This window comes from Pseudoxanthomonas beigongshangi (genome assembly GCF_016820515.1).
Lineage (GTDB): Bacteria > Pseudomonadota > Gammaproteobacteria > Xanthomonadales > Xanthomonadaceae > Pseudoxanthomonas_A > Pseudoxanthomonas_A beigongshangi.
This window is the reverse complement of sequence record NZ_JADHDV010000003.1, coordinates 57,004-248,788: the sequence shown is the minus strand read 5'-3', so window position 1 is coordinate 248,788 and position 191,785 is coordinate 57,004. Positions and strand designations below refer to the sequence as shown.

General features: G+C 67.4%; 178 protein-coding genes, 1 tRNA gene and 3 pseudogenes (1 of these 182 cut by a window edge). 92 read left to right on the top strand and 90 right to left on the bottom strand.

Features of this window, described 5'->3' with window-relative positions:
- From IQ458_RS03810 to IQ458_RS03800, 3 genes and pseudogenes are all read right to left on the bottom strand, one after another.
- Positions 1-153: pseudogene (locus IQ458_RS03810) on the bottom strand (thiol:disulfide interchange protein DsbA/DsbL); the annotation flags it as partial.
- Between the two features lie 99 nt (positions 154-252).
- On the bottom strand, positions 253-906 hold the full coding sequence (locus tag IQ458_RS03805) for a thiol:disulfide interchange protein DsbA/DsbL (RefSeq protein ID WP_203321956.1): 654 nt from the start codon (positions 904-906) through the stop codon (positions 253-255).
- Positions 907-1,007: 101 nt separating this feature from the next.
- Entirely contained in the window at positions 1,008-1,799 is a 792-nt protein-coding gene (locus IQ458_RS03800; protein WP_183640501.1) for a c-type cytochrome, read from the bottom strand.
- Between the two features lie 174 nt (positions 1,800-1,973).
- On the opposite strand from IQ458_RS03800, the gene yihA reads away from it, so the two are divergent.
- Positions 1,974-2,576, top strand: coding sequence for a ribosome biogenesis GTP-binding protein YihA/YsxC (gene yihA / locus IQ458_RS03795; RefSeq protein WP_183640504.1), 603 nt, complete (start codon positions 1,974-1,976; stop codon positions 2,574-2,576).
- Between the two features lie 34 nt (positions 2,577-2,610).
- Here the strand turns inward: yihA and IQ458_RS03790 are convergent, their stop codons facing one another.
- The 3 genes from IQ458_RS03790 to IQ458_RS03780 form a co-directional block, all read right to left on the bottom strand.
- Positions 2,611-3,603 carry an MBL fold metallo-hydrolase gene (locus IQ458_RS03790; RefSeq protein WP_203321955.1) on the bottom strand — a complete coding sequence of 331 codons (993 nt, stop codon included), beginning with the start codon at positions 3,601-3,603 and terminating at the stop codon, positions 2,611-2,613.
- Between the two features lie 98 nt (positions 3,604-3,701).
- Positions 3,702-4,535, bottom strand: a complete 834-nt coding sequence (locus tag IQ458_RS03785; protein ID WP_203321954.1) for a helix-turn-helix transcriptional regulator — start codon at positions 4,533-4,535, stop codon at positions 3,702-3,704.
- A gap of 15 nt (positions 4,536-4,550) precedes the next feature.
- The gene (locus IQ458_RS03780) at positions 4,551-5,264 is read right to left on the bottom strand and encodes a VIT1/CCC1 transporter family protein (RefSeq protein ID WP_183640513.1); all 714 of its coding nucleotides are present in this window, start codon (positions 5,262-5,264) and stop codon (positions 4,551-4,553) included.
- A 79-nt stretch (positions 5,265-5,343) separates the two neighbouring features.
- Here IQ458_RS03780 and IQ458_RS03775 point away from each other — a divergent pair, with 79 nt between their 5' ends.
- Entirely contained in the window at positions 5,344-6,807 is a 1,464-nt protein-coding gene (locus IQ458_RS03775) for a glutamate--cysteine ligase (protein WP_425504627.1), read from the top strand.
- A 51-nt stretch (positions 6,808-6,858) separates the two neighbouring features.
- On the opposite strand, the gene IQ458_RS03770 is transcribed toward IQ458_RS03775, so the two are convergent.
- Both IQ458_RS03770 and IQ458_RS03765 read right to left on the bottom strand, forming a co-directional pair.
- Positions 6,859-8,547: a serine hydrolase domain-containing protein gene (locus IQ458_RS03770; RefSeq protein WP_203321952.1), complete on the bottom strand. Its 1,689-nt coding sequence runs from the start codon at positions 8,545-8,547 to the stop codon at positions 6,859-6,861.
- Between the two features lie 88 nt (positions 8,548-8,635).
- A complete protein-coding gene (locus tag IQ458_RS03765) occupies positions 8,636-9,796 on the bottom strand; it encodes a helix-turn-helix domain-containing protein (RefSeq protein ID WP_203321951.1) in 1,161 nt (386 codons plus the stop codon).
- Positions 9,797-10,058: 262 nt separating this feature from the next.
- On the opposite strand from IQ458_RS03765, the gene IQ458_RS03760 reads away from it, so the two are divergent.
- From IQ458_RS03760 to fghA, 3 genes are all read left to right on the top strand, one after another.
- Complete coding sequence (locus tag IQ458_RS03760) at positions 10,059-10,334, top strand: metal/formaldehyde-sensitive transcriptional repressor (protein WP_203321950.1); 276 nt, start codon at positions 10,059-10,061, stop codon at positions 10,332-10,334.
- Positions 10,335-10,414: 80 nt separating this feature from the next.
- A complete protein-coding gene (locus IQ458_RS03755; RefSeq protein WP_192199025.1) occupies positions 10,415-11,524 on the top strand; it encodes an S-(hydroxymethyl)glutathione dehydrogenase/class III alcohol dehydrogenase in 1,110 nt (369 codons plus the stop codon).
- Positions 11,525-11,542: 18 nt separating this feature from the next.
- Positions 11,543-12,373 carry an S-formylglutathione hydrolase gene (gene fghA, locus IQ458_RS03750; protein WP_183640529.1) on the top strand — a complete coding sequence of 277 codons (831 nt, stop codon included), beginning with the start codon at positions 11,543-11,545 and terminating at the stop codon, positions 12,371-12,373.
- Positions 12,374-12,401: 28 nt separating this feature from the next.
- Here fghA and IQ458_RS03745 read toward each other — a convergent pair whose 3' ends face one another.
- Complete coding sequence (locus tag IQ458_RS03745; protein ID WP_141454454.1) at positions 12,402-12,746, bottom strand: hypothetical protein; 345 nt, start codon at positions 12,744-12,746, stop codon at positions 12,402-12,404.
- A gap of 75 nt (positions 12,747-12,821) precedes the next feature.
- On the bottom strand, positions 12,822-13,769 hold the full coding sequence (locus tag IQ458_RS03740; protein WP_183640532.1) for a DegV family protein: 948 nt from the start codon (positions 13,767-13,769) through the stop codon (positions 12,822-12,824).
- Between the two features lie 261 nt (positions 13,770-14,030).
- Here IQ458_RS03740 and IQ458_RS03735 point away from each other — a divergent pair, with 261 nt between their 5' ends.
- Positions 14,031-15,737 carry a sensor domain-containing diguanylate cyclase gene (locus tag IQ458_RS03735; RefSeq protein ID WP_203321949.1) on the top strand — a complete coding sequence of 569 codons (1,707 nt, stop codon included), beginning with the start codon at positions 14,031-14,033 and terminating at the stop codon, positions 15,735-15,737.
- A 30-nt stretch (positions 15,738-15,767) separates the two neighbouring features.
- On the opposite strand, the gene IQ458_RS03730 is transcribed toward IQ458_RS03735, so the two are convergent.
- The 3 genes from IQ458_RS03730 to IQ458_RS03720 form a co-directional block, all read right to left on the bottom strand.
- Positions 15,768-16,160 (bottom strand): DUF1761 domain-containing protein, encoded by a 393-nt coding sequence (locus tag IQ458_RS03730; RefSeq protein WP_183640537.1) that lies wholly within the window; start codon positions 16,158-16,160, stop codon positions 15,768-15,770.
- Positions 16,161-16,290: 130 nt separating this feature from the next.
- Positions 16,291-17,559: an amidohydrolase family protein gene (locus tag IQ458_RS03725; protein WP_192199029.1), complete on the bottom strand. Its 1,269-nt coding sequence runs from the start codon at positions 17,557-17,559 to the stop codon at positions 16,291-16,293.
- Positions 17,556-18,977 carry an amidohydrolase gene (locus IQ458_RS03720; protein WP_203321948.1) on the bottom strand — a complete coding sequence of 474 codons (1,422 nt, stop codon included), beginning with the start codon at positions 18,975-18,977 and terminating at the stop codon, positions 17,556-17,558. The genes IQ458_RS03725 and IQ458_RS03720 overlap by 4 nt, the downstream gene beginning before the upstream one ends.
- Before the next feature lie 111 nt (positions 18,978-19,088).
- Between IQ458_RS03720 and IQ458_RS03715 the strand changes: the two genes are divergently transcribed.
- The 3 genes from IQ458_RS03715 to IQ458_RS03705 all read left to right on the top strand — a co-directional run bounded on the left by IQ458_RS03715 (position 19,089) and on the right by IQ458_RS03705 (position 21,051).
- A complete protein-coding gene (locus tag IQ458_RS03715) occupies positions 19,089-19,865 on the top strand; it encodes an AMP nucleosidase (protein ID WP_183640544.1) in 777 nt (258 codons plus the stop codon).
- Positions 19,862-20,410 (top strand): GNAT family N-acetyltransferase, encoded by a 549-nt coding sequence (locus IQ458_RS03710; RefSeq protein ID WP_328805070.1) that lies wholly within the window; start codon positions 19,862-19,864, stop codon positions 20,408-20,410. The genes IQ458_RS03715 and IQ458_RS03710 overlap by 4 nt, the downstream gene beginning before the upstream one ends.
- 101 nt (positions 20,411-20,511) lie before the next feature.
- A complete protein-coding gene (locus IQ458_RS03705) occupies positions 20,512-21,051 on the top strand; it encodes a DUF924 family protein (RefSeq protein WP_203321947.1) in 540 nt (179 codons plus the stop codon).
- 358 nt (positions 21,052-21,409) lie between these two features.
- On the opposite strand, the gene grxD is transcribed toward IQ458_RS03705, so the two are convergent.
- Complete coding sequence (gene grxD, locus IQ458_RS03700; RefSeq protein WP_183640549.1) at positions 21,410-22,339, bottom strand: Grx4 family monothiol glutaredoxin; 930 nt, start codon at positions 22,337-22,339, stop codon at positions 21,410-21,412.
- A gap of 54 nt (positions 22,340-22,393) precedes the next feature.
- Here grxD and IQ458_RS03695 point away from each other — a divergent pair, with 54 nt between their 5' ends.
- On the top strand, positions 22,394-23,185 hold the full coding sequence (locus IQ458_RS03695) for a polysaccharide deacetylase family protein (RefSeq protein WP_183641383.1): 792 nt from the start codon (positions 22,394-22,396) through the stop codon (positions 23,183-23,185).
- 94 nt (positions 23,186-23,279) lie between these two features.
- On the opposite strand, the gene IQ458_RS03690 is transcribed toward IQ458_RS03695, so the two are convergent.
- Entirely contained in the window at positions 23,280-23,933 is a 654-nt protein-coding gene (locus tag IQ458_RS03690) for an SGNH/GDSL hydrolase family protein (RefSeq protein ID WP_192199033.1), read from the bottom strand.
- Between the two features lie 332 nt (positions 23,934-24,265).
- Complete coding sequence (locus IQ458_RS03685; protein WP_183640554.1) at positions 24,266-25,546, bottom strand: aminotransferase class I/II-fold pyridoxal phosphate-dependent enzyme; 1,281 nt, start codon at positions 25,544-25,546, stop codon at positions 24,266-24,268.
- A 90-nt stretch (positions 25,547-25,636) separates the two neighbouring features.
- Here IQ458_RS03685 and rsgA point away from each other — a divergent pair, with 90 nt between their 5' ends.
- On the top strand, positions 25,637-26,764 hold the full coding sequence (gene rsgA, locus IQ458_RS03680; RefSeq protein ID WP_203321946.1) for a ribosome small subunit-dependent GTPase A: 1,128 nt from the start codon (positions 25,637-25,639) through the stop codon (positions 26,762-26,764).
- Positions 26,765-27,749: 985 nt separating this feature from the next.
- Positions 27,750-29,006, top strand: a complete 1,257-nt coding sequence (locus tag IQ458_RS03675) for a flavohemoglobin expression-modulating QEGLA motif protein (RefSeq protein ID WP_203321945.1) — start codon at positions 27,750-27,752, stop codon at positions 29,004-29,006.
- A 3-nt stretch (positions 29,007-29,009) separates the two neighbouring features.
- On the opposite strand, the gene IQ458_RS03670 is transcribed toward IQ458_RS03675, so the two are convergent.
- The 6 genes from IQ458_RS03670 to IQ458_RS03645 all read right to left on the bottom strand — a co-directional run bounded on the left by IQ458_RS03670 (position 29,010) and on the right by IQ458_RS03645 (position 35,636).
- Positions 29,010-29,405, bottom strand: a complete 396-nt coding sequence (locus IQ458_RS03670; RefSeq protein WP_203321944.1) for a RidA family protein — start codon at positions 29,403-29,405, stop codon at positions 29,010-29,012.
- A 31-nt stretch (positions 29,406-29,436) separates the two neighbouring features.
- Positions 29,437-30,864, bottom strand: a complete 1,428-nt coding sequence (locus IQ458_RS03665) for an N-acyl-D-amino-acid deacylase family protein (RefSeq protein WP_203321943.1) — start codon at positions 30,862-30,864, stop codon at positions 29,437-29,439.
- Entirely contained in the window at positions 30,864-31,727 is an 864-nt protein-coding gene (locus IQ458_RS03660; protein WP_183640567.1) for a MurR/RpiR family transcriptional regulator, read from the bottom strand. Before IQ458_RS03660 ends, IQ458_RS03665 begins: the two co-directional genes overlap by 1 nt.
- A 19-nt stretch (positions 31,728-31,746) precedes the next feature.
- The gene (locus IQ458_RS03655) at positions 31,747-33,102 is read right to left on the bottom strand and encodes a GntT/GntP/DsdX family permease (protein ID WP_192199038.1); all 1,356 of its coding nucleotides are present in this window, start codon (positions 33,100-33,102) and stop codon (positions 31,747-31,749) included.
- An 18-nt stretch (positions 33,103-33,120) separates the two neighbouring features.
- Positions 33,121-34,386, bottom strand: a complete 1,266-nt coding sequence (locus IQ458_RS03650; RefSeq protein ID WP_203321942.1) for an amino acid deaminase — start codon at positions 34,384-34,386, stop codon at positions 33,121-33,123.
- 128 nt (positions 34,387-34,514) lie between these two features.
- Complete coding sequence (locus IQ458_RS03645) at positions 34,515-35,636, bottom strand: OprO/OprP family phosphate-selective porin (protein WP_203321941.1); 1,122 nt, start codon at positions 35,634-35,636, stop codon at positions 34,515-34,517.
- A gap of 156 nt (positions 35,637-35,792) precedes the next feature.
- Between IQ458_RS03645 and IQ458_RS03640 the strand changes: the two genes are divergently transcribed.
- Positions 35,793-36,464 (top strand): response regulator, encoded by a 672-nt coding sequence (locus tag IQ458_RS03640; protein WP_203321940.1) that lies wholly within the window; start codon positions 35,793-35,795, stop codon positions 36,462-36,464.
- Between the two features lie 12 nt (positions 36,465-36,476).
- On the opposite strand, the gene IQ458_RS03635 is transcribed toward IQ458_RS03640, so the two are convergent.
- Positions 36,477-37,652, bottom strand: coding sequence for an OprO/OprP family phosphate-selective porin (locus IQ458_RS03635; RefSeq protein WP_203321939.1), 1,176 nt, complete (start codon positions 37,650-37,652; stop codon positions 36,477-36,479).
- Positions 37,653-37,771: 119 nt separating this feature from the next.
- The gene (locus tag IQ458_RS03630) at positions 37,772-40,444 is read right to left on the bottom strand and encodes a hybrid sensor histidine kinase/response regulator (RefSeq protein ID WP_203321938.1); all 2,673 of its coding nucleotides are present in this window, start codon (positions 40,442-40,444) and stop codon (positions 37,772-37,774) included.
- A 265-nt stretch (positions 40,445-40,709) separates the two neighbouring features.
- Here IQ458_RS03630 and IQ458_RS03625 point away from each other — a divergent pair, with 265 nt between their 5' ends.
- Both IQ458_RS03625 and IQ458_RS03620 read left to right on the top strand, forming a co-directional pair.
- Complete coding sequence (locus tag IQ458_RS03625) at positions 40,710-42,053, top strand: dicarboxylate/amino acid:cation symporter (protein WP_203321937.1); 1,344 nt, start codon at positions 40,710-40,712, stop codon at positions 42,051-42,053.
- A gap of 113 nt (positions 42,054-42,166) precedes the next feature.
- The gene (locus tag IQ458_RS03620) at positions 42,167-44,464 is read left to right on the top strand and encodes an NADP-dependent malic enzyme (RefSeq protein WP_183640587.1); all 2,298 of its coding nucleotides are present in this window, start codon (positions 42,167-42,169) and stop codon (positions 44,462-44,464) included.
- Between the two features lie 755 nt (positions 44,465-45,219).
- Here the strand turns inward: IQ458_RS03620 and IQ458_RS03615 are convergent.
- Genes IQ458_RS03615 through IQ458_RS19840 form a run of 4 tightly spaced genes read right to left on the bottom strand, consistent with a single transcriptional unit; the run spans position 45,220 to position 48,403 of the window.
- Positions 45,220-45,594, bottom strand: a complete 375-nt coding sequence (locus tag IQ458_RS03615) for an STAS domain-containing protein (RefSeq protein WP_183640589.1) — start codon at positions 45,592-45,594, stop codon at positions 45,220-45,222.
- Between the two features lie 51 nt (positions 45,595-45,645).
- Positions 45,646-46,029 (bottom strand): STAS domain-containing protein, encoded by a 384-nt coding sequence (locus tag IQ458_RS03610; protein WP_203321936.1) that lies wholly within the window; start codon positions 46,027-46,029, stop codon positions 45,646-45,648.
- Positions 46,026-46,463, bottom strand: a complete 438-nt coding sequence (locus IQ458_RS03605; protein WP_203321935.1) for an ATP-binding protein — start codon at positions 46,461-46,463, stop codon at positions 46,026-46,028. The genes IQ458_RS03610 and IQ458_RS03605 overlap by 4 nt, the downstream gene beginning before the upstream one ends.
- The gene (locus IQ458_RS19840; RefSeq protein WP_203321934.1) at positions 46,457-48,403 is read right to left on the bottom strand and encodes a SpoIIE family protein phosphatase; all 1,947 of its coding nucleotides are present in this window, start codon (positions 48,401-48,403) and stop codon (positions 46,457-46,459) included. The genes IQ458_RS03605 and IQ458_RS19840 overlap by 7 nt, the downstream gene beginning before the upstream one ends.
- A gap of 282 nt (positions 48,404-48,685) precedes the next feature.
- Here IQ458_RS19840 and aceE point away from each other — a divergent pair, with 282 nt between their 5' ends.
- Both aceE and IQ458_RS03590 read left to right on the top strand, forming a co-directional pair.
- Positions 48,686-51,379 carry a pyruvate dehydrogenase (acetyl-transferring), homodimeric type gene (gene aceE / locus IQ458_RS03595; RefSeq protein WP_203321933.1) on the top strand — a complete coding sequence of 898 codons (2,694 nt, stop codon included), beginning with the start codon at positions 48,686-48,688 and terminating at the stop codon, positions 51,377-51,379.
- A gap of 352 nt (positions 51,380-51,731) precedes the next feature.
- Positions 51,732-52,751 (top strand): hypothetical protein, encoded by a 1,020-nt coding sequence (locus IQ458_RS03590; protein WP_203321932.1) that lies wholly within the window; start codon positions 51,732-51,734, stop codon positions 52,749-52,751.
- Between the two features lie 100 nt (positions 52,752-52,851).
- On the opposite strand, the gene IQ458_RS03585 is transcribed toward IQ458_RS03590, so the two are convergent.
- Complete coding sequence (locus IQ458_RS03585) at positions 52,852-53,958, bottom strand: DNA glycosylase AlkZ-like family protein (protein WP_203321931.1); 1,107 nt, start codon at positions 53,956-53,958, stop codon at positions 52,852-52,854.
- A 232-nt stretch (positions 53,959-54,190) separates the two neighbouring features.
- Between IQ458_RS03585 and IQ458_RS03580 the strand changes: the two genes are divergently transcribed.
- Positions 54,191-55,387, top strand: a complete 1,197-nt coding sequence (locus IQ458_RS03580) for a serine hydrolase domain-containing protein (RefSeq protein ID WP_328805067.1) — start codon at positions 54,191-54,193, stop codon at positions 55,385-55,387.
- Between the two features lie 308 nt (positions 55,388-55,695).
- Here the strand turns inward: IQ458_RS03580 and IQ458_RS03575 are convergent, their stop codons facing one another.
- The gene (locus tag IQ458_RS03575; RefSeq protein WP_203321929.1) at positions 55,696-58,797 is read right to left on the bottom strand and encodes a discoidin domain-containing protein; all 3,102 of its coding nucleotides are present in this window, start codon (positions 58,795-58,797) and stop codon (positions 55,696-55,698) included.
- 226 nt (positions 58,798-59,023) lie between these two features.
- Between IQ458_RS03575 and IQ458_RS03570 the strand changes: the two genes are divergently transcribed.
- The 4 genes from IQ458_RS03570 to IQ458_RS03555 all read left to right on the top strand — a co-directional run bounded on the left by IQ458_RS03570 (position 59,024) and on the right by IQ458_RS03555 (position 63,654).
- Complete coding sequence (locus tag IQ458_RS03570; protein WP_183640605.1) at positions 59,024-59,215, top strand: hypothetical protein; 192 nt, start codon at positions 59,024-59,026, stop codon at positions 59,213-59,215.
- Positions 59,216-59,368: 153 nt separating this feature from the next.
- Positions 59,369-60,211, top strand: coding sequence for an arylamine N-acetyltransferase family protein (locus IQ458_RS03565; RefSeq protein ID WP_203321928.1), 843 nt, complete (start codon positions 59,369-59,371; stop codon positions 60,209-60,211).
- 164 nt (positions 60,212-60,375) lie between these two features.
- Positions 60,376-61,305, top strand: a complete 930-nt coding sequence (locus IQ458_RS03560; RefSeq protein WP_203321967.1) for a polysaccharide deacetylase family protein — start codon at positions 60,376-60,378, stop codon at positions 61,303-61,305.
- A gap of 387 nt (positions 61,306-61,692) precedes the next feature.
- On the top strand, positions 61,693-63,654 hold the full coding sequence (locus tag IQ458_RS03555; protein WP_425504626.1) for an alpha/beta hydrolase family protein: 1,962 nt from the start codon (positions 61,693-61,695) through the stop codon (positions 63,652-63,654).
- A 1-nt stretch (position 63,655) separates the two neighbouring features.
- Here the strand turns inward: IQ458_RS03555 and IQ458_RS03550 are convergent, their stop codons facing one another.
- Positions 63,656-64,303, bottom strand: coding sequence for a DUF998 domain-containing protein (locus IQ458_RS03550; RefSeq protein ID WP_203321927.1), 648 nt, complete (start codon positions 64,301-64,303; stop codon positions 63,656-63,658).
- A gap of 119 nt (positions 64,304-64,422) precedes the next feature.
- Here IQ458_RS03550 and IQ458_RS03545 point away from each other — a divergent pair, with 119 nt between their 5' ends.
- Positions 64,423-66,513, top strand: a complete 2,091-nt coding sequence (locus IQ458_RS03545) for a gluconolaconase (RefSeq protein ID WP_203321926.1) — start codon at positions 64,423-64,425, stop codon at positions 66,511-66,513.
- A 48-nt stretch (positions 66,514-66,561) separates the two neighbouring features.
- Entirely contained in the window at positions 66,562-67,176 is a 615-nt protein-coding gene (locus tag IQ458_RS03540; RefSeq protein ID WP_183640613.1) for a DNA N-6-adenine-methyltransferase, read from the top strand.
- A 54-nt stretch (positions 67,177-67,230) separates the two neighbouring features.
- Here the strand turns inward: IQ458_RS03540 and IQ458_RS03535 are convergent, their stop codons facing one another.
- Positions 67,231-68,019, bottom strand: coding sequence for a DUF2884 family protein (locus IQ458_RS03535; RefSeq protein ID WP_192199051.1), 789 nt, complete (start codon positions 68,017-68,019; stop codon positions 67,231-67,233).
- Positions 68,020-68,213: 194 nt separating this feature from the next.
- On the opposite strand from IQ458_RS03535, the gene IQ458_RS03530 reads away from it, so the two are divergent.
- On the top strand, positions 68,214-68,723 hold the full coding sequence (locus IQ458_RS03530; RefSeq protein WP_192199052.1) for a DUF1697 domain-containing protein: 510 nt from the start codon (positions 68,214-68,216) through the stop codon (positions 68,721-68,723).
- Between the two features lie 43 nt (positions 68,724-68,766).
- Here IQ458_RS03530 and IQ458_RS03525 read toward each other — a convergent pair whose 3' ends face one another.
- Positions 68,767-68,955, bottom strand: coding sequence for a helix-turn-helix domain-containing protein (locus tag IQ458_RS03525; protein WP_425504625.1), 189 nt, complete (start codon positions 68,953-68,955; stop codon positions 68,767-68,769).
- A gap of 288 nt (positions 68,956-69,243) precedes the next feature.
- Here IQ458_RS03525 and IQ458_RS03520 point away from each other — a divergent pair, with 288 nt between their 5' ends.
- Positions 69,244-69,567 (top strand): hypothetical protein, encoded by a 324-nt coding sequence (locus IQ458_RS03520; RefSeq protein WP_203321925.1) that lies wholly within the window; start codon positions 69,244-69,246, stop codon positions 69,565-69,567.
- Between the two features lie 18 nt (positions 69,568-69,585).
- On the opposite strand, the gene IQ458_RS03515 is transcribed toward IQ458_RS03520, so the two are convergent.
- Entirely contained in the window at positions 69,586-69,963 is a 378-nt protein-coding gene (locus tag IQ458_RS03515; protein ID WP_183640627.1) for a YciI family protein, read from the bottom strand.
- A gap of 246 nt (positions 69,964-70,209) precedes the next feature.
- Here IQ458_RS03515 and IQ458_RS03510 point away from each other — a divergent pair, with 246 nt between their 5' ends.
- The 7 genes from IQ458_RS03510 to IQ458_RS03480 all read left to right on the top strand — a co-directional run bounded on the left by IQ458_RS03510 (position 70,210) and on the right by IQ458_RS03480 (position 74,758).
- Positions 70,210-70,629, top strand: coding sequence for a YciI family protein (locus IQ458_RS03510; protein WP_183640629.1), 420 nt, complete (start codon positions 70,210-70,212; stop codon positions 70,627-70,629).
- A gap of 60 nt (positions 70,630-70,689) precedes the next feature.
- Positions 70,690-71,097, top strand: a complete 408-nt coding sequence (locus tag IQ458_RS03505) for a VOC family protein (RefSeq protein WP_203321924.1) — start codon at positions 70,690-70,692, stop codon at positions 71,095-71,097.
- A gap of 53 nt (positions 71,098-71,150) precedes the next feature.
- Positions 71,151-71,582 carry a VOC family protein gene (locus tag IQ458_RS03500; RefSeq protein WP_203321923.1) on the top strand — a complete coding sequence of 144 codons (432 nt, stop codon included), beginning with the start codon at positions 71,151-71,153 and terminating at the stop codon, positions 71,580-71,582.
- Positions 71,579-72,244, top strand: coding sequence for a dihydrofolate reductase family protein (locus IQ458_RS03495; RefSeq protein ID WP_203321922.1), 666 nt, complete (start codon positions 71,579-71,581; stop codon positions 72,242-72,244). Before IQ458_RS03500 ends, IQ458_RS03495 begins: the two co-directional genes overlap by 4 nt.
- 40 nt (positions 72,245-72,284) lie before the next feature.
- On the top strand, positions 72,285-72,968 hold the full coding sequence (locus IQ458_RS03490; RefSeq protein WP_203321921.1) for a dihydrofolate reductase family protein: 684 nt from the start codon (positions 72,285-72,287) through the stop codon (positions 72,966-72,968).
- On the top strand, positions 72,965-73,342 hold the full coding sequence (locus tag IQ458_RS03485) for a YciI family protein (protein WP_203321920.1): 378 nt from the start codon (positions 72,965-72,967) through the stop codon (positions 73,340-73,342). Before IQ458_RS03490 ends, IQ458_RS03485 begins: the two co-directional genes overlap by 4 nt.
- Before the next feature lie 153 nt (positions 73,343-73,495).
- Positions 73,496-74,758, top strand: coding sequence for an RNA polymerase sigma factor (locus IQ458_RS03480; protein ID WP_192199058.1), 1,263 nt, complete (start codon positions 73,496-73,498; stop codon positions 74,756-74,758).
- A 54-nt stretch (positions 74,759-74,812) separates the two neighbouring features.
- Here the strand turns inward: IQ458_RS03480 and IQ458_RS03475 are convergent, their stop codons facing one another.
- The 5 genes and pseudogenes from IQ458_RS03475 to IQ458_RS03460 all read right to left on the bottom strand — a co-directional run bounded on the left by IQ458_RS03475 (position 74,813) and on the right by IQ458_RS03460 (position 83,994).
- On the bottom strand, positions 74,813-77,662 hold the full coding sequence (locus IQ458_RS03475; RefSeq protein ID WP_203321919.1) for a TonB-dependent receptor plug domain-containing protein: 2,850 nt from the start codon (positions 77,660-77,662) through the stop codon (positions 74,813-74,815).
- A gap of 88 nt (positions 77,663-77,750) precedes the next feature.
- A complete protein-coding gene (locus tag IQ458_RS03470) occupies positions 77,751-78,644 on the bottom strand; it encodes a helix-turn-helix domain-containing protein (protein WP_203321918.1) in 894 nt (297 codons plus the stop codon).
- Between the two features lie 257 nt (positions 78,645-78,901).
- A pseudogene (locus IQ458_RS19955) lies at positions 78,902-79,591 on the bottom strand (response regulator); the annotation flags it as partial.
- 429 nt (positions 79,592-80,020) lie between these two features.
- Positions 80,021-83,026: pseudogene (locus tag IQ458_RS03465) on the bottom strand (ATP-binding protein); the annotation flags it as partial.
- A gap of 332 nt (positions 83,027-83,358) precedes the next feature.
- Positions 83,359-83,994 carry a response regulator gene (locus tag IQ458_RS03460; protein ID WP_183640658.1) on the bottom strand — a complete coding sequence of 212 codons (636 nt, stop codon included), beginning with the start codon at positions 83,992-83,994 and terminating at the stop codon, positions 83,359-83,361.
- 342 nt (positions 83,995-84,336) lie between these two features.
- Between IQ458_RS03460 and IQ458_RS03455 the strand changes: the two genes are divergently transcribed.
- Positions 84,337-84,774, top strand: a complete 438-nt coding sequence (locus IQ458_RS03455) for a transposase (protein WP_192199063.1) — start codon at positions 84,337-84,339, stop codon at positions 84,772-84,774.
- A 91-nt stretch (positions 84,775-84,865) separates the two neighbouring features.
- On the opposite strand, the gene IQ458_RS03450 is transcribed toward IQ458_RS03455, so the two are convergent.
- The gene (locus IQ458_RS03450) at positions 84,866-85,111 is read right to left on the bottom strand and encodes a DUF3297 family protein (protein ID WP_183640663.1); all 246 of its coding nucleotides are present in this window, start codon (positions 85,109-85,111) and stop codon (positions 84,866-84,868) included.
- A gap of 145 nt (positions 85,112-85,256) precedes the next feature.
- Here IQ458_RS03450 and IQ458_RS03445 point away from each other — a divergent pair, with 145 nt between their 5' ends.
- Positions 85,257-85,820: a DUF6630 family protein gene (locus tag IQ458_RS03445; RefSeq protein WP_203321916.1), complete on the top strand. Its 564-nt coding sequence runs from the start codon at positions 85,257-85,259 to the stop codon at positions 85,818-85,820.
- A gap of 17 nt (positions 85,821-85,837) precedes the next feature.
- Here the strand turns inward: IQ458_RS03445 and IQ458_RS03440 are convergent, their stop codons facing one another.
- Together IQ458_RS03440 and IQ458_RS03435 are read right to left on the bottom strand one after the other, a co-directional pair.
- A complete protein-coding gene (locus tag IQ458_RS03440; protein WP_203321915.1) occupies positions 85,838-86,524 on the bottom strand; it encodes a hypothetical protein in 687 nt (228 codons plus the stop codon).
- An 80-nt stretch (positions 86,525-86,604) separates the two neighbouring features.
- A complete protein-coding gene (locus tag IQ458_RS03435) occupies positions 86,605-87,216 on the bottom strand; it encodes a LysE family translocator (RefSeq protein ID WP_203321914.1) in 612 nt (203 codons plus the stop codon).
- Between the two features lie 106 nt (positions 87,217-87,322).
- On the opposite strand from IQ458_RS03435, the gene IQ458_RS03430 reads away from it, so the two are divergent.
- Complete coding sequence (locus tag IQ458_RS03430) at positions 87,323-87,787, top strand: Lrp/AsnC family transcriptional regulator (RefSeq protein ID WP_183640674.1); 465 nt, start codon at positions 87,323-87,325, stop codon at positions 87,785-87,787.
- A 25-nt stretch (positions 87,788-87,812) separates the two neighbouring features.
- Here IQ458_RS03430 and IQ458_RS03425 read toward each other — a convergent pair whose 3' ends face one another.
- Positions 87,813-89,000, bottom strand: a complete 1,188-nt coding sequence (locus tag IQ458_RS03425; protein WP_203321913.1) for an SGNH/GDSL hydrolase family protein — start codon at positions 88,998-89,000, stop codon at positions 87,813-87,815.
- Between the two features lie 232 nt (positions 89,001-89,232).
- Here IQ458_RS03425 and IQ458_RS03420 point away from each other — a divergent pair, with 232 nt between their 5' ends.
- Positions 89,233-90,219, top strand: a complete 987-nt coding sequence (locus IQ458_RS03420; RefSeq protein WP_203321912.1) for a winged helix-turn-helix domain-containing protein — start codon at positions 89,233-89,235, stop codon at positions 90,217-90,219.
- A 17-nt stretch (positions 90,220-90,236) separates the two neighbouring features.
- Here IQ458_RS03420 and IQ458_RS03415 read toward each other — a convergent pair whose 3' ends face one another.
- From IQ458_RS03415 to IQ458_RS03375, 9 genes are all read right to left on the bottom strand, one after another.
- The gene (locus IQ458_RS03415; RefSeq protein ID WP_192199067.1) at positions 90,237-90,518 is read right to left on the bottom strand and encodes a DUF4031 domain-containing protein; all 282 of its coding nucleotides are present in this window, start codon (positions 90,516-90,518) and stop codon (positions 90,237-90,239) included.
- Positions 90,519-90,560: 42 nt separating this feature from the next.
- Complete coding sequence (locus tag IQ458_RS03410) at positions 90,561-90,950, bottom strand: DUF3037 domain-containing protein (protein ID WP_183640684.1); 390 nt, start codon at positions 90,948-90,950, stop codon at positions 90,561-90,563.
- Complete coding sequence (locus IQ458_RS03405) at positions 90,937-91,704, bottom strand: HipA family kinase (protein ID WP_183641393.1); 768 nt, start codon at positions 91,702-91,704, stop codon at positions 90,937-90,939. Before IQ458_RS03405 ends, IQ458_RS03410 begins: the two co-directional genes overlap by 14 nt.
- A gap of 46 nt (positions 91,705-91,750) precedes the next feature.
- Positions 91,751-92,740: a flagellar motor protein MotB gene (motB, locus tag IQ458_RS03400; protein ID WP_203321910.1), complete on the bottom strand. Its 990-nt coding sequence runs from the start codon at positions 92,738-92,740 to the stop codon at positions 91,751-91,753.
- A 9-nt stretch (positions 92,741-92,749) separates the two neighbouring features.
- Positions 92,750-93,604: a flagellar motor stator protein MotA gene (motA, locus tag IQ458_RS03395; protein WP_183640689.1), complete on the bottom strand. Its 855-nt coding sequence runs from the start codon at positions 93,602-93,604 to the stop codon at positions 92,750-92,752.
- A 75-nt stretch (positions 93,605-93,679) separates the two neighbouring features.
- Positions 93,680-94,723, bottom strand: a complete 1,044-nt coding sequence (locus IQ458_RS03390; protein WP_183640692.1) for a CorA family divalent cation transporter — start codon at positions 94,721-94,723, stop codon at positions 93,680-93,682.
- A gap of 89 nt (positions 94,724-94,812) precedes the next feature.
- The gene (gene msrB / locus IQ458_RS03385; protein ID WP_183640694.1) at positions 94,813-95,280 is read right to left on the bottom strand and encodes a peptide-methionine (R)-S-oxide reductase MsrB; all 468 of its coding nucleotides are present in this window, start codon (positions 95,278-95,280) and stop codon (positions 94,813-94,815) included.
- Positions 95,281-95,457: 177 nt separating this feature from the next.
- Complete coding sequence (locus IQ458_RS03380) at positions 95,458-96,015, bottom strand: DUF3016 domain-containing protein (protein ID WP_183640696.1); 558 nt, start codon at positions 96,013-96,015, stop codon at positions 95,458-95,460.
- Between the two features lie 136 nt (positions 96,016-96,151).
- Positions 96,152-97,111, bottom strand: coding sequence for an AraC family transcriptional regulator (locus IQ458_RS03375; RefSeq protein ID WP_203321909.1), 960 nt, complete (start codon positions 97,109-97,111; stop codon positions 96,152-96,154).
- Between the two features lie 170 nt (positions 97,112-97,281).
- Between IQ458_RS03375 and IQ458_RS03370 the strand changes: the two genes are divergently transcribed.
- From IQ458_RS03370 to IQ458_RS03360, 3 genes are all read left to right on the top strand, one after another.
- The gene (locus IQ458_RS03370) at positions 97,282-98,016 is read left to right on the top strand and encodes an SDR family oxidoreductase (RefSeq protein WP_192199071.1); all 735 of its coding nucleotides are present in this window, start codon (positions 97,282-97,284) and stop codon (positions 98,014-98,016) included.
- A gap of 117 nt (positions 98,017-98,133) precedes the next feature.
- Entirely contained in the window at positions 98,134-99,168 is a 1,035-nt protein-coding gene (locus tag IQ458_RS03365) for an aldo/keto reductase (RefSeq protein ID WP_203321908.1), read from the top strand.
- A gap of 72 nt (positions 99,169-99,240) precedes the next feature.
- Complete coding sequence (locus tag IQ458_RS03360; RefSeq protein WP_203321907.1) at positions 99,241-99,897, top strand: DsbA family oxidoreductase; 657 nt, start codon at positions 99,241-99,243, stop codon at positions 99,895-99,897.
- A 71-nt stretch (positions 99,898-99,968) separates the two neighbouring features.
- On the opposite strand, the gene IQ458_RS03355 is transcribed toward IQ458_RS03360, so the two are convergent.
- Both IQ458_RS03355 and IQ458_RS03350 read right to left on the bottom strand, forming a co-directional pair.
- Positions 99,969-100,181 (bottom strand): hypothetical protein, encoded by a 213-nt coding sequence (locus tag IQ458_RS03355; protein WP_183640708.1) that lies wholly within the window; start codon positions 100,179-100,181, stop codon positions 99,969-99,971.
- A gap of 140 nt (positions 100,182-100,321) precedes the next feature.
- A complete protein-coding gene (locus IQ458_RS03350; RefSeq protein WP_192199074.1) occupies positions 100,322-100,945 on the bottom strand; it encodes an arylesterase in 624 nt (207 codons plus the stop codon).
- A 131-nt stretch (positions 100,946-101,076) separates the two neighbouring features.
- On the opposite strand from IQ458_RS03350, the gene IQ458_RS03345 reads away from it, so the two are divergent.
- The gene (locus IQ458_RS03345) at positions 101,077-101,757 is read left to right on the top strand and encodes an ABC transporter ATP-binding protein (protein WP_318288313.1); all 681 of its coding nucleotides are present in this window, start codon (positions 101,077-101,079) and stop codon (positions 101,755-101,757) included.
- On the top strand, positions 101,754-104,246 hold the full coding sequence (locus IQ458_RS03340; protein WP_203321905.1) for an ABC transporter permease: 2,493 nt from the start codon (positions 101,754-101,756) through the stop codon (positions 104,244-104,246). Before IQ458_RS03345 ends, IQ458_RS03340 begins: the two co-directional genes overlap by 4 nt.
- Positions 104,247-104,261: 15 nt before the next feature.
- Here IQ458_RS03340 and IQ458_RS03335 read toward each other — a convergent pair whose 3' ends face one another.
- From IQ458_RS03335 to IQ458_RS03320, 4 genes are all read right to left on the bottom strand, one after another.
- Complete coding sequence (locus tag IQ458_RS03335) at positions 104,262-104,561, bottom strand: hypothetical protein (protein ID WP_203321904.1); 300 nt, start codon at positions 104,559-104,561, stop codon at positions 104,262-104,264.
- A 137-nt stretch (positions 104,562-104,698) separates the two neighbouring features.
- Positions 104,699-105,919: an RtcB family protein gene (locus IQ458_RS03330; RefSeq protein WP_203321903.1), complete on the bottom strand. Its 1,221-nt coding sequence runs from the start codon at positions 105,917-105,919 to the stop codon at positions 104,699-104,701.
- Between the two features lie 884 nt (positions 105,920-106,803).
- Positions 106,804-107,925 carry a slipin family protein gene (locus tag IQ458_RS03325; protein ID WP_203321902.1) on the bottom strand — a complete coding sequence of 374 codons (1,122 nt, stop codon included), beginning with the start codon at positions 107,923-107,925 and terminating at the stop codon, positions 106,804-106,806.
- A gap of 376 nt (positions 107,926-108,301) precedes the next feature.
- Positions 108,302-108,366 (bottom strand) — tRNA-Ser (locus IQ458_RS03320).
- Positions 108,367-109,182: 816 nt separating this feature from the next.
- Here IQ458_RS03320 and IQ458_RS03315 point away from each other — a divergent pair.
- From IQ458_RS03315 to IQ458_RS03305, 3 genes are all read left to right on the top strand, one after another.
- Positions 109,183-110,232 (top strand): class I SAM-dependent methyltransferase, encoded by a 1,050-nt coding sequence (locus IQ458_RS03315; protein ID WP_328805063.1) that lies wholly within the window; start codon positions 109,183-109,185, stop codon positions 110,230-110,232.
- On the top strand, positions 110,229-110,936 hold the full coding sequence (locus tag IQ458_RS03310) for a pseudouridine synthase (RefSeq protein WP_203321900.1): 708 nt from the start codon (positions 110,229-110,231) through the stop codon (positions 110,934-110,936). The genes IQ458_RS03315 and IQ458_RS03310 overlap by 4 nt, the downstream gene beginning before the upstream one ends.
- A 120-nt stretch (positions 110,937-111,056) precedes the next feature.
- On the top strand, positions 111,057-111,509 hold the full coding sequence (locus tag IQ458_RS03305; protein ID WP_235996602.1) for an REP-associated tyrosine transposase: 453 nt from the start codon (positions 111,057-111,059) through the stop codon (positions 111,507-111,509).
- A gap of 106 nt (positions 111,510-111,615) precedes the next feature.
- Here the strand turns inward: IQ458_RS03305 and IQ458_RS03300 are convergent, their stop codons facing one another.
- Together IQ458_RS03300 and IQ458_RS03295 are read right to left on the bottom strand one after the other, a co-directional pair.
- Entirely contained in the window at positions 111,616-112,185 is a 570-nt protein-coding gene (locus IQ458_RS03300; protein WP_328805062.1) for a DUF1415 domain-containing protein, read from the bottom strand.
- Entirely contained in the window at positions 112,178-112,660 is a 483-nt protein-coding gene (locus tag IQ458_RS03295; protein WP_141454342.1) for a YajQ family cyclic di-GMP-binding protein, read from the bottom strand. The genes IQ458_RS03300 and IQ458_RS03295 overlap by 8 nt, the downstream gene beginning before the upstream one ends.
- Positions 112,661-112,738: 78 nt before the next feature.
- Here IQ458_RS03295 and IQ458_RS03290 point away from each other — a divergent pair, with 78 nt between their 5' ends.
- Both IQ458_RS03290 and IQ458_RS03285 read left to right on the top strand, forming a co-directional pair.
- The gene (locus tag IQ458_RS03290; protein WP_183640729.1) at positions 112,739-113,617 is read left to right on the top strand and encodes a DMT family transporter; all 879 of its coding nucleotides are present in this window, start codon (positions 112,739-112,741) and stop codon (positions 113,615-113,617) included.
- Between the two features lies 1 nt (position 113,618).
- Positions 113,619-114,155, top strand: coding sequence for a CcdC protein domain-containing protein (locus tag IQ458_RS03285; RefSeq protein ID WP_203321899.1), 537 nt, complete (start codon positions 113,619-113,621; stop codon positions 114,153-114,155).
- Positions 114,156-114,241: 86 nt separating this feature from the next.
- On the opposite strand, the gene IQ458_RS03280 is transcribed toward IQ458_RS03285, so the two are convergent.
- Positions 114,242-114,874 (bottom strand): OmpW/AlkL family protein, encoded by a 633-nt coding sequence (locus IQ458_RS03280; protein WP_203321898.1) that lies wholly within the window; start codon positions 114,872-114,874, stop codon positions 114,242-114,244.
- A gap of 263 nt (positions 114,875-115,137) precedes the next feature.
- On the opposite strand from IQ458_RS03280, the gene IQ458_RS03275 reads away from it, so the two are divergent.
- From IQ458_RS03275 to IQ458_RS03215, 13 genes are all read left to right on the top strand, one after another.
- Positions 115,138-115,587, top strand: a complete 450-nt coding sequence (locus tag IQ458_RS03275; protein WP_183640734.1) for a DUF1801 domain-containing protein — start codon at positions 115,138-115,140, stop codon at positions 115,585-115,587.
- Positions 115,588-115,685: 98 nt separating this feature from the next.
- Positions 115,686-116,645, top strand: a complete 960-nt coding sequence (locus tag IQ458_RS03270; protein ID WP_183640736.1) for a LacI family DNA-binding transcriptional regulator — start codon at positions 115,686-115,688, stop codon at positions 116,643-116,645.
- A 253-nt stretch (positions 116,646-116,898) separates the two neighbouring features.
- Positions 116,899-119,913, top strand: coding sequence for a beta-phosphoglucomutase (pgmB, locus tag IQ458_RS03265; RefSeq protein ID WP_328805061.1), 3,015 nt, complete (start codon positions 116,899-116,901; stop codon positions 119,911-119,913).
- A gap of 64 nt (positions 119,914-119,977) precedes the next feature.
- Complete coding sequence (locus IQ458_RS03260) at positions 119,978-122,527, top strand: TonB-dependent receptor (RefSeq protein WP_192199081.1); 2,550 nt, start codon at positions 119,978-119,980, stop codon at positions 122,525-122,527.
- A 161-nt stretch (positions 122,528-122,688) separates the two neighbouring features.
- On the top strand, positions 122,689-123,942 hold the full coding sequence (locus IQ458_RS03255) for an MFS transporter (RefSeq protein WP_183640743.1): 1,254 nt from the start codon (positions 122,689-122,691) through the stop codon (positions 123,940-123,942).
- Between the two features lie 34 nt (positions 123,943-123,976).
- Complete coding sequence (locus IQ458_RS03250; RefSeq protein ID WP_203321896.1) at positions 123,977-126,058, top strand: hypothetical protein; 2,082 nt, start codon at positions 123,977-123,979, stop codon at positions 126,056-126,058.
- Positions 126,058-127,155 (top strand): alpha/beta hydrolase, encoded by a 1,098-nt coding sequence (locus IQ458_RS03245; protein ID WP_225562480.1) that lies wholly within the window; start codon positions 126,058-126,060, stop codon positions 127,153-127,155. Before IQ458_RS03250 ends, IQ458_RS03245 begins: the two co-directional genes overlap by 1 nt.
- Before the next feature lie 91 nt (positions 127,156-127,246).
- Entirely contained in the window at positions 127,247-127,702 is a 456-nt protein-coding gene (locus tag IQ458_RS03240) for a DMT family transporter (RefSeq protein ID WP_183640745.1), read from the top strand.
- Entirely contained in the window at positions 127,699-128,271 is a 573-nt protein-coding gene (locus IQ458_RS03235; protein ID WP_203321895.1) for a DNA-deoxyinosine glycosylase, read from the top strand. The genes IQ458_RS03240 and IQ458_RS03235 overlap by 4 nt, the downstream gene beginning before the upstream one ends.
- Positions 128,272-128,354: 83 nt before the next feature.
- Complete coding sequence (locus IQ458_RS03230; RefSeq protein ID WP_192199085.1) at positions 128,355-129,122, top strand: DUF2884 family protein; 768 nt, start codon at positions 128,355-128,357, stop codon at positions 129,120-129,122.
- A gap of 147 nt (positions 129,123-129,269) precedes the next feature.
- Positions 129,270-130,688 (top strand): dihydrolipoyllysine-residue acetyltransferase, encoded by a 1,419-nt coding sequence (locus IQ458_RS03225; RefSeq protein ID WP_203321894.1) that lies wholly within the window; start codon positions 129,270-129,272, stop codon positions 130,686-130,688.
- A 15-nt stretch (positions 130,689-130,703) separates the two neighbouring features.
- On the top strand, positions 130,704-132,854 hold the full coding sequence (lpdA, locus tag IQ458_RS03220; RefSeq protein WP_203321893.1) for a dihydrolipoyl dehydrogenase: 2,151 nt from the start codon (positions 130,704-130,706) through the stop codon (positions 132,852-132,854).
- A 107-nt stretch (positions 132,855-132,961) separates the two neighbouring features.
- Complete coding sequence (locus tag IQ458_RS03215; RefSeq protein ID WP_203321892.1) at positions 132,962-133,642, top strand: DUF6624 domain-containing protein; 681 nt, start codon at positions 132,962-132,964, stop codon at positions 133,640-133,642.
- A 72-nt stretch (positions 133,643-133,714) separates the two neighbouring features.
- Here the strand turns inward: IQ458_RS03215 and IQ458_RS03210 are convergent, their stop codons facing one another.
- The gene (locus IQ458_RS03210; RefSeq protein ID WP_183640758.1) at positions 133,715-133,918 is read right to left on the bottom strand and encodes a DUF2061 domain-containing protein; all 204 of its coding nucleotides are present in this window, start codon (positions 133,916-133,918) and stop codon (positions 133,715-133,717) included.
- Between the two features lie 103 nt (positions 133,919-134,021).
- Entirely contained in the window at positions 134,022-134,825 is an 804-nt protein-coding gene (locus IQ458_RS03205; RefSeq protein ID WP_183640759.1) for a hypothetical protein, read from the bottom strand.
- 455 nt (positions 134,826-135,280) lie between these two features.
- Here IQ458_RS03205 and IQ458_RS03200 point away from each other — a divergent pair, with 455 nt between their 5' ends.
- From IQ458_RS03200 to IQ458_RS03160, 9 genes are all read left to right on the top strand, one after another.
- Positions 135,281-135,649 carry an ATP synthase subunit I gene (locus IQ458_RS03200; protein WP_141454328.1) on the top strand — a complete coding sequence of 123 codons (369 nt, stop codon included), beginning with the start codon at positions 135,281-135,283 and terminating at the stop codon, positions 135,647-135,649.
- Positions 135,650-135,678: 29 nt separating this feature from the next.
- The gene (gene atpB / locus IQ458_RS03195) at positions 135,679-136,476 is read left to right on the top strand and encodes a F0F1 ATP synthase subunit A (protein WP_141454327.1); all 798 of its coding nucleotides are present in this window, start codon (positions 135,679-135,681) and stop codon (positions 136,474-136,476) included.
- Positions 136,477-136,539: 63 nt separating this feature from the next.
- Positions 136,540-136,842 (top strand): F0F1 ATP synthase subunit C, encoded by a 303-nt coding sequence (gene atpE, locus IQ458_RS03190; RefSeq protein ID WP_141454326.1) that lies wholly within the window; start codon positions 136,540-136,542, stop codon positions 136,840-136,842.
- A gap of 109 nt (positions 136,843-136,951) precedes the next feature.
- The gene (locus IQ458_RS03185; RefSeq protein ID WP_141454325.1) at positions 136,952-137,422 is read left to right on the top strand and encodes a F0F1 ATP synthase subunit B; all 471 of its coding nucleotides are present in this window, start codon (positions 136,952-136,954) and stop codon (positions 137,420-137,422) included.
- Between the two features lie 15 nt (positions 137,423-137,437).
- Positions 137,438-137,965 (top strand): F0F1 ATP synthase subunit delta, encoded by a 528-nt coding sequence (locus IQ458_RS03180; RefSeq protein ID WP_183640760.1) that lies wholly within the window; start codon positions 137,438-137,440, stop codon positions 137,963-137,965.
- Positions 137,966-138,037: 72 nt separating this feature from the next.
- Positions 138,038-139,585, top strand: coding sequence for a F0F1 ATP synthase subunit alpha (gene atpA / locus IQ458_RS03175; RefSeq protein WP_141454323.1), 1,548 nt, complete (start codon positions 138,038-138,040; stop codon positions 139,583-139,585).
- A gap of 109 nt (positions 139,586-139,694) precedes the next feature.
- A complete protein-coding gene (gene atpG, locus IQ458_RS03170) occupies positions 139,695-140,558 on the top strand; it encodes a F0F1 ATP synthase subunit gamma (RefSeq protein ID WP_141454322.1) in 864 nt (287 codons plus the stop codon).
- A gap of 151 nt (positions 140,559-140,709) precedes the next feature.
- Positions 140,710-142,110: a F0F1 ATP synthase subunit beta gene (atpD, locus tag IQ458_RS03165; RefSeq protein ID WP_141454321.1), complete on the top strand. Its 1,401-nt coding sequence runs from the start codon at positions 140,710-140,712 to the stop codon at positions 142,108-142,110.
- A gap of 153 nt (positions 142,111-142,263) precedes the next feature.
- The gene (locus IQ458_RS03160; RefSeq protein WP_183640762.1) at positions 142,264-142,686 is read left to right on the top strand and encodes a F0F1 ATP synthase subunit epsilon; all 423 of its coding nucleotides are present in this window, start codon (positions 142,264-142,266) and stop codon (positions 142,684-142,686) included.
- Between the two features lie 135 nt (positions 142,687-142,821).
- Here IQ458_RS03160 and IQ458_RS03155 read toward each other — a convergent pair whose 3' ends face one another.
- Positions 142,822-143,205, bottom strand: a complete 384-nt coding sequence (locus tag IQ458_RS03155; RefSeq protein WP_203321891.1) for a GtrA family protein — start codon at positions 143,203-143,205, stop codon at positions 142,822-142,824.
- Positions 143,206-143,295: 90 nt separating this feature from the next.
- On the opposite strand from IQ458_RS03155, the gene glmU reads away from it, so the two are divergent.
- Positions 143,296-144,663, top strand: coding sequence for a bifunctional UDP-N-acetylglucosamine diphosphorylase/glucosamine-1-phosphate N-acetyltransferase GlmU (gene glmU, locus IQ458_RS03150; RefSeq protein WP_203321890.1), 1,368 nt, complete (start codon positions 143,296-143,298; stop codon positions 144,661-144,663).
- Between the two features lie 217 nt (positions 144,664-144,880).
- Here glmU and IQ458_RS03145 read toward each other — a convergent pair whose 3' ends face one another.
- The 7 genes from IQ458_RS03145 to IQ458_RS03115 form a co-directional block, all read right to left on the bottom strand.
- Positions 144,881-146,218, bottom strand: coding sequence for a sensor histidine kinase (locus tag IQ458_RS03145; protein ID WP_183640767.1), 1,338 nt, complete (start codon positions 146,216-146,218; stop codon positions 144,881-144,883).
- Positions 146,215-147,552, bottom strand: a complete 1,338-nt coding sequence (locus IQ458_RS03140) for a sigma-54-dependent transcriptional regulator (protein WP_203321889.1) — start codon at positions 147,550-147,552, stop codon at positions 146,215-146,217. The genes IQ458_RS03145 and IQ458_RS03140 overlap by 4 nt, the downstream gene beginning before the upstream one ends.
- Positions 147,553-147,554: 2 nt before the next feature.
- Positions 147,555-148,778 (bottom strand): ABC transporter permease, encoded by a 1,224-nt coding sequence (locus IQ458_RS03135; protein ID WP_203321888.1) that lies wholly within the window; start codon positions 148,776-148,778, stop codon positions 147,555-147,557.
- A 66-nt stretch (positions 148,779-148,844) separates the two neighbouring features.
- Positions 148,845-150,071, bottom strand: a complete 1,227-nt coding sequence (locus IQ458_RS03130) for an ABC transporter permease (RefSeq protein WP_192199092.1) — start codon at positions 150,069-150,071, stop codon at positions 148,845-148,847.
- An 88-nt stretch (positions 150,072-150,159) separates the two neighbouring features.
- Positions 150,160-151,461: an ABC transporter permease gene (locus tag IQ458_RS03125; protein ID WP_183640773.1), complete on the bottom strand. Its 1,302-nt coding sequence runs from the start codon at positions 151,459-151,461 to the stop codon at positions 150,160-150,162.
- 10 nt (positions 151,462-151,471) lie between these two features.
- A complete protein-coding gene (locus tag IQ458_RS03120) occupies positions 151,472-152,200 on the bottom strand; it encodes an ABC transporter ATP-binding protein (protein WP_225562498.1) in 729 nt (242 codons plus the stop codon).
- 97 nt (positions 152,201-152,297) lie between these two features.
- On the bottom strand, positions 152,298-153,575 hold the full coding sequence (locus tag IQ458_RS03115) for an efflux RND transporter periplasmic adaptor subunit (RefSeq protein WP_203321962.1): 1,278 nt from the start codon (positions 153,573-153,575) through the stop codon (positions 152,298-152,300).
- A 192-nt stretch (positions 153,576-153,767) separates the two neighbouring features.
- On the opposite strand from IQ458_RS03115, the gene glmS reads away from it, so the two are divergent.
- Both glmS and IQ458_RS03105 read left to right on the top strand, forming a co-directional pair.
- Positions 153,768-155,594: a glutamine--fructose-6-phosphate transaminase (isomerizing) gene (gene glmS, locus IQ458_RS03110; RefSeq protein ID WP_183640774.1), complete on the top strand. Its 1,827-nt coding sequence runs from the start codon at positions 153,768-153,770 to the stop codon at positions 155,592-155,594.
- A gap of 96 nt (positions 155,595-155,690) precedes the next feature.
- Positions 155,691-155,987, top strand: coding sequence for a hypothetical protein (locus IQ458_RS03105; RefSeq protein ID WP_203321887.1), 297 nt, complete (start codon positions 155,691-155,693; stop codon positions 155,985-155,987).
- Between the two features lie 92 nt (positions 155,988-156,079).
- Here IQ458_RS03105 and IQ458_RS03100 read toward each other — a convergent pair whose 3' ends face one another.
- Positions 156,080-156,430, bottom strand: a complete 351-nt coding sequence (locus tag IQ458_RS03100) for a VOC family protein (protein ID WP_203321886.1) — start codon at positions 156,428-156,430, stop codon at positions 156,080-156,082.
- A 4-nt stretch (positions 156,431-156,434) separates the two neighbouring features.
- Complete coding sequence (locus IQ458_RS03095; RefSeq protein WP_203321885.1) at positions 156,435-157,010, bottom strand: TetR/AcrR family transcriptional regulator; 576 nt, start codon at positions 157,008-157,010, stop codon at positions 156,435-156,437.
- Between the two features lie 496 nt (positions 157,011-157,506).
- Here IQ458_RS03095 and IQ458_RS03090 point away from each other — a divergent pair, with 496 nt between their 5' ends.
- From IQ458_RS03090 to IQ458_RS03075, 4 genes are all read left to right on the top strand, one after another.
- Positions 157,507-157,770 (top strand): XAC0095 family protein, encoded by a 264-nt coding sequence (locus IQ458_RS03090; RefSeq protein ID WP_203321884.1) that lies wholly within the window; start codon positions 157,507-157,509, stop codon positions 157,768-157,770.
- A 477-nt stretch (positions 157,771-158,247) separates the two neighbouring features.
- Positions 158,248-158,490, top strand: a complete 243-nt coding sequence (locus tag IQ458_RS03085; RefSeq protein ID WP_203321883.1) for a hypothetical protein — start codon at positions 158,248-158,250, stop codon at positions 158,488-158,490.
- A 49-nt stretch (positions 158,491-158,539) separates the two neighbouring features.
- Positions 158,540-158,965: a YbbD-related protein gene (locus IQ458_RS03080; protein WP_203321882.1), complete on the top strand. Its 426-nt coding sequence runs from the start codon at positions 158,540-158,542 to the stop codon at positions 158,963-158,965.
- A gap of 142 nt (positions 158,966-159,107) precedes the next feature.
- Positions 159,108-159,491, top strand: a complete 384-nt coding sequence (locus IQ458_RS03075; RefSeq protein ID WP_203321881.1) for a hypothetical protein — start codon at positions 159,108-159,110, stop codon at positions 159,489-159,491.
- A gap of 207 nt (positions 159,492-159,698) precedes the next feature.
- Here IQ458_RS03075 and yczR read toward each other — a convergent pair whose 3' ends face one another.
- A complete protein-coding gene (gene yczR, locus IQ458_RS03070) occupies positions 159,699-161,150 on the bottom strand; it encodes a MocR-like transcription factor YczR (RefSeq protein ID WP_203321880.1) in 1,452 nt (483 codons plus the stop codon).
- A gap of 60 nt (positions 161,151-161,210) precedes the next feature.
- Here yczR and yczE point away from each other — a divergent pair, with 60 nt between their 5' ends.
- The 10 genes from yczE to IQ458_RS03020 all read left to right on the top strand — a co-directional run bounded on the left by yczE (position 161,211) and on the right by IQ458_RS03020 (position 170,874).
- The gene (gene yczE, locus IQ458_RS03065) at positions 161,211-161,894 is read left to right on the top strand and encodes a membrane protein YczE (RefSeq protein ID WP_183640786.1); all 684 of its coding nucleotides are present in this window, start codon (positions 161,211-161,213) and stop codon (positions 161,892-161,894) included.
- A complete protein-coding gene (locus IQ458_RS03060; RefSeq protein WP_203321879.1) occupies positions 161,894-162,748 on the top strand; it encodes a PhzF family phenazine biosynthesis protein in 855 nt (284 codons plus the stop codon). Before yczE ends, IQ458_RS03060 begins: the two co-directional genes overlap by 1 nt.
- Before the next feature lie 536 nt (positions 162,749-163,284).
- A complete protein-coding gene (locus tag IQ458_RS03055; protein WP_203321878.1) occupies positions 163,285-164,292 on the top strand; it encodes a methionine ABC transporter ATP-binding protein in 1,008 nt (335 codons plus the stop codon).
- Complete coding sequence (locus IQ458_RS03050) at positions 164,289-164,969, top strand: methionine ABC transporter permease (protein WP_203321877.1); 681 nt, start codon at positions 164,289-164,291, stop codon at positions 164,967-164,969. The genes IQ458_RS03055 and IQ458_RS03050 overlap by 4 nt, the downstream gene beginning before the upstream one ends.
- Before the next feature lie 29 nt (positions 164,970-164,998).
- On the top strand, positions 164,999-165,790 hold the full coding sequence (locus IQ458_RS03045) for a MetQ/NlpA family ABC transporter substrate-binding protein (RefSeq protein WP_203321876.1): 792 nt from the start codon (positions 164,999-165,001) through the stop codon (positions 165,788-165,790).
- An 81-nt stretch (positions 165,791-165,871) separates the two neighbouring features.
- The gene (locus IQ458_RS03040) at positions 165,872-166,309 is read left to right on the top strand and encodes a hypothetical protein (protein ID WP_203321875.1); all 438 of its coding nucleotides are present in this window, start codon (positions 165,872-165,874) and stop codon (positions 166,307-166,309) included.
- Positions 166,310-166,470: 161 nt separating this feature from the next.
- Positions 166,471-168,771: a TonB-dependent receptor gene (locus IQ458_RS03035; RefSeq protein ID WP_235996601.1), complete on the top strand. Its 2,301-nt coding sequence runs from the start codon at positions 166,471-166,473 to the stop codon at positions 168,769-168,771.
- 30 nt (positions 168,772-168,801) lie between these two features.
- Entirely contained in the window at positions 168,802-169,080 is a 279-nt protein-coding gene (locus IQ458_RS03030; RefSeq protein WP_225562482.1) for a hypothetical protein, read from the top strand.
- Entirely contained in the window at positions 169,070-169,345 is a 276-nt protein-coding gene (locus IQ458_RS03025; RefSeq protein ID WP_203321874.1) for a hypothetical protein, read from the top strand. Before IQ458_RS03030 ends, IQ458_RS03025 begins: the two co-directional genes overlap by 11 nt.
- Positions 169,342-170,874: a PepSY-associated TM helix domain-containing protein gene (locus IQ458_RS03020; RefSeq protein ID WP_203321873.1), complete on the top strand. Its 1,533-nt coding sequence runs from the start codon at positions 169,342-169,344 to the stop codon at positions 170,872-170,874. Before IQ458_RS03025 ends, IQ458_RS03020 begins: the two co-directional genes overlap by 4 nt.
- A gap of 106 nt (positions 170,875-170,980) precedes the next feature.
- Here IQ458_RS03020 and fabB read toward each other — a convergent pair whose 3' ends face one another.
- The 10 genes from fabB to IQ458_RS02970 form a co-directional block, all read right to left on the bottom strand.
- Positions 170,981-172,189 (bottom strand): beta-ketoacyl-ACP synthase I, encoded by a 1,209-nt coding sequence (gene fabB, locus IQ458_RS03015; RefSeq protein WP_183640799.1) that lies wholly within the window; start codon positions 172,187-172,189, stop codon positions 170,981-170,983.
- Between the two features lie 2 nt (positions 172,190-172,191).
- Entirely contained in the window at positions 172,192-172,707 is a 516-nt protein-coding gene (gene fabA / locus IQ458_RS03010) for a 3-hydroxyacyl-[acyl-carrier-protein] dehydratase FabA (protein WP_141454298.1), read from the bottom strand.
- 281 nt (positions 172,708-172,988) lie between these two features.
- Positions 172,989-173,366: a bleomycin resistance family protein gene (locus IQ458_RS03005; RefSeq protein ID WP_183640801.1), complete on the bottom strand. Its 378-nt coding sequence runs from the start codon at positions 173,364-173,366 to the stop codon at positions 172,989-172,991.
- 422 nt (positions 173,367-173,788) lie between these two features.
- Positions 173,789-175,054 (bottom strand): ABC transporter permease, encoded by a 1,266-nt coding sequence (locus tag IQ458_RS03000; protein ID WP_183640803.1) that lies wholly within the window; start codon positions 175,052-175,054, stop codon positions 173,789-173,791.
- Positions 175,051-176,349, bottom strand: coding sequence for an efflux RND transporter periplasmic adaptor subunit (locus IQ458_RS02995; protein WP_203321872.1), 1,299 nt, complete (start codon positions 176,347-176,349; stop codon positions 175,051-175,053). Before IQ458_RS02995 ends, IQ458_RS03000 begins: the two co-directional genes overlap by 4 nt.
- Positions 176,346-177,335: an HlyD family secretion protein gene (locus IQ458_RS02990; RefSeq protein ID WP_183640807.1), complete on the bottom strand. Its 990-nt coding sequence runs from the start codon at positions 177,333-177,335 to the stop codon at positions 176,346-176,348. Before IQ458_RS02990 ends, IQ458_RS02995 begins: the two co-directional genes overlap by 4 nt.
- Entirely contained in the window at positions 177,332-178,315 is a 984-nt protein-coding gene (locus IQ458_RS02985; RefSeq protein ID WP_203321871.1) for an HlyD family secretion protein, read from the bottom strand. Before IQ458_RS02985 ends, IQ458_RS02990 begins: the two co-directional genes overlap by 4 nt.
- Complete coding sequence (locus tag IQ458_RS02980; RefSeq protein WP_203321870.1) at positions 178,299-178,973, bottom strand: ABC transporter ATP-binding protein; 675 nt, start codon at positions 178,971-178,973, stop codon at positions 178,299-178,301. The genes IQ458_RS02985 and IQ458_RS02980 overlap by 17 nt, the downstream gene beginning before the upstream one ends.
- A gap of 212 nt (positions 178,974-179,185) precedes the next feature.
- Entirely contained in the window at positions 179,186-179,656 is a 471-nt protein-coding gene (locus tag IQ458_RS02975) for a hypothetical protein (RefSeq protein WP_203321869.1), read from the bottom strand.
- On the bottom strand, positions 179,653-180,258 hold the full coding sequence (locus tag IQ458_RS02970) for an RNA polymerase sigma factor (protein WP_225562483.1): 606 nt from the start codon (positions 180,256-180,258) through the stop codon (positions 179,653-179,655). Before IQ458_RS02970 ends, IQ458_RS02975 begins: the two co-directional genes overlap by 4 nt.
- A 101-nt stretch (positions 180,259-180,359) precedes the next feature.
- Here IQ458_RS02970 and IQ458_RS02965 point away from each other — a divergent pair, with 101 nt between their 5' ends.
- Entirely contained in the window at positions 180,360-180,686 is a 327-nt protein-coding gene (locus IQ458_RS02965; RefSeq protein WP_203321868.1) for a hypothetical protein, read from the top strand.
- 56 nt (positions 180,687-180,742) lie between these two features.
- On the top strand, positions 180,743-182,284 hold the full coding sequence (locus IQ458_RS02960) for a serine hydrolase domain-containing protein (RefSeq protein ID WP_203321867.1): 1,542 nt from the start codon (positions 180,743-180,745) through the stop codon (positions 182,282-182,284).
- Between the two features lie 40 nt (positions 182,285-182,324).
- Here the strand turns inward: IQ458_RS02960 and IQ458_RS02955 are convergent, their stop codons facing one another.
- The 4 genes from IQ458_RS02955 to IQ458_RS02940 are packed head-to-tail and all read right to left on the bottom strand — an operon-like array spanning position 182,325 to position 186,396.
- Positions 182,325-182,918, bottom strand: a complete 594-nt coding sequence (locus tag IQ458_RS02955) for a DUF2894 domain-containing protein (protein WP_203321866.1) — start codon at positions 182,916-182,918, stop codon at positions 182,325-182,327.
- Positions 182,908-183,567 (bottom strand): OmpA family protein, encoded by a 660-nt coding sequence (locus IQ458_RS02950; RefSeq protein ID WP_203321865.1) that lies wholly within the window; start codon positions 183,565-183,567, stop codon positions 182,908-182,910. Before IQ458_RS02950 ends, IQ458_RS02955 begins: the two co-directional genes overlap by 11 nt.
- Positions 183,564-185,660, bottom strand: coding sequence for a DUF802 domain-containing protein (locus tag IQ458_RS02945; protein WP_203321864.1), 2,097 nt, complete (start codon positions 185,658-185,660; stop codon positions 183,564-183,566). Before IQ458_RS02945 ends, IQ458_RS02950 begins: the two co-directional genes overlap by 4 nt.
- Position 185,661: 1 nt before the next feature.
- Complete coding sequence (locus IQ458_RS02940; RefSeq protein ID WP_203321863.1) at positions 185,662-186,396, bottom strand: DUF3348 domain-containing protein; 735 nt, start codon at positions 186,394-186,396, stop codon at positions 185,662-185,664.
- Positions 186,397-186,573: 177 nt separating this feature from the next.
- On the opposite strand from IQ458_RS02940, the gene IQ458_RS02935 reads away from it, so the two are divergent.
- The 3 genes from IQ458_RS02935 to IQ458_RS02925 are packed head-to-tail and all read left to right on the top strand — an operon-like array spanning position 186,574 to position 190,021.
- Positions 186,574-188,670, top strand: a complete 2,097-nt coding sequence (locus IQ458_RS02935; RefSeq protein WP_203321862.1) for a TonB-dependent siderophore receptor — start codon at positions 186,574-186,576, stop codon at positions 188,668-188,670.
- 8 nt (positions 188,671-188,678) lie between these two features.
- The gene (locus tag IQ458_RS02930) at positions 188,679-189,830 is read left to right on the top strand and encodes a PepSY-associated TM helix domain-containing protein (protein WP_203321861.1); all 1,152 of its coding nucleotides are present in this window, start codon (positions 188,679-188,681) and stop codon (positions 189,828-189,830) included.
- Positions 189,827-190,021: a hypothetical protein gene (locus IQ458_RS02925; protein ID WP_192199115.1), complete on the top strand. Its 195-nt coding sequence runs from the start codon at positions 189,827-189,829 to the stop codon at positions 190,019-190,021. The genes IQ458_RS02930 and IQ458_RS02925 overlap by 4 nt, the downstream gene beginning before the upstream one ends.
- A gap of 165 nt (positions 190,022-190,186) precedes the next feature.
- On the opposite strand, the gene IQ458_RS02920 is transcribed toward IQ458_RS02925, so the two are convergent.
- Both IQ458_RS02920 and IQ458_RS02915 read right to left on the bottom strand, forming a co-directional pair.
- Complete coding sequence (locus IQ458_RS02920) at positions 190,187-190,393, bottom strand: twin transmembrane helix small protein (RefSeq protein WP_203321860.1); 207 nt, start codon at positions 190,391-190,393, stop codon at positions 190,187-190,189.
- A 29-nt stretch (positions 190,394-190,422) separates the two neighbouring features.
- A complete protein-coding gene (locus IQ458_RS02915; RefSeq protein WP_192199116.1) occupies positions 190,423-190,746 on the bottom strand; it encodes a hypothetical protein in 324 nt (107 codons plus the stop codon).
- Positions 190,747-190,885: 139 nt separating this feature from the next.
- Between IQ458_RS02915 and IQ458_RS02910 the strand changes: the two genes are divergently transcribed.
- Positions 190,886-191,785: the 5' portion of an aminotransferase-like domain-containing protein gene (locus IQ458_RS02910; RefSeq protein ID WP_203321859.1), read on the top strand. Its footprint extends 537 nt past the window's final position; 900 of the gene's 1,437 nt are visible here — the first part of the coding sequence; it begins with the start codon at positions 190,886-190,888; its stop codon lies off the right edge, out of view.

Sequence of the window (191,785 nt, the reverse complement as noted above, 5' to 3'; positions counted from 1 at the left end):
GGCGTCGGTGCCCGGTGCCGGGGTTTCCGCGGCCGGCGTGGTGGCGGGGGCGGTCTCGGCGGCCGGCGTGGTCGCGCCGGGGGCGTTGGTCTGGCCACAGGCCGCCAGCAGCGGCAGCAGGGCGAGCGTCATCAGGAGCGGACGAAGTTTCATGGCACTGACTCCAGCATGGGAAAGGTTCGGGGGCGGGCGAGGCCCGCAAAGGGACCGCACATTCTGTGCCGCGGGCGAGACGGTGTCACCCGCATTACGTTACTTGCGGGCGCCGCGCTCGCGGGCGACCAGCCAATCGGTGATGCGCAGCACGTCGTCGTAGGTGCTGCCGCCGGTGACGCGGTACTTGCCGTTGACGATCAGCGTGGGCGTGCCGCGCACGCCGCTGGCCATGGCGAAGGCACGCGCCTTCTCCAGCCGCGCGTCCACTTCCGGGCCGCGCAGCAGCGCATTGAAGCGCGCGCGGTCCACGCCGTAGCCGGCATAGAACGTGACCAGTTCATCGGCCGAGGGATTGTTCATCGGCAGCGCGCCGGTTTCGTGCAGCGCCGCGAACACCGCCGCGTGGGTCTTGCCCAGCACGCCGCTCATTTCGGCGGCGTAGTAGGCGCGCGCATACGGCACCCAGGAGGAGGACAGCGCCGCCGGTACCTGCACCAGTTGCACGGCCGGGCCCTGCTTGCGCTTCCAGGCCTGCAGCTTGGGTTCGAAATGGGCGCAATGGATGCAGGCGTAGGAGAACACCTCCGCCACTTCGACCTTGCCCTTGACCGGCGCGAACGGCTTGCCGTCGGGAATGACCTCGTAGTCCACGCCTTCCTTCGGCGCCGGTGCGTCGGCGGCCAGCGCCAGCATCGGCAACAGCGAGAACAGCGCCGACAACACGAGGCGCAGGGTCAGGCGGGTCTTCATGGGGTTTCCTCCACGGGCGCTGGAAAAAGAAACGCCGGCCATGGTGGGGCCGGCGCAATGAACAGGAGCTGTGAATCAGGACCGCGACGAAGCGGCGAAGTTCACGACTTCTTGGCGGTCGTGGTCTTCGCGGCGGCCTCGTCGTCGGCGCGGTCGTGCAGGCCCTGCAGATAGCTGCCCAGTGCCTGGATTTCCTGCTCGGTCAGCGAGTGGACGACCTGCGCCATGGTGTTGAAATGGGTGGGATCCTTCTCGGTGGTCGTGCCCGCCTGGTACTCCTGCAGGCGGCGGACCACGTAGGCCTGCTGCTGGCCGCCGATGTGCGGATAGGCCGGGCCCGGATTGCCGGCGCCGGTGGGGCCGTGGCAGGCCATGCAGGCCGGAACGCCGCGGCTGGCGTCGCCGGTGCGGTAGAGCTTCTGGCCGATCTCGTAGAACTTCATGTCCTTGTAGACGCCGTCGGCGACGACCGAATCGTCGGCCAGGCCGGCACCGGCCTTCTGGGTGGCGAAGTAGGCGCCGACATCGCGCATGTCCTGCGCGCTGAGGGTCTGGGCGAACGGCACCATCACCGCGGCCAGGCCACCGGTGCGCTGGCCATCGGCGAACAGCGCCAGCTGGCGGGCGATGTAGCGCTCGCTCTGGCCGGCGATGCGCGGGTACTGCGGATCGGTCGGGTTGCCGTCGGCGCCATGGCAGGCGGCGCAGGCGGCGGCCTTGGTCTGGCCGGCCTTGGCGTCGCCCCAGGTGGTCTTGGTCAGATCAACATCCAGCGACGCGGTCTCCACCGGCGCATTGTCCGGCACCGGTACGACCGTGGTCTGTGCATAGGCAACCGCCCCAACGGCCGCAATGGCCAGTCCTGCAAGTCCCCAAACGCGAGCGTGGCGCATGTGCTAAAGCTCCGAAAACCTTCAAGAAGCGGCGCCCCATGGCGGCCGCGAAACCCCGGAATTATCCCTGCGGGGGGGCTCCGCGGTCAATTCGGATGCGCCGGAACGGCGGATCCGGGCCGCGATCGCCGTCCGGCGGCCCAGTCCGCGGCCCGCCCATGCCATCCTAGTGGCATGTCGAACCTGCTCAATTCCGCCCGCTACCTGCTCTCGGCGCACAATTTCCGCCAGCTCCCGCCCGATAGCGGCCGGGAAGTGGCTTTCGCCGGCCGTTCCAACGCCGGCAAGTCCAGCGCACTGAACGCGCTGACCCGCCACAACGCGCTGGCCCGGGTGTCCAAGACGCCGGGCCGGACCCAGCAACTGGTGTTTTTCGAGGTCCAGCCGGACCGCCATCTGGTGGATCTGCCGGGCTACGGCTACGCCAAGGTGCCGCAGGAACTTCAGGCGCACTGGCAAGCCTTCATCCAGGACTACTTCCAGCGCCGCGACGCGCTCAAGGGCCTGGTGGTGGTGATGGACATCCGCCATCCGCTCAAGGACTACGACCGGCAGATGCTGGGCTATGCGGTCCAGCGCGGGCTGCCGGCGCACGCGCTGCTGACCAAGGCCGACAAGCTCGGCCGTGGCCAGCAGTCGCAGACCCTGCAGGCGGTGAAGAAGGAGCTGTTCTCCGCCTTCGGCGACAGTGTCGGCGTGCAGGTGTTCTCCTCCGAGTCCAAGCAGGGCGTGGACGAGGCGCGCCAGGTGGTCATGGACTGGCTGGAACTGGCCTAGCGCGCGCCGGCCCGGCAACCACCGGGCCTTCCGATCACGGTTCGCCAGGCAGCGGCGAGAACTCCGCCGGCACCCAGGTGAAGGCGTCGTCGTCGCGACGGACATGCCCCAATCCCGGAAAGGGAAGGTGCGCGCCCGCCAGCCACCAGCCGGCGTCGGCGGTCCGGGCCATGAGCGCGCGGCGGCTGGCGATCGCCCGGCCGCGATCCAGATCCGCCTCGAAGGAAGCGTCCGGGCGCGCGAACTGCACCGCGTGGTAATGGACGATGTCGCCCCAGACCAGCAACTGCTGGCCCGCGCCGGCCTCGAACAGGAACGAGGTATGGCCCGGCGTGTGTCCGCGCGAATCCAGGCCGCTCACGCCGGCGGGCAGCCGTTCGCCTTGCGCGAACAGGTGCAGCCGGCCGGCGGCGCGATAGGGCGCCACCGCATCACGCGCCATCTTGAACAACGGGCGATACATCGCCGGTGTGTCGGTGCGGGTCTCGGTCGCCGGATCCAGCCAGTAGTCGGCGTCGGCGCGCGCCAGCCAGACGGTCGCGTTCGGGAACGCCTCGCGCCCCTGCGCATCGAGCAGTCCGCACAGGTGATCCGGATGCGCGTGGGTGATCAGCACCTGATCGACCTGTTCCGGCGAGTAACCGGCATGTCGCAGGTTTTCCAGTACATGCCCCAGGCCCGGGCCAAAGCAGCGCGCGGTGCCGGCGTCCACCAGGGTCAGCACGTTGCCGCGCTGGACCAGATAGGCGTTGACCGCGGTCTGCAGGCCGTGCGGAGATTCGGGAACGTGGCGGGAGGACAGCAGCGCCTGCTTGCCGGCCTCGTCGATCCCGGACAGCTCCGCGCGCGTCAGCGGCACCACGCCGTCGAACAGCGCGGTGACATGCAGGTCGCCGATGGCCTGGTGGTAGACGCCGGGCACCTGCCGGGCGGGCGCGGTCTGCGCGCCGGTGGGCAGGGCGAGCGTGGCCAAAAGGGCGAACGAGGCCAGCGGGAAAAGACGGGGATGCAAGCGGATGGAAGCCATGGGGGAAGAATCGAAGCGGCGTCGCCGCGGAGACTTCATCCTAGGTCGGCGCCCGCGAGCGCAACGCTCAATCCGTGGCGTCAAACGCTCAATGCGGTTCAGGCATTGCCGATGCGCGCGGGATCCAGGCCGTAGCGTTCGCTGAAGCGACGACTGAAGCTGGCGACCGAGCGGTAACCGACCCGTGCCGCGACCGTCTTCACCGGCCAGTCGGTGGTGTAGAGCAGATCCATCGCGCAGGCCAGGCGCGCGGCGGCGATGATCTCGCGCAGCCCGGTACCTTCGCCGGCCAGGCGCCGACGCAGGGTCGCGCCGCTCAGGCCGAGCGTGGTTTCGATGTGCTGCGACTGCCAATCGCGGGCGGGATCGGCGCGGATCAGATCGCGAATCCGCATCGCCAGGCGGGCGGGCGGGGGCACCAGCATGGTCGTGTGTCCGCGCCGGCACAGCGCCACGGTCAGCGCGGCCAGCGCCAGCCGCGCCTCGGTGTAGTGACCGGCCTGCAACGACGCCAGCCAATGCTGCAGCTCCGGTGCGAAATCGGCGCTGTCCAGGCGCGCGAGATCGTCGCCCCGGCCGGTGATCGGTTCGGACCACAGCAGGCGCGCGGCGGCGAGCACTTCCTCGCACAGCGGAATCGTGACCGTCAGGTAGAGGCCGCTGTCCGGGTCGGGAATGTTGACCACGTCCATCCGGCAGCGGCGCGCGATCAGGAACAGATCGCCGGGTGCGAATTCCAGCGCCTGCGCATGCGTGCGCACCTGCTTGCGACCGCGCAGCACGATCGCGATGCAGGGATGATCGATGTCCACCGCATGCGCGCCGTGCTCGTGGCGCGCGGTGATGCAGGCGTAGCCTTCCGCGCGCGTGCAGTCGACCAGCGCGCCGAGACGCACGAGCAGGGAGGGACCGGGGGCGACGACCGCATTCATCGGCAAGGCGATGGATTACACGGCGACATTGAACAATCGGCCCACCAGCGCCGCCGCCGCCATCGCCACCGCGCCCCAGAAGCCGACCCGCCACGCGCCGCGCAGCACCGGCGCGCCGCCGATGCGCGCGGCGAGGCCGCCGGATACCAGCAGGCCGACGAGGGTGACGGCGGTGGTCACCGCCGCGACCCGATCCGCTGGCGCCAGCACGGACGCGACGATCGGTACCGCCGCGCCCGCGGTGAAGGCGGCGGCCGAGGCCAGCGCCGCCTGCAACGGACGCGCGCGCAATTCCTCGGTGATGCCCAGTTCGTCGCGCGCATGCGCGGCCAGCGCGTCATGGGCGGTGAGCTGTTCGGCGACCTGGCGGGCGAGCGCGGGTTCGAGTCCGCGCTGCACGTAGATCTGGGTGAGTTCGGCGAGTTCGAGCCCGGGCTCGGCATGCAGTTCGCGTTTCTCGATGGCGAGATCCGCCGCTTCGGTGTCGGCTTGTGACTGCACGGACACATATTCGCCGGCCGCCATCGACATCGCGCCGGCGACCACGCCGGCGACGCCGGTCATCAGGATGGTTTCGGGCGCCGCGCCGCTGGCGGCCACGCCGACCACGATGCCGGCCACCGAGACGATGCCGTCGTTGGCTCCCAGGACCGCCGCGCGCAGCCAGCCGACCCGGTTGGTGCGGTGGAGTTCGGGATGGCGGCTGGTGGGAAGCGGGCGGCGAGGCATGGCGGCAGGGTAGCCTCCGCGCCACGCGGGGTCGAGCCGGGAGCGGCCAGCGCAGGCGCGGAACACTGCGATGTGGGCGATGGCGATGATGCCGGGACGGGCGGCACGCTATATTGCCGCCCTTGTGGCGCCTGCGCCGCAGCCCCACATCGTCGTTCCCTGCCGTGCGAGTCCGCCTTTGTCCAGCCCCAGCCACGTCGCCGATACGCTGATCACCGATCGCACGCAGCTCGTGCAGTACATCGCCGGTGGCGAGAAACCACGCGCAGACTGGCGCATCGGCACCGAGCACGAGAAGTTCGGTTTCCGCCTGGACGATCTGCGTCCGCCGGAATTCGACGGCGAGCGCGGCATCGAGGCGCTGCTGAAGGGCCTGACCCGGTTCGGCTGGGACGCGGTCGAGGAAAAGAGCCGGGTGATCGCGCTGACCCGCGACGGCGCCTCGGTCACCCTGGAACCGGCCGGCCAGTTGGAGCTTTCCGGCGCCGCGCTGGAAACCATCCACCAGACCTGCGTCGAAGTCGGCACCCACCTGAAGGAAGTCAAGGAAGTCGCCGATGAACTGCGGCTGGGTTTCCTCGGCATGGGCTTCCAGCCCAAGTGGCGGCGCGACGAAATGCCGTGGATGCCCAAGGGCCGCTACAAGATCATGAAGTCGTACATGCCCAAGGTCGGTTCGCTCGGCCTGGACATGATGACCCGCACCTGCACCGTGCAGGTCAACCTGGATTACGCCAGCGAAGCGGACATGGTGAAGAAGTTCCGCGTGTCGCTGGCGTTGCAGCCGATCGCCACCGCGCTGTTCGCCGATTCGCCGTTCACCGAGGGCAAGCCGAACGGTTACCAGAGCTATCGCTCGCACATCTGGACCGATACCGATCCGGATCGCACCGGCATGCTCGACTTCGTGTTCGAAGACGGTTTCGGCTACGAACGCTACGTCGACTATCTGCTCGACGTGCCGATGTATTTCAGTTACCGCGACGGCATCTACCACGACGCCAGCGGGCAGAGCTTCCGCGACTTCCTCAAGGGCGAGCTGCCGGTGCTGCCGGGCGCGCTGCCGACCCTGCGCGACTGGTCGGATCACATGACCACCGCGTTCCCGGAAGTGCGGCTGAAGAAGTTCCTGGAGATGCGCGGCGCCGACGGCGGCCCGTGGAATCGCCTGTGTGCGTTGCCGGCGTTCTGGGTGGGCCTGCTGTATGACGACACGGCGCTGGACGCGGCCTGGGATCTGGTGAAGGACTTCAGCCTGGCCGAGCGCCATGCCCTGCGCGACGGCGTGCCGCGCGACGCGCTGAAACTGCCGTTCCGCGGAGGCACGGTGCGCGACGTCGCCGCCGAGGCGCTGAAGATCGCGGTCGCCGGCCTGCGCCGCCGCGCGTGCGTGAACAGCAAGGGTGTGGACGAGAGTGGCTTCCTCGACGCGCTGATCGAAATCGTCGAATCCAACGAGACGCCGGCCGAGCGCAAGCTCAAGCTGTTCGCCGGCGAATGGAACGGCAGCGTCGATCCGGTGTTCCGCGAGTTCGCCTACTGAGGCACCGCCGCCGGATCGCGGGCCCGACCGGCGCCTGCGCGTTGGCAGGGCTCAGGGATCGGCGATCCGCTCGAAGACGATGTTCTCGGCGACCGGGCCCGACAGCAGGAAACCGGTTACGCGTCCGGCGCCGTCACGCTGGAACGCGATCTTCTGCAGGAACCACGCCGAGCTGCGGAACAGATCGCGCTGGTAGGGTTGCAGCGTGGCCGTTGGCCAGCGCGGGTGGTGGATGCGCAGTTGGTCGCCTTCGACCGTCAGCACGTAGTCCGTGTCCAGTTCGTCGCTGTGATAGCGACCGGCGAACTCGCCGGCGCGCGCGCTGGCGGGATCGAACGCCGCCAGCTTCACTCGAAGGGCGTCGATCCGGCCGTATTGGCCGATGACGAAATGCAGCCGGTCAGGCCGGCCTTTTCCCCCGGTGGGAAATTCCAGCACCTGATTGAATTTTTCACTCAACAGGAAGCGGTTGGCCGACAACGCGGGCAACGCCTCCGGATCGGGATCGTCGAGCGTGGCGACGAACAGGCGGCGACCGTCGCTGGTGACGCGGAAAAAGTAGCCCGGGAACAGTTCGTAGTCGCCGGCATACGCCGTGAGCTGGCGGCGGCCCGGCCCGCTTTTGTCCGTTGACGACACGCGGTAACCGTGGCGATGCGACAGGTAGGCTGCGGCGACGCCGTAGGCGATTTCCGAGGTGTCGACATCGTTGGCGTTGGCCACCACCGCCACGCTGAAGCGCTCGCCGGGCACGCGCAGCAGGAAAGCGCGGTAGCCCGCGTCGCGGCCGCCGTGGCTCCAGGTATCCAGGCCGTTCCAGGCATGGCGCTCCTGGCCGAGCGCGTAGAAGTTGACGGTGCCGTCCACCAGCACGCCCTGCTCCCGCATGCGCGCGAACAGCGCGGCGTTGCCGACGGCGTGGGTCTCGAAATTCAGCGCCCAGCGGCTGAGATCGGCGGCGGTGGTCAGCAGTCCGGTGGAGCCGGTGGTGGTGCTGTTCAGCACGTCGCGGACGTAGCCGTCCTTCGTCGATCGCCAGGACGGCACCCGATGCGGCACCCGATCGTCGATTTCGTCGCCGAAGCGCGTGTCGCGCATGCCCAGCGGCTGGAAGATGCGCTCGTCGCAGAACGCCCGCAGCGACTGGCCCGAGACCCGCCGCACCACTTCGCCCAGCAGCGCATAGCCGGTGTTGTTGTACTGGTACCGGCTGCCAGGCGCGAAGTTGCCGCCGCGCTGGCGCAGCACCATCCGCAGGACCTGCTCATCGGTGAGCAGATCCTCCTCGCGCCAGCCGGCCGCCGGCATCAGGGTGCCGAAGTCGCGCAGGCCGGCGGTGTGGTTGAGCAGTTGCCGCAGGGTCATCGGCGCCCAGTCGGCGGTTTCCGGCAGATGGCGCGAGAGCGGATCGTCGATGGACAGCTTGCCATCCTGTTCCAGCAGCAGGATCGCGAAGGCGGTGAACTGCTTGGAGACCGAGGCGACGTGGAAGACCGAATCCGGGGTGACCGGCGTGGCCTGCTCCAGATCGGCGGAGCCGACCTCGGCGTGCTGGACGATCCGGCCGTCCAGGGTGATCGAGACGGCCACGCCGGGCATGTCGGGACGGTCCCAGGGAGCCAGCAGGGCGCGCACCGCCGCCTCGGTCGCCGGGGCGGAGTGGGGGGGCGGGGCCGCCTGCGCCCGCGCGCCCGGAAACGCCGGCCAGGCCAGCAACAGCAGGAACAGGAAACGCCGCATCGGTGGCTCCTTCGCAGATGAGGCGCCGACGATGCCGGCCGGGGGCCGTCAGCATCGACCGACTTCGCGAAGTCGGACGACCGATGCGCTATGGGGTCGGTCGCAGCGGCGGCGACGCCGTCGCATCGGCTTCCCGGCGGTACGCAGTCGGCGTGGTGCCCTGATGGCGGGCGAATGCGGTGTTGAAGGACGACTTGGTGTTGAAGCCGGCGCGGTGCGCGATGTCCAGCACAGTCAGGTCACGCAGGGCCGGATCGCGCAGGAGCTCGGCGGCCTTGGCCACCCGATGCCGGTTGATGAAATCGAAGAAGTGCACGCCCAGTTGCTGGTTGAGCAGTTGCGACAGCTCGCGCTGGCCCCAGCCCAGGCGGCGGGCCAGCGAGCGGATGGTCAGGGAGGGATCCAGGAATGGTTCCTGCGCGGCCATGAAGGCTTCGAGCCGCGCCAGCGCCGCCGGGTCGGTGGACACGGCCGGCGCGGGTTCCGCGACCGCAGTCAGGGAAGCGGATTGCGGCGCGACCACGGCCACGGCCGGGTCCGGTGGCGCAGGCGCTGCATCGGCGGCGGATTCGGTGTCGGCCGGCACCCCCAGGAACAGGTGCTGGCGGGTCAGCGCGGTCAGGGTGAAGGCGCAGGTGATCACGGTGGCGAAGCTGGCGACCACCGGATCCAGCAGCCGGTACAGCGCGATGTCGCCGCTCCACCAGGCCAGGGTCTTCTGCAGCACGAAGAAATTCGCGAACGCGGACACTGCCAGCAGCGTCGCGAGCCAGCCGAAGGTCGCGCTGTCCGGGTTCGAGCAGGTGTCGCGATAGGCGCGGCGGTAGCGCAGCAGCACCCGCACCATCAGCGCCAGGTAGACGTAGTACTGCACGTGCAGGAGCAGGCTGCCGATGCGTGCGACCGAGACCGTTGCGGCCCTGCCATCGGACAGGGCGCCGGTCCACAGCAGCGCGAGCATCATCGTGCCCGCCAGCGCCAGGCCGGCCAACAGGAAGGGACGCACCCTGCTCCCGGGAAAGCACAGCGAGACGACGTAGGCGTAAAGCAGCGGATCCTGCAGGAACGCCAGTGGCGCGCGGTACATCATCAATTCGCGCAGCGACACAGGCAGCAGCGTCGAGGCCCAGCCGATCACGTCCAACCCGGTCAGCAGCAGGAAGCCACCGAGGAAACGGTTGGCGGACTTCAACGGCCCCGGCGTCACCCACAGGAACAGCGCCAGCAGCAGGCACAGGCCAGCGGTCATCACGCCGAGTGGGGGGAGTAGGGGTGACGCCATCTTCGCGGGCAGGAGGGCATTCGGAACCAACGCCACTATAGACAAGCATGGCGTGTCGGACCGCGCGAGGGGCGATCGTCATGGGAATGCTGCAAGCGGGTGCCGGTCTCCACCAATCGATCCCGATTCGTGCTCCTTTGATCTGCGGGAAGCCATGGAGCGGTCATCAAGCCCTTCAATCCGGGCAGTCGCTCAGATACCATACCCCAGTATTGGATAGGAGGCGGCCATGCCCCACACCGAGGTCGAGAAGAAGCGGGTACTGACCCGGGTGCGGCGCATCCGCGGCCAGGCCGAGGCGCTGGAACGCGCGCTGGAGGCCGGTACCGAGTGCGGTGCGGTGTTGCAGCAGATCGCGGCGATCCGTGGCGCGGTCAACGGGCTGATGTCGGAGGTGATGGAAGCCCACATCCGCGAGGAGTTCGGCCAGCCGGCCCAGTCCGACGCGCAGCGCCAGGCCCGGGTCCGTGAAATGGCCGGGCTGGTGCGCTCCTATCTGAAATGAACCCACCGGACGATGGCACGGATTCGTGTCCTCGTCCGCACCGTCGTGCCGTCATCCCAGGAATACGCAGGAGAATCCCCATGAAAAGCCGTGCCGCCGTCGCCTTCGCTCCCGGCAAGCCACTGGAAATCGTCGAGATCGACGTCGCCCCGCCGCGGAAGGGCGAGGTGCTGATCAAGATCACCCACACCGGCGTCTGCCACACCGATGCGTTCACCCTGTCCGGCGATGATCCGGAAGGGTTGTTCCCGGTGGTGCTCGGCCATGAAGGCGCCGGCATCGTGGTGGAAGTGGGCGAGGGAGTGACCAGCGTCAAGCCGGGCGACCACGTGATTCCGCTGTACACCGCCGAATGCGGCGAGTGCCTGTTCTGCAAGAGCGGCAAGACCAACCTGTGCGTATCGGTGCGCGCCACCCAGGGCAAGGGCGTGATGCCCGACGGCACCAGCCGCTTCAGCTACAACGGCGAACCGATCTACCACTACATGGGCTGCTCGACCTTCAGCGAGTACACCGTGGTGGCGGAGGTCTCGCTGGCGAAGATCAATCCGGAGGCCAACCCGGAACATGTCTGCCTGCTCGGCTGCGGCGTGACCACCGGGATCGGCGCGGTGCACAACACGGCCAAGGTGCAGCCCGGCGACTCGGTCGCGGTGTTCGGACTCGGCGGCATCGGCCTGGCCGTGATCCAGGGTGCCCGCCAGGCCAAGGCCGGGCGCATCATCGCGATCGACACCAACCCGTCCAAGTTCGAGCTGGCGCGTGAATTCGGCGCCACCGACTGCGTCAACCCGAAGGACTTCGACAAACCGATCCAGCAGGTGATCGTCGAGATGACCGGTTGGGGCGTCGATCACAGCTTCGAGTGCATCGGCAACGTCAACGTGATGCGGGCCGCGCTGGAATGCGCGCACCGCGGCTGGGGCCAGTCGGTGATCATCGGCGTGGCCGGCGCCGGCCAGGAAATCTCCACCCGTCCGTTCCAGTTGGTCACCGGCCGCAAGTGGATGGGCACCGCCTTCGGCGGCGTGAAGGGACGCAGCCAGTTGCCGGGCATGGTCGAGGACGCGATGAAGGGCGACATCGAACTGGCGCCGTTCGTCACCCACACCATGGCACTGGATGCCATCAACGAAGCGTTCGACCTGATGCACGAGGGCAAGTCGATTCGTTCGGTGGTCCATTACTGATTCCGGAAAGGCGAACACATGCAACGCATCGAACAACACGCCTGCTTCGGCGGCTCGCAGGAAGTCTGGGCCCACCGCTCGACGGTGCTGGACTGCGACATGCGGGTCGGCGTGTACCTGCCGCCGCAGGCGAAGACCCAGCGCCTGCCGGTGCTGTACTGGCTGTCCGGGCTGACCTGCACCGAGCAGAACTTCATCACCAAGGCCGGCGCGCAACGCTACGCCGCCGAACATGGCGTGATCCTGGTGGCGCCGGACACCAGCCCGCGCGGCGATGACGTCGCCGACGCGGAAGGCTATGACCTGGGCAAGGGCGCGGGTTTCTACCTCAATGCCACGCAGTCGCCGTGGTCATCCCACTACCGCATGTACGACTACGTCGTGGAAGAGCTGCCGGCGCTGATCGAGGCGCACTTTCCGGCGACCGGCGCGCGCGGGATCAGCGGGCACTCGATGGGCGGGCACGGCGCGCTGATCGTGGCGCTGAAGAACCCGGGCCGGTATCGCAGCGTGTCGGCGTTCTCGCCGATCGTCGCGCCGGCGCGCGCACCCTGGGGCGAGAAGGCGTTCACCGCCTATCTGGGCGAGGACCGCGAGGCCTGGAAAGGCTGGGATGCGAGCGAACTGGTCGGGCATGCCAGCGAACGCCTGCCGCTGCTGATCGATCAGGGCGAGGCGGACGAGTTCCTGGATGGCCAGCTGAAGCCGCAACTGCTGCGGGACGCCTGCGACCGGGCCGGGTATCCGCTGAGGCTGCGGATGCGGCCGGGATACGATCACAGCTACTACTTCATCGCCAGCTTCATCGGCGAGCACATCGCCCACCACGCGGCGGCATTGCGGGCCTGAGGCCCGCCGGAGTCGACAGCGGCCGCCGTCAGGCGGCCGAGACGTCGCGCAGTTCCCAGGCGCTGCCGGACAGCAGGCGCAGGCGGTGCTTCAGCACCTGGCCGGGAATGGAGGTGGTCGCCACCAGCACGATCCGCAGATCGTCCTGCTGGCCGGAAACGCGGGCGCCGGGATCGGTCAGTCCCAGTCCGGGATCGACGTCATCGGGGTCGTCCTGCTTCAGCCGCCAGCGCTGGAACAGGCCATCGCTCTGCAGCGCCGACTGCAATTGCGCCGCGAATTCGTCGGCGCCGTGAGCGGTGAAACTGAGTGCCGGATCGCCACCGCGGGCGCGGTCGGGGTCGGGCAGGCTGATGTAATAACGCACGGCCATACGAGCCTCTCGTCCTTGGGTGGCTAAGGTTAGCGATCCCGAGCGTTAGCTGTCCGTTATGACGGCGACGCAGGCTTAAGCCGGCTTGAACACGTGCGGTTCGGAGGCGAACCCCACCACCATCGCACCCTTGCCGACGTTGACCATGCCGGTCAGGCTCATGACGCTCTCGAACACCTCGACGTTGTGGTTGGCGCAGATGTCGCGCAGGCGCTGGTAGCCGGGCAGGGAACGCATCTCCGCCAGTTCACCGCCGTAGCCCAGGCACACGGTGGGTGTCATCAGGCCGTCCATCACCCGATGGCCGGTAAACCGGAACAGCTGCTCGACCGCGTTGTCGAATCCCTTGATCTTGGCGACCGGCTCGGTGTTGCCGGCATGCCCATGCAGCACCGGCTTGATGTCCAGCGCGCTGCCCAGCGCGGCGCTGAGCAGGCCGACGCTGCGATCGCCCTTGGTCCGCGCCCGCGCCCGCAGGTAATACAGATCGCGGGGAATCATGTAGCCGTGGGTGTGGTTGGCCAGTTCCTCCAGGCGCACCCGGATCTGTTGCACGCTGGCGCCGGCCGCGCGCATGCGCACCGCTTCCACCGCGGTGACGCCCTGCGCGGCGAACAGGTTCTGGGTATCGATAACCCGCAGCGCGAATGGAGAGTTGAAACCCGCCGCCTGCCGCACCGGCTTGTAATCGTTGAGGATGGCAAAGCTGGCCTGCATCGCGTTGTCGTGGATCGGGCTGCGCGTGCGGGTGATGGTCAGGCAGAACACGTGGTCGTAGTCCATCACCAGCTTGCCCAGGAACAGATCCCGGATCTGGGCGACGGAGAATGGCGTCGTCTCGGCCTCGTGCCCGCGCTCGGCCACGTGCGCATGGAGGAAGCTGAGCGTCGCTTCCTCGTCGCGGTGATCGGTCAGTACGGCGTCACCGATGCGCACGGTGATCGGCAGCAGGATGATGTTGTTGTCGCGCAGGAAATCCTGCGGTAAATCACAGGCGGAGTCGACGACGATTCCGATGCGCATCTTTGCCCCTCCCGGCAGGTATCGCATTGTCAGCCATCGCACGCTAGCGCAAGCGGTCCGCCGCGTCGCGTCCCGGAAGTGGGATTGTGCGAGCGGTCACTATATGGCGGGTGTCGTCACACTAGAAACGAGATTACAGACAGGTCTCATCAGAGACTCATGACTAAATATTAGTGTGACTATCATCACAAAATAACCGTCTTTCCCCTTGTGGCACGGGGGGCCCATGTCCACACTTCCGCCCGCAGGACAGGGAGCGGCATGAAACTGGGGTGGGTGTGGATTCTGCTGGGGACGGCGCTGACGCAGCCGGCGGTGGCGCAGGAAGGCGGCATCGCGCGCGTTGATCCCATCCTGCCCGTCGTCGCCACGCAACAGGCCGACCAGACCGCGGGCCTGTTTTCCGAACGCCGCTTCGAGCAAGCGCTGGCCGATGAAGCCAACCCGACCACGCCCGGCCCGCACGTGCTGGGCAACGGCGAGTGGCGGCTGCAACCGCAGGGCGGCATCGAATCGCCATTGCTGGTGGTGTACCACCCGTACAGCGCGCGGGTCACCGTCCTGACCGGGCCCGGTGTCGCGCCGGTCAGCCATCGCCTGTTCGACCCGGATCTGGATCCGCGCTATTCCCGCCATGCGCTGGTGTTTCCGCTGGCCGGCGACGCGCCGGTCTACGTGAAGGTGGAGGACGCGCGCTACCCGTTGCACGTCAAGGTGGAGTCGCGCGCCGAACACGCCGCGTCCGACCTCCAGCACACCCGCATGCTGATGATGGCGATGGGCGTGACGCTGGGCGTGTCGTTGACCGTGCTGCTGTTCTGGCTGGTGCTGCGCGAGCGGGTCTACCTGCTCTATGCCGGTGCCATGCTCGCGCAGATGCTGTATGTCCTGTGTTCCTACGGCGAAGCGTATGCCCTGCCGGGCCTGCGGGTGCTCTGGCATTTCGGCGCGCCGGGCATCTGGTACATCGCCACCCTGGCGACGATGCTGACCACCGCCCTGATGATCGAATACGCCGATCTGCGCAGGCACACGCCGCGATTGACGTCGTGGATGCGCTGGACCGGCATCCGCCTGCCGGTGCTGGCGTTGCTGTTCCTGCTGCTGCCCTGGCCGGCGCGGAAGGACTGGTTTCCCGATCTCGGCAATGGCCTGTTCCTGCTGACCCACGCCCTCAGCATCCTCAGCCTGGCGCTGGCCGGGCGCAACGGCAGCCGCCATGCCGCCTACTTCCTGGCCGCGTGGGTGCCGCTGATGGTCTTCGGCATCTGGCGCGCGGTGCGGATCAGCCTTGGCATGCCGGTACAGGATTGGCTGGATTACGGCTATCCCTTCGTCCTGGGCTACGCCTCGGTGGTGATGGCGCTGGGCCTGGCCGATCGCATGCTGACGTTCCGCCAGGAACGCGATACGGCCAAGGAGCACGCCGAGCGCGATGCGCTGACCGGCGTGCTCAACCGTGGCGGCATCGAATACCGGCTGGACTGGGCCATCCTGGAACGCCGCCGCGAACACATTCCGCTGTCGCTGCTGTTCATCGACCTGGATGTGTTCAAGCAGATCAACGATCGCCATGGACACGCCTTCGGCGATCACTGCCTGCGCGCGGTGACCCGGGTGATCAGCGAGGAGTTCCAGTACGGCGATCAGTTGGGGCGGCTGGGCGGCGAGGAATTCGTGCTGGTGCTGACCGGCGTGGATGGTCGCGCGGCCGCGACGCTCGCCGAGCGCGTGCGCGCCAAGATCGCGCGGCATTGCCGGGTGGTGGACGAAATCGAGGTTGGCCTGACCGTCAGTGTCGGGGTGACCGAATGCACCGCCGAGGACACCGTCGCCAGCCTGATCAAGCGCGCCGACGAAGCGATGTATCGCGCCAAGCGCGCCGGCGGCAACCAGGTGGTGGCCGGAGACGATCCCGCCGCCGGCGTCGCGGCGAGCTCGCGCTGGGCGGCCGACAACGAAGGCTGATCGCGCTCGCTGGCTCCGCGCCTCGGTTCCTTAGTGCCAGAGACCCAGGATCAACCCGTACAGGGTGAACTGCAGGGTGTGGTAGCCGCCGTCGATCAGCCACAGCTTCAGCGAGCGGCCGGCGAACAGGTAGTTGATGCCGAAGCTGGCGGCGACCCAGCCCACTCCGGTGACCGCGCCGGTGCAGACGGCGACGCCCAGCGCGGGGCGCGGACCCAGGAACCAGGCGAACACGGCCGCCGCGATCAGGCTCAGCACGAAGGCGCCACCGAAAATGCGTGCCGGATGGCCGTTGGAGGCGTCCGGATCCACGCCGGCCTCGCGGCACCACGCCTGCTTGAACAGCGGGCCGTACCAGAGGCCTCCCAGCAGGAAAGCCGACGCCGCGGCGGCCAGCACCGCCAGGAAATTGATGTGCTCCATTTGCCGCTCCCCGAGGCCGGATGACGCGCCAGTGTAGGCGCGTCATGGGTGTCTGGACAGGCGTGCCGGGGTGGGCGATGCCCGCGCCGCGCATGGCCCGGCCGGCTGGCGCCGGCTGGATTGTCTTTCCTCAGCGGCTGTAGGCGCGCGGCAGGGCGCCGCTGTCGCGCAGATAGCGATCCCGCAGTTCGGTCTGGCGCGAACGCATCGGCATGGCCTTGCCGCCCAGCCAGATCTGCTCGGCGGTATTGATCACGTCCAGCGGATCCCCGCTCCACAACACCAGATCGGCCAGCTTGCCCGGCGCGATGCTGCCCAGTCGATCGTCCACGCCCAGTGCCTGTGCCGGTACCCGGGTCAGTCCCGCCAGGCCCTGTTCCCACGGCAGTCCGTTGGCGACCGCGTTGCCGGCGTGCTGGCGGATCTTGCGCGCGTTGTGCGAGGCGTCGCCGGACTGGGTGAAGCCGACGCTGACGCCGGCCGCGTCCAGCCGCTTCGCGTTCTCCAGGGTCGCGCCGATCTGATCGAAGTCCGACGGCAGCGCGGCCAGTCCGTCGATGAACACCGGTACCCGCGCCTGCGCCAGTTCCGGCGCCAGCTTCCACGCTTCGGCGCCACCGCTGATCGCGATGCGGACGTTCTCTTTCTTCGACCAGCGCAGCAACTGGCGGATGTCGGCGGCGCGGTTGACGCCGATCACCAGCCGGCCGTTGCCGGCCAGGTATTTCGCCAGCGTGGCGCGGCCGGCCGGCGTGAGCAGGGCGTGCGGTGAATCGGCCGGAATGCGGCCACGGGCTTCGGCGACCAGCTGGTCCAGCAGCATCCACTGCGCCGCGCGCGAGTTGCCGCTCAGGCCGGACGCGCCGCCGCCGAGGCGGACGAACAGCGCACGCGGGCCGATCGGATCGGCGCTGCCATCCAGTCGCACGACGCCACCCTGGCCGGCGATGAAGGACGCGCCGGTGCCGGCGCCGAGCAGGGTGAAGCCCAATCCTTCCACGCGCGCCACCGGCACCAGCACCGAGGCCGGGTTGTAGGCGAGGGTGACGTCGAACTCCGGCCGCATCGGCTGCAGGTTGCCCAGCGAGACCGAACTGTCGTCGGTGGCCTGTTCGCCGGAGACCTCCTCCACGCCGATCTCGGTGATACCGGCGAACAATGCCGGCGTCAGCGGCTTGCCCGCCGCGTCGACCACGTCCACGCCCGCGGGCGCGGGCAGGCCGGTGCCGACGGACTGGATCACGCCGTTGCGGATCAGCACGTCGGCATGCTTGAGCGTGCCCTGCGCGGTGGCGGTGTGCACGGTGGCGTTGCGAATCAGGACGTCCTGCGCGAAAGCGGGCGTGGCCGCGACGGCGGCGGCCAGCAGGCACAGGCGACCCAGCAGGTGGCGGCTCATCGCGACACCTCCTGGCCGAGCAGGAAGTCCGAGACGGGTTGGCGGCTCCGGTCGTGGCGGTCGTACACGCGCGCGCCGTCGATGTAGACCTGTTCGGCCTGCGCGTACACGCTGAAGGGGTTCTGGTTCCAGATCACCACGTCGCCCATCTTGCCCGCCTCCAGGGTGCCGGTCTGCGCGGCCACGCCCAGCGCCTTGGCCGGATTGGCGGTGAGCCAGCGGATCGCGTGTTCGGGCGCGATCTCGCCCATGCCGGCGCGGCGCGCGCTGGCGATCACCTTGGCCGCCTCCTGGTTGAGGCGCTGGATGCCCTCGTCGGAATCCGAATGCACGATCGCGCAGCTGTTGGCGGGACGATCGACCAATGCGATGTTTTCCTGGATGCCGTCGAAGGCTTCCATCTTGAAGCCCCACCAGTCGGCCCACAGGGCGCCGCAGACGCCTTCGGCGGCCAGCCGGTCGGCCAGCTTGTAGGCTTCCACGCCGTGGTGGAACGCGGCGACCTTGAAGCCGAACTCCTTGGCCAGGTCGAGCATGGTGGCCATCTCGTCGGCGCGGTAGCAGTGGATGTGCACCAGGATGTCGCCGTGGATCGCGCCGGCCAGGGTGTCCAGCTTCAGATCGCGCTTGCCGCCGCTGTCGCCGCTGCTGTCCTGGCCGTCACCGGAGCCGCGCTGCCACCAGCGCTTCTTCTTCGGTTCCGACTCCTTCGGCGCGTTCTTTTTCAGGTATTCGGCCGCATCGATGAAGGCGGCGCGGTAGCCGGCCACGTTGCCCATCCGGGTCATCGGCGGCACGCCCTTGCCGCCGTACACGCGCTTGGGATTTTCGCCGCAGGCCATCTTCAGTCCCCACGGCGCGCCCGGGAACTTCATGCCCTGGTAGGTGGTGGCGGAAACGTTCTTCAGGGTCACGCCGCGCCCACCGACCAGGTTGGCCGAACCGGGCAGCACCTGCAGGGTGGTGACGCCGCCGGCCAGCGCGGTGTGGAAAGCGGGATCCTGCGGCCACACCGAATGCTCGGCCCAGACGTTGGCGGTGACCGAACCGGTCATCTCGTTGCCGTCCTGGTGCGCGCGCGCGCCGGGACTCGGGTAGACGCCCAGGTGCGAATGCACGTCGATGATGCCGGGGGTGACCCACTTGCCGCGCGCGTCCACGCGGGTGGCGCCTTCCGGCGCCTGCAGGCCGCGCCCCACCGCCGCGATGCGGCCTTCCTGCACCAGCACGTCGGCATCGTCCAGGCGTTCGCCGGTGCCGGTCAGCACGGTGGCGTGTTCGATCAGTACCGGCGCCGAACCGAGCGGGCGATAGGTGCTGGGATAGGGATCCTGGATGAAGCGCGAGGCCGGCGTCGCCGCCTGGGCCGTGGTGCAGAGCAAAGCCAGGCCGAACCCGGCCATCAAGGTCAGTCGCATGGTGTATTCCCCGGAAGGTGGCTGGACCCTAACCCGGCCCGTGCCGGCTTGCCAAGTGCGGGAGGCCGTGCGTGCGAGAATGGCCTGATAACAACGAGAACGAGGATGCCCATGAAGGACAAGAACGAAATCGTCGACAACTGGCTGCCGCGCTACACCGGGGTGCCGCTGGACCAGTTCGGCGAACACATCCTGCTGACCAACTTCGGCGGCTACCTCAACACCTTTTCGCAGCTGACCGGCGCGCCCATCGTCGGCCTGGACCGGCCGATGGCCAGCGCCACCGTCGACGGCATCACCATGATCAACTTCGGCATGGGCAGCCCGAACGCGGCGACGATGATGGATCTGCTCTCCGCGATCATGCCCAAGGCCGTGCTGTTCCTGGGCAAGTGCGGCGGCCTGAAGAAGAAGAACCAACTGGGTGATCTGGTGCTGCCAATCGCGGCCATCCGTGGCGAAGGCACCAGCAACGACTACCTGCCGCCGGAAGTCCCGGCGCTGCCCGCGTTCGCCCTGCAACGCGCGGTCTCGACGATGATTCGTGATCTGGGCCACGATTACTGGACCGGCACCGTCTACACCACCAACCGCCGCGTGTGGGAACACGACGACGCGTTCAAGGAACGCCTGCGGGTGATGCGCTGCATGGCGATCGACATGGAGACCGCGACGGTGTTCGCCGCCGGCTTCGCCAACCGAATTCCGTGCGGCGCGCTGCTGCTGGTCTCGGACCAGCCGATGATTCCGGAAGGGGTCAAGACCGAGGCCTCCGACGCCAAGGTCAGCTCGGCGTTCGTGCAGAACCACATCAACGTCGGCATCGAGGCGCTCAAGCTGATCCGCCGCAACGGCAAGTCGGTCCGGCACCTGAGGTTCGACGAGTGAGCCAGGCGACGGAACGGCCGGTGATCCGCGTCCGCCGCGCCGCCGCGGGCGACGAGCAGGCGTTGGCCGCGGTGGGCGCGGCCAGCTTCCTGGAAACCTTCGCCGGGGTGCTGGAGGGCGCGGACATCCTGCGCCATTGCCAGGATCAGCATGCGGCGGCGCTGTACGCGCGCTGGCTGGCGGATCCGGAACTCCGGATCTGGCTGGCCGAACTCGAGCCCGGTGCCGCGCCGGTGGGCTATCTGGTGCTGTCCCCGGCAAACCTGCCGGTGTCGGACCCGCAACCCGGCGATCGCGAGGTCAAGCGCATCTATCTGCTGCACCGCTTCCAGGGCCACGGCATCGGCGCGGCGTTGATGCGCGCGGCCATCGACGAGGCGACCGCGCTGGGCGCGCCGCGCCTGCTGCTGGGCGTGTACGCGCACAACCACGCGGCGATCGCGTTCTATCGCAAGGCCGGCTATGTGCCGGTCGGCGAGCGCCGGTTCCAGGTCGGCGGACGCGAATACGACGACCAGCTGCTGGCGCTCGCACTGCCGGGCTGAATCCCGCGGCACGTCCACGGAACGCTGCGTGCGGCGGCCGATGCGCCGTTGCGCCGCCGCAGCGGTTAGCCTTGCCGGCGGACACGAATGGAGATTCCGAGATGAGCGACGCACGCCGCGTGATCGAGTTCTGGCGCGATGCCGGCTACGAAAAATGGTTCGCCCGCGATGAAGCTTTCGACGATCGCTTCCACGACGAGTTCCGCGAACTGCACTTCCGCGCCGCGCGCCGCGAACTGGAAGGCTGGATGGACCAGGCCGAGGGTGCGCTGGCGCTGGTCCTGCTGCTGGATCAGTTTCCGCGCAATTGTTTTCGCGGCAGCGCGCACTCCTACGCGACCGACGGATTGGCGCGCCACTACGCGATGCGCGCGGTCGATGCCGGTTTCGATGGAAGCGTGGATCCGGCACTGAGGATCTTCTTCTACATGCCGTTCGAACATTCCGAGGCGCTGGCCGATCAGCAGCGCTCGCTGGATCTGTTCAACGCCACCGGCGATGCCAACTACATCCGCTACGCGCAGCTGCACTACGACATCATCGCCCGCTTCGGCCGTTTCCCGCACCGCAATCCGGCGCTGGGACGCGGCTCCACGAACGAGGAACTCGCCTATCTGGCCGAGGGTGGTTTCAGCGGGTAGGGTGGCCGGGTTCCATGGACGACGGCGGCTTTGCCCCCGGCCTGCCCCCATCCGCCCCCGTATCAAGTACGGGGCAAGCTCTTCGGGCACCTTCCCCGGCACGCGAGGGAAGGATGTCGCCCGTTTTTCTGGTTACCGGGGATAGCCAGAACATTCCCCTCCCACGCCTGCGGGGGAGGATGGGTGGGGGCCGCATCCGGAGCACGTCGTTCCGCCGTGCATGCGCAACGGCGAATGCCCCCACCTTCCCCGCATGCGGGGAGGGAGAACGCGGGAAGTCCGGACCGGCTCGAATCCCCACGCGCACGGCAAAAAAACGGCGCCTTCCGGCGCCGTTTCCTCTTTCGATGATGATTGCTCAGTACTTGTTGATCGTGCCGTCGACCTCATCGGCCCAGGCGTTGATGCCGCCGGTGACGTTGTAGACCCGGGTGAAGCCGCGGGCGCGGAACTCCTCGGCAGCCTGCTGACTGCGGCCGCCGCTGCGGCACAGGAATGCCAACGCGGTGTCCTTCGGCAGGTTTTCCAGATCCGCGCGGCCGTTGCCGTCGAAGGTCTTGAACGGCACCGCGACCGCGGCCATGGCGCGCTCGTCGGCCGGACGCACGTCCACCAGCAGTACCTCGCCGGCGCGGACCTTGGCATCGGCCTCCATCGGCGACAGCGCCTGCACCGGCTTGGGTGCATTCGGGTTGTCGATGGCCAGGCCCTTGCCGCGGATGTCGTCGACCCAGTCGATGGTGATGCCGTCGGCGCGGCGCGCGCTGCCCAGATCGAACTGCACGCGCACGCCGTTGGACTCGGCGGCGATGGCGTTGGCGTCGAACTGCGCCAGCTGGAAGTTGGGCTGGAACTGGGCGTTGATCGCCAGCGCCAGCGTGGCACCCGGGCCGGCGTCGGCGACCGCGTTCTTCAGCATCTCGGCGGCGGCCGGGGTGATGGTGATCGCCGGCGGCGTGCGGTCCGGCGCGTCCAGGCCGAGCAGGCCGGCCAGTTCGCCGGAATTGGTCATCTGCTCGATGATGTCGCTGCCGCCGACCAGCTCGCCGTCGATGTACAGCTGCGGGATGGTCGGCCAATCGCCATAGGCCTTGATGCCTTCGCGGATTTCCTGGTCGGCCAGCACGTTGACGTGCGCGTAGTCCACGCCCAGCGCGCCGAGCGCGCCGACCGCCTTGGCGGAGAAACCGCACTGCGGCATGTTGGGCTGGCCCTTCATGAACAGCACCACGCGGTTGGACTGCAGGAGGGATTCGATACGGGCGCGCAGGGCGGGGTCGAGGGACATGGACGGCTACCGGAAGGCGGAAAGGGAATTTTACGCCCCATGGCATCATGGGGCATGACCCGCGCAAGAACACTGCATCGCGTCCCGCGCCGGCCCGGCTTGATATTGGGCCTGTTGGCGTTGTCGCAAGTGGCGGTCGCGGCGGTGTGGTGGCGCTGGGGATGGCGGGTCGGCCTGCCGGCGATGCTGCTGACCCACCTGACCGTGGTCTGGGCGACCCTGTACCCCCGCGCGACCCTGCTGTGCCCGGCGCTGTCCCGCCTGCCGACGACGCGGCGCGAGGTCTGGCTGACCATCGACGACGGGCCGTCCGCGGACACCGCGCCGATGCTGGATCTGCTGGAACGCCATGGTGCCCGGGCCACGTTCTTCCTGGTTGGCGAGCGGGCGCTGGCGCAGCCGGAACAGGTGCGGGACATCCTCCGCCGCGGACACGGCATCGGCAACCACAGCGCCAGCCATCCGGACACCCGTTTCTGGCGGCTCGGTCCGGCCGCGATGGAGGACGAGATCGGCCGCAACCAGTCGCTGCTGACGGTGGTGTCCGGTCAGACGCCGCGCTGGTTCCGCTCGGTGGTGGGGATGACCAATCCCTTCGTCGGGATGTCGCTCAAGCGCCATCGATTGGCTCGCGTCGCCTGGAGCGCGCGCGGGTTCGACGGCGTGGATTGCGATCCTGATCAGGTGCTGGCGCGACTGACGCGCGACATCGCGCCCGGCGCGATCGTGCTGCTGCACGAAGGCGCCGCGCACGGGCACAACGTCGAGATTCTCGCGCGCCTGCTGGAATGGCTGGCGCGGGAAGGCTATGCCACCGTGGTGCCGTCGGAACACCCTCCCGTGTAGAGCCGAGCTTGCTCGGCTGAATCCCGCCGAAGGCCCTGCGTCCCGGGCACAGCCGAGCAAGGCAGCCGAGCAAGCTCGGCTCTACGCGAAGGGATCAGGCGTGGGCGAGCAGGCGATGCGCCACCGGCAGGGCCAGCCGGGTCCATTCGGCGTACATGGCCGCGGACGGATGCAGGCCGTCGTCGGCCAGCATCGCGGCTTCGGCGCCGCGCGCGCGGCTGGCCGCGGTGATATCGACGAAGGCCACGCCGCGTTGCGTGCAGGCCAGCCTTGCGGCCTCGTTGTAGGCATCCAGTTCGCTGGCGATGCGGGCGGTGTCGCGGCCTTCCTTCACCGCGAAGGGGGTCACGCCCCAATCGGGAATCGACAGCACCAGCACCCGTTCCGGCCGGTTGCCGGCGAAACCGATCGCGCGCCACAGCAGCGCCGCGAACTGCACGCGGTATTCCTCGACGTCACGACCGCGGTACTGGTTGTTGACCCCGATCAGCAGGCTCACGAAATCATGCGTGCCCAGCGGCTCCTGCGCGGTGATCGCCGCGTCCAGTTCGTCGGTGCTCCAGCCGGTGGTCGCGATGATGCGCGGGTCCGCCAGCGGAATGCTTTCGTTGCGCAGCGCCTGCGCGAGCTGCACCGGCCAGCGCCCGTTTTCGGGCACCGATTCACCGATGGTGTAGGAGTCGCCGAGCGCCAGGTAGCTCAATTCGGGCAGCAGGGCGGTGGTGTGTGGAGTGGCGGCGGTGGTCATGCGCGCATTCTGCGCCGGATGGCCGCCGGTTCAAAGGCCGTCTGACCAACCCGATGGCGTGGGGGCGGGGAAGGCGTCGCGACTGACGTCGCTCCCACAGGTTGCAGCTGGCGCATGGGGCCGCTGGCCCGCGAAGTGTTCGAGCAGGAAGCAGGGATGCCACCGATGCGCCATCCCTTTCCTTGTGGGAGCGACGTCAGTCGCGAAGGCGACCAAGCTGGACGCCTTTCGGAATTTCCGTGAAAAGCTCGCGACTCACGTCGCTCCCACAACTGAGGCAGGGGTTTCTGGTTTCACCGCCAGGGGAGGCGGGAAACCACGGGCGCCCCGGCTCAGGCCGCGGCGGGGCGCGAACGTCCCTTGATTGGCACCACCTTGGTGGCGGCCTCGGCGCGGCGATCCAGGGCGCGGCCGATGCGGACGAAGACTTCGCGCATGACCGCCGCCTCGGGCAGGAAGGTCACCCGGAAGTGGTTGCGGTAGGGCACGTTGAAGCTCGAACCGGGCACCACCAGCACGCCTTCGGTTTCCAGCAGGTCCAGGGCGAAGGCGTGATCGTCGAAGCCCTTGGCGGCGTCGCCGACCACCGCCGGGAACGCGTACAGCGCCGCGTCCGGACGCACCAGTTCCAGGTGCTCGCTGGCGTCGCAGGCCTCGATGATCGCGCGGCGGGTCTCGTACAGGCGTCCGCCCGGCGAACAGAGTTCGGTGATGGTGTCCGGGCCGTTGACCGCGGCTTCCACCGCGTACTGGCCGGGCACGTTGGCGCACAGGCGCAGCGCGCTCAGCAGGTCCATCGCCTGCAGGTACTCGCGCACCCGCTCGATGCTGCCGGACACCACCGCCCAGCCGACCCGCCAGCCGCAGGCGCGGTGGACCTTGCTCAGGCCGCTGAAGGTGATGCAGGGATGATCGCCGGCCAGCGGCGCGACCGGCTCGAACCGCGCGCCGTCGTACAGCACCTGGTCGTAGATTTCATCGACCATCAGCAGCAGCTTGTGCTTGGTCGCGATGGTGACGATCCGCTCCAGCAGTTCGCGCGGATAGATGGCGCCGGTCGGGTTGTTCGGGTTGATCAGCACGATCGCCTTGGTACGCGAGGAGATCAGCTGTTCGATTTCGCCGGGATCCGGCAGGAAGTCGTTTTCCGGCGTGCAGCGGTAATAGACCGGGCGGCCGTCGTTGAGGATGGTGGCGGCCGACCACAGCGGGTAGTCGGGCGACGGCACCAGCACTTCATCGCCGGGGTTGAGCAGCGCGCGCAGCGACACGTCGATCAGCTCGCTGACGCCGTTGCCCATGAACACGCGATCCGCGCTGGCATGCGGGGTGCCGCGCCGGGCATAGGCGGCGGCGACCGCTTCGCGCGCGGCCGGCAGGCCCTGCTGGTGGGTATAGGGGTCGGTGTGGTCGATATCACCCACGATCGACTTCTGCAGATGCGCCGGGGCACGGAAACCGAAGGCGCCGGGGTTGCCGATGTTCAGCTTGATCAGCTTGCGTCCCTGGGCCTCCAGCTCGCGAGCTCGCCGAGCCAGCTCGCCACGGATTTCGTAACGGACTTCGGAGAGGCGCTCGCGCACGGGCAGCTGGAAGGGGGACGGGGCAGACATGGCAATGGTTTTGGGGAGTTGGACGGCCAGCTTAACGGAAATTTATGCAGCCGCGCGCCGCCCGGTTTAACAGGCGTCTAGAATCCCGCCATGCCCGCAAATCCCGCACACGCCCCCCTCGACCTCGCCTCTCTGCGCGCCATCGGCTGGCCCTGGCCTGGCGAACCGGAGGACCCTGCCTGGGCGGCCCTGCTGGCGGCCCACCCGGCGGCGCGGCCTGCCAGGGTGACCGAGCAGCACCGCTCGGGGTATGTCGTGGCCGACGGCCCGGACACCGCCATCAAGGCCGAATCCCTGCCCGAATGGCAGCGCCGCCCCGGCTTCCGCAAGGACGGGTCTCCCGCCCACGAGCGTCCGGCGGTTGGCGACTGGGTGCTGCTGGAAGGCAAGCGCATCGTCGCCCTGCTTCCGCGGCACACCGGCATCAAGCGCGGCGCGGCCGGCGAGCACTACCAGCAGCAGGTCATCGCCGCCAACGTGGATGCCGTCTTCATCGTTTCGGGCCTGGACGCGGACTTCAATCCGCGCCGGATCGAGCGCTATCTGCTGCTGGTCGGCAGCGGCGGGGCGCAGCCGGTGGTGGTGCTGACCAAGGCCGACCGCCATGAACACGCGAGCGATGCCATCGAAGCGCTGGCCGACGTGACCGCGCAGGGCGTGCCGGTGTTCGCGCTCAACGCCAAGGATCCCGACGGCGTGGCGGTACTGGCGCCCTGGTTGCAGCCGGGTCATACGGTGGTGCTGGTCGGTTCCTCGGGCGCGGGCAAGTCCACCCTCACCAACACCCTGCTGGGCGACGACCGGATGAAGACCGGCGAGGTCCGCGAGAGCGATTCGCGTGGTCGCCATACCACCACCCATCGCGCGCTGATGCCACTGCCGTCCGGCGCCTGCCTGATTGACACCCCCGGCATGCGCGAACTCAAGCCGACCGGCGAAGAGGATCTGGTCGAAGGGGGCTTCGCCGACATCGAGGCATTGGCCGAACAATGCCGCTTCCGCGATTGTTCGCACCAGCGTGAACCCGGTTGCGCGGTACGCGCGGCGATCGAGCGCGGCGAGCTGGACGAGGAACGCTTCCTCAATTACCTGAAACTACGCGACGAAGTCGCCAGCGCGGCCGGCAAGCTGGCCACCCGGCTGGCGCAGAAGGCCGAAGCCCGCGTGCAGGTCAAGGCGCTCAACAAGCGCCTGGACGACAAGTACGGACGCCACTGATGCGCCGTCACCTCCCTTGTAGGAGCGACGTGAGTCGCGACGGCGACCCGGTTGGAAGCCTTCTGGATTTCGATCAAAAGCTCGCGACTCACGTCGCTCCTACAGGTTGCAGCCGATATGCCGGACAGCTTGACCGCGAAGCGCCCACGCAGGACGCCAGGATACGACCGACGCGCCATCTCCTCCCTTGTGGGAGCGATGTGAGTCGCGAAGGCGACCCAGTTGGAGGTCCTCGGAGTTTCCGCCAAGAGCTCGCGACTCACGTCGCTCCTACAGGTTGCAGCCGGTATGCCGGACAGCTTGACCGCGAAGCGCCCACGCAGGGCGCCAGGATACGACCGACGCGCCATCTCCTCCCTTGTGGGAGCGACGTAAGCTTCGAAGGCGACGCAGTGGGAAGCCCTTGGAGTTTCCGCCAAGAGCTCGCGACTCACGTCGCTCCTACAGGTTGCAGCCGGTATGCCGGACAGCTTGACCGCGAAGCGCCCACGCAGGGCGCCAGGATACGACCGACGCGCCATCTCCTCCCTTGTGGGAGCGACGTAAGCTTCGAAGGCGACGCAGTGGGAAGTCCTCGGAGTTTCCGCCAAGAGCTCGCGACTCACGTCGCTCCTACAGGTTGCAGCCGGTATGCCGGACAGCTTGACCGCGAAGCGCCCACGCAGGGCGCCAGGATACGACCGACGCGCCATCTCCTCCCTTGTGGGAGCGACGTAAGCTTCGAAGGCGACGCAGTGGGAAGCCCTTGGAGTTTCCGCCAAGAGCTCGCGACTCACGTCGCTCCTACAGGTTGCAGCCGGTATGCCGGACAGCTTGACCGCGAAGCGCCCACGCAGGACGCCAGGATGCGACCGACGCGCCATCTCCTCCCTTGTGGGAGCGACGTGAGTCGCGACGGCGACCCGGTTGGAAGCCTTCTGGATTTCCGTCAAAAGCTCGCGACTCGCGTCGCTCCTACAGGGTGGGGCGGATACGAGGCATCGGCATGGACACGATGAACCTGTCTGCCGACATCGCCCATCATGCCGCGCTGGACGCGCGCCTGGTCAAGGCGGTGCGCGGCATCAAGCTGCTGAGCCTGGCGAGTTGGCCGGCCGCGTTGCAGGCGCCGTTCCTGGAAGGAATGGAGCGCGGCAATCCGCGATTGCCGAAAGTCGAATACCCCAAGCTGGATTTCAGCGAGGCCCGCCGCGAACTGGAAGCGATCGCGCATGCCGCCGATCCGGCGCATCCGCTGGGTCGCTATCTGCGCGAATCGGTGGAGAGCTGGTCGGTCGCCGCGCAGTTGCTGGAATGCCTGGGCACGCCCGCCGTGACCGCGCATTCGATCGCCCTGTTCGGCACGCCCGAAGCGCCCTTGCCCGGCAACGGACCGACCACCCGCGACGCCGCCCGCCACTTCATCGCCATCGCCCAGGACATGGATCGCGAGTTGCTGGCGCCGGAAGAACAGATCCCGGTGTCGGCGACCGCGTTGCAACTCCAGTTGCAGGGCGACCTGGATGATTTCTTCGATGCGCGCGTGATCACGGTGGAGCTGGATCCGGATTTGATCGCCAAGGCGGCGGCCGGCGCCACCCGCATCCGCCTGCGCCATGGCGCCGCCTTCAGCGACTACGATCGCCGGCAGCTCCTGCAACATGAGGCGCTGGTGCATTCGCTGACCGCGCTCAATGGCCGCGAGCAGCCCTTGTTCCCGAGCCTGGCATTGTCGTCGCCGCGCATCACCGAGACCCAGGAAGGGCTGGCGACCTTCGCCGAGCAGATCACCGGCAGCATCGACATCGAACGGATGAAACGGATCAGCCTGCGCATCGAGGCGATCGCGATGACCCTGGCGGGTGCGGATTTCATCGAGGTGTACCGCTACTTCTGCGAGGCGGGCCAGAATCCGGCCGAGAGCTTCGCCTCGGCGCAACGCGTGTTCCGCGGCGTGCCCACCAGTGGCGGCGCGGCGTTCACCAAGGATACGGTCTACCTGCGCGGCCTGATTGCCGTGCACACCTTCTTCCGCCATTCCCTGCAGCGGGACCGCCTGCAACTGTGCCGGCGCCTGTTCGCCGGCAAGATGACGCTGGGGGACGTGGCCCTGTTCGAGCCATTGTTCGACGGCGGCGTGCTGGCGCCGCCACGCTGGCTGCCGACCTGGGTCAGCCGCGCCAACGGCCTGGCCGGTACGCTGGCGTTCTCGCTGTTCGCCAACCGCATCCGCATGGACCAGTTGACCGAAGTGCCGGTGTGACGGTCAGCGCGCGGGGCGCTTGTAGGCCACGCAGTCGACCTCGACCTTGCAGTCCACCACCATCCGGTTCTCAACGCAGGCGCGCGCGGGCGGATGCTCGCCGAAGTAGTGCCGGAACACCTGGTTGAAGGCGGCGAAGTCGCGCGCGTCGTCCAGCCAGACGCCACAGCGGACCACGTGTTCGGGGCCATAGCCGGCCTCGGCCAGGATTGCCAGCACGTTGCCGATGGCCACGTACGATTGCTCGGTGACGGTGCCGCCGATCAGCTCGCCGTCGCGCATCGGCACCTGGCCGGACACGTACAGCCAACCGTCGGCCTCGACCGCGCGCGAGAACGGCATGTGCTGCCGGCCCTGGCCGATGCCGCCTTCGGCGCCATAGCGCTTGATGTCGCTCATGTGGATACCTCTCGGATTTCGGGCAGATTCTTCAGGCTGGTGCCAGGAAACGGCCGCTGCGCACCCGGGTGACCGCGCTGCCGTCGTAGGCCAGTTCGCCGTTCACCCACACCGCGTCGATGCCTTCGGCGGCGCGCATCGGATCGTGATAGTCGGCGGTATCGCGCACGCGTGCCGGATCGAACAGCACCAGGTCCGCGTGCCAGCCCTCGCGCAGCAGGCCGCGCCCGGGCAGGGCGAAGCGGCTGCCGGGCAGTCCGGTCATCTTGTGCACGGCTTCGTGCAGCGGGAACAGGCCCTCGTCGCGCGCGTAATGGCCGAGCACGCGCGGGAAGGTGCCCCACAGGCGCGGGTGCGGGCGCGGATCCCGCGGCAGGCCGTCGGATCCGATCATGGTCAGCGGATGGCGCAGGAACCGGCGCACGTCTTCCTCGTCCATGCAGAAGTACACCGCGCCGGCCGGTTGCAGGCGGTTGGCGGCTTCATGCAGCGACACCCGCCAGTCGGCGGCGATCGCCGCCAGCATCCGTCCGCCCTGATCCGGATGCGGTTCGGACCAGGTGATCAGGATGTCGTAGGCGTCGGTGACCTGTTTCAGGTCCAGGGTGGAAGCGCTGGCCGCGTACGGATAGCAGTCGCAGGCCACGTCATGCTCGCCGGCGGCGTCATCCAGCCACGCCAGCACTTCGCGGCTGCGGCCCCAGTTGTCGATGCCGGCGCATTTCAGGTGCGACACCCGCACCGGGGCGCCGCTGTGGTGGCCGACCGCGCGCGCTTCGTCCAGTGCGGGCAGGATGCCGGCGAACTCGTCGCGCAGATGGGTGGCGTAGAGGCGATCGGCGGGCAGGTCGCGGGTCAGTTCCAGCACCTCGCGCGCGGGCGCGGCGAACGCGGAGGCGTAGGCCAGCCCGGTGCTCAGGCCAAGCGCGCCCTCGGCGATCGCCGCGCGCAATTGCGACCGCATCGCCGCGATCTCCTCGTCGCTGGCGGCGCGATCCAGCCGATCCATGTGGTTCTGGCGCAGCGACGTGTGCCCGACCAGCGCGGCGACGTTCAGTGCCGGACGTGCGTCCTCCACCGCGCGCCGGTAGTCGGCGAAGCGCGGATAGCGGAACTCGCCCGGCTCGCCGAGCAGGTTCATCGGGTCGGGTACCGCGTCGGCGGTGTTCACCGGACTGGCGCTGATGCCGCAGTTGCCGACCACGATCGTGGTGACGCCCTGCGACAGCTTGCTGGTCATGGCGGGATCGCGGATGACTTCCAGATCGTCGTGGGTATGCACGTCGATGAAGCCTGGGCTGACCGCCCGCCCGCAGGCGTCGACGACGCTCGCCGCGTCGCCGTCCAGGCGGCCCATCGCGGCGATGCGGCCGGCGCTGACGCCGATGTCGCCGCGCGTGCCGGCGGCACCGCTGCCATCCAGCAGCAGGGCATCGCGGATCAACAGGTCGTAACGCATCAATCCCCCAGCGGCAGGCGATTCTCGCCGCCGCGGTAGTTGTCCAGCGCGAACTTGATCCGGCGCAGCCGCTCGCGGCTGTCGTCGGCGATATGCAGCGCCAGGGTGGTGGCCAGCACGTCCACCGCCAGCATCATCGCGTAGCGCGAGGCGGATGGCTTGAACACGAAGTCGGTTTCGTCGATGACGATCGGCAGCAGCCAGTCGGCGCGCTCGGCCAGCGCGGTGTCGGCGCGGGTGATCGCACCGACCTTCGCACCGTAGCCGCGCGCGATGTCCACCGCCGACAGGATTTCCGGGGTGATGCCGCTGACCGACAGCGCCACCACCATGTCCTCCGGGGTCAGGGTCGCGGCGACCACCTTCAGCGAGATCGCATCGCTGTAGGCGGCGATCGGGCGGCCGAAGCGGACCAGCCGGTTCTGCAGCTCCAGACCGAACACGGTCGAGCAGCCACCCATGCCGAACACGTAGATCATCCGCGCCGAGGCCAGCGCCTCGGCCAGCGACTGCACCACCTGTTCCTGCAATCCGCCGACGTTGCGGCGCAGGCAGCTCTCGATGTCGGCGCAGATCTGCGCGTACAGCGCCGAGCTGGGCGGGGTGTCCTGGTCGTCGAGGAAGCGCTTGCCGACCGCGCTGGCCTCGGCCAGGCGGGCGCGCAGTTCACGCACGTTGTCGCAGTCCAGCGCCTTGGCGAAGCGCGAGATCGCGGCCACGCTGACGCCCGCCTGTTCGGCCAGTTCGGCGATGCCGGACTGCGCGGCGCCGTCGATGTCGGCCAGGATGGTGTCGGCGATCCGCCGCTCGACCGGGCTCAGCTCGTGCAGGCGCTGCTTGAGGTGGTAGACGATGTCGTACATGGCGGTCTCCGGCCGGTCGTCAGTGCAGTGCGGCGATGCCCAGCACCAGCAGCAGTGCGGTCACCGAAATGAGGGTTTCCAGCACGGTCCAGGTCTTGAAGGTCTGGGCCACGCTCATGTTGAAGTATTCCTTGACCAGCCAGAAGCCGCCGTCGTTGACGTGCGACAGCACCAGCGAGCCTGCCCCGGTGGCCAGTACCAGCAGCTCCGGATGCGGGTAGCCGGCGGCCAGCGCGACCGGCGCGACGATGCCGGCGGCGGTACTCATCGCCACCGTGGCCGAACCTGTCGCCACCCGCATCAGCGCGGCCACGGTCCAGCCCATCAGCAGCGGCGAGAGCTGGAACTCGTGCGACAGGCGCGTGATCTCCTGGGCCACGCCGGTCTTGACCAGGATGCCGTTGAGACCGCCGCCGGCGCCGACCAGCAGGGTGATGGCGGCGGTGGGCGCCAGGCATTCCTGCGAGAACTTCAGGATCTGCTCGCGGTTGAAGCCGCGCATCAGGCCCAGGGTGACGAAGCTGAGCAGGGTCGCCAGCAGCAGCGCCACCACCGAATGGCCGATGAAACGCAGCACGTGGTTGGCGGCGCTGCCGGGTGCGGCCAGTTCGTCCGCCCAGCCGCCCAGCAGCATCAGGCCGACCGGCAGCAGCAGGGTCGCCAGGGTGATGCCGAAGCCGGGCAGTTCGGCGTCGGGGATCTCCCGTTGGCCCTGGTTGAGCAGCGCGGCTTCCATCGGGTTGTGTGCCGGCAGGGTGACATGGCGCGATACCAGCCGGGCGAAGATTGGTCCGGCCAGCGCGGCGGTCGGCAATCCGACCATCAACGCATAGAACAGCGTGCGCCCGACGTCGGCCTGGTATTCGTGCACCGCCAGCATCGCGGCCGGGTGCGGCGGCACCAGGCCGTGCACCACCGACAGGCCGGCGACCATCGGCAGGCCGACCAGCAGCAGCGGCACGCCGGTGCGGCGGGCGACGTTCAGCACGATCGGAATCAGCAGCACGAACCCGACCTCGAAGAAGATCGGCAGGCCGATGCAGAACGCGATCAGCATCATCGCCCAGTGCACGTGGCGGGTACCGAAGCGCCGGATCAGCGTGCGCGCGATGCGCTCGGCGCCGCCGGATTCGGCCATCAGCTTGCCCAGCATGGTGCCGAGGGCGACGATCAGCGCGATGTGGCCCAGGGTCTTGCCCACGCCCTGTTCGTAGGCCGGCACGATGTCCGGTGCCGGCATGCCGGCCAGCAACGCCAGCCCGAGCGAGACCACGGTGATCGAAATGAAGGGGTTGAGGCGGTAGCGCGCGATCAACACCACCAGGGCGACGATCGACAGCGTGGCGTACAGCAGCAACAGGTTTCCTGGCGTCATGCGTGCTGTTCCCGCCGATCAGAAGAAGGTTTCGACGGCGCCGACGACGCGATGCGCGTCGTCCACCACCAGCAGGTGGCGCCATTTGTCGAAGGTCAGGCAGGGATGGGAGATATCGAAGCACAGCAGATCGCCGACCTTGAGGTCGTCGTCGGCATTGAGCTGCAGGAACGCGTGCTGATCCATCATCGCGCCGATACGCCAGTGGGAAGGCGCGTCGGCGGGCGTGGCATGGCCGGGGCGATGATGCAGCACCGGTTGCGGGAAGCCGGCATCGAACGCAGCGTCGCGCTTGCCCAGGCCGATGATCGCGCGGTCCGGTTCCGGACGCGACTGCACGCAGGCCCACAGTCGCAGTGCCGGCAACAGGCCGCGCCCCATGCGCTGCGCGACCGGATTGGAGGCGTGGATGCGGCTGGCGGCGTCGCGATAGATGCCCACGTCGTGGGTCAGGTAGCAGCCCGGACGCAACACCACTTGCGCCTGCGGATCCGACACAAGCGCCGCGAATTCTTCCGCGACCACGTCGAACCAGGCCGAACCGGCGCCGGAAAGCAGCGCGGGCGACTCGCCGAATCCGCCGGCGGCGCGGATTGCCTGCCATTGCGCCAGCGTACGCCGCAGCAGCGCGCGCACGCCGGCCTCGTCCTTGACCACGCCCTCGTAGACTTCCACGCCGACCAGCGCCACCGCGTCCGGCCAGCGCGCGATCTCGTCCAGCAGCGCGCGCGCCTGCGCCTCGTCGCGCACGCCGGTGCGTCCGCCTTCCGCGCCGACTTCCAGCAATACCCGGATGCGTTGTCCGCGTGCGCCGAAATGACGACCCAGCGCGGCGACGTTATCGGCCGAATCCACCACGCAGGCGAACCAGAAGTCCGGATCGCTTGCCTGGAGATCGGCGATCACATCGAAGTTGCCCCTGCCGACGAGCTGGTTGGCGAGCAGGACCCGCCGCACGCCGTGCGCGTGGGCCGCCGCGGTCTGCGGCGCGGTCGCCAGGGTGATGCCCCACGCGCCGGCATCCAGCTGCATCCGGAACAGCGCCGGACTCATCGTGGTCTTGCCGTGCGGTACGAGCCGGCAGCCATAGGCCTCGGTGAACTCGCGCATCCAGGCCAGGTTGTGGCGCAGGGCGGATTCGCTCAGTACCGCCACCGGCAGGCTGACCTGTTCCTCCAGGATCGACAGGGGCCGCGCCGCCAGCCCGGAAGGCGTCCAGGCATCACCGGCCGGCAGGCCTTTTCCGGCCAGCGGCGCGTCGGAATGAAAGTAATTTTCTCGCACGAACCGCCTCCCCTGTGCACGGCCACGTGACATCGTGGCCGTCTATTGTGTAGCACAGGAAGGGTTGGATGAAAATTATTTTCTCGCGGTTCCGTGACCCGGAACCGGGCGCAGGGCCGGCGGGCGCGTCAGAAATCGAACTGGACGCGTCCGGCCAGCACGCCGGTGCGATCCAATGTTCTTCCGCTCACTTCATCACGGCGCCGGCTGTCGGTCCAGTCCAGCATCACCCGGAAGTGCTTCGGCGCATACCAGTTCACGCCCACCGTCCATGCGTCCGCCGACAGGTCGCGGCGGTTGAGCGGCCATTGCCTGCCCTCGATGTGGTCGTAGCGCGCCACCAGTTCCCAGGCGCCGCCGCGTCGCTGCGGCTTGAGCTGGACGAACCGTCCCGCCTTGGCATCGTAGGGGCGGGACTCGCCGGTGAGCAGCCAACTGGCTTGCAGATAACCGGCCTCGACCCGCCCGCGCTGCCGGCCATCGTCGTAGCGGGCGCCGCCGTATTCGGCCTGCCAGGACCAGGCGCCGTGCACGCCCGCCGCTTCCAGGCCGTACTTGTCCACCGAGACGTCGCGGCCGCTGCGGAAATCCATCAGCGACAGCCGGCTGTTGTCGCCGAAGTAGCCCGCCACGCGCGGCTGCACGCGCAGCGCGGGCGCGCCATCGGCGCCGGGATGATCGTAGCGCTCGTGTGCCAGCGCGGCGCCGAAATGCAGCACCCGACCGGCCTCGCGCCACGGCGCGTAGCCGGCACGCGCGCCCGCCGCGCGTCCCTTGGCTTGCCAGACGTCGATGCTCTCCAGGCTGTAGACGCTGCCGCTCCAGAACACGCCGTCGCGATGGCCGTTGACGCCCAGGCCCAACCGGTAGGACGGCGCCAGGGTCTGCGCCAGCCAGCTGCGTTCGACCGCCAGGATGTGGTTGGAACTGCCGCGGTCATCCAGCGTGTAGAACTGCTTGAACTGGCCGAGGGTCACGGTGGTGTTGCCGAAGCTGCGGGCCAGATAGGCGTCGCGCGCGACCGGCCGGTGGCCGGCGAAATCCGCTTCCAGCTTGTAGTCGACCACGTAGAACCGGCCGGAAATCGCCAGCCATGCCGCACGCAGATCGTCACCGTCGCGCTCGGCGGTGCCGCGTGCGTCGTTGTCGAAGCGCGCGAAGTCGTAATGCAACCGGCCGGTCGGCTTGAGGGTCAGTGCGTCCTCGGCTTGGGCGGCGGGCACGGTCGCCAGCATGAGCGGGGCCAGCATGAACGGAACCGCCAGCGGCACGCGTCGATTGGAAAATGGCATCCGCTCTCCCTCGGAACCGGTTTGGAAGGGGGCGAAGATAACAGCCCGACCACCGGCTCCAATAACGCATTGGTACTAGGGCACCGGCGCGCGGCGCGTGCCACACTGGCGGCTATGAGCCTGGCCCGGGTCCTTGTCGCCGATGATCATCCGCTGTTCCGCGCAGCGGTGCTGCATGCGCTGCGCGAGGAAATCGAAGTCGGCCAGACCCTGGAAGTGGCCAGCGTCTCGGCGCTGACCGAGGCGCTGGCCGTGCATCCGGACGTGGATCTGGTGCTGCTGGATCTGACCATGCCGGGCGCGCGCGGATTCTCGTCGCTGGTCTGGCTGCGCGGCGAGCGTCCGGATATTCCGGTCATCGTGATTTCCTCCAACGATCACCCGCGCGTGATTCGTCGCGCGCAGCAGTTCGGAGCCGCCGGTTTCATTCCCAAGTCCGCGCCGGCCGAGGCGATCCGCACCGCCGTCACCGCGGTGATGGGCGGCGATACCTGCTTCCCGCCACTGGCCGCTGAACGTTCCGAACGCGACGCCCAACTGGCCGCGCGCCTGGCACGCCTGACCCCGCAGCAGTTCCGGGTCCTGCTGTGCGTGGCCGATGGCCTGCTCAACAAGCAGATTGCCTACGAGCTTGGCCTGGCCGAGAACACGGTGAAGGTGCACGTCACCGCGATCCTGAAGAAACTCGAGTGCAACAGCCGCACGCAGGCGGCATTGCTGGTGAAGGCGCTGGAGCCGGAAGGCGATCCGGATCCGGCACCGGACACTTCCGGCGGCACATCCTAGCGCCCGGCGAAATCAGAAATCCCATTGCACGCGGCCGGCCAGGGTGCCGGTATGGTCCAGCAGCTGATCCCGCGTGCGGTCCTGGCGGCGGCTGTCGATCCAGTCCAGCATCACCCGCACGTTGCGCCGCGGATACCAGTTGACGCCGACCGTCCAGGCGTCGGCCGCCAGCCGCTGCCGCCGGCCTTCGCCGTTGCCGCTGGCGGTGATGCGGTCGTAGCGCGCCATCAGTTCCCATGCGCCACCCGAGCCCTGCGGTTGCACCTGGCCGAAATGGCCGCCGCCGACGTCGTAGGGCCGGCGCTCGCCGGTGAGCATCCAGGTCGCCATCACGTAATGGGCGGCGATGCGATCACGCCGCAGATCGTCGTGGTAGCGGCCGCGTGCATATTCGGTCTGCCAGGACCATGCGCCATGCACGCCGGCCGCTTCCAGCCCGCGCTTGTCCACCCGCACGTCGCGTCCGTCGCGGTAGTCGGCCAGGACCAGCGCCGGCCGGCGGGAGAAATGGCCCGCGGTCCTGAGTGGCACCCGCAGCGGCGCGGAACCGCCGATGCCGGGATGATCGTGGTGCTCGCGCATCACCGAGCCGGCCAGGTGCAGCAGGTCGCCGTCATCGCGTGGAAACACCCGGCCCGCGCGTCCGCTGAAGCCACGGCCCTTGATTTCCGGAACGTCGAAGCGGCCCAGCCTGCCGGCGCCGACGCCCCAGAACCAGCCGGCGTGATGCCCTTCCCAGCCGATACCGACGCGGTGCGGCGAAGCCAGCGTCTGGGTCAGGTAACTGGATTCCACCGCGGGCCGATGGTTGAAGCTGACCCGCTCGTCGAGCGCGAAGTATTGGCCCATCTGGCCCACGCTGATCACGCCGCGGGCGGGCGAACCGAGCTCGCGGCTGAGCCACACATTGCGCAGGGCCCAGTGCGTGGGCGCGACATCCACCTCGGCGCGATAGCCGAACCCCTGCCACTTTCCGGTCACGCCGAGCCAGGCCAGGCGCAGGCCATCCCGGCCGCGCGAGGAAACACCGCGATCGTCGTTGTCGAAGCGCGCGAAGTCGTAGTAAATGCGGCCGGTGGGCCGGATCGCCTCATCGGAGGCGCATGCCCCAGGGACGACCAGCAGGATGGCCGACAGCGCGAACAGCGGAACGGATGCCCGCGGGCATCCCGGGATGAAGTGATGCATCGAAAGCCCTCGCAGGAAACATGCGGAGGCATGTCAGCGCATCGGCGGGGCGGGAATCGCGCATTGACCTGCAATGAAAGCAAGCCGGGGATGACGGGAAACCGATCGAGCAAAGGATGTCAACGCGAGCGCTGGTAGAGATGGGTCATCAGCGAACGCAGCGCGGACGTGCGCGCCTGCTTGGACAGGAAGCCCCAATTCCGTTCCCGCGCCAGCGCCCGCAGTGCTTCGTCCTGCTCGGCGGTGAACAGCAGCACGGCCGGCTCGCGTTGCCAGCGACGCGCCAGTTGCCCGAACAATTCCGGGCCGGTGACGTCGTCGCCCAGCCGCACGTCCAGCAACAGCAGATCCGGCACGCCGTCGGCGCGTGCCGCCGCCAGGGCCTGCTCCACGCCGCCGGCCAGTTCCACCCGGCATCCCCAGCGTTCCAGCAGCAGGCGGGTCGCGCGAATCACCCGTGCGTCGTCGTCGATGCACCAGACCCGGCAACCGGCCAGCAGCGAATCGGTGGCTGCTTCTTCGATCGCCGCCGATGCGTCTTCCGCGCCGGGCCCGTCTTCCGTGCCCGGTGTGGCGGCCGATACGCCGCGCGGCACGCGGATCGAGAACACGCTGCCGTGTCCCGGTCGCGAACGCAGGCCGACGCGATGGCCGAGCAGGCGCGCGATCCGATCCACGATCGCCAGGCCAAGGCCGGCGCCGCGCTCCTCGCCATCACCATCCAGGCGGCGGAACTCCTCGAAGATCTCCCGCTGCCGCGCCTCCGGAATGCCGGGACCGGTGTCGTGGACCTCGATGCGCACCTGATCGCCCTGGCGACGGCAGCCCAGCACGATCCGCCCGCGCGGCGTGTAGCGGATGGCATTAGACAGGAAGTTCTGCAGGATCCTGCGCAGCAGCGCCTCGTCGCTGCGCACCACCGCCGAAGTGGCGACCCGCTCCAGGCGCAAGCCGCGTGCCGCGGCGAGGATGCCGAATTCGCGCGCCAGCGTCGCCAGCAGTGGATCCAGGGCGAAGTCTCGCACGTGCGTTTCCAGCGCGCCGGATTCCAGTCGCGAGATGTCCAGCAGGCTGTTGAGGATGCCGTCCTGCGCGGCCAGCGCGTTGTCGATGTTCTCGGCGATGTCCCGCGCGCCGGCATCCGGCAGGCGCCCGCGCAGCGCCGACAGGAACATGCGCGCGGCATTCAGCGGCTGCAACAGGTCGTGCACCGCCGCGGCGACGAAGCGGGTCTTGGAGCGGTTGGCGTCCTCGGCCTCGCGCTTGGCCTCGGCCAGGTCGCGGGTGCGCTCGTCGATGCGGCGGCTGAGCGTATCGGCCAGCGAGCGCAGGTCGCGGGCGGCGTTCTTGTAGGCGGTGATGTCGGCGTAGCTGGTGACGAAACCGCCATCGGGAAGCGGATTGCCGCGGATCTCGATGACGCTGCCATCACCGCGCTCGCGTTCGTGCATGTGCGGCTTGCCCGAGCGCAGGTGGTTGAGCCTGCGCTCGATGGCTTCGTCGATGGGGCCGGGGCCGAGCAGGCCGCGATTGGCGTTGTAGCGGAACACGTCGGCGATCGGACGGCCGACCTGGATGAAGCCCGGCGGAAACCGGAACAGCTCGATGTAGCGCCGGTTCCAGGCCACCAGGTTGAGCTGGGCGTCGACCACGCAGACGCCTTGAGGCAGATGCTGCAGGCTGGGGCTTTCGCCATAGTCGGCGGCGTGCGCGGCCTGCACCAGCCCATCCTGGGCGCTGCGCAGTTCCTGCGCGTGGTGCTCGACCAGGCGTTCCAGCTCCACCCGGCTGCGCTCGCGCAGTTGCGCCAGCCGGCGCCGCTGCCACAGCACGAAGCCCAGCAGCGCCAGCACCAGCAGGCCGGCCGCCACCGCCGCGGCCATCGTGCGCGCGGCGGCGACGCTGTCGTGGGTGGAGCGCAGCAGGTTCAGTGTCCAGCCCTGCCGTGGCAGTGGCTGCGACACCCAGATCACGTCGCCCGCGTCGGGCAGGCGCACGCGATGCACCTGCTGGCCGAGATCCGCCGTGATCCGGTACTCCAGCGGCAGGCGCGGAATCTGCCCGTACTGGCGCGTGCGGGCGAGCCGTTCCCGGGCGGCCGGGGTCAGGGCGTGCAGTACGCGGTAGCGCCAGCCGGTGCGGCTGGAAAGGAAGATCACGCCATTGGCGTCGGTGACGAACACGATCTCGGGGGCTTCGGCCCAGGTTCGTTCCAGCGGCCGCAGCACCACCTTCACCACCACCACGCCGATCGGTCGTCCGGCTACGTCGCGCACCGCTTCGGACAGGAAGTAGCCGGGCACGGCGGTGGTGACGCCCTCGGCATAGAACGTGCCGCTGCCTTCGCGCATGGCCTGCTGGAAGTAGGGGCGGAAGTGGTAGCGGTTGCCGACGTTGCTGGCGTCGGCCATGCGCCAGTTGCTGGCCGCCAGCGCCAGCCCATCCCGATCCAGCAGGGTGAGGGTGGACGTAGCCGCGGCGCCGTTGACGCGCTCTAGCTTGCGGCTGAGTCGCTCCGAATCGGCCGCATCGACGTTGCCGTGCGCCAGTGCCGCGCGGATGTCCGGATCCAGCGCCAGCACCGCCGGCAGCACCCGGTGGCGTTCGATCAGCGATTGCAGCGCGTCGCCGTGCAGGCGCAACTGCTCGCGCGCCTGCGCCGCATCGCCGAGCAGGCTGCGGCGCTCCAGCTGGCGCATCGCGACCAGGCTCAGCGTGGTGATGGCGATCGCCACGACGGCCAGCAGCAGGAACAGGCCGGTGCGACGGCGGGGCGTGCGAAGGAAAGGCATGGCGGGATGGTCACGCAGACCGGTCCGATGCACCAGACCCTGTTCAACCTTTCCCCGACCCTGCGGCGCCCGCCCAATCGCCTGCGCGCGGGACGGAAAATCCCGGCGAATCCGCGTGCCGGTGGCGGCTGGCGCCACGATTGCATGGCCGGCGGCGCGGCGACGCCTAATACCATTGGATTAGCTAGTACCAATGCGTTATCGGCACCGCGCGTTCGCGGATGTACAACAGCCACCGAAGCGAAAACCTTCGTCGAGGTGTCCCATGCACGTTTCCACCGAATCCGCTCCGGCCGGCGCCGGCCCCCGCCTGCCGCTCCACCGCCAGTTGTATGTGCAGGTGCTGGTGGCGATCGCGCTGGGCGCGCTGTTGGGTCACTTCGAGCCGGCCTTCGCCGAACAGCTCAAGCCGTTGGGCGATGCCTTCATCAAGCTGGTGAAGATGATCATCGCGCCGGTGATCTTCCTGACCATCGTCACCGGCGTGGCCGGCATGACCCACCTGAGCAAGGTGGGACGCGTGTTCGGCAAGGCGATGGTCTATTTCCTGTTCTTTTCCACCCTGGCGCTGGTGGTGGGCATGGTGGTCGCGCACGTGGTCCAGCCCGGCGCGGGCATGAACATCGACCCGGCCCAGCTCGACGCCAAGGCGGTGCACGACTACGCCGAAAAGGCGCACGAGCTGACCCTGACCGGATTCCTGCTCGACATCATTCCCGGAACGCTGGTCGGCGCGTTCGTCTCCGGCAACATCCTGCAGGTGCTGCTGATCGCGGCGCTGTTCGGCATCGCGCTGGCGATGACCGGCGAGCGCGGCCGTCCGGTGCTGGACCTGCTGGAAGCCTTGACCGTGCCGGTGTTCAAGCTGGTGCACCTGCTGATGAAGGCCGCGCCGATCGGCGCGTTCGGCGCCATCGCCTTCACCATAGGCAAGTACGGCATCGAATCGCTGACGAACCTGGCCTGGCTGGTCGGCACCTTCTACGTCAGCTCGCTGCTGTTCGTGCTGGTGGTGCTGGGCACGGTGGCGCGCCTGTGCGGCTTCTCGGTGCTGCGGCTGGCGCGCTACCTGAAGGCCGAACTGCTGCTGGTGCTGGGCACGTCCTCGTCCGAATCGGCACTGCCTTCGCTGATGGAGAAGATGGAGAAGGCGGGCTGCGAAAAATCGGTGGTCGGCCTGGTGGTGCCCACCGGCTATTCGTTCAACCTGGACGGCACCAACATCTACATGACCCTGGCCGCGCTGTTCATCGCCCAGGCCACCAACACCGATCTGACCCTGGGCCAGCAGATCACGCTGCTGCTGGTGGCCATGCTCAGCTCCAAGGGCGCGGCGGGCGTGACCGGCGCCGGCTTCATCACCCTGGCGGCGACGCTGTCGGTGGTGCCGACCGTGCCGGTGGCCGGCATGGCGCTGATCCTGGGCGTGGATCGGTTCATGAGCGAGTGCCGCTCGCTGACCAACTTCATCGGAAATGCCGTTGCGACCGTGGTGGTTTCGCGCTGGGAAGGCGCGCTGGACCGGCAGAAGCTCGATCGGGCGCTGAGCGGCGGCGCGACGGGCGAGGACGTCCTGCTGGAATCCCCGTTGCCCGCCCACGCGGACTGAGACCACTCACCCTTGCCGTTTCCCATCCGATCCATGGCACCGGAAAGCCGGCAGACCCCGGCCGCAGGGGGTAGAATCGGGCCTCTTTCGTGCTATTGCCCAGACCGCCCGTAATGTCCAACGACGATTTCAAGCAGGCCGCCCTCGAATACCACCGCCTTTCGCCCCCCGGCAAGATCAAGGTCTCGCCGACCAAGCCGATGCTGACCCAGCGCGATCTGGCGCTGGCGTATTCGCCGGGCGTGGCCTATGCCTGCGAGGCCATCGTCGAGGATCCCAACGCCGCCAGCGAGATGACCGCGCGCGGCAACCTGGTCGCGGTGGTTTCCAACGGCACCGCGGTGCTGGGCCTGGGCAACATCGGCGCACTGGCCGGCAAGCCGGTGATGGAAGGCAAGGGCGTGCTGTTCCAGAAGTTCGCCGGCATCGACGTGTTCGACATCGAAATCGACGAGACCGATCCGGACAAGCTGGTGGACATCATCGCCAGCCTGGAGCCGACCTTCGGCGGCATAAACCTGGAGGACATCAAGGCGCCGGAATGCTTCATCGTCGAGCGCAAGCTGCGCGAGCGGATGAAGATTCCGGTCTTCCACGACGACCAGCACGGCACCGCGATCATCGTCGGCGCGGCGGTGGTCAACGCGCTGGAAGTGGTCGGCAAGAAGATCGAGGACGTCAAGCTGGCCACCAGCGGCGCCGGCGCGGCCGGCATCGCTTGCCTGGACATGCTGGTGGCGCTGGGCCTGAAGCCGGAGAACATCCTCGCCGTGGATCGCGACGGCGTGCTCTACACCGGCCGCCCGCACCTGGACCCGGACAAGGCGCGCTACGCCCGCGACACCGACAAGCGCACCCTGGCCGAAATCGTCGATGGCGCCGACCTCTTCCTGGGCCTGTCCGCTGCCAACGTGCTGAAGCCGGAAATGGTCGCGACCATGGCCGACAAGCCGATCATCCTGGCGCTGGCCAACCCCAATCCGGAAATCCTGCCGGAGCTGGCCCGGCAGGTCCGCCCGGACTGCATCATCGCCACCGGCCGCTCTGACTATCCGAACCAGGTCAACAACGCGGTCTGCTTCCCTTACATCTTCCGCGGCGCGCTGGACGTGGGCGCCACCGGCATCAACGAGGCGATGAAGCTGGCGTGCGTGCACGCGATCGCCGATCTGGCCCGGCGCGAAGCCTCGGACCTGGGCACCGCCTACGGCGACGACATTCCGTGCTTCGGTCCCGAATACCTGATCCCGCGTCCGTTCGATCCGCGCCTGCTGGTGGAACTGGCGCCGGCGGTGGCCAAGGCGGCGATGGATTCGGGCGTGGCGCTGCGGCCGATGGCCGACCTGCAGGCCTACCGCGAGAAGCTGGGCCAGTTCGTCTACCGCACCAGCCTGATGATGAAGCCGGTCTACGACCGCGCACGCGCAGACCGCAAGCGCGTGGCCTACGCCGAGGGCGAGGAGGAGACGGTGCTGCGCGCGGTGCAGACGGTCATCGACGAAGGCCTGGCCTTCCCGATCCTGATCGGCCGCCCGGACGTCATCGACGCGCGCATCGAACGCCTGGGCCTGCGCATGCGCGCCGGCGTGGATTTCGAGTTGACCAACATCAACGACGATCCGCGCTTCAACGACTACTGGCAGTACTACCACGCGCTGACCGCGCGTCGCGGCGTCACCCCGGCCGCGGCCAAGAACCTGATGCGTTCGCGCCCGACCCTGATCGCCGCGGTGATGGTCGCGCGCGGCGAGGCCGACGCGATGGTCAGCGGCATCGTCGGCCGCTTCCACAAGAAGCTGGGCTACGTGCGCAGCGTGATTCCGCTGGACCCGGGCGTGCAGTCGACCTCGGCGATGACCGGCGTCATCAACAACCAGGGTGCGTACTTCTTCCTGGATACCCACGTGCAGGAAGATCCGACCGCCGAGCAGATCGCCGAGGCGACCCTGCAGGCGGCCTACCGCTTGAAGCTGTTCGGCATCGAACCGCGCATCGCGCTGTTGTCGCACTCCAACTTCGGCAGCCATGAAACCCGCGGTTCGACCAAGATGCGGCAGGTGCGCGAGCTGCTGCTCAAGCGCAAGCCCGACCTCAACGTCGACGGCGAAATGCAGGGCGACACCGCCTGGGACGAGGCGCTGCGCCAGCGCATCATGCCGGGCAGCACCCTGAGCGGGCGCGCCAACCTGTTCGTGCTGCCCAACCTGGACGCGGCCAACATCACCTACAACATGGTGCGCGTGGTCACCGATGGCGTCGCCATCGGCCCGATCCTGATGGGCATCTCCAAGCCGGTCCATATCCTGACCACCAGCGCCACGCCGCGCCGGGTGGTCAACATGACCGCCATCGCCGCGGTGGACGCGCAGATCCGCGCGCAACTGGAAGCGGAAAAGGCCAGCCTGGGTTGAGATGGCGCATGGCCATCCCGTGAGGCGGGATGGCCGGTGTGCGGGAATGCTTCGCCGTTGCTGCCACTGGCCCGGTGCAAAGAGGTTATGTCAGCGCTGCTTGTGCCTCCCCCTTTGAAAAAGGGGAATGAGGGGGATTCGCTTTTGGCGCTGAAAGCAAATCCCCCGTCGCCTGCTCCGCAGGCGCCCGCCCCCTTTTTCAAAGGGGGCTATTCTCAGCCGCAAGATTGCCTGGACCCCCGCTTCTGCCTCCCCCTTTGAAAAAGGGGGATTGAGGGGGATTTGCTTTCGGCGCCAAAAGCAAATCCCCCGTCACCTGCTCCGCAGGCGCCCGCCCCCTTTTTCAAAGGGGGCTATTCTCAGCCGCAAGATTGCCTGGAAACCCGCTTTTACCTCCCCCTTTGCAAAAGGGGGATTGAGGGGGATTTGCTTTCGGCGCCAAAAGCAAATCCCCCGTCACCTGCTCCGCAGGCGCCCGCCCCCTTTTAAAAAGGGGGCTATCCCAGCCGCAAGATTGCCTGGAAACCCGCTTTTTACCTCCCCCTTTGCAAAAGGGGGATTGAGGGGGATTTGCTTTGGCGCCAAAAGCAAATCCCCCGTCACCTGCTTCGCAGGTGCCCGCCCCCTTTTAAAAGGGGGCTATCCCAGCTGTAAGATTGCCTGGAAACCCGCTTTCACTTCCCCCTTTGAAAAAGGGGGACCAAGGGGGATTGACTTGCCATTCGGCGGTTGAGGAGCGCTTGCTCCTGGCGACCTCACGACCCGCCCAGGATGTCCCGCTGCAAGGCATCCAGATACGCGTCGGCTTCCTCGGTGCTGGCGAAGATGCTGTCCATCGGCACCGCCTGCACGATCTCGATGACCTTGCGGATCTGCTCCTGCGGATGCACCAGCAGCAGCTTGCCCTCGTGCGGCGCCAGCGCCTTGCGTGCCTTCAGGATTGAACGCACGCCGGCGCTGCTGATGTATTCCAGGTGCGCCAGATCCAGCACCAGCGCCTGCGGCCTGCCGGCGAGCAGCGCCTCCAGCTGGTCATCCAGCGCTTCATGGGTATGCGAATCCAGCCGGCCCGTCAGCACGATGTACTGGTTGCCGTTGACGGGTGGATAGATGTCGATGTCCAGACTCATGCGCGGTGTCCCTGAGCGCCCCCGGTAGGCCGGACAGTGTGACAGGCGGCGTCAGTCGCTGTCATCGCCCTGCAGGACCTTGCGCTGCATCGCGTCCAGATAGGCGTCGGCCTCGGCGGTGGAGCCGAAGATGTCGTTGAGCGGCACCGCCTTGACCACGTCGAACACCTTCTGGATTTGCGGCTGCGGATTGACCACCAGTACCTTGCCGCCATGCGCGGCCAGGGTCTTGCGGGCCTTGAAAATCGAACGGATGCCGGCGCTGCTTATGTACTCCAGTTGCGACAGATCCAGCACCAGCGAATGCAGTTGCGCCGTCATCAACGGCGCCAGCGCTTCGTCCAGATCTTCATAGGTATGGGTGTCCAGGCGGCCGGCCACCACGACGCGCTGGCTGCCCTGTCCGGGCGGCAGCAGGGTGATTTCGAGGCTCATGGTTCGCTCTCCGGTTGGGGAATGCGCAGGCTGACGCGCAGGACATTGCAGGCGTCGATGCGCTGGTAGGTGATCCGGTGCGCCAGTTGCCGGATCAAGTAGACGCCGAGGCCGCCGATGGCGCGATCACGGATGTCGGCGTCGATGTCGGGTTCCGGCGCGCTGAGCGGATCGAACGGCGCGCCGGTGTCGCGGAATTCCAGGTGCAGCAACCCGTCCTCGATGCTGATGTCCACCGACAGTTCGTGCTGCGCGGTGCCGGCGGCCGGTTCGCCGCCGTAGTCGATGGCATTGCTGGCCAGTTCCTCGACGATCAGCCTTACGTCGTCACGGATGGCCCGGGCCATGCCGTGGCGGTTGAGCACGGCCTCCAGCGAGGCGTTGAGATCTTCCACCCCGGCGTACTCGCCCGGCACGATCAGGCGTATCAGCATATGGCTGCCTCCTCCACGCGTGGTTGAATCCGGTGATCCTGGCGCAGGCGCATCGCCAGCACCGTGATGTCGTCCGACTGCGGCGCCGGATGGGCGAAGCCATGCACCCGCGCGATCACGTCCTCGCATTGCATCCGCGCGCTCTCGTCCGGGCGCAGCCCGTCGATCAGGCGCTCCAGGCCGAACGCCCGCTGCGCGGGATCGAACGCCTCGGTCACCCCATCGGTGTAGGCCAGCAGGGTGGCGCCGGCCGGCAACCGGCCCCGCCACAGCGGAAATTCCTGGCTGACCTCGAAACCCAGCGGCGGGCCGGAGGCGACCGGCAGCGTTTCGCAGGCGCCGTCGGCATGCAGCAGCAGCGGGGCGTCGTGGCCGGCGCTGGCCAGCACGCACTGCCCGCTGCGCGGATCCACGCAGCCGAACAGCACGGTGGCGAACATGCAGGTGTCGTTGCCCTCGACCAGCCGGTGCGAGGCTTCCGCCAGCACCGCCGAAGGCGAGTCTCCGGCGCGCGCGGCGACTTCCAGCACGGTGACCGTGCGCGCCATGAACAGCGCCGCCGGCACGCCCTTGTCGGAGACATCGCCAATCGCGAACCACAGCCGACCGTCGCCGCCCTCGATGAAACTGTAGAAATCGCCGCCGACCGCCTTGGCCGGCTCCAGCAGCGCGAAGACTTCCAGATGGCGATCATCGCGATCGATGACGCGTCCGGGCGGCAGCATCGCCAACTGGATGTCGCGCGCGATCGCCAGTTCGCTCTCCAGCTTCTGCCGGGCCGCGCCCATCTCCTCGATTTCCGCCAGCTGCCGCTGGATGGAGGTGCGCGCGTGTTCCAGCGTGCGCGCCATCAGGCCGACCTCGTCCAGGCGGCGGGTATAGGGCACCGGGGTGTCGTAGTGGCCCTCGGCCAGGTACGCGGCCGAGGCGGTCAGCTGTTCGACCGGCTGGCTGATGCGGCCGGCCAGCCGCCGCACCAGCAGCATGCAAAGCAGTGCCAGCACCGCTCCGCCGGCCAGCAGCCAGCCCAGCGCCTGATCCAGGCGCGCCATGATCAGCGCGTAGGACTGCGCCACCAGCAGGCTCCATCCGCTCTGGCCGATCGGCTCGACCACGGTGAAGCGTTTCTCGCCGGTCCGGGCGTCGGTATGCATCAACTGCAGTGGCTGGTGCAGGCGCACGGCGTCGGCCGCCGGTTGCAGGTCCGGGCGTCCGGCGCGACGGATGTGCTGTTCCAGGGTGAGGTTGTCTTCCACCCCCACATCGGGATTCGCGGCCAGCGTGCCGGCCGGCGCGACCAGCGAGACCCGCCAGCCGGGCAGGTTGGCCAGGCTCTCGAAGCTGCCGGTGAGTTCGGACAGCGGGACGTCCAGGCTGACCATGCCACGGGTCGTCACGCCGCGGCCCTGCGGACGCAGCGGACGGTTGTAGGTGACCATCCAGACGTCGCCCGCGGTTCGGTTGAGGTAGGGTTCGGACCACCAGCCGCCGGGCGCGGACACGGTGCGCCGGTACCAGCCCTGTGCGCGGTAGTCGTAGCCGTCGGCGATGAAATCGCGATCCCGGCCGTTGGCGCTGATGTAACGCGCGAATCCGGCCTGGCCGGGCTGCTCCGGTTCGACCACCAGCAGGCCGCCGACGCTGCCGGGCGTGGCGCGCACCATCGCCCGCAGGGTGGTGGTGAGCTCGGCCGGGTCGAGGTTGGAATTGGCCAGCAAATCGGACAATCCGCTGGTGGTGATGACGACCGCGCGCAGGGCGGTGTCCAGCCGATCCGCGGCCTCCTGGGTGCTGGCGATGGTGTCGCGGCGGGCGTCCTCGATGATCAGCCGGCGCGCGAACCAGGCGATGCCGACCGCCAGCAGCAGGAGCACGGCGACGTTGATCACGCCCGACCACAGCGCGATGCGGGTGCGCAGGCTCCGGCGCCAATGCACCACGCCGGTTCGCTCCGGCGACAAAGCCCCGTCCTGCCGACTTCCCTTCATGCGGCACCCCGAATCCCTGCGATGTGTCCCCCCGCACGGATGATACGTCGCCCGGGCACCCGGCGCGCAGCGCCAGAGGTCTCATTTTGGTGTGGTCAAACCGGCCAGGACAACGAAAAAATCACGAATCCATACGCCCGCGTAGCCAGATCGGGACAGGGGCGGTGCGCTACACTTCAAAGTCCTGAAAACGACAACGTCTGCGCGGTCCCGCGCGACAGATTGGGAGTGGTAATGAACTGGTTGAACGAGATGCTGCAGAGCGATCCGGATCCGTTGGAAACCCGCGAATGGATCGATTCGATGCAGGCGGTGATCGAGAAGAACGGCGCCCTGCGTGCACATCAGCTGCTGGAAGGCATGGTCGAAGTCACGCGCCGCGCGGGCGCCTACCTGCCGTTCTCGCCCACCACCGAGTACGTCAACACCATCGCGCCGCAGAACGAGGCCAAGTCGCCCGGCGACGCCGCGCTGGAATGGCGCATCCGCTCGATCATCCGGTGGAACGCGATGGCCACCGTGGTGCGCGCCAACCGCAAGCCCGGCGACCTCGGCGGCCACATCGCCAGCTTCGCTTCCGGCGCCACCCTCTATGACGTGGGCTTCAATCACTTCTGGCGCGCGCCCAGCGAAAACCATCCGGGCGATCTGCTGTTCATCCAGGGCCACAGCTCGCCGGGCATCTACGCGCGCGCCTTCCTGGAAGGCCGCATCGACGAGGCGCAGCTGGACAACTTCCGCATGGAAGTCGACGGCCAGGGCATTTCCTCGTATCCGCATCCGTGGCTGATGCCGGACTTCTGGCAGACCCCGACCGTGTCGATGGGCCTGGGACCGCTGGCGGCGATCTACCAGGCGCAGTTCATGAAGTACCTGGAACACCGCGGCCTGATCGAGAAGTCCGATCGCAAGGTGTGGTGCTTCATCGGCGACGGCGAGTCGGACGAGCCGGAAACCCTGGGCGCGATCGCGCTGGCCGGCCGCGAGGGCCTGGACAACCTGATCTTCGTGGTCAACTGCAACCTGCAGCGCCTGGACGGCCCGGTGCGCGGCAACGGCAAGATCATCCAGGAGCTGGAAGGCGTGTTCCGCGGCGGCGGCTGGAACGTGATCAAGCTGCTGTGGGGCAGCTACTGGGATCCGCTCCTGGCGCGCGACACCGACGGCGTGCTGAAGAAGCTGATGATGGAAACCGTCGATGGCGAGTACCAGAACTGCAAGGCCTTCGGCGGCGCCTATACCCGCGCGAATTTCTTCGGCAAGTATCCGGAGACCGCGGCGATGGTCGCCAATCTCTCCGACGACGACATCTGGCGCCTGAACCGCGGCGGCCATGATCCGCACAAGGTCTACGCCGCGTTCCACGAGGCGGTGAACACCCAGGGCATGCCGACCGTGATCCTGGCCAAGACGGTCAAGGGTTACGGCATGGGTTCGGCCGGCGAATCGCTCAACCCGACCCACCAGACCAAGAAGCTGGACGACGACGCCATCCGCACCTTCCGGGATCGCTTCAACATTCCGATCACCGACAAGCAGCTTGAGGAAGCCTCGCAGATCCCGTTCTACCATCCGGGCGAGGATTCGCCGGAAGTGCAGTACCTCAAGGAACGCCGCGCCGCGCTGGGCGGGTACCTGCCGCAGCGCCGCCGCAAGGCCGCCGAGTCGTTCGAGGCCCCCAAGCTGGAGACCTACGAGCGCCTGCTCAAATCCACCGGCGAGCGCGAGATCTCCACCACCATGGCGTTCGTGCAGGCGCTGAACATCACCCTGCGCGACAAGCAGATCGGCCCGCGCATCGTGCCGATCGTGGCCGACGAGGCGCGTACCTTCGGCATGGAGGGCATGTTCCGCCAGATCGGCATCTACGCGCCGTTCGGCCAGAAGTACAAGCCGGTCGACGCCGACCAGCTGATGTACTACCGCGAGGACCAGAGCGGCCAGGTGCTGCAACAGGGCATCAGCGAGCCGGGCGCGATCGCGTCGTGGATGGCCGCCGGCACCAGCTACTCGGTCAGCAACGTGCCGATGCTGCCGTTCTACATCTACTACTCGATGTTCGGCTTCCAGCGCGTGGGCGATCTCGCCTGGCAGGCGGCGGACATGCGCACCCGCGGCTTCCTGCTCGGCGGCACCGCCGGCCGCACCACCCTGAACGGCGAGGGCCTGCAGCACGAAGACGGCCACAGCCACCTGCTGGCCGGCGCGATTCCGAACTGCCGCAGCTACGACCCGACCTTCGGCTACGAAGTCGCGGTGATCCTGCAGCACGGCGTGCAGCGGATGATGCAGGAGCAGGTCGACGAGTACTACTACATCACCCTGATGAACGAGAACTACGCCCATCCGGACATGCCGGAAGGTGCGGCCGAGGGCATCATCAAGGGCATGTACCTGTTGAAGGACGCGGGCAAGCCGAAGAAGGGCGAGCTGCGCGTGCAACTGCTCGGCAGCGGCACCATCCTGCGCGAGGCGATCGCGGCGGCGGAACTGCTGGACAAGGATTTCGGCGTCACCGCCGACATCTGGTCCTGCCCGAGCTTCAACGAGCTGCGTCGCGACGGTTTCGATGTCGAGCGCTGGAATCGCCTGAATCCGGAAGCGAAGGCGCCGCGCAAGGCCTACGTGACCGAGCAACTGGAAGGTCGCCAGGGCCCGGCCATCGCCGCCACCGACTACGTGCGCGGCTATGCCGACCAGATCCGCGCCTTCGTGCCGACGCAGTACACCGTGCTGGGCACCGACGGCTTCGGCCGCAGCGACACCCGCGCCAACCTGCGCCGCTTCTTCGAGGTCGACCGCTACTACATCGCCCATGCCGCGATCGCGGCGCTGGCGAAGGAAGGCAAGATGACCGGAAAGGACGTCGCCCGCGCGATCAAGCAGTACAAGATCGATGTGGAGAAGGCCAACCCCATCGGCGTCTGAACCGGCGGAGCGGCTTCATGAAAAAGGCGGCCCACGGGCCGCCTTTTTTTTCTTTTTCACGCCATCCATGAATCCCGCGTGCGCTTTCACAGGACAGGATGCAGCGCCGCGCTTTCGCATGGCGGCTTGATCGTTCCCGCATGCCGTCCAGGCCGTACGGCATTCGCCGGGTGCAAAACGAAAAACAAACATCGTGCCGACGTGAGCGCATGAACATCAGTAAAACGCCGACGCGCCGGTTCCGGCATGGGGCTTCAAATGATGGGAACTTGCACAGGCAATATCGGTCAACCGGCATCCTGTCCGCGCGTTGAAGCGGATGACCACCATCGCTCCGAAGGCAGTAGATCGCGTGAGATTCACTTATCCCGATGAATCCGCCTCACGCGTCATCGCCGCGGCCACCGCTGCCGCCATCCTGCTGCTGATTGGCAAGCTGCTGCTGAGAGGACCCATGTTGCCCACCGCGCGCGACGATGATTCGCTGCGGGTGGTCTATCTGGAACGGCCGCGCTGGTCGCCCGTCACGCATCCTCCGGCCGATGTTCGCCGATCGCCGGACGCCGCCACGACGCCATCAGCGGACACGATCGCGTCGCCCCGCACGCCTGAGCCGGCGAGCATGGTGCGGCCGGAAGCTAGGCGTACCGCGACACTCGTTCCCAAGGAAAACCGGGTCGTCGATCGCCTGTACGACCGCGACACGGGCCGGGCCAGGCTGCCGCCACAGGCACGCATCGATCCGATGGCGAAGAACGAGCCTCCGGCCAATCCGCCGGGCCTGCCCAACGAACGCGAACTCAAGCGCGCGCGGGATCTGCTGTATCCGCCCAATCCCATCGAAACCGATCCCGACAGTCCGTTCGGTGGTACCTGGGCCAGCGACGGCACCCTCGGCCAGCAGGCCGCGCGCAAACTCGGCGATGGCCTGGCGGCGATCGGCAAGAAGATCTTCGGCGAAGAGCGGCAGACGGTACGGGCGCGGCCGCCGCCGGAGGTGGGTTTCAAACCGCAGGCCTACGAGCAGGCCTCGGACCTGGGACGCGCGGAAACCGGCAATGCCTACAAGGCGGCGCCCATCGCGCACGAGAAGGTGCCGGGCCTGTCGGGCGAAGCCAGCCGTCGCATCCGCACCGCATTGGAAGCGTTGCAGAAACGCGCCGCTTCGTGCGAGGCGGCGAAAGTGCAGAAACTGCTGGCTACCGCCCGTACCCACCTGACCGAACTGGAACAGGTCGAGTACGCACTGGCCCATGGTGCGGACCCGATCATGGCCCGGCAGATGCTGCCGCGCCGTGGCGACGCGGCCTACGACCAGGCGCGGCGCGCGCTGTGGTATGCGGAGAACCAGTTGGGTGCGTGCCTGAAGTAGTTCGGCGCCCCGGCGTTGTGGACAATCGTGGCGCCTGCGCGGTCAGGCTGGCATCGGCGCTCCGCGCCACCGTTCCCGGCGATGGCACATCCCCTGGCGATCAGGCGGAGGCATGCCCGGCAAGAAACCGGGTCATGTCGTCCAGTTCATCCTCGAGGGCGCGGCGGAAAGCCGGGTCTTTCGCCGGAGAACGATCGGCATAGCCGAAGCTTGGCTGCAAGCGGCCATCCTTCGCGGTGACGTTGGCCCAACCGACCATCTGATCGCGCCACAGCAGCGGCAGCGCGTAGTAACCGAAACGACGCTTGGCCGCCGGCGTATAGGCTTCGAACTTGTAGGTCCAGCCCCACAACAATTCGAAGCGGCGGCGATCCCAGGCAACCGGATCGAACGGGGCCAGCAGGCGCACCCGCTCGTCCGCCTGGGAACGCCGCGAGCACGGATTCTCATCGGCCGGCCAATACCAGGTGGTGCCGTCGATGGTGCCGCTGGCCAGTTGCGCGCGCGCCTGCCGCAGCGCGATCTGGATCTGCGCGGCCAGATGCGGGGCGCCATAGCCCAGCAGCCGCGCCAGGTAGGTCAGGCTGGCCGAAGGCAAGGGCGCGTACTTGCGCACGACCAGATCGAGCAGGGCGGCGGCGCGCTGGACGCGCGCCGCCTCGCTGTCGTCGGCGACCGGATGCTCGGCGGCGGTGTAGATGCGGGTGCCGCTGTCGCGACGCTGCACGCGCAGCATGCCGCGGTAATGCATGCCATCGAGCAGGTGGGTGCTGGCGTTGCTGGTGCCGCCCCAGTAGTTGGTCACCCGGCCATGCGCGAACGCCTGTTCGACCTCGCGTGGATGCACGGCGCCGCGTTCGCGCACGAACGCCAGCACATCGGCCGCCTTGCGGCGCGTCTGCGCGTCCCAGGGACGTGACGACACCCGGGGATGCATCAGCGCCAGATGCTCGCGCGGCAGGAATCCGTAGTTGACCAGGCAATCCTCCTCGACCGGCAGTCGCGTGTAGCGGCGCTCGAGATCGCCCGCGCGGTAGTCCTTCACCCGATGGCGCAGGGTCAGGTCCTGCGCCCGCGCGGGCGCGCGGATCGGATCGGCCTGCACGAAGCCCAGGCGGCGGATGGCGGTCAGCAGCGTGGTCGGCGTGAACAGCGTGCGCGCCACCGCATGGCGGCGCAGATCGTCGAGGGTGGGCGAGGGGGGCATGGTGTGGATTAGAACACGACGCCCGTCGCCTTCGTTCGCGACTCGCCGCACGGCATCGAGTGCTGGCGATGACGCGCCGCGTCAACGGCGCGCCATCCACCACGCGGTGTTCCGGTTCACCGCCGTGGCGGTCGTCTGCCGGAAGGCGATGCAGTAGGCTTCAACCCATGGCGCGGCAGGCGTTGCATGGCCCGCTCGCATGGGCCGCCCGATTTCACAGGAGAGCATGATGGTGCGTACCGGGTTTCTGCTTGGGGTGTTGCTTGCCGCGATGCCGTTGCATGCCAACGAGCCCATCGCCACCGTCCGCGTGGTCTTCGATCGCGAAGGCATCACCGCCACCGATGCGCGCGGGCTGGCCGACATCGCCGCGAACCGCGCGGTGACGGCAGCGGATCCGGTGCGCATCGCCTCGATATCCAAGCTGGTCACCGCCATCGGAGTGATGCGGTTGGTCGAGGCGGGGCAACTGGATCTGGATGCCGACGTGTCGCGCTGGCTGGGATGGCGGCTGCGCAACCCGGCTTTCCCCGATACACCGATCACCCTGCGCCTGCTGCTCTCGCACCGCGCCGGCCTGACCGACGCGGCGGGCTACTACCAGGTGCCGTTGGGCGGCTTGTTGCAGGATGTATTGGCCGATCCGCGCGCCTGGGATCCGGCACACGCGCCGGGCACGTTTTTCCGCTACGCCAACCTGGATTTTCCGTTGGTCGCGTCGGTGATGGAAAAGGCCACGGGCGAGCGTTTCGACAGACTGATGCAGCGCCTGGTGCTGCTGCCGCTGGATATCGATGGATGCTTCAACTGGGCCAGTTGCGATGACGCGACCGCCGCACGCGCCGTGGTGCTGTATGACGAGGGCCGCCAGCCGGTACGTGACGACAATCGCGGGCACCGGCCGGAATGCCCGGTGGTCCCTGCCGCTGATGGCAGCTGCGATCTGGCGCGATGGCGGGCCGGCGACAACGGCGCCTTGTTCTCGCCGCAGGGAGGCCTGCGGATCTCGGCGAACGGGCTGGCGAAAATCGGCCGCCTGCTGCTGTCCGAAGGCGAGGTGGACGGGGTCCGCCTGTTGCGTCCGGAATCGGTGCGTACCCTGGTGGAACCGCAGTGGCGTTATTCACCCGGTACCGGCCTGACGTCGGAAGAGGACGAAAGCGGGCAGGGCGGACGCGGCTTCTTCTGTCGCTACGGATTGGCGGTGCAGACCTTGGCGACGCCGCGCGAGGGATGCCACGACGATCCGTTCGGCGATGGCATCGAACGCTTCGGCCATTCCGGCTCGGCCTATGGCCTGCTGTCCGGCCTCTGGGTCGATCCGGTGACCGGCACGGGCGTGGCCTACTTCGTCACCGGCGTTCCCGAAGCGCGCGCCGGGGGACGTTCGGCGTTCTCGGCCATCGAGGAACGCCTCGCAACCCCGTAGAGGGGAGCTCGCTCCGCTACCCGGAGCATCCGGTCTGGCACGAAACAGCAGCCGGGCAAGCCCGGCTCTACACCTCGTAGAGCGGAGCTCGCTCCGCTACCCGGGGCGTCCGGTCTGGCGCGCAACAGCAGCCGGGCAAGCCCGGCTCTACACCCTCGTAGAGCGGAGCTCGCTCCGCTATCCGGAGCATCCGGTCTGGCGCGCAACAGCAGCCGGGCAAGCCCGACTCTACACCTCGTAGAGCGGAGCTCGCTCCGCTACCCGGGGCGTCCGGTCTGGCGCACAACAGCAGCCGGGCAAGCCCGGCTCTACCATTGCGCGATCAATTCCTTGAAGGGACGCGCGAGGCGCACGCCGTTGGCGTCGAAATCGCGAACGCGGCGACCATCGACGGTGACCTGCTTCGGCGCGGAGCGGCCGGGCCAGTTGACCATGACGGGCATGTCGGCGCGCAGTCCCTCGCCCAGCGAAACACGCAACTGTCCGCCTTCGCGGCGCGCGCGCATCTTCAGCGTGCCATGGGCCGTGGGCAGGCCATCGACCGACAGACCTTCGCCCGCGACCCACTCCGGAGGCGTACCCGGCAGCAGCGACAGGTGATCGTCGGCTTCGTACATCAGCATGCCGAAAATCGAACGCGCGTATTCCGAACCAATCCAGGTATGCGGCATGTCGCCCAGGTAGATCGCGTGGCGCAGATCCGAATAGACGACCTCCGCGATCACCTGCCACTCGGCGGGACGGCGATGGCGAACCAGATCCTGCAGCAGTTCGTTGGCTTCGGCCGGTTGTCCCAGGTGGACGTAGGTCAGCACGTTGCGCATTTCGTACGGCGTGTAGGCGTACAGCGCATCGGGCGTGCGCTTGCGCACGTCGGCCAGGTAGCGGGCGAAGGTACGCGCCAGCGCATCGGCCGGCATCAGGTCCTGCTGGCCGGTCGGATCCAGGCCGATCGAGACGCTGGTGGGATCGCTGTCACCCAGATCGGCGGAAGCCGGAATGTAGTCGATGCCTTTCCATTTCATCGTCGCCCGCATCGACGCCGACATCGAATCGCGCAGCGCGGCGTATTGTTCGCGCGCCCACACCGCCGTTTCCCGGTCGCCCCATTGCTCGGCCAGCCACGCCCCGTCGTGCCAGCCCTTCAGCGCCCAGTAGTCGTCCCAGTAGCTGTGGGTCGGCACCGGGTAGCCTTCGTGGCTGATCGAGGGCGCGATGATGCCGTGGAAGCGTTCCGGCGCCTCGCGGTCGGCCAGGTAACCGGGCACCATCGTGCGTTCGCGCAGTTCCTGCAGGAAGCGCAGCGCGCGCTTCACTTCGTCCTGGTAGTCGCGGACGCTGGCCGCGCCGCCGTCCAGCCGCGCGATTTCCGCGACCAGCCAGACGAACTGGCCCTGGCTGTCGTGCTCCAGATCCGAGCCGAAGCCGGTGTTCACCGAACCGTCGTCGTTGAGGATCGGCGAGACCAGCCCGTTCGGATGCACCGCATGGCCCGCATACCACTGCAGGTAGTCGCGGGCGGTCCTGCCCATGCCCATGCGCAGCAGGATCGCCGCGGTGGCGGCGCCGTCGCGGATGAAGGAACGGTTGTAGTTGCGCGGGCCCGGCTGCATCGCGTGGCCGCTCTGGTTGATCAGCATGTAGGCGGCCTGCGCGCGCAGCATGTCCACCAGCGAGGCGTCCGGCAGGCTCAGGCCGATCCGGCCCAGGCGCGATTGCCATTGCTGCGCGAGGGTGTCGGCCAGCGTGTCGAAGGCGACGCCGGGATCGCCGCCGGCGGTCAACGCCGCCCGATCCAGCGTGGGCGCGTCGGGCCATTGCCGGGCCTGGGTGTCGAGGCGCGTGTTGCCCAGCGCGAACGCGATGACCACGTCGCGGTGCTCGCCGGGCCGCAGCTTCACCGGATATTGCAGGATCGCCGCGGCCAGGCCATCCGGGTCCTCCACGCTGCGCTGCGCGGGCACATCGCCCTGCGCCGCGTGGCGGGTGATCTCGCCTTCACCGTGCGCGCCGAATGCGGATACGCCCCCACCCGAGGGCGGCGTCAGCGACTGGAACAGCCGTCGCCCGTTCACCCGCACCGCATCGTCTTCCACCGCGATGGCATGCAAGGGAGACAAGCCGCCGTTCTGCCATGGCGGACTGATCTGCATCGGCCGCGTCAGCAGCGAGAGTTGCCCGTCCACCGGCTGATCACCGGTGTTGCGCAGGCGATACCGGACCAGGGTGACCGGCGCGCCGTCCTGTTCGATCGCGATGGCCTCGCTGCGCAGCGACAGCCCCGGCTGCGGCGACCATTCCACCGCCGGCATCGGCATCCAGCCCTCGCGCAGGCTGTGGCGCAAATCCGCGTTGAACGCCGCCGCGGCGCGACCGCTGCGATCGCGCCAGACCGGCTGCACCAGCGGCGCGCCCTTGAACGCTTCCAGGTTGCCGTACTCGTCGAACACCGATTTCTGCAGGCCGGCCGGAATGCCGACCGTGGTCCAGTACACCTGCTGCTGTTTCAGCGACGACGGGAACAACTCGCCATGACGGCGCGTGGCGGCGATCTCGTAGCGCCGCATCGGTGTCATCAGCCGCTTGGGGCCGAGCAACTGCAGGCGATCCACGATCGCGCCGTCGCCGCCTTCGGTCACCAGCCGCAGCGCGGTGGCCTCGTGGACCTCCGGTGCGGCGAGAAAGGAAGAAGTGCCTTCGACATTCGGATCCTCGGCCAACCGCGTCCAGCGCCCGTCCGCGCCGCGCGCCTCCAGCCGCGCGCGGCCGGGCGGGGTTTTCCAGGTGACTTCCAGGCCTGCCAGCGCCAGCGGGCGCGGCAGTTCGATTTCCAGCGGCCGACGCTTGTCCAGCACGCGCGCCGCGCGGCCGATCCACAGCGCGTCGGTATCGCCATCGCCCAGGACGCCCCGCAGGCGTGGCGCGTGCGCGACCGGCTCGAACTCGCCCACCGACACGCCCCAGTCGGCCGTGCGATCCGGCGCGGCCAGCCGCAGGTAGCGGGCCTGCACCGCCGGGAACATCACGTACTCGATGCCGCCCTTGCCGCCGGTCACCCGCACCGCGTCCTGCCATTGCTGGCCATCGTTGGAGTAGCGGATCAGGTAGTGGGTGGCGAAGCCGCCTTCCCACCGGATGAGGACGCCGCCCACCGGCGTGGTGCGGCCCAGATCCACCTGGTACCAGTGGCCGGCCGAGAACGGCCCGCCCCAGTAGGTCTTGGGATTGCCGTCGACGCCCATCGCCGGGGCCATGGCCGGATTGGTCGTGGAGGAGCTGCTGGCCTTCCATTCGGCGCGCGGCGGCAGCGGCTGCTGGGCCTGCGCCAGCGGAAGCCCGAGCAGGGCGGTCAGGGCCAGTCCGTGGCGAAGGGTGAGGCGGGTGCGGCGGACAACGGTGGAACCGGACATCGCGAGCCCTCGAGCGTGGCGGGGAGGCCGCGGGACCCCGCGGATGCCCGGATACTAGTGATGTAAACGTTTACATGCGAGTTGCGGTGCGGCATCGCCCGGTCGCTGGCGCCGCTGGCCGTTCCCCGCGGGCCGCCGCGTTGTTCCGATCGAAGCACCGGCCTGCGGGCGGTTCCTTCCCCGTCCGCACCAGGTGCGCCATCGCCACGACAGAGGCAGGTGCGCCATGAACGATTCGGACTTCATCCGCGCCATGCGGGCCACCCTGGGGCCGCTGGCGTTCCTTTCGCTGCAGCATCCCGCGCGCCACGCGGTTCCAACGGCCCCGACCAATGAGGAACGCATGCGCGCCTATCGCAACACCCTGCCGGTCCTGCCGGGCAACAATTACGGCTGGCGGTTCCGACAGGCGCGATAGCGTGGGTGCGGCAGCCTGAAACGCCCGCTCGCGCGGCGACCGGGCGGACGGGCGGACGGGCGGACGGGCGACCGCGGATGGGCGCGGTCGCCGGGCGGCCTTGACCTCAAGCGGGCTTGAGGGCGCACAGTGGCATTCCCCCCGATCCCCGCCATGCCCATGATCCCGACCCTGCAGCACGCCTATCCCTACCTGCAACGGCTCGGTCATGCCGCCGCGCCGCCGCCCACGCTGGAGACCTTGCGCGAATTGCAGCAGCGGCACACCGCCGAGTTTCCCTTCGAGACGCTTTCGACCCTGCTGCGCCTGCCGGTGCCGCTGGACCTGCCGGCACTGGAACGCAAACTGCTGTTCGAAGGTCGCGGCGGCTACTGTTTCGAGCTCAACCGCCTGTTCCTGGCCCTGCTGCAACGGCTCGGCTTCGAGGCGCGCGGACTGACCGGGCGGGTGCTGATGGACGGCGCGGCCGACATCGTTCCCGCGCGCACCCACATGCTGGTGCTGGTGGAAATCGATGGCGAGTCGTGGATCACCGATGTCGGCTTCGGCGGCATGGTGCCCACCGCGCCGCTGCAACTGGAAAGCACCGAGGCGCAGTCCACGCCGCACGAGGTCTATCGGCTGGAATCCGGCGAAGGCCAGTACACCCTACGCGCGCGGGTGGCCGGGGAGTGGCGGCCGCTGTACGCATTCGACCTGCAGCGACAGGCCGACATCGATTTCGTGGTGGGCAACTGGTACGTGTCCACCCATCCGGATTCGACGTTCCGCGATCAACTGCGGGTGGCGCGCACCGGCCCGGGCTGGCGCAAGACCCTCAAGGGGGGCAGCTTCGCGATCCACCGGATGGGCGCCGCCAGCGAGCGCCATGCACTGGCCGGTGCGGATGCGGTGATCCAGGTGCTGCATCGCGAGTTCGGCCTGCGCGTGCCCGCGCATCCCGATCTGCATTCGAAGATCGAACGGCTGCTGGCGCCGGCGGTGGCCACGGCATGAACACCGGCCGCCGGCACAGGCGGCGATGACCCGGCACGGGATAAGCTCGGCGCCATCCTTCTTTCCGGGCGGTGCCGATGCGCGCGATCCACCTGTGCTGTGCCATGTTCGTCCTGTTGTCCTGCGCGTTGTCCTGCACGGCACGCACCGCCGAACCGGCGGCCATGCGGGAGTCCACCACGGCGACCGCCCCGGATCGCCGCATCGCCGTCACCATCGATGACCTGCCCTGGCAGCGCCTGGGCGAAAGGCCGGTGGCGGATTTGCCGGAATGGCATGCGCGATTGATGGCGCAACTGCGCAAGGCGGACGTGCCGGTGGTGGGCTTCGTCAACGAGGGCAAGCTGGAAGTGGACGGCGTGGTGCAGCCCGAACGCCTGCGGATGCTGCGCGACTGGCGCGACGCCGGCCATGAACTGGGCAACCACACCTTCGATCACGTGGATCTGCACGAAGTCGGTTTGCCCGCGTTCGAGGAGAACATCCTCAAGGGCGAACGCGTGCTGCGCCCGCTGCTGGCCGAACAGGGCAAGGCGCCGCGCTGGTTCCGCCATCCCTACCTGCGCGCGGGCCGCACGCCGGCCGACCGCGCCGCGTTGACGGCGTTCCTTGGCACGCATGGTTATCGCGTCGCCCCGGTCACGGTCGACAACGGCGAATGGGTCTGGGCCTTTGCCTACGCCAACGTGGTGGCGCGGACCGCCAGCACCGATCGCGACGCCACGCTCGAACGCCTGCGCAAGGGCTACGTGCCCTACATGCTCAACAAGCTCGACTACTACGAACAGCAGTCACAGGCATTGCTGGGCTATGCATTGCCGCAGGTCTGGCTGATGCATGCCAACGAACTCAACGCGGTCGCGTTCGCCGGACTGATCGACGGCGCCCGTCGTCGCGGCTACACCTTCGTGACGCTGGAACAAGCCCTGCGCGATCCCGCCTACCGGCGCGGCGAGGAAGGCTATGACGGACGCTTCGGCCCGAGCTGGCTGCACCGCTGGGCGATGGCCGAAAAGAAACCGAAGACCTTCTACGCCGGCGAGCCTGCGGTGCCCAAGTGGGTGATGGATCTGGCGGGCGTGGACGGCGAATAGGCACGCCTTCGACCGGAATTCGCGCGGAGCCACGGCCGCCCCTGTACGGCCGTGCTCCGATCAGGCTGGCCCCCTGTCATCCGGCCTCCGCCGGACATCACGCCCCGTTCCCCAACGGGATCGCACCAGCCCTTGCTCCTCCCTGCGTCCCGCACCTCTCCATCCCCACGCCTGGAAATACGCAGGCTTCGTGCCATTGCAGGAAATTCCGCCTTTTCAACGACATGCGACAAGCGGCGGCCAGCAGCGGAGGTGACGCCGACGCCGCGTCACGTCAGTTGTTGACCCGGCCCGACCGTGGACGGAAAGCGTGCCAACTGCGACGATGCGCCCCGGGGAGGCGCATGCACGGGGCATGCGGAGGACTGCCAGGGATTCGGAATCGGAATGCGCAAGCGGACTTGGGGTGGGTTGTTGTTGTGCCTGGTGCCGATGGCGGCGTGGGCGCAGGGGAGCGATGCGGGCACCAACGTGGATCTGGCGCCGTATCTGCGGCCGGATCAGTTCGAACGGATCAAGATCTCCCCCAGCGGGGACTACTACGCGGTCACCGTGCCGCTCGAGGATCGCACCGTGCTGGCGATCATCCGGCGCTCGGATCGCGCGGTCACCGCCAAGATTGGCGGCGATCGCGATTCGGTGGTGGACGATTTCTGGTGGGCCAACAACGAGCGCGTGGTCGTATCCATGGCCGAAAAGCTGGGTTCACGCGACCAACCGTCGGTGCTTGGCCAACTGCATGCGGTGAATGCCGACGGCAGCGGCGCGCGCCTGCTGGCCAGTCCGTTCGGTACCGGCGAGATCGGCAGCCGTACGGACACGCCCGGCCCGCCGCGCGCGGTCTTTCTCACCGACACCCTGCCGGATGACGAGCGCAACGTGCTGGTTGCCGCGATGCCGCTGACAACCGATCCCTACATCTCGATCGACCGGCTCGACATCTACACGCGACGGCGAATCACCGTGGCGACCGCGCCGGTGCGGCGGGCGGATTTCACCACCGACCGGGCGGGCGTGGTCCGCTTCGCGCACGGCGCCGACGTGGACAACGCCAGCCGGCTCTACTATCGCGACGGGGACCGGGCCGAATGGCGCCTGATCAACGACGAGAACGAGACCGGGCATCGCGAGTTCCCGCTCGGATTCTCGGCCGACGGCGGCACCGCCTATCTGCAGGTGGAGCAGAAGAACGGCCCGGACGCGGTTGTCGCCTGGAATCCGGCCGACGGCACATATACCGAGCTGTTGCGCGACCGCGTCGTGGACCCCTTCCGCACGCTCTACGACGTCGATGGACGAACCCCGATTGGCGTGTCCTATGTGCATGAGGGCGTCCGCAACGCCTTCTTCGACGAAAAGGGCAAGACCGCGCGGTTCTACCGCGCGCTGGAACGCGCGTTCCCGGGGCATGGCGTCCACATGACCTCGATCACCGCGGATGGCCGGCTGGCGCTGCTGTTCGTGTGGAGTGACCGCAACCACGGCGACTACTTCCTGTTCGACACCGTCGAGAAGAAGGCGGACCGGGTGTTCTCCACCCGCGAATGGTTTGATCCCGCGGTGGTCCTGCCCACCCGCCTGGTGCAGATGAAGGCGCGGGATGGCCTGCCGTTGCATGGCTACCTCACCCTGCCGCGCAACGCCGCGGCGCAGGCGCCAATGGTGCTGCTTCCGCATGGTGGCCCGTTCGGCATCTTCGACGAATGGGGATTCGACAGCGAGGCACAGATGCTCGCCGAGGCCGGTTACGCGGTCCTGCGGGTCAACTATCGCGGTTCCGGCAACTACGGACGCGCGCACGTGCAGGCCGGTGCGCGCGAGTGGGGTGGCCGGATGCAGGACGACCTCACCGACGCCACCCGTTGGGCCATCGAACAGCGCATCGCCGATCCCGCGCGCATCTGCATCTACGGCGGCAGCTATGGCGGCTACGCGGCGTTGATGGGCGCGGCCCGGGAACCGGACCTGTACCGCTGCGCGGCCGGTTACGTCGGCGTGTACGACCTGCGCCTGATGCACAGGCGCCAATCCAACCGCAGCCGTTCGGGCAAGACCTGGGCGGGCGAGTGGATGGGGCCGCCCGAAGGCCTGGCCGAGCGCTCGCCCACCACCCTGGCCGCGCGCATCAAGGCACCGGTGTTCCTCGCCGCCGGCGGACGCGACGAGCGCGCGCCGCTCGCGCATTCCGAGCGCATGGAGAAAGCGTTGAAGCAGGCCGGCGTGCCGGTGGAAACCCTGTACTACAAGACCGAAGGCCACGGTTTCTATACCGAAGAGCACCGGCGTGAGTACTACACGCGCCTGCTGGCCTTCCTCTCGCGCCACCTGGGCGGCAAGACCGCGCGCTGAATCATCCGCGCCGGTCGCGACCCACCCAGCCGGCTGCCAGCACCAGCCACAGGCCGATCAGCGCGATGACGGCCTTCTGGCTGGCGCCCCTCGGCAGATCGCGGACCAGCACGTGTGTCCACAGCGCGAGGAAACACAGCACCGCCAGCCAGAACGCGGGCGCGAAGCGGTGCCGGAAGCCCGGATCGGCACGCCAGCGCCAGGCCTGCAACAGCATCGCCACGGTGACGCACAGGAACGCGGTCTGCGCCGCGAGTCCGTGCACCAGGCCCTGCAAGGTCAATGGACGTCCGGGAAAAGGCGTTTGCGCCAACGCCGTGATCGCCAGCGCGACGCCGGCCACCACGAACAGCAGCAGCGGAGCCGCGCTGCGGGCCTGCGCCGCGCCGCTGCGATACGCCGACACGCCCAGTCCGATCAATCCCGATGCCAGCAACAGGTATGCCGCCTGCAGCAGCGGACCGTGTGGACCGACCAGATAGAAACTCAGCGGCGTGCGTTGCCAGTCCAGATCCGTACGCAGGAATTGCAGCAGCGATGCCATCGCCAGGAACACGAGGCACGTCACCTGTGTCGCGGTGGCGAGCCGGCGCGGCCAGGTGGGTGCGGTGACAGGGAGGGCGGCGTCGTGGACGGGGTCGGAAGACATGGACCGTGATGTTAGCGATCCCGGCGGACGAGGGCGTCGGCGCATGCAAGAATGTGACCATCGCCACGACCGCCGCGCCACGATGGCTGCCGCGCCGTTCGACAGGAGCCCGTACCGGCATGACGCGCAAAACCTGGTTGGGTCTGGTCATCGGCCTGACTGCCCTGGCCCTGGCGGCCACGTTCTTCTTCGATCCCTTCGCACCCGCGGTGAAGCCGCGCGTCGGACCTGCACCGACGCCGTTGGGCTGGGCCGCGCAGCTCGAATTGATTGCCGGCGACGGCATCCGGGGTGATCGCGACGGCCCGCCGGCCGCCGCGCGCTTCGCCGATCCCTACGGAATCGCGATGGCGGGCGACGGCACCGTCTACGTGGCCGATGGCGGCGACAACAACCGCATCCGCCGGATCGGCCGCGACGGGCAGGTGGCGACCTTGGCCGGTTCGGGGGAGGGATTCCGCGACGGCGCGGGCACCGCGGCGGCGTTCCACACGCCGTCCGGACTGGCGCTGGATCGCGCCGGCAATCTGTATGTCGCCGACACCGGCAACCACGCCATCCGCCGGATCACGCCGCAGGGCATCGTCAGCACGCTGGCCGGCGACGGCACCGCCGGCCATCGCGACGGCGCGGCCGCGCAGGCGAGGTTCGACGGACCGACCGGCGTGGCGGTGGATGCGCGGGGACGGGTGTACGTCGCCGACACCTACAACGACCGTATCCGGGTGATCTCGCCTGACGGCCAGGTCACCACGCTGGCCGGTGGCGGGTATCCCGGCTTCGTCGACGGCGTGGGAGCGGCGGCGCGTTTCGACACGCCCACCGCGCTGGCGATCGATCGGCAGGGGGTGTTGTGGGTGGCCGATCTGCGCAACAACGCAATCCGCCATGTCACCGCCGATGGCGTGGTCGGCACCGCCAGGACCTGGTGGCCGGATGGATCCACCGGCATCGGCCGTCCGCTGGCGCTGGCGATCACCCGCGACGGCGTGTTGTATGTGTCGGAAATGAGCGGCGGCCGCATCCTCCAGATCGCCACCGACGGCCATATCCGCGTGATCACCGGGCTGGCGCAGCAGGAGCGTCTCTCGCGCCCGGCTGGTCTGGCGCTGGATGGGCGCGGCGTGCTGCACGCCACCGATGCCACCGGTTACCGTGTGCACCGCATCGCGCCGCGTACCGCCACGCCGCCGCCCCCGGTCGCCGGTCCCGCTCCGCACGCGCCGCTGCCGGACACGCAGGGACGCTGGCCGCTGCATCCGCAGGACGGCTGGCACGAAGTGGTCGGCACGCTGGGCGAAGTGCGCGGCAATTTCCGCAAGGAAAACCGCGACCACCTGCACAGCGGGCTGGACATCCGCGGCGACATCGGCCAGCCGGTGCTGGCGATCGCCGACGGCAAGGTCAGCAGCCCCTATGCCGCGTGGGGACATGGCGGGCAGGGCGAGGGGATGGGGCTGGACATGCTGGCCTACATCCACATGCGGGTGGGCCGGAGCGCGCGCGGGGAGGTGACCGATCCGCGCTTCCAGTTGCTGATGGACGAAGCCGGCCAGCCCGAACGCATCCGGGTCCGGCGCGGCACCCGCTTCCACGCCGGCGACGTGCTGGGCACCATCAATCCGATGGCGCACGTGCACCTGAGCGTCGGCGCCAGCGGTTACGAGCGCAACGCGATCGCACTGGGTTTCGCCGGCTATGCCGATCACCAGCCACCGCGCATCGACGGCATCCACCTGCTCGATACCCTGGGCCAGCCACTGACCGAAAAGGAAGGCGGCCGGCTGATCGTGCCGCGCGAACTGTCCGGTGTGCAGATCGTGGCCGAAGCCTGGGATCAGGTCGATCGCAACCTGCCGCGCCGCCGGCTGGGGCTGTACGCGCTGGGCTACCAGCTGCTGGACGCCGAAGGCAGGCCCCTGCCCGGCCACGAGGCGCCGCGAATGAACATCGAGTTCAACCGCATGCCGCCGGATCCGGACGCGGTGATGCTCGCCTACGCGCCGGACAGCGGCATCACCGTGCACGGCAGCGCCATCACCCGCTTCCAGTACGTGGTGACCAACCGGATCCGCGATGGCGTGGTGGAAGCCGGAGCGTGGCAACCCACGGAACTGCCCGCCGGCGAGTACCTGATCCGGATCACCGCACTGGACTACAGCGGCAACGCCGCCGCCGCCAACCGCGATCTGCGGATCCTGCTGCGCTAGACCGATGTCTGCGCACAGCCGGCTCGTGCGCGCATAGAATGCCCGACCATGCCCAAGACGCCCCGCACCAACATCGTCGCGCTCCCGGTGTCCACCGCCAGCGCCCACCGGCTCGGCTACATCGGCCGGGTGCCGACCGCCAAGGCCCGCGACGCCGATTCCTGGTTCACCCCGCCGGAGTACCTGGACTCGGTGCGCGCGGTGATGGGTGGCATCGATCTGGACCCCTTCACCTCGGAAACCGCCAACGAGATCGTCGGCGCGCGCCGGATTCTCACCGCCGAGCGTTCCGCGTTCGACGAGGACTGGAACGTCGGCCGGCGTGGACGGGTGTTCATGAACCCGCCCTACTCGGCGGGCCTGTGTGCGCGCGCGGTCAATCGTTTCGTCGATCAGCTGGAAGCCGGCCAGTTCGGCGAGGGCGTGGTGCTGGTCAACAACGCCACCGACACCCGTTGGTTCAACGTGCTGGTCGCGCGCTGCACCCGCATCTGCTTCACCCACCACCGCATCAGTTTCTGGAACGCGGACCGCAAGCACATCTCCGGCAATACACGCGGGCAGGCGTTCTTCTATTTCGGCCGCAACGCGGACAAGTTCGCCCGCATCTTCAGCAAGCACGGCTTCGTGGTGCACCCGGTGGCTGAAACCGGACCGGCCTGAATTCCTTTCCCGTCCGTCAGGCGGCGGGCGCGCCGGCTGGCCGCATCGCGTCGCTCAGGGACGCGCGGCCACGGTCGCCTGGTTGTCCCCGCCATCGCCCGAGATTTCCAGCAGGCGCAGTGGTTGGCCGTCGTGGCGATACTCCAGCCCCGCCTGCACGGCATCGATGGCACGGACCTGCGCGCACAGGCCGTCCGCGCGCGCCTCGATGGCCTTCGTGCGCACTTCCAGCATCTGCTCCAGCTCTCGATCCATCTTGTCCGCGCGCGCTTCCAACTGCCCAGCGCGGCCGGTGAACACGCTCCACAATGCGCTGCGCCCGATCATCGAGGCCATCGATTCGGCCGCGTTCTCGATGTTCTCCTCGAACTTCTCGTCGAAGACTTCCTGATCCCAGCGACCGCGACCCAGGGTGCGATCGACATGGGCGATCGCTTCGCTGCGGAAATCGTCCACCTTGCGCGCCTTGCGCTTGCTGCCGGTCATCGCCTCGACCACGCCGGACAGCGCATCGAAGGTCACCTCGACCGAATCGCGGGCCAGCCCGGCCACTTCCGGCATCAGCCGGTAGGCCTGGTATTCCAGCTGGCGCAGGCGCTGCGCGTCGGCATCGCTGATCGTGCGTACCTTGCGGTCCACGCTCAGTTCGCCGTCGTGGAAGAACACCTCGCGCGGCGAACCCTCGTCGCGGTACAGCCACACGCCGCCGGTATCGACCAGCACGTTGTACGGCGTGCTGATGCCGCATTGGCGGGAATCGACCTTGGGCCGCACCGGCTCCCCGGCGTGGCCCGCCAGCGGCAGCAGCGCGAGGACGGACAGGATGAGCGGCAACGGGCGCATGGCGGTATCCGGGTGGAACGATGGCGCAAGCTTCGCGGATGCGCGCCGGCGCGACCCGTGGGAAAAGTCATGGCGACCACCGTCACCCCGTCCTCCATGTGAAGCGGAGCCAGCCCCGGCCACGCCTTCCCCGGTGAGGCACGCGGGAAACTCCGCCCGCGTCGCCGCTTGATGGGAGCGCGTATGCTGGCGCGATGGAAACCTATATCGCCCTGCTGCGCGCCGTGAATGTCGGTGGTACCGGCAAACTGCCGATGGCCGAACTGCGCGCCATGTGCGAGGACGCCGGTTTCCGCGACGTGCGCACCTACATCGCCAGCGGCAACGTGGTGTTCCGCAGCGCCAAGCGGGCCGCGGGGGTGAAGGCCGCACTGGAGGAACGCCTGGCCGCCTACGCCGGCAAGCCGGTCGGCGTGGTGCTGCGCCAGCATGCGGAACTCGTGCGCGCGCTGGAGGCGCAGCCGTTCACCACGGCGGCGCCCAACCGGGTGGTGGTGATTTTCCTGGACGAACCGCCGCCGGCCGATACCCTGGCCACGCTGCGGCATCGGCGCGACGAACAGGTGGCATTGGGTGAACGCGAGATCTACGTGCACTACGGCGACGGCATGGCCGACTCCCGCCTGGTCATTCCCGCCGCGCGGGCCGGTACCGCGCGCAACCTAAACACGGTCGCCAGGCTGATCGGGATGGCGGCGGAGTAGGGCCTCGTCGTTGGCCGAACCGATGGGCGGCCGGCGGCGCGGATCAGTCGACCGGCTTGAGCAGTTCCCGGATGTCCACCGACAGCGCGTTCGCCAGCCGTTCCAGGCCGTCGATGGAGATGTTGGTGACGCAGCGCTCCAACTGTGACACGTAGGTGCGATGGAACTCGCCGAGTTCAGCCAGTTCTTCCTGGCTCAGATTGCGCGCCTTGCGCAGTTTCTTCAGGTTCACGGAAATGCGTTCGCGCGCGGTAGTCGCGGAGCGCGGCGGGGACGACGGCTTGGCCATGTCTCAGACTCACCCGCTACCGTTTGACAATCTACAGAGCATTCATCTACCGTGTTTGAATCTCGTTTTTCGTCAACGGGAAAGCCGCTGGACGGGCACGGGATCACATCGACTGAACGCACAAGGAGGTTGCCCGTGCATCCGTATTCAAGAAGTGAAACCGCTCACCAGGAAAGCGTGGACGCGATACCCGCGGAGAGCGTCGCGTCCAACGAAAACTCACTGTCGTAATTGCTGCACCTGCTGCAGGGGGCGCACGAACCGGTCCTGGCCGACGTCGGCATCACCCGCTTCCCGCCGGCGCGGCTGGAGGCCCTGCACGGCAATGCCTCCCGCGAGGCCGAAACCTGCCTGGATCGGGCGCAGCTGATGCTCCACCTGATGGAGGGCGCGCTGGAAGGCGAGCACCCGCCCGAGCCGGCGCTGCTGCAGCGGGTGGCCCAGCAGATCGGCCGGACCCTGGCCGACCATCGCCGCTGGCGTGATCTGGCCGACAACGCGGCGTATTACCGCGACCATCCCGGCGTGAAGGCGCGGATCAGCGCGCAGCTGTAAGCCGCGCGATGGCGGAACTCAGCCCAGGCCGACCCGCTGCCGTTCCAGCCCCATGTCGTGCACCGGCCGCACTTCGATGCAGCCGAAGCGCGACCACGGAAACTCATGGGCGATCCGCACCGCCTCGTCCAGGTTGTCGGCTTCGATCAGATTGAAGCCGGCCAGCACTTCCTTGGTCTCCGCGAACGGACCGTCGGTGATCGCCGGCTGGCCGTTGCGGACCCGCAGCGAGCGCGCGGTCCGTGCCGGTTCCAGCTGCTGGCTGGCGATCAGCGTGCCGGCCTGCTTCAGCTCGTCGGCGTGGCTCAGGCAGCCACGCATCAGTTGGTCGTATTCGCCCGGGGGCAGGGTTTCCAGCAGGGCGTCATCGGTATAGACCAGCAACAGGTACTGCATGTCTTGCTCCAGTGAGGGGACGGGGCCGCCGCCAGAGCGCGCATGATGCCGCATCCGGGCGGGGCGGGCATCCTCCGACCCAGGCGTCGCAGCGGCCGAGACCGGCGCTGCCCGGAATCGCCCGCCGCGGAAAACTTTTTTTCAGGGGGCTGTCGATCCCCGCCCTTCACGCCCGTCGTACCCAGTAAGCAGCGATGCTCCGGCCTCCGGACGCCGCCCTTCCCATTCCCTCCGAAGGAGTACGACATGAAAGTGATTGTGTTCGTGAAAGCCGACGCCGATACCGAAGCCGGCGTGATGCCCACCCAGCAACAGCTGGAAGAAATGGGCCGTTTCAACGAGGAACTCGTCAACGCCGGGGTCATGCTGGCCGGCGAGGGACTGCGCCCGACCTCGCATGCCGCGCGCGTGCGCTTCGATGGCAAGCAGCGCACCGTCATCGACGGTCCGTTTGCCGAGACCAAGGAATTGGTTGCCGGCTTCTGGATCTGGCAGGTGCGTTCGCTGGAAGAAGCCATCGAGTGGCTCAAGCGCGCGCCCTTCGACGGCGGCGCCGAGGTCGAAATCCGTCCGATCTTCGAACTCGACGACTTCGGCGAAGCGCTCACGCCGGAACTGCGCGAACAGGAAGAACGCCTGGCCGCGCGCATCGCCGGCGAGAAGTAACGCGTATCCGCTCCATCCGCATCCTCCCGCAACATCCCTGACAAGAGAAGGAATCCTCCCATGCGTCTCAAGCACTATCTCAGTTTCGATGGCGATTGCCGCCAGGCCCTGACCTGGTATGCCGGATTGCTGGGCGGCCAGGTGGCCGCGATGCAGAGCTTCGGCGAAACCCCCGGTTGCGGTGATCTTCCCGCCGCGCTCAAGGAGCGGATCCTGCATGGCCGCGTCGACGTCGGCGCTTTCAGCCTGATGGGTACCGACGCCACGCCCGATCATCCCTACCAGGGCATCACCGGTGCCTACGTCGTGATCGATCTGGATGATCCGGAAAAGGCCGAATCGCTGTACGCCGCGCTGTCCGAAGGCGCGCAGGTGGTCGAGATGCCGCTGCAGCAGACGTTCTGGGCGCGGCGCTACGGCAGCCTCGCCGATCGGCATGGCGTGCGCTGGATGATCAACTGCACCTGAGCCCCCGCAATTTCCTCCCGAAATCCATACGCCATACAACCAGGAAAATTCCGATGCCCACGCAAATCTTCGTCAATATCGCCGTATCCGACATGGCCCGCTCGAAAGCGTTCTACGAGGGCCTCGGCTACCACTTCAACCCGCAGTTCACCAACGAGCAGGGCGCCTGCCTGGTCATCAGCGACACCATCTACGTGATGCTGCTGACCCGGGAATTCTTCCAGGGCTTCACCGACAAGGCCCTGAGCGATCCGGGCACGCATGCCCAGGCCATCCTGTGCCTGTCCGCGGACGACCGCGCCGGTGTGGACAAGCTGGTCGACGCGGCCATCGCGTCGGGCGGCCGCCAGCCGCGCGAGCCGCAGGATCATGGCTTCATGTACCAGCGCTGCTTCGAGGATCCGGACGGCCACCTGTGGGAAGTCGTCTACATGGACATGGCCGCGATGCAGGAGCAGGAACAGGAAACGGAGCAGGCGTCATGAAACTGGTGGTGACCGCCTTCCTGAGCCTGGATGGCGTGGTGCAGGCGCCGGGCGGTCCGGACGAGGACCGCAGCGGCGGCTTCCGGCATGGTGGGTGGGCCGCGCCCTATTTCGACGAGGCGATGCTCACCCTGATCAACGGCGGCATGGCGAATCTCGATGCCCTGCTGCTGGGCCGACGCACTTACGAGATGTTCGCCGCCCACTGGCCGCATGTCGGCGACGAGGATCCGGTGGCCGCGCGCTTCAACCGCATCCCCAAGTACGTCGCCACGCGCACGCTGGACACGTTGGCATGGCAGGGCAGCGAGCGGCTGGAAGCCGACGTGGCGGCGGATATCCGCCGGCTGAAGCGGCAGCGCGGCGCCGAACTGCAGGTGCACGGCAGCGGTGGGCTGGTGCAGACGCTGCTGCGCGAGGATCTGATCGACGAACTGCAGCTGTGGTGGTTCCCGGTGGTGCTGGGCGAGGGCAAGCGGCTGTTCGCCGACGGCGCGGTGCCGGCATCGCTGCGTCTGCAATCGCACCAGGCCTTCGATACCGGCGTGATCCGCCAGTGCTATCGCATGGAGGGCCGGCCGGAGTATGGCTACTTCGGCCTGGAGCAACCCTCGGCGGAAGAGCTCGAGCGCCAGCGGAAGATTGCCGCCGGCGAGGACTGAGCGAGGAACATTCCGGACCGGCACATCCCAGGAGCAACTCATGTCGCGGCTGCGTTTCCGTATTTCGATCTCGCTGGACGGCCATGTCGCCGGTCCGCGACAGAGCGTGCAGAACCCGCTGGGCATCGGCGGCGAACGCCTGCATCACTGGGCGACCGCGCTGGCGTCATGGCGCCGGGCGCACGGCATGGAAGGTGGCGACGTCAACGCCAGCACCGCGGTCATGGAGGAATCGATGGCCGGCATCGGCGCCACGATCATGGGGCGCAACATGTTCGGCGGCCATCCGGGCGGATGGAACGAGCGCACGCCCTGGAATGGCTGGTGGGGGGATGACCCGCCTTTCCACCATCCGGTATTCGTGCTGACCCGCCATCCGCGGCCACCGCTGGCGTTGGGCGACACGCGCTTCCACTTCGTCACCGAGGGCATCCATGCCGCCCTTGAACAGGCGCGCCGCGCCGCCGATGGCCGCGATGTCGCCCTGGCCGGAGGTGCGCAGGCGGCACGCCAGTACCTGTCGGCGGGCTTGGTCGATGAAATGGAGCTGCATCTGGTGCCGGTGCTGTTGGGCGGCGGCGAACGCCTGTTCGAACGGATCGGCGACGATCTGCACGGCCTGGCGCTGGTGCGCACGCTGGCCACGCCGGCGGTCGTGCACCTGAAGTTCGAACGCACGGACGGCGCGCGGTCCGGTGCGCTGAGCGGAGGGCGGAAGCGATGAAGTATCTGTGCCTGGGCTACTTCGATCCGGAACGGATGGACGCGTACCCGCGCGAACAGGTCGAACAGGCGATGCGGCAATGCGAGCCGCATCTGGAGGAGCTGTATGGCAGCGGGCAGGTCATCCTGGACGCCGGGCTGGGTCGGGAAATCCACAGCCTGCGCCGGGTCGGGGACGCGGTGCGGGTGGCCGAGGGACCGTTCGCGCCGGGCGAGGCACGCGTCGGCAGCGCGTTCCTCATCGAGGCCGACGACATCGACCATGCCGTGCGCATCGCGATGCTGCACCCCACCACGCGGCTGGACGAGGGCGAGGCCTGGGGATGGGGCATCGAGATCCGGCCGCTGCATTACTTCGAACTGGACGGCTGCTAGCGGACACGGCCGACGCGGCCGACAGGGCGGCTTCCGGACGGCCGCGCCCAGGGAAGGCGAACCGCCCGCGGACCTGGACAAAAAGGGGTGTGCCAATGAGGCGTCCGCCATTCAGCTTGCACGGTGCGCCGGGCGGTGGTCAGATCGCCGGCCATGGCCCCCCACGATCTGCACCGCACCCTCGACGCGCTCTGGCGAATGGAATCCCCGCGCCTGATCGCCCGCCTGACCCGCATGCTGGGCGACGTCGGCCTGGCCGAGGAGATGGCACAGGACGTGCTGGTGTCCGCGCTGGAACGCTGGCCGGCGTCGGGCGTGCCCGACAATCCCGCCGCCTGGCTGATGACCGCGGCCAAGCATCGCGCCATCGATCGCCTGCGCCAGCACCAACTGCACGCGCGCAAGCACGACGAACTGGCTTACGAGCTGGATGGGCAGGACATGCCCGGCCCTGACGACAGCGACCGGCTGGAAGACGACATCGGCGACGATCTGCTGCGCCTGGTGTTCATCGCCTGTCACCCGGTGCTCTCCACCGAGGCGCGGACGGCACTGACCCTGCGCCTGCTGGGCGGCCTGTCCACCGATGAAATCGCGCGCGCATTCCTGCAGGCGGAGCCGACCATCGCCCAGCGCATCGTGCGCGCCAAGCGCACCCTGGCGCAGAAGCAGGTGCCGTTCGAAGTGCCGCGCCGGAGCGAACTGGCCGAGCGCCTGGATTCGGTGCTGGAAGTCGTCTACCTGATTTTCAACGAAGGCTACTCCGCCACCGCCGGCGATGACTGGATGCGCCCGGCGCTGTGCGAGGAGGCCCTGCGCCAGGGTCGCGTGCTGGCCGGACTGGTACCGAACGAACCGGAAGTGCACGGCCTGCTCGCCCTGATGGAACTGCAGGCCTCGCGGGCCCGCGCGCGCACCGCGCCCGACGGCACGCCGATTCTATTGCTGGAACAGGATCGCGCGCGCTGGGATCGCCTGCAGATCCAGCGCGGCCTGCAGGCGCTGGAGCGCTCGGTGAAACTGGGTGGCGCGCAGCTGCCCTATACCCTCCAGGCCTCGATCGCCGCGTGCCACGCCCGCGCCGTGCGCGCCGATCAGACCGATTGGCCCCGCATTGCCGCCCTCTACGCGCAGCTGGCGGCGGTGATGCCGTCGCCGGTGGTGGAACTCAATCGCGCCGTGGCCCTGAGCCGCGCCGAGGGCGCGGCCGCGGCCTTGCTGCTGGTGGATGCACTGGGCGAGGAACCGCTGCTGCGCGAATACCCGCAGCTGCCTGCGGTCCGCGGTGACCTGCTCGAACAACTGGGTCGCCGCGGCGAAGCACGCGAAGCCTTCGAACGTGCCGCCGCCCTGACCCGCAACGCCCGCGAACGCGACCTGATGCTGGCGCGTGCGGCGGCGTGCCTGGATGCATGAAAAAACCTCTCCCGCGAACGGGAGAGGTTGAGGGCACTTCATCTTGGTGGTGGATCAGAACCGCTGCTGGTACTTCATGTAGATGAACCTGCCGATGTCGAAGTCGCCGTAGTACGGGAAGTCGCTGCTGCGGGCATTCGAGTTGGAGAACAGCAACGGTCCGCGGTGGTTGAACATGTTGTCCGCACCCAGAGAAACCGTCGCTTCCCACGGCAGGTTTACGCGCGCCTGGATGTCGTGGAACGTGTTGGCGCCAACGCGGCGGGCGGCACTTTTCTCGCCGTCGGCATAGCGGCCGGGATCGGTGCACGGCCGGTTGGGGACACAACTTTCCCGCATGCCGGAGTAATAGCGCGCGGTCCACGAAATGCCGAACTCGTTCTTCTGCCAATCGACACCCAGGTTGGAACGAAGCCGGAAGATGCCGGGGATGCCAACCGAACCGCTCATGATGTCGACTCCGTGGCGGTTCTGCTTCTGCTCGTCGTACTTGCTGACGTAGGAAGACTGCCAGTCGATGCTGAACTGTCCTGCGGCAAACTCGGGAAGCCGGTACTTGACGCCCAGGTCGTAGCCTTCCGTCTCCATGCGGCCCAGGTTGATGAGTCCGTACGTCATTCCGGTGATATGGCCGTCGCTCGGATCGCGCTGAACGGAGGAGCAGCGGGATGCATTTCCGAGGACATAGCAATCCCGAAGAATGCGATCAACGCTGTCGGAGATGATCATGTCCTTGAGCGAGTAGTTGTACCAGTCCAGCGAGATATCCAGGCCTTGCACCCAGCGCGGACTCCACACTACACCAACGGTCTTGCTGCGGGAGGTTTCCGGGCGCAGCTGCGCGTTCGGCATCCGGATGAACTGGTCCGGCGTCTGGCAGGGGTAGCTGGTGCAGGGAATCAGGCCCTGTCCCAACTGGACATAGCCCACGGGGACCCCGGCGGCATTGCAGGCGGCGTTGCCATTCACGCTGTCGGTGGCCTTGGTGCCGCAGGGATCGGTGTAGCGCTCGAAGCTGGTGGAGAAACCGCCATAAAGATTGCTGATGGAGGGAGCCCGGAAGCCTTCGGCGAACGTGCCGCGAACCAAGAGCTCGTCCAATGGACGCCACGTGAACCCGTACTTGGCGTTGGTGGTGTCGCCAAAATTGCTGTAGTCGGAGTAACGCCCCGCGGCGTTGAACGTCAGCTCCTTGGCGCCCGGCAGGTCCGCAAGGATCGGAACATTCAGCTCCAGATAGACCTCATCCAGTTTGTAGGAACCTTCCGTGGTGGATCCACCCAGGCCTGTGCTCTCACCCGACTGGGAGAACGCATCGGGGGCGAAGCGCCCTTCTTCCTTGCGATGTTCCACGCCGATCGCCAGGCCCACCTCGCCCGCAGGCAGGTCGAACAGGCCGCCCGCGAGGTTGGCGGTATAGCTGGTGGTGCGGGTCAGGCCGGTGTCGGTGTAGTGCGGCAGCAGGAAACGTTGCAGGTCCGCGTTGGCCAGCGATCCTTGGCCATCCACGCCGTGAGGGAGGAGGGGATTCCAGGGACGGCAGGCGGTCAACGGGATGGGGTTGTTGGCAGAGCCGCATTGCGCGACGCCATCACCGTTGATGAATGACGGACCGAGCGCCTGCCGGGTAGCGATCAGGCTGGCGTCGCCATGCCCCGTCTTGGTCAGCGTGTTGCGGTTCCAGAGCGCGCCGATGTCCCAGTTCCATTGGCGGCCACCCATTTCGAAATTACCGTCGAGGCTGCCCGCGAAGCGGTAGGTCTCCAGTTCGCTCCTGGTCGTGCGGGGGACTTCCCAGAGGCGGCGGCGGAAGGTGACGTCCTGGCCGGGCGTCGGATTGAACGCGCTGTCGCGGCTAAGGGGGGTTCCGAAAGCGGCGGACTGATAGGGATAGCCGGCGATCTGTTGATCGGTGGTCCGATGGTTGTAGAGCGCGTCCACGTTGAAGGTCACGCGGTCGTTGATGTCGTAGTACGCGCTGGCGAACACCGAACGGCGTTCGACGCCCGTCTGGAGGTACATCTGCTGGTTGGCGTTTGCGTTGTCCGAAGCGGTGTGCAACCGATAGTCGGCACGATTCGTCGGATCGCCGCCATCCTTCAACGTCCACCACTTTGCGGCAGCCGCAGGCGAGCACGGATCGCAGAACGAGCCGTTCTGGCTGATCGGACTCCAGCCATCACCCTTGTAGTCCGGGCCGGCGCTCCCCCATTTGCTGAACCAGCGATCTCCCGCCGATACGGGCTTCTGCTGATGGTATTCCACCGAGAGGGTGGTTCCACTGCGTTCGCCCTGGGTGCCGAGGCTGAAGGAATACTGATTGGTTCGGCTATCGCCGGCGCTATCCTGGCCCCAATAGGCATTCACTTCCAGGCCTTCAGTCTGTTTGCGCGTGATGACATTGACCACGCCCGCAATGGCATCGGATCCGTAGATCGCTGAAGCGCCATCCTTGAGCACATCGATACGCTCGATGGCCGCCATCGGAATCTGGCTGAGATCCTGAGACCCTCCCGTGGTGGCGCCAAGCCGCTTTCCATTGATCAGAACCAGCGTGCGGGTGTTTCCAAGATGACGGATGTCGATATAGCTTCCACCGACGGCTTCACCCGCAGAAAGCGCGTTGGCGCGCGATATCGATGGGGAACCCGCGGAGGTAAGGTTCTGCAGGACGTCGGCGACAGACGTGAAGCCCTGCTTCTCGATATCCTGGCGACTGAGTGTCAGCACAGGTTGCCGCGTTTCCATTTGCACGCCACGGATACGCGATCCGGTCACCTCGACCTTGTCGAGTGTTGAGACCTGGTCGGACGATTGCGCGAAGGCGGCGGGGGACAGGGCCAGCAGCACGGACGCCTGCAGAACGCCGAGCCGCAGGGCCGACGTGGACTTCTTGTACTTCATTTCGAATGCTCTCCTGGGAACGCTAAATAAGGCTAAAAAAACGCCTTCTTAACGTTACCGGCGGATGTGAGCGGAGACGTTGCTAGCTTTACGCAGTGGCTTTGCTCGAATTGCCTTCCTGCTGATCGCCGTGACGGCGATAGTCGGTGGCGGAGATGCCGAAGTGCGCGCGGAAGGCGCGCGAGAAACTGCAGTTGTTCTCGAATCCGGACGCCTGGGCGATTTCGCCGATGGGTGCGTCCGTGCTGATCAGAAGATCCGCGGCATGGGCGAGGCGGATCCGCGATGCCGTCACCTGCGGCTGCTCCTCGTAGACGAAGGTGTAGGTGCGCGAAAAATAGCTGTGCGAGAAATTGACCAGGCGGGCGAGCTCGCGCATGGGGATGCGCCGGTGGTGATGTCCCTTCAGGTACAGGCGGGCGCGTTGCAAGCGCACGAACACCTGGTGGCGGTGGCCGCGGGTCCTGCCGGGGCAGCGTTGCGCGAAGCGCTGGAGGTCGCGCTGGATTTCGGCCATGAACGCCAGCAGTGGCCGGGTATCGCCGTGGCTGCCGGCCCCCATCAGCGCACGTGGGCAGGCACGCCGCCACAAACGCAGGAAGACCACGCGTTCGCGGCGATTCAACCGTCCGCGACCCGGATATACCCGCGAATCATCCGCCGGCCGCCGCGAGGGCGATCCGCCCGCCTCGAACGACATGCCAAGGCACAGCCCGGTCGAACTGGCCTGGACGGTGGGGCGCGACTCCCGGTCCAGGGCGATCCACTGGCCCGGCCTCAGCCGGAACCGTCCTTCGGCGGACTCTATCCAGGCTTCGCCCCGCACCTGTACCCACAACGAGAACCGGCGCGCCTGCAGGCCGAGATTGCCCTGGCGGGAAACGGCGAGACAGCGCGGCGGTGCATGCGGAGTGGTGGTTTCTCCGCAGCGCAGGGTCCGGCCACGATCGGCCCACAGCATCGTTGCTTCCATCTTGTTCATGCCTCCGGTCCGGCACGCCGAAAGGCGCGGTGATTGCGTCCGGCGGACTCCGGACGGATCGGCAGATTGGCCGGCGTGGCGGAGCGCTGGAATCGGAAAGCTCCGAGACCCTCGTCAGGACCGCAAGAAATGCAAAGCGAACGGGTGCTTTGGCTCAGCCGCTGGAGGAAGCCGTGAAAAGTGCGTGGCCGGAACGATTGCCCGGACCGGATGCATGCGACGTCGGTGCTTCGATCTTTGGATGGACCGGGGTTTTTTCAGGGCGGATGGGGCAGGGCGCTGGCGTGATGGTCGTCTTGCAGGAGCGATGCCTCGAGGAACGCCACCCGCTCGCGTATCTCCTGTTCGCGCTGGCCGATCGCGCGGGCGTCCGTCGCGAATACATCGCCTTCCGGAACCGGTGCCACCAGCGCCAGCGCGCCTTCCATGCGGTGTAGCAGCTCGCGCCTGGCGACCAGTGCCGAGGCCGGCAAGCGATCCAGCCGCGCAAGGTCCTCGCGGCACGCCGCGACCAGGTCGGGAATCAGATCGCCATCGTCGCCGTCCGGAAGCACGTCCTGCGGTGCGGGCTGTGGTTCGAGCACGGACTGGGAGGCGGGCGATGGGCGCAGGTGGTGCGCCAGCTTGCCCGCCAATTGATCCAGTCGCACCGGCTTGGCGAGGAAATCGTCCGCGCCGGCCTCCAGGCAACGCTTGGCCTGCTCGGGCAGCGCGCTGGCCGAAAGCGCGATGATGGGCAGGTGGCGGCCGGACGGCTCGGCGGCGCGGATCCTGCGCGTCAGCGCCAGCCCGTCCAGGCCCGGCATGTGGCAATCGGTGATCAGCAGATCGATGCCACCTGCCGCGAGGACCGCCAGCGCGCGTTCGCCATCCTCCACCACGGTATGCGTGTAGCCGAGGCGATCCAGCTGGCGCGCGATCAGCGCCCGGTTGACCGGATGATCCTCCGCGACCAGGACATGCCGGTTCACCGGAAGTGCTGGCGGGAGCGCGGGCGTCGGTTCACGGGCCGGCTGTTCGCCGAGGGCTTCCCGGCAAGCCTCGGCCACGGCGTGATGCAGCAGCGGATCGCCCGGCAGCGCGATGCAGGCGCGACCCGGTCCTGCCGCGAGGGGCGCCTGCAGGTCGACGCGGACGCAGGGCGTTTCCGGTGCGCAACCGGCCGGACCGACGGCACAGGCATCGACGACCGCCAGATCGAAACCGACGGACGCCGGAAGGTCGGCGCCTTCGCCGCTCAGCACGTCGAAACCCAGTGCCGACAGCGAATGAAACAGGCCTTCGTTTCGCCACGGGTCGCGGCTGCGCAACCAGGCGCGCTTGCCCGCGAACGCCGCCACCGGCCGGAGCGGCTCGCTGACCGGCAGGCTCAGTTCGAACACCGCTTCCGTCCCGATGCCGGGTTCGCTGGCCAGGCGCAAATCGCCGTCCATCAGGGAGGCGATGCGGCGGCTGATCGCCAGGCCCAGTCCGGTGCCACCGAACCGGCGTGCTTCCGACCCTTCCGCCTGCACGAAGGGATGGAACAACTGGGCGAGATCGTCTTTCCCGATTCCGATGCCGGTATCGGTGATGGTGAAGCGGATGCGCTGGTATCCATCGGTGTCCCCGACGACCGACAGCCTCAGCGCGACATGGCCATCGTCGGTGAACTTGATGGCGTTGCTGACCAGGTTGCTGAGCACCTGCCGGATCCGCGTGGCATCGCCCAGCAGCGCGCCGGCCACCCGGTTTTCCCGGATCACGTGCAGGCGGACGTGCTTTTCCCTGGCGCGCGCGGTGAACAGGCCGGCGACGCTGTCGACCAGCGCGCGCGGATCGAAGGGCTGGCGGGCGATCGCCAGCCGGCCGGCCTCGATCCGCGAATAATCGAGGATATCGTCGAGGATCTGCAGCATCGCCTTGGCCGAGTCGTCGGCCAGGCGCAGCATGTGCGCCTGCTCGCGGTTCATCGTCGTGCGTGCCAGCAGTTCGATCAGGCCCAGCACGCCCGCCATCGGCGTGCGGATTTCATGGCTCATCGAGGCCAGGAACGCCGCCTTGGTCGCCGCGGCCGATTCGGCGCGCGCCTTGGCGTCGTGCAGCGCCTGTTCCTGCGCATGCGCGGCGTCGATGTCAATCCAGTACCCGCTCCATTCCAGGGTTCCGTCGGGCAGTCGGCGCGGTTGTCCCGCCTCGGTCCGCACCCAATGCCAGCGATCCCCGAACCTCAGCCGGAGATCCAGCGTGGGCAGGGCACGCAGGGTGCGCGCGGTCTCCCGCAAGGCCGCCTTGAGGTGTTCGCGATCATCCGGATGCAGGCGGTCGTAGAGCTGGCGTTCGTCGGCGACCAGTTGTTCCGCCGAGAGGCCCAGCAGGTCCTGCACATTGCCGGCCGCATAGATGAAACGCCGCTCGCCCCGCGGCGAGAGCCGGAACTGGAAGACCGTCGCCGGAATGGCATCGGTGATGTCGGACAGGCGCTGCTCGGAAGAGCGCGCGCGTGCCTGCGCGGCACGGATCTCGCTGACATCCACGAGGGTCGCCAGCCGCCCGGCGGGTTCGTCGGCGTCGTAGAGGAATGCGTGCGACCACAGGATCACGTCGCGCGGCGCCGCGCCGGCCTCCGTCTCCGGCAGTCGCAGCTCGCCGTGTTCCGAGGCTTCGCGTCCGGGCAGCGCGCGATCGGCGATCCGCATGCCGGCCAGATCCGCGCCCGGGTTCGGCCGTGCGTCGTCGAGCCGGCGCCCCAGCAGTGAATCCCGCCCGCATCGGAACATCGCCTCGTAGGCCTGGTTGACCACCAGGTACCGTCCATGCGCGTCCCTGGCGAAGATGGGATAGGGAATGGTTTCCAGCAATGCGCGCTGGAATGACAGCTGTGCTTCCAACGCTTGCTCCGCGCACACCCGGGCGCGGGTCAGGCGGTGCAGCCGGGCGTACGCCAGCATGACCGCGCCGATGATGACCAGAGCCATGGCGATGCCGCCCGCGACCCAGCCCCACGGCACCCCGTAGTGATAGGAACTGCTGAGCCAGCGTGCGCGGATGGCGCGCTTCTGCGCGGGTGCCATGTTGGCCAGCACGCGATCGAACAGCGGCAGCAGCGCCTGCAGGTCGCCGCGTGCGCCGAATGCGAGCTCCTGGTCGAGTTCCGCCGGTCCCACCACCCGCAGATCCGCGGCATAGTGATCGCGTATCAGCGAATCGATCGCGGGCAGGGTGCCGATGTAGGCATCGGCCTGTCGCTCGGACACCATCGCCAGGCCCGCCTCATTGCTGGCAACCGGACGGAACGTGGTTCGCTGCAACTGGCTCTGCAGCCTGCCTATCAATCCGGCCTCGTCGCGGACCGCGACCACCCGCCCGTCGAGGTCGCGTGCGCCGGCGATGGCCGGACCATGCGTGGACGCCACGATCACTTCCGGGAAGTACTCGTATGGCCGGCTGAATGCGACATCGTCATGATGGAAATCGTCTGGCGTGCCGGCCGCGACCAGATCGATCTCGCCGGACTTGATCATCTGTTGCAGGTGATCCCAGTCGCGTGCCGGAATCGGCTGCAGGCGCAGGCCCAGCTGTTCGCCCAGATGGGCGAGATAGTCGGCGGCCAATCCATCGAAGCGGCCTTCACCGTCCATGAAGCTGTACGGGTACCTATCCACCTCGAATCCCACCCGCAGCGTCGGCAGCGCGCGCAGGCGTTCCAGTTCCCCGGCGCTCAGCGAGGCGTTGGCCGCGGCGCCGTCTTCGGCGGAATCGCCAAAGCCCCAGCGATCGCGCAGCCGGGCCAGTTCCGCTTCGTCGATGCTGGCGGCGGCCTTGTCCAGCAACGAGGCCAGGGGAGCCGCATCGACCCGCACCGCGGGCGAGAACGCCAGGGCCGGCAGGCCCGCCGATCCGGTCAGGTTGAGATCATCGGCCCGGCGACCGGCCAGCAGCGCCCGGGTGCGGGCCGCGGTGACGCCGATGTAGGCGTCGGCTTCGCCACGGGCCAGGCTGTCCAGGCATTGCAGGCCGGTATCGCAGTACTGCAGCACCGCGTGCGGATAGGCGCCCTGCAGGCGCACGATGGTGTCCTGGAAGCGGCGCTCGATGAGAATCCGCGCCCGATCCAGATCCCGTTGATCGCGCGTGCGCGTGTCATTGCGACGGGTGACCAGCACGGGCGCGGCGCTCAGGTAGGTCCGCAGCAGGCGGACGTGGCCCTCGTCGCCACGGGTATGGGGCAGCGCGAGCAGCAGATCGAAAGGCGGTGCCCGCCTGGCAGAGCGCGACGCGACGGCCTCCCAGTCGGTGAATGGATGGAAGGCGACCTGCAAGCCGGCGCGCGATGCAAGCAGGCGGACGTAGTCGATGCCCAATCCTTCCGGCTGGCCTCCCATCCAGGCTTCCAGCGGCATGTGATCGCCCGCGAATACGCCCACGCGCAACACCGGATGGGCGCGACGCCAGGCGATTTCCTCCTGGTCCAACGCCAGCGTCGTATGCGCGGCCGCATGGGCGACCACGATCAGTGACAGGCAGAGGGACCCCGCCAATGCCAGCATGCCGGACAGGCACGCACGCAGGCGGGAGGAAACACGGAAGGACATGACAGGCACGCGCAAAAGCGATGCGCGTCAGCCTAGGAGTGGTGCCCTGGCCTTCGAATCGGATTATTCCTAATGTCGCGACGCCCGTGGGCGTGCTTCATCTCTCAGACAGCGTTTTTGTACGGAGACACGGTCGTCCGTCAGGAGAGCATGCCCTTCTCGCGCGCGTAGGCGTAGATGTCGAAGTCGTTCTTCAACCCCAGTTTGGCCATCGCCTCCTGCTTCTGCGTGCTGATGGTCTTGACGCTCCGGTTGAGCTGGCGGGCGATCTCGGTCACCGACTTGCCCGACGCGAACAGGCGGATGACCTCGGTCTCGCGCGGCGAAAGCGGAACCGCTTGCGCGGACTTGCCATTGCCGGCCTGGATCAGCAGGCGCTGGCTGGCCTTGCTGACGTAGATCTGCCCACGCATGACCGTCTGCACGGCCGTGGCCAGTTCGGTCATCGCGTCGGTCTTGTTGATCAGGCCACGCACGCCGATATCCAGGATCGATTGCAGGACGGCCGGGTTGGTGACCATGGTCAGCACGATCAGCGGCATCTCGGGCAGGCGGCGCTGCAGCAGTCCGATCAGGGACAAGCCGTCGGCTTCGTCCTCGTTGGGCATGCTGAAATCGGTAATCACCAGGTCGCAGGGATGCTGCGCGAGGATCTCCATCAGCGAACCGCTGGAACCGGCAACCGCGACGATCTCGTGGCCCGAGCGTTCGAGCAGCTGACGGACAGCGGCAACGATGATCGGGTGATCGTCGGCGAGCACGATCTTCAATGTCATGTGCCGTGGTCTCCCGGATTCTGGGCTGAAAGCAGTCACATTCTATATCGGGGCTTTGCCATTCCGCGAACCTATCGGATTCGCAAGCCACCGCCATCGCATATTTTGTGACTACGTCTGCGGAACGTGCGCTTTACGGCGGAATTATCGCTTGCGCGCCGGCGAATCCGTGCCATTCCGGAATTTTTCAGACGATTCCGATGTTCGATGGCCTGTGACGGGAAGAACACTGCGAAAACGGTGGATCCGCGGTTGCCGACGGATATGCAGACAAGGGGCCAAGACGATGTCTGCAGTGGGCACGGAGTCCGCCGCTTCCATGTCCCAGACGGTAGCCAGAACATGCTGACTGAAAATCAGGAAAGTCTCGACGCCACGATCAGCCGCCTGACGCAGACGCAGGATGCGTCCTGTTCCCTGTCGGCGGTGCTTGAACCCCAGTTGAGCGATGACGAGTGGGCGCACATCGTGGTCAATCTCGGGGGGAGACTCGGCGCGCGCGCGCGCGGCCACAAATCCAGTGCCCGCTGTTTCGTCGAGGCGGTGCTGTGGATGGCGGGAAGCAACGATGCCTACTGGCGTTGCCTGCCCATCGAATACGGCGCCAACCACAGCGTCTACGTGCGCTTCTCGCGCTGGGTCAAGGCGGGACAATGGGACCCGGTGCTGGCCTGCCTGCCGGAAAGCGACGCCCGGCGGCAGGGCCTGGCCCGGATGGTCGCGACCCATCGTGCCTCGCTGCAACGCAAGCAGCGGTACGCCAACCATCAGGCTGCCTGATTCGGCAGGTCGCGGGTGATCGGGTGGAACGCGTGTTCCACCCGGGCACAATCCCGACGATGCATGGCGGGCGCGGGCGCCCGCCGTGAACTCAATGCTGTTCGCGGAAGTAGGCGACCACTTCGCCCTTGATCTTCAACGTCATCGGATTGCCGCGGCGATCCTTGGACTTGCCCACCGGCACCCGGATCCATCCTTCGCTGACGCAGTATTCCTCGACGTTGTCGCGTTCGACGCCATTGAAGCGGATGCCTACGCCGCGGTCGATCATTTCCGCATCGTGGAAGGGGCTGCGCGGGTCGGAGGCCAGGCGGTCGGGGGGCGTTTCGGTGCTCATGGTGGTGGTTTCATGTGTCGCGGAAGGCGCATAGGATAAACGTCCGGGGGCCGCCTCCCAAGTTCCTGCCGCGGCCCGCGTCCTCGGTGACGAACCCCATGGTGGAGGCGAGGCAGGAATCCCGCAGATATCCAGGACATTTCCCATGACCCTACCCGACGAAGACGACTTCGACGCCGACGATGCGTTCTCCCGCTCCGGTGACGACGAGGACGAGGACATCGATCTGGGTGATCAGGAAGCCCTGATCTGGAACCTGCTGGTACTGATCAACCCGGGTGACGAGGAGACCGCGCTGCGCCAGTTCGCGACCTGGCGCGAGCGCATGGCCGAGGCCGACAGCGACGACGATGGCCGGATGCTGTGGGCGCTGAAGGACGCGATCGACTGGACGTCGGGTTTCTATGTCGACTGGAAGGACAGCGAGTCGCTGATCGACAGCGTGAACGAACTGGCTGCGCGCTGGAACATCGACATCGACTGGGGCGGCGATCCCGGCGACGAAGACTTCCTCGATGGCGTGGACGTGCCGGGCCTGATGGCGGTGGCCTATGACCGCCTGCGCGAACATGGCTACACGCTCTGGAACTGGAACACCGACGGCGATGCGTATGCGGGCTGGATCGCGCTCAGCCGGGACGACGAGGGCATGCAGCAGCTGTGCGCGGCCCTGGGTATCGAACTGCGCCCCGGCAGCGACGCGTTCTGACCGGCTGGCGATCGCGATCAGCGCCGGGATTCGGCTTCATCTCCCAGCGCCATGCCGGCACCCAGGCCCATTCCCGCGCCGGCGCCACCCGCTCCGGCTCCGGCGTTACCCGTCTTGCCGCCAGCCTGGCGTGGGTCGTCGCGCGCGCCCTCGTTCTTGCCGGCCTTGCCACCGCCGCCACCGGGACGCGCCGGGCCCTGGGGAGGAATGGACAGGCCGGGCGGTATCGGATCCAGATCAAGGGCGTGGCGGATGAAATCGCGCAGCGACATCACCAGTTCATCGGTGCGTATCGGCCGGCCTTCCACCATGTCGGTGGCGGCGCGGGCGGCCAGCCGCACCTGTTCGTCGGTGCCCAGCAGGACGATGTCGGACAGCGCGGCCTCGACCGCGTCGCGAATCCTCCGCGAACGATCCGAACCGGTGCCGGCCTCGTCGTCGCCGCCCTGAGCCTGTCGGATCCGAAGATCCCGCAGGTGCGTCGGGTCCACGGCCAGATGGCCGGTGAAGGAACCTCCCAGGGTCTTGTAGGCGGCGATGAGCGTGCGCAGCCGTTCGTTGATCTGGCGATTCTCGCGTTCCCGCCGTTGCTGGATGGTCTGCATGACCAACAGGCGGATACCGACGCCGATCAAGGTGATTACCGCCAGGCCGAGCAGCGTCGACAGCAATGTCTGCCACGAACTGAAGTCCAGACCACGCATGCGATGACCTCCGGTATCCGCCGCGTTCGCGGCGGGTGGAACGATAGCAGGCCGGATGCGTGCCGCACTCCGGACGATGATCAGCCGATGGCCAGCTTTCCCGCCGCCACCGCGATGAGCCCGCCGGACATGCCTTCGATCCAGCGGCGGCGACGTTCGTCGAGACCGTTGCGCCAGCCGCCGGACGCCATGGCCAGGGCGAGCAGGGAATAGAACGCCGCGCACAGGCCGATGAAGGTAGCCGACAGCGCAATGGCCTGCGGCGCCGCCGGAGTGGCGCTCGAGATGAACTGCGGCAGGATCGCGAAGTAGATCATCATGCCTTTCGGGTTGAGTACCGCGGTCAGGAAACCACGGCGGAATTCCGCCTGATGCCCGTCGCCACGGACCTGCAAACCACCCGGTCGCGTCGCCGACCGCAGCAGGCGCCAGGCCAGCCAGGCCAGGTAGGCGACGCCCGCCCAGCGAAGCATCGCGAACAGCGGCGGCGACGCGGCGATCAGGGCCGCCAGCCCGAGTGCCGCGAGCATCGAATGCACCAGGTATCCAGTGCAGACTCCGAACGTGGCGCGCAATCCGGCACCGCCGCCGCCGCCCAGGGTCTGGGCGACGATGAACAGCATGTCCGGGCCGGGCGTGGCGATCAGCGGCATCACGGTGGCCGAGAAGAGCAGCAGGGTGGTCGTGTCCATGGCCGATCATGCTAGGGACACTGCCTTGCCACGGGGTTGCGAATATTCCAGAAATTTCGGATAGATTGGCATTCGATGCCAATAAAATCCTGAAATGGAGGTTTCAATGCCTGTGAAGCTGGACGAGCTGGATCGCCGCATCCTGCGCGCGCTGCAGGGGGACGGGCGCATGCAGAACACCGAACTGGCACAGGTTGTCGGCCTCTCGCCCTCGCCATGCCTGCGCCGGGTACGGCTGCTGGAGCAGGCCGGCGTCATCGAACGCTACGTGGCGGTGGTCAATCCCGCCGCGGTGGGTTACCCGCAGACCCTGTTCACGCGGGTGTGGCTGACCGCGCAGGACGCGGACACCATCGACCGTTTCATCGCCGCGATGGAACGCCTGCCGCAGGTGATGGAGTGCTACATCATGCTGGGCGAATGCGATGCCATGCTGCGGGTGGTGGTGGAGGACCTGGACGACTATCGCCGCTTCCAGACCCGCCACCTCACGCGCGCCAACGGCATCCAGAACGTCAAGACGGATCTGCCCAGCCAGGTCGTGAAGCGCAGCCACGCCCTGCCAATCTGACGTCCACGGCCGCGTGATTTGGCCGTCATCGGGCCATCGTTCCTGAGGGCCCGTTGCCCTCTGCCAGGCGCACGAGGTCAATGGCGTCCGCCATCGCCTGGTAGCCGGCATCGTTGGGATGCAGGTGGTCGCCGCTGTCGTAGGCGGGCAGCAGGCGATCAGGCTGCGCGGGATCGCGCATCACCCGATCGAAATCCACCACAACGTCGAACGCGCCCGATTCGCGGATCCAGGCATTGACGGCTTCGCGCTTGGCGATCGCCTCCGCGCTGGGCGGTGCGGGGAAGGTGGTGCCGCCGCGCGGCAGCAGGGTCGCGCCCCAGACTTTGATACCGCGCGCACGGGCGCGGGTGATGATCTGTTGCATGCCCTCGATGATCTGCGTGGCGCTGACCTTCTGATCCGGCGCTTCGAGCCGGTCCGAGGCGGAGATGTCGTTGCCACCCTGCAACAGCAGCATCCAGCGCACGCCCGGCTTGTCCAGCACATCGCGTTGCAGGCGCGACAGCGAACTCGGCCCGCGATAGGGCGCCACGCCGTCGTTGAGGATGCGATTGCCGGCGATGCCGGCGTTCACCACGGCGATGGACGCCAGCGCCGGATCACGTTGCAACCGTTGCGCGAGCCGATCGGGCCAGCGCGCATTGGCGTTTTCGCTGGAGCCCACGCCATCGGTGATCGAATCGCCCAGCACGACGAAGGCGCGCGCGCCCGCTGGCGCGGCGACTTCCAGATCGGTCAGCAGGTAGCGGGTATCGTCGGGTTCGCCTTCCGGTTCGAACCGCGACCGCGAGGTGAGATCGCCCCGCGCCAGGTACACCGTCTGGTTGCCGACCTGGTGGACGGTCGGCGCGGCCGCGCCCTGCGGCAGGTACAGACTGATGGCGAGCATCTCCAATGCCGTCACCGGCAGATCCACCGCGTCACTCAGGACCGACCCTCCCGGCGGGAGCGTCACCTGCGGCAGCCCGGCGAACGTCACCGATCCATCGCTGTCGGCTTGGATGGCGACACCGTCCGCATGCCGGGCCAGCCGGACAGGACCGATCGTGAGTGGCTGGCTGCCGAACAGGTTGGACAAGCGCACGCGGACCGCCGCTCCGCCCAGGCTGGTGCGAACCACTTGGCGTATCGTCACCGGCGGCAACGCGTCTCCCGCCCCCACCGGCGCCGCACTCCAACTGGCGACCCAGTGATGGTCGTCGTCGCCCATGGGAGGCTGTGCCTGGACGGGGACCGGCGATGCCAGCGCAAGCAGCAGGCAGGCCAGGGGAAGAGCAAAGGATCTCGACGCGAAGGGCATGCGGGTTTCCCGGGTTGGATTGGAAGCAGCCGGCCCTGTCTGGCAGCGACCGGTGCGCGGTACGATGCCGGTCCCGCCGGCCCGAAGTCCTGAAGGCGGGCCTGAAACGCGCTGAAAAGTTCTGAAACGGATGGAAGAACACTTGCACACGACCGCGCGAACCACGCTGCGCCTGGGCGACTGGCAACTGGATACGATTTCCGGCGTGGCCACGCGCGATGGCGGGCGCATCCAGTTGGAACCGCGCGCGCTGGCGCTGCTGTTGCGTCTGGCGGAACGGCCGGGCGAGGTGGTGAGCATCGACGCACTGCTGGCCCGGGGCTGGCCCGACGTCATCGTCAGCCAGGATTCGGTGTATCAGGCCATAACCTCGCTGCGCCGCCAGCTGGGCGACGACCCGCGGCAGCCGCGCTACATCGCCACGGTGCCGCGGCTGGGCTACCGCCTGATCGCCGACGTTTCCGCGACCACGCCGCTCGGTCCGGTCGCGGAATCACCCGGCGTGGACGGTTCGCCATCCGGATCTGACCGGACCACCATCGACGAGGGATGGGAAGGCCGCGAACATCGGCCGTCCCGCGTTCCCGTGCGCATCGGCTTGTGGCTGGTGGTCATGCTGCTGGCGGCGTCCGCCGTGGCGGCTTATCAGCTGACCCGGCCCGTCAATACGGAGACGCCGTCGATGGCATCACTGTCCGTGCTCGCGCCGGCGCGCTTGCAGACGCTGGCCGTGCTGCCATTCCTGGATTTGACTGATGCGATGAACGAGGAACCGTTCGCCGACGGCATGACCGAGGAACTGATCGTCCGCCTGAGCAAGGTGCCCGGATTGAAAGTGTCGGCGCCGACCGCGTCGTTCCAGTTCAAGGACAAGCAGGTGCCGGTCCCCGAGATCGCGCGTTCACTCGGGGTGTCCTATTTGCTGGACGGCAGCGTGCGCAAGTCGGAGCGAACCCTGCGTGTATCCGTGCGCCTGCTGCGTGCCGACGACGGGTTCGTGGTGTGGTCGGATACCTACGATCGCCCGCACGAGGACAAGCTGGCGATGCAGGATCAGATCGCCGGAGAGGTGACTTCGGCGCTGGAGCGGCTGGCGCCGCGGGCGACGGATTCGCCCGCTGGCCGTTGAGGCGACGCCAGCGCGTCTCAGTCGCCGCCGCGGCCCTGTTCCCTGGCGCGCGCGATCACCGCTTTGACCAGCGTTCGGTCCACGTGCCGCGAGATGGCGATCGCGCCGAGCCGGATGGCGTCCTCGCGCAATTCCGCGGTCACGTCGTAGTGGGCGCCGCTGGTCTTGTTCTGGAACGCGCGACGCGGGATGCCCAGCCGTTGCGCCATCGCATGCAGTTCCTCCAGCGTGTCCGCCATCAGGTGCGCCCAGCGCTGGCCGCGCCAGAGGTGCACAGCGTCATCCACGTATACGCTCATTGATCGGCTGCCGGAGGGATCATCGCAACGGCTCCGGATGACTCACTTGATCCGTACCATGCGGTCAAGCAGGTGCTCCATGACCGCCTCCATGTCGCCGCACTTGCCCATGTGCACCGGCGAGGTCTGGATGATGGCACTGCGTTTGGCGGTCAACCAGTGGAATCGCGCGCGTTTGGGCAGCATGCCGATGGGACCGGCCTGGGCGCCGCCTTCGCAGATGCGCGGAATCGCGGCCAGGTGGCGTTGCAGGGAATCCAGATCGATGCGCGGATCCAGCGCCAGCACGCGGGCTTCGTCCAGCTCGATGCGCGCCTGCAGGAAGCCGGTCTTCTCGCAGGACACGATCACGCCGACGTTGATGAACTCCTCGCGCTCCACCCGCGGCACCACCCGGATGACGGCGTAGTCGTAGCTGTCAGTCGCGCGCACGCTGGGCCTCCTGCGCGAACGCATGCGGCAGCGCCAGGCGCTGCTGCAGATAGTGGGTATAGGCCGCACGCTGCTGGTCGGGCGGACCGAAGGCGTCGCCACCCTGCAGCCACGTGTCCGGTACCAGTGCGACGATGTCGGCCAGCCGTTCCGGGGACAGCCTCGCGCTGAGCCGCGCGTCGGCGGCTTCCAGATCGCTGGCCCAGGGCAGCAGGACATGATCCCGGATCAGCGGGAACGGCCGGCCGGCGCCACTGGTATCACCGTCCCAGCCGTGATGGAAATAGAGCGAGGCGCCGTGATCGATGAGGGTCAGCCGGCGATGCCAGATCAGCAGGTTGGGATTGCGCACGGTGCGATCCACGTTGCTGATGAAGGCATCGAACCAGACGATGTCCGACGCCAGCGCCGGGTCCGGCTGCTCGGCCACGGGATCGAAATTGGCCGAGCCCGGCAGGTAGTCCAGCGCCAGGTTGAGCCCGGCACTGGCCTTGATCAGATCCTGGATCTCCGGATCGCCCTCGGTGCGCGCCAGCTCCGCGTCCAGTTCGACCAGCACGATTTCCGGCACCGGCAATTGCAGTGCGCGGGCGATTTCGCCGGAAATCAGTTCCGCCACCAGCGCGCGCGGCCCCTGGCCGGCGCCGCGGAACTTGAGGACATACATGCCGTCGTCGTCCGCCTCGACGATGGCCGGCATCGAGCCGCCTTCGCGCAGGGGCGTCACGTAGCGGGTGGCGGAAACGGTGCGCAGCGTCATCGCGCAAGGATAGCCTCCCGCGCGGGTACGGCGAAGCCCGTCAGGGATGCCCGCCGCGCGCGGGCAGGGCGGGTGCGGCCGGCAAGGCCGGCACCTGGGTGTCCGCGTCGGCCAGTACCTTGCCCAGCGCCATGCCGCTGTCGTCCAGCGCTTCGGCCTCGGCCGCGCGGGTCATGATGACGATGCTGATGCGACGGTTGATCGGGTTCTGCGGATCCTGCTTGTCGAACAGCACGGAGGACGACAAGCCGACCACGCGGGTCACCTTGTCCTCCTGCATGCCGGCTTCGACCAGCGCCCGCCGCGCCGCGTTGGCGCGGTCGGCGCTCAGCTCCCAGTTGGTGTAGCCGGCCCGGGCATACGCGGTGACGTCGGTGTGGCCGGTCAGGCTGATGTGGTTGGGTACGCGATTGATGAAGCCGGCCAGCTCGTGGAGGATGTCGGTCGTGTACGGCTTGAGCGAGGAACTGCCCAGATCGAACATGGGCCGGTTCTGCTGATCGACAATCTGGATGCGCAAGCCCTCGGGGGTCAGATCGATCAGCAACTGATCCTTGAACGGCTCCAGCGCCTGGCTGCGGCTGATCGCCTCCTCCAGCGCTTGCATCAACGCTTCCAGCCGCTGCTGGTCCTGCGCATGTTCGCGTGCCTGCTCCTGCGCGCTGGCTTCGCGCGAGGCCGGCGTGCGGCCGTCCGGATCCGGTTTGCTGAAGGGGTCGTCGCCACTGCCGCGCGGGATGTCCATCGTGCCGCCCAGCTTGATCATCGAGGTACTGGCGCCGCCGGGTCCGTTGGGACCGGGCGCGGGCGAGAAGCTCTTGCCGCTGAGCGGGCTCGGGTTGCGGAAGTACTCGGAGATCGCTGCGCGGTCCTTGTTGGTGGTCGCGCCGACCAGCCACATGACCAGGAAAAACGCCATCATCGCGGTGACGAAGTCGGCGTAGGCGACCTTCCAGGAGCCGCCGTGATGGCCGCCGCCCTGAATCTTGCGGACCCGGCGAACCACAATGACCGTGGATTTCTCGGCCATGGCGCGTGCCTACTTGGCGCCCTTGAGGTGGGTCTCGAATTCGGCGAACTGCGGACGCACCGCCGACGGCAGCGTCTTGCGCGCGAACTCCAGTGCCACCTTGGGGTTGTAGCCGCGCAGGCAGGCCAGCAGGGCGGTCTTGACGCTTTCGTAGATGCGGCTGTCCTGCTCGGCGCGCGCTTCCAGCGCCGCGGCCAGCGGGCCGACGAAGCCGTAGGCCAGCAGGATGCCCAGGAAGGTGCCGACCAGGGCGCCGGCCACATGCGCGCCAACCTCGGCGATGTCGCCGCCGATCGAACCCATGGTGATGACGATGCCCAGCACCGCGGCGACGATGCCGAAACCCGGCAATGCGTCGGCGACTTTCGCCAGCGCGTGGGCCGGCGCCATCATCTCGTGATGGTGCTTTTCCAGCTCCAGTTCCAGCAGCGGTTCCAGCTCGTGCGGCTCGATGTTGCTGCCGACCATGAGGCGCAGGCAGTCGGTGATGAAGTCCATCAGGTGGTGATCGGCCAGCACCTTGGGATACTTGTTGAACAGATCGCTGGAGCCCGGATTGTCGACGTGCGATTCCAGCGAGATGAAGCCTTCGCGGCGCGCCTTGTTCAGCAGCTCGTACATCAGGGTCAGCACGTCCAGGTAATCGGACGACTTGTACTTGACCCCCTTGAACACCGCGGGAATGCTGGCGAAGGTGGCCTTCACCACCTTCGGCGGATTGCTCATCAGGAACGCGCCCAGCGCCGCGCCGCCGATGATCACCAGTTCGAACGGCTGCCACAGGGCGGCGAGCTTGCCGTGCGAGGCGACGAAGCCGCCGAGCACGCTGGCGATGACGACCAGGATTCCTACGATGATCAACATGGACGAGGCGCGGCGTGGGGTACGAAGGAATGTCGGCCCCGGTCCGGGTTTCTTGAGTGGCCGCGGACGGGCGGCTCAGGTCGAGCGCGAGACGCCCAGGCGGCGCAGGATCAGGTAGACCGCCAGGCTGGACAGCAGCCCCAGCACCAGCGCGGCGGAGGCGCCCGCCCGGTGATCGGCGAAGGGCAGGCCATGCAGGTTCATGCCGAACACGCCCACGACCAGGCTGGGCGGCAGCAGCAGCGCGGTGATCATCGACAGCACGTAGAGGTGCGTGTTGGTGCGCTCGGCGAGTTTGGCGGCGACCTCGTCCTGGAGCAGGCGGGCGCGCTCCTGCAGGGTCGAGACGTCACCGTCCAGATCATCGAAGCGCTGGCCGAGGCGCGACGCCACCGGCAGCAGTTCGTCCTCGTCCTCGTCCGGGGCGTGCCGTTGCTCGAACTGCTTGAGAACCCGGCGCATGGCGGTCAGCGGCCGGTGCAGGCGCACGCTCTGGTGCCGCAGCGAGGCCAGGTCGCGCCGTTCGTCGCCGATGGCGTCGGCCAGCACGCGGTCCTCGATGCGATCCAGCGAGTCGGAAAGATCATCGGTGGCGCGTTCCACCGAGTCGGCGAAATGCTCGGCGATGGCTTCCAGCACGCGGGCCGGATGGCTGCAGCGTTCACCCGCGCAAAGTTGCCGCCGGACCGTCTCGACCGATCGCAACGGCTGCCGGCGGGCGGTGACCAGCAGGCCGTCGCCGCCACCGATGGCGAAATGCAGCCAGCCCAGGCCGTCGTGATGGCCGGGCGCGCGCGGCGCGGTCCCGCCGGCACGCTGGTGTTCCCAATCGACGAACACGCCGTAGGCGCCGTCCTCCTGGCGTTGCAGGATCACGTGGGTATCGTGGGACAGCAGCGCTTCGCGGGCATCCTCGGACAGCGCCAGCCGGGCGATGGACTGCGCGCTGCGGGCGTCGCTCTGGTTGAAATGCAGCCAGCGCCAGCCATGGTGTTCACCCGGTTCCATCGGGTCACCGGCCTCCATCGGCGTGGCGCGCCCCTCGGCATCGAAGCGCACGGCCCACAGCAGGCCGGGGAACCCGTCAAACAGGACGTCGGCGTCGGAACGGACCAGCATGGCGATGCCGCCTTCACGGCAGACGACAGTTTCGTGACCGGCAGGTTACATGCGCCGTGTGCCGGTTTTGTGACAGCGCCGTGGCGCGGTCAGGACAGCGGCTGGCCTTCCGGCGCGCCGCGCTGCAACCGGTCCGGCAACGGTTCGCCGTCGCCGGTGAAGTCCAGCGACACCGAATTCAGGCAATGGCGCTCGTGGGTCGGTGGCGGGCCGTCCGGGAAGACGTGGCCGAGGTGGCTGCCGCAACGGGTACAGACGATTTCGGTGCGTACCATGCCGTAGCTGTTGTCGCGGATCCGGCCGACATGCTGCTCGTCGAACGGCGCGAAGAAACTCGGCCAGCCGGTGCCGGAATCGAACTTCGCGCTGGAACGGAACAACGGCAGCCCGCAGAAGCGGCAGGTGTAGGTGCCTTCGCGCTTGTTGTCCAGGAACACGCCGCAGAACGGCGCTTCGGTGCCATGCTGGAGCAGGACCCGGCGTTCATCGTCGCTGAGGCCGTCGGTGAGTTGCCGGCGCTGGGCATCGGTGGGAGGCGTGAGATCGAAGGCGCTCATGGAAGGCTCCGGGGTTCGTCCGCAGTCCTATATGGTGGCGGCCGGGCGGACCGCAAGTGCGGGCGGGCAACGCCGAATGCCCGCGCAGGAATGAAGCTGCCGCAGGCGCGGAAACGAAGAAAGGCGGCCATGGGCCGCCTTTCCCTTTCATCCGGTGCCTCCGGGACAACGCGCGATTCAGGCGTCGTCGCGACGGAACTCGCGATACAGCCAGTCGTCGAGCATGCGCTTCTCGTAGCGCAGCGGGTCCGTGTCCATCACGTTGCCGCCGCTCATCATGAAGGCGCTGTCGACCAGCTTGCGCTCGCCCTGGGCCAGCACCTGGCCATTGGCGTCCTTCAATTCGAAGTTCAACGTCACCCGCGGCGGATAGATGTCCTTGATGATGCGGATGCGATCCATGTTGAACCCGCGGCCGGGCTCGTAGCTGCCGGCGCGGCGGATGTCGGTGATGGTGATGTGCATCTGCTGGCCCGGCGCCAGGCGCTTGCCGGCCTGCTTCTGCAGGTAGGTGGCCAGGTCCACCACCCAGTTGCCCTGCACCGCTTCCCAGCGGTTGCCGCTGTAGCGGATGTCGGTGAACTGGCCGGGGTCGGTCCACTCGACGCTGACGGCGTTGGCGGTCGGCAGTTCGCGCGGGGTATTGGGGTCGGTGACCGTCCTGGACTTGGCCAGCAGCGGTCCACTCAGCGCCAGTCCCAGCACCAGGGCGGACAGGAGGGATACGCGTTTCATGACCGGTCTCCGAAAGTATCAGGGGACTCAGATTCTGCGCCGGCCCCCCGGGGGCGGCAACGCGTCGGCGGGCTTTTCCGGCGCGTCCGTCACCCGAAGTTCATGTCCTTGAACGGCAGCCGATCCACACCGGTCTTCAGCTCGTGCGCAGCCGCTCCACGTCGCGCAGGGGCGGGGCGCCGAACATGCGGCTGTACTCCCGGCTGAACTGCGACGGGCTTTCGTAACCGACCCGATGCCCCGCGGTCGCCGCGTCCACCACCTCGGTGAGCAGCAGGCGGCGGGCTTCCTGCAATCGCAACTGCTTCTGGTACTGCAGTGGACTCATCGCGGTCACCGCCTTGAAGTGGTGGTGCAGCGCCGAGGGGCTCATGTGCACTTGCCGGGCGATGTGATCGATCCGCAGCGGCTGATGGAAATTCTGGCGCAGCCAGCCAATCGCCCGCGCCACCCGATGGCCCTGGCTTTCGGCCACGCCGATGTGGCGCAACATACCGCCCTGTTCGCTACGCAGCAGGCGGTAGTGAATCTCGCGCTGGATCAGCGGTGCCAGCAGCGGAATATCGCGCGGGGTTTCCAGCAATCGCACCAGCCGCAGCGCGGCGTCCAGCAGTTCCGGATCGCACTGGCTGACCGCGATGCCGCGCGAAGGCGGCGGCAGCGGCGCGGACACTTCCTCGGCCTGGGTCACCAGCGCGGCGATGTCGGCGGGCGGAAGTTTCAGCACGAAGCACAGGTAGGGCTGCTCGGGCGTGGCCTGGATGACCTGTCCGGTGATCGGCAGATCCACCGAGGCCAGCAGGTAGCGGGAAGCGTCGTAGTGGTAGACCTCTTCGCCCAGCAGGGTCCGCTTGCTGCCCTGCGCGATCAGGCACAGCGCGGGTTCCTGCAGTCCGCCCATCGGCGCGCTGGGCGCGCTGAGTCGGGAAAAGCGCAGGTTGTCGATGGCGGTGGCATGGATGCCGTCTTCGCTGGCGAATCGTTCAATCGTCGCGGCCAGGGCGGCGCGCCCTTCCTCGATCCGGGCGTCCGCACTGGATGCCGGCGGCAGGCCGGACGGCGAGGCGGGGTTTGCAGAAACAGGGGAGGTTTCCATGGCGATGGAGTCTACGCCCGGTCCGGGGGGCCGATACGGCCCGGCGGGGCCCGCGGCAGGATCAGGCAAGAATGACGGAGGAACCGGATATCGGCGAAAGCAGTGGCGGCACCAGACTGCGCCTCCCGCCGGCGCATCCCGCGCCGGCCATCGCGAGAAGGCCATCCCCCATGTCCGGAATCGAAGGAAAAGTCATCGCCATCACCGGTGCCAGCAGCGGCATCGGCGAGGCTACCGCGCGTGAACTGGCGCGCCGTGGCGCCCGCGTGGTGCTCGGCGCGCGCCGCACCGAACGCCTGGAGCAATTGGTCGCCGGCATCACCCGCGCGGGCGGCCAGGCCGTTTACCGCAAGCTGGACGTCACCGATCTGGAAGACACGCGTGCGTTCGTCGAGTATGCCCGCGCCGAATTCGGCCGGGTGGACGTGATCATCAACAACGCCGGCGTGATGCCGCTGTCGCCGCTGGAAGCGCTGAAGATCGATGAATGGAATCGCATGATCGACGTCAACATCCGTGGTGTGCTGCACGGTATTGCTGCCGGCCTGCCGGTCATGAAAGCACAGGGCGGCGGCCAGTTCGTCAACGTGTCGTCCATCGGTGGCCATGCGGTGTATCCGACCGCGGCGGTCTATTGCGCCACCAAGTACGCGGTGCTGGCGATCTCCGAAGGCCTGCGCCAGGAACACCAGGATCTGCGGGTCACCGTGATTTCCCCGGGCGTGACGACCAGCGAACTGGCCGACACCATCACCGATCCGGCGTCCAAGGCCGGCATGGACGAGTTCCGCAAGATCGCGATTCCGGCCGAGGCCATCGCGCGGGCGATCGCCTATGCCGTCGAGCAACCCGATGATGTGGACGTCAGCGAAGTGATCGTGCGCCCGACCGCCAGCGCCTACTGACGGGCACCTGCCCCGGTTCCGCGGGATGGAAGGCAACAAAGCTTTCCATCCCGCGGCTTGCCCGCTCCGGCGCGGAGGAGTGAAATGGCGGACCCTCCCCCGCATGAGTTTTCCGCCATGGAATATCGCTACCTGGGCGCATCCGGTTTCCGCGTGCCCGTCCTCAGTTTCGGCACCGGCACCTTCGGGGGCCAGGGCGCACTGTTCAGTTCGTGGGGCCAGGCCGATGTCGCCGAGGCGCGCCGGCTGATCGACGTCTGCCTGGACGCCGGACTGAACATGTTCGACAGCGCCGACGTCTATTCCAAGGGCGCGGCCGAATCGATTCTCGGCGAAGCCATCAAGGGCCGGCCGCGCGATTCGCTGATCCTCTCCACCAAGGCGACCTTCCGTTTCGACGAAGGCGAGAACAGCGTCGGGTCATCCCGCTACCACCTGATCAATGCCATCGATGCCGCGCTCAAGCGTCTGGGCACCGACTACATCGACCTGTTCCAGTTGCATGGTTTCGACGCGCGCACGCCGGTCGAGGAAGTGCTGTCCACGCTCGACGATCTGGTGCGGGCCGGCAAGATCCGCTATCTCGGCGTGTCCAATTTCTCCGGCTGGCATCTGATGAAATCGCTGGCGGTGGCCGATCGCTACGGCTGGTCGCGCTATGTCGCCCACCAGGCGTACTACTCGCTGGTCGGACGCGACTACGAATGGGAACTGATGCCGCTGGCCGCCGACCAGGGCGTGGGCGCGGTGGTCTGGAGTCCGCTGGGTTGGGGCCGCCTGACCGGCAAGATCCGTCGCGGCCAGCCGCTGCCGGAAACCAGTCGCCTGCAATCGCAGACCAGCATCGATTCCGGTCCGCCGGTGGATCAGGAGCACCTGTTCCGGGTGATCGACGCGCTGGACGAAATCGCCGCCGAGACCGGCAAGACCCTGCCACAGATCGCCCTGAACTGGCTGCTGCAACGACCGACCGTTTCCACCATCGTGGTGGGCGCGCGCAACGAGGATCAGCTGAAGCAGAACCTGGGCGCGGTCGGCTGGAACCTGAGCGCCGAGCAGGTCGCGCGCCTGGACGCGGCCAGCGCCGTGACCAAGCCATATCCGTACTGGCACCAGGCCGGCTTCAAGTACCGCAATCCGACCCCGGTCTGATCCGGTTCATTCGTCCCATTGCCGCTGGCGCAACCCCACGCCAGCGACCGTCGTTTGCCAGGAGAGATTCGCATGAGCCAGCCGGTCAAGATCGATTTCGTTTCCGACGTGGTGTGTCCGTGGTGCGCGATCGGGTTGCAGTCGCTGGAACAGGCCATCGCCCGGGTGGGCGGTGATCTGCAGGTGGAACTGCACTTCCAGCCGTTCGAGCTCAATCCGCAGATGCAGGCCGGCGGCGAAGACGTCGTCGAGCACCTGACCCGCAAGTACGGCATGAGCGCCGAGCAGGCGCGCAGCAACAGCGAGGCCATCCGCCAGCGCGGCGCCTCGCTGGGCTTCACCTTCGACATGGATCGCCGCCGCCGCATCGTCAACACCTTCGACGCCCACCGCCTGCTGCACTGGGCCGAGCAGGAGCATCCGGACAAGCAGCGCGCGCTCAAGCACGCGCTGCTGCGCGCGTATTTCAGCGAAGGCCAGGATGTGTCCTCGCCGGACGTGCTGGCGCAGCTGGCCGAATCGGTTGGCCTGGACGGCGCGCGTGCGCGGGCCATCCTGGCATCGGACGAATATGCCGAGGCGGTGCGGGCGCGCGAGCGGCTCTACCAGGAGCACGGCATCAACGCGGTGCCCTCGGTGGTCTTCAACGATCGCCACCTGATCCAGGGTGGCCAGCCGGTGGAAGTGTTCGAACAGGCGCTGCGGCAGCTGTCCGGCATCGCCGGTTGAAGCGGGATGGCAAGCGCCTGCCGGGCGCGGGACGCGGGAGAGGGTCCGCTTCCCGCACCCGGCAGGCGGACTCAGCCGTGGCGGGACACGACCACGGCCTCGCGGCCGGCCATGTCCATCACCACCGCGGTCGGGATGCCGTGATGCTCGTACAAGGTCGCGGCCAGCAGCCGGGCGCTGTCGCGGGCGTCGTTCAGGGTCTGGAACCGGGAACGGCCATGCTCGCCCTCATAGAGCTGCCAGCCGTCGTTGGCGGCGGCGATGGTGAACAGAAGACGGGGCATTGGAACCTCCGGAAACCAGCAGACGCGCGTCCTGCGCGGTTGCATAGCCTGCCCGGAGGCGAGGCGTTGCACATTCAGCGGATTCCGCTACGTGCTGTAGGAAAAAACCTACCCCGCCCCGCCGGCCGGCCCCGGGACCGTCACTTCAGCAGGGGGGCCAGCACCGTCCAGACGTGGTCGCGGATCTTCGGCTGCGCCGCCGCCACCGGATGCAGGTTGTCGGCCTGGAAGTTGGCGCGGTCGCGGGCGACGGGTTCCAGCAGGAACGGCAGCAGCGGCAGCTTGTACTGGTCCGCCAGCGCCTTGAAGTTGGCTTCGAAACCGCGCGTGTAGTCGGGGCCGTAGTTGGGCGGGATGCGCATCCCGATCAGCATCACCCGCGCGCCGGATTTGCGCGCCGCCTGGATCATCCTGTCCAGGTTGGCGCGGGTCTGCGCCAGCGACAGGCCGCGCAGGCCGTCATTGGCACCCAGTTCGATCACCACGATGGCCGGGCGATGGCGCTGCAGTTCGGCGGCGATGCGCGAGGCGCCACCGGCGGTGGTTTCGCCGCTGATGCTGGCGTTGACCACCCGCCAGCCCGGCCGGGTGCGCTTGACCTGTTCGGCGGTGAGCGCGACCCAGCCTTGCGCGGCGGACAGGCCATAGGCGGCGGAAAGCGAATCGCCCATCACCAGGACGGTGCGTGGCGCGGCGGCGGCCGGCGCCTGCGCGGCCAGCGGCAGCGCCAGCAGCGACGCCAATAGCAGCAGGGCGGTACTCATGGCACATTGCAGGCGGGTCCGGGCGGCCCCATACCGGATGTTCTTAAAGAACATTTAATCCGTGCTCCCAATGATGGAGGGGCATCAGCATAGAGATGATCATGGCCGATTCCACCGCACCCCGTACTTCCGTGACAGACGCGCTTCAGGTAAGCGGCCTGGGCAAGCGCGTGGGATTGCCAGGCGGCGATCTGACCATCCTGGAGGACGTGGGTTTCCGCGTTCCGCGCGGCGCCACGGTCGCGATCGTCGGCGCTTCGGGGTCGGGCAAGAGCACGCTGCTGTCACTGCTGGCGGGCCTGGATACGCCCTCGGGCGGCACGGTGGTGCTGGAAGGCGAACCGCTGTCGTCGCTGGACGAGGATGGTCGCGCGCGGGTGCGCGGCGAGAAGGTCGGCTTCGTGTTCCAGAGTTTCCAGTTGCTGCCTTCGCTGACCGCGCTGGAAAACGTGATGCTGCCGCTGGAACTGCGCGGCGATGCCGACGTCGAGGCGTCGGCGCGACAGATTCTGGAGAAGGTGGGGTTGGGCCAGCGCCTGGGTCACTACCCGCGCCAGCTCTCCGGCGGCGAGCAGCAGCGCGTGGCGCTGGCGCGCGCGTTCGTCACCCGGCCATCGCTGCTGTTCGCCGACGAACCCACCGGCAACCTCGATACCCACACCGGGCAGGCGATCATCGAACTGCTGTTCGCACTGAATGCGGAAGCCGGCACCACGTTGGTGCTGGTCACCCATGACGAACATCTCGCCGCGCGCTGCGGCCGCCACCTGCGGCTGGACAGCGGTCGCTTGATCGCGGACAGCGCCGCATGAGAACGCTGAAGATGGCCTGGCGCCAGCTGCGCCGGGATCTGGCCGCGGGCGACATCCGCATCCTGTTCGCCGCGCTGGTGTTGGCGGTGGTGGCGGTGACCGCGGTGGGTTTCGTCACCGATCGCGCCGAACGCGCGTTGGCCATCGAGGCCAACCGGTTGCTGGGTGGCGACGCGGTGGTGCGCGGTGACGCGCCGATCAGCGAGGAACTGCGCGGCGCCGCGAGTGGCGCGGGCCTGCGGCAGACCGAGACCCTGGAATTCCAGAGCATGATCCGCGCCGGCGAGGATCTGAAGCTGGGCGAGCTGCGCGCGCTCGGCGAAGGCTTCCCGCTGCGTGGCAGTTTCCGCATCATCGACGCGCGGGGCGAACACGATGCGCGCGGCATTCCCGCCCCTGGCACCTTGTGGATGACCCAGGCGGGCGCCGACACCCTCGGTGCCCGCGAAGGCGATCTCATCGGCATCGGCAACATCCAGCTGCGGCTGGCCGCCCGCGTGGTGCAAGAACCGGACGCCGCGCTCGATTATTTCAACGTCGCGCCACGGGTGTTCCTCAACATCGCCGACGTTCCGGCGACCGGGCTGGTGCAGGAAGGCAGCCGTCTCCGTTACCGGCTGGTGGTCGCGGGCGATGCCGGCGGCGTCGAACGCTTCACCGCCGCCGCGCGCACCCAACTGGCGCGCGGGCAGCGGCTGGAAACCATCCAGGATGCGCGACCGGAGATCCGCTCCGCGCTGGACCGCGCCGGCCGCTTCCTCGGCCTGGCCGCGCTGGTGTCGGTGGTGCTGGCCGCAGTCGCGGTGGCGATGGCCGCGCGCCGCCACAGCGAGCGCCACCTGTCCGGCACCGCGGTGATGCGCTGCCTGGGTGCCAGCCAGCGCACGCTGGTCGGCGTGCACGTGGGCGAATTGCTGCTGCTGGGACTGATTGCCTGCACGGTCGGCGTGGCGATCGCTTTCGGCCTGCAATGGGCGATCGGCGGTTGGCTGGAGCGCACGCTGGAGATATCGATACCGCCGGCGGGCCTGCTGCCGGCCTGGCAGGGCTACGGCGTCGGCCTGATCGTGCTGCTGGCTTTTGGCGCGCCGCCGGTGCTGGCGCTGCGGCGGGTGCCGGCGCTGCGGGTGCTGCGCCGGGATCTGGATCCGACCGAACCCAGCGCGTGGCTGGTGGCGCTGGCCGGTTTCATCGGACTGGGCGCGCTGCTGTGGTGGAAGGCCGGTTCGGCCACGCTGGGCACCGCGATGCTGATCGGCATCCTTGCCACGCTGGCGGTTCTCGCGGTGCTGGCGTGGGCGCTGATCCTGATCGTGCGGCGGGTACGCGGACGCCTGCGCGGCAGCCTGCGCTACGGCCTGGCCAACGTCAGCCGGCGCGCGGGCACCAGCATCGCCCAGATCTCCGCGCTCGGCCTGGGCCTGATGGCGCTGCTGCTGCTGACCTTCGTGCGCACCGACCTGCTGGATCGCTGGCAGATGGCGCTGGCGGCGGATGCGCCCAACCGTTTCATCATCAACGTGCAGCAGGATCAGGTCGCGCCGGTGCGGGATTTCCTGCGCGCGCAGGGACTGGGTGAAACCACGCTGTACCCGATGATCCGGGGCAGGCTGATTGAGCTCAACGGCAAACCCGCGAGCGGCGACGACTATGCCGAAGCCGACGAGCGCACCCGCCGGCGTGCCGACCGCGAGTTCAACCTGTCGGTGGCCGATCGCTTGCGCGACGACAACGTGGTGACGGCCGGCAAGTTCTGGACCGGCGTGCCGGCTTCGCCCGAACTGTCGGTGGAGGAGGACTTCGCCGAATCGCTGGGTTGGAAGATTGGCGACAGGGTCACCTTCGACATCGCCGGTCAAAGCTTCGAAGGGCGCATCACCAGCCTGCGCAGCGTGGACTGGGAGAGCTTCCGGCCCAATTTCTTCGTGCTCGCATCGCCGCGTTCGCTGGATGGCTACTCGGCCAGCTACATCACCGCGGTCAGCGTGCCGCCGGCGCAGACGCGCTTCACCCGCAATCTGGTCACGGCATTCCCGAACCTGTCGGTGATCGATGTCGATGCGGTGCTCAAGCAGGTCCGCAGCACCGCCGACCAGGTCTCGACGGTCGTGCAGGTGGTGTTCTGGTTCTCGTTGGCCGCGGGCGTGCTGGTACTGCTGGCGGCGATCAGCGCCAGCCAGGACGAGCGCCTGCTGGAAGGCGGGGTGATGCGGGTGCTCGGCGGCAGCCGCCGCCAGCTGAGGCTGGCGCAGGCGTCCGAATTCGCCGCCATCGGCCTGCTGTCGGGGCTGGTCGCGGCCATCGCGGCCTCGGTGCTGGCCGGCGTCATCGCCACCCAGGTGTTCGAACTGCCCTGGCGCACCAACTGGCAACTGGCGGCGTTGGGGGGCGGCATCGGACTGCTGGCCGCGTTGGCGGCCGGCATGTTCGCCACGCGGCGCGTGCTCGACGCGCCGCCCTCGGTCACCCTGCGCGAACTGCAGAACTGATGCGGATGCGCGGCGCTAGTGGACGGTGCCGCCGTCGTGATCGACGCCCGAGAGTTCCGGTGGCTTGATCGGTTGCGCGTCGAACCGGCGCGCATAGGCGCGTTCCTCGATGATCCGGGCGATCTCCTCATCGGCCAGGTCCGGCGCGCCATAGACCGCGAAACCGATGCTGCCGTCGTCGCGCTCGCCAACGTACTGCAGCCGGTAGCGCGGCTGGCCCGCGCCGGTGTTTTCCGGGTAGTGGACCGGCGGACGCCCCTCGTCCAGGTCCATTTCCTTGTTGTCGATGACACCGCCGACGAACATGGCTCGCATGGCCTTCACCTCGCTGTGCTGGGGGAATGCCGAGCATGACAGGCGAAACGTTCGGCGCCGATCAAGCCAATGTTCCGAGAATGCGAAGAGCCCGCGAAGGCCCGGACTGACAGCCAAAAAAAGGGGCGAGCCGTGGCTCACCCCTTGATGCAGACCACCTGGCGCAAGGTGTGGACCACCTCGACCAGATCGGTCTGCGCGGCCATCACCGCGTCGATGGACTTGTAGGCGGCCGGCGATTCGTCGATGACGCCCTCGTCCTTACGGCACTCGACGTGCGCGGTCGCCTCGCGGTGTTGCGCCAGCGTGATCCGCTGACGCGCGGCGGTACGGCTCATGACACGACCGGCACCGTGGCTGCAGCTGTGGAAACTGTCCGCGTTGCCCTTGCCACGCACGATGTAGCTGCGCGTGCCCATGCTGCCCGGGATGATGCCCAGCTCGCCTTCACGCGCGCTGACGGCGCCCTTTCGGGTCACCAGCAGTTCCTGCCCGCCGTGCGTTTCCTTCTGCACGTAGTTGTGGTGGCAGTTCACCGCCAGCATCTCCAACTGGAACTTCGGCAGGCGGTGGCGCATTTCCGCCAGCACCCGCGCCATCATCGCCTCGCGGTTGTGGCGCGCGTAGTCCTGCGCCCACGACACCGCTTCCACATAGTCATCGAACAGCGGCTCGCCTTGCATGAAGAAGGCAAGATCCTTGTCCGGCAGATGGAACCCGAGCACGCGGTGCGCCAGCGCCTCGCGGGCACGCTCGATGAAGTAGGTGCCGATGAGGTTGCCGGTGCCACGCGAGCCGCTGTGCAGCATCACCCACACCGCATCGGCCTCGTCGAGGCAGATTTCGATGAAGTGGTTGCCGCCACCCAGCGTTCCCAACTGGTTGTCGAGCTTGTCGGTGCGGATCCTGCGGTGCTTCTGCTTGATCACGTCCAGGCGCTGGGCCAGGCCTGATTCCGCCACACGGCTGGCGACGCTGTCCGGCAGGCGGTGGTGTTCACCGCCACGCCCGTTGCCGACCGGCACGCTGCGCTCGATGGAATTGCGCAACTGCGCCAGGCTGTCAGGCAGATCGCTGGCGCGCAGCGTGGTCCGCACCGCGGCCATGCCGCAGCCGATGTCCACGCCGACCGCCGCCGGGATGATTGCCCCGCGGGTCGGGACGACCGAACCCACGGTCGCGCCCTTGCCCAGGTGCACGTCCGGCATCACCGCCACCCACGGCCCGACGAACGGGATGGATGCGATGTTGCGCAATTGCGCATGCGCCTCGGCTTCCAGCGGCACACCGCGCACCCAGCCCTTGATCGGCGTGGTGCTGCCCTCGGCATGCAGCAATTCAAAGTTTGAAGTATTCATGATCTCTTCCTTGAAGAATGAAACGCCCTCTCCGGTGAATGGGAAGGGACTAGCCCTTCTCTCCGTGTACGGAAAGGACCGATGTAATGAAAAGCCCCTTTCCCCCCGTGCGGGGGAAGGTTGGGATGGGGGCGAACGAAGACAGTGGGTATCCATCGAGCAGGCATCACAACGCTCGATGCTTGCCTCGTTCAACCGGCATCACCTGCTTCGGTTTTCCCCCACCCCAGCCCTCCCCCGCGCGCGGGGGAGGGAGCCTGTAGTGCGGCCCTTTCCCCGTGCGCGGAACAGGAACTGCAAGGTGAAANAATTCAAAGTTTGAAGTATTCATGATCTCTTCCTTGAAGAATGAAACGCCCTCTCCGGTGAATGGGAAGGGACTAGCCCTTCTCTCCGTGTACGGAAAGGACCGATGTAATGAAAAGCCCCTTTCCCCCCGTGCGGGGGAAGGTTGGGATGGGGGCGAACGAAGACAGTGGGTATCCATCGAGCAGGCATCACAACGCTCGATGCTTGCCTCGTTCAACCGGCATCACCTGCTTCGGTTTTCCCCCACCCCAGCCCTCCCCCGCGCGCGGGGGAGGGAGCCTGTAGTGCGGATCCTTCCCCGTGCGCGGAACAGGAGCTGCAAGGTGAAAGCCCCTTCCCCCGCGTGCGGGGGAAGGTTGGGATGGGGGCGAACGAAGACACCAGGTATCCATCGAGCAGGCATCACAACGCTCGATGCTTGCCTCGCTCAACCGACATCACCTGCTCCGGCTTTCCCCCCCAACCCTCCCCCGCAAGCGGGGGAGGAGCCGGCGTTGCCCTTCTTTTCCCATGCTTGGAGAAGGAGTCGAATGGTGAAACCCCCTCCCCGCTTGCGAGGGGAGGGAGCCGTGCTGCTACTGCTTCAAACTGACCAGCTGCTTCATGACGCCATCCAGGCCGCCGAACACGGTCAGCTTGTCGATCTTCTCCGTGATCTTCTCCAACGCCTCGAGCTCCTTGAGGCGCATCAACACCGAGCTGTCCTCGATCAGCTTGGCCGTGTTGAGCAACGAACGGGTCGCGTTCGCCTCCTCGCGGCGGCGGATCACGTTGGCCTGGGCCGACTTCTCGGCCTGGACCACGCTGTTGAGGATGTCCTTCATCTCGCCCGGCAGGATCACGTCCTTGACGCCCACGCCGAGCACCTCGATGCCCAGCCCGGTCATCTGGCCGCGCACGTGGGCGAAGATGTCGGCGTCCAGCGACGCCTTGTCGCCCAGCAGTTCGTCCAGCGTCTTGGCGGAAACCGCCTTGCGCAGGCCGTACTGCAGCTCACGGTAGACGTGATCGCCGATCTTCGCCACCTTGGTGCGCGCGGCCACCACGTCGACGACGCGGGTGCTCGCGGCCAGGTTCACGCGCAGGGACACCTTGTCGCGGGTCAGCAGTTCCTGGCCCGAGACCTCGACCGCCTGCACGCGCAAGTCGACGATGTCCACGACCACGTTCTTCTGGAAATTCCAGAAGGCGTAGGCGCCCGGCGCCAGCGTCTTCGACAGCTTGCCGTCGACGAACACCAGGCCGGTGAACTCGGCAGGCACGTCGGCGACCACGGCCACCTTCGACAATGCGCCGAGCTGGCGCAGACGACGGGCCACGGCGGCATCGACTTCCGGCAGGCCGTCCAGCGCGACCTTGCGCACGTCCACCCGCACCAGGCCCTTCCAGTACAGCTTGCGGCCGCCCGGCAGGATGACGTCTTCCAGCTTGCCGTTCTTCGATACCAGGCCGACTTCCTGCTCGCCGATGTCGGCCAGGGTGAAGTACGGCGCCAGCATGTCCATGCGCGCGATCAGCACGTCGGCATCGTTGCCGGCGTACTCCGGCCGCGCGATGGCGTGCACGGTGATGCCCAGTTCGCCGCGTGGGTCGAAGAACTTGTGGACGCCCGGCTCGAGCACACGCTCGAGCTGACGGTTGCGATACACCAGGCCGCGCTCGCCGTCACCGATCACGACCTTCTTGGTCCAGAACATGGCACATGTCTCCTTATGTGGTTGTTGGCTCTGGTGGTCCGTTCCCGGATGGCTGTTTCCGCACGGGGGAACGGTTGCCGTGCCGAAGTGTTGACGACGCCGCGCGATGCGGCGCCATCTGAAAAAGGCGGAAACGCCCGTGGACGCGACCGGAGCGGGAGTCCGGCGCTGCCGGCGGAGATTCCGTCACCGATGCGCGGCCGGCATCCTGCCGTCAGCCATCGATGGGGAACGTCCGCCGCCAGGGCTCGGTTCCGGCACCGGCCCCGCTGCGTCGTGCGTCTCCACGCATTCCCTTGCATGGTTCGGCACGCCGCACCGGGCGTGTCCTGGAAGGGACTTGCGTCCCGATGTCATGACGTGACAGGTCATGTGTTGGAGCGGGAATCGAACCCGCGACTCTCGGTATCAAACCGATGCTCTAACCATACTGAGCTATCCAGTGGTGACGTCCCGGAATCGAACCGGTGTAGTCGGCGTTTCCGCCGATGCCTGACCCCTCGGCCATCGTCAAGTGGAACACCCGTTCCCACGTTTCGGCATACGCCACGGCAGCGCCGCACGCACCGGACGGGACACAAGCCCGTACCGCTGAGACGTGTTCGAAGATGTTCCGCATTGCCGGCTGTCGCCAACCGGCAATCCGTGCGGGCGCATGGCGCCCATTTCGTTGTTCCATCCGAACGCCGCTCGCGTCGGAGCATCACCACGCAGCGCACATGCGCCGGTTGCAGCCGCGCCCCTGCCTCGGGGCGCGCAGGCGCGCTACCCGGATGCTCCAGGGCGGAAACCAGAAGTTTCCCTGTCGGATGGAACGAAACCTGCTCGATGCATGCGCATCCTCCGCGAACGCCAAAAACAAAACGCCCCCGGGACTTGCGACCCGAGGGCGTTCGCGTGCCTCGGGAGATCGGGGTGGCCGATCTCCCAGGGAGTCAGCCGTGATTAGTGATCCAGGTACCGCGCGCCTTCGACGCCACGCAACAGGACGCACGCGTCCGCGCCGTGGCAGGGCCACAGGGCAAACAGGTTCGTGTTGGCGGGAAGGCGGGTCATGGAAATCGGTTCGGTGAAAAAACAGCCACGAGGGCGAAGGCCGCGCACGATACGCCGGTTGTTTTGAAGATGCAACACTTTTTTAACGTCTATTTTCTTCCGGTCGACCGACGGCGCGATCGATCACGCCTGCGGTCACGCCGGCGATGGCCTTGGGCGCGGGTAGAATCGCCGCGTTCGTTTCGACTTGATGACGCCTACGTGTCCCACGCCAATTCCGATCCCGCGCTCGACGCGCTGTTGTTGCCCTTCCAGCAGGGCGATCTCCGTTGGCCGGAAGGGCCCGTGTTGTTCCTGCGCGCGCGTGACGGCTGGGCCCTGCGGCAATTCCCGTTGGACAGGCTGGTCTGTGAACAGAGCTTCAAGCCCGCCGCGGATGGTTTGATGCGTGCGGGCCTGGAGGTGGTCGAGGAAGCATCGTCCCACGCGCCCGCCGAAGGCTATGCACTGGTGCTGGTGTTGCCGCCGCGCCAGCGCGAGGAAGCGCGGGCGCTGTTCGCCAAGGCGTTGTCGCTCGCCGCGCCGGGTGGGGTGATCGCGGCGAGCATGCCGAACGATGAAGGCGCCAAGGCGGGCGAGGGTGATCTCAAGCGCATCGCACCGCTGTCCGGCATGCTCAGCAAGTATCACTGCCGGGTGTTCTGGACGCATGCGCCCGCGCGCGATGAAGCATTGGTGGCCGAATGGCTGCGGCTGGACGCGCCGCGTCCGATCCTGGGAGGACGATTCGTCAGTCGCCCCGGCGTGTTCGCCTGGGACCGCATCGATGCCGCCTCCGCGCTGCTTGTGGAACACCTGCCAACAGATCTGGCCGGACACGGCGCGGATCTGGGCGCGGGCTACGGCTATCTCTCGTCGGAAGTGCTGAGGCGCTGTCCGGGTGTCACTGCATTGGACCTGTACGAGGCCGAAGCGCGCGCGCTGGCGCTGGCGCGGGAGAACCTGCGGGACGCTTCCGCCGCGTTGTCGTTCCATTGGCACGATGTGACCGCGGGCGTGTCCGCACAATACGACTTCATCGTCATGAATCCGCCTTTCCATGCGCAGGGTCGGGGCGACCGTCCCGACATCGGCCGGCGTTTCATCGAAGTGGCGGCAGGCGCGCTGAAGCCGCGTGGGCGGTTGTGGCTGGTCGCCAATCGCCACCTGCCGTACGAGTCGGCGCTCGGCAGCGGCTTCGCGCAGGTCCGCACGGTCGCCGAACGGGGAGGCTTCAAGGTGATCGAGGCGGTGAAGGCGGGCCGCGCATGAAGATCGTCAAGCACATCGCCAATCTCGGCTACGGCAGCCGCAAGCAGGTCGCGCTGATGTTCCGCGAAGGCCGCGTCACCGATGGCGCGGGCGAGGTGCTGTATGCCGACGATCCGGTCGACCACGACAGCATCCGCGTCGACGGCGAACCGCTGGATCCCGCGCCGGGCCTGGCGCTGATGCTGCACAAGCCGGTGGGCTACACCTGTTCGACCAAGGACGCCGGTCGCCTGATCTACGACCTGCTGCCGCCGCGCTTCCGCCTGCGTTCGCCGGTGCTGTCCTCGGTGGGACGGCTGGATCGCGATACGTCAGGCCTGTTGCTGATGACCGACGATGGCGCCCTGCTGCACCGGATCATCTCGCCGAAATCGAACCTCCCGAAAGTCTACGAGGCCACGCTGGCCCACGACCTGCGCGGCGACGAGGCGGCCCTGTTCGCCAGCGGCGAACTGATGCTTGAATCCGAAACCACGCCGCTGGCACCGGCCGCGCTGGAAGTGATCGACCCGCGACACGCCCGCCTGAGTCTGACCGAGGGCCGCTACCACCAGGTCCGCCGCATGTTCGCCGCCGTCGGCAACCACGTCGAAACCCTGCATCGCAGCCGCATCGGCGGATTGGCCCTGCGCGACCTGCCGGCAGGCCAGTGGCGTGCACTGGACGGCGCGGATATCGCAACGCTTTTCGCGAACGCCGGATAGGTCGTTGTGGGAGCGACGTAAGTCGCGAATCAGGAAATCCCCACAACCGGACGCGCTTTTGCCCGATGGCATGGACGTGCGCTGATACGGATGCTGGACATCCACGGAAGAAGGACGGCCATGGATGGCTATTCGAAACTGAGGCGGGGCCGGCTTTCATTGCCCGGACAGATCTATCTGGTGACGTTCACGACAGCGTCCAGGCATTCACTATTCCAGGATTCCGCAGCCGCGCGCTGTGTCTGTCGCGCAATCACGGACCCGCGTCTCTGGTATCAATCCCGTCTGCTTGCCTGGGTCCTGATGCCTGATCACTGGCATGGCCTGATTGAGGTGGGCGGCTTGGACCATCTTTCGATGCTGGTGCAGCGACTGAAGACCAACAGCGCACGCAGGCTTCGCATGGAGCATCCAATGATTGCCCGCGTATGGGAGAAAGGGTTTCATGACCGCGCGCTACGCGGCGAGGCCACGCTGAAACCCGCTGCCCGTTACCTGGTCGGGAATCCGTTGCGGGCGGGCTTGGCCGAACAGATCGGCGACTACCCTTACTGGAACAGCATCTGGTTGTAGCCGGCCTTCCCGTTGCCGTCATTGTGGGAGCGACGTAAGTCGCGAACCCTGAAACTTTCCGCGCATCGCGACTCACGTCGCTCCCACAAGGTATTCGTACTTGCGGTCAATCCGCGAGCAGCTTGCGCCAGCCTTCGTGACCCAGGCGGTCCAGGGTCTGGATGTTGCGTTCGACGATCACGTCGGGATCGGGGAAGGCGGCGACCGCGCGCTCCACGCTGTCCTCGCGCAGCAGGTGCAGGGTGGGATAGGGCGAGCGGTTGGTGTAGTGGCTGATGTCGTCGGGCGCGGCGCCGGCGAACTGGTAGTCGGGATGGAAGCTGGCGACCTGCAGGATGCCCTGCAGGTCCAGGGCCTCGACCGCCGCGTCGGCGTTGTCGAGGAAATCGTTGTAATCCAGGAAGTCGGTCAGGACATCCGGATGGATGATCAGGGTAGTGTCGATCTGCGCAGGCTCGGTGTCGCGAAGCAGCACCAGTTCCTCGGCCAGTTGTTCCAGCAGGGCTTCCGGCGTGGTGGCATCGCTCAGCACGAAACGTACCTGTTCCTTGACGTAGACCGCCTTGGCGAACGGGCACAGGTTCAGGCCGATGACCGCGCGCTCGATCCAGCGACGGGTCGCAGCGACGGGATCCGGCGCGGAATCGCCTGCGCCGGGCAGCACGGAATCAGTCACGGAAGTTCTCGAACTGCAACGGCAGCTCGAGTTCGGTCTTCTTGAGCAGGGCAATGACGTCCTGCAGATCGTCGCGCTTCTTGCCGGTGACGCGCAGCTTGTCGCCGTTGATCTGGGTTTCGACCTTGATCTTGGCTTCCTTGATGGTCGCGGCGATCTTCTTGGCCAGCTTCTGTTCGATGCCCTGCTTGACGGTGACCTTCTGCTTGGCCTGCGCCAGGTTGGTCTCGACGTCGCCGAACTCCAGGCAGCGGGTGTCGATGCTGCGGGCGATCAGGCGCGCGCGCAGGATGTCGGTCATCTGCTTGACCTGGAAATCGCTGGGCGCGGTCTGGGTGATGGTGTTCTCTTCCAGCAGGAACTTCGCGTCCACGCCCTTGAAGTCGAAGCGGTTGGAAAGCTCGCGGTTGGCCTGGTCGACCGCGTTGGTGAGTTCGTGCTGGTTGACTTCGGAAACGACGTCGAAGGAGGGCATGGCGGGCGGAAACATGGATTCGGGGGTGGGCCATTCTAATCCATGGGCGGGCGCGCTCCCGTGACGCCATAATGCGGCATGCGCCGACATCCCCATTCCGCCGCCATCGTCCTGATGCTGCTGGCCGTGCTCCTGTTCGCCCTGATGGATGCCGGGCTGAAGCTGCTGTCGGCGAAGTATCCGCCGCTGCAGGTGGCCGCGTTGCGCGGGTTGTCGTCGTTGCCGTTCGTGCTGGCGTGGGCGCTGTTGACCGTCCCGCCCGGCAGCCTGCTGCGCATCCACTGGCCGCTGCACCTGCTGCGCGGTGCGCTCGGCGTGGCGATGATGGCCGGTTTCGTCTATGGCCTGCGCGGCATGCCGCTGTCCACGGCCTATGCCATCACGTTCGTCGCGCCGCTGCTGGTGACCGCGATGGCCGGGCCGCTGCTGAGGGAGCGGGTTGGCCTGGGGCGCTGGCTTGCGATCGCGGTCGGCCTGCTGGGCGTGCTGGTCATCCTGCGTCCCACTGGCGAAGGCATGATGACCGCCGGCGGGCTGGCCGTGCTGGTGGCGGCAATCTGCTACGCCGCCGGCGCGATCACCGTGCGCCTGTTGGCGCAGCGGGACAGCACCCAGTCGATGGTGGTCTGGTTCATGGCCCTGCTGTCGGTCGCGGCGCTCGCGCTGGCCTGGCCCGGATGGAAGCCACTGCAGGCGGCGGACGGGTGGATCATCGCCGGCATCGGAGTCGCCGGTTCGCTGGCGCAGGTCGCGTTGACCGAGGCGTTCCGGCGCGGCGAGGCCTCGCTGATCGCGCCGCTGGAGTACACCGCGCTGATCTGGGGCGTGGTGCTGGACGTGGCGCTGTGGGGCGTGTTGCCGGACGGCGTCACCTGGATCGGTGCCGGGATCATCGTCGCCAGCGGTTTCTATCTGCTGCGCCGCGAGCCCGCGCATGCCGAGGCGGAGCATCCCTGAGGTGCCCTGGCTGCTGCTCCTGCCGCTGGGACTGATGCTGCTGCTCGCACTGTGGCTGATCCTGTTTCCCTGGTCGTTGTGGCAGCGCTACCACCGCGGCAAGGCAACCCGGCGCGTCTGGCCGTGGCAGGTGCGTTTGAATCTGGGGCTGTTGTGGGTGGGGCTTGTCGTGTTCCTGTTGCTCAGCGCCATCTTCCAGATCTGGTGGCCGCATCAGTTGTCGCAGGCCGTGCTGGGGCTGGGGGCCGGCATCGGGCTGGGCGCGCTGGGCGTCGCCACGAGTCGCTTCGAATGGCGCGAGGCGGGCCTGTTTCATACGCCCAATCCCTGGCTGGTCCTGCTGTTGACCCTGCTGGTGGCCGGACGGATCCTGCTGGGGCTGGTCCAGATCTTCCAGCAGGGCCTGGCATGGTCGCGTGATCAGGTGCTGGCCGGTGATCTGCATGCGGGCCTGACCGGATTGGCGGGTTTGCTGCTGGGCTATGCGCTTGCGAGCACCTGGGGCCTGCATCGGCGACTGCGGCGCTTGCGCCGTTGAGTGTCGGGTCATGAAAACGAAGGGCCCCGATGTCGGGGCCCTTCGCTGTTCCAGGGGCAATGCCGGTCGGTGACCGGGGCTGGCGCTTAGAAGCGCGCGCCGATGCCGATGCCGACGGTCCACGGATTCAGATCCGCCTTCTGGCCGATGCGATCGCCGTTGCCGGTGATCTCGCTGTCGCCATGCATGTAGCGGGCATCCGCACGGGCGAACCACGACGGGCTGATGTTGAAGTCGACGCCCACGGTGCCGATGGCGCCCTTGGTGTCTTCCAGGCCGAAGTGCTGGCCCGCGCCGTCGGTGATGTTGTAGCCGCCGCTGTAGTTGGCCTGGTAGTAACCCAGACCCACGAACGGACGGATCGGCGCATCGCTGTTGCGGAAGTGGTACTGGGCGCTCAGGGCGTAGGGCTGCGAATCGATGTTGCCCAGCTTGCCCTGGTCACCGCGCACGCGCTGCTCGAACTTGTCGGCGGCGCCCCACAGTTCGACGGCGATCGCCGGGGTGACGTACCAGCTGGCGCTCAGGGTGGCGGCGGAACCACCGTCCAGATCCAGGCTGGAGTTGTCCACCGGCTTGGAATCGACCTTCTGTACGGCGTAGCCGCCGACGACGGCGAAGCGCTTGTGATCGGAGGACGCGGTGCTGTCCTGCGCGAAGACGGCCGGGGCAAACGCCAGCAGCGAAGCGGCGAGGGTGAGGGTGCGGAACTTGTTCATGGGGGATCTCCTTTTTCTCTTTTTCTGGCCCGATGCTTTTGGGGCGTGCGCACCGTAACGACCCACGCATGAATGGAGACAAGTCCGCGAAATGAATTTTTTACAACAACAGCGATATCCAGCGAACGTTCATTTTTCGTTTGTCGACACGACGCGGAACTGTTCAGCAGACTGTTCGGCGCAAATTCGTTTTCAAGGTCGAGGACGCGTTGGCGCGACACACGGATTGGGTTAAGGTCGCTCGCGCCATCAGGAGATGCGTCATGCCCCGCAGCGATGCCGCCACCGTCGAGGCGTACCTGGCCGGACTGCCGGCGGAGCGACGTGACGTGATCGCGAGCGTGCGCGATGCGATCAATCTTCATCTGCCGCCGGGCTACGAGGAGCGGATGAACTGGGGAATGATCAGCTGGGAGGTTCCGCTTTCCCGCTATCCGGAGACCTACAATCGCCAGCCGCTTTCTTTCGTGGCGCTGGCCGCGCAGAAAAACCACTACGCGCTGTACCTGATGTGCGTCTATGCCGATTCGCCGGTGGAAGCGGAATTGCGGCAGGCCTACGCGAATGCCGGCAAGAGGCTGGACATGGGCAAGAGCTGCCTGCGATTCAAGCGGCTGGAAGATCTGCTGTTGCCGGAAGTGGTCCGGATTGTCGCGGCCACGCCGGTCGAGACCCATATCGCGCGCCACGAGGCCGGGCGCATGCGACACTGATCCGCATGAGTCGGCGTCCGTCCAAGTCCTCCCCACGCTCCCGCGTCGCGTCGCGCGGGGCCGCACCCCTGTCGCCGGCCTCCGGTGAAAATCCGACCATGGCGGATTTGGCGAAGGTCGCGGGGGTTTCCGCCATCACGGTGTCGCGCGCGTTGCGCGAGAGTCCGCTGGTGAACGCGGAAACCCGCGAGCGCATCCGCGAGATCGCCCGCCAGTACGGATATTCCTTCAATGTCAGCGCGCGCAATCTGCGCCTGCGCCGCAGCATGACGGTGGCGGTGGTGGTGGAAATGAAGCCGACCCTGGAGCGGCAGATGTCCGGGCCGTATCCGCTGGACCTGCTGGGCGGCATCACCCAGGAACTGACCACCACCGGCTACAGCGTACTGTTGACCTCGCTGCAGGGCGGCGCGCTGCCCAACGTGCAGGCCGCCGATGGCGTGATCCTGCTTGGCCAGGGCGCCAACGAGGACGCCATGCACGAAGTGCAGCGCTGGGGCAGGCCGATGGTGGTGTGGGGCGCCGTCAGCCGGCACGAATCGCAGGTGGTGGTCGGCAGCGACAACCGGCGTGGCGGCGCGTTGGCGGCGGAGCGGTTCATCGCGCTGGGCCGCAGCCGGCCGGTGTTCCTGGGCGACCCCGCGCACGGTGAGTTCGCCGAGCGCCTGGAAGGCTTTGCCGGCACGCTGGGCAAGTACGGCATCGTGCCGCTGACCCCATCGGTCGCCAGCTTCACCGTCAATGCCGGTGCGGAGGCGGTGCATGCGCTGCTGGAGAAGCATCCGCAGATCGATGCGCTGTTTGCCGCCAGCGACCTGCTCGCGATCGGCGCCATCCGCGCGTTGATCGAGCGCGGCCGGCGGGTACCCGAGGACGTTTCGGTCATCGGCTACGACGACACTCCCCTGGGGGCCACCTACGTCCCGCCGCTGAGTTCGGTGCACCAGAACTTCGTCGACGCCGGCGTCCTGCTCGCCCGCAAGATTCGTGGGCTGATCGACGGCGACCCGGCCAGCTCGGAGACCCTGCCCACCCATCTGGTGGTCCGCGCTACTTGAGCGCAAAAATCTGCTGCGGCGCAACGTGTACAGGGGAGGCGCGATGGTGCGGCTCCGCCCGTGCCGAAGTCATCTGGCGGAAGGCTAAATCACTGTCCTGAAACGGAATTGTCATGTGGCCTGGACGGCTGCGCGGCCGCCATGGGCCCGCCGCTCCCTGCATTTGTTATCGATAACTTGACATCGATAACAACGAATCCCTAGCGTGCCTCCGCACGGTCCCTGGACGGCAGGGCGAATGGAGGAAGCGCACGTGGGCGAGTGGCAGGACAGGGCGCCGGTGGACACCGCCGGCATGGCCATGGCGGACGATCCCTGGCGTCTGCGCCAGACGGCGTTCGATCCGCGCCGCCGCGCCCGCGACGAAACCCTGTTCGCGCTGGCCAATGGCGGCCTGGGCGTGCGCGGTGGTTTCGAGGAACAGGAGAGCGCCAGTGACGGCAGTTTCCTGGCGGCGGCGTTCGAGCAGAACGCCATCCACTACCACGAGCGCCTGGCCGGATTCGCCCGCAACACCGATACCCGGGTTCCGGTCGCAGAGGGCAAGCGCATCCGGATCCTGCTGGGCGAGGAAGCCGTCGACCTCGCGCAGGCCGAATGGCTGGCGTTCGAACGCGAACTGGACCTGCGCCAGGGACAATTGCGCCGTCGCCTGCGCATCCGCACGGCAGGCGGGCACACGCTGGAAATCCATGCCGAACGGGTGGTTCCGTTCGCCGAGCATGCGCTGCTGGCGATCCGTTTCCGGGTGCGTTCGGTCGACTACGGCGGACCAATCGCGCTGGTGTCCTCGATCGAAAGCGGTCGGCAGGCGGTCGCCCAGGGTGACGATCCACGCATCGGCGCCGGCGGCGGCGAAGGGCTGCTGGCGATTGGCGGCGGCAGCGCGGAGGGGATGGCCTGGATCGCGCAACGCGCGCCGCATCGCGGATTCGAACTCAGCTGCGGACAGCATCATCGCGTCGGCGCGGGCCTGCTCGCGCAGCCGCCGCAGGCGACGGCCGGACGGGTCGAACAGCGCTTCGACGGCCGACTGGCGCCCGGCGACGAGGTCGGCGTGGAGAAGTTCGTCGCCTACGTCCACGACGGCGACATGGCGCAGCGTGCGAACGAACTGGCGCGACTGCTCCAACGCGCGGTCGATACCGGATTCGATGGGTTTGCCGCGCCGCAGGCGGCCACGCTGGCCGGCTTCTGGCAGCGGGCGGGGCTGTCGGTGAACGGCGATGCCGGCGCCGAGCAGGCGCTGCGCTTCAACCTGTTCCACCTGCTGCAATCGGCCGGCCGCAACGGCGCGGATGGCACCGCCGCCAAGGGACTGACCGGCGAGGGCTACGAAGGCCATTGCTTCTGGGATACCGAGGCGTTCGTGCTGCCGGTGATGGCGTTCACCGCGCCGGACGTGGCTCGCGCGATGCTGCGCTACCGGTTCCGCACCCTGGACGCGGCGCGGGCGCATGCCCGCGAGATGAACCACCCGACGGGCGCGCTGTATCCCTGGCGCACCATCGATGGCGGCGAATGCTCGGCGCACTATCCCAGCGGTTCGGCCGCGTACCACATCAACGCGGCGGTGGCCTACGGCATCGGCCTGTACCTGGACGCCAGCGACGATGTGGACTTCCTTGCCGAAGCGGGCGCGGAGATGCTGTTCGAGACCGCGCGGATCTGGCCGCAGGTCGGGCATTTCAATCCGCGCCAGGGCGGCGCGTTCTGCATCCACGAAGTGACCGGGCCGGACGAATACACCACCCTGGTCAACAACAATTTCTACACCAACCGCATGGCCCAGCAGCACCTGCGCCGCGCGGTGGCCGCGTGGCACCGCCTGCGCCAGGAACGGCCGGAAGTGCTGGCGGAACTCGCCGCCCGGCTTGCGCTGGAAGCAATCGAAGTAGAGTCGTGGGCCCGCGCCGCCGACGCGATGTACCTGCCCTATGACGAGGCGCAGGGCGTCTACGCGCAGGACGACGAGTTCCTCGACAAGCCGCGCTGGCCGTTCCCGCCGGTGAGCGGCGAACACCGTCCGCTGTTGCTGGACTACCACCCGCTCACCCTGTACCGCCACCAGATCTGCAAGCAGGCCGACGTGGTGATGGGGCTGGTGCTGGCGGGCCAGGGACTCGATCCGCGTCGCAAGCGCCGCAGCTTCGATTACTACGAAGCGGTCACCACCCATGACTCGACCCTGTCGGCGCCGGTGTTCGGCGTCCTCGCAAACGAAGTCGGCCACGCGGACAAGGCCTGGCGCTATTTCGACGCCAGCCTGCGCGTGGATCTGGACGACCTGCATCGCAACACCGATCACGGCGTTCACATGGCGGCGCTGGCGGGCAGCTGGTTGGGCCTGACCGAAGGCTTCGCCGGGCTGAGGGTGGAGGACGGCCGGCTGTCATTCGCGCCGACCCTGCCGGAAGCGTGGCAGGGCTACGGCTTCAACCTGCGCTGGCGTGGCTGCGTGCTGCGGGTGGACGTGGCCGCCGATGGTGTGCGCTACCGCCTGGAAGAGGGCGATGAGCTGGCCATCCTCCACGCGGGCGAGCCGCTGCTGCTGTCGCCGGGTACCGCCGAGCTGCAGCCGCTGGCGCGACCGCTGGAAGCGGTGCGGGCGACCTTCCCGCGCCAGGCGCGCGCGCTGATCTTCGATCTGGACGGCGTGCTGACCGATACCGCGCACACCCACTACGAAGCCTGGCAGCGGCTGGCCGACGAAATCGGCGTGCCGTTCGACCGCCAGGTCAACGAGCGCCTGAAGGGAGTGGATCGGATGGCGTCGCTGGCGATCATCCTGGAACGCGCATCACGGACCTACGACGGCGAGGAGCGGCGCGCGCTGGCCGACCGCAAGAATGGCTACTACGTGCAGGCCATCCAGCGGTTCGGCCCGAGCGATCTGTTCGACGGCGTGATCCGGGTGCTGGATGAAGCGCGCGCGGCGGGATTGAAGATCGGACTGGCCTCGGCCAGCCGCAACGCGCCGCTGTTGCTGGACAAGCTGGGCATCGCGGATCGCTTCGACTACATCGCGGACTCCGGGCGCATCCGTCGCGCCAAGCCGGATCCGGAAATTTTCCTGGACGTGGCCGCCGCGCTCGGCGTCCCGCCAGCCCAGTGCATCGGCGTGGAGGACGCGGTGGCCGGTATCGAGGCCATCCACGCCGCCGGCATGGCCGCCATCGGCATCGGCAGCGCGGACAGCCTGCCGCAGGCCGACGCGGTATTGCCGGACATCGCCGCGTTCCGTGTGAGGGACTTCGTTTCTTCGTGACCGCACGCGGCCGTCAGAAGCCGCGGCGGATTATCTCAACCTGTTGAAAAAGTGGAGGGAACACATGCAACAGACCAACCTGATCCGCTACGCCCTGTCCGTAGCGATCGCCGCCGCACTGGCTCCATCCGCCGTGCTGGCACAGGATGCCGGCACGCCCGCGCAGCAGACGCCGCAACAACAACCGCAACAGGCACCGGCCGAGCAGGGCCAAAGCCAGGCCACCACGCTGGACACGGTGGTGGTCTCCGGTACGGCCACCGCTGGCGGCGTGAGGAAGCTGGAAGCCAGCTTCAACATCGTCACCGCCAATGCGGAGCAGATCAAACAGGCTAACCCCAAGAGCACCGCTGACCTGCTGAAGATTTCGCCCGGCATGTGGCCCGAATCCACCGGCGGCCAGACCGGTGCCAACATCGAGATCGCCGGCTTTCCCGGCGGCGGCGACGCGCCGTATTTCTCCACGCTGTTGATGGGTTCGCCGCTGTACGGCATGCCGACCCTGTCGTTCTTCGAGACCACGTCGATGTTCCGCCTCGACGACACCATCGAATCGGTGGAAATCCTGCAGGGCGGCCCGTCGGTGGTGTTCGCCGACGGCCAGATGGGCGCCAGCGCCAACTTCTTCCTGAAGACCGGCACCGAGGAACCATCCGGCAGCGTCGGCCTGACCTACGGCAACGAAGGCTTGTGGCGGCTCGACGGCTTCTATGGCTTCAAGGTGGCTGAAGGCTGGTACGGCAGCATCGGCGGTTTCTGGCGCGAATCCGACGGCGTGCGCGATCCGCAGTTCAAGGCGGACAAGGGCGGCCAGCTGACCGCCACCCTCTCGCACGACTTCGATGCCGGCCGGCTGACCCTGTACACCCGCTACCTCAACGACAAGAACCAGTTCATCACCCCGATTCCGCTGATCCAGCGTGGTACCGACAACTTCAGCGCCTATCCCGGTTTCGATCCGCTGAAGGACACCTACTACAGCAAGTACATGCAGCACGTGTGGCTGCCGACCTATCCCGGCGGCGGCAAGAACGCCGATCTGGCCGACGGCCGCGGCGCCAAGCTGTTCATGTTCGGCGGCAACTTCGACTACTCCTTCGACAACGGCTGGTCGATCAGCGATCGCTTCCTGTTCAACGAAGGCGACATGGATACCAATGCGCTGTTCTCAGGCAACAATCCGGTTTCGTTGCAGGACATGCTGTTCACCGACGGCACGCCAGGCGGCTTCGAGCTTCCGGCCGGATCGGTGGCCACCGCGAACTACATCAACGGCGGCGCGGTGCCGCTCACCCAGAGCGTGATCCAGCAGGGCTGGTGGCATATCCACAAGCACCTGAAGAGCTTCAGTAACGACTTCCGCCTGAGCAAGGAGCTGTTCGAGGGCAATACCCTGACGGTGGGCCTGTACGTCAACCACTACACCATGGATGACAAGTGGTCGCTGGGCAACCAGATGCTGATGGCCAACGAGCCGAATGCGCGCCCGATCGTGGTGAGCTACGTGGATGGCGGCGAGACCTTCTACCGCACCAATCCGCAGGGCTTCGCCGACTTCAGCGGCTTCCACATCGCCCAGAACGGCAAGGCCACCAACGTGGCGCTGTACCTGTCCGATTCCTGGCGGGTCGGCAAGTGGCTGTTCGATCTGTCCGGCCGCCTCGAGAACCAGGATGCCAAGAGCAATGTCTGCAACCGCAGTCCGGTGAATGCGGGAACCGGTGGCCTGGACGGCGATCCGAACACCATCTACGACAACAACGTCGAGCTGTGCAACGGCACCTATGCCCGCAACCGCTACGAGAAGACCCATCCGTCGTGGACGGCAGGTGCCAACTATTCGTTCACCAACAACATGTCCATGTATGGCCGCGTCAACACCGGTGGCCACTTCCTGGACTTCGACAACGGCATCCGCGGCACCACCAACGACAACTACCCGCCGATGCAGAAGATCCGCAACTACGAAATCGGCTTCAAGTACCAGTCGCCGCTGCTGTATGCGGACATCAGCGCCTATCGGCGCGTGTTCAGCGGCCTGCAGTACCAGCCCACCGATGGCCTGGGCACGCCGGTCGGCAGCCCGCGCATCTATGGCTCCGAATCGCACGGCGTCAACTTCATCGGCGCGCTGACCCCGATCGAGAACCTGCGCCTGCAGCTGGTGGCGAACTACCTGGATGGCGAGTACACCGACTACGACGCGTGCCTGCCGTATACCGACATCAACGGCGAGGACAACTGCGCGCCGATCGAAGGGCAGCAACTGCAACGCCAGCCGAAGTTCCGCGCCATGTTCACCCCGAGCTACCGTTTCGAGCTGGGCTGGGGCGACATCACCCCGTACGTGACCTACACCTACGTGGGTGATCACACCCAGGACCAGTCGGGCCTGCAGGAACTGGGCTCGTACCACACGCTGGATTTCGGCGTCACCTCCAACGTGGGCGAGAACTGGCAGTTCAACCTGCGCGGCACCAACATGACCAACGAGCTGGGACTGACCGAAAGCAATTCGCGCATCTTCGGTTCGGCGACCACCGCAGGTGGCGTGTTGCTGGCACGTCCGCTGGAGGGCCGCGAGGTCAATTTCCAGGCCAAGTACAGCTGGTGAGCCACGCCGGGGACGCCGCCTGAACCTCCTCTCCCGGGAGGCGTCCCCGGACTCCCTTCACCCGTCGCGCACGGCCGCACGACCGCGCGCGGCGGGTTTCCTTGTCGCCCCGGCGATGACACAGTGCGGCGGCCGCCTGGCGGCATGGCCCGGAGCAAGCAATGAATCGAACCCGCATGGTCCTCGGGTTGATCCTGACCTACATGATCTTCGCGATGCTGCTGAACTCGGTCGGCGCGGTGATCCTGCAGGTCATCCAGGGATTCGGGGTAAGCAAGGCGTCGGCGAGCACGCTGGAGGCGTTCAAGGATCTGCCGATCGCGATCGCCTCGTTCCTGGTCGCCTCGACCTTGCCGCGGCTGGGTTACCGGCGGGCGATGATGCTCGGGCTGGGGCTCGTGGCGCTGGCCTGCGCGGGCATGCCGCTGTTGCAGTCGTTCTGGGCCACCAAGCTGCTGTACGTGACGGTCGGCGTGTCGTTCGCGCTGGTGAAGGTTTCGGTCTACTCCAGCATCGGCCTGCTGACCGACAGCGAGCGTGCGCATGCCGGACTGACCAGCACCGTGGAAGGCTGGTTCATGGTCGGCATCCTCGGCAGCGCATGGCTGTTCGCCGCCTTCATCAATCCCGATACGCCGGGCGATCCGGTATGGCTCGACGTCTACTGGGTGATCGCCGGGCTGTGCGTGGCGGTGATCCTGTTGCTGGCCGGTTCGTCGATGGATGAATCGCAGGCACGCGATGGCCATGCGGTTGGCGAATCCTTCGCCGACATGTTCCGCCTGCTGGCGCGCCCGCTGGTGATCGTGTTCCTGGTCTCGGCTTTCCTGTACGTGCTGATGGAACAGGCCATCAATACCTGGCTGCCGACCTTCAACCGCGAAATCCTGCACCTGCCCACCGCCCTCAGCGTGCAGGCGGCAGGCATCTTCGCCGGCTCGCTGGCACTGGGCCGCCTGGGCGGCGGCATCCTGCTGCGGCGGTTGCCCTGGTTCTGGTTGCTGGCCACCTGCGTGCTGGCAATGGCGGCGCTGGTCCTGCTGGCGCTACCGCTGGCGGCGAACGTGCAACCGCGCACCGATGCGAGCTGGTGGGACGCGCCTTTGGCCGCCTATGTGTTCCCGCTGATCGGCCTGTTCATGGCGCCGATCTATCCGACCATCAATTCGGTCGTGCTGAGCGCGCTGCCGAAAGCGCGGCATGCGGCGATGACCGGCCTGATCGTGGTGTTCTCCGCGTTGGGCGGCACCACCGGATCCTTCATCACCGGGCAGCTGTTCGCCCATTTCGACGGCTCGCGCGCCTTCTACCTGCTGCTGCTGCCGATGGCGGTGCTGCTGCTGTCGCTGACCCTGCTCAACCGCGCCGCGCACGCGCCCGCCGGCACGCCGGCGGTGCCGGCGGGAGGATCTTGAACCGATGTCCCTCGCCGCTTCCCGCAAAACGCCCTTGCTCCTGAAAAATGCCTGTGCCCGGCTGCTTCTCGCCGGCCTGCTGGCGCTGCCGGCCATGGGCCAGGCGCTGGCCTACGATCGCGCGCCGGTCGACGCGCCGCTGCAGTTCCGCATCACCGAAGGACGGATCGAAAACGCGTTCCACCAGGAGGGCGACATCGCCGCGCACCTGCTGCTCAGCTCCGGCGACCGGCCGCGCGTGCTGGTGGCGTTTCCGGCGGGCAACAGCGGCGTGGGCGTCTGGTTCGAGGAGGCGGCCACGCCGGTGCGGTGGACACTGGGACAGGTCAAGGGCGAGCGCCACCGCGACAATGGGCACGCCTGGAACGGCATCGTGGCCGAGGCCAGCGTCGATGCGCCCCGGCTGGTGGTGAAGGATGCGGTGCTCGGCAGCGTGCGCGTGCTGCGCGACTACCAACTGGGCCAGGCCTATCCGGCCGAGACCGCCGCGCAGCCCGAAGTCTCCGCCGATGCGGTCCGCTGGAAACGCAATCGGCTGGATGGCGCGCCGGGCTACGCCATCGCCCTGGAGGCCGGGAACGGCCGCTTCGAACGCGCGGACGGGAAAATCGTGTTGCGCGTGAACCGCGTCGGCGAACCGCTGCGGCTGCGCATCCACGCCTCGACCGGGGAAACCCCGCTGGTTCCGTTCAGCGCCGCCGGCCTGCTCAACGAACGCGCGACGGCCGATCTGCGCAGCCGCCAGGCGCTGCGATTCCTGAGCTACCACGAGAAATTCCTGGCCGGCTCGTGGCGCTTCGACACCTATTTCGGCCGCGACACCCTGATGTCGGTGCGCCTGCTGATGCCGGTGCTGCAACCGGAGGCGGTGGAGGCCGGCATCGGCGCGGTACTGGCGCGCCTGGCGCCCGATGGCGAAGTCGCCCACGAGGAGGACATCGGCGAGTTCGCGGTGCTGCGCCATCGCAAGGAACAGGGCAAGCCGTCCGCCGCGCCGATCTACGACTACACGATGATCGACGACGACTACATGCTGCCGCCGGTGGCCGCGGCCTGGCTGCTGGAGGATGCGCGCGGTCGGGCGCGCGCCCGCGATTTCCTCGCCCGCCGGGGCGAACAGGGTCGCAACGGCGAAACGCTGGTGCGCAACCTGCTGTTCGTGGCGGAGCAGAGCCGCGCGTTCGCGGAGGAGCCCGCGTATCGAAACCTGATCGCGCTCAAGCCGGACAAGCCGGTGGGACAGTGGCGCGACAGCAATGAGGGTCTGGGGCGCGGCCGCTATCCCTACGACGTCAACGCGGTATGGATGCCGGCGGCATTGCGCGCGATGGGCGGATTCCTCGACAGCGGCCTGCTGGACGCCTACACCAGCGTGGAACAGCGCACGCAGCTGCGCGCCGCCGCGGGACGCGCCGATACCTGGGAACGACGCGCGGCGGAACTGTTCACGGTGCGGTTGCCGAACGCGCGCGCGGCCGAACAGATCCGTGCCTACGCCACCGATGCCGGCGTGCCGGATCGCGGGGCGCTCGATGCGCTGGGTGACGGCGAACTGGCGTTCGCGGCGCTCGCGCTGGATGCGCAGGGCAGGCCGGTGCCGGTGCTGCATTCGGACGAAGGCTTCCGCCTGCTGTTCGGCCGACCCGATGCGCAATCCCTGGCGCGCGATGTCGACAACCTGATGCGTCCTTTCCCGGCCGGCCTGATGACCGACGTGGGCCTGCTGGTCGCCAATCCCGCCTACGCCGATCGCGAGGTCTGGCCACGCCTGGGCAGCGCCGCCTACCACGGCACGGTGGTGTGGGCCTGGCAGCAGGCGGTGCTGGCGGCCGGCCTGCGACGGCAACTGGCGCGGGACGATTTGCCGGCCGAGACACGCGCCGCACTGGGCGATGCGCAGGCCCGGCTGTGGCGGGCGATCCGCGCCGCCGATGCGGTGCGCACCTCCGAGCTGTGGTCGTGGTCGTACCGCGACGGCCGCTATCAGGTCGAGCCGTTTGGCGCGCAGGGTGCGCACGAGGACGAATCCAACGCCGCGCAACTTTGGAGCACGGTGTTCCTTGCCCTGCCGCCGCCTGACGCGGCGCCCGCGGCCGAATCCGGAAAGGAAAAATGATGAAGAAGAACCTGCTTTTCACCGCGCACCGGCGCCGCGCGATGTTGCGTCTCGCCCTGGGTTTGTCGGCGCTGTCGGCGCCGCTGGCGGCGATCGCACAGGACAAGCCGGCCGCGCCGGATACCGTGGCGATGCCGGCCACGTCGCTGCCCTACAGCCGGTTCGCCAGCGCCGAGGCGCGTGCGCAGTTCGAGCGGATGCTGGCCGAAACCCGCGAAGGCAAGGGGCCGAATCCGGCCGACATCGCCGATCAGCGGCGCTTCTACCAGCGCTACAACGACGACCGCCTGGCCGAAGCCGAGCGCCGCTATCCGGCCAAGGTGGAAGCCACCCGCATCGGCGGCGTGCCGGTGCACGTGGTGGATCCGCAGGCCGGCGCGCAGGGCGACAACGCGCAGCGGGTGCTGATCAACCTGCACGGCGGCGCCTTCATGTGGGGCTCGGGCAGCGGCGCGCTGGTGGAAGCGGTGCCGATTGCCGCGGTCGCCGGCATCCGGGTGGTGACGGTGGATTACCGGCTGGCGCCCGAGCATCCCTACCCGGCCGCGGTGGACGACGTGGAAGCCGTCTACCGCGAGCTGCTCAAGCAGTACCGCGCGGAGAACATCGGCATCTACGGCTGTTCGGCCGGCGGCATGCTGACCGCGCAGGCCACCGCGCGGATCCTGAAGCGGGATCTGCCGCGTCCCGGCGCGATCGGCAACTTCTGCGGCACCGGCCTGCTGTTCGCCGGGGATTCGGCGACTCTGGGACAACTGGCGGTCGGCGTGCCGCCACTGCAATCGGACGGTGGCGCGAGCCTGCCGTACCTGCGCACCGCGCAGGCGGACGACCCGGTCGCCTATCCCGGCCAGTCGCCGGAACTGCTCGCGAAGTTTCCGCCCACCCTGTTCCTGGCCGGCGGGCGCGACTTCGCGGCCAGCGCGGTGAGCACGATGCAGCGCCGGCTGCTGGGCGCGGGCGTGGACGCGGAACTGGTGCTGTTCGATGGCCTGTGGCATGCCTTCTTCGTGTATCCGGATCTGCCGGAGTCGCAGGAAGCCTATGGCCTGATCGCGCGCTTCTTCGATCGCCGCCTGGGCCGCCAGCCGCGCTGAGGGCGATCGTTCCAGCGGCGCCACGCAGCGTCGTGCGCCTGAACACATCGCCTGCCGTATCGTGTCCGCCTTCGAATCCGGGAAGATGGACATGAAAGCAATCGGAATGGGCCTGGCGGTATTCATCGGCATGCTGTTGCCGTTGCAGGCGTTGATCAATGCATCGCTGGGACGGCAGACCTTCGGCCCGCTGTTCGCCGCGCTGATGTCGTTCGCGGTCGGCACCGGCGTGCTGGCGCTGTGGTGGCTGGCCACGCGGCCCACCTTCGACCCGGCGGCGCTGGCGCGGGTGCCATGGTGGGCGTGGACCGGCGGCGCCATCGGCGCGATCTACGTTGCCGCCGCGACCCTGCTGATTCCGCGCATGGGCGCCGCGCCGCTGATTTGTCTGGTGGTGTTCGGACAATTGGTGGGCTCGCTGCTGCTGGATCATTTCGGCGTGCTGCATGCGCGCCAGCCCATCGACGGCACCCGCGTGATCGGTGCGCTGCTGGTCGTCGCCGGCGCGCTGCTGGTGGTGCGGCCATGGCAGACGCCGGCCGGATGAGCGCGACGCTCCTGCGCGGCTTGCCGCCGCAGGCGGCCCCGGATTGCCGGGTACTGGTGCTGGGTTCGATGCCGGGCGCGGCATCGCTGGCGGCGGCGCGCTACTACGCCCATCCGCGCAACCGGTTCTGGCCGCTGATGGGCGCGCTGTGCGGTTTCGATCCCGCGCTCGACTACCCGCTCCGGCTGGCCGCGCTGCAGGCCGCCGGTGTCGGCCTGTGGGACGTGATTGGAACCTGCGAGCGCCGTGGCAGCCTGGACGCGGACATCGTCCGCGGCAGCGAGGTCGCCAACCCGCTGGTGGACTGGCTGGAGGCACGGCCCTCCCTGCGCGCGGTGGCCTTCAACGGCGGCAAGGCGGCGCAGGCGTTCCAGCGCCACGTCGCGCCGACCCTGCCCGCGGCGCTGGCCGCGCGGCTCGTGTTCCACGCGCTGCCGTCCACCAGTCCGGCCAACGCGGCTTTCGGCGTGGAACGCCTGGCCAAATCCTGGGAAATCCTGAAGCCCTGCCTGGGCGTTCCCGCCCCGGACACTTCCGTCCCGGACCCTCCTGTTCCGGAGCGGCCCTGACGAAGGTCATGCCCCCGTCCGGCATGTGCGGGCGGTCCGTTGCGCTGGCATCCTGTTGGCAACCGAACTTCCGGAGGCCGCCCATGATCCGTTCCGCCCCGCGCCTTTCCCTGCTGTGCCTGGCCGCGCTGTCCGGGCTGGCCGTGTCCGCGCAGGCCAAGGACGTCCGCTGCGAGATCGAAAGCGACTACGACATGACGGTCAACGAGCGCAGCGTGATCTTCACCCGCGAAAGCGGCGCGCCCAAGGCGATCGTGATGCGCCAGGGGCGCCTGTTCGTCGATGACCGCTGGGTCCGGATCAACGACGACGATCGCCAGCGCCTGATCGACTTCGAACGCGGCGCGCGCACCGCCATGCCGCTGGCGCACGAAATCGGCCGCGACGCCGCCGACATCGCGTTCACCGCGCTGGGCGAAGTCGCCGCCAGCATCAGCAACCATCCGGATCGCACCCGCAAGTCGCTGGACAAGGCGCGCAAGGCCATCGACCAGGGTATCGCCCGTTCGATCAGCGCCAACCGCTTCAACAGCCAGGATCTGGACAAGGGCATCGAGCGCGCGGTCGGCGAAGTGATGCCCAGCGTCATCGGCGACATCGTCGGTGGCGCGCTCACGGCGGCCCTGACCGGCGATGCCGATCGCCTGGAGCGGATGGACGGGCTGGACAAGGAAGTGGAAGCGCGGGTGGCGCCACGCGCCAAGGCGCTGGAAGTGCGCGCGGAGAAGCTGTGCTCGCAGATGCGCGAAATGGAACGCATCGACAATGCGCTGGCGTATCGTCTCCCCGGCGGGCAGGCGCTGAACCTGCTGGAAGAAAAGCCCGACCAAAGGCATACCACCGGCGACTGAGCAAGGCGTGCATGCCGTCGCGCGAGCCGCGACGGCCGATTCCAGCGGTCCCGGCCCGAAAATAATTGCCCTCAGAGGTTGGCGCACCGGGCGGGGATGGCCACAATAGGGGTTCCCCTATTGGCAAGTGATCGCTGGAGTTCCCCCATGGCCGAAATCAAGGAAGCGCGTGTTCCCGACATCGGTGGCTACAGTGACGTTCCCGTCATTGAAGTGCTGGTCGCCGTTGGCGATACCGTCGCCAAGGATCAAGGCCTGGTCACCCTGGAGTCCGACAAGGCGACGATGGAAGTCCCGTCGGCCTTCGCCGGTGTGGTCAAGGAATTGAAGGTCAAGCTGGGCGACGAACTGGCCGAAGGCTCGGTGGTCGCCCTGATCGAGGTGGCCGAAGGCGCCGCCGCTCCCGCCGCGCCGAAGGCTGAACCGGCCAAGGCCGAGCCGGTCAAGACTGCCGAGACCGGCGCGAAGGTCGAGCCGGTCGCGGTCGCCCCCACCCCGGACAAGCTCACCCAGCGCGAGATCGCGCAGGAAGCCGCCGCGCCGCGCGCGCTGGAAGACAAGCCCGGCATCGATCCGGAAGCCGTGCCCCCGCGCACCCCGCCGGTGGAGTTCAATGCTGACCGCGTGCTGCCGTCCAAGGTGGCCTACGCCAGCCCGACGGTGCGCCTGTTCGCCCGTGAGCTCGGCGTCGATCTGGATCAGGTCAAGGGCAGCGAACGCGGCGGCCGCATCAGCAAGGAAGACGTGCAGCGCTACGTGAAGGCGGCCCTGTCCGGCGGCGTGCCGGCCGCGGCCGGTGCCGCGCCTGTCGCCAGCGCTGGTGGCGGGCTGAACCTGCTGCCGTGGCCGAAGGTGGACTTCAGCAAGTTCGGCGAAGTCGAAGTCCAGCCGCTGTCGCGCATCAAGAAGATTTCCGGCGCCAATCTCGCGCGCAACTGGGCGATGATTCCGCACGTCACCCAGCACGATCACGCCGACATCACCGAGCTGGAAGCGCTGCGCGTGGCGCTGAACAAGGAAAACGAGAAGGCCGGCATCAAGCTGACCATGCTCGCGTTCCTGATGAAGGCCAGCGTCGCCGCGCTGAAGAAGTATCCCGAGTTCAACGCCTCGCTGGACGCCAGCGGCGAGAACCTCACCCTGAAGAAGTACTTCCATATCGGCTTCGCCGCCGATACCCCGAACGGCCTGGTCGTGCCGGTCATCCGCGACGTCGACAAGAAGGGCGTCAACGAGCTGGCCGCCGAAACCAGTGAACTGGCCAAGAAGGCCCGCGACGGCAAGCTCGGCCCGGCCGACATGTCCGGCGGCTGCTTCTCGATTTCCTCGCTGGGCGGTATCGGCGGCACCGCGTTCACTCCGATCGTCAACGCGCCGGAAGTCGCCATCCTCGGCGTGTCCAAGTCCTCCATCCAGCCGGTGTGGGACGGCAAGCAGTTCGCGCCGCGCATGCTGCTGCCGCTTTCGCTGAGCTACGACCACCGCGTCATCGACGGTGCCTCCGCCGCGCGCTTCACCGCGTACCTGGCGCAACTGATGGGCGACCTGCGTCGCGTGCTGCTGTAAGCGGGGGCTGGAACCATGGCAAACACGACTGTTGAAGTAAAAGTCCCCGACATCGGCGGTTACGACGATGTGCCGGTCATCGAGATCCTGGTCGCGGTGGGCGACACGGTGAAGAAGGATCAGGGCCTGGTCACCCTGGAATCGGACAAGGCCACGATGGAAGTGCCGTCCTCGGCCGCCGGCGTGATCAAGGAATTGAAAGTCAAGCTGGGCGATGCCCTGTCCGAAGGCAGCGTGGTGGCGGTGCTGGAAGTCGAAGGTGCCGCCGCGGCGCCGTCCGCGCCCGCCGCCGCTCCGGCTGCGCCGGCCAAGGCGGCCGCACCCGCTGTTCCGGCCGCCTCCGCGCCGGCGCCTGCCGCGCCATCCGCGCCTGCGGCATCGGCGGGCGGCACCCTGGAAGCCAAGGTGCCGGACATCGGCGGCTACAACGACGTGCCGGTCATCGAAATCCTGGTCGCCGTGGGCGACACGGTGAAGAAGGATCAGGGCCTGGTCACCCTGGAATCGGACAAGGCGACGATGGAAGTGCCGTCGCCGGCCGCCGGGGTGATCAAGGAACTGAAGGTCAAGCTGGGCGACACCCTGTCCGAAGGCAGCGTGGTGGCCGTGCTGGAAAGCGGCGCGGCCGCGCCCGCCGCCGCCGCGCCGGCCAGCAAGCCGCCGGTCACGCCTTCGCACCGCGCGCCGGCCGAACCCGCTGCGCCGAAACCGGCGCTGGGCACCGGCCAGCCCGCGAACATCGAATGCCGGATGGTGGTGATCGGTTCCGGTCCCGGTGGTTACACCGCCGCGTTCCGCGCCGCCGACGTCGGCCTCGACACCGTGCTGGTGGAGCGCTACGACTCGCTGGGCGGCGTCTGCCTCAACGTCGGTTGCATCCCGTCCAAGGCACTGCTGCATGCCGCCGCACTGATCGACGAGACCGCGCATTCGGCAGATATCGGCATCGAGTTCGCCAAGCCGAAGATCGATCTCGACAAGCTGCGCGACTTCAAGCAGAACCGCGTGGTCGGCCAGTTCACCAAGGGCCTGGCCGGCATGGCCAAGCAACGCAAGGTGCGCACCGTGCAGGGCGTGGCGAAGTTCGTCTCGCCGCACGAACTGGAAATCACCGGCAGCGATGGCAAGACCCAACTGCTGCGTTTCGAGAACTGCATCATCGCCGCCGGTTCGCAGGCGGTGAAGCTGCCCAACTTCCCGTGGGACGATCCGCGGGTGATGGATTCCACCGACGCGCTGGCGCTGCAGGAAGTGCCGAAGAAGCTGCTGGTGGTCGGCGGCGGCATCATCGGCCTGGAAATGGCGACGGTGTACCGCGCGCTGGGCAGCGAAGTGACCGTGGTCGAGTTCATGGACCAGCTGATGCCCGGCGCCGACAAGGACCTGGTCAAGCCGCTGGCCGACCGCCTGAAGAAGCAGGGCGTGGCCGTGCACCTGAAGACCAAGGCCGCCAAGGTCGAAGCTTCCAAGAAGGGCATCACCGTGTCGTTCGAGAGCGCCACCGAAGGCCAGAAGCCGGAACTGGAATCCGGCACCTGGGATCGCGTGCTGGTCGCGGTGGGCCGTTCGCCCAACGGCGGCAAGCTGGATGCCGACAAGGCCGGCGTGACCGTCACCGATCGCGGCTTCATTCCGGTGGACCCGCAGATGCGCACCAACGTGCCGCACATCTTCGCCATCGGCGATCTGGTTGGCCAGCCCATGCTCGCGCACAAGGCCACCCATGAAGGCAAGCTGGCGGCGGAAGTGGCCGCGGGCGAGAAGAAGGAATGGGTGGCGCGGGTGATTCCGTCGGTGGCCTACACCGATCCGGAAATCGCCTGGGTCGGCGTCACCGAGACCGAAGCCAGGGCCAAGGGCCTGAAGGTCGGCATCGGCAAGTTCCCGTGGGTGGCGTCGGCGCGCGCGGTCGGCATCGGTCGCGGCGAAGGTTCCACCAAGCTGATCTTCGACGAGGAAACCCACCGCATCATCGGCGGCGGCATCGTCGGCGTGCATGCCGGCGATCTGATCAGCGAAATCGCGCTGGCGATCGAGATGGGCGCCGAAGCCGGCGACATCGGCAGCACCATCCATCCGCACCCGACCCTCAGCGAGACGGTGGCGATGGCGGCCGAAGTCTACGAAGGCACCATCACCGATCTGTACATTCCGAAGAAGAAGTAAACCTTCACAGGAACCGCCCCACGTGGGCGGTTTCCTTTTCCGGACGGGCCGCGCATGTGACGGGGCTAGAATCACCGACGACAGACATGCACGGACGGGATGATTCGATGACGTATCGCTGGATGGCCGCGGCCGTATTGTTGGTGCCGGTGCTGATGCTGCCTGCCAGGGCCGACGATGACCCGCAGGAAGCCGCCGCCTACGCGAAATGCCCGGGCGCGGCGGCGTTCGCCCGCCTGCACCCCAAGCCGTCCCCGCCGGATATCGCCGACGCCGCGGCACGCCTGTCGGATCTGCGGATCGAACTACTGCGGATGCAGGCCCGCGATCAGGACGTCCGCGATGGCGACTGGTCGCAGGAGGATATCCGGCAGATGATGCAGGTCGACGCCGAGCACCTGCCGCGGCTCAAACAGATTGTCGCCGAACATGGATTCCCCACCGCCGAACTGGTCGGGCGCGATGGCGTCGATGCGGCCTGGCTGCTGGTGCAGCACGCCGACGCCGATCCGGCGTTCCAGGAGCAGATGCTGTCGGCGATCACGCCACGCGTGCAGAGCGGGGAAATCTCCCGCCACCAGTTCATCCTGCTGACCGACCGCGTGCTGGCGGGGCAGGGCAAGCCGCAGCGCTATGGCAGCCAGCTATTGGCGCAAGGCGGACGCTGGGTGCCCAAGCCGATCGAGGCGCCGGAGTCGGAAGTCGATCAGCGGCGCGCGGCGATGGGTGACATGCCGCTGGCCGACTACGTCTGCATGGCGACCCAGATGTTTCCCCCGCCCCCGTAGAGCCGAGCTTGCTCGGCTGGAGCGTCCCGGGTACGAGACATCCCGCAGCGGAGCAAGCTCCGCTCTACGGGGTCACGCGGGAACGGCGGCCGCGCGCTCGGCGCGGCGACGCTCGATCCGCTTCCACACTTTCTCGTGGAAATGGAATACCACCGTATTGCAGGCCGGCTCGACCAGGGCCAGCGCACCGCCGACCAGCCAGCTGCCGGTGAATGCCCAGCCCAGCAGGAAGGCGACCGAGAAGTGCAGGGCGGCGAAGGTGAATGTCTTGGTCATGGTCGACCTCGATGCCCAAATGAGATTGATTCTCATTATGAGGTCGGGCCAGCCAAAGTCCAATGAGTCCTTTCAGCATTTTAGATAGACATTACCTATAAATTCAGAACGCCAGGGTCACGCCGGCTATCGGACCCTTGAAGCGCTGATCCAGTCCCAGCAGCCCGTCGCTGCCCGCGCGTTCGACGTCCAGCTTGAACCAGTCATAGCCGGCGAACAGCCCGAAATGCGGAGTGAAGCGGTATTCGACCAGCGCGTTGGCGCGGGTGATGCTGCCGTCGTAGTCGCCGAAATCGCCCCAACCGGCGTCCAGGTACTGGCCCTGCAGGTTGAACAGCCACTTTTCATTGGGTGTGGCGGTCAGGCGCAGGCCCACCACCGGCGCGTAGCCGTCGTCGCTGCTGCGGGTTTCATAGCTGTTCTCGCCGGCCTCGGCATACAGGCGGCCTTCCAGCTTGGCCCACTCGGCGCCGATCTGCAGGCCGAGATTGAAGGTGGGCGTATCGACCACGGCGTAGTCGTACATCAGGCTGGCCAGCTGGAACTTGGCCTTGCCCTTGGCGAAGCTGCCGGCGGGAATGGTGACATCGTCATACGAGAGGTCCTCTCCCAGCGTCGCCCGGCGGTCCTTGTCGTACTGGAAGTAGTCGAAGATCAGCCGGTGCCGCTGGCCCATCCGGAACACGCCGTCGATGCGCGGGACCAGTTCCTTGCCGCCGAAGTCGAAGTCCTGGGAAAAGCGCAGATCCTGGCCCTGGAAATTGGTTCGTCCGCTGAGCACGCCGTCGGCGTCGACGTCCATGGCGCCCAGCCGGAGGGTGAAGCGGTCCGGTTCCTGCGCGTTTGCCGCCGAAATGCCGGCGGCGCCGAAAACCAGCATCAGGGGAAGGGAAGCCCGAAATCTCATGCCTGTCTCTCCTGGAACAATGAACAGGCTTTCCACCCTCTGCGTCATGCCGTGGACATGAAGTGAAACCGCGGTTCTCGTCGCGTGAAAACGCCAGTCCCGGAAAGAGCGAAGCCCCGGGCCAGGAGCCTCGGGGCTTCTAAAGGTCTGCTCGGAGCATCGGACGAGGAAGTTGGTTCGCAGACCTTGCAAGCAGGACTGACCAAGGGAGTTCGTCAAAGTTCCGCAAAAAATGCGATAAAAATATGAACAGGGAGGCGAGGCGGCCGCCGGTCATCCGGGCTGGAAACGGTTACCGGCAGGTTCCCGTCACGAAAGCCACCCATGACAGCCCGCGAACGCAACTTTACGACCTTCGGCGGTTGTCCCGGAAAATAGCCCCCTGCTATACTTTTGCGGCTCGGCGAGGCGCTATCAGGCCTTGTTCCCCGCCACGAAACCCCGTAGGACCTACTGTGCTGAACTCCGTCGCTGCGGGCCGGCGGCTGGTATTGCGCGCAACGGCTTTCCAGCTGGGTGCCGTGCTGCTGGTCGCGATGGCCTTCCTGCTCTGGGGAAAATCCCAGGCGCTGGCGGCCGCGGTCGGGGGACTGGCGATGGTGGCGGGGGGATGGTTCGCTGCCCGGCTGGCCTTCGGCGCCGGGGTGACCGGTGCGGGGACCGCGATGGTGCGGTTGCTGGCCGGGATGGTTATCAAGTGGATCACGGTTGTTGTGGTGCTGCTGCTGGGAATCGGGGTGTGGAAACTTCCACCTCTGGCCCTGCTGGCCGGCACGCTGACCGGGATGGCGGCACAGGCGCTGGCGATGGCCAGGCTCCGATAAAAAATTCTTATTAGCAGGATCTAGGACACATGGCGGGCGAGGAAACACTGACACCCACCGGTTACATCCAGCACCACCTCCACAACCTGACGTTCCAGGTTCAGGAGGGCGGGTTCTGGGCCATCCATCTGGACACCATCATCACTTCGGTGCTGATGGGTCTGCTGATGGTGTTCATGTTCTGGCTGGCCACCCGCAAGGCGACCTCGGGCGTCCCGGGCAAATGGCAGGCCTTCGTCGAAATCATGCTTGAGTTCGTCGACAAGCAGGCGCGCGACACCTATCACGGCACCAGCAAGCTGGTGACCCCGATCGCGATCACCCTGTTCTTCTGGATCCTGCTGATGAACCTGCTGAAGATGATTCCGGCAGACTTCATCGCCAAGCCGCTCGAGCTGATGGGCGTGCACTACTGGAAGCCGGTCCCGACCGCCGACGTCAACGCGACCCTCGGCATGTCGATCAGCGTGTTCTTCCTGATGCTGTTCTTCGCGCTGCGCTCCAAGGGCCCGATCGGGTTCACCAAGGAGTTCCTGACCGCGCCGTTCGGCAAGTGGATGATGCCGTTCAACCTCATCCTCAACATCGTCGAGTGGCTGAGCAAGCCGATCTCGCTGGCCATGCGACTGTTCGGCAACATGTTCGGCGGCGAGATCGTGTTCCTGCTGATCTGGGTGCTCGGCGGCGCCGGCATCGTCGGCGCGCTCGCGGGCGGCGCCTTCGGCCTCGGCTGGATGCTGTTCCACCTGCTGGTCATCCCGCTGCAGGCCTTCATTTTCATGATGCTGTCGATCGTGTACCTGAGCCTGTCGGAAGACAGCCACTGATTTCGCTTCACCCTTTGCACCTTAAACATTCCACCCTTTAGCAATTTAGTTCCGGAGAAAACCATGGAAACCGTTCTGACCACCCTCGCTCAAGTTCAGGCCTCCACCGTCCTCGCCATCGGCATCATGATCGGCCTGGCCGCTCTGGGCGCGGGTCTGGGCCTGGCCATCATGGCCGGCAAGTTCCTGGAATCGGCCGCGCGCCAGCCGGAACTGATCCCGGTCCTGCAGGTCCGCATGTTCATCACCGCCGGCCTGATCGACGCCGCGTTCATCATCAGCGTCGCCGTGGGCCTGCTGTTCGCCTTTGCCAACCCGCTGGCCACCGCGTTCACCGAGCAGCTGGCCAAGCTGGCCGGCGGCTGATCAGCGGTTTCTGAAGTGCGGGCGACGGCCATCCGGACGCCCGCAACGCAGATAGAAGGGCCGGGAGGCCGCGTGTTTCCCGCCCATCACCACTGGCAGAGCTAAACCCATGAACATCGGTCTGACCCTATTTGCCCAGGCGCTGGCGTTTGCCGGTTTGATCTGGATCATCGCGACCAAGATCTGGCCGCCGCTGCTGAACGCGATCGAAGAGCGTCAAAAGAAGATCGCCGAAGGCCTGGCTGCCGCTGATCGCAGCCAGCGCGAACTCGCGGTGGCCGAAGAGAAGGTCAACGAGGCCCTGAAGGAAGCCCGCGTCAAGGCGAACGAAATCATCGATCAGGCGCACGCCCGTGCCAACCAGATCGTCGATGCCGCCAAGAACGAGGCGATCGCCGAAGCCAACCGCCAGAAGGCGCTGGCCGAAGCCGAGATCGAGGCCGCCGCGACCCGCGCCCGCGAGGAACTGCGCAAGCAGGTCTCCACGCTGGCCGTGACCGGTGCCGAGAAGCTGCTGCGCCGCGAAATCGATGCCAACGCCCACAAGGCGCTGCTCGATGAACTGGCCGCGGAAATCTGACGGGATCGCTGAACGATGAGCCAGGCCCTAACCGTCGCCCGTCCCTACGCCCGTGCCGCCTTCGCGGCCGCGCGTGACGAAAGCGCCCTCGTCGCGTGGTCCGACGCGCTCGGCTTTGCCGCGCGCGTCGCCGCCGATCCGCAGGTCGCCGCGCTGCTGCCCAACCCGGAACTGCCGCAGGCCCAGGCGGTCGCGCTGCTGGCTCCGGAAGGCGCCAGCGAGTCGTTCACCCGCTTCCTGTCGCTGCTGGCCGAAGCCCGTCGCCTGCCGCAGCTGCCGGAAGTCGCCGCGCTGTTCGAGGAACTGCGCGCCGAGGCCGAGCACATCGTCCGCGCCAAGGTCACCTCGGCGGTGGCATTGCCGGCCGGCGAGCTGGACGCGATCAAGGTCGCGCTGAAGAAGCGCCTGGGTCGCGACGTCGTGGTGGAAACCGCCATCGACGAGTCGCTGATCGGCGGCGCGGTGATCGACGCGGGCGAAGTGGTCATCGACGGCTCGCTCAAGGGCAAGCTGTCGCGCCTGCAGACCGCGCTCACGCACTGACAAGAAACGTAGGGTGGGCCTCGGCCCACCGAACATGATGGTGGGCCGAGGCCCACCCTACAGGAAACCAAAATGGCTACCACGCTCAACCCCTCTGAAATCAGCGATCTGATCAAGAACCGCATCGAGAAGGTCAAGCTGGCCGCGGAATCGCGCAACGAAGGCACCGTCACCAGCGTGTCCGACGGCATCGTGCGCATCTTCGGCCTGGCGGACGTGATGCAGGGCGAAATGATCGAACTGCCGAACAACACCTTCGCGCTGGCGCTGAACCTGGAGCGCGACTCCGTGGGCGCCGTGGTGCTGGGTGACTACGAACACCTGCGCGAAGGCGACGTCGCCAAGACCACCGGCCGCATCCTGGAAGTGCCGGTCGGCCGCGAACTGCTCGGCCGCGTGGTCAACGCGCTGGGCGAGCCGATCGACGGCAAGGGCCCGATCGACGCCAAGCTGACCGCGCCGGTGGAGCGCGTCGCCCCAGGCGTGATCTGGCGCAAGTCGGTCGACCAGCCGGTGCAGACCGGTTACAAGTCGGTCGACGCGATGATCCCGATCGGCCGCGGCCAGCGCGAGCTGATCATCGGCGACCGCCAGACCGGCAAGACCGCGATGGCCATCGACGCCATCATCAACCAGAAGGGCACCGGCATTAAGTGCGTGTACGTGGCGATCGGCCAGAAGGCCTCGTCCGTCGCCAACGTCGTGCGCAAGCTGGAAGAGAACGGCGCGCTGGAGCACACCATCGTCGTCGCCGCCACCGCTTCCGAGTCGGCTGCGATGCAGTACATCAGCGCCTACTCCGGCTGCACCATGGGCGAGTACTTCCTGGACCGTGGCGAAGATGCCCTGATCGTGTACGACGATCTGTCCAAGCAGGCCGTCGCCTACCGCCAGATCTCGCTGCTGCTGAAGCGCCCGCCGGGCCGCGAAGCCTACCCGGGCGACGTGTTCTACCTGCACAGCCGCCTGCTGGAGCGCGCCGCGCGCGTGTCCGAGGAGTACGTCGAGAAGTTCACCAACGGTGAAGTGAAGGGCAAGACCGGTTCGCTGACCGCGCTGCCGATCATCGAGACCCAGGCCGGCGACGTGTCCGCGTTCGTGCCGACCAACGTCATCTCGATCACCGACGGCCAGATCTTCCTGGAAACCGACCTGTTCAACGCCGGTATCCGTCCGGCCGTCAACGCCGGTATCTCGGTGTCGCGCGTCGGTGGCGCCGCCCAGACCAAGATCATCAAGAAGCTGTCCGGCGGCATCCGCATCTCGCTGGCGCAGTACCGCGAGCTGGCGGCGTTCGCCCAGTTCGCCTCGGACCTGGACGAAGCCACCCGCAAGCAGCTGGAGCGCGGCCAGCGCGTCACCGAGCTGATGAAGCAGAAGCAGTACGCGCCGATGTCGATCGCGCTGCAGGCGCTGTCGATCTACGCCGTCAACGAGGGTTACATCGACGACGTGCCGGTCAACAAGATCCTGGCGTTCGAAGAAGCGCTGCACGCGCACTTCACCAACACCCAGGGCGAACTGGTCGACACCATCAACAAGACCGGCAACTGGAACGACGACATCGAAGGCGCCTTCAAGAAGGGCATCTCCGAGTTCAAGCAGACCGGGACCTGGTAAGAGCCGGGATTCGGGAATCGGGATTAGGGAATCGTAAGAGCGCAGAAGCGGACGGCCTGGCCGATTCCCGATTCTCCATTCCCGATTCCCGCGAGCAGAGCGAGCAGAGATGGCAGGCGGACGCGAAATCAAAACCAAGATCAAGAGCGTGCAGAACACCCGCAAGGTGACGCGCGCGCTCGAGATGGTCTCGGCTTCCAAGATCCGGAAGGCGCAGGACCGCATGAAGACCTCGCGCCCGTACGCGCGGGCGATGAAGCAGGTCATCGGCCACCTGGCCCAGGCCAACACCGATTACCAGCATCCCTTCATGGTCGAGCGGCCGGAAGTGAAGCGGGTGGGCTACATCGTCATCTCGTCGGATCGCGGCCTGGCTGGCGGCCTCAACAACAACCTGTTCCGCAAGATGCTGGGCGAAGTGCGCGGCTGGCAGGACAAGGGTGCCGAGGTCGACGTGGTCACCATCGGCCAGAAGGCCTCGGTGTTCTTCCGCCGGATCAAGGTCAACCTGGTCGGCAGCGTGTCCCACCTCGGCGACAGCCCCAAGCTGGACCAGCTGATCGGCGTCATCAAGGTCATGCTGGATGCCTACACCGAAGGCAAGCTGGATCGCGTGTTCGTGGTGTACAACGGCTTCGTCAACACCATGACGCAGCGCGCCTCGTTCGACCAGCTGCTGCCGCTGCCGGCGGCGGAGACGCAGGTGGCCCACCACGATTGGGACTACATCTACGAACCCGATGCGGCGACCGTGCTGGACCACGTGATCACCCGCTACATCGAGGCGCTGGTGTACCAGTCGGTGCTGGAGAACCTGGCATCCGAGCACGCCGCGCGCATGGTGGCCATGAAGGCCGCCAGCGACAACGCGACCAAGCTGATCGGCACCCTGAACCTGGTCTACAACAAGGCCCGCCAGGCGGCGATCACCCAGGAAATCTCGGAAATCGTCGGCGGCGCGGCGGCGGTGTAAGTAGGAACGGGGATTCGGGAATCGGGAATCGGGATTCGAAAGAGCAGCGCAGCGCGCCTTTCACGAATCCCGAATCACGAATCTCCAATCCCGAATCACTGAAGAGACCGGCTTGGCTGGTCGAGCGAATTAAATAATCGGAGCAACGAAAATGAGTCAGGGCAAGATCGTTCAGATCATCGGTGCGGTGGTTGACGTCGAATTCCCGCGCAATGAAGTGCCGAAGGTGTACGACGCGCTGAAGGTCGACAACACCGCCATCACGCTGGAAGTGCAGCAGCAGCTCGGCGACGGCGTCGTGCGCACCATCGCCCTCGGCTCGACCGACGGCCTGAAGCGCAACCTGGTCGCCGTCAACACCGGCCGCGCCATCTCGGTGCCGGTGGGCAACGGCACCCTGGGCCGCATCATGGACGTGCTCGGCACGCCCATCGACGAAGCCGGTCCGGTGCAGGCCAGCGACCACTGGGAAATCCACCGTGCCGCCCCGTCGTACGAAGACCAGTCCTCGGCCAACGACCTGCTGGAAACCGGCATCAAGGTCATCGACCTGATGTGCCCGTTCGCTAAGGGCGGCAAGGTCGGCCTGTTCGGCGGCGCCGGCGTCGGCAAGACCGTCAACATGATGGAACTGATCAACAACATCGCCAAGGCGCACAGCGGTCTGTCCGTGTTCGCCGGCGTGGGCGAGCGTACCCGCGAGGGCAACGACTTCTACCACGAAATGAAGGACTCCAACGTCCTCGACAAGGTGGCGATGGTGTACGGCCAGATGAACGAGCCGCCGGGCAACCGCCTGCGCGTCGCCCTGACCGGCCTGACCATGGCCGAGTACTTCCGCGACGAGAAGGATGCTTCGGGCAAGGGCAAGGACGTGCTGCTGTTCGTCGACAACATCTACCGCTACACCCTGGCCGGCACCGAAGTGTCGGCGTTGCTGGGCCGCATGCCGTCGGCGGTGGGTTACCAGCCGACCCTGGCCGAGGAAATGGGCGTGCTGCAGGAACGCATCACCTCGACCAAGACCGGTTCGATCACCTCGATCCAGGCCGTGTACGTGCCCGCGGACGACCTGACCGACCCGTCGCCGGCGACCACCTTCGCCCACCTGGACGCCACCGTCGTGCTGTCGCGCAACATCGCCTCGCTGGGTATCTACCCGGCCGTGGACCCGCTGGATTCCACCAGCCGCCAGCTCGATCCGAACGTGATCGGCCACGAGCACTACGACACCGCCCGTCGCGTCCAGGCCACCTTGCAGAAGTACAAGGAACTGAAGGACATCATCGCGATCCTGGGCATGGACGAACTGTCCGAAGAAGACAAGCAGGCCGTATCGCGCGCCCGCAAGATCGAGCGCTTCTTCAGCCAGCCGTTCCACGTGGCCGAAGTGTTCACCGGCTCGCCGGGCAAGTACGTCGCCCTGAAGGACACCATCCGCGGCTTCAAGGCGATTGTCGACGGCGAGTACGACCACCTGCCGGAGCAGGCGTTCTACATGGTCGGCAGCATCGAGGAAGCGGTCGAGAAGGCCAAGAAGATGGGCGCGTAAGCGCTCCTCCTTGGGATTCGGGATTCGGGATTCGGGATTAGAGATTCGCAAGAGCGGGATTCGTGCTGGATAGGGTGTGGATGAGGAGCGCTTCGGCGCTTGCCGAATCCCGAATCCCGAATCCCGAATCCCGCCCCGCGACAGCGAGGTAACATGAGCACCATCCGTTGCGACATCGTCAGCGCCGAACAGGAAATCTTCCACGGTGAAGCCACCCTGGTCGTCGCCACCGGCGAGCTCGGCGAACTGGGCATCGCGCCCAAGCACGCGCCGCTGATCACCCGCCTCAAGCCGGGCAAGGTGGTGGTGACCCTGCCGAACGGCGAACACCTGGACTTCGCCATCTCCGGCGGCATCCTGGAAGTGCAGCCGCAGGTCGTCACCGTGCTGGCCGACACCGCGATCCGCGCGCAGGACATCGACGAAGCCTCGGTCCGCAAGGTCAAGGAAGAAGCCGAGCGCGTCCTGGCCAACAAGGATCCGAAGATGAGCGCCGAGGAAGCCCAGGCCCAGCTGGCCATGAGCATCGCCCAGCTGAGCGCGCTGGAGCGCCTGCGCAAGAACCTGAAGCACTGAACCGCGCGATTCCATTCCGCGTCATGGAAAACGCCGGCCCTGGGCCGGCGTTTTTCTTTTCCGTCGGCCGCGCAGGCAGGGCTGGCGCAGGTCGTCTGCCGCGATTGACCACCGCGATGCGTGAGGAACCCTTCCTCAGCGATAGACGATGTGACGCCAGAGGAAGAAGGCGACCACCGCCAGGCCACCTTCAACGAGCGGTTTGGCCAGCCAGGCCTGCTGCAGGCCAAGCCCGGCGGCGATGGCGGCGACCAGCCATGTGCTGACCAGTGTCAGCGTCAGCCAGACCACGATGAAGCGGAGCAGCCGGCGCCACCCCAGCTTGGGCCTGCCCGACTGCGCGAACGTCCAGCGCCCGTTGAGCCAGAAACCGAGCAGCGCGCCGCTGGCGCGGCCGGCCAGGTTGGCCGGTGCCGGCGCCACACCCAGCGCGGTCAGGGCCACGAACAGCAGCCAGTCCAGCAGCAACTGGAAGATGCCGGCAATGACGTAACGGGGCGCTTGCTGCAACAGGCTCAAAGAGATGCCGGCGAAAATCGGGGAGCGCACATGCTACCCGCGACGGTGGCTTAGAATCGAGCTTCAAGGACTGTCTCTACAGGAACGCCAATGACCCACCCCCTGCACGTCATCATCCTGGCCGCCGGCGAAGGCAAGCGCATGAAGTCGGCGCTGCCGAAGGTGCTGCAGCCGATTGCCGGGCGGCCGATGCTTGCCCATGTCATCGAGGCGGCGCGGGCGCTGGCGCCGGCCGGCATCCACGTGGTGTATGGGCATGGCGGCGATCAGGTGCAGGCTGCACTCGCCGATCAGCCGGATCTGCAATGGGCGCACCAGGCCCAGCAATTGGGCACCGGCCATGCGGTGGCCCAGGCCATGCCGCAGGTGCCGGATGCCGCCAGCGTGCTGGTGCTGTACGGCGACGTGCCGCTGACCCGGGCCGAGACCCTGCAACGCCTGCTGGCCGCGCCCGGCCGGGTCGCCGTGCTGGTGGCCGAGCCGGAGGATCCGAGCGGATACGGGCGCATCGTGCGTGATGCCGAGGGCCGGATCGCCGCCATCGTCGAGCACAAGGACGCCAGTGACGAACAGCGGCGCATCCGCACCATCAACACCGGCATCATCGCCGCCGAATCCACCGCGCTGCGGCGCTGGCTGTCGGCGCTGTCCAACCACAACGTCCAGGGCGAGTACTACCTGACCGACATCTTCGCTTCGGCCGCGGGCGAGTTCAGCCCGGCCGAGATGGTGCTGGTGGCCGATCCGATCGAAGCCGAGGGCGCCAACGATCCCTGGCAGCTGTCGCAGCTGGAACGCGCGTACCAGTTGCGCGCCGCGCGCGCGCTGTGCACGCAGGGCGCGCGCATGCTGGATCCGTCGCGCTTCGATCAGCGGGGTACCGTGAAGGTGGGGCGCGATGTCGAAATCGACGTGGACGTGATCCTGGAAGGCGAAGTCGAACTGGGTGATGGCGTGCGCATCGGCGCGTTCACCCGCCTGAAGGACGTCAAGCTGGGCGCCGGCACCGTGGTGCGTGCCCACTGCGATCTGGAAGGCGTGGTCTGCGGTGACAAGGCCCAGATTGGCCCGTATGCGCGCCTGCGTCCGGGCACCGTGCTGGCCGACAGCGTGCACATCGGCAACTTCGTCGAGACCAAGAAGATCACCCTGGGCCTGGGCAGCAAGGCCAATCACCTGACCTATCTCGGCGACGCCGTCATCGGCGCCGGCGTCAACATCGGCGCGGGCACCATCACCTGCAATTACGATGGCGTCAACAAGTCCACCACCACCATCGAGGACGGCGTGTTCGTCGGTTCCAATTCCTCCCTGGTGGCGCCGGTGACGCTGGGCCGCAACGCGACCATCGGCGCGGGGTCGGTAATCACCAAGAATGCGCCGGCCGATCAGCTCACCGTCGCCCGAGGTCGTCAGGCCAGCATCGAGGGCTGGCAGCGCCCCAAGAAGAAATCCTGAGGGGGAGCCGGGCTTGCCCGGCTCGCGGGGTTTCAGGAAGCGGTGATGATTTCCGTGCAGCGGAGCAAGCTCCGCTCTACGGGACCGCAATCTGTCATGTGGGAGCGACGTGAGTCGCGAGCCTTTGCCACATGCATTCGTATCACGATGCATGCCGGGTGTTCCGCGTATCGCGACTTACGTCGCTCCCACAGGAAGGGAGGGTGCGCGCGACGCCTCAGGCACCCGGATTGTCCGGCAGCTGGATCGCCACGCACAGGCCGCCGCCTTCGCGGTTGTGCAGGGACAGGCGGCCGCCGTGGGCCTCGACGATTTCGCGGGTCAGCGCCAGGCCCAGGCCGGTGCCGTTGCGCTTGGTCGAATAGAACGGCACCAGCGCGTTCTGCAGCACGGCATCATTCATGCCGCTGCCGCGATCCATCACTTCCAGGCGGATCCAGTCCGGCAGGCGGGTGACCTTCATCGCAACGCCGTCCACGCTGGAACCCGATTCGTGGGCATTTTTCAGCAGGTTGAGCAGGGCTTGTTCCAACTGGGCCGGATCGATGCGGCTGCTCAGGTCGTCCGCGGGCATTTCCAACTGGAAGGTGATCTGCCGACGCAGGCCTTCCAGCCAGGTGTTCCAATGGATTGTCTGCAGCTGCGGTTGCGGCAGCTTGGCGAAACGCGCGTAGCCGCGGATGAAGCCTTCCAGATGGCGGGCGCGATCCTCGATGGTCGCGAAGATCTCCTCCAGCCGGTCATGGCGGCCGCGTCGGATCAGCTCGCTGCCCGAGTGGGCCAGCGAGGCGATGGGCGCCAGCGAATTGTTGAGTTCGTGACTGATCACGCGGATGACCTTCTTCCAGGTCATCACTTCCTGCCGGCGCAGTTCGCTGGTCAGCAGGCGCAGCAGCAGCAGTTCGTGGCGACGGCCATTGAGGCGGAAGTAGCGGCGCGCCAGGTGGTAGACCTGTTCCTCCTCCTCGCTGTCGGCCTGGGCCACCGCGAACAGGCTGTCGCCGCCGCGCGACAATGCCTCGCGCATTTCCACCGGCGCGCTTTCCAGCAGCAGGTCGAAATTCTGCCCCTCCAGTTTCCAGCCGCCATGCAACAGCTTGCGCGCGGCGACATTGGCGAACACGACCCGGCGCACGCCATCGCCGCCGGTGGCCAGCAGCAGCATCGCCACCGGTGTGTTCTGCACCATGGTGTCCAGCAGCAGTTCGCGCTGCACCAGGCTCTGGCGCTGTTCGCGCAGCACGTCGCCCAGTTCGCTGTGGGAGGCCACCAGTGCGCCGAGTTCGTCCGGGCTGTCCCAATGGATGCCGAAGTTGTACTCGCCGTCGCGATAACTGTTCACGCTGCCGGACAAGGCGCGGAACAGCGAATTCATCGGCGCCAGCGCTCGCCGCACGGCCAGCATGACCAGCGGCAGCACGATCAGTGCCGACAACAGGAACGCCAGCCGGTCGTCGTCCAGCCAGCGGTGCAGCAGCAGCGGCAGCCCGATCGCCACCGCCATCGAAGGCAGCAGCCACAGCAACAGGCGACCGGCGAGCGAGCGACGGGTCATTCGCGCGGGATGCCGTAGCGGTCCATGCGCCGGTACAGCGCCTGCCGGCTCAGGCCCAGTTCGGCGGCGGCCTGCGCGATCACGCCGCCGGCACGCGACAGCGCGTTTTCAAGCGCCGCCTTGTCCGGTTCGTCGGACGGAACGCTGCGCACCGGCGCCGAACGGGGCAGGTTGAGATCCGCCGCTTCGATGCGCGCGCCCTGGGCCAGCAGGCCGGCGCGCTGCATCACGTTGCGCAGTTCGCGCACGTTGCCCGGCCAGCCGTGCCGTACCAGCGCCGCGCGGGCCGATTCGCCGATCGGCTTGTCGGCCGGGCGGAAGTGTTCGGCCAGCGGCAGGATGTCGCCGGGCCGTTCGGCCAGCGGCGGCAGGTTCAGTTCGATCGCGTTGAGCCGGTAGTACAGATCCTCGCGGAACGTGCCTTCGCGAATCATCGCCGGCAGGTCGGCGTTGGTCGCGCTGATCACCCGCACCGTCACCCGTCGCTCGCGGTTGGAACCCAGGCGCTCGAAGCGGCCGGTCTCCAGTACCCGCAACAGCTTCATCTGCCCGGCCAGCGGCAGGTTGCCGATTTCATCGAGGAACAGGGTGCCGCCATCGGCGGCCTCGAACTTGCCTTCGCGCGTCTTGTTGGCGCCGGTGTAGGCACCGGCCTCGGCACCGAACAGCTCGGCTTCGATCAATTCGGAAGGCAGCGCGCCACAGTTGAGGGTCACGAACGGTCCGGCCTTCACGCTGGAATTGGCCTGGATGATCTCGGCGATCTTTTCCTTGCCGCTGCCGTTGGGTCCGGTGATCAGCACCGGCAGATCCGAACGCGCCACCTGGCAGGCCAGCGCGATCATGCGCTCGCTGGCCGGATCCTCGAACACCAGTCCGCGCAGATCGTAGCGGGCGGCGAGTTGTCCGCGGCTCTGGCGCTCGCGGCTGCGCCGGCGATCCAGTTCGCTGCGCGCCTCGGACAGCTCGATCAGGTTGTTGACCGTCGCCAGCAGCTTGCGGTCATCCCAGGGCTTGGCGATGTAGTCCACCGCACCGGCGCGGATCAGGTTCACCGCCGCTTCCAGGTGGGTCCATGCCGTCAGCAGGATCACCGGCAGATCCGGATGCTGCGCGCGGATTTCGGCGAACAGCGCTTCGCCTTCCGCGCCGGAAGTGGTGTCGGCGGAGAAATTCATGTCCTGGATGACCAGGTCTACCGGCTCCTGTCGCAGCGTGGCCAGGCCGGCCTCCGGCGATTCGGCGTGCAGGGTGGTGATGTCGTGCAGGGAAAACAGGACTTCCAGCGCGGTGCTGACGGCGCGGTTGTCGTCGATGACGAGGATGATGGGCATGCCTATAGCCTAACCCAGGGCTTGCGCGTCACGCGCTCCGGCGCGACGTTGGCGGCGCGGCGCGCGGGCCAGGTCGCGGCGAGTTGCGCCACCGCCATGATCACCAGTGCCGCGCCGGCCAGCCACAGTGGCGAGGCGGGTTCCAGGGTCCACGGCGCGGGCAGGCGGTGGAGCAGTGCGCGCGCGGCGACGGCGCCCAGGCCGATGCCCGCCAGGGTGATCAGGAAATGTTCCCAGCGCACCGCCAGCCGGATCTGCCGCGCGGTCGCGCCGACCGCGCGATGCAGGCTGATCCGCAGCGCGCTTTGCTGCACCCACAACTGGCCGGCCACGCCCAGGCTCAGCAGCGTCAGCAGCCACCAGCCGGCCGCGCAGGCGAGTGTCGTCCACATCCAGCGACGCTCCGCGTGCAGGGTATCCAGGCGCATCTCGTCCATCCGCAACGGCATGGCGACCGGTCGTTCGGGGAAGCTCGCGACGAGCAAGGCATGGACCCGCTGCGCCACCACGTCGCGTTGTTCCGGCGCGGTGCGGATCAGCAGATGCGCCCACGATGCATCGCCTGGACGCAACGGCAGGAAGAGCGCCGCGCCCGGCGAGGCGTGACCGCGACTGCCCAGCGGCAGCGGCGCGCGGTCGACGACGCCGACAATCCGCGCCGGTCGCTGCAGGCCACTCACCGGCCGGCCCAGCACCGGCCCGCCCGGATACAGATCCTCGGCCAGCGAACGGGTGACCAGCGCGGGCAGCGCGCTGCCGTCGCCGGCGTCCGGCGTCATGACCTGATCTTCCGAAGCGAGCAAGTCGCGGCCGGCGGCGATGTCCAGGCCAAGCGCGCGGGGCATGTCCGCGCCGCCCATGTAGATGCTGGCGATCCGATCACGGCCGACCGGCGGGCGGTCGCCCACGGCGGCGTTCCACGAGTTGCGCGCGTACGGAACCTGGTTGGTCGCGACCGCGGCCTCGACGCCGGGCAGGGCGCGCAGCGCCTGCATCAGCGCGGGCACGTCCACGACGGTGGCCGCGCGGCCCATTGGCGGAACGACCAGCAACGAGGCTTCGGAAACTCCGCTGGGTGCGGTCCGCGCATGCTGCCAGGCCGAGTGTGCCTGCCAGGCGAGGTACAGCAGCAGGAAACCAACCGCGACCTCCAGCACCAGCAGCGTGGCCAGGCCGCGGTGCCGGCACAGCAGGATGGGGATCCGAAACAGGGAACGAAGGTCCATGGTTCACCCGGCGGAAGAAGACTCCCCGCCGTCGGGCGGGGAGTCGGAGGGCGGCAGGCGGGCCGATCAAGCGCTACGGGTCGCCACCGCCGGCGGCACCGACGCCGCGCGCATGGCCGGGCCGAGCACCGAGATCTGGCCCAGCAGCCACAGCAGCACCGCGCCCACCGGCAGGTAGTACAGCGGCAACCGCGCCAGCTCGTACTTGCCCATCAGCACCTGGTTGATGCCGTAGGCCAGCGCCATGCCGATGACGATGCCCAGCGAGGCCAGTAGGAAGTTCTCGGTCTGGAAGTAGCGCAGGATCTGCCGGCGGGTCGCGCCCAGCGCCCGGCGCACGCCGATCTGCTTGGAACGCTGCTGCACCCAGAAGCTGGCCAAGCCGACGATGCCCAGCGCGGTCACGATCAGCAGCGCCACGCACACCGCCACCAGCAGCCAGGCCATCGAGCGGTCCTGCCGGTAGAAGTCGTTCCGCATCTCCTCGATGGTGTCCTGCTCCAGGATGATCCGATTGGGGCTGTTCTTCTGCAGCACGTCCACCGCAGCCTTCAGCACCTCGGCGCGGCGCTCGGGATCGGTGCGGATCAGGAAATGGCCGCCCATGTTGAAGGGCACCCGGATCGGAAACATCATCGAGTACTCGTACGCGGTCGGTCCGCCCTGTTCGCTTGGCCGCACCAGGTGTTCGACGATACCGATGATCTTGATGGGTTCATCGCCCCAGCTGTAGAACGTCTTGCCCAGTGCGCTGCCATCCGGATAGAGCGCGTTGGCCATGCTGCGGGTGATGATCGCCGACGGGATGGTGCCGGGGGTGTCGGGCTTGTTCAACGTTTCCCATTCGAGGAATTCATCGCTGTTGAACTTGCGCCCGGCCACCAGGTTCAGGCCGAGGGTATCGAGGAACTGATCGTCCGCCATGTAGACGGTGGCGTTCAGATTCTGATGGGTCTGCTGCTGGTTCAGGCGGACGCCGCTGTTCCAGGAACTGTTGTTGAATGCCACCTGGTTGGTCACCGAAGCTGCCTTCACGCCGGGCAAGGCGCGCAATGCCGCCAGATCGGCCTTGGTGAGTGCTTCGGCATTCTCGTCGCGGCCGATGCCGGCCAGCTGGACGCGCACGATTTCCTTCTCGGCCAGGCCGCTGACGCGGTCCATGCGCTCCAGTCGTCCGTTGATCAGGAACAGGGCGTTGCAGATGATCGCGCAGCTCAGCGCGACCTCGATGACGATCAGTGCGGCGGCGGTCTTGTGCCGGCGCAGCGCGGTGAAGATGGGGCGGATATCCATGAGGTGTGCTCCGGGAGAGTTGCCGTTCCGGCCGAGGCGTGCGGGAGAGAGAGCTACCGCGCGTCCATCGGCCGGAGCGGCGACTGGATCATTGGGTTTTGAGCTGGATGGCCGGGGTCACCTGGCAGGCGCGCCAGGCGGGCAGCAAGCCCGCCAGCACGCTGGCCAGGATCGCCAGGCCGAACGTGGTCAGCAGCATCACCGGGTCCAGGTGCGCCAGTTCGGCGTAGCTGGCCGGCTGCTGGCGTACTGCCCACAGGCCCAGCAGGGCAAGTCCCAGTCCGAGCACGCCGCCGGCCAGGCCGATGGTGCCGGCCTCCACCAGCGCCTGGGTGAAGATCGCCCCCTTGGAGGCGCCCAGGGCGCGGCGCACGCCGATTTCGCTGGAGCGACGCATGAACTTGGCCAGCAGCAGGCCCACCGTGTTGATCAGGCAGACCAGCAGGAAGCCGAATGCCAGCCAGGTCTGCAGGCGCACGTCGCTGGGCACGACTTTCTTGTAGTCCAGCCACTCCATCACGTTGCGCAGGCGCACGTTGGTTGGCCGCTCGAAACGGCCGGCGCGGCGCTGCTGGTCGGAGTAATTCACCAGGTACTGGCGGTAGGCTTCCACCTTTTCCGGCGTATCCAACTGCACCCAGTACTGCATCCACGTGCAGGGCGCATTGACGCCGGTCTCGTCGCCCTGGCTGTCGCCCCAGCAGTTCATCGAACCGTTGCGGCCGAACTTCATGTTCACCGCGGTGGAGAACGGCAGGAACACCTGCTCCACCTCGCCGTAGCGATCGCTGTTCAGATCATAGAAGCGCGGGGTGGGGCGCCAGTCCTCCAGCACGCCGATCACGCGGAACTCGTTCTGGTCGATGCGGATCGACTTGCCCACGCTGTTGCCGCCGTCGAACAGCTTTTCGTTGAGTTTCTGGGAGATCACCGCCACGCGCGCCTGGGTATCGTCCTCGCGTGCGCTCCAGGGCGTTCCCTGCGCGAACGGTGCGTCGAACATCGGGAAGAAATCGGCCGAGGTGTAGCGCGCGTCCACCACGAACGGGGACAGGCCCTGTTTCTCCGGCTCGATGCTGACGCCGCCGCCGGTCATCAGCGCCTGGCGATCGCCCTTCTTCTCGCGCAGCAGCGCCTCGGCGTCGAAACGCGTCACCTGCTCCTCCGGCTCTTCGCCAGCGGTGTAGCCGTCCATGCTTTGCGGATCCATCTGCGGGTAGAACAGGGTGTGGCTGCGGCCCGGCATCGGATCGCCGGACAGGATGTAGAACACGGTCAGGGTGGTCATGCTGGCGCCGATGCCCAGCGCGATGGCCAGCACCATCAGCGCGGTCAGCACCTTGTTGCGCCTGAAGCTGCGCAGGGCAAGCTGGAAGTAGTAACCGAACATGGTCAGTTCCTCAGGCCTGGGCGGGAGCGAGATTGACGTCCAGGCCCACCGTGGAAATCAGGCGCGGCTCGGTGGTCAGGTCGGTGGCGGCGCCGTCGACGATGTGCACGTTGCGCTGCGCGCGCGCGGCCAGCTCCGGATCGTGGGTCACCATGATGATGGTGGTGCCCTGGCTGTTGATCTCCTCCAGCAGCTCCATCACCCCACGGGCCATCTGCGAGTCCAGGTTGCCGGTCGGTTCGTCCGCCAGCAGCAGCTTGGGCGTGCCGGCCAGGGCACGCGCGATCGCCGCGCGCTGCTGCTGGCCGCCGGACAGTTCGGACGGGTAGTGCTTCATGCGCGAGCCCAGGCCGACGCGGGTCAGCGCGTCCTCAATGCGCTGCTTGCGCTCGGAAGCGCTCATGCCGCGGTAGCGCAGCGGCACGTCGACGTTGTCGAACAGGTTCAGATCCGGAATCAGGTTGAAGCTCTGGAAGATGAAGCCGATCTTCTGGTTGCGCAGCTTGCTGCGCGCGTCATCCGACAGCCCGCTCACGTCCTGGCCGTCCAGGGTGTACTGGCCACCGGTGAAGGTTTCCAGCAGACCGGCGATGTTGAGGAAGGTGGTCTTGCCCGAGCCCGACGGCCCGGTCACCGCGACAAACTCGCCCTCGCGGACATGCAGGTCGAGGGAGCGCAGCGCGTGCGTCTCCACCTGGGAAGTGCGGTAGACCTTGGAAACCGAACGCATCTCGAGCATGGCGAAGTCCTTCTGGTGTGTGCGTAGCATGGAAGTCTGGGAATACGGGAAATACGGAATGGCGGGTACGAAAACGGGAAGACGGTGAGTCGATGAATCAGTTGATCGAGACCCGCTCGGCATCGCCGAACTGGTCGCTGCCGGACACCACGACCTTGTCGCCCGGCTGCAGGCCGCTGACGATCTCCACCGCGCTCAGGCTGCTCACGCCGATCTGCACCGGGCGGCGCACCGCCGAGTTGCCGTCCATCACGTAGGCGTAGCGGCCGCCGGACTGTTCGACGAACGGGCCGCGCTCGACCATCAGCACGTTGCGGCGGGTGTCCATCAGGATGCGCGCGCTCAGGCGCTGGCTCTGGCGCAGGCCCGGCGGCTGCTTTTCGCTGAAGCGGATGCGCGCGTTGACTTCGCCATTCACCACTTCCGGCGACACCGCCGAGATCTCGCCCGGATACGGCTGGCCGTTGCTGGTCAGCTGGGCCGGCATGCCGATCGCCAGATCGCGGGCGAAGCTCTCCGGCACCTTGATCTCCACTTCGAACTTGGACAGGTCCACCACGCTCATCACCGGCGCGTTGATCGCCACGTTGGAGCGCTGCACCGCCTGCACCTGGCCGACCTGGCCATCGAACGGCGAGCGCAGGGTCAGCGCATCGACCTGGCGCTGCACCTCGGCCACGATGGAACGTTGGCGCTCGGCCATCAGCTGCTTGTTGCGCGCATCCAGGCTGGCGCCCTGGCCCTGCAGGTTCACGTCCTTGCGCGCGTGATCCATTGCGATCTCGGTCTTGCGCAGATCGTCCTTGGCCTTGGCCACGTCGATCTGCGGCACCGCGCCGCCGTTGAAGCCGCGCTCGTAGCGTTCCAGATCGCGCTGGGCGGCCTGGCGATCGATGTCGGCCTGGTCCAGCGCCTTCTGCGCGTTGGCGCGGGTCACCGCCGCGTCCAGGGTGGCGCGGCTGGCCTCGGCTTCCAGGCCGGCCAGGGCCGCCTGTTCCTGCGCCAGCTTGCTACGCAGCTCGGGGCTGTCGATCTCGGCCAGCACCTGGCCCTTGGTCACCTTGTCGCCGGCCACCACCTTCAGGGTCACCACGCCGCCGGCGATGGCGTACAGGGTGGGACTGTTGGAGGCGATGAGGCGGCCGTCGGCGGAGATGTCGCGCACCAGGTCGCCGCGCTTGACCTCGGCGATGCGCACCCGCGCGCCGTCGAAGGAGCGACTGCCGCCCACCCAGCCGCGCACGGCGAAGCCGATGACCAGCAGCAGGGCCAGGCCACCGGCGGCCGGCAGCAGCCAGCGCTTCCAGGGCGCGGCGGCGGTGGCGGTGGGGCCGGCACTCAGGGGGCGATCTTGCGCGGAGGTGTCCCGAATCATCGATGGCATGCGTTTATTGGGAAGACGCCCCGTCAAAGCAGGATGCGTGCCAATCGCAACCGTTTGATTTTCAAGGGGGAGAAGGGCGTTGGAACGGTGTCCGGGTGTCCGTGGACACCGGCGCGGACACTGTCCGTTGTGTCCGCCCCCGTTACAATCGGGACTCGTTTTGACTCAGGTGGACAAGACTCTATGTGCGGGATTGTGGGAGCGATCGCCGATCGCGACGTGGTACCGGTACTCATCGAGGGACTGAAGCGGCTGGAATACCGCGGCTACGACTCCGCCGGCATCGCCGTGGTCGAGCAGAAGGATGTGCGCCGCGTCCGCCGCACCGGCCGGGTGTCGGAGATGGAGAACGCGGCCGCCGCCGAGGGCTTCAACGCCAGCCTGGGCATCGGCCATACCCGCTGGGCCACCCACGGCGGGGTCACCGAGGCCAACGCCCACCCGCACATCAGCCATGGCGTGGCGCTGGTACACAACGGCATCATCGAGAACCACGAGGAGCAGCGCGAGAAGTTGCGCGCGCTGGGCTACGAATTCGAATCGCAGACCGACACCGAAGTCATCGCCCACCTGATGCACCACCACCTCAAGGGTGGCGATGACCTGCTCACCGCCCTGCAGCGCACGGTCAAGGAACTGACCGGCGCCTACGCGCTGGCCGTGGTCAGCCGCAAGGAACCCGAGCGCATGGTCTGCGCGCGCATGGGTTGCCCGCTGCTGATCGGCCTGGGCGAGGGCGAGAACTTCATCGCCTCGGACGTGTCGGCGATCATCCAGGCCACCCGCCGGGTGATCTTCCTGGAAGAAGGCGACACCGCCGAGGTCACCCGCCAGGCCGTGCGCGTGTTCGACGGCAACGACCAGCCCATCGAGCGCGATGTGCACGTCTCCGACGTGTCGCTGGCCTCGCTGGAACTGGGCCCGTACCGCCACTTCATGCAGAAGGAAATCCACGAGCAGCCGCGCGCCATCGCCGACACCATCGAGGCGGTCATCGACGGCGGCTTCCTGCCCACGCTGTTCGGCGCCAACGCCGAGGCCGTGCTCAAGGACATCGAGGGCGTGCAGATCCTCGCCTGCGGCACCAGCTACTACGCCGGCATGACCGCGCGCTACTGGATCGAGTCCATCGCCGGCCTGCCGTGCAGCGTGGAAATCGCCAGCGAATATCGCTACCGCGCCGCCTACGCCAATCCCAAGCACCTGATCGTCACCATCTCCCAGTCCGGCGAAACGCTGGACACGATGGAAGCGCTGAAGTACGCCAAGTCGCTCGGCCACCAGCACAGCCTGTCCATCTGCAACGTGCCCGAGAGCGCCATCCCGCGCGCCAGCGAACTGGTCTGCTACACCCGCGCCGGCGCGGAAATCGGCGTGGCTTCCACCAAGGCCTTCACCACCCAGCTGGCCGCGCTGTTCCAGCTGACCGTGGTGCTGGGCAAGCTGCATGGCAAGGTCACTCCGGAGCAGGAAGCCGACTACCTGGAGCAACTGCGCCACCTGCCCGGCAGCGTGCAGCACGCGCTCAACCTGGAACCGCAGATCGCCGCCTGGGCCGAACGCTTCGCGCCGAAGTCCGACGCGCTGTTCCTCGGCCGCGGCCTGCATTACCCCATCGCCCTGGAAGGCGCGCTCAAGCTCAAGGAAATCTCCTACATCCACGCCGAGGCCTATCCGGCCGGCGAGCTCAAGCACGGTCCGCTGGCGCTGGTCGACGCCGACATGCCGGTCGTCGTCATCGCGCCCAACGACACCCTGCTGGAGAAGGTCAAATCCAACATGCAGGAAGTCCGCGCGCGCGGCGGCGAGCTGTTCGTGTTCGCCGACCAGGACAGCAACTTCACCGAATCCGAAGGCGTACACGTCATCCGCACCCCGCGCCACACCGGCGTGCTCAGCCCGGTGGTGCACACCATTCCCGTCCAGTTGCTGGCGTACCACACGGCACTGGCACGAGGAACGGATGTGGACAAGCCGAGAAACCTGGCGAAATCGGTGACGGTGGAGTGATTGAAACGAGGGCCGCGAAAGCGGCCCTTGTTTTACTGGTCACGACGAAAACACGATTCTTGTGCCGTTCACAGATATCAGTTGAGGGGGCAAGCTATGAACAAGATGCTCAGGATTTTTCCTCTTCTCATGCTCTGGCTTGGTGCCGGAGTCGTCTTATGGATCGTGAGGCAACCAGAGCGGGTTGGCCTGTGTCTCGCAGGCATGACGATATTCGTTGTGATCCCTGGCAGGATTATCGACCGCGCCAGAGAACGAGCCGGTAAAACTTGGGCGCTGACACTGGCATTCGACGATCTGGCGATCCTGCGTGGAGGGGATTGGCTGCAGATCGTTGCCTGGTCTTCGCTAGCCGCTGGACTGATCCTGTCAGGATTACTGGCTTTCCAATAGCGCTCTTATGTCAGCGTTGACTGGGATTGGTGGGGGATCGCGTTGGCAATCGTTTTGTACCGGCGTACCCAGATCCAGGACCTCTCCTGCTCTCACCCTTTCTGCCCAATCCACAACCGATTGCCATCCGGATCCTCAATCCGGAACTCGCTCATGCCGTAGAACGGATGGCTGATCGAAGGCACCACCACGCCGCGCCGGCGCACCTCGCGGTGGTAGGCAAAGATATCGTCGGGATAGAGGTAGATCACCGACGTGCGCGGCGCATCCGGCGGCATGTTGATGGATTCGTCCACCATCAGCCGGCATTCGTCGAAGGTCAGCATGGCCCAGCGCCATTCGTCATTGCGGTTTTCCACCGCGAAGCCGAGTTTTCCGTAGAACTCCACGCTGGCCGGCATATCGCTGACCGGCAGCATGGGAATCAGGCGTTGCATCTTCATGGGTCTACTCCGTGTCGCCGGATGGAAGGGGATCCGTCTGCAATGCCCGCACCGTTGCAGCCGTGGTCCGTTGCAACGCAATCGCCATATCCTGGGCGTCGCATGTGGACTCGCCCAACAACCAGGCCGTGATGGGCGAGAACATGCCGTCGGCCAGTGAATGCGCCGCCAGCCGCGCCGGGATGCGCAGTCGAAACTCCCCGCGGTCGAGTGCCGCTTCCACTTGCGTGACCAATGCGCTGCGGACGACCCGCAGCGCCGGTCCCTGGAACAGGCTGGGGGCCAACGCGCGATTGGTCCAGAAGTGATCCAGCATCATGCGGACGCGCGCGGCGTCTGTGTCATCCGTGATCAAGCCGGCCAGGATCCGGAAAGGTTCCTCCAGGCTTGCCGACAGCAGTTCGTCCTTGTTGCGGAAATGCTCGTAGAAGGTCGAGCGGCTGACCCCGGAACGCGCCAGCACGTCGGCAATCCGGATGTCGTGATAACGCCGGCCGATTACCAGTGAAAGGAACGCGGCCAGAAGATCCTGATGGGTGCGCTGCCAGCGGGGATCGGCATGTGGGTCGGCCTGGGTCATGGCGGGAATCTTCCCACGAAGCGTGTCGGACAGTGGGCCTTGTTTGTTCGGAAAGTGCTTCCGACGTGGCCATTTTTTCCAATGCGGGAGGTGAAGCGGCGACGCCATGATCGAGTGCAGGTGTTCAGCGAGGTGGGTCTCGCCGATGAAGCCTCACCAAGGAGGCTGCCTATCGAATTTTTCGCCAAGAATGACACGCGAGTTCAACGACTAACATTGAATCCGGATCTATTGAATCGACGCGCCACACTCAGCAGACTCCGTTCCCGGAGTGTAGGAACTCCAGCGTAGTGCGAGGTCATCACGGAAACGTGGATGGCTCTTTCGTACCAGCATCATCGGTACTTCCGGCGTTTGTAGTTCCACGTCGGGAGGGCGGCTAATACAAGACCTCGCAAGAGGGAATACGCCCGCCGACACTACGCGGCTTTCCTAACCTCCCGACACCCGTCTGCACCTCCGCAGACGGGTTTTCACACGGAAAAGGAGTACCCGCATGAGCAAGACCCAACCGCCGCCCGATCGCCGTTCCGGCTACCTGTTGACCGACGAGGGCTACCTGCGCCTGCTTTCCCTGCAAGGCCAGCTCCGCCTGATGAGCCACCTGAGCCTGGCGTGCATGGCGGTGGAAAAAGACAAGGATCCGCACATCCCGATCAAGGCCTGGCACGCCAGCTTCGACGCATTCGCCGCGCAGGCCCAGCACGTCCTCGACCGGATGGCCTGGATGCCACCGCCGAACCCCGAAACCAAGCACTAAGCCAACGGGCATTCGCCAACACCGGCACCCCTGCGCAAGGTGCCCGATCCGACATCCCGGGATGTCGGATCATCGGTGCACCGCGCTGCCCGGCGTCGTGGTGCTGTTTCCGCCGGGGTCGGTATCTTCATCTCCGGCTCGATTCGAGTCGTCTCCTCGTGGCGATTGGCTGGATTTCCCGCTGCATCGCCAAGAGCAAATCCCCCGTCGCCTGCTGCGCAGGCGCCCGCCCCCTTTGCAAAAGGGGGCTATCAGGGCTCCTTTCTGAATCCTGTCGATAAGCGGGAGTCCGCTTTGCCTCCCCCTTCGAAGAAGGGGGACCGAGGGGGATTTGCTCTTGCCGCAATAAAGCGCAGCAGACTGCTCGCCGAAACCAATGGCAAAAGAACACGCGCAAACGAATCTTCTTGCCGGCGGCCCGGGCCTGAACTTCCTCGATAAGATATACCGGGAACGTGGACGCCCGGAGGAGGGCGCATGAGCGGACCGCTGAATTTCCCGTGCTGGGTAACGGGGCACGCCGTCGTGTTGATCGGCGGTTTCATGATGTTCGGTGGACTGCTGGGCGGCCTCGATCCGGGCATCAAGCAGGCGGATGATGCCGATCCTTTCGGTATCCCTCCCTCATCGACGGAGATATGGGGTCTCCTGTTCGCCGGACTCGTTCTTGTCGTAGTGGGGCGTTGGCTGGTAACGCGCAGGCCTCGTACGGGGCGGTAGAACGTCGGCCTTTGCGGTTGTCCGAAATGGAATCATCAGGGAGGACCGAATGCATCTGCGTCATTGCTTGTTGATGGTTATCGCGGCCGTTTTCTTGTCCGGGTGCGAGGTGACGGAAGCGCGGTATCAGGATCGGACCGAGGTTGCTTCCCGTAATGCCTTCCAGTCCGGCTGGTTTCCCGAATGGATTCCCGACGACGCATTCGATATCCGGGAGACCCACGATAGCGACACCAACGAATCCTGGCTGGTGTTCCGCCTGAAATCAGGTCATTGGAAGAACCCGGACGAATGCGCGAGCCAAGAGTCGCCGGTTCTGTCATCCCCGCGGGTCATGCAGCGATTCCCGCGATTCGCCAGGGACGCCTGGCAACGGGTAGGCGAGGGGGGCGGTGAAATCCGCGCCTGTGCGGGCAGACGCTGGGTGATGTGGGATCCGCAGCGGCAGTTGGTTTATAGCTGGACCGGGCACTGACAAGTTCCGGCCGCCTCTTCCACCCTGGTCGGCAACGCGCTCAAACACTGGCCGGTGACGGTCCTCCGCAACGTAGCGGAAATCGATATCGGCATTTCAACGATGGGCGCGGGAGACGGGCATAGGCAAGGTAATGGCGGTAATGCGCTGGCTGTTCGGTTTGTTCTACATGTATGTGGGCGGTTCGTGGTTCATCCACTGGATGCTGGGAAAGCCGTGGGTCGTACCTGAGGAAACGCCACCCGCGCGGACGCTGACCCTGGCGCTGAGCGCCAGCGGCATCGTCGATCCGCTGATTGCCGCCACCTGCCTGGTGGGTGGATTACTCCTGTTGATCCGGCGCACCGCGCCGCTGGGTATCGTGGTGCTATTTCCGCTGGTGGCCGGCATCTTCCTGTTCCATCTTTTGCTCAACGACAATGCGCCTTGGGGCACTTTCCATTTCGCCTGGCTGCTGTTGCTGGCGTGGTGGCATCGGGGGGCGTATCGACCGCTGTGGACTTATGGGGTGGAGCGGGCTACGTAGATTTCCCGCTGCATCGCCAAGAGCAAATCCCCCGTCGCCTGCTGCGCAGGCGCCCGCCCCCTTTTTCAAAGGGGGCTATCAGGGCTTGCTTCCCTCCGTAATCCCGCAGCCAAGTAGGAGTCTGCTTTGCTTCCCCCTTTTTAAAAGGGGGATTGAGGGGGATTTGCTCTTGCCGCATGAGAATGAAGCGTCTCCCCCGTTGCAGCATCACGCGATCAACCGCCGTGACACCTCATGCCTGCCGGGTGTGTCCCTCGGCGCCACCGCCCACGTCTTCGCCACCTCCTTCACCGCCCGCACCAGTTCCTCCTCCGGTTTGGCGTACGGAATCCGCAGCCAGCCGTCGGCACCCCCTTCCACGCTGAAGACCGGGCCGGGGGCGAGGTGGATGCCGCTGCGTTCCATGTCGGCGCACAGGCGGGTGGCGCTGCCGTAGGGCAGGTGCACCCACAGGGTCAGGCCGCCTTCGGGCTGGCGGAAGCGCCAGTCGGGCAGGTGTTCGCGCAGCGCGGTGATCAGCGCGTCGCGGCGCTGGCGCAGTAGTTCGCGGCGATTGGCGAGGATGTCCGGTTGGGCCAGCAGTTCGGCGACGACCAGTTGATCGAACAGCGAGCTGCCGAGATCGAACTGCACGCGGGCGTTGATCAGGCGGCGGATCAGCGGGCGTGGCGCGCGGATCCAGCCCACGCGCAGCCCGCCCCAGAACATCTTGGACGCGCTGCCCAGGGTGATGGCGTCGGTGGCATGCGCGGCGAAGGGCGCGGGCATCGGCGCGTCGGACAGCGCGGTGGCTTGCAGGGTCTCGTCGACGATGGCGGTGGTGCGGGCGTCGCGCAACGCGGCGGCGTAGCGCGCGCGCATGGCGTCGTCCATCAGGAAGCCGGTGGGATTCTGGAAATCGGGAATCAGGTAGGCCAGGTGCGGCGAGGTCTGTCGCAGGGTGGCTTCGATGCCGTCCAGATCCCAGCCCTGCTCGCCCAGCGGATTGGCCAGGGGCGAACTGATCAGCTTGCCGCCGCCCAGCCGCAGGGCTTCGATGGCGTTGGAATACACCGGTGATTCGAGCATCACCCGATCCCCCGGACGCGATAGCGCACGCGCGGTGACGGCCAGCGCCGACAGTGCGCCGCTGGTGATGACGATCTGTTCCGGCGCCGTTGGCAGGCCGCGCCGCGCATACGACTCGGCGATCATCGCCTGCAGGCCGGGCAGTCCCGAGGGCAGGTAGCCGTCGCTGCACAGATACGAAGGCAGCGCGGCGAGGGCGCGTTCGTACGCGGCGGCGACGCCCGGCGTGGCGGCGCCGGCGGCGCAGTTCAGATCGATGGCGCCTTCGATGGCCGGGTTCGTGCCCAGCGCGTGCAGGGCGTGATCGTGCGCGCGCCGGCGATCCACTGGCACCGTGGCGAAGGTGCCGGCGCCCTGTCGGGCGGTGGCGAAACCGGCGGCGATCAGATCGGCATAGGCGCGGGTGACGGTATTGCGCGAGACGCCCAGCGCGAGGGTGACCGCGCGCTCGCTGGGCAGGCGGGTGCCCAAGGGGATGCGGCCATCGCCAATCAGTTCCTGCAGGGCCTGGCACAGCCCTCGGTAGGCGGGGGAGCGGTTGAACTCGCCGACCAGGGTGGCGAGGCGTTCGGGAGCCAACGTGCGATTCATGGGGCCACTATCGCACGATTGGCTCTATGGAAAAGGGCCAATTACCCTCAAGGTGGCCCCATGGCAACGATCTCTCCCTCCTCGGGCCTGTCCAATCTCGGCCCCCTCGCGCAGCTCAAGGCCGGGCGCCTGCCCGAGCGGCTGTTCCGGCTGCTGGTCGGCCTGTGGCTGTATGGCTTGGCCATCGCCCTGATGGTGAAGGGCGCCATCGGCGCCTCGCCGTGGGACGTGTTCCACCTGGGCCTGTCGCTGCATCTGCCGGTGTCGTTCGGCGTGGTGATGATCATCACCGCGGTGGTCGTGCTGCTGGCGTGGATTCCGCTGCGGCAGATGCCGGGACTGGGCACGGTCGCCAACAGCCTGCTGCTGGGGCCGTTCGCCGACATCAGCCTGGCGATGCTCGGCACGCCGGAAAGCCTGTGGCTGCGCATCGCCTACATGCTGGGCGGAGTGCTGACCTGCGCCTTCGCCACCGCGCTCTATGTCGGCGCACAGCTGGGACCGGGCCCGCGCGACGGCTTGATGACCGGACTGTCGCGTCGCACCGGCTGGTCGATCCGCAAGGTGCGCACGATCATCGAAGTCACCGTGCTCATCGTCGGCGTATTGCTGGGTGGCGTCGTCGGCGTGGGCACGGTGATCTTCGCTCTGGGCGTGGGGCCGTTGACCCAGTTCTTCCTGCGTTATCTGGTGGTGCGGCTGGATGATCCCGACACGCGCACCGCCTTGCCGGAGGAGGCGTGATGAACGCGAACGTGCTCCGCTACAGCGCCTTCACCACGGATCCGGCCGGCGGCAATCCCGCCGGGGTCGTGCTGGATGCGCGCGGCATGCCGGAAGCGGACATGCAGCGCATCGCCGCCGAGGTGGGTTATTCGGAAACCGCCTTTCTGTTGCCGCGCGAGGATGGCACGTTCGACGTGCGCTACTTCAGTCCGTTGGCCGAGGTGCCGTTCTGCGGACACGCCACCATCGCCGCGACCGTCGCGCACGCCGAGGCGAACGGCGCGGGCGAGAAGGTGCTGCATACACGCGCCGGGCGCGTGCGCGTGCAGGTGGACGAGCAGTTCACCGCCACGCTGACCAGCGTCGAGCCGCGCATGGCGCCGCTGGATCCGGACGATCTGGATCGCCTGCTCGCCGTCCTGCGCTGGCATCGCGATGAACTGGACCCCGCACTGGCGCCGGCCGTCGCCTACGCCGGCGCGTGGCATCCGATCATCGCCGTGTCCACCCGCGACCGCCTGGCACGGCTGGATTACGATTTCGATGCGCTTTCCGGACTCATGGCGCAACGCGGCTGGACCACCTTGAACCTGATCTGGCGCGCGGATGCCGATACCTTCCACGCCCGCAATCCGTTTCCACCCGGTGGCGTGGTGGAGGACCCGGCCACGGGCGCCGCCGCCGCCGCGCTGGGTGCGTATCTGGCGCACAACGAGGCATTGCCGGCGGATCGCGTTTTCCGGGTTCACCAGGGCGATGATCTCGGGCGGCCGAGCCGGATCGGCGTGACGGTGCCGGAGGATCCGCGCGAGGGGATCCGTGTCAGCGGTACAGCGGTGAGGATCACGGACGCCGCAAACCAGGCAGGCTGATTCGGTGCGATCGCGCGACCATCGCGAGGTTCGATGGCAGGGACGATCGCGGAAGACGGAAGCCGCCGCGAGGGCAAGTGGGAATACGGCATAAGCACATTCGTCGCGACCATCACGCGCGCGGGCGCGTGGCGATATCCTTGCGTTTCCCAGTAGAGCCGTTGCACGCCCGGCGCCTGCGTCGGATGCCTTCCGCCACTGCGCGCAGGCGACGCAAGCCGGATGACGCGGTTGTCGTTGTCATCCGGATATCGCATGTCGAAACAGGTTCATGGGCCGTGCTCGCCGCTGCGCTGCCTCTCCCACCAGCGGCGAGCGCGGCTCACCCGCAAGCCGTTGCCGTGGACGGATGAACGGCGGCGCTTCTTCCATCTGCCCGCGCGCAGCCGGAATCCCGCTGGCCGGGCGCATTTGACAGCCGGCGGGGACAGGCTATCTTGGCGCTCCCTGCCGCGTACCGGCCACGCCCGGCGGCACCTCCGCACTCCCACGTTCCTGCGGGCGGGTGATCGCTCTCCCGCCAGGCCCACGGCGCCATGATCCAGTTCAAGAACATCAGCAAGTCCTTCGCCACGCCCGGCGGCGAAACCGTGGCGCTACGACCGCTGGATCTGGAGATCCGGCAGGGCGAGATCTTCGGCATCATCGGCCAGTCCGGCGCCGGCAAGTCGACCCTGCTGCGCCTGATCAACGGCCTGGAGCGTCCCTCGCAGGGCCAGGTGCTGGTGGAAGGGCAGGACATCGCGGCGCTGCCGGATCCGGAATTGCGCGCCGCGCGCCGGCGCATCGGCATGATCTTCCAGCACTTCAACCTGCTGGCGTCGCAGACGGTGACGGACAACGTGGCGTTCCCGCTGAAACTGGCCGGCATGAAGCGTGCGGAGATCGAACAACGGGTGGCGCAGTTGCTGGACCGTGTCGGCCTGCGGGCACTGGCGGATCGTTACCCGGCCCAGTTGTCCGGCGGGCAGAAACAGCGCGTGGGCATCGCGCGCGCGCTGGCCACCCAGCCACACCTGCTGCTGTGCGACGAGGCCACCAGCGCGCTGGATCCGCAGACCACCCAATCCATCCTGCGCCTGCTGGCGGATTTGAATCGCGAACTCGGACTGACCATCGTGCTGATCACCCACGAGATGGAAGTGGTGCGCAGCATCTGCCATCGCGTGGCGGTGCTGGATGCGGGGCAACTGGTGGAGACCGGACCGGTGACGCAGGTGTTCCTGCATCCGTCCCATCCGACCACACGGCAGTTCGTGGTCGATGCCGAACACCTGGACGAGGACGAGCAGCGCCGCGCGCTGGACGCGGTGCCCGGCCGCATCCTGCGCCTGACCTTCCTCGGTGGCGATACCTACCGGCCATTGCTCGGCCAGGTCGCGCGCCAGACCGGCGTGGACTACACGATTTTGGGCGGCCGCATCGGTCGCATCCGCGATACGCCGTATGGCCAGCTCACCATCGCCATGACCGAAGGTGATGCCGATGACGCCGCCTCCCGCCTGCAACAGGCCGGCGTCGATGTCGAGGTGCTGCGCGCATGATCACGATCGCGACCGTGCTGGGACTGGATCCGGCCAAGTGGGGCGAAGTGCTGGTGGCGAGCGGCGATACCCTCCTGATGCTCGCGGGTGCGCTACCGTTGACCCTGCTGCTGGGCCTGCCGCTGGGCGTGCTGCTGTTCCTCAGCGACCAGCGCCAGCGCCTGGAGAACCGCTGGCTGCATGGCGCACTGGCGTTGCTGGTCAACCTGGTGCGCTCGGCGCCCTTCATCATCCTGATGATCGTGTTGATCCCGGTGACGCTGAGCCTGGTGGGCACGTCGCTGGGCGTGCGCGGGGCGATCCTGCCGCTGGTGGTGGGCGCGGTGCCGTTCTACGCGCGGCTGGTCGAAACGGCACTGCGGGAAGTCCATCCGGGTGTCATCGAAGCCAGCGAGGCCATGGGCGCCACCACGTGGCAACTGGTGCGGCGCGTGCTGCTGCCGGAATCCATGCCGGGCCTGCTGGCGGGAGCGACGGTCACCGCGGTGGCCCTGATCGGATTCACCGCGATGGGCGGCGCCATCGGTTCCGGCGGCCTGGGCGATCTGGCGTATCGTGATGGCTACCTGCGATCCCAGACGTCGGTGGCGGTGATCACCGTCGCGCTGCTGCTGATCATCGTCCAACTCCTGCAGTGGCTGGGCGACAGCCTGGTCCGGCGTTTCAACCGCCGCTGATTCCTTTTTCCCCTCCCCGGTATTTCCCCATGAAGAAGTTGCTGCTCCCGCTGTCGCTGCTGCTGCTGGCCCTGGCGGCCTGCAAGCCGGCGGCGAAGTCCGACGATACCCTGACCATCGCCGCCACCGCCGTGCCGCACGCGGAAATCCTGGAGGTGGTCAAGCCGCTCCTGGCCAAGGACGGCGTGAAGCTGGAGGTGCGCGTGTTCAACGACTACGTGCAGCCCAACGACCAGGTCGTGCAGGGCCAGATCGACGTGAACTACTTCCAGACCGAGCCCTATCTGAAAGCCTACAACCAGGATCGCGGCACGAAGCTGGAAACCTACATCGGCGTGCACATCGAACCGTTCGGCGCGTACTCCCGCCGCTACAAGTCGCTGGACGTGCTGCCGGCCGGCGCGGACGTGGTGATCCCCAACGATCCGAGCAATAACAGCCGCGCGCTGATCCTGCTGCATCGCGCCGGGGTCATCCAGCTCAAGGATCCGTCCAACCAGATGGCGACCCTGCGCGACATCACCGCCAATCCGAAGCAGCTGAAGTTCCGCGAACTCGACGCCGCGATGCTGCCGCGCGTGCTGGATCAGGTCGATCTGGCACTGATCAACACCAACTACGCGCTGGATGCCGGCCTGCAGCCGACCCGCGACGCCCTCGCCATCGAGGACGCGAAATCGCCCTACGTGAACTTCCTGGTCGGCCGCCCGGACCTGCGCGACGACCCGCGGGTGAAGAAGCTGGAAGCCGCGTTGACCAGCCCGGCCGTGCGCGAGTTCATCCAGAAGAAGTACCAGGGCGCGGTGTTGCCGGCGTTCTGATCATGCGCCCCTGGCTCGCGCCGTCTCTGATGACGGTAACCGCGGGGTCCGTTGTCCGGTGCGGGAGCAGGAGAGAACGACTTGCCGGATGAAGACATGCCGCGCGTGCAGACGGGGGAACCCTTGAATTGGACGCGTATCACCCGGTACGCGATCCTGATGTTCCTGATCCACTTCTCCATCGGCTTGGCTGAAGGCATGTTCGTGTCCGCTGCCTCCGACAAGGAGGCACTGATACGCCAGACGGCCATTGGCCTTGTGATCATGGCATCGGTGGACTTCCTGATATTCGCCCAGCTGGCCTGTCGCCAACGCGAGCGCCGCCTGCAACACGCGGCACTCGTATTCCTGTTGATGTCGGGCATCGCGCAGGCGTTCAGTGTGGTGATCGGATTGTGGCTGCCGTCAACACAGCCTGCGCTGCTCACCGTCTTGTATGTCGCGGCGTCCCTGCTGGGAGCGTTGCTTGGAACCTTGGCGGGATACGTCGCCAGCGCCCGCCGGGCTTCGGAGAGCTAGTGGCGGCGCCATGTGTCCGCACCGCCGGCCTGGACCGCGTAGGCCGGTGTGCCCCGTTGCAAATGTGAATTATTATCACATAATACGCGCTGTCGGACGTCAGCCCCTCGCCGCGTCCCTGGCGACCGGTTTCCCGGTCCTGCTCGTGGGAAAAACCTCCTTTGTCGTACCCCCGTATTCCCGTTGCCCGCCAGCGCGGGTCAGCGCTGGCCGTTTGCCTGCTGGCCGCCCTCCAGGCCCAGGCCCAACAGGCGCCTTCCGGCGTTGGCGCCGCCGACGTGCCGGAGACCAAAACCCTGGATGAAATCGTCGTCCGCGGCGAGAAGACCGAGCGCTCCCTGCAGGACACCACCGCCAGCGTGGCGGTGACGACCTCGGTGCGGATCGAGCAGGAGAACCTGCAAAGCCTGTTCGACATCCTCAACCGCACTGCCAACGTGTCGCAGATGTACGGTGACCGTGGCTTCACCATCCGCGGCATCGCCAACGAGGCCGGTGCGCCCAATCCGCTGGCGACGATCTATGTGGATGGCGCGGCGTTGCCGAGCAACGCGAGCGATGCCGGCCCGACCGACCTGTGGGACATCGCCCAGGTGGAAGTGCTGCGCGGACCGCAATCCACCATCCAGGGCGAGAACGCGCTGGCCGGCGCGGTGGTGCTGCGCACCGAGGACCCGACGATGGACTGGTCGGGTCGGGCACGCGTGCTGTTGGCTGATCCGGGGGATCGCCGGGTGGCGTTCGCCGGCGGCGGTCCGCTGCTGGCCGACGAACTGGCGTTCCGGGTGGCGGTGGAGGACCGCCGCTTCGATGGCTTCATCGACAATCCCACCCGCGGCGTGCCGGAGGACAAGCGCGAGTCGACGATGGCGCGCGCCAAGCTGCTGTGGACGCCAAAGGCGATCGAGGGCCTGGCCGCGCGGTTGACCTTCACCCGCGACGATCGCAAGGGCCCCTACATGTATGCCTACGCGCGCAACGACGTACCAAATTACTACGACCATCGCATCAACACCTCGGACCATCCGTCCAGCACCGACGCGCTAAGCCGGATCGCGACGCTGGAAATCGACTACGCGTTGTCCGGCCCCTGGTCGATGTCGGCCGTCACGGCCTGGTCGGATACCGACATGCAGCGCAGTTTCGACACCGACCTGACCGAGCGGCCGGAAGCCTACGGCAACACCCGGGAACAGTACGACACGCTGTCGCAGGAGTTCCGCCTGCACTACCGCGGCGATCGCCTGCGTGGCCTGCTCGGCCTGTACGGCTCGCAGCGCGAGATGGACAACCTGAGCGTCAATCGCACCAACGTGGAAACGCCGGTGGGCACGATCGCCGCCGTGCTGCAGGGCGCCGGGCTGGATCCGGCCACCGCCGGTTACGTGGCCGGACTGTACGCGCAGGCGGTGCCGGTGATTCCGGTCGATTACACCAGCAAGAGCCAGTCGCGTGCGCGCAACGCGGCGCTGTTCACCGATTTCGAATTCGACCTGGCGCAACGGTTGTCGCTGTTGGGCGGTTTCCGTTACGACCGCGAACAGTACCGGTTCGGCTCCGACGCCACGGCGATATTCGCCGGCACCTTGCCGGATCCCGATGCGTTCGGCCCGGCGCTGTCGCCGGCCATTGGCGGGATCAACCAGGCGGTACTGGCCATGGTGCGGCAGGCCAACAGCAATACGCCGCTGGACACCCGCGAGTTCACCGCGTTCCTGCCCAAACTCGGCCTGCGCTTCGCCTGGAACGAGGACCTATCCACCGCCTTCGTCGTCCAGCGTGGTTACCGGTCGGGCGGATCAACCTTCAACATCGCGCGAGGCCGCAACTATGCGTACGACCCGGAGTACACCTGGAACGCCGAGTTGTCGCTGCGCTCGCAGTGGCTGGACGATGCGCTGACCCTGAACGCCAACGTCTACTACATCGACTGGAAGGACAAGCAGGTCATCGCCATGTTCGGCATCAATGACTATGACTACCACACGGTCAACGCGGGCAAGGCGCACCTGTACGGCTTCGAACTGGAGGCCAGCCACCGCCTCGGCAGCGGTTTCGACTGGTACGCCTCGCTGGGCTATTCGCGCACGCGCTACGACGAGTTCAAGACCGACCTGGACGCGCGCATCAATGACTATTCCGGCCAGGAGTTCGCCTACGCGCCGCGCTGGACGTTCGCCGTGGGCGCCAACCTGCGCTTCGGCGAGGGTTGGGTGGCCAACCTCAACGCCAACCACCGCAGCCGGGTGAATCCCGACGTGGGAACCGCCACGCGGGCGCTGTCGTCCCGGACGGTGGTGAACACCCGGTTCGGCTACGAGCTGGCGGACTGGAGCGCGTACCTGTTCGCCAACAACCTGTTCGACGAGGACTACACCCAGTACGCGTGGTCCGACGACAGTCCCAACGTGATCCTGGGCGCGCCGCGCGTGGTGGGCCTGGGCATCGAATACCGCTGGTAAGCGCAATCCTGGATGGAAGGAAATTTGCCGATGAGCCTGCTCTATCTGCTGCTGGCGGGGTTGGCCGCGCTGGCGTTCTACCTGGCCAGCGCGCACCAGCGGCTGGCGCCGCGCCTGCGCGATCGCGCGCGTGCGCTGCGGTGGGTGGCGTGGACCTGCATGCTGCTGTCCACGGGAGTGGCCTGCGGCGCGTTCGGCGTGTGGTCCGGCGTGTTCGCCGCGCTTTCGGCGCTGATGCTGGGACTGGTGGTGCTGCCGTATGCCGATGCTTGGTGGCAGATCCGGAAGGAGAAGATCCATGTGGGCTAAATCGCTGGCGGCCGCGCTGCTGGGACTTCCGTTGACCGTGGGCATCATCGGTGTGATCGCGCTGCATTGGCCGGGCGAGTTGGCCCGGGTGACCATGCCATGGCTGCTGCTCTCCTTCCCGCTGTGGGTGGCGGTGATGTCGCTGGCGTTCCTGGCCCGAACCGGCCTGCGCACATGGTTGTGGATGGGTGGCGGCACGCTGCTCTGCTTCTGCCTGATCCAAGTGTCCCGTCTGCTGGGCTGGGCCGCGGAGCTGCCGGCATGAAGGCAGCGACGTTGCGCAGTTTCCTGTCCGTCCACACCTGGGTCGGCCTGATCGCCGGCATGGGCCTGTTCATTGCGTTTTACGCGGGCGCGGTGACCGTGTTCGTGCACGAGTTGCAGGGCTGGGAACGCCCGCCGCAGGCGATGCCCGCGCCGGAAACCGGCCATGCCCAGGCCCAGGCATTGGTGGACGGCGTGTTGCGCCGCCATCCCGAGGCCAGCCACAGTCTGGTCGTGACCCTGCCCGGCGAACACGGGCCGCAGGCGTCGCTCTACTGGTACGACGAGAAAACCGGCGACCAGCACAGGTTCACCCTGGAGGATGGGGGTCTGGTGCAGACGCCCGCGCGCGCTGGTTTTGTCGATTTCATCTACGACCTTCATTTCACCGCCGGCCTGCCGCGCACGTTCGGCATGTACCTGTTCGGGGTGTTCTGCATCCTTTACGGCCTGGCGCTGGTAAGCGGCGTGATCCTGTATGCACCGGTGTTCCTCAAGGACCTGTTCGCATTGCGCCTGGGCCGCAACATCAAGCGCCTATGGCAGGACGCGCACAACGTGATCGGCATGCTGTCGTTGCCGTTCCATGTGATCTTCGCCTGGAGCGGCGCGGTGCTGACCATCGGTTTCCTGATGCTGGCGCCGTTCCAGTTCCTGGTCTACGACGGCAAGTTGCTGAAGATCCTGGAAGGCGACTTCGACGTGGCGCCTCATGTCGAGCCGGCCGGTGTCGCGCGGCCGATGCTGCCGGTCGCCGAACTGGTACGGCGCGCGGAAGTCGCGCTGCCGGGCATGGCGGTGGAAAGCCTGTTCTATCACGACGCGGGTGATGCCAACGCACAGGTGACGCTGTACGGCGAATTGCCGCAGCGCCGGCTCAACCATATGGCGGGCGTCGCCATCAATGCCGCCAGCGGACAGGTCATCAAGGCGCTGCCGCCGCGCGACTATCCGCCGGGCATGGCCTTCCTGCGCGGATTGCAGCATCTGCACTACGGAAATTTCGGCGACATGGCGGTGAAGTGGCTGTACTTCCTGCTGGGTCTGGCCGGCGCGTTCCTGTTCTACAGCGGCAACCTGTTGTGGATCGAGGCCCGGCGCAAGCGGCGCGAGGTGCAGCAGCCGCGCCGCACCCGGGTGATGGCGGGGCTGACCCTGGGTATCTGCCTGGGCTGCGTGGCCGGCGTGTCGGCGGTATTCGTATCGGCGGCGCTATTGCCCGCGCTGGCCCCGTCAACGGCGTACTACGTGGTGTTCTTCGCCAGTCTGGCGTGGGCGTTGCTGCGACGTCCGGTGCGCGCCGGATACGAACTGCTGTGGCTGTGCGTCGTACTGACCGCGGCGATTCCGGTCGCCGGCTACGTGGCTTCGGGCGAGCACCTGTTCACGGCGCTGGGGCGTGGACATTGGCATCGCTTCTTCATCGACGGCACCGCGCTGGCGATGGCGCTGGTGTTCTGGCGCATGGCGGTGGCCACGCGGGCGCGCGGGCGCAACGGCGACCCGAACAGCGTGTGGGCGGCCGGATAGATCGCCATGACACGCCGCCCGCCCGAAACAGGGCAGGCGGCCAGACGGCAGCGGGAGGCTCCCGACCATGGGCATCGTCCAGGTCGGGAAGAAACCGCGACGGGCCTCAGACCCGTCCGAACACCAGCGTGGCGTTGGTGCCGCCGAAGCCGAAGCTGTTGGACATCACCGTGTCCAGCGTCGCGTCGCGGCTTTCGCGCACGATCGGGAAGCTTTCGACGCGCGGATCCGGCGTATCGATGTTCGCCGAGCCGGCGATGAAGCCGTCGCGCATCATCAGCAGGCAGTAGATCGCCTCGTGCACGCTGGCCGCGCCAAGCGAATGGCCGGACAGCGCCTTGGTCGAGGACAGCGGCGGCACCGCATCGCCGAACACGCTGCGCACGGCGTCAAGTTCCACGACGTCGCCCAGCGGCGTCGAAGTACCGTGGGTGTTGAGGTAGTCGACCGGTTTGTCCACGCCTTCCAGGGCCATCTGCATGCAGCGCACCGCGCCTTCGCCGGACGGGGCGACCATGTCGGCGCCGTCGGAGGTGACACCGTAGCCAAGCAGTTCGGCGTGGATGCGCGCACCGCGCTTGACCGCGTGGTCGTAGTCTTCCAGCACCAGCATGCCGCCGCCGCCTGCGATGACGAAACCATCGCGATCGGCGTCATACGGACGCGAGGCGCGGGTCGGATCCTCGTTGCGCTGGCTGGACAACGCGCCCATGGCGTCGAACATCATCGTCAGCGCCCAGTGCAGTTCCTCGCCGCCACCGGCGAACACGATGTCCTGGCGGCCGGCGCGGATCAGGTCCGCCGCCGCGCCGATGCAATGCGCGGAGGTCGCGCAGGCGGCCGACAGCGAATAGCTCACGCCCTTGATCTTGCACGCGGTGGCGAGCGTGGCCGAGACGGTCGAGCACATCGTGCGCGGCACCATGTACGGACCGACCTTGCGGATGCCGCGCTGGCGCAGCAGATCCGCCGCCTCGATCTGCCATTCGGCCGAGCCGCCGCCGGAACCGGCAATCAGGCCCGTGCGCGGCTGGCTGACCAGCGCTTCGTCCAGGCCGGCATCGGCGATCGCATCGCGCATCGCCAGATAGGCGTAGGCGGCGGCATCGCCCATGAAGCGCTTCTGCTTGCGATCGATCAGGGCTTCCAGATCCAGCTCCGGCGCGCCGCCGACCTGGCTGCGGAAGCCGAGCTCGGCGTATTGCGGCAGATGGCGGATGCCGGAGCGGCCTTCGCGTAGCGCGGCGGAAACGGTGTTGGAATCATTGCCCAGGCAGGAAGTGATGCCCAGGCCGGTGATGACGACGCGGCGCATGCTCAGAACGCCTCCGTGGAGGTGAACAGGCCCACGCGCAGATCGCGCGCGGTATAGATCTCGCGGCCATCGACCAGCATGCGGCCATCGGCCACGGCCAGCACCAGCTTGCGGTTGATCACGCGGCTGATGTCGATTTCATAGCTCACCCGCTTGGCGGTGGGCAGCACCTGGCCGGTGAACTTCACCTCGCCGGTGCCGAGCGCGCGGCCACGTCCGGGCGCGCCGATCCAGGTGAGATAGAAACCGGTGAGTTGCCACAGCGCGTCCAGGCCCAGGCAGCCGGGCATCACCGGGTCGCCGAGGAAGTGGCATTTGAAGAACCACAGGTCCGGATGGATATCCAGTTCCGCCCGCACCATGCCCTTGCCGTGCGCGCCGCCGTCCTCGCGGATCTCGGTGATGCGATCGAACATCAACATCGGGTCATTGGGGAGGCGGCCGGCGTCCGGGCCGAACAGTTCGCCGCGGGCGCTGGCCAGCAGCTGATCCCGGGTAAAGGAAGCGGGGGATTTCATGCGTGATCCGACAGGTCAGGAACCAGAATAATGCACAATTGTGCATACAGCTGTATTGACGCAGATCAGCCTCGTGTTTCCGTACGCCGGCGTAGGCGGACGAAGAACAAGGCGGCGCTTGGATTTTCGCGGATGCGCGTTGTCCGGTCGGATACCCTCGGATACCGCATCCGCCGGCGTACGGTGCGCAAATTGCGCGATGCGAGTGCCTGCGCTGTTGCTCGCGTTGGGTCTGTTCCTGCTGCTGCTGTCCAGGACGCTCATGTCGCGGGAGCCTGGCCCTAGCGCGACTGGCTGATCCGGAACACATGTCCGTCCGGATGGCGGACATGCATCTCACGCACGCCCCAGGGTTCGTCCGTCGGCGGCCAGGTCACTTCGATGCCGTTCGCCAGGCAGGTGCGGTGGATGCTGTCCACGTCGTCGACCCAGATGGACATCCAGACGCCGCCGGTTTCCACGTGGGGACGGGCGGGATCCTGACGATGGCCCTGGCCATCCAGGCACATGAAGATCTCGCACTCGCCGGAACCGACCGAACCGAAGGTGGGCGGACTGCCCCAGTCCCAGCATTTCTCCCAACCCAGCGCCTTGAACCAGGCGAAGCTCTTTTCCATGTGCGAGACGTTGAGGATCGGGGTGATGTGTTTGGCGTGCATGGGGCGGGGATTCGGGATTGGGGATGACCGGCCTTACGGCCGTCGAAAGCCGGGATTCGGCAGAAGCATGGCAGCTTTTGCCTCCCCTTTGACCAGCCATTGGGCTGTTGAAAGCGGAAAAGGGGGCGGGCACCCGCGAAGCGGGTGACAGGGGATTTTGCTTTGGGTGCGAAGAGCCAATCCCCCTTAGTCCCCCTTTTTCAAAGGGGGAGGAAAAGCCGGATGACTGCCGAGGGAGAGGCAAGAGCCAGATGGTTATTCCGGGGAAACGGCCACCGCCTGATCAGCCCCCTTTGAAAAAAGGGGCGGGCGCCTGCGAAGCAGGTGACGGGGGATTTGCTCTTCGCGCCAAAATCAAATCCCCCTCAATCCCCATTTTTCGCTTTCAGCAGCCAATGGCTGGTCAAGGGGCTGAGTTGGCTTCAATCGTGCCGCAGCGCCGCGATTGGATCCAACTGCGCAGCCTGCCGTGCCGGATATACACCGAAGGCCAGGCCGACCAATGCACAGAAGCCGGCCGAAAGCAGGATCGGCAGCGGAGCCCAGGCGACCTGCCAGCCGGCGAACATCGCGATCAGGTAGGCGAGCACGCCGCCAAACACCAGACCGAGCCCCGCGCCGGCGATGCAGATGACCGTGGCCTCGCGCAGGAACTGGGCGATCACGTCGCGCCGGCGCGCGCCGAGCGCGCGCAGCAGGCCGATTTCGCGGCGCCGCTCCAGCACGTTGGCCAGCATGATGTTCATGATGCCGATGCCGCCGACCAGCAGGCTGACGCCGGCGATCGCGCCCATCACCACCTGGAAGATGCGCTGGGTCTGCTGGTGCTGCTGGAACAACTGCTGCGGCACGATCAACTGGTAGTCCGCCATGCCGGCGTGGCGCTGGTCCAGCACCGCCGCGAGCACGCCGGCGCCGGCCGCCAGCCGGGTCGGATCGTCCAACCGGAGCAGGAACCGATCCACTTCGTCCTCCTGCGGCTGGAAGCGGAAACGGGCACGCGCGCTCGCCAGCGGCACATAGATGCGGTTGCTTTCCGAACCCAGTTGCACGCCCTCGAAACTGTCCTGGCCCAGATCGCGATCGGCCAGCACGCCGATCACTTCCAGCCACACGTGATTGACCTTGATCAGTCCGCCGATCGCGTTGCCTTTGGGAAACAGGTCCGCGGCGGCCTGGTGGCCGAGTACCGCCACCGCCGACAGCCTGGCCTCGTCCTCGGCGCTGAACGCGCGGCCATCGCGGATGCGCAGCGAGGACAGGCCGAACCAGTCGGCGCTGACGCCGCTGGCCTGCGCGTCGCTGCGGCCGATATCGCTGAACACGGTATGGGTGCGGATGGTCTTCTCGGCGGCGTGGCGTTCGGCGCCGGGCACGACACCGCGCGCGGCTTCGGCATCGGCCACGGTCAGGCCGAGGCTGCGCTCGCGTGTCTCCTTCAACGTGTCTTCGTCCTGCGGCTTGGCCTCGGCGATCAGGTTGTGCAGGCCCAGTCCTTCCACCAGCCGCAGCGCCTCGCGGCGGCTGCCTTCGCCGACCGCCTGCATCGCCACGATCGCGCCAACGCCGAAGATCATGCCGAGCAGGGTCAGCAGCGTGCGCAGGCGCCGCCGCCAAAGCTCCTCCACGGCCTCGCGCCAGACGGTCGGCAGGCGGTTGAACAGTCCCTTCAGCGGAGCACCACTCATGCTTTCTTTTCCTGCTTGTCGTCGGCGCCGTCACCAGCCGGCGCGGTGTCCTTGCCGGCGTCTTTCGCGTCGTCCTTGGCATCGTCGCCCGGTACGGGTACTTCGACCTGCGACAGGCGCACCTGATCGCCGGGCTTCAGACCGGACAGCACCTGCGAGCGCGCGGTGCCGCGCACGCCCAGCTTCACCTCGCGGGCGACGTAGTCGCCGCCCTGGCGCAGTCGCACCCAGTGCCGGCCGTCGCGCTGTTCGATGGCGACGTTGGGTACGGCCACCGCATCCTTTGCGTCCAGCAACACCACGTTCGCCTCGAAGCGCTGGCCCGGCAGCAGGCGGTAGCGTTCGACGTCGGCGGTGGGAACCGACGCGCGCATCGACAGGTATTTCACCGGGCTCTCGCGGTTGCGCACCTTGGCGGCGCTGGCGACCCACGACAGCTTGCTCTCGATGCGCTGATCCGGGCGTCCAAGCGGATTGAGCACCACCGTATCGCCGACCTGCACGCCCTGCGCCTCGATCTGCGGAAGATCGATCTCGACTTCCATCGCGCCGGTATCGGGCAGGTTGCCGAATTCGAATCCGGCGCGCAGGTTGGCGCCGACCATGGGCTTGTCACCCGACCAGTTGGCCGACAGCATCAGCACGCCGTCATTGGGCGCGCGCAGCTCCAGGGCATCCAGATCCGACTTGCGACTCTGGGCGTTGATGTCGAAAGTCGCGCGCTGGGCGTCCAGTACCGCCATTTCCGCTTCGCCGCGCACGCCGGATTGATCGCGCCGCCATTGCAGCGTGCCCTGGCGGACCTGCAGGTATTCCTTGTCCTCGATGGCGTCCAGCACCTGGTTGCGCGCCACCGTGCTCAGATCCGCCTCGGCGTAGCGCTGGGCGATGCCCAACTGCACGGCGACCTGCGACAGATCCACTTCCACCCGGCCCAGCGCGGAAGCCAGATCGCCTTCCTTCGCGATCCGCGCCAGCGCGTTGCGCTGCAGATCGATCATGGCCTGGGCCAACTGTTGCTCGCCATCGGGCGAGATGAAGCGCGCCAGCAGATCGCCCTTCTTCACCAGCGAACCTTCCGGCAGCATCCATTCCACCTGCCGTGCGCTCCAGTTCTGGCCGGGCACCATCAACGGCGTGGGCTTGGCCGAACGCAGTTCGCCTTCGCCGCGCACGGCGATGCGCAGATGCCCCGGCGCGACCGTTTCGGTGGCGACCGGCATCTCGGGCTTGCCGCAGGCGGCCAGCGCGCAGGCGAGCACCAGTACTGCTCCGGCATGGCGGAAACGGATCATTTCGCACCTCCGGCGACATCCGGGACGGTTAGCTCCACCCGCACCGCCTGGCCAGGGCGCAGCTTCGCCCTCGCATCGTCCAGGCGAATCTCCAGATCGAGGATGGGCACGGGTTGCACCTGCGACTTGCTGCGCACCGCCCGCCCGATGCTGGCGACCTTGCCGTGGTGGACGCTGCCGCCGCCGCCCTCGATCACGATCCGCGCCGGCACGCCCACCTTCACCCGCTGCAGATCCCGCTCCGGCAACTGCGCGCGCACCGCCAGGGTGGTGGGATCGGGAATCTCGGCGACGGTCTGGCCGCGCCAGACCTGCGAACCGACGTCGAACTTTTCTCCGTTCCAACTGCTCTTGTGCATGATCACGCCATCGCGCGGCGCCGGCAGGTTGAGCGCGGCGATGGAGGATTGCAGGCGGGTCACGTCGGCCTGCGCCTGCTGCAGTTCCGAATTCACCAGCCGCAATTCCTGCTTGCGCTGTTCGGCGGCGGCGCGTTCGGCGACCTGGGCCAGGGCGGCGAGCCGTTCGGTGCGGCGGCGCTCCTCGACCAGCTTGTCGTATTCCAGCGCGGCGATCAGTTCCCGCGGCTGTTCGGTCTTGCGGCGCGCCTTGTCGTGCTTGGCTTCCGCCTCGGCGGTGGTCAGCCGCTGGCTGCGCTCGCGTTCGGCCAGATCCAGGCTGAGGTTTTCCAGCGTGCGTTTCTTTTCCTGCAGCAGGCTCTGCTTTTCGCTCAGCTGGCGGACCAGATCGCTGGTGTCGAAGGCCACCACGACGTCGCCCTTCTTCACCGAGCTGCCGTCCGGCGCCAGTTGGGTGATGTTGAACTGCCACATGCGATCCACCGAAGGCGGTATCAGCTGCGAGCTGCGCTGCGCGTAGACCTCGCCGTCCACGCGCAGGGTGGCGGCATGCGTGGCCGGCAGCGCGCACGCCAGTGCCAGGGCAAACAGGGCGCCACGCGGGGAGTTGAATCGAGCGGGTTTCATCGGCCCCTGCCCCCGTTCGCGGTGGCGGCCGGCGGTCGGGCGATGACCCGCACGCTCATGCCGGGCATCAGCGCCAGCGAGCCCGAGTCCAGGGTGACGTCGACGGTGAAATAACGGCCCTCGCCCCATTCGGGCCGGCGTTCGGGCGCACCGGAAATGAATTCGATGCGGCCCGGGACACGCTTGCCGGGCAGGGCGTCGAAACTCAACTCCACCGGCTGGCCCACCTTCAGGTCGCGCCGATCCGGCTCCAGCGCCCAGGCGCGCACGTTCATGCGTCCGCTGCTGACCACTTCGCCGGCCTTGCTGCCGGGCATGGTCGAGGAACCTTCGTCGATGCGCCCGCCGATCCAGTTGTTGTTGAAGCCGTGCACGACCACGCCATCGCGATCGGCCTTGACCTCGGAGGTCCGCACCATCGCGGTGTGGTAGTCGCGCTCCAGTTCCAGCTTGCGGACCTGCAACTGGCCATCGCTGGTGGCGCGCTGCACGGCGGCGCGCGCGGCGTCCAACTGCTTGCGCTTGAGCGCGGCCTCGCGGGTGGTGCGATCCAGATCGCCCTGGTAGCGGTCGTAATCCAGCGCGGAAATCAGCTCGCGCGGGATGCGCGCGTCGAGCTTCGCGGTGGCCAGTTCGGCTTCGGCGTCGACCAGCTCGGTTTCGGCCTGCACGGCCTTGACCTGCAGTTCGGCCACGTCCTTGGCGTTCTTGGCCAGGGTCTGTTCGATTTCCGCCTCCAGATCGGGAATGCGGCTGGCGGACTGGCCCGGGTCGATGCGCAGGACCACGTCGCCCTTCTTCACCCGTTCGCCCTCGGGCACGTAGTAGCGGATCACCACCGGCGAACTGTTCGACTGCGGGGTGAGGATCTGCTGCGCGTCGATCGCACGGACCTCGCCGGTGAGCACGACCGCGTGCGCGGATACCGCCAGCGCGGCCAGGCACAGGCCGGCGAGCAAGGTCTTACTGCAACGCATCATGCTCGACCCTCCCGTCGCGCAGCTTGACCTGGCGCGGCGCGCGCGCGGCGATGTCGTTGTCGTGGGTGACCAGCACGACGGTCTGGCCGCCGGCATGGACTTCGTCGATCAGCGCCAGCACGTCGGCGGCGCTGCGCGAATCCAGGTTGCCGGTGGGCTCGTCGGCGAGCAGCAGCGCCGGCTGCAGCAGCAGGGCGCGGGCGATGGCCGCGCGCTGCATCTGGCCGCCGGACAGTTCACTGGGCCGATGGTCGCGGCGTTCGGCCAGGCCGACGCGATCCAGCAATGCCATCGCGCGCTCATGGGTGCCGGCCGGCGGCTGGCGGTGGAAGCGCAACGGCAACAGCACGTTCTCCAGCACGGTCAGGCGCGGCAGCAGGTGGAAACTCTGGAACACGAAGCCGATGCGCCGGTTGCGCAGGTCGCTGCTGGCCTCGTCGTCGAACGTGGCAACGTCGCGACCTTCGAACAGGTAGCGTCCCGCATTCGGATGGTCCAGGCAGCCAAGGATGTTCAGCAGGCTGGATTTTCCGGACCCGGACGGGCCGGTGATGGCGACGAACTCGCCGCTGTCGATGCGCAGGTCCACGCCTGCCAGCGCTTTCACGGTCTGCCCGCTCATGGCGTAGTGGCGCTGCACGCCATGCAGTTCAATCATTCCCGCTCCCTCGATGCCCCGAATCGCAACCGACCGCCGCCGGAAGGTAAAGGTTCCCCTATCCCCCGCGGACCGGTGTCGATGCCGTCCGATGTCCCGTTCCAATCCGTTATTTCAACGGACCGGCGCGGGGCGGCAAGTATCTTTGGTCATGGGCACCGCGCGGGTGGCGTGGCCCATGCGCAAGCGTTCGGGGAGCGGGGCTTTCGTATTCAGGGCGAAGGATGCGCGGTCCGGTCCTGCGCCATGAATGCCTGGACCCGGGCGCAGGCCCAGGACAGGCCCGCGCAGGCCAAGCCGATCAGGATCCAGCCGCTGGCCACATCGCCCAGCGCCTGCTGGAACGATGCCCGGACCTCGGCGCCGTAGCGCACGCCCACGATGCCCAGCACGATCACCAGCGTGACCACCAGCCAGCGCGACAGCAGGCGTTCGATGCCGGCCTCGCGAACGGCGGCCTGGCGGGCGACCGACGCCGCGAAATCCATCGGCGGCCCGCTGCGTGGACGCGAGCGCACGGCATGGGCCACGACGCGGTAGTCGCGCGCGAGCGCTTCCAGTCCGGCGTCATCGGCCTGATGGGCGGCACGCAGGCCGCGTTCCTGCTGCTCCCATTCGCTGGGGTCGAACGCCGGTTCCGGGGGCGCGTCCTGGTGGAAGGGGTTCTTGTCGCGGTTGTTCATGCGGGAACTCCGATGCGGGCTTCCAGAATCTCCCGCAACCGTTTGCGGCTGCGGAACAGGTGGCTCTTGATGGTGCCTTCGGCCAGTCCGGTGGAACGGGCGATGTCGCCGATGGGCATTTCTTCCAGATGGTAGAGCGTGAGCAGCATGCGCTGCAGCGGCGGCAGGGCGTCGATGGCGGCGTGCAGATGCGACTGCATGTCCTCGTCGGCCGTCGCCGTCTCCAGGTCGAAGCCGTCGCTGACCCGTTCGGCCGGGGCCAGGCCGTCCTCGTCGTCGCGGATGTCGGCCAGCGGCAGGCGCTTGCGCTCGATGTGCCGCAGCGCGACCGAACAGGCCACCTGCGCCACCCATGACTTCAGGGCGCTGTCGCCGCGATACTGGTGCAGTGATCGGTGGATGCGCAGGAACACTTCCTGGCACAGCTCGCGGGTATCGTCCGGGTGCCGCACGATGTCGTCCACGATGCGCCAGCACAGGCCCTGGTAGGTCCGCACCAGCTGTTCGAAGGCGCCGCGCCGGCCCGCCAGCACGGCCTCGACCAGATCGCGGTCGGCCTGCGGGGCGGTATCGGCAGTGGTGGGCGGGGCGGGCATCGGCATAGGGATACGCCGGAGGGGCGAGCGGTTGCAACCGGCGAAAGTGCAACCGGCGGGCCAGTAGCCGTATCCCAATCGACAACCCATCCCTCCCGGTAACCGCCATGAACTTCGAACTGCTCATCCCGATCACCCTGATCATCGGCATCGTCTATTCCATCAAGACGGTGGTGGATGCCTACACGCGCCGCCGGGTCATCGAATCGCGCGGTTCCGAGGAACTGGTGCGCTCGCTGCTGGTAGGCGAGACCACCCGCCGTCGCCAGGCCTCGCTGCACTGGGGCTGTGTGATGCTGGCGCTGGCGCTGGGCTTCGCCGGGGTGGAACTGATCGGCGCGGAGGAGATCACCCCCGGCACCATCGCGTTGCTGCTGGGCGCGACCGGCCTGGGCAACATCGCCTACTACCTGCTGGAACGCCGCAGCCGCTGAGCCGGCCGCCGCCGCGACTCCGCGGCGGCGTCTCTTCCCTTCACCGGAAAACGACCATGAAGCACTTCCTGGCGGTCGCCGCCGTCTGGGTCGCGACCCTTCCTGCGCCGGCGTCCGCCGTCGATCCGGATTTCGCGCCGCTGTCCCGCCTCATCCAGCAGACCAAGGACGCCACCGGGCATCCCTCCGGCACCGCGGTGGCGGTGGTGAAGGACGGCAAGGTGATCTACGAGGGCTATTTCGGCGAGGCCGACATCGCCGCGCGCACGCCGGTGAGCCGCGACACCGTGTTCTACATCGCCTCGGCGACCAAACCGTTCTTCGCCCTCAACGCATTGCTCAAGGAAGACGCCGGACAACTGGACATGCGCCTGTCGATGCGGGAAATGTTTCCGGATCTGTGTTTCACCGGTTTCGACGCCGACGCGGTGACCCTGGGTGATCTGCTCGTCCATGGCTCCGGCGTGGACAATCCGCCGCTGGCCTGGGCGACCGCGTTCAGCGGCCTGCACGACGCGGCGTCGCGGCGCGCGCTGGTGCGAGTATCGACGGCCGATCCGGAAGCGGCGCACGGCACTTTCAAATACACCAACGTGGGCTACAACATCGCCAGCGTCTGGATGGATACGCGATTCGGCGCGCCATGGCAGACACAACTGGAGAATGCCATCTTCCAGCCGCTGGGCATGCGCCACACCACGGCCCGGATCAGCCGCGCGCAGGCCGCGGGCTGGACGCTGGCCAAGCCCTACTCGATGGCGTCCGAAGACCCGCGCGTGCCGCTGTACCTCACCAAGTCCGACGACACCATGCAGGCGGCCGGCGGGCTGGTCTCGACCGCGCCGGATCTCGCGCGGTTCCTGCTGGCGCAATTTCCGGATGCGCGTGTCGGCGGCCTGCCGGCGGCGACGATCCTGCGTTCGCACCAGACCCGGATCGGGCTGGAGGCGAAGTACCAGGATTTCCAGCGCAGCGGTTATGCCTGGGGCTGGTATACCGGACCCTACAAGGGCCGGACGATGCTGCACCACTTTGGCGGCTTCGCCGGCTTCCACGCCCATCTTTCGTTCATGCCGGCGGAAGGCATCGGCCTGGTCGTGCTCAACAACGAGGACGTACTGGGCGCGCAGCTGACCAACCTGATTGCCGATCACATGTACGGCTTGCTGCTGGGCGAAGTGGAAGTCACAGCGAATTCCGGGCGCCGGTTCGCGGAGCTACAGGCCAAGGCGCAGGCATTCCGACGCGGCACGCTCGCCAAGCGCGAGGAAATCCGCGCGCGTGCCTGGCACCTGTCGCTTCCGCGCGATCGCTATGCCGGCACCTATCATCATGACTTGTTGGGCAACATGGTCGTTGCCCCGGAAGGTCCCGACGGCCTGCGCATCCGCTGGGGCCGGTTGGAGGCGGTGGCCACGGGCAGCGATGAAGCGGATCAGGTGCGCATCGAGTTCGTGCCCAACAGCGGCCAGCTGCTGGCTTTCACCGTGAAGGACGCGCGGGTCGAGTCGATTGCGTTCGACGGCATGGTGTTCCGCAAGACGGACGGCGCGGCGGCCGCGAAGGGTTCCAGGCCGGCGGCGGCCTCGCCGCGCTGACCGGTGTCCGCATCAGCGGCGCGGGGACGATGGAACGGCGCTATTCGCGACGCTTGCGTGGCTTGCGGTGGCGCTTGGTCTCGGTGGCGGCGCGCGGTGCTTCTGCGGTCGCGAGCAGGCCGCCGTCGCTCATCTGTTCCAGCCAGGCCAGTGCGTCGAGGTAGGACAGGAACGATTGCAGGTAGCCGGGCGATTGTTCGCGCATCAGGGTGATCGAACGATGCACCAGCCGGCCGGAATTGAGCGGACCGGCGTCGGTCGGCGCGGCTTCCAGCGATTCGCGCAGTTGGCTCTCGGCGCGGATTCGCGACCAGCGCCGGCGGGCGTCTTCCAGTTGCGCCACTTCCGGGTAGGCGGGGCGCGGCGAATCACCGGCCGCCAACTGCTCGCTGTCGCGTACGGCGGCCTGGTCGGCGATGTGGTCGAGCAGTTCCCGCAGCGCGCTGCCCGCCGGCGGGGCGGGTACGGCCACAGCCCGGCGTATCTGGTCGTCGCTGTCGCGCAGCGTCGCCAGTCGCGCTTCGAGCCGCTGTCGCACGGCATCGCTGCGATCGCCGGCACGACGCGCCAGCGCCTCGGCCAGCAACTGCCGGACGGGCGTGGGTGTCGGGAAGCGGTCGCCGTTATCGCTCATGCGCGCGATCGGGTGCGGCGGCGGCGGCCTTCGGTCGCGGCATCGGGGCGATTTCCACGCGCCGGTTGCGCGCGCGGCCTTCCTCGCTGGTGTTGGAGCTGACCGGCTGTTCGGATCCGAACGCGGCGGCGAACACCGACGACGCGGGCACGCCCTCGGCGATCAGGGTGCGGGTCACGGTAAGCGCGCGATTGGCCGACAGGTCCCAGTTGTCGAGGAACTGGCGGTTGCCGTCGCGCACCTGGCGGTCGTCGGTGAAGCCGCTGACCATCAGGATCTCGTCGCGCGCGCGCAGGTAGTCGGCCAGTGGTCCGGCCAGGCTCTTCAGCAGTGCCTTGCCTTCGGGTTGCAATTGATCCGAGTTCAACGCGAACAGCACGCTGCCGCGGATGCCGATGCGGCCATCGACCAGGGTCACCCTGCCTTCGGCCAGCGGCACCGCCAGCGCCTGTTCCAGCGCCTTGCGCCGCTGCGACTCGAGCTGGCGCTGGCGGACTTCCTCGTCCAGCCGGTGCGACAACTGCATCTGCGCGCCGATCACGCCGACCAGGATCAGCACGAACACGCCCAGCAGCACCGACATCAGGTCGCCGAAGGCGGCCCAGATCGGCGTGCTCGATTCGACCTCGGCCTCGATGTCCGCGCTCATGCGGCTTCCGTTTCAGCGTCTGCCCGGCGACCTGCCAACTGCTGCAGATCCTCGATGATCTGGCGCTGCGCCAGCATGCTCAGGTCGATGACTTCGCGCGCCTGCGCGACGTAGTAGGCGAGCTGTTCGTCGCTGCGGGCGAGCGACTTGTCCAGCGCGGTCTCGACGCCCTGCAGGCGTTCGACCAGGCGGTCGTTCCAGTCGCCGAACTGCTGCACGGCCGCGCCGAAGGCGTCGCCCAGGCTGGCGACTTCGACCGCGCCGGCGCTGACCTGGCTGGCGGCGTCGCCGAGCCGGCCGGTCTCGGCCTCGATGTGATCGGTGAAGCGGGTGCCCACGCGGTCCAGCAGATCCGCCGAGGTGGTGACCAGCGCGTCGATGGCGGTGCGCTGTTCGGTGGAGGCGTGGTTGACCGCGTCCAGCAGGGTCTGCAAGGTTTCCAGCAGGCGGCTGCGTTCCTCCAGCATGGCGGTGTCGCGGACCATGCTGTCGGAGAGCTTCTGGCGCAGTTCGGCGATGACTTCGGCGGCGGCCTTCGGCGCTTCCGAGGCGGCCTGCACCAGCCGGGAGATTTCGGCGATGGTGTCGCGCGCATGCGCCTGGGTCTGCGCGGAAATGTCCTGCGCGGTGGCGGCGAGGGTGTCGCAGATGGCTTGTTGCTGGCGGGCGGCCTGTTCGCCGGTCTGCTCCCAGCGCTGGCCCAGCGCATCGCTCATCGTGCTGAATGCGTCGCTCCAGGCGGACAGGCGTTGCTGGTCACGCGCTTCCAGCGCGGCCTGCAGATCCTCGTGGGACTGCCGCATCCGGTCGACCAGCGAAGCGGCGTGCTGTTCGAAGGTGGCGGCGGCGCCGGCGAGCGCCTGCTGGTTGCGCGTGGCCAGTTCCTCGTTGGCGGCGGCCTGTCGCGACGCGGTGTCGTTCCAGGCCTGCGCGGCGGCGCCGTTGGCGGCGTCGAAGCGCGCGGAGACGCTTTCCAGCAGTTCGGCCGAACGCTGTTCGAAGGTGCCGGCGAAGCGCTCCAGCGAACCGCGCAGATCCTGCACCAGCGCGCCGTTGGACTCGCGCTGTTCGGCCAGCGCCTGCCGCCACAGATCGGCGACCGTGGTGGTGGTGGTGGCGAAGCCGGACGACAGCCCGTCCAGTTGCTGTTGCACGGCCTGGTTGAGGGCGCCATGCAGGGTGGTGGTCTCGCGCGCTATCGCCGACATGGTGGTTTCCATGATCGGTTGCAACGCGGCGCTGGCGGCGCGCGCGCTTTCGCCGACGCTTTCCTTCAGCGAGGTTTCCACCGAGGCGACTAGGCGCGCGTGCACGGCCTCGGTGCGCTCGTGGAATGCATCCTGGCGGGCCTGCAACTGATCGTTGGCGGCGCGGCTCTGCTGCTCCAGCGCGGCCATCATCGCTTCCAGGCGATCGACCAGCGCGGGCATCGCGTCGGTCTGCCGCTGCAGCAGGCGGAACGCTTCCTCGCGCTGGTGCGCCTGCGAGTGCACGCGCAGGGCGGAGGCGATGCCCGCGTCCAGCGATTGCACCGCCAACTGGCGTTCCCGCCGGCACAGCGCCGCCAGCAGGCCGAGCATGGCCGAGGCGGCGACGCCGGCAATCGAGGTGCCGAAGGCGAAACCCAGTCCCTTGACCGGCGCGGCCAGCGACTCGCGGATGGCCTGCAGATCCGCCGCGCTTTCCAGCGCCATGCCGGTGCCGCGCAGGGTGGTCATCATGCCGAGCAGGGTGCCGAGCATGCCGAGCAGCACCAGCAATCCGACCAGGTAAGGCGTGAGCGACGGCGCCGGCAGCGCGGCACGCTCGCCTTCGATGCGCAGGCGCACCGGGTTGCGCAGCGAGGGATGCAGGCGCGCCAGCCAGTCGGCCAGCGCGGTGGGAGGCGCGGACAGATCCTCCACGGCGCCGACGAGGGTGGCGGTGGCCTGCCGGTAGCGGTACAGCTCCCATCCGCCGACGACATAGCAGGCGCCGATCAGCAGGGTGACGGACAAGGCCAGCGGGTTGGCGCCGACATAGCCCACCGCAATCCAGCAGACAGCGGCCAGACCGGCGAGAAAGAGGACGGGAGCGAGCAGGTTTCTGAGCATGTTATCCAGGCAGGTGGGTGCGAAGGGCCGAGAGCAGGCCCTCGGCCGGTTGTAGGCGGACATCCAGTTCGGCGAGCAGCAGGTTCCGCATGTCCCTGCGGAAGCTGTCCAGCCACGCGTCCGAAACGGTCGCGGGCTCGCCGGGTTCGTTGGATGAAGGGGAAGTTGCCGACGCGTTCGCGCGCAGGCGTTCGAAATGGGGGCCGAGCAGGGTGGGCGCGGCGGCCAGCAGCCGGCGTTCGCGGCGGGCCAGTGCGCGTTCCATCGACGCGTCGACGGCGGCCAGGCGCGCCAGTTCCGCCGAGCGCGGCGCCAGCGCGTCGCGCAGGCGGGACCGCAGAAGCCCGATGGCGGTGTCCATGGACTGTTGCAGGAACAGGTAGCGCTGGCGGAAGAACAGGTAATCGGGGAAATCCTCCGCGCCGCCGCGCCGGGCGGCGGGATCGAAGGCGGAGTCTTCGTGGATGGCACGGGTCAACGCGGCGCGCACGCGGGCGCAGTCCGCTTCCACGGCTTCGGCCGAAGCGGGTTCGGCGAAAGGATCGGCCAGCGGATCGGACTCGGACCGGCTGTCCAGCGCGGTGGACAGGGCGACGGCGTGGGTCCAGTCGATCCAGTGGCTCAGCCGGTCCGACAGCGGTTGCGTGGGCGAGGGGACGTCCGTGGCCGTCAGGCGGGCCAGCAGACGGATGAACGTCGGGCCACGAATCGCCGCCCGTTGGGGGGCTTCCAACATTCGATGGGGCTGAAAAAACGCACATTTTACACGGCTTGCGTGAAGCGCTGGCCGAAGCCGCCATCCCGCCGGCCTGGCGGGCGCGGCCGCGGACGGGAGTCCAGGTGGACGATAATCATTTGCGTTTGAAGGTGCCGCTTCTCATAATTTCCGGCTCCCAACCGACCGGAAACCGCAATGCCCGCTCCTGTCCGAGGCCGCCGCAACGGCCTGCTGCTGTCGCTGATGGCGCCCTCCCTGCTGGCCTCCGCCCTGGCCCAGGCCCAGGATTCCGGCGACGCCAGGACCCTGGACAGCGTGCAGGTGGTCGCCGACCGCGCCAGCACGGCGACCAAGACCGACACCCTGCTGACCGAGACCCCGCAGTCCATCGGCGTGGTGACCTCGGACCTGTTCATCGATCGCGGCGCCAACAACCTGCAGGAAACCCTGCGCTACAGCGCCGGCGTGACTGCCGACGCCTGGGGCCTGGATACCCGCGGCGACGCCAGCACCGTGCGCGGCCTGGATCCGGTGCAGTACCTGGACGGCATGCGCAAGCTCTACAACTTCAGCCCGATGGCGCGGCCCGAGGTCTATGGCCTGGAGCGGGTGGAAGTCCTGCGCGGCCCCTCGTCGGTGCTGTACGGCGCCGGCGGCGCGGGCGGCATCATCAACGCGATGAGCAAGCGCCCGAGTTTCCAGTCCGCCGGTGAGATCGGATTGCAGGTCGGCAGTTTCGACCGCCGCCAGCTGCAGGGTGACATCACCGGCGCGCTGGGCGGTTCGGGCAACCTGGCCGGCCGGCTGGTCGGCGTGGTGCGCGATTCGGGCATGCAGACCGATCACATCGACGACGACCGCATCTACCTGGCGCCTTCGCTGACCTGGCGCGGCGAACGCAGCAACCTGACCGTGCTGGCCAGCTACCAGCGTGATCGCACCGCCTCCAGCCAGCAGTTCCTGCCGGTCGCGGCCACCCTGAAGGCGCCGCCGGGCCGTCGGCTGGATCCGTCGACCTTCCTGGGCGACAAGGATTTCGACAAGCTCGACGCGCGCCAGATCAGCGCGACCGTGCTGTTCGACCACGCCTTCAACGACGTGATCACCTGGCGTTCCAGCCTGCGCTACATCGACTCGGAGACCGAGTTCCGCGAGCTGTTCCCGGATACCTACAGCAATCCGGAGAATCCCTTCATCGATGCCGACAACCGCGTGCTCAACCGGCTGTCCTACGGCGTGAAGCCGGACAACCGGATCCTGACCACCGACAACGCGCTGCAGTTCGATTTCGCCACCGGCGCGTTCCGCCACCTGCTGCTGGCCGGCGTGGACTACACCGACTTCCGCGAGGAGGCGCTGAGCTTCTCGGGCGCCGGCACGCCGATCGACATCTACAACCCGGTCTCCACCGGCGTCACCATCCCGGAATGGGGGCGGCTGCCCAACCAGCGCACCACCCAGACCGGCGTCTACGTGCAGGATCAGATCCGCTACGCGGACCGCGTATCGCTCGTGCTCGGTGCGCGTCGCGACCACGTGCGGTCCAAGACCCAGGGCCTGCGCGACAAGACCGACAACGAGACCACCTACCGCATCGGCGTGATCGGCGACATCGGCGCCAACCTGTCGCCGTACATCAGCTACAGCGAGTCGTTCCTGCCGGTGCCGGGCCAGGATCTGTACGGCCGCGCGTTCGAGCCGATGCGCGGCGACCAGTACGAGACCGGCGTGAAGTGGCAGCCGAGCCGCAACCTGTTCGCCACCCTGGCGGTGTATCGCATCACCGAGACCAACCGCCAGACCAACGATCCGGACAACGTGCTGAACACGGTGCAGACCGGTGAAATCGAATCCAAGGGCGTGGAACTGGAAGCCGCCTATGTGTCGGACAACGATTTCACCGTCACCGCCGCCTACAGCCACAACAACGCCAAGGTCACCCGCAGCAACTTCACCCCGGAACTGGGCAAGCGCCTGAACGACACCCCGCAGGATCTGGCCTCGGTCTGGGTCGCCAAGGGCTTCGAGATCGGCGACGGCATGAAGCTGCGCGCCGGCATCGGTGGCCGTCATGTGGGTTCGACCGTCTCCACCGGTGCGAACATCGTGGTGCGCACACCCAGCTACACGCTGGCCGACGCGCTGCTGGAACTGCAGATGCCGTCCTGGACGATGGCGCTCAACGTCACCAACCTGTTCGACAAGGCGTACTACGCGCCGTGCCGCAACTTCGGTGACTGCTTCAGCGGCAATCCGCGCATGGTGACCGGCACCGTCACCTACCGCTTCTGAGGCCCGCCATGCAGCGAAGCACGCTCAAGGCCTGGTTCCTGGTCCACAAGTGGACCAGCCTGGTGTGCACGCTGTTCCTGTTGCTGCTGTGCCTGACCGGCCTGCCGCTGGTGTTCTGGGAGGAAATCAGCCACCTCACCGGCGCCGATCCCGAAGTCGAGGCGGCGGCGCCGGGTGCGCAGCCGGCCAACATCGACGTGCTGGTGGAAAAGGCGCTGGCGAAGTATCCGGGCGACGTGCCGCTGTTCTTCGGCTGGGACGACCATTCGCCCAGCGTCTACGTCAACACCGGCGCGCGGCCGGACACGCCGCCGCCGGAGATGCACACCGCGGTGCTGCACCAGTACACGGGCGAGGTGCTGCCGGCGGCGCAGTTCAACGAAGGGGTGATGTATTTCCTCTACCGGCTGCACACCGACGTCTTCGTCGGCCTGCCGGGCATGTTGTTCCTGGGCGTGATGGCGCTGCTGTTCGCGGTGGCGATCGTGTCCGGCCTGGTGCTGTACGGTCCGTTCATGCGCAAGCTGCCGTTCGGCACGCTGCGGACCGGTCGCAGCCGCCGGCTGGCCTGGCTGGACCTGCACAACGTGCTGGGCGTGGTGACGCTGGGCTGGGCCTTCGTGGTCGGCATCACCGGCGCGATCAACACGCTCGCCGGTCCGCTGGAACAGGCGTGGCAAGCCGATCAGCTCGGCGAGTTCGCCGCGCGCTACCAGGACCGCCCGCGGCCCGGAAAGCTGGCTTCGCTGGACGCGGCGGTGGCGACGGCGCGCGCGTCCGAGCCGGACATGGTGCCGGCGTTCGTGAGCTTCCCGGGCACCGGCTACAGCGGCAACCACCACTATGGCGTGTTCATGCACGGCAACACGCCGCTGACCGAACGCCTGTATCGTCCGGTGCTGGTCGACGCCGAAACCGGCGAACTCACCGCCAAGCCGGAACTGCCCGGTTACATGACCACGCTGCTGCTTTCGCAGCCGCTGCATTTCGGCGACTACGGCGGCATGCCGCTGAAGATCCTGTGGGCGCTGCTGGATCTGCTGACCATCGGGGTGCTGGTGTCCGGCCTGTACTTGTGGTTCAAGCGTGGCAGCACCGAGGCGCGCGTCACCGAAATCGAGCGCAGCGGCCTGGTCGGCAACGGCGAGGCGCAGGCATGAGCCGGGCCCAACGCGGTCCTTCCAGTCCGTTCGTGGCACCGGCGTGGATCACGCTGGCCAGCCTGGTCGGACTGGTCAGCGCGCTGATGGGGGACGGCCTGTTCAATCTGGTGTCGTGGCTGGTGTTCACCGCGCTGGTGGCGCTGGCGATACGCGCCTGGGTCAAACGCGAGCGCGGCCGGCGTTCCTGATCTATCCCGGATCCGAATCGCGCGCGTGCAGGGCGCCTAGTGGCGGCAGCACCGCCTGTACATGGACGGCGCGGGCCTGAGTCGGATCGAAATCGGCATGGCGCCGCTTCTTGACGCGATGCCCGGATGAGGTGGCGTGTCGAACGCCACCCGCTGGCGGCAGAATCAGTTCAGCACGCCGTGCGGCTGGATCCAGCCGCTGGCGATGCCGATCATAACTATCACGATCAGCGCCACCGAGAAGCCGATGCGCCAGGTCAGCGCGTTGACGGTGCGTTTGCTGCCACCGGTGTCGACCAGCATGTAGTACAGGCCGGCGCCGAGGTTGTAGATGATGATGCCGAGAAAGCCGAGGACGAGCAGGAGTTTCATGGACGTGGTCCGGTGAAGTGGGCGCGCGTTCAGCGGGCGCGCGCGGGGGAAGCGGGCATGCACCAGGCCCGCACGGCGATGGCGAGGGTCATCACCATCAGGAACAGGCCGTAGGCGACGGACGTGGCGAGCACCTGTTTCCAGATCGCGCCGGCATTGGGATCGGCGTTGAGGAAACCCCAGTGCATGCCCCAGGCCGACAGCGCGGTGGCCAGCACCAGCGCGATGGTGTCGAACAGGCGCCGGCCGGTACCGCGCGGTTGGCGCGGGTAGATCCAGTACAGCGCGGCCAGGATCGCGAACCAGGGCAGGAACAGGATCAGGGCCAGATTGAGTTCGACCTGCGCGTTCATGGAGTCGGGGCTGCGGGAAGGAGAAGTCTGGAGGGGATCCTAGGCATTGCGGAGCAGTTGTCCAAGAATCAGAATCCCTGCCAGAAAACCGGATCAGATTTGACGCCATGTCGGTAACCGGTTGATTTGGAAGGCTCCCATGAAGCGCTACGAATCCCTGGCCGAGGACATCGCCCGCTCCATCCGTGACGGCCTGCTGCGGCCGGGCCAGCGGCTGCCGTCGGTGCGCCAGACCAGTGCCCGCCGCAAGGTCAGTCCGGCCACGGTATTCCAAGCCTATTACCTGCTGGAAGCGCGCGGCCTGATCCGCTCGCGCCCGCGCTCGGGTTACTACGTGGCCGATGACGCGCGGCCATTGCCACCGGAGCCCGAGCGCGCCTCGCAGCCAGCCGACGGCGCGCGGCCGGTGGACGTCAGCGAACTGGTGTTCGAGGTGCTGGAATCGGCGATGGTCCACGACGTGGTGCCGCTGGGTTCGGCGTTTCCCAGCCCGCTGCTATATCCGCTGGACAAGCTGGGCCGGGCCATGGCCGGCGCCGCGCAATCGCTGGATCCGTGGAGCACGGTGGACGATCTGACCCCCGGCAAGATCCAGCTGCGCCGGCAGATCGCGCTGCGCTACCTGATCGCCGGCGTGCAGGTGTCGGCCGACGAGATCGTCATCACCAACGGCGCGCTGGAAGCGTTGAACCTGTGCCTGCAGGCGGTCACCCGGCCCGGCGATACGGTGGTCGTGGAATCGCCCTGTTTCTATGCCGCCCTGCAGGCGCTGGAACGGCATGGCCTGCACGCGCTGGAGGTGCCCACCCATCCGCGCGAAGGCATCGACCTGGACGCGCTGGCGCAGGCCATCGAACGCCATCGTCCGGCGGCGTGCTGGCTGATGACCAGTTTCCAGAATCCGCTGGGCTGCACCCTGCCGGACGAGAAGAAGCGCGCGCTGGTGGACCTGCTCGATCGTCACGATATCCCGCTGATCGAGGACGACGTCTACGCGGAGCTGTATTTCGGCGAACGCCGCCCGCTGCCGGCCAAGGCG

What these genes read in the sequence shown, in the direction of transcription:
- IQ458_RS03805 (WP_203321956.1), bottom strand. Translation starts at nt 906, where the DNA reads ATGAAGACCCGCCTGACCCTGCGCCTCGTGTTGTCGGCGCTGTTCTCG.
- IQ458_RS03800 (WP_183640501.1), bottom strand. Translation starts at nt 1,799, where the DNA reads ATGCGCCACGCTCGCGTTTGGGGACTTGCAGGACTGGCCATTGCGGCC.
- yihA (WP_183640504.1), top strand. Translation starts at nt 1,974, where the DNA reads ATGTCGAACCTGCTCAATTCCGCCCGCTACCTGCTCTCGGCGCACAAT.
- IQ458_RS03790 (WP_203321955.1), bottom strand. Translation starts at nt 3,603, where the DNA reads ATGGCTTCCATCCGCTTGCATCCCCGTCTTTTCCCGCTGGCCTCGTTC.
- IQ458_RS03785 (WP_203321954.1), bottom strand. Translation starts at nt 4,535, where the DNA reads ATGAATGCGGTCGTCGCCCCCGGTCCCTCCCTGCTCGTGCGTCTCGGC.
- IQ458_RS03780 (WP_183640513.1), bottom strand. Translation starts at nt 5,264, where the DNA reads ATGCCTCGCCGCCCGCTTCCCACCAGCCGCCATCCCGAACTCCACCGC.
- IQ458_RS03775 (WP_425504627.1), top strand. Translation starts at nt 5,344, where the DNA reads ATGGCGATGATGCCGGGACGGGCGGCACGCTATATTGCCGCCCTTGTG.
- IQ458_RS03770 (WP_203321952.1), bottom strand. Translation starts at nt 8,547, where the DNA reads ATGCGGCGTTTCCTGTTCCTGCTGTTGCTGGCCTGGCCGGCGTTTCCG.
- IQ458_RS03765 (WP_203321951.1), bottom strand. Translation starts at nt 9,796, where the DNA reads ATGACCGCTGGCCTGTGCCTGCTGCTGGCGCTGTTCCTGTGGGTGACG.
- IQ458_RS03760 (WP_203321950.1), top strand. Translation starts at nt 10,059, where the DNA reads ATGCCCCACACCGAGGTCGAGAAGAAGCGGGTACTGACCCGGGTGCGG.
- IQ458_RS03755 (WP_192199025.1), top strand. Translation starts at nt 10,415, where the DNA reads ATGAAAAGCCGTGCCGCCGTCGCCTTCGCTCCCGGCAAGCCACTGGAA.
- fghA (WP_183640529.1), top strand. Translation starts at nt 11,543, where the DNA reads ATGCAACGCATCGAACAACACGCCTGCTTCGGCGGCTCGCAGGAAGTC.
- IQ458_RS03745 (WP_141454454.1), bottom strand. Translation starts at nt 12,746, where the DNA reads ATGGCCGTGCGTTATTACATCAGCCTGCCCGACCCCGACCGCGCCCGC.
- IQ458_RS03740 (WP_183640532.1), bottom strand. Translation starts at nt 13,769, where the DNA reads ATGCGCATCGGAATCGTCGTCGACTCCGCCTGTGATTTACCGCAGGAT.
- IQ458_RS03735 (WP_203321949.1), top strand. Translation starts at nt 14,031, where the DNA reads ATGAAACTGGGGTGGGTGTGGATTCTGCTGGGGACGGCGCTGACGCAG.
- IQ458_RS03730 (WP_183640537.1), bottom strand. Translation starts at nt 16,160, where the DNA reads ATGGAGCACATCAATTTCCTGGCGGTGCTGGCCGCCGCGGCGTCGGCT.
- IQ458_RS03725 (WP_192199029.1), bottom strand. Translation starts at nt 17,559, where the DNA reads ATGAGCCGCCACCTGCTGGGTCGCCTGTGCCTGCTGGCCGCCGCCGTC.
- IQ458_RS03720 (WP_203321948.1), bottom strand. Translation starts at nt 18,977, where the DNA reads ATGCGACTGACCTTGATGGCCGGGTTCGGCCTGGCTTTGCTCTGCACC.
- IQ458_RS03715 (WP_183640544.1), top strand. Translation starts at nt 19,089, where the DNA reads ATGAAGGACAAGAACGAAATCGTCGACAACTGGCTGCCGCGCTACACC.
- IQ458_RS03705 (WP_203321947.1), top strand. Translation starts at nt 20,512, where the DNA reads ATGAGCGACGCACGCCGCGTGATCGAGTTCTGGCGCGATGCCGGCTAC.
- grxD (WP_183640549.1), bottom strand. Translation starts at nt 22,339, where the DNA reads ATGTCCCTCGACCCCGCCCTGCGCGCCCGTATCGAATCCCTCCTGCAG.
- IQ458_RS03695 (WP_183641383.1), top strand. Translation starts at nt 22,394, where the DNA reads ATGACCCGCGCAAGAACACTGCATCGCGTCCCGCGCCGGCCCGGCTTG.
- IQ458_RS03690 (WP_192199033.1), bottom strand. Translation starts at nt 23,933, where the DNA reads ATGACCACCGCCGCCACTCCACACACCACCGCCCTGCTGCCCGAATTG.
- IQ458_RS03685 (WP_183640554.1), bottom strand. Translation starts at nt 25,546, where the DNA reads ATGTCTGCCCCGTCCCCCTTCCAGCTGCCCGTGCGCGAGCGCCTCTCC.
- rsgA (WP_203321946.1), top strand. Translation starts at nt 25,637, where the DNA reads ATGCCCGCAAATCCCGCACACGCCCCCCTCGACCTCGCCTCTCTGCGC.
- IQ458_RS03675 (WP_203321945.1), top strand. Translation starts at nt 27,750, where the DNA reads ATGGACACGATGAACCTGTCTGCCGACATCGCCCATCATGCCGCGCTG.
- IQ458_RS03670 (WP_203321944.1), bottom strand. Translation starts at nt 29,405, where the DNA reads ATGAGCGACATCAAGCGCTATGGCGCCGAAGGCGGCATCGGCCAGGGC.
- IQ458_RS03665 (WP_203321943.1), bottom strand. Translation starts at nt 30,864, where the DNA reads ATGCGTTACGACCTGTTGATCCGCGATGCCCTGCTGCTGGATGGCAGC.
- IQ458_RS03660 (WP_183640567.1), bottom strand. Translation starts at nt 31,727, where the DNA reads ATGTACGACATCGTCTACCACCTCAAGCAGCGCCTGCACGAGCTGAGC.
- IQ458_RS03655 (WP_192199038.1), bottom strand. Translation starts at nt 33,102, where the DNA reads ATGACGCCAGGAAACCTGTTGCTGCTGTACGCCACGCTGTCGATCGTC.
- IQ458_RS03645 (WP_203321941.1), bottom strand. Translation starts at nt 35,636, where the DNA reads ATGCTGGCCCCGCTCATGCTGGCGACCGTGCCCGCCGCCCAAGCCGAG.
- IQ458_RS03640 (WP_203321940.1), top strand. Translation starts at nt 35,793, where the DNA reads ATGAGCCTGGCCCGGGTCCTTGTCGCCGATGATCATCCGCTGTTCCGC.
- IQ458_RS03635 (WP_203321939.1), bottom strand. Translation starts at nt 37,652, where the DNA reads ATGCATCACTTCATCCCGGGATGCCCGCGGGCATCCGTTCCGCTGTTC.
- IQ458_RS03630 (WP_203321938.1), bottom strand. Translation starts at nt 40,444, where the DNA reads ATGCCTTTCCTTCGCACGCCCCGCCGTCGCACCGGCCTGTTCCTGCTG.
- IQ458_RS03625 (WP_203321937.1), top strand. Translation starts at nt 40,710, where the DNA reads ATGCACGTTTCCACCGAATCCGCTCCGGCCGGCGCCGGCCCCCGCCTG.
- IQ458_RS03620 (WP_183640587.1), top strand. Translation starts at nt 42,167, where the DNA reads ATGTCCAACGACGATTTCAAGCAGGCCGCCCTCGAATACCACCGCCTT.
- IQ458_RS03615 (WP_183640589.1), bottom strand. Translation starts at nt 45,594, where the DNA reads ATGAGTCTGGACATCGACATCTATCCACCCGTCAACGGCAACCAGTAC.
- IQ458_RS03610 (WP_203321936.1), bottom strand. Translation starts at nt 46,029, where the DNA reads ATGAGCCTCGAAATCACCCTGCTGCCGCCCGGACAGGGCAGCCAGCGC.
- IQ458_RS03605 (WP_203321935.1), bottom strand. Translation starts at nt 46,463, where the DNA reads ATGCTGATACGCCTGATCGTGCCGGGCGAGTACGCCGGGGTGGAAGAT.
- aceE (WP_203321933.1), top strand. Translation starts at nt 48,686, where the DNA reads ATGAACTGGTTGAACGAGATGCTGCAGAGCGATCCGGATCCGTTGGAA.
- IQ458_RS03585 (WP_203321931.1), bottom strand. Translation starts at nt 53,958, where the DNA reads ATGCCCCCCTCGCCCACCCTCGACGATCTGCGCCGCCATGCGGTGGCG.
- IQ458_RS03575 (WP_203321929.1), bottom strand. Translation starts at nt 58,797, where the DNA reads ATGTCCGGTTCCACCGTTGTCCGCCGCACCCGCCTCACCCTTCGCCAC.
- IQ458_RS03570 (WP_183640605.1), top strand. Translation starts at nt 59,024, where the DNA reads ATGAACGATTCGGACTTCATCCGCGCCATGCGGGCCACCCTGGGGCCG.
- IQ458_RS03565 (WP_203321928.1), top strand. Translation starts at nt 59,369, where the DNA reads ATGCCCATGATCCCGACCCTGCAGCACGCCTATCCCTACCTGCAACGG.
- IQ458_RS03560 (WP_203321967.1), top strand. Translation starts at nt 60,376, where the DNA reads ATGCGGGAGTCCACCACGGCGACCGCCCCGGATCGCCGCATCGCCGTC.
- IQ458_RS03555 (WP_425504626.1), top strand. Translation starts at nt 61,693, where the DNA reads ATGCGCAAGCGGACTTGGGGTGGGTTGTTGTTGTGCCTGGTGCCGATG.
- IQ458_RS03550 (WP_203321927.1), bottom strand. Translation starts at nt 64,303, where the DNA reads ATGTCTTCCGACCCCGTCCACGACGCCGCCCTCCCTGTCACCGCACCC.
- IQ458_RS03545 (WP_203321926.1), top strand. Translation starts at nt 64,423, where the DNA reads ATGACGCGCAAAACCTGGTTGGGTCTGGTCATCGGCCTGACTGCCCTG.
- IQ458_RS03540 (WP_183640613.1), top strand. Translation starts at nt 66,562, where the DNA reads ATGCCCAAGACGCCCCGCACCAACATCGTCGCGCTCCCGGTGTCCACC.
- IQ458_RS03535 (WP_192199051.1), bottom strand. Translation starts at nt 68,019, where the DNA reads ATGCGCCCGTTGCCGCTCATCCTGTCCGTCCTCGCGCTGCTGCCGCTG.
- IQ458_RS03530 (WP_192199052.1), top strand. Translation starts at nt 68,214, where the DNA reads ATGGAAACCTATATCGCCCTGCTGCGCGCCGTGAATGTCGGTGGTACC.
- IQ458_RS03515 (WP_183640627.1), bottom strand. Translation starts at nt 69,963, where the DNA reads ATGCAGTACCTGTTGCTGGTCTATACCGATGACGCCCTGCTGGAAACC.
- IQ458_RS03510 (WP_183640629.1), top strand. Translation starts at nt 70,210, where the DNA reads ATGAAAGTGATTGTGTTCGTGAAAGCCGACGCCGATACCGAAGCCGGC.
- IQ458_RS03505 (WP_203321924.1), top strand. Translation starts at nt 70,690, where the DNA reads ATGCGTCTCAAGCACTATCTCAGTTTCGATGGCGATTGCCGCCAGGCC.
- IQ458_RS03500 (WP_203321923.1), top strand. Translation starts at nt 71,151, where the DNA reads ATGCCCACGCAAATCTTCGTCAATATCGCCGTATCCGACATGGCCCGC.
- IQ458_RS03495 (WP_203321922.1), top strand. Translation starts at nt 71,579, where the DNA reads ATGAAACTGGTGGTGACCGCCTTCCTGAGCCTGGATGGCGTGGTGCAG.
- IQ458_RS03490 (WP_203321921.1), top strand. Translation starts at nt 72,285, where the DNA reads ATGTCGCGGCTGCGTTTCCGTATTTCGATCTCGCTGGACGGCCATGTC.
- IQ458_RS03485 (WP_203321920.1), top strand. Translation starts at nt 72,965, where the DNA reads ATGAAGTATCTGTGCCTGGGCTACTTCGATCCGGAACGGATGGACGCG.
- IQ458_RS03480 (WP_192199058.1), top strand. Translation starts at nt 73,496, where the DNA reads ATGGCCCCCCACGATCTGCACCGCACCCTCGACGCGCTCTGGCGAATG.
- IQ458_RS03475 (WP_203321919.1), bottom strand. Translation starts at nt 77,662, where the DNA reads ATGAAGTACAAGAAGTCCACGTCGGCCCTGCGGCTCGGCGTTCTGCAG.
- IQ458_RS03470 (WP_203321918.1), bottom strand. Translation starts at nt 78,644, where the DNA reads ATGAACAAGATGGAAGCAACGATGCTGTGGGCCGATCGTGGCCGGACC.
- IQ458_RS03460 (WP_183640658.1), bottom strand. Translation starts at nt 83,994, where the DNA reads ATGACATTGAAGATCGTGCTCGCCGACGATCACCCGATCATCGTTGCC.
- IQ458_RS03455 (WP_192199063.1), top strand. Translation starts at nt 84,337, where the DNA reads ATGCTGACTGAAAATCAGGAAAGTCTCGACGCCACGATCAGCCGCCTG.
- IQ458_RS03450 (WP_183640663.1), bottom strand. Translation starts at nt 85,111, where the DNA reads ATGAGCACCGAAACGCCCCCCGACCGCCTGGCCTCCGACCCGCGCAGC.
- IQ458_RS03445 (WP_203321916.1), top strand. Translation starts at nt 85,257, where the DNA reads ATGACCCTACCCGACGAAGACGACTTCGACGCCGACGATGCGTTCTCC.
- IQ458_RS03440 (WP_203321915.1), bottom strand. Translation starts at nt 86,524, where the DNA reads ATGCGTGGTCTGGACTTCAGTTCGTGGCAGACATTGCTGTCGACGCTG.
- IQ458_RS03435 (WP_203321914.1), bottom strand. Translation starts at nt 87,216, where the DNA reads ATGGACACGACCACCCTGCTGCTCTTCTCGGCCACCGTGATGCCGCTG.
- IQ458_RS03430 (WP_183640674.1), top strand. Translation starts at nt 87,323, where the DNA reads ATGCCTGTGAAGCTGGACGAGCTGGATCGCCGCATCCTGCGCGCGCTG.
- IQ458_RS03425 (WP_203321913.1), bottom strand. Translation starts at nt 89,000, where the DNA reads ATGGGCGACGACGACCATCACTGGGTCGCCAGTTGGAGTGCGGCGCCG.
- IQ458_RS03415 (WP_192199067.1), bottom strand. Translation starts at nt 90,518, where the DNA reads ATGAGCGTATACGTGGATGACGCTGTGCACCTCTGGCGCGGCCAGCGC.
- motB (WP_203321910.1), bottom strand. Translation starts at nt 92,740, where the DNA reads ATGGCCGAGAAATCCACGGTCATTGTGGTTCGCCGGGTCCGCAAGATT.
- motA (WP_183640689.1), bottom strand. Translation starts at nt 93,604, where the DNA reads ATGTTGATCATCGTAGGAATCCTGGTCGTCATCGCCAGCGTGCTCGGC.
- IQ458_RS03390 (WP_183640692.1), bottom strand. Translation starts at nt 94,723, where the DNA reads ATGCTGGTCCGTTCCGACGCCGACGTCCTGTTTGACGGGTTCCCCGGC.
- msrB (WP_183640694.1), bottom strand. Translation starts at nt 95,280, where the DNA reads ATGAGCGCCTTCGATCTCACGCCTCCCACCGATGCCCAGCGCCGGCAA.
- IQ458_RS03380 (WP_183640696.1), bottom strand. Translation starts at nt 96,015, where the DNA reads ATGAAACGCGTATCCCTCCTGTCCGCCCTGGTGCTGGGACTGGCGCTG.
- IQ458_RS03375 (WP_203321909.1), bottom strand. Translation starts at nt 97,111, where the DNA reads ATGGAAACCTCCCCTGTTTCTGCAAACCCCGCCTCGCCGTCCGGCCTG.
- IQ458_RS03370 (WP_192199071.1), top strand. Translation starts at nt 97,282, where the DNA reads ATGTCCGGAATCGAAGGAAAAGTCATCGCCATCACCGGTGCCAGCAGC.
- IQ458_RS03365 (WP_203321908.1), top strand. Translation starts at nt 98,134, where the DNA reads ATGGAATATCGCTACCTGGGCGCATCCGGTTTCCGCGTGCCCGTCCTC.
- IQ458_RS03360 (WP_203321907.1), top strand. Translation starts at nt 99,241, where the DNA reads ATGAGCCAGCCGGTCAAGATCGATTTCGTTTCCGACGTGGTGTGTCCG.
- IQ458_RS03355 (WP_183640708.1), bottom strand. Translation starts at nt 100,181, where the DNA reads ATGCCCCGTCTTCTGTTCACCATCGCCGCCGCCAACGACGGCTGGCAG.
- IQ458_RS03350 (WP_192199074.1), bottom strand. Translation starts at nt 100,945, where the DNA reads ATGAGTACCGCCCTGCTGCTATTGGCGTCGCTGCTGGCGCTGCCGCTG.
- IQ458_RS03340 (WP_203321905.1), top strand. Translation starts at nt 101,754, where the DNA reads ATGAGAACGCTGAAGATGGCCTGGCGCCAGCTGCGCCGGGATCTGGCC.
- IQ458_RS03335 (WP_203321904.1), bottom strand. Translation starts at nt 104,561, where the DNA reads ATGCGAGCCATGTTCGTCGGCGGTGTCATCGACAACAAGGAAATGGAC.
- IQ458_RS03330 (WP_203321903.1), bottom strand. Translation starts at nt 105,919, where the DNA reads ATGAATACTTCAAACTTTGAATTGCTGCATGCCGAGGGCAGCACCACG.
- IQ458_RS03325 (WP_203321902.1), bottom strand. Translation starts at nt 107,925, where the DNA reads ATGTTCTGGACCAAGAAGGTCGTGATCGGTGACGGCGAGCGCGGCCTG.
- IQ458_RS03310 (WP_203321900.1), top strand. Translation starts at nt 110,229, where the DNA reads ATGAAGATCGTCAAGCACATCGCCAATCTCGGCTACGGCAGCCGCAAG.
- IQ458_RS03305 (WP_235996602.1), top strand. Translation starts at nt 111,057, where the DNA reads ATGGATGGCTATTCGAAACTGAGGCGGGGCCGGCTTTCATTGCCCGGA.
- IQ458_RS03295 (WP_141454342.1), bottom strand. Translation starts at nt 112,660, where the DNA reads ATGCCCTCCTTCGACGTCGTTTCCGAAGTCAACCAGCACGAACTCACC.
- IQ458_RS03290 (WP_183640729.1), top strand. Translation starts at nt 112,739, where the DNA reads ATGCGCCGACATCCCCATTCCGCCGCCATCGTCCTGATGCTGCTGGCC.
- IQ458_RS03280 (WP_203321898.1), bottom strand. Translation starts at nt 114,874, where the DNA reads ATGAACAAGTTCCGCACCCTCACCCTCGCCGCTTCGCTGCTGGCGTTT.
- IQ458_RS03275 (WP_183640734.1), top strand. Translation starts at nt 115,138, where the DNA reads ATGCCCCGCAGCGATGCCGCCACCGTCGAGGCGTACCTGGCCGGACTG.
- IQ458_RS03270 (WP_183640736.1), top strand. Translation starts at nt 115,686, where the DNA reads ATGGCGGATTTGGCGAAGGTCGCGGGGGTTTCCGCCATCACGGTGTCG.
- IQ458_RS03260 (WP_192199081.1), top strand. Translation starts at nt 119,978, where the DNA reads ATGCAACAGACCAACCTGATCCGCTACGCCCTGTCCGTAGCGATCGCC.
- IQ458_RS03255 (WP_183640743.1), top strand. Translation starts at nt 122,689, where the DNA reads ATGAATCGAACCCGCATGGTCCTCGGGTTGATCCTGACCTACATGATC.
- IQ458_RS03245 (WP_225562480.1), top strand. Translation starts at nt 126,058, where the DNA reads ATGAAGAAGAACCTGCTTTTCACCGCGCACCGGCGCCGCGCGATGTTG.
- IQ458_RS03240 (WP_183640745.1), top strand. Translation starts at nt 127,247, where the DNA reads ATGAAAGCAATCGGAATGGGCCTGGCGGTATTCATCGGCATGCTGTTG.
- IQ458_RS03235 (WP_203321895.1), top strand. Translation starts at nt 127,699, where the DNA reads ATGAGCGCGACGCTCCTGCGCGGCTTGCCGCCGCAGGCGGCCCCGGAT.
- IQ458_RS03230 (WP_192199085.1), top strand. Translation starts at nt 128,355, where the DNA reads ATGATCCGTTCCGCCCCGCGCCTTTCCCTGCTGTGCCTGGCCGCGCTG.
- IQ458_RS03225 (WP_203321894.1), top strand. Translation starts at nt 129,270, where the DNA reads ATGGCCGAAATCAAGGAAGCGCGTGTTCCCGACATCGGTGGCTACAGT.
- lpdA (WP_203321893.1), top strand. Translation starts at nt 130,704, where the DNA reads ATGGCAAACACGACTGTTGAAGTAAAAGTCCCCGACATCGGCGGTTAC.
- IQ458_RS03215 (WP_203321892.1), top strand. Translation starts at nt 132,962, where the DNA reads ATGACGTATCGCTGGATGGCCGCGGCCGTATTGTTGGTGCCGGTGCTG.
- IQ458_RS03210 (WP_183640758.1), bottom strand. Translation starts at nt 133,918, where the DNA reads ATGACCAAGACATTCACCTTCGCCGCCCTGCACTTCTCGGTCGCCTTC.
- IQ458_RS03205 (WP_183640759.1), bottom strand. Translation starts at nt 134,825, where the DNA reads ATGAGATTTCGGGCTTCCCTTCCCCTGATGCTGGTTTTCGGCGCCGCC.
- atpB (WP_141454327.1), top strand. Translation starts at nt 135,679, where the DNA reads ATGGCGGGCGAGGAAACACTGACACCCACCGGTTACATCCAGCACCAC.
- atpE (WP_141454326.1), top strand. Translation starts at nt 136,540, where the DNA reads ATGGAAACCGTTCTGACCACCCTCGCTCAAGTTCAGGCCTCCACCGTC.
- IQ458_RS03185 (WP_141454325.1), top strand. Translation starts at nt 136,952, where the DNA reads ATGAACATCGGTCTGACCCTATTTGCCCAGGCGCTGGCGTTTGCCGGT.
- IQ458_RS03180 (WP_183640760.1), top strand. Translation starts at nt 137,438, where the DNA reads ATGAGCCAGGCCCTAACCGTCGCCCGTCCCTACGCCCGTGCCGCCTTC.
- atpA (WP_141454323.1), top strand. Translation starts at nt 138,038, where the DNA reads ATGGCTACCACGCTCAACCCCTCTGAAATCAGCGATCTGATCAAGAAC.
- atpG (WP_141454322.1), top strand. Translation starts at nt 139,695, where the DNA reads ATGGCAGGCGGACGCGAAATCAAAACCAAGATCAAGAGCGTGCAGAAC.
- atpD (WP_141454321.1), top strand. Translation starts at nt 140,710, where the DNA reads ATGAGTCAGGGCAAGATCGTTCAGATCATCGGTGCGGTGGTTGACGTC.
- IQ458_RS03160 (WP_183640762.1), top strand. Translation starts at nt 142,264, where the DNA reads ATGAGCACCATCCGTTGCGACATCGTCAGCGCCGAACAGGAAATCTTC.
- glmU (WP_203321890.1), top strand. Translation starts at nt 143,296, where the DNA reads ATGACCCACCCCCTGCACGTCATCATCCTGGCCGCCGGCGAAGGCAAG.
- IQ458_RS03145 (WP_183640767.1), bottom strand. Translation starts at nt 146,218, where the DNA reads ATGACCCGTCGCTCGCTCGCCGGTCGCCTGTTGCTGTGGCTGCTGCCT.
- IQ458_RS03140 (WP_203321889.1), bottom strand. Translation starts at nt 147,552, where the DNA reads ATGCCCATCATCCTCGTCATCGACGACAACCGCGCCGTCAGCACCGCG.
- IQ458_RS03135 (WP_203321888.1), bottom strand. Translation starts at nt 148,778, where the DNA reads ATGGACCTTCGTTCCCTGTTTCGGATCCCCATCCTGCTGTGCCGGCAC.
- IQ458_RS03130 (WP_192199092.1), bottom strand. Translation starts at nt 150,071, where the DNA reads ATGGATATCCGCCCCATCTTCACCGCGCTGCGCCGGCACAAGACCGCC.
- IQ458_RS03125 (WP_183640773.1), bottom strand. Translation starts at nt 151,461, where the DNA reads ATGTTCGGTTACTACTTCCAGCTTGCCCTGCGCAGCTTCAGGCGCAAC.
- IQ458_RS03120 (WP_225562498.1), bottom strand. Translation starts at nt 152,200, where the DNA reads ATGCTCGAGATGCGTTCGGTTTCCAAGGTCTACCGCACTTCCCAGGTG.
- IQ458_RS03115 (WP_203321962.1), bottom strand. Translation starts at nt 153,575, where the DNA reads ATGATTCGGGACACCTCCGCGCAAGATCGCCCCCTGAGTGCCGGCCCC.
- glmS (WP_183640774.1), top strand. Translation starts at nt 153,768, where the DNA reads ATGTGCGGGATTGTGGGAGCGATCGCCGATCGCGACGTGGTACCGGTA.
- IQ458_RS03105 (WP_203321887.1), top strand. Translation starts at nt 155,691, where the DNA reads ATGAACAAGATGCTCAGGATTTTTCCTCTTCTCATGCTCTGGCTTGGT.
- IQ458_RS03100 (WP_203321886.1), bottom strand. Translation starts at nt 156,430, where the DNA reads ATGAAGATGCAACGCCTGATTCCCATGCTGCCGGTCAGCGATATGCCG.
- IQ458_RS03095 (WP_203321885.1), bottom strand. Translation starts at nt 157,010, where the DNA reads ATGACCCAGGCCGACCCACATGCCGATCCCCGCTGGCAGCGCACCCAT.
- IQ458_RS03090 (WP_203321884.1), top strand. Translation starts at nt 157,507, where the DNA reads ATGAGCAAGACCCAACCGCCGCCCGATCGCCGTTCCGGCTACCTGTTG.
- IQ458_RS03085 (WP_203321883.1), top strand. Translation starts at nt 158,248, where the DNA reads ATGAGCGGACCGCTGAATTTCCCGTGCTGGGTAACGGGGCACGCCGTC.
- IQ458_RS03080 (WP_203321882.1), top strand. Translation starts at nt 158,540, where the DNA reads ATGCATCTGCGTCATTGCTTGTTGATGGTTATCGCGGCCGTTTTCTTG.
- IQ458_RS03075 (WP_203321881.1), top strand. Translation starts at nt 159,108, where the DNA reads ATGCGCTGGCTGTTCGGTTTGTTCTACATGTATGTGGGCGGTTCGTGG.
- yczR (WP_203321880.1), bottom strand. Translation starts at nt 161,150, where the DNA reads ATGAATCGCACGTTGGCTCCCGAACGCCTCGCCACCCTGGTCGGCGAG.
- yczE (WP_183640786.1), top strand. Translation starts at nt 161,211, where the DNA reads ATGGCAACGATCTCTCCCTCCTCGGGCCTGTCCAATCTCGGCCCCCTC.
- IQ458_RS03060 (WP_203321879.1), top strand. Translation starts at nt 161,894, where the DNA reads ATGAACGCGAACGTGCTCCGCTACAGCGCCTTCACCACGGATCCGGCC.
- IQ458_RS03055 (WP_203321878.1), top strand. Translation starts at nt 163,285, where the DNA reads ATGATCCAGTTCAAGAACATCAGCAAGTCCTTCGCCACGCCCGGCGGC.
- IQ458_RS03050 (WP_203321877.1), top strand. Translation starts at nt 164,289, where the DNA reads ATGATCACGATCGCGACCGTGCTGGGACTGGATCCGGCCAAGTGGGGC.
- IQ458_RS03045 (WP_203321876.1), top strand. Translation starts at nt 164,999, where the DNA reads ATGAAGAAGTTGCTGCTCCCGCTGTCGCTGCTGCTGCTGGCCCTGGCG.
- IQ458_RS03030 (WP_225562482.1), top strand. Translation starts at nt 168,802, where the DNA reads ATGAGCCTGCTCTATCTGCTGCTGGCGGGGTTGGCCGCGCTGGCGTTC.
- IQ458_RS03025 (WP_203321874.1), top strand. Translation starts at nt 169,070, where the DNA reads ATGTGGGCTAAATCGCTGGCGGCCGCGCTGCTGGGACTTCCGTTGACC.
- IQ458_RS03020 (WP_203321873.1), top strand. Translation starts at nt 169,342, where the DNA reads ATGAAGGCAGCGACGTTGCGCAGTTTCCTGTCCGTCCACACCTGGGTC.
- fabB (WP_183640799.1), bottom strand. Translation starts at nt 172,189, where the DNA reads ATGCGCCGCGTCGTCATCACCGGCCTGGGCATCACTTCCTGCCTGGGC.
- fabA (WP_141454298.1), bottom strand. Translation starts at nt 172,707, where the DNA reads ATGAAATCCCCCGCTTCCTTTACCCGGGATCAGCTGCTGGCCAGCGCC.
- IQ458_RS03005 (WP_183640801.1), bottom strand. Translation starts at nt 173,366, where the DNA reads ATGCACGCCAAACACATCACCCCGATCCTCAACGTCTCGCACATGGAA.
- IQ458_RS03000 (WP_183640803.1), bottom strand. Translation starts at nt 175,054, where the DNA reads ATGAGTGGTGCTCCGCTGAAGGGACTGTTCAACCGCCTGCCGACCGTC.
- IQ458_RS02995 (WP_203321872.1), bottom strand. Translation starts at nt 176,349, where the DNA reads ATGATCCGTTTCCGCCATGCCGGAGCAGTACTGGTGCTCGCCTGCGCG.
- IQ458_RS02990 (WP_183640807.1), bottom strand. Translation starts at nt 177,335, where the DNA reads ATGAAACCCGCTCGATTCAACTCCCCGCGTGGCGCCCTGTTTGCCCTG.
- IQ458_RS02985 (WP_203321871.1), bottom strand. Translation starts at nt 178,315, where the DNA reads ATGATGCGTTGCAGTAAGACCTTGCTCGCCGGCCTGTGCCTGGCCGCG.
- IQ458_RS02980 (WP_203321870.1), bottom strand. Translation starts at nt 178,973, where the DNA reads ATGATTGAACTGCATGGCGTGCAGCGCCACTACGCCATGAGCGGGCAG.
- IQ458_RS02975 (WP_203321869.1), bottom strand. Translation starts at nt 179,656, where the DNA reads ATGAACAACCGCGACAAGAACCCCTTCCACCAGGACGCGCCCCCGGAA.
- IQ458_RS02970 (WP_225562483.1), bottom strand. Translation starts at nt 180,258, where the DNA reads ATGCCGATGCCCGCCCCGCCCACCACTGCCGATACCGCCCCGCAGGCC.
- IQ458_RS02965 (WP_203321868.1), top strand. Translation starts at nt 180,360, where the DNA reads ATGAACTTCGAACTGCTCATCCCGATCACCCTGATCATCGGCATCGTC.
- IQ458_RS02960 (WP_203321867.1), top strand. Translation starts at nt 180,743, where the DNA reads ATGAAGCACTTCCTGGCGGTCGCCGCCGTCTGGGTCGCGACCCTTCCT.
- IQ458_RS02955 (WP_203321866.1), bottom strand. Translation starts at nt 182,918, where the DNA reads ATGAGCGATAACGGCGACCGCTTCCCGACACCCACGCCCGTCCGGCAG.
- IQ458_RS02950 (WP_203321865.1), bottom strand. Translation starts at nt 183,567, where the DNA reads ATGAGCGCGGACATCGAGGCCGAGGTCGAATCGAGCACGCCGATCTGG.
- IQ458_RS02945 (WP_203321864.1), bottom strand. Translation starts at nt 185,660, where the DNA reads ATGCTCAGAAACCTGCTCGCTCCCGTCCTCTTTCTCGCCGGTCTGGCC.
- IQ458_RS02940 (WP_203321863.1), bottom strand. Translation starts at nt 186,396, where the DNA reads ATGTTGGAAGCCCCCCAACGGGCGGCGATTCGTGGCCCGACGTTCATC.
- IQ458_RS02935 (WP_203321862.1), top strand. Translation starts at nt 186,574, where the DNA reads ATGCCCGCTCCTGTCCGAGGCCGCCGCAACGGCCTGCTGCTGTCGCTG.
- IQ458_RS02930 (WP_203321861.1), top strand. Translation starts at nt 188,679, where the DNA reads ATGCAGCGAAGCACGCTCAAGGCCTGGTTCCTGGTCCACAAGTGGACC.
- IQ458_RS02925 (WP_192199115.1), top strand. Translation starts at nt 189,827, where the DNA reads ATGAGCCGGGCCCAACGCGGTCCTTCCAGTCCGTTCGTGGCACCGGCG.
- IQ458_RS02920 (WP_203321860.1), bottom strand. Translation starts at nt 190,393, where the DNA reads ATGAAACTCCTGCTCGTCCTCGGCTTTCTCGGCATCATCATCTACAAC.
- IQ458_RS02915 (WP_192199116.1), bottom strand. Translation starts at nt 190,746, where the DNA reads ATGAACGCGCAGGTCGAACTCAATCTGGCCCTGATCCTGTTCCTGCCC.